Here is a 230,686-nt window from a genome sequence, read left to right on the forward strand (position 1 = left end):
GAAATTTTAAATACACTCACCAGCTGAGAAAGGTGGCGTCCCTGTTCGCTGAGCGCCGCAGCGGTTTGGCGGGAATTCTCCACCAGCGTGGCGTTCTCCTGTGTCGCTTTTCCAATCTGCATGATGGCAATATTGACCTGCGAAATCCCTGAGGATTGCTCGTGCGAGGCCACGTCGATGTCGCTCATCAGCACTTTTACCTGACGGATCCCGGTCAGAATATCGCTCATATTCGCCTGTGTTTTGGCCGCGCTCTGATGGCCGTCTTCGACCTTGCTCAGTGAATCGGCGACCAGATTTTCAATCTCTTTCACCGCATTCGAACTGCGTTGTGCCAGTGCCCGCACTTCGGCGGCGACCACAGCAAACCCGCGCCCGTGTTCACCGGCTCTTGCGGCTTCCACGGCGGCGTTCAGTGCCAGAATGTTGGTCTGGAAGGCGATGCCTTCGATGACGGTGGTGATATCCGCGATACGCGTTGAGGCATGTTTGATGGCCTCCATGCTTTCGACGGACTGATTCACCGCATCCGCACCGACCGTGGCGGCTTTATCGGTTTGTTGTACCAGTTGGGTTGCCTGCGTGGCGTTGTCCGCGGTGTTCTGAACGGTGGCGGTAATTTGCTCCATACTGGCCGAGGTTTCTTCAAGACTGCTCGCCTGCGTGCCAATCTGCTGATTGATCTGATCGCTGTCGTACGCCAGTCCGTGCGTATTGGTCATAATTTCAGAAGAAACCTGACGCACTTCGCCGACAATTTTCTCCAGCCCGTGGCCGATGCCGTCAATGGCGTGCATCAGGGAACCTATCTCGTCGATGCGCTGTGTCTGCGCGCGGGCACGCAAATCACCGCTGGCATATTGCTGGGCAATCAGTACCACGTCGCTGAGCGGGCGGCTGACCAGTTTTCGCGTCAGCCCGATAAACAGCGCTGCAAACAGCGCCAGCGCCAGCAGGCTGATCATCAGGAAGCGGTTACGCGTGCTGTTAACCTGTTCCATCAGGCTGTCTTTGTCGGTACTGCCCACAACCACCCAATGCCACGCCGGGACATTCGCGTAGACAATAAATTGCTGATGCTGGCTGGCCGGATCGGTGTACTCGCGCTCTCCATGCGGTTGCGACATTACCTGCTGTAACTCACCGTCCGGCCACGCCGGGGTTTTGCCTTCATCCGTGTCATGCACCAGATACTTGCCGAGATCTTTCCCCGGTGCGCTGTTCAGCACAAAGAAGTAGCCTTTCTCACCGATGCGCTTGGATAAAATTTTGGAGCGCATATCCGCGTACTCCTGCGTGATATCCACACCGACGAACAGGATGCCAATCACGCTGCCCTGTGCGTCGCGCACGGGCTGATATTTGGTGATGTATTTTTTGCCGAATAGCGTTGCCAGGCCGCTAAAGGATTGCCCGGCCATAATCCGCGTATACGCCGGGCTGGCGTTGTCGAGCAATGTTCCGATGGCGCGGGTGCCGTCTTGCTTTTTCAGCGAAGTTGTTACGCGGATAAAATCGTCGCCGCGACGGGCGAAAACCGTAGAGATCGCGCCGGTGCGTGCCAGAAAATCATCGGGGATCCGCGTATCAAGGTTCAGGGGATTGCCGCCAGCTTTAATGACCGGCGCAGACTCACTGCCCACCATCACCGGGCTGGTGGTATCAAGCTCAAAATTTTCTGGCAGAAAATGGCTGAATAAGCGCGTGTAGCTGTCGACTTCGGCATTCAGGCTGGCGTTATACATCTCAATCATGTCAACGACACCGGTCACCTGCTCTGAAATAGCATTAACGGCCAGTTCATTTACCTGTTTGCCCGCAGAATGTGTCAGAGACAAAGTGAAAATAATAAACAGGGTGCCGACCAGCAGCGAAGCGATACTGGCCAGTTTTGCGCCTATGCTCCAGCGGCGAAATGCACGTTTTGATGCCGTTTTCATGGGGTTTTTCCGTTTGCTTATGTAAGCGCACTAACGGCGGCAAACGGGAAAGGATTAATGATCAAATGTAACCAGTTATTTCATTAAAAATTGATTTGAATCAATGAAATTATTTTTAATATGTGAATTTGAATTAGGCCAAAATGACTGATTTTACTTTCACTTAAATAAGTGGTTATAAATCATACTTAAAAGGTAGTGGCTGGCGGGTGGCGGGGCGGTAAAATAAAAATCAGACTGAAGCTAAACTCGTTTGCCAGAAGGCATAAAGGGAGTCACAGATGGTTGAGATGTACGAAGAAAATATTGACGGGATCCAGGTTATTCACGCAGTTCCTGCCGGGCAATATCAGCAGCAGCTCCCGACGATATTTTTCTATCACGGTTTTACCTCGTCGAAAGAAATTTACTCCTATTTTGGTTACACGCTGGCGAAGGCTGGTTTTCGCGTTATTTTGCCTGATGCCCGGCTTCATGGCGCGCGCGCTGATGGCGATGAGGCACGGCTGCTGGCCAATTTCTGGGGTATTTTGCAAGGCAATATTGAAGAGTTGCCGGTGCTGAAAGATCACTTTGTCGGCAAAGGTCTGGCGGACCCTGAAAGATTAGGCGTCGGCGGCGTATCGATGGGCGGAATGACGACGATGGCCGCGCTGGTAAAATTCCCGTGGGTGAAAGTGGCGGCGAATCTGATGGGCTCCGGATACTTTTCAAAATTATCGCACTCTCTTTTTCCGGCTTACGACACGCAAGACTCCGCGCAACGCGACGCGTTTGAACGTGAATTTGCACCGTTACTCAGCCTGGATATCAGCGGAAAAACGGCCTTAATCGCCGGGAAACCGTTGTTTGTCTGGCATGGCGAACAGGATGATGTCGTCCCGTTCGGCGAAAGTCAGCGCCTGCGGCAGGAACTCGCAGAGAATGGTGCGGATGCGAACCTGACGTTTATATCAGAAGCGGAAGCGAAGCATAAAGTGTCGGTGAATGCGCTGGCGAAAAGTACGGCATTCTTCGCCGCAAAGCTGTTGAAAAATTAATCTGCCTTTCTCCTTGAGTTTCCCACAGGCTGTACATATAATTGCGCGTCATTTTTTCGACCGCACAACAAACACGTTCCTTGCTTCCATGGGCCGCGGTTGACCCTGACAGGAGGCTGAATAATCCGTAAGGAGCAATTCGATGCGTCATTACGAAATCGTTTTTATGGTTCACCCTGACCAAAGCGAACAGGTTCCGGGCATGATCGAGCGTTACAGTGCAGTAATCACTAACGCTGCTGGTCAGATTCACCGTCTGGAAGACTGGGGCCGCCGTCAACTGGCTTACCCGATCAACAAACTGCACAAAGCTCACTACGTTCTGCTGAACGTTGAAGCTCCGCAGGAAGCGATCGATGAGCTGGAAACTAACTTCCGCTTCAACGACGCCGTTATCCGTAGCATGGTTATGCGTACTAAACACGCGGTAACTGAAGCATCTCCAATGGTTAAAGCAAAAGACGAACGTCGTGATCGCCGTGAAGACTTTGCTGAAGCTAACGATGATGCTGAAGCTGGGGATTCTGAAGAGTAATTGCCGTGACGGCGAATCGTCTGGTGTTGTCAGGCACTGTGTGCAAGACCCCCATTCGTAAAGTCAGTCCTTCGGGCATTCCTCACTGCCAGTTTGTGCTTGAGCACCGCTCGCAGCAGCAGGAAGCCGGATTTAGCCGACAAGCATGGTGCAGAATGCCCATCGTTGTCAGCGGACAAGCGTCACAAGCATTAACTCACAGTATAACGGTCGGCACGCAACTCACTGTTACCGGATTCATTAGTTGCCATCAAGGGCGCAATGGACTGAATAAAGTGGTGTTACATGCCGAGCAGATTGATTTGATAGATTCTGGAGACTAGCCTAATGGCACGTTATTTCCGTCGTCGCAAGTTCTGCCGTTTCACCGCGGAAGGCGTTGTAGAGATTGATTACAAAGACATCGCTACGCTGAAAAACTACATTACCGAAAGCGGTAAAATTGTCCCGAGCCGTATTACCGGTACTCGTGCAAAATACCAGCGTCAGCTCGCTCGTTGCATCAAGCGCGCACGCTACCTTTCTCTGTTGCCATACACTGATCGTCATCAGTAATCGGCAACTGTCAATTAACGACTCTGAGAGGATAAGGTAATGCAAGTTATTCTGCTTGATAAAGTAGCAAACCTGGGCAGCCTGGGTGATCAAGTTAACGTTAAAGCGGGCTACGCTCGTAACTTCCTGGTACCACAGGGCAAAGCTGTTCCTGCTACCAAGAAAAACGTTGAATTTTTCGAAGCACGCCGTGCAGAGCTGGAAGCTAAACTGGCTGACGTTCTGTCCGCTGCTGAAGCTCGCGCAACTAAAATCAACGAACTGGGTTCAGTAACCATCGCGTCTAAATCAGGCGACGAAGGTAAACTGTTCGGCTCTATCGGTACTCGCGATATCGCTGATGCAGTCACTGCTGCTGGTGTTGAAGTTGCTAAAAGCGAAGTTCGTTTGCCGAATGGCGTCCTGCGTACTACTGGTGACCACGAAGTGGAATTCCAGGTACACAGCGATGTGTTCGCTAAACTGAACGTGATCGTGGTTGCTGAAGCGTAATTACGCTGAGGTAAACCAGTGAAACGCCGGCCTTGTGCCGGCGTTTTGCTTTTCTGCGCTTGGGTTTTTCTGTGTGCGGAAAAGAGCTTTAGAAGATCAGTTACTGCGCTGGAAACTGCCGTCCGGCTGGCGCGTAAAGGTCACCGTCACATTCTGGTCCGTCGTCACCTGTAACGCCGTGACCACGCCCTGCGCATCACGCTGAATTTTCACCTGCTGGCCCGTTTTGAGCGTACTCAGCGGTTTATCAGCACCTTCGACCCGCGCCATAGAAAACACATCATTCACGGCCATGTTGTTATCACGGAACAACTGGGCCAACGTCTGACCCGACTGAACCTGATAACTGCGCCATGTGCCGTTATTATCATTGGCCTGTGGCGAAACCGGATCGGGCTGCGCCATCTGAGTTGTGCGGCCCTGATCGTTACGCAAATCAGCCTGCATCGGAATACTGGCAGGTTGTTGCGGTTGCGAAGGTGCGTAAGTATTTTCCGGCGTATAAGGCCAAAGCAGTGCCAGAAGGATCACCACAACACTGATAATAATGCCGCGTCGGTGCGCATAAGGCAGGGGCGACATCCAGTGGAAACCGTCACTCATATGCCAGATTTTGCTGAGCAGCGTTTTGCTTTTCATAACAGCAGAAGAAGAACGCCCAGTTTGTTCGGTAATTTCTTCCTCTTCGTTTTCAGCTTGCGCTGTCGTGTCTTGCATCGGCCTTTTCATAATGGCAATCCAGGATCTCAACATAGGTTGATAAATACGGACGGCTTTCCTTCTCCTGGGCGGGATTCTGCCCATGACGACCTCTCTTGTTAACTCTTGTAATGTCGACTGCCTGTTGCTGCCTAGTATAGCCGTTTAACTGCTTGATGCGGAAAGGGGCAAAGCACAAATATCGCTCAAACGATGGGTTAAGCGGCTTCAAAAGCGAAAAATTTATCGAAAGAGAGAAGGAACTGCGCATGCCGTCATGTTGCCTCACAGAGGATTTTACGCAAAAGCCTTGCGCTGCTATGCTGCGCCTTCGACATTTTTAAGAGCTAAGGAAAATTCATGACTACCCCTTCATTTGACAGCGTAGAAGCGCAGGCAAGTTACGGTATCGGCCTGCAGGTCGGTCAACAGTTGCAGGAATCAGGTTTGCAGGGCTTAGAGCCTGACGCACTGCTGGCAGGCTTACGCGACGCGCTGGAAGGGAATACGCCAGCCGTTCCTGTTGATGTGGTTCACCGCGCACTGCGTGAAGTCCACGAGCGCGCTGATGCTGTTCGTCGTGAACGTCAGGAAGCTCTGGCTGTTCAGGGGCAGGAGTTCCTGGCCGCCAATGCGCAGCGCGAAGGTGTAAGCAGCACCGAATCCGGCCTGCAATTCTCTGTGATTACTCAGGGCGAAGGCACTATCCCGGGCCGTCAGGACCGCGTACGTGTTCACTACACCGGTAAACTGATCGACGGCACTGTGTTCGACAGCTCCGTACAGCGTGGCGAGCCGGCTGAATTCCCGGTTAACGGCGTGATTGCTGGCTGGATTGAAGCACTGACTCTGATGCCAGTAGGCTCTAAATGGGAACTGTACATCCCTCATAACTTGGCTTACGGCGAACGTGGTGCGGGTGCCTCCATCCCTCCATACAGCGCTCTGGTCTTCGAAGTTGAGCTGTTAGAAATTCTGTAATTCCTCGCGGAAACCAGAAACGAAAAGGGCGCATTTGCGCCCTTTTTTCATCTTTGTCTTTTACGGACTGCTGCTTTCGGATAGCGGAATCATTCGCCGCATAAAGCCCGCGGGAACAGCAGATTATTTTCCAGATGGATATGTTCCATGAGGTCGGTGATGAATTCGTTAATCCCGGCATACAGCGCACGCCAGGTGACACAGGCACCTTCTGGCGGCGTCACGTTATTGGTCAGCCGTTTGATTTCTTCCAGAATATCACCCGCATCATCATGCTCACGTTCCATCACTGAAATTGGACCGGCAGCCTGACGGCCCATTCCGCCGCGAATCATTGGGAACAGAATCTGTTCTTCTTTCATCATGTGCTGGGTCAGTTCGTCGAGGATCAACTGCAGCTGAACCGCCAGACCGTGCGGGCAGGGCAGTTTGTCACCATGAACGCGTTCGACTTTATCCGCCATCAGCACCAGCTCCGGCAGTTCCTGACGGTGACGATCGTGATAACGCGGAATAATGAAATCGATGATGTCCGCCAGCGGCGCGGTTTTCCAGTCTGTGGAAGTGTCCGGTTGCTGTGCAATTTCAGCAAGTTGCTGCTCAATTGCATCAATATCCAGCTCTTTTTTGGTTACGGCACGCAGGAGTGTTTGTTTGCCTCCGCAGCAGAAATCCAGATCGTACTGACGGAACAGGCGGGTTGCACGCGGAATGGCAACGGCCAGAGCGCCAAGAGGTTGGTCGCGATAGTCCATGATGAAGCCTCGTTAAATGAAGATGTTTATAACATGCATTATAAATGCATGTTTAAGGCAAGGCTATAGCTCAAAGGAAGTACAGAAAGAAAAAACGCTCCCGAAGGAGCGTTGAGTGAAAGGCTATTTTTGCAAATCGACCTGATAAACCTCAAAGCCGATATCGTCCGTGCCTTTTGCGGTGACAGGATATTGCGCGTGAGATTTGATGAAGGTTGCGGCTTTGTCGCCCGGCGATGTCTCGAAGCGGATATCCAGCGGCTGCGGCGCTTTAATTGTTGACAGCTTCCAGTTATTGTCCGCCGTTGGCGTAACCGCACCGTGCTTTTTGGTTTCTGCGCTGATGTACGCGGCTACCACAGAACGGTTTTCATCCGGTGACGCGAAGGCAATATGCTTATCGCCGGTGCCCGCAAATTTTCCGCCGTAGGCACGGTAGTTGTTTGTGGCGACCAGGAAAGTCGCTTTCAGATCGATAGGCTTACCGTTAAACGTCAGGTTTTTAATGCGCTCAGCATCTTTGTTGATGAGCGTACATTCGCCGTCATATTTCGCCGGCTGGCTGATATCAATCTGATAATTCACGCCATCGATCACGTCGAAGTTATAGGTACGGAATCCGTCCCAGTTAATCAGCGACTGTGGCTTAGTGCTGTTCACATCAATCTGATTAAACTGCCCGGCGGAGCATTCCAGCCAGTCTTTCACTTCCTGTCCGGTGACTTTCATCACCACCAGCGTATTCGGATAAAGATACAAATCGGCGGCATTACGGAAAGTCAGCTCGCCTTTTTCCACTTCGACATAACTGGCCGGATCGTTTTTACGCCCGCCCACTTTGAACGGTGCGGCAGCGGATAATACCGGCAGATTCGCTAAATCTGGATCGCCCTGAATGAAGTGTTCGGTGTAGGCCTTCTGCGCATTGTTGACAATTTGCACCGTCGGATCGTCCTGCACCAGCGCCAGATAGCTATACATATTATCGTTCGATTTGCCGATGGGCTTGCTGACAAATTCTCGTGTCGCGTCATGTGAAGGCGCGAGGACTTTCACCAGATCCTGATCTTCAGCGGCCAGCGATTTCTTCTGCACTTTGTCATAAATCGGGCGCGCTTCTGCCTTTGCGGTTTCCACTTTCCAGTTGCCGCCGTCGTTATTTAAGACCATATCAACCACGCCCAGATGGTCGCCCCACATGCCCGGCATCACCGCCGGAATGCCATTCAGCGTTCCCTGTTTGATGTCCGCGCCTTTGATATTGGCAAACTCTTCGCTCGGGAAAACGGCATGCGCGTGACCGAACATGATGGCGTCGATGCCTTTCACCTGGCTCAGGTAATACACCGAGTTTTCGGCCATGGTTTTGTACGGATCGCCGGACAGGCCGGAGTGGGGGATGGCGACAATAATGTCCGCGCCCTGTTTTCGCATCTCCGGGATCCATTTTTTTGCGGTCTCTGTAATATCCGCAACGGTGACTTTGCCTTGTAAATTCGCTTTGTCCCAGACCATGATTTGCGGCGGAACAAAACCGATATAACCGATGCGCAGAGTATGCGTTTTGCCGTCACGATCTTTCACCGCGTTATCGGTAATGAGGAAAGGGGTGAACAGCGGCTTACCGGTTTTATCGTCGATGACGTTGGCGTTAACGTAAGGGAATTTCGCTCCGGCCAGCGCTTTTTTCAGGTAATCCAGCCCGTAGTTAAATTCGTGGTTACCCAGGTTGCCGACCGCGTAATCCAGCGTATTCATTGCCAGATAAACGGGATGAACATCACCCTGTTTCAGGCCTTTTGCTGCCATGTAATCGCCCAGCGGGCTGCCCTGAATGATGTCGCCGTTATCAACTAACACGGAGTTAGTCACTTCGTTTCGCGCGGCGTGGATCAGGCTGGCGGTGCGTACCAGCCCAAATTTATCCGTTGGTTTATCCTTATAGTAATCGAAATCCATCATGTTGCTGTGCAGGTCCGTGGTTTCCATGATGCGCAGATCCACCTGTGCAGCCCCCGCTGATGTAGCGACCAGCGTAGCTAACAGGGATAACGTCAGATGACGTTTATTCATTGCCTTATCTCCAGAGAAAGGGGTAATACCCGGAAAAGAAAAACCGGATAGGTATCTCAAAATTCGCTGATAATGTAATCAGTTGTCATAAATAAATGTGAGATGTAACAACTTTATGACGCATGCACATTACGTGATAGCTATTCAGGGCAAAAAAAACTAGGCTTTAGAAATGAGAATCAAAGTACTGAGGTAAAAGATGTTAGAGCAAATTTGTCAGTTAGCACGCGAGGCGGGCGACGCCATTATGGCGGTGTATGACGGAGAGCAGCCGCTCGATGCGCGTCATAAAAAAGACGATTCACCGGTCACGGCAGCTGATATTGCCGCGCATAACGTGATTAAGGCCGGTTTGCAAAAGCTGGATCCGCAGACGCCGATGCTGTCGGAAGAAGATCCGCAAAGCTGGAGTGAGCGTCAGACCTGGACGCGTTACTGGCTGGTCGATCCGCTGGACGGTACCAAAGAATTCCTGAAGCGTAACGGTGAATTCACCGTCAATATCGCGCTGATCGAAGATGGCGTTCCGGTGCTGGGCGTGGTGTATGTTCCGGTAACCAAAGTGATGTACAGCGCCGCAGAAGGCAAGGCGTGGAAAGAAGATCAGGGTGAACGCCAGCAGATCGAAGTGAAAGAAGCCCATCCGCCACTGGTGGTGGTCAGCCGCTCACATTTCAGCAATGACCCTGAATTGCAGGATTATCTGGCACAGTTAGGTGAGCATCAGACCGTGGCAATCGGTTCATCGCTGAAATTCTGCCTGGTGGCTGAAGGTTCTGCGCAGCTTTATCCGCGCTTCGGGCCGACCAATATCTGGGATACCGGTGCCGGGCACGCCGTGGCGCTGGCCGCAGGTGCGCAGGTGCATGACTGGAAAGGGCAGACGCTGGCCTATACGCCGCGTGAATCTTTTCTCAATCCGGGCTTCCGGGTTTCTCTCTTCTGACGTTAAGACCCCGGTTCAGGCCGGGGTTTTTCTCATTACTCTTTGACCAGCTGATCAACCAGTGTAATTACCTGTTGCACTTCCTGCGGCGTCAGTTGCCCGTCTTTGGCAAATTTCACTACGCCATTTTTATCGAGCACGATAACTGCTGAACTTTCGGGTTGTAACTCCCACGCTTTTTTCACCACGCCGTTGCTGTCGACTATCACCTGTGACCACGGAAATTCACGTTTGCCACTTTCAATGCTTTTACGCACGAACAGGCCTGTGCCGATGATTGCGTCGTCAGTGTTAACGATAGTGGTGGTCTGGTATCGGTCGTGCGGCAAGCTGGCTGCGCGGATGGCAGTGATCAGCGGTTCATTGAGCGCTTTAGCACTGCTTCTCCCCGCCATGTGCTGCACGATGCGGACTTTGCCTGGCAGCCTCGCGCTGTTCCATTTGCTGTAGCTGAACTGGTCATTGACGTCGTTAAGCTCACCTTTATCGTCAACACCAACAGGGGCAACACGTTGCCCGACAGTGAAATTATGAGCAGACGCAAAAAGTGAAAATGTCATAAAAGTGATCACAAGCAGACTTCTAAGAAGCATAGATTCTCCGGGGCGCAAAAGAACAGACCTGCCAATCATAGGATCGCTTAAGTGGTCTGTCCTGTTGAAATGTTAATAATGTGTTGCGCGTTACAAAAAATACACACAATGAAGGGTTATACTGTGTGTGAACGTCAAGACTTAGGACAATACTGAAAAGCAATGTAAAAGCAGTTAAATATACTGGAAATACCCGACTGCCCTGCTATGTTATAGGTCTGTTCACTGCAAACAACTTTTTCTGTCCCGGTATCTGTCGCCTTGCGACGTGGCCGGCGCATGCAGTGATTTAACGGAGAAAAGTAAAAAAATGAGAATCTTCCAACGCTACAACCCGATGAAAGTCGCTAAGTACGTCAAGACGCTGTTTCGCGGACGTTTATACATCAAAGATGTCGGTGCATTTGAGTTCGACCAGGGCAAGATTTTGTTGCCAAAGATTCGTGATAAGCGTCACTTTAGTGTGATGTCTGAAGTTAACCGCCAGGTGACATCCCTGCAGGCGGAAATGGGTTAACGCCCCGCGCGTCTTCTGATGCATGCGCAAAAAAACGGCCTCTGATGAGGCCGTTAGTGTTTCCGGGATCCGGGTATTCTTTTATTACGCCTGCGCTTCTTTCTCTTCTTTCATTTCCTGCGGTGTTTTAGGCAGCAGCGGCGCAGCAGGCTGATCGATAATTCTTGTGACCAGGAGCTGATCAATTTTGTAGCTGTCGATATCCACAACTTCGAATTTATAACCGGCAAATTTTACAAAATCTGTACGCTTTGGAATTTTACGCAGCATGAACATCATGAAACCACCAATGGTTTCGTAGTTGCCAGACTGCGGGAATTCTTCGATATGCAACACTCGCATCACGTCTTCAATTGGCGTACCGCCTTCAATCAGCCATGAATGCTCATCACGCGCCACGATCTGTTCTTCCATACCCTGGCCGACAAGGTCGCCCATCAGTGTCGTCATCACGTCATTGAGCGTGATAATGCCTACCACCAGCGCGTATTCGTTGAGGATCACCGCAAAGTCTTCGCCCGCCGCTTTGAAGCTTTCCAGCGCTTCGGAGAGCGTCAGGGTATCGGGCACAATCAGCGCATTGCGGATTTGCACGCCGCTGCTCAGCATCAGGCTCTGATTACCCAGCACGCGGTTCAGTAAATCTTTGGAGTCGACGTAGCCGACGACCTGATCGATATGACCATCGCAGACCAGAAACTTGGAATGCGGGTGCGTGGCGATTTTCTCTTTGATGCTTTCTTCGCTTTCGCGCAGGTCAAAATAGATCACGCTTTCACGCGAGGTCATGGACGAAGGAACGGTACGTGATTCGAGCTCAAACACGTTTTCAATCAGTTCATGTTCCTGTTTACGCAGTACGCCTGCCAGTGCACCGGCCTCAAACACGGCATAAATGTCGTCGGTCGTAATGTCGTCATTACGCACCATCGGCAGTTTGAACAGGCGGAAAATCATGTTCGCCATGCCGTTAAAGAACCAGACCATCGGGCGGCAAATCATCAGACAGAAACGCATCGGGTTGACTATACGGACGGCAACCGACTCAGGTGAAATCATACCGATGCGCTTCGGCGTAAGGTCAGCAAACAGAATAAAGAGGCTGGTGACCAGTGCGAATGAGCAGATGAAACTGATTTGATCCGCCAGTTCAGGCGACATAAAGCGAACAAAGAAAGTCTGGAAAGCGGGGGAGAACGCGGCATCACCGACGATACCACCGAGGATAGCGACGGCATTCAGGCCAATCTGCACCACAGTAAAGAACAGGCCAGGGGTTTCCTGTAATTTCATTACGCGTGCGGCATTGACGTCTCCTTCGTCTGCCAACTGTTTAAGTTTGATTTTGCGGGAAGCGGCCAGCGATATCTCAGACAGCGAGAAAAAGGCACTGATCGCGATGAGTAAAAGAATCAGTAAAATACTGTTTAACATAATCTATCCGTTTAACACCGGGATGAACCGGCAGGGAAAGGCACTCATTATTTTTGTTGCTTAAACGAACATCTTTTTAATAAAAACCGGAGTAACCATTAAAAAGCGGTTCAGAAGAAAAAAGCATTAAAATTGAAAAAACAAAGATAATTGCCAGAAATAGTTTTAAAGGGCCACATTTGTGACCCGCATAGTATAGCAGCAGCACTGAGACTGCCGCCAGCGCTTAAAAATTCCGCATTATTGCGGCGGCAGGCAAACGCCAATTCCACCTAATCCGCAGTAACCCTCAGGGTTTTTATACAGATATTGCTGATGATCGTCTTCTGCATAATAGAACGGCAGGGCTTCAGTGATTTCCGTGGTAATGACACGCTTATCTTTCGCATCATCCATGGCTTGCTGGAAACTCGCCAGACTGGCCAGCGCCTGATCCTGTTGTTCTGCACTCAGGACATATAACGCAGAACGATACTGCGTGCCGATATCGCCACCCTGGCGCATACCCTGGGCGGGGTCATGATTCTCCCAGAAAATCTGCAACAGCTTCGCATAGCTGATAACGACGGGATCAAACACGACGCGGACGACTTCAGCGTGACCGGTCTGACCGGTGCAGACTTCCCGGTATGTCGGATTAGGGGTAAAACCGCCGCTATAACCGGCTGCTGTGCTGTAAACCCCATCCTGCTGCAAGAACAGACGCTCGACGCCCCAGAAACAACCCATCGCGAAAATGGCAACATCCATATTGTCTGGAACATGAGTCATAGAATGGCCATTCACTGCATGAGTGGTCGCGACAGGCATCGGGGTTATACGGCCAGGTAACGCATCTTCTTGATTTACGGACTGCGTTTTATCGGAAAGTTGCACCACGGAAAACTCCAGTTGTTGCTTTAATAAACAAGGTTTGTAACAAAAGGTCTTGGTGAATAACGGTGACCAAGAGATCAGTGTTAGTTGTATCTGATTGCGTCTTTGCACACAATACGGGGAGCGTTGCTGTGTCGTTGAACATTTTCAGGGGATTAGCACTAAAATGTTTTCATCAGACTTTAGAAAGATGAATCTGCCAAAGACGAGCGGATATTCTCCGGCAAGCATCGGATATTTTAACAGGACAGTAAAATTTAGCAGGAGTGCGTGTGCCACGATATCGTGAACTGGGTTTGTTATTTGTACTGCTGGCCCCCTCACTTTCCATGGCAGCGAAAGTGCGTTTGCAGCTGGAAGGCCTGGATGGCGAGTTAGAAAAGAACGTGCGCGTTCGTTTATCTTCTATTCAAAGTGACGAAGTTGGGGCTAACGGACGGTTCCGCGCGCGCGTGAGTACCGCTATTGAACAAGGGTTGCGGCCCCTGGGTTATTATTCCCCGACCATTGATTTTGATTACCGCGAAACACCGCCGCCCGGCAGGCCAGTGCTGATTGCCAAAGTGACGCCCGGTACGCCGGTTAAAATTGCGGGTACTCACGTCGTCATTGAGGGTCAGGCATCTAAAGATAACGAATTTGAAAAACTGAAAGAAACCGACGTTCCTGCTGTAGGTACGATTTTAAATCACGGTACCTATGACAATTTCAAAAGCTCGCTGACGGGTATTGCGCTGCGCAAAGGTTACTTTGATGCGAATATGCGTAAAAGTCAGCTTGGTGTCATCGAAGACGAACATAAAGCCTTCTGGGATATTCAGTTCGATAGTGGCGAACGCTACCGCTTTGGCGACGTTCATTATCAGGGCTCGCAGATCCGTGAAGAATATCTGCAAAATCTGGTGCCATTCCATCAGGGTGATTTTTACACATCGGCGCAGCTGGCTGAGCTTAACCGCCGCCTGTCTGCCACCGGATGGTTTAACTCTGTTGTTGTGTCACCAGATTTTACTGATGCCAAAACGACGAAAACATTGCCACTGACTGCCGTGGTGACGCCGCGTACGGAAAATACCATCGAAACCGGTTTGGGCTATTCGACAGACGTCGGGCCTCGTGTAACGGCAAACTGGAAAAAACCTTGGGTTAACGATCGCGGGCAAAGCTTTGAAACCTCGACAACGCTGTCTGCGCCAGAACAGTCCCTGGACTTCTCGTATAAGATCCCGCTGCTGAAATCGCCACTTGAACAATACTATCTGCTGCAAGGCGGATTTAAGCGTGAAGACCTGAATGACACTAAATCAGACTCAACGCTGGTAACGGCATCGCGCTACTGGGATCTCTCGAGCGGCTGGCAGCACGCGATTAACCTGCGCTGGAGTCTCGACCACTTTACACAAGGCAGTGTCACCAACACCACGATGCTGATTTATCCGGGTGTCAGCCTCAACCGTACACGTCAGCGCGGTGGCCTGATGCCGACCTGGGGCGATTCACAGCGCTATTCTCTGGATGTCTCTGATACCACCTGGGGTTCGGATGTCGATTTTGCCGTGGTTCAGGCGCAAAACGTCTGGATCCGCACGCTGGCGGAAAAGCATCGTTTCGTTTTTCGCGGCAATCTGGGCTGGATTGAAACGAATGACTTTGAGCGGGTGCCTCCTTCCCTGCGCTTCTTCGCGGGTGGTGATCGAAGCATCCGTGGCTATAAATACAAATCGATTTCCCCCCGTGATGATGAAGGCAAGCTGACGGGGGCCTCTTATCTCGGCACCGGTTCTGTGGAATATCAGTACAACGTGACCGGAAAGTGGTGGGGCGCGGTGTTTGTCGACTCCGGTGAAGCGGTGAATGACATTACGCAAAGCGATTTCAAAACCGGTGCGGGCGTAGGCGTGCGCTGGGCTTCACCGATCGGCCCGGTGAAATTAGATGTGGCCGCACCTGTCGGCGACAAAGATGAGCATGGATTGCAGTTTTATATCGGTTTAGGTCCGGAATTATGAGTTTATTTAAGAAAATCTGCCTGGGTTTCCTGATTTTCCTGTTGCTGATCGTCAGCCTCCTGGCGTTTTTAGTCGGTACGCAAACAGGCCTGCATCTGATGATCAACGGCGCGAACCGTTTTGTGCCGGGGCTGAATATCGCCAGCACCGAAGGCGGATGGCGTGATCTGACGCTTAAAGGCGTGCATTACGAAATGCCGGGTGTTGACGTGAAAGCGGGGGAATTCCATCTTTCGCTCGATTTCTCTTGCCTGAAAAACAGCGCGCTCTGTGTTAACGCGCTTCGCGTGAAAGATGTCAATGTGGTCGTTAATACCAAAGAGATGACGCCTGCGGCTCAACCTGTGCCGGAAAGCGGGGAGCCGCTGACCAATCTCAGCACGCCGTATCCGATTACGTTGCGCGTGCTGACGCTGGATAATATCAACGTGACGCTCGATGACCGGGCGATTTCTCTGGCGTCATTCCGCACCGGCGCGCACTGGGAAGGGCGGTCGATTCAGCTGATGCCAACGCACATCGGCGGGTTGCTGATTGCCTTGCCGAAAACGCCGGTCAATCCGTTACCCGAAGTGGTTCAGGCGGCGCAGGACAAAGCGGTCGAAAAGGCTACCGGGAAACCCGCTGAACCGGCCGTAGTCGTACCTGAAAAGCCACTCGGTGAAACCTTACAGGAGCTGTTTGCCAAACCGCTGCTGCCTGAATTGCCTGATTTCCGTTTACCGGTCGATCTGGATATTCAGCAGATCCTGGGTGAAAACCTGCGTCTGACTGGTGACACCGATGTACTGATTACCCGTTTTGAGCTGAAGGCCAGTACGCAAAATCAAATCGTTAAGCTTGATAAATTGCAGGTACGTTCGCCACAGGGTTCGCTGGACGGCATCGGGCAGGCGACGCTGAATCAAAACTGGCCGGTGGACATGACGGTCAATACCGCCGTCAATCTCGATCCGCTTAAAGGCGAGAAAATCAAACTCAAAATCGCCGGGGGACTGCGCGATAAGCTCGATGTCGGGCTGAATCTTTCCGGCCCGGTACGTGCTCAGCTGGCGTTACAGACTCAGCTGGCGGAAGCCGGACTGCCGCTGGATCTGAAACTCAGCAGCGATGCGTTGCAGTGGCCGCTGACCGGCACGCCGCAGTATCAGGTGAAAGGCTTCAAACTGAATTTCAGCGGCAAAGCGACGGATTATGCGCTTTCGCTGCGTTCTGATTTCAAAGGCGATCAGATACCGCCCGCCACGCTGACCGTCGACGGTAAAGGGAACGTGGAGCAATTCAAACTGACGTTGCTGCGTCTGGCGGCGCTGGAAGGGAATACGGATCTGACCGGCGTGGTCGACTGGAGCAAAGCGATCAGCTGGAACAGCGAACTGAAACTGACGGGAATTAACACCGCCAGACAGTGGCCGGACTGGCCAGCGAAGTTGCAGGGAAAAATTACCACGCGCGGCAGCCTGTACGGCGGTACGTGGCAGATGCAGGTTCCGGTGCTGGACCTGACCGGTAACGTCAAACAAAACGCCGTCAAAGCGCAAGGCAATGTGCGCGGAAACAGCTACGGTCAGTGGGATATTCCGCAACTGCATCTTGAACTGGGCCGCAACAATCTGGACGTGAAAGGCAAGCTCAGCGACACCTGGAATCTGGACGCCAAAGTGGATGCGCCGCATCTCGATGGCGCACTACCGGGGTTGGGTGGCGTAGTGAAAGGAATGCTGCAACTGCGCGGTGACCTGAAAGCGCCGAAGCTGCTGGCCGACCTGACCGCTACCGGCCTGAAATGGCAGGCGCTGACGGTGCGCCGCGTGGATGTGAAGGGCGACGTCAGTTCCACCGACCAGATTCAGGGTAACCTTGCGGTGCGTGTTCAGCAGCTTAAACAGGATGCGCTGGATATTTCAGATATCAATCTGGAAGCCAAAGGCAACGAAAATCAGCATCAGCTGACGCTGAAGGTGGATGGCAAACCGGTATCCGGCCGTCTGGCGCTGACCGGCAGTTTTGACCGCGCAACCGAAGAATGGAAAGGCAATATCAATAATACGTCGTTTGATACGCCGGTCGGGCAGTGGCGTCTCAACCGTTCTATCGCACTGGATTATTTCAATAAAGAGCAACGAATTACCGTCGGGCCACATTGCTGGCAGAACCCGAATGCAGATTTATGCGTGCCGAAAACCATCGATGCCGGTGCCAGCGGGCAGGCCAGCGTGGTGCTTAACCGTTTTGATCTGGCCATGCTCAAACCCTTCCTCACCGATGATACGCAACTGAGCGGAACGTTCAGCGGCAAAGCTGACGTGAGCTGGAAAGCCGAAAGCAGCCTGCCGCAGGCCAGTGTTTCGCTGGTGGGCAAAGGTGTGAAAGTGCAGCAACTGGTGCAGGGAAATCCGTTGCCGGTGGCGTTCGACACGCTGAACCTGAATGCCGGGCTAAACAATGGCCGGGCAAATCTCGACTGGCTGATCAAAATTGCCAACAACGGGCAACTGGACGGCAATATCCAGATCGCCGATCCGCAGGGGAAACGTAATCTCAGCGGGAATGTAAATATTGCCCGTATTTCAATGGCATTGCTGCAACCTGCACTGATGGATGGCGAGAAAGCTTCCGGTATCCTGAATGCCAATCTTCGCCTCGGCGGTGATGCGCAGAAACCGCAGGTCTTCGGCAAGCTGGCGCTGACCGGCGTGGATTTCGACGGGCAGTTTATGCCGTTCGATATCACGGATGCCAATATCAATATCAATTTCAACGGTATGTCGTCGATTATGGAAGGCGTCATCAAAACCGCTCAGGGCCAGCTGGCACTGAACGGGAATGCCGACTGGAGTGTCATTAACGCATGGCGTGCACGCATTGCGGCGCGTGGCGATCGCGTGCGGGTTTCGGTGCCGCCGATGGTGCGTCTGGACGTTTCACCAGATTTAGTGTTTGATGCCACACCGCAATTGTTCTCGCTCAACGGTACTGTTGATATTCCGTGGGCACGGATTACGGTGCAGGAATTGCCGGAGAGCGCTGTCGGGGTATCGTCGGACGAAGTCATGCTGAATGATCAGCGCCAGCCGATCGCGCCAGCAAGTACATCCATCCCGATCAACAGCAATCTGATGGTGAATATCGGTAAGGATGTACGCCTTGATGCTTTCGGCCTGAAAGCCCGGCTGGAAGGCGCGCTGAAGGTCGCGCAGGACAGTCGTGGTTTGGGACTGAACGGGCAAATCAATATTCCGTCCGGACGTTTCCACGCCTATGGGCAGGATCTGATTGTGCGTAAAGGGCAGTTGTTATTCTCCGGTCCGGCAGACCAGCCGTTACTGAATCTGGAAGCGATCCGTAACCCGGAGGCGACAGAAAATGACGTTGTGGCCGGTTTACGCGTCACCGGCGAGGCCGATGCACCTAAACTTGAAATATTCTCAGATCCGGCAATGTCGCAGCAGGAAGCCTTGTCCTACCTGCTTCGCGGGCAGGGATTAGATAATTCCGGTGGTGACAGTGGTGCAATGACCTCAGCTCTTATCGGGTTAGGGGTTGCGCAAAGTGGTAAACTTGTGGGTAAAATCGGCGAGGCATTCGGTGTCAGCAACCTGGCGCTGGATACTCAGGGCGTTGGGGACAGTTCTCAGGTGGTGGTCAGTGGTTATGTTTTACCGGGGTTACAGGTGAAATATGGCGTCGGGATATTCGACTCACTGGCGACTCTGACTCTGCGCTATCGGTTGATGCCTAAGCTCTACCTGCAGGCTGTATCGGGCATCGATCAGGCATTAGATTTGCTCTATCAGTTTGAGTTTTAACTCATGTGACTTTTACTATACGAATATAAACATGCGAATAATTGTTTACGGCAGTTTACGACGCAAGCAAGGCAACAGTCATTGGATGACGAATGCTCAATGGCTGGGTGACCATGAGCTGGAAGGATATGCTCTGTATAATCTGGGGCATTACCCTGCTGTAATTCCAGGGGAAGGAAAGGTTTATTGCGAAGTTTACCGCATTAACTCGTCAATCATGGCTGAGTTGGATGAACTGAAAAGTAATACGAAAGATTACCGTCGTGAGCTGATTTCGACACCTTATGGCAGCGCCTGGATTTATCTCTATATTCGCTCACTGGATGGTGTGCCGAGAATTGAGGGTGGCGACTGGGTGAAGCGTAACGAACCGGTTAACGAATAATCTGAGCAGGGTTGTCAGAAATATAGTCGTTACCAGGCAATGTGTTATACATAAAAAAACACCGTCCAGTGGACGGTGTTTTTTTTCGTGCCGCAGAAAACAATTACTTGTTTTTAGCGCGCTCGAAAGAGCTCACGATTTCAGCTTTTGCAGCAGCAGCATCAGCCCAACCGTCAACTTTCACCCATTTGCCTTTTTCCAGCGCTTTGTATTGCTCGAAGAAGTGAGTGATCTGGCCGCGCAGCAGTTCTGGCAGGTCGTTCACATCTTTGATGTGATCGTATTCTTTGCTCAGTTTAGTGTGCGGAACTGCAACAACTTTCGCATCTTCGCCAGATTCGTCAGTCATTTTCAGAACGCCAACCGGACGGCAGCGGATCACAGAACCTGGTTGCAGCGGGTATGGCGTTGGAACCAGTACGTCAACCGGGTCACCGTCCAGAGACAGCGTGTGGTTGATGTAACCGTAGTTCGCAGGGTAGAACATTGCGGTAGACATGAAACGGTCTACGAACAGTGCGCCGGTGTCTTTATCAACTTCGTATTTGATAGGATCCGCGTTTGCCGGGATTTCGATAACTACGTAGATATCTTCTGGCAGTTCTTTGCCTGCCGGCACGTTCAGTAAGCTCATTGTTGGTTTCCTTCATTGAACCAGGAATAGAGTGCCGCACATTATAGCCAACTCTCCCGTGATTTCCCGCCCTTTTCGTCGTATCGCGTTTGCGTATTTTCCGGCACGACCTGCTGTTGGGGATCGGCAAAATCTTCAGAATTGGCAGTAAAGTTTACACATCCGTCACTTTTCCGTGTAACTGCCTGTTTTTACTTTTCTTATCAAGAGATTCAGTGGATTGCCGATAACAATATTCATATAAAAAATCAGGCAAACCTGATCCCTACCTCATTCGCAGTTTCTCCTTTTCACCTGAATAGCTGGATAACACCGTATGTTGAATAAGTTGAGCGTAAAAGCCGGTCTGATCGGCTTACTGGTCGTGATGACGTTGATTTTGTTGCTGGTTAGTATCCTGGGTGCTAATGCCATCCGGCAAAGTGCGACTTCGCTGCAAAAAATTAACCAGCTTCAGGGGGACGAACTGGGTTCGCTGGCCGACAGTTACAGTTTCTCACTGCGGACCCGTGTCGCCAGCGGTGTTGCTGTTCGCCAGCTGGAAATCGGCATGATGGATGACGCTAAATCCACCACCGACCGGATTGCCGGGTATATTAAACAGGCAGACACGGACCTGGCAAAATTCACCAGTATCCCGGACGACACGCAGCGCGGAAGGGATTTATCGGATGCGGTGAAAAAAGCTTACGATGCGTACAAGGCTAACGGCTTGGTACCACTCCTGGCGGCACTTCAGGCGCAAAGCGCTGACGGCTATTACGACGTGCTGGAAAACAAAATCACGCCATACAGCAATGCCTACGACAAAGCGCTGGCTGATTTCCGCGCTTACGCGGTGGACAATACCAGTCAACGTATTGAACAGGCGCGTGCTGATGCGAGCATCCAGCTGACCGTGATTGCCATTAGTTTCATCATCGCGCTGGTTATCGCTGTTTTAGCCTGGTTTGCCTTGCAAAAAATCATTATGCACCCGCTTAAGTTCTCGATTGCGCAGCTGGAACACATCGCTAAGGGCGATCTGACGCATGAAATTGATGACTCTCGTAATAACGAAATGGGGCGGTTGCTGAAAGCGATGAAGCAAATGCAGGATTCGCTGGCGCTTTCTGTAGGGCGCGTCCGTGATGCCGGGAATCAGATTGATGTAGGCTCCCGTGAACTGGCGGCAGGGAATGTCCATCTGGCGCAGCGTACGGAAGAATCTGCCGCTTCGCTGGAGGAAACGGCGGCGAGCATGGAACAGCTGACATCGACCGTACGCATGAATGCGGCGAATTCTGAACAGGCTAATCAGCTGGCGCAAAGCGTATCGACTATTGCGGGCAAAGGCAGTGAAGTCGTGAATCAGGTGATGGACAAAATGCAGGGTATTACCGACAGTTCGAAACGCATTGGCGACATTATTACCGTCATTGACGGCATTGCTTTCCAGACCAATATTCTGGCGTTGAATGCAGCTGTTGAAGCCGCACGTGCCGGTGAACAGGGGCGTGGTTTTGCCGTGGTCGCGGGTGAAGTGCGAAGCCTGGCACAACGTAGCGCACAGTCCGCCAAAGAGATTAAAGAGCTGATTGTCGATTCTGAAAACCGGGTTTCTGAAGGCTCGGTGATGGTGAAATCTGCCGCCGACACCATGCTGGAAATTTCCAGTGAAGTGACGCGGGTGACCAGCCTGATGCGTGAAATTTCCATTGCGACAACGGAGCAGACGCACGGTATCGAACAGGTGAATGTGGCGATTACACAGATGGATCAGGTTGCACAGCAGAATGCGGCGCTGGTCGAACAGGCGACGGCGGCCACGCGTTCTCTGGAAGAACAGGCACAACTGCTGGCGGAAAGTATGGCGGTGTTCAAACTGAACCGGCCTTCACATTACTAATGCTTTAAATCTTGAGGCAATAAAAAGGTGGCCCTAAAAAGCCACCTTTTTGCCTTTGTGAAACGCTAAGTTACAGAGGTATCACGTTCATTCTTCGATGATTCTTGAGTCAGATACAGGTTTATTCATCGGGGAATTTCGCGATAAAACGTTCCGCATCTTCAACCATTGAGCTGTTACCGACGAAGAACGGTGCGCGTTCGTGCAGTTTTTGCGGAATGATATCCAGAATTCGGTTTTTACCATCGCTGGCTTTGCCACCAGCCTGCTCAGCCAGGAAAGCCATCGGATTGCATTCATACAGCAGACGCAGTTTACCGTTTGGGTGGCTGGCGGTGCTCGGATAAATGTAGATGCCGCCTTTGAGCAGATTACGGTGGAAATCTGCTACCAGCGAACCGATATAGCGTGAAGTGTAAGGGCGTTGTGTTGCTTCATCCTGCTCCTGGCAATACTTAATGTACTTTTTAACGCCGAGAGGGAATTTGATGTAGTTGCCTTCATTGATTGAGTACATGTTGCCCTTTTTAGGGAAACAGACTTTTTCATGGGACAGACAGAATACACCCAGTGACGGATCGTAAGTAAACGCATGAACGCCCGCGCCGGTGGTATACACGAGCATGGTGGATGAACCATACACGACATAACCTGCGGCAACCTGGCGGTTCCCCGGTTGCAGGAAGTCTGCTTCCGTTACGGGCTGGCCCAACGGGGAAGTCCTGCGGTAAATCGAGAAAATCGTCCCGACCGAGACGTTAACGTCGATATTTGAGGAACCATCCAGTGGATCCATCAAAATCACGTATTTTGCATTTTCGGCGCGTTCACCCTCGAAAATAACAATTTCATCTTCTTCTTCTGACGCGATACCGGCAATTTCACCGCGCGCTTTCATGGCTGCTTTTAATTTTTCATTCGCGTACAGATCGAGTTTCATCTGCACTTCGCCCTGCACATTCTCTGCACCGCTGGTGCCCAGAATATCCACCAATCCCGCTTTATTGATATCGCGGTGAATGATTTTGGCGCCGAGTTTTATCGCTGAAAGCAACGCTGTCAGTTCACCGGTTGCATGTGGAAAATCTTGCTGCTTTTCAACAATAAATTCGCCTAACGTTTTCATGACACTTTCCCTGAATCGAGGATAGATAACGGTACGTTAATAAAACTTTCACAAGAGCGAAGGCAGTTTAGCCCAAATATATGGACGAATCATAGGCAAATCCATTTCTTCTGGAGGATTCTGAGCGGTAGAATGGCGTCTGACTTAAAGGCATTAATGGAAAATATATGCGCATTCATATTCTTGGGATTTGCGGCACGTTTATGGGCGGGCTGGCGATGCTGGCTCGTGCACAGGGGCATCAGGTAACCGGTTCGGACGACAACGTTTATCCACCGATGAGTACGCTGCTGGAGAATCAGGGGATCGACCTGATTCAGGGTTATGATCCCGCACAACTGGATCCGCATCCGGATCTGGTGATTATCGGCAATGCGATGACCCGCGGAAACCCGTGTGTTGAAGCGGTGCTGGAACAAGGGATCCCTTATGTGTCCGGCCCACAATGGTTGCATGATCATGTCCTTCCCGGACGCTGGGTAATCGCTGTTGCGGGGACTCACGGTAAAACCACCACCGCAGGGATGGTCACCTGGATCCTCGAAGCCTGTGGCTATGAACCGGGGTACGTGATTGGCGGTGTACCTGGAAATTTCGACGTGTCTGCGCGTCTGGGAAACAGCCCGTTTATGGTGCTGGAAGCGGACGAATATGATTGTGCGTTCTTTGATAAGCGTTCCAAATTCGTTCACTACAGCCCGCGTACGCTGGTTCTCAATAACCTCGAGTTTGATCATGCTGATATCTTTGATGATCTGAAAGCGATTCAGAAGCAGTTCCATCACCTGGTGCGCCTTGTGCCGGGGAAAGGCAAAATTATCCTGCCGGAGCACGATACGCCGCTGAAACAGGTGATGGCCATGGGTTGCTGGAGCGAGCAGGAATTTGCCGGTGATGCAGAAAATTGCGCCTGGGATGCAAAGAAATTGTCACCAGACGCCAGCTCTTTTGACGTTTATCTGCATGGCGACGTTGTCGGTCAGGTGAACTGGAATCTGGTGGGCGAACACAATATGCATAACGGGCTGATGGCTATCGCCGCTGCACGCCATGTTGGTGTTAAACCAGATGATGCCTGCAAAGCATTGGGCGATTTTATCAATGCCCGCCGTCGCCTTGAACTGCGTGGCGTGGAAAATGGCGTCAGCGTGTATGACGATTTTGCGCATCACCCGACGGCCATTCTGGCAACGCTTTCGGCATTGCGCAGCAAAGTGGGCGGGACGGCACGCATTCTGGCTGTTCTCGAACCGCGCTCAAATACCATGAAAATGGGCATGAGTAAAAATGAACTGGCGCCTTCCCTCGGTCGCGCCGATGAAGTGTTCCTGCTTCAGCCGCAGCATATTCCGTGGCAGGTTGCTGAAGTGGCAGAGCGCTGCATCCAGCCCGCGCACTGGAGTGCGGACGTCGATTCGCTGGTCGATATGGTGATCAAGGCTTCGCAGCCAGGCGATCATATTCTGGTGATGAGTAATGGCGGTTTTGGTGGCATTCACGGGAAGTTACTGACGGCGCTGGCTGCTAAAGCGGAAGCCGCTCAGTAACAGTCATACCCGCAGCGGATAAGCGGAAAGCACAGCGATGGCTGTGCTTTTTTTTGCCTGGGATTTGGCAATGCGACGATTTGCAGACAAAAAAAGGCCCTCAAAAACTTGAGGGCCAAAGGGTGTCGTCGGACAGGACGACGAGGGTTACGTTAGCAAGAGAGCAGCAGTGGCAATGTCTTCTCTCTTCCCAGCCTCAACAGCGTGGTTTATTTTCGCTGTATCTCTTCGGGAAATGGCTGTTGAAACCCGGTAACGCTAATTCAAGTACTCAAACAGTGGCTTTGTATCAGGGACTGACTCAGAAATCTTATTGATAGATTTCTGCGGTTGCGTGATAAGCACCATCGTTATGTGCTTCGATCACACGATAAGATTTTGCGCCCTTGCTGTCGGCTTTATCGGACAACTCCTGGCGAATGTCTGTCGGGACGCCATTGACGCCGCTGACGCTGATAGTGCCCATAGGCTGAAGATTTTCTGCCTGCTGACTAGAAACCAGTTGTGCGGCAGACGCACCGAAAGAAACAGCAGACAGCAGGCTAAGAGCGGCAATAGTGGTCATGATTTTCATGATAATTTCCTAATTTCATAGACGTTGATGCTAAGAATGAGAGAGCAACGTCGGTTGAGATTTGGATTCATCAGTTCTGGAATATCTGAGTCCGGCAACGCGAAAAGCGTGGGGGAACATTGATGATGGCAGAGACAAATCCGTCTTGATGCGCTTTGCGCGGGCCTGAATCTTTCAGGCCCCTTCGCTTCATTTACCCAGGCTTATTGGTAAATTTCTGCGGTTGCGTGGTAGTTACCTTCTTCACGCACTTCGATGACACGAAATGCTTTAGCCCCTTTGGCATCCGCTTTGTCAGACAATGCCTGACGGATATCAGAAGGTGCACCGGCTACGCCGCTTACGCTGATCATCCCGCGTGACTGAAGATTTGCAGCCTGATCCTGAGTAACAGGTTGTGCTGCAAAAGCGCCGAATGACAGAGCCGAGAGAATGCTTAATGTTGCAATTGTAGTTTTAACGTTCATTATTTTGACCTCGTCGATTTTATTATGTTTCCAACAACTGGTGCTTCACACCACGGAAATGAGTATACATCTAGTCACTCAGAATATTAATAGTTTGCTAATAGTTATTTGGGTGGTTATTTGTGGGCTATGTGTATTTTTTATAACTAAAAAGAATAAAAATCGTGTTAAAAGTGTTCTTTTTACGTTGATTTTACGTAAAATCAATAAGTTGAGTGAATTTGATGATTTGTGCTTATTTTTGCGATGAATCACATCATGGAAATATTTGTGTAATGGAAATGGGCTTTTTGTGAAGACAATTAACAATCACAGTGATGATGAGCAGTGATAAGACCGCAGTAATTTGAATGGAATGTGGTGTAACGCAGGATATTTATCAGATTTGAGGTCAGGAACGTTGTTCTTCTGACCTCATGCACAGAATGGTGGTTGCAACAGGAAAAAAATATCCGTTTCTACAACTCTTGTTCAAACAAACTGAGAATTGCATCGTGTAATTGTCTGACGCTAAAACCGCGGGCAGGGGTGGTGAATATTGTGTCATCACCGGCAATTGTCCCGAGGATCCCTTCGGATTTTCCCAGAGAATCGAGTAATCGTGCGATCAATTGTGCGGCGCCCGGACTGGTACGGATTACGACCACGGCGTCGTTATAGTCAATATCCAGAACCAGATTCTTCAGTGGACTGGTCGTTGTCGGCACACCAATTTCAGCGGGCAGGCAATATACCATTTCCATCTTCGCGTTTCGGGTACGCACGGCACCAAACTTTGTCAGCATCCGTGATACTTTTGACTGATTGATATTTTCGAAACCTTCATCCTGAAGTGCGACAACAATTTCGCCCTGAGAGCTGAATTTCTCTTCCTTCAACAGTGCCTTGAAGGCTTTGATTAAATCTTCCTGTTTAGCAGGATTACGCATATTGCACCCTGGTCTCTGTATCTTTGTTTCGGTGATTATGCAGATATTTGAATTTTTATGCAACCTGGTCGCATGCCGTAAATTGTTAATTATGCAACCGGCAAGGTATATCTGTGCACAAGCTAAAATAAGAAAATAATGAATATGCCAAAATTGTGCATTATCTGTGAGCTGCATTGCACAACCCGCATTAAATCTGATGATCTCGATTCAGCTCTCACATTGGATTGAATTTAACCATTTATTAACCTGGCATGTTTTGGAGTGCTACTTTTAATAATGTAGCTTTCCGTTAAAAAGCCCTAAAAAACCGGAAATGGTCGCTTTGGAGATGTTTTTTTACTTTCTAAACGACCAACCTCAGTTTCTGTGCAGGTGAGCGATTGTTTTTAACAGTGTAAGTGATTAATGTCACACTCAAAATAATTCCACGACACTTATAAGTTAATGATAAAAAAGGAGTATAGGATGAAAGTTGCAGTTCTAGGTGCTGCGGGCGGTATCGGTCAGGCCCTCGCGCTTCTGCTCAAGACCCAGCTACCTTCCGGTTCCGAACTCTCATTATATGATATCGCGCCAGTTACTCCGGGTGTCGCTGTCGATCTCAGCCATATTCCTACGGCCGTTAAAATTAAAGGTTTCTGTGGCGAAGATGCAACACCGGCTCTGGTTGGTGCGGATATAGTTCTGATCTCTGCCGGTGTTGCGCGAAAACCAGGCATGGATCGTTCTGATCTTTTTAACGTGAATGCGGGGATCGTGCGTAACTTGATCCAGCAGGTCGCTAAAACTTGCCCGGATGCTTGTATCGGGGTTATCACTAACCCTGTGAATACTACGGTCGCCATTGCTGCAGAAGTCTTGAAAAATGCCGGTGTATACGACAAAAACAAATTGTTTGGCGTGACAACTCTCGATGCTATCCGTTCGAACACCTTTGTGGCTGAGCTTAAAGGTAAACATCCAGAAGATATTGAAGTACCGGTCATTGGCGGGCATTCCGGCGTGACTATCTTGCCTCTATTATCCCAGATTCCGGATGTTTCTTTCACTGAAAGCGAAATCGCAGCGTTGACTAAGCGTATTCAAAACGCCGGGACAGAGGTTGTTGAAGCTAAAGCGGGTGGCGGTTCTGCGACTCTTTCTATGGGGCAGGCTGCTGCACGTTTCGGGCTTTCGCTGGTGCGTGCATTACAGGGTGAAAGCCATGTGGTTGAATGTTCCTATGTTGAAGGCAAAGGCGACCATGCGAGATTCTTCGCTCAACCCATTTTGCTAGGTAAGAATGGGATCGCAGAACTTATTGATATCGGTAAACTGAGCGCTTTTGAACAGCAGTCACTGGATGCAATGCTCGACATCCTGCGTAAGGATATCGAGTTGGGTGAACAGTTTATCAATAACTGATCTTTTTATTAAAAACCGCCGATTTTCGGCGGTTTTTTGCTTTCTGTTCATTGCGAGTTGCGGCTCTCATTAGGCAGGCGACAGTGGCGCTCAATGGCTTGCAATGTTTTGGCATCAAAGTACCGGCTTGGCCAGATCAGTGAAGGATGGATACCCAGAGCATTGGCGATGAGCAATTCTCCTTTCGGCCACGGCCTTGACAGAGCATTCGAAAGCGTTGACGAGCTTAGTCCGGCAGAACGCGATACTGCCGCAAGCGTTGTCCCCTTTTTTCTCAGTGCTGCGATGATATCCGCCTGATGCCAGTCTTCTTTCCTTGTCGTCATAACAGCTTCCTTATTTAAATAGATTTAAACAAACTATCATTCTTAAATATATATCCGTCTTTTTATTTTTTACGCCTCATAAGTGTTTCCGAAAAACCTTTATTTTTCTGGTTTAGAAAATACAATTAAATTCTGGTTTAGACAAACAAGTAAATTCCTTTTGCTTTTTGTTATTTTTGCCATTTCAGAACACTTTTTTTGAATGTAATTAAAGTGAATGCGTTATTGATATGTTGTTTTTTTGAGCGCAGTCATTGGGGTAAGTTATTTATTCGCGAAAAGAAACGCATAAATTCAATGTGTTGGTATGCTTGTTTTCGATGCTAAATGCTTTTTCACTCGCTACAGCATTGTTTTTCAATAATATTGTTTTTTTTGCCGCGTTGTTTTTTATCGCCTTAGCGTGCCTTTCCGAAAAATGGATTTTAATGAAATTATACAGGTGTTGATAAAGATAATTCATGGAAGCATTTAAAGTCATCAGTGGACTCGTTTCGAAAAATTTAATATCTTCTTTCTGTTAATAGACGTTTTTATAAATGACTCATGTTAGTGATGTTTTTTAAATAAACATTCACTGGTCAGGAGAAACCAGAAATTTAACTCATGGATATAACAATAGTTTTTCTTATTAGTTTATTTAAGAAAGATAAGGGACGTTATGAAAAAAGAGTGGTTTGCCGCAAAGGAACTGACCGGAAAAGAAGGCCTTCCCACATCGACACAGGGTGTACACGGTATGGCTCGGCGGTTGTGCTGGGTTAAGCGTCGCAGACGGGGCGTACAGGGGCGGGCAGTGGAATATCATATCGACAGTTTGCCCGGAAAAGTGGTCGCTGGCCTGACGATGAATGAGCAGTCTGCGGAATATGTATATGCATCACATCAGGATCCTCTGGCGATCTGGATCGAAAGTTATAAACAAATGAAAGAGCCAGAACGGGAAACGATGATCTCATTTATCTTGCGCGAAGGTGTCGCCGAGCTGTTAAACAGATTGCGTAAAACTGACGAGCCGTAAGATTTAAAGCATCTGTCGTACCTGGTTATGTTATGCACAGGTACGACAGTGAAGCATCAGAAATCGCGTTTTACAGCCAGGTGCGCCAGACCTTCAAGTGCCAGACGGTATTCCGATTCCGGAAGCACCTGAAGTGCCTGGATCGCTTTATCCGCTTCTTCTTCGGCACGCAGGCGCGTATACGCCAGTGAGCCCCATTGATGCATCGCTGACAGTACCGGCTCGAGTAAATGGCGCCCGTTGCCCTCTTCAATTGCTTTGCGAATCATGGCAGTTTGTTCCGCATTGCCATGCTGCATTGCATGCAGAAGTGGCAAAGTCGGTTTCCCTTCGTCAAGGTCATCACCGGTATTTTTGCCCAGAGTTTCGCCATCAGCGTCATAATCCAGCAAATCATCGATCAGTTGAAACGCCGTGCCCAGATAACGCCCATAATCCTGCAGGGCCGTTATTTGCTCGCTGTTTCCGCCAGCGAGCATCGCTGAGGATTGCGCTGCCGCTTCAAACAGGCGCGCTGTTTTGCTGTAGATCACCTGCATATAACTTTCTTCGGTAATGTCAGGATCGTTGCAGTTTATCAGTTGCTGTACTTCGCCTTCGGCAATGACATTCACCGCTTTTGCCATCAGCGCCAGAACGGGCAGCGATTCCAGATCTGTCATCATTTGAAATGCGCGGGTGTAGATAAAATCACCGACCAGCACACTGGCCGCGTTGCCAAATGCAGCGTTAGCTGTTGCTTTTCCACGACGCATGTCAGATTCATCGACAACGTCATCATGCAACAAAGTGGCGGTATGGATAAATTCAATCAGAGCGGCAACTTTTATGTGTTTGCCCCCCTCGTAGGATAGTGCTTTGGCTGCCAGTACTGCTATCATCGGGCGAATACGTTTGCCGCCGCCACTGATGATGTAATATCCCAGTTGATTAATGAGTGAAACCTCTGAATTCAACTGCTCAAGGATGGATGCGTTGACTGCAGCCATGTCGTCCTGGGTAAGATCAATAATCTGTTCTAGGTTCATTGTGTTTTTTCGGCTGTTGTTCTCTTCACCGCAATGAGGTCTGGCTCACATTGGCACATGGCGCTAACTGTAATGGGGATTGTACTTGAAAAACAGTGTAGATAAATGATAACGAAAGAACTGCGCTTTTTTTCTTCTTTTGTGGTCATTGTGCTCTTGTCTTATGCTGATTTTTTGCGTAGAATTCGCGCCCTATTGTGAATATTTATAGCGCCCTCTGGACTATACAAAGTTGAGTGCGCGGAAAGCGGAGTTTTATATGTACGCGGTTTTCCAAAGTGGTGGTAAACAACACCGTGTCAGCGAAGGGCAGACTATTCGCCTGGAGAAGCTGGACGTTGCAACTGGCGAAGCTATCGAGTTCGATCAGGTTCTGATGATTGCAAACGGTGAAGAAATCAACATCGGCCTGCCATTAGTTGCTGGCGGTGTAATCAAAGCTGAAGTCGTTGCTCACGGTCGTGGCGAAAAGGTCAAAATCGTTAAGTTTCGTCGTCGTAAACACTATCGTAAGCAGCAGGGCCACCGTCAGTGGTTCACTGACGTTAAAATCACCGGCATCAGCGCTTAAGATTAGGAGAGCGGAACAATGGCACACAAAAAGGCTGGCGGCTCCACACGTAACGGTCGCGATTCAGAAGCTAAACGTCTGGGCGTAAAACGCTTTGGCGGCGAAGCAGTACTGGCAGGCAGCATCATCGTTCGTCAGCGCGGCACCAAATTCCACGCGGGTATCAACGTGGGTTGCGGCAAGGACCACACTCTGTTTGCTTTGGCTGACGGTAAAGTCAAGTTCGAAGTTAAAGGCCCGAAAAACCGTAAGTACATCAGCATCGAAGCTGAATAAGTTTTTCGCGTCTTAGTAAATAGATGTAAGCCCCGCAATTCGTTGCGGGGCTTTTTACATTCTGGTTAGCCCATTCTGGCGGGATATGGACACGAGATCACAGGCATCTGTTGGTATTCTGTTAGCACTGATTACTGCCATGAGTTGGGGGTCTTTACCCATCGCCATGAAGCAGGTTCTGGTGGTAATGGATCCCTTTACTGTGGTTTGGTATCGGTTTTCTCTGGCTGCAATTGTTTTAGGCTGCATTCTTGCTATTAAGCGCAGATTACCGCCCACCACAATTTTTAGTCGCCCACGCTGGCTGGTTTTAGTGCTAATCGCCACGTGTGGATTGCTGGGGAACTTTGTCCTTTTTAGTTCTTCACTGCAATTCCTTAGTCCGACGGCCTCGCAGGTTATTGGCCAGCTTTCGCCGGTCGGTATGATGTTTGCGAGTGTGATCATCCTGAAAGAAAGGATGCGCATTACCCAGATCATCGGCGCCAGTATGCTAATTTTCGGGTTGATATTGTTTTTTAATACCAGCCTGATTGAAATCTTTACCCGCCTGACAGATTACACCTTAGGGGTGATATTTGGCGTCGGAGCAGCAACAGTTTGGGTGATATACGGTGTGGCGCAAAAGGTTCTGTTGCGCCAACTGGCTTCACCGCAAATCTTATTTTTGCTGTACACTTTATGTTCTATCGCATTGCTCCCGCTGGCCAGCCCGGCGGTGCTTTCACAGCTCAGCGGCTGGCAGTTTGCCTGTTTGTTGTTTTGCGGCGCGAATACCTTAGTAGGATATGGCGCCTTAGCGGAAGCGATGGCGAGATGGCAGGCTGCTCAGGTCAGCGCAATTGTGACGCTGACTCCGCTGTTTACCCTGCTATTTTCAGATTTACTGGCACTTGCCTGGCCTGACTTTTTTGCTGCACCCGTGCTCAATTTTATTGGTTATATCGGGGCAATTGCGGTAGTGGCGGGGGCAATGTTTTCCGCAGTTGGCCATCGCTGGTGGCCGCGTCGGACAGAGCAAAACCTGGTAGCTAAACACTAGCTGCCCGGCGAATGATTTACGGAGACGGTACAAATGAAGTTTGTTGATGAAGCCACGATTCTGGTTGTGGCCGGTGATGGCGGTAACGGGTGCGTCAGCTTCCGCCGCGAAAAATATATCCCTCGTGGCGGCCCTGACGGCGGCGACGGTGGTGATGGTGGCGATGTTTACCTGCTTGCTGATGAAAACCTCAATACGTTGATCGATTTCCGTTTTGTGAAATCTTACCGTGCTGAGCGCGGTACCAATGGTCAGAGTAGCGACTGTACAGGGAAACGCGGTAAAGACATCACCATCAAAGTACCTGTCGGAACACGTGTTCTGGATCAAAGCACGGGTGAAGTACTGGCTGATATGACCCAAAATGGTCAGATTAATATGGTCGCTAAAGGCGGTTTCCACGGTTTGGGTAACACCCGTTTCAAATCTTCCGTGAACCGTTCGCCGCGTCAGAAAACCATGGGTACCAAAGGCGAAGAGCGTGATATCGCCCTTGAGCTGATGCTGTTGGCTGATGTTGGGATGTTGGGCTTGCCAAATGCGGGTAAATCCACATTTATCCGTTCAGTGTCTGCTGCAAAACCGAAAGTGGCTGATTATCCGTTTACCACTTTGGTTCCGAGTCTGGGTGTTGTGCGTATGGATCACGAACAGAGCTTCGTGGTTGCCGATATCCCAGGGTTGATCGAAGGGGCTTCTGAAGGTGCTGGTTTGGGGATCCGTTTTCTGAAACACCTTGAGCGCTGCCGTGTGCTGTTGCACCTGATTGATATTGCGCCGATCGACGAATCTGATCCGGTCGAAAATGCGAAAGTCATCATCAATGAGCTGAAGCAATATAACGCCAAACTGGCTGAAAAGCCGCGCTGGCTGGTCTTCAACAAAGTTGATCTGATCGAGAAAGAAGAAGCAGAAGCCCGTGCTAAAACGATCGCCGAAGCATTAGGCTGGGAGGGGAATTACTACCTGATTTCCGCTGCCAACCGCGAAGGCGTTAATGCGCTGTGCTGGGATGTGATGAAATTCATCAATGAAAATCCTAAGCACATGGCCGTTGAAGCTGCTGTGCCAGAAAAAGTTGAGTTCATGTGGGATGACTATCACCGTGAGCAACTGGCTGAGGTGGAATCTGAAGCCGACGACGACTGGGATGATGACTGGGATGAGGATGACGACGAAGGCGTCGAAATCATTTATGAACGTTAATCCCGTAGGTTAACGTCCCATGAGTAGAAAAGGCTGCCTTGTGCAGCCTTTTTAATGGTTTTAATACGCTTCTGGCGAATGTGCCAGCGAGCTTTGTAATGCAACATCGGGTAACCAGCATTGCGCGCTAAGCCCGCCTTTAGCCGTTGTACGGTTGCGTAACGTGAGTGTCCCGTTGTGAAGGTGTACAATCCTGACTACAATATTCAATCCAAGTCCGCTGCCACCATAGCGTTGATCAATCCGCTTGAAAGCTTGTGTCAGCTCGCTGGCTTTCGTCTCATCAATACCCGGGCCTTCGTCTTCTACCTGCACCAGAAAGCCATTCTCGTACGGTTCAATTGTGAGCGTGATTTCGCTTTTTTCCGGGCCGTAGCGGTAGGCATTTTCGACCAGATTACGCACCATGAGTCGCAAAAGTACGGCGTCACCCTGAATTTGCCCGCGGTGCGGCAAATGCACATTCAGTTTCTGCTGACGTTCGCTAAGCATCTCGCACAGTTCTTCTCTGAGTGGTTCGACAACATTGCTTATCAGGTCGACATGCTGATACTCGCCTTTTGCAAAATTCTGCCCGGCGCGGGAAAGCATCAGTAATTGCTCAATCGTGTGCATTAATAGATCGATTCGGTTGATGAGCGTATCGCTGCCTGTAACTCCATTTTTTTGCATGATCTCAAGATGCAGGCGGACTCCTGCCAGCGGCGTGCGCAACTCATGGGCTGCATCAGCAGTGAATAGTCGTTCCTGCTGAATGGTACTGGAGAGGCGTGAGAATAGCTGGTTGAGGGCATTGGTGACTGCAACAATTTCCCTGATTTCACTGTTCAGAGGCAGAGGGGAAAGATTGTCTGCAGAACGGGTTTCCAGCCGTTTCTGTAGCTGGTTCAGGGGACGGATAATCCAGCTAATGGCCCAGAAAGACAGCACCAGAGTGATGCTCATCATCAGTAATGAAGGGGCAATCAGCGACGCGATGGCTTCTGCAATTTCTTTTTCAACTTGCGCGTTACGCACTTTAGCGGAGAGCGTGTCGTTGACCAGCAGATTAATCTGCTCCTGGCTCTCATGCCAGAGCCAGAAAATACTGGTGAGTTGTGTGACGAACAAAATCAGTGCCAACATGACCAGCAGGCGACGGCGCATACTGGTCATGGGATAACTTCCAACCGATAGCCGATGCCTCGCACGGTCCGGATAGTTTCTTTACCCAGTTTGCGGCGCAGGTTGTGAACATGGACTTCAAGCGTATTGGAGCCTAAATCATCCTGCCAGGTATAGAGATCTTGCTGAAGCAGTTCCCTGTTGACCGTCTGCCCTGCACGCATCATCAGACGCGACAAAATGGCAAATTCTTTTGGTGTCACTTCTACAGGTTCGTTCCCGAGATAGGCCTGCTGTGAGGACAGGTTAATTTTCAGGTTCCCGACAGAAATCTGATTATCACTTTGTCCCTGATAACGCCGTATCAATGCCCGTACACGGGCCTGTAATTCAACCAAAGCAAAAGGTTTGATCAGATAGTCATCGGCACCGGCATCCAGGCCATCAACACGGTCTTCCAGCGCATCACGTGCGGTGAGGATCAGCACCGGTAAGGAGATACTCTGGCGTCGCCACTGACGGAGCAGTGCCGCGCCATCTTTATCGGGCAGGCCTAAATCCAGAATCACCAGGCTGTATTGGCTGGTCTGAATCAGACTTTGTGCTTGCGCAGCGGTTGCTGCGCAATCGCAAACATAATTATCACTGGTGAGTGCCAGCGTTAATCCCTGCCGTAAAAGTTCATCATCTTCAACTATCAGCAGTTTCATCGTCAGGCACTTCTCCATGGTCAATTATTTTGGTAGATGTCCCTGTAGAGACGGCTTTCAAAGCGTACCAACGGAGCCCGTCGTGTACGTTGATCTTCAGGAGGTACAGCGTAACCGGAGAGATACTGGACAAATGCCAGACGCTGTCCGCTGGCGGTGGTGATAAAGCCTGCCAGGTTATAAACGCCAGCCAGTGAGCCGGTTTTCGCTGACACTTTACCGTCAACTCCTGCTTCATGAAGACCGCCGCGATATTGCAAGGTTCCGTCATGGCCCGCTAATGGCAGCATTGAGATGAAATCCAATTCCTTATCGTGTTGGGCGATATATTGCAGCACCTGCATCATTGTAGCGGGTGACAGCAAATCATGGCGGGAAAGACCGGAACCATCGACCTGAATCGAATTCCCCAAATCCACCCCGGCTTTCTGCCGTAAAATCTGACGAACCGCATCTGAGCCCGCGCGCCAGGTCCCGGGGACCCCAAAACGCTGATGGCCAATGGTACGGAATACGGTATCGGCGATCATGTTGTCTGATTTTTTCAGCATCTGATGCAACAAGTCATGCAACGGAACCGACTGCGTTTGAGCGAGCACGGTTCCGGCTGGCGTCTGCTGGGTCTGGCGTTTTAGCGTGCCATCAATCTGAATATCTGCTTGCAGTAATTCGTCTTTGAGGATTGCCCCCGCATAGCTGGCCCCATCCTGAATGGCGAAAGCCAAAGGCAGAGGTTCGCTGCGCTGGGTCAGGCAGCCTGTCAGTGTGTAACGGTTAAACTCACCCGGCACTACATCCAGTTCACAGTATTGAGCATCCGGCGAACCTTTAGCCAGGGTGCGTACTTCGCTAAACATATGAACAGGATAATAAGATGCTACACGGATAAAGGCATTTTCGTCCGGTTTCGGGGCGCTGTAGAGGGAAACCGAGAAACAGTTTCTGTCGACAATCGCGGCAGCAGGCGGTGCGCTAAAACATTGGGTGATATCGTTCCAGGGCCAGCCGGGCGCTTTATCGTGGCTGGCAAACACAGACGTGTTAATCACCACATCACCGCTGATCTCTTTGATGCCCTGTTTTTTTAATACAGCGACCATATTCCGGATATTTTGACGTTTTAGTGTCGGATCGCCGGAGAAGCGAGCAACCAGATCACCTTTCAGAACGCCGTCAGAAACGGAACCCGGGGTTTCAAGTGTGGTGGTAAAGCGGAAATCGGGACCTAGCTGCAACAGAGCCGCAAGCGCTGTCAGAATCTTCATCGTACTGGCAGGCAGAGCCATCTGCGAACCGTGATAATCAATCACAGGGGCAGGGGCGCCAATTTTCTGTACCAGTACAGCCAGATTCGTGCCGTCCGGCAGATATTCTGTGTAATTCTCGATCTGAGCCGCATTTGTATTCAGAACAAACGCGCATGCTAATCCACTGACAATTCGTAAAAAACGCATTATTTTGAGTAAAGGCTCTGAGTAACGGCAGGATAAAGTGGTGCCATACTACGATGCTACGAACCAAGGCGCAACGTGGCTGAAAGTAAACGATGATCCTCAAGGAACTCTACGTTAAAATACGAATCATAATGCAAAATGAATCCTGGCCTGGTGGTAACCCCGGGTGAGGTTTTTTTTGTTTTTCGCCAGAGAGAGTCGGTCAGAAGAGCTGGCTTAATTTCTTACCTGATTCAATCAGGACGGTGTTTACCGAAAGGACAAAGTTAGAGGTAATAAAATATGAAACCGATTCCGATGACGCTGCGTGGCGCAGAAAGATTGCGTGAAGAACTGGACCATCTTAAGAGCGTCCGCCGCCCGAAAATCATTTCAGATATCGCCACTGCACGTGAGCATGGCGACCTGAAAGAAAATGCTGAATATCATGCTGCACGTGAGCAGCAGGGGTTTTGTGAAGGCCGTATTCAGGAAATTGAAGCCAAGCTTTCTAATGCTCAGGTTATTGATGTCACTAAAATGCCGGCAACCGGCCGTGTCATTTTTGGCGCAACAGTGAAAGTATTGAACCTGGACACAGAAGAAGAACAGTCTTACCGCATTGTGGGCGATGACGAAGCTGACTTTAAGCAGAATCTGATTTCTGTGAACTCACCGATTGCGCGTGGTTTGATCGGTAAAGAACAGGATGATGTCGTTGTTATCAAAACGCCAGGCGGTGATGTTGAGTTCGAAATACTGAAGGTTGAGTATCTCTAAAATCTGCATTAAAAAGGGCGAAACAAGCAGTTTCGCCCTGTAAATCTCACGTCCATGCAGTGAATTGCTTCACAGTAAATTGAAAACTAAAGTAAAAAGGCCGCCTGAGGCCTTTCCCTGAACGTGATTTCGTGGCACCTTCCCGAAAACCTAAAGCGCTTTTCGTTAAACCTTAATGGATTAACGCGGTAAGATAATTTTGCGGTCTTCGGTAGAAGGGCGATAAAGTACCAGCATATTGCCGATGACTTGCACATTACACGCCTTGGTTTCACGCACAATTGCGTCTACGATCAAGGTCTTCGTTTCGCGTTCTTCTGCCGCGACTTTTACCTTGATCAGTTCGTGATGTTGCAGCGCCTGCTCAATTTCGGCCAGAACACCTTCAGTCAGGCCGTTGTTGCCCAGCATAACGACCGGTTTCAGTGGATGTGCCAGACCTTTCAGGTACTGTTTTTGTTTATTGTTAAGATTCATCGTCTTTTTTGCTTAAGTTGGGATTGAAAACGGGTCATTCTACCGCCATCTCATGTATATCACCAACCCGGACTGCTTCGGGAGGGGAATTATACTGACTTAGCCATAGACGTCATGATGCTAACAGCTTGTTCCAAAAGCTCTAACTCAGGGTAGTTGGAAAACTATATGGTTACTAAATAATGTCTAATAAGAAGCGTTCTGCAAGTTCCAGTCGCTGGCTGCAGGAACACTTTAGCGATAAATATGTGCTACAGGCACAGAAAAAAGGGCTGCGTTCTCGTGCCTGGTTTAAACTTGAGGAAATACAGCAAGGCGATAAGCTGTTTAAACCGGGTATGACGGTCGTCGATTTAGGTGCAGCTCCGGGCGGTTGGTCACAGTATGTGGCTTCGCAAATTGGTAACAAAGGGCGAATCATTGCCTGCGATATTTTACCTATGGATCCTATTGTTGGAGTCGATTTCCTTCAGGGGGATTTTCGTGATGAATTAGTTCTCAAAGCGCTGCTTGAACGCGTGGGAGAAAGCAAAGTTCAGGTGGTCATGTCCGATATGGCCCCGAATATGAGCGGTACTCCGGCAGTCGACATTCCAAAGTCGATGTATCTGGTTGAATTAGCACTGGATATGTGTCGGGATGTATTAGCACCAGGCGGAAGTTTCCTGGTGAAGGTGTTTCAGGGAGATGGCTTTGATGAATACCTGCGGGAAATTCGCTCCCTGTTTACGAAGGTGAAGATTCGTAAGCCAGACGCTTCCCGAGCACGTTCGCGAGAAGTGTACATCGTAGCGACAGGGCGGAAACTGTAGTTCCCTAACGCTGTTTGTTAACACAGTTGTAATATGAGGTTAATCCCTTGAGTGACATGGCGAAGAACCTGATCCTCTGGTTAGTCATCGCAGTTGTACTGATGTCTGTATTTCAGAGTTTTGGTCCCAGCGAATCTAATGGTAGTAAGGTAGATTATACGACCTTCACTACCGAAGTGGCCCAAGACCAGGTCCGTGAAGTACGTATCAATGGACGTGCGATTGACGTTATCAAAAAAGACAGTAGCAAATACACAACTTACATTCCGGTGAATGACCCTAAATTGCTGGATACGCTACTGAGCAAAAACGTGAAAGTTGTTGGTGAACCGCCTGAACAGCAGAGTTTCCTGGCGACTATCTTCATTTCATGGTTCCCGATGCTGCTTTTGATTGGCGTCTGGATATTCTTTATGCGGCAAATGCAGGGCGGCGGTGGCAAAGGTGCAATGTCCTTTGGTAAAAGCAAAGCCCGCATGCTGACAGAAGACCAAATCAAAACCACGTTTGCTGACGTTGCAGGTTGTGACGAAGCGAAGGAAGAGGTGAGCGAGCTGGTGGATTACCTGCGCGAGCCAAGCCGTTTCCAGAAATTGGGCGGTAAAATTCCTAAAGGTGTTCTGATGGTCGGTCCTCCGGGTACCGGTAAAACCTTGCTGGCTAAGGCCATTGCAGGCGAAGCAAAAGTTCCGTTCTTTACTATTTCCGGTTCTGACTTCGTAGAAATGTTCGTCGGTGTCGGTGCATCCCGTGTGCGCGACATGTTCGAACAGGCGAAGAAAGCCGCTCCATGTATCATCTTCATCGATGAAATTGACGCCGTTGGCCGTCAGCGTGGTGCTGGTTTAGGCGGTGGTCACGATGAACGTGAACAGACGCTGAACCAGATGCTGGTTGAGATGGATGGCTTCGAAGGTAACGAAGGCATCATTGTGATTGCCGCGACTAACCGTCCGGACGTTCTTGACCCGGCGTTGCTGCGTCCAGGTCGTTTCGACCGTCAGGTTGTGGTTGGTCTGCCAGACGTTCGTGGCCGTGAACAGATTCTGAAAGTTCACATGCGTCGCGTTCCTTTAGCCACTGATGTTGATGCTTCTGTGATTGCCCGTGGTACACCAGGTTTCTCCGGTGCTGACCTGGCAAACCTGGTCAACGAAGCTGCGCTGTTCTCTGCACGTGGTAACAAACGCGTGGTGTCTATGGTTGAGTTCGAAAAAGCCAAAGACAAAATCATGATGGGTGCAGAACGTCGTTCCATGGTGATGACAGAATCGCAGAAAGAATCGACCGCGTACCATGAAGCTGGCCACGCCATCATTGGCCGCCTGGTTCCTGAACACGACCCCGTGCATAAAGTGACGATCATTCCTCGCGGACGTGCATTAGGTGTGACCTTCTTCCTGCCTGAAGGCGATGCTATTAGTGCCAGCCGCCAGAAGCTTGAAAGCCAGATTTCTACCCTGTACGGTGGCCGTCTTGCTGAAGAGATCATCTACGGTGTGGAAAAAGTGTCTACCGGCGCATCTAACGACATCAAAGTTGCAACATCAATTGCCCGTAACATGGTGACACAATGGGGCTTCTCAGAAAAATTAGGTCCGTTGCTGTATGCGGAAGAAGAAGGCGAAGTCTTCCTCGGCCGTTCAGTTGCGAAAGCTAAGCATATGTCTGATGAAACCGCCCGTATCATCGACCAGGAAGTAAAATCACTGGTTGAGCGTAACTATGTGCGTGCACGTACTTTGCTGATGGAAAACATGGATATCCTTCATTCAATGAAAGATGCCCTGATGAAATATGAAACCATCGATGCACCACAAATTGACGACCTGATGAACCGTACAGAAGTTCGCCCGCCAGCAGGCTGGGACGATGCAAACGGTAAAAACGGTAACGGCAATTCTAACGACGGTGGTGCGCCTAAAGCCCCAACGCCAGTTGACGAACCTCGTACGCCAAATCCAGGCAACACGATGTTTGAGCAATTCAGCGGCAAATAAGCTGCTGGTTAGCAAATAATGCATAACTCTCAAACCCCGGGCTTGCCCGGGGTTTTTTATGCGTGCATTCTTTCCCCCCAGAATTTAGATACTGCTATTACTGATTGACCAGAAGGGACATGACTTATGCACCTCACCGCCAGAGAGTCGACGCTGGACCTCACCTTTCCCCAGGTAATGGGGATCCTGAATGTTACTCCTGATTCCTTTTCGGATGGTGGCCGCCATAACACGCTGGAACTGGCCATCCGGCACGCGCAGATGATGGTAGATGCTGGAGCCACGCTCCTTGATATCGGCGGCGAATCAACACGTCCGGGCGCAGCTGAAGTGAGCGAAGATGAAGAGCTGGCTCGCGTGGTGCCAGTCGTTGAGGCAATTGCCCGGCGTTTTGATGTCTGGATCTCTGTCGATACTTCAAAGGCTTCGGTGATCCGCGAATCCGCAAAGGCGGGGATGCATCTGATTAACGATATTCGTTCACTGCAGGAGCCGGGCGCACTGGCAGCAGCAGCGGAAACCGATTTGCCCGTTTGCCTGATGCATATGCAGGGTGACCCGAAAACGATGCAGCATTCTCCACAATACGGAGATGTAGTTGCCGAAGTTGAACAGTATCTTGCCGGGCAAATTACGCGTTGTGTGAACGCGGGTATTCCTAAAAATAAATTGTTACTCGACCCCGGCTTCGGTTTCGGTAAAAATCTGGAGCACAATTACCAGATGCTCGCACGGCTGGCAGAATTCCATCACCTGGGATTGCCGCTTCTGGTGGGGATGTCGCGAAAATCCATGGTGGGGCAACTGCTGCATGTGTCTCCTGAAAAGCGGGTTACCGGCAGCGTCGCCTGTGCTGTCATCGCGGCCATGCAAGGCGCTCAGATAATCCGGGTACATGACGTTAAAGAAACCGTTGAAGCGATGCGTATCGTTGAAGCCACACTTTCTGCAAGGAATAAAAAATAACTATGAGCAACCGTAAATACTTTGGGACAGATGGCATCCGCGGAAAAGTGGGCGACAGCCCGATTACCCCTGATTTTGTTCTTAAACTGGGCTGGGCTGCAGGCAAAGTATTAGCACGTCATGGGTCGGGTAAAGTGATCATCGGCAAAGATACCCGTATTTCAGGCTATATGCTGGAATCCGCCCTGGAAGCTGGTCTTGCTGCTGCGGGGTTGTCCGCATCTTTCACCGGACCTATGCCAACGCCAGCGGTTGCTTATCTGACAAGGACTTTCCGTGCTGAAGCGGGCATTGTTATTTCTGCGTCTCACAATCCTTTCTATGACAATGGCATAAAATTTTTCACTATCGATGGCACAAAATTGCCGGATGAAGTGGAAGAGGCTATTGAGGCTGAACTGGAAAAACCGCTGACCTGCGTGGAATCCGCGGAATTGGGCAAAGCCAGCCGAATTGTTGATGCAGCGGGTCGCTATATTGAATTCTGTAAAGGGACATTCCCAAGCGAACTCAGCCTGAATGGCCTGAAAATTGTTGTCGACTGTGCGAATGGCGCAACCTATCACATCGCACCAAGTGTTCTTCGTGAACTGGGTGCAAAGGTGATCACTATCGGCTGTGAACCGGATGGTATGAACATCAATGAAGAATGTGGAGCAACGGATGTGCGCCAGCTTCAGCAACGTGTTTTGGCGGAAAAAGCTCATGTTGGCCTGGCATTTGATGGCGATGGTGATCGCCTGATCATGGTGGACCACGAAGGCAACAAGGTCGATGGTGACCAAATCCTCTATATTATTGCGCGTGAAGGTTTACGTCAGGGCCAACTGAAGGGCGGCGCAGTCGGAACGCTGATGAGCAATATGGGGCTGGAACTGGCACTCAAACAGCTGGGCATCCCTTTCACCCGCGCTAAAGTCGGCGACCGTTACGTGCTGGAAAAAATGCAGGAAAAAGGCTGGCGTATCGGTGCTGAAAACTCCGGCCACATTATCCTGCTGGATAAAACGACGACGGGCGACGGTATCGTGGCCGGTTTGCAAGTGCTCACTGCGATGGTCCGCAACCATATGAGCCTTCATGATCTTTGCAGCGGCATGAAATTGTTGCCGCAGATTTTAGTGAATGTCCGCTTTGCCGGTGAACACGATCCGCTGGAATCCGACGACGTCAAAAAAGTGACTGCTGAAGTTGAAAAAGAACTGGGGGGCCGTGGCCGTGTACTGTTACGTAAATCAGGTACTGAACCGTTACTGCGCGTGATGGTCGAAGGCGAAGACGCCACGCTGGTTGAAAAGCTGGCGAATCGTATCGCTGATGCCGTAAAAGCAGTGAAGCCGTAAGCCGATAAAAAACAGTAAATTTTCATTTTTTACGTCGCCGCTTTTCAACCGGGTTGCGACGTAAAATGAATCACTTTGGTTGTTTTGACGGATATTTGACGATTTTTTCCGCAAACGAACAGTCTGATGAAAATTGCCCTTGCGCGGTAATACGGCTTTGGTTAGTATTCACACCCGCTTCAGTGGGTCCTTGAGTGACCTGCTAAATTGGTGAGAAGCAATTGGCATGCGGTGAACCCGCGAGGATACAGGTACTACTATGTACGACGCTCTTCTGGTGATTTTCCTTATCGTAGCAATCGGCCTTGTGGCTCTGGTTATGCTGCAACAGGGTAAAGGCGCTGATATGGGAGCCTCTTTCGGAGCAGGTGCTTCTGGCACATTGTTCGGTTCGAGTGGTTCCGGTAACTTCATGACCCGCATGACAGGTATTTTGGCCGCACTGTTCTTTATCATTAGTTTGATTCTGGGGAACATGAGCACCAATAAAGGCCAAAAAGGTAGTGAGTGGGAAAACTTAAGTCAGCCAGCACAAACTGAGCAGACAACTGCACCGGCAGCTCCAGCAGCGCCTAACAGTGATGTTCCTCACTAAGCAGTAAACTTCTTATCGAAAGAAGCAGAGTTTTAAACAGTGGCTTGTGCTCGGACAGTATAAGCGATTGTGAAAAAAGAGTGCCGAGGTGGTGGAATTGGTAGACACGCTACCTTGAGGTGGTAGTGCCCGAATGGGCTTACGGGTTCAAGTCCCGTCCTCGGTACCAATCTTTATGATAACTTGCTTTTTAGCGGTTATCGGCGTAGTATTTGCCACGTTTTCGGACGCGGGGTGGAGCAGCCTGGTAGCTCGTCGGGCTCATAACCCGAAGGTCGTCGGTTCAAATCCGGCCCCCGCAACCACTTTCCCTAAGTGTTTATTTCAAATAGACTTTCAGTATCTTCCTGTGATGTTCTGCAGTTCCCATTTGAAAGCTTCAATTTGAAATAAACACTTTGCGAAAGTTGTACCGAAGCCGCCTGTGCGGCAAATAGGGTCCAGTTTCATAAAGCCCCGATTTATCGGGGTTTTTTGTTATTTGGCAACAGAATCACTGGGCTATTTAGCCCTTTTTTTATGTCTTGGGGGTGGGCTTGTCCACATTAGAACAAAAATTAACAGAGCTGATTTCAGCACCAGTCGAGGCACTTGGCTTTGAGCTGGTGGGCATCGAGTTCGTTCGGGCTCGCCAATCGACGTTACGCATCTATATTGATAGTGACGCCGGGATCAATGTTGATGATTGTGCTGATGTCAGCCACCAGGTGAGCGCTGTACTGGACGTAGAAGATCCAGTTACCGTCGCCTACAACCTGGAAGTTTCCTCTCCAGGCCTTGATCGTCCTATGTTCACCGCTGAACATTATCAACGTTTTCTCGGTGACGAAGTCAGCATTGTCCTGCGAATGGCTGTGCAGAACCGTCGCAAATGGCAGGGTATTATTAAAGCTGTCGAAGGCGAGATGATCACGGTGACAGTGGAAGGGAAAGATGAAGTGTTCGCACTGAGCAACATCCAGAAAGCGAACCTGGTACCCCACTTTTAAAGAGTTTGGAAGAGGCAACTAGGATGAACAAAGAGATTCTGGCTGTTGTAGAAGCAGTTTCTAATGAAAAATCCCTCCCGCGCGAGAAGATTTTTGAAGCGCTGGAAATTGCATTATCAACAGCGACCAAGAAAAAATACGAGCAGGAAATCGAAGTCCGCGTCAGTATTGACCGCAAAACCGGTGACTTCGATACCTTCCGTCGTTGGGTTGCAGTCGATGAAGTGACTCAGCCAACCCGCGAGATCACCCTCGAGGCTGCACAATACGAAGATCCGTCTATCGAACTTGGCGGATACATCGAAGACCAAATTGAGTCGGTCACTTTCGACCGCATTACCACGCAGACGGCTAAACAAGTTATCGTACAAAAAGTACGTGAAGCAGAACGTGCGATGGTGGTTGATCAATTCCGTGAACAGCAGGGTGAAATCGTCACTGGTGTTGTTAAAAAAGTAAACCGTGACAGCATCGCACTGGATTTAGGCAGCAACGCTGAAGCCGTTATCCTGCGTGAAGACATGCTTCCACGCGAAAACTTCCGTTCTGGCGACCGTATTCGTGGCGTGTTGTATGATGTTCGCCCGGAAGCGCGTGGTGCTCAGCTGTTTGTCAGCCGTTCACGTAACGAGATGCTAATCGAACTGTTCCGCATCGAAGTCCCTGAAATCGGTGAAGAACTGATTGAGATTAAAGCGGCAGCCCGTGATCCGGGTTCCCGTGCAAAAATCGCAGTGAAAACCAACGATAAACGTATCGACCCGGTAGGTGCCTGTGTCGGTATGCGTGGCGCACGCGTTCAGGCCGTATCCAGTGAACTGGGCGGTGAACGTATCGATATCATCCTTTGGGATGACAATCCTGCGCAGTTCGTTATCAACGCTATGGCACCGGCTGATGTCGCTTCCATCGTTGTTGATGAAGATAAATGCACCATGGATATCGCCGTTGAAGCCAGCAATCTGGCACAGGCGATTGGCCGTAATGGCCAGAATGTGCGTTTGGCCTCCCAACTGTTAAAACAGCATCGTGGTGATGACAAGTGGGAACTGAACGTGATGACAGCAGACGACCTGCAAGCCAAGCATCAGGCTGAGGCACACGCTGCGATTGACACCTTCACAAAATACCTGGCCATTGATGAAGATTTTGCCACGGTTCTGGTTGAAGAAGGTTTCTCTACGCTTGAAGAACTGGCTTACGTGCCAGTCAACGAACTGCTTGAAATCGACGGCCTGGATGAAGACACCGTGGATGCGCTGCGCGAACGTGCAAAAGAAGCGCTGACCACCATTGCTTTAGCCCAGGAAGAAAGTCTCGGTGATAAAAAGCCTGCTGATGATCTGCTGAACCTGGCGGGTCTGGAACGTAGCATGGCATTTAAACTGGCTGCCCAAGGGGTTTGTACGCTGGAAGATCTTGCCGAGCAGGGTGTCGACGATCTGGCTGATATTGAAGGTCTTACTGACGAGCGGGCTGGTGAACTTATCATGGCTGCGCGCAATATCTGCTGGTTTGGCGACAACGCGTAATAAACTGTAGCAGGAAGGAACAGCATGACAGATGTAACTGTAAAATCGCTGGCGGCAGAGATTCAGACTCCGGTAGATCGCCTGGTACAGCAATTTGCTGATGCAGGGATCTCGAAGTCCGAAGCTGACTCTGTGACCCAGCAAGAAAAAGAAACATTATTGGCGCATCTGAATGGTGGAAACGCAGGTGCGACAAACAAACTGACGTTACAACGCAAAACGCGTAGTACACTGAATATTCCGAGCACCGGCGGGAAGAGTAAATCGGTGCAAATCGAGGTCCGCAAGAAACGCACTTATGTTAAACGTGATATGACCGAGGCAGAAATTGCCCAGGCCGAAGCGGAAGAGCAGGCGAAGCGTGACGCGGAAGAACAGGCACAGCGTGTAGCAGCAGAGCAAGCCCAGCGCGAAGCTCAGGAAAAAGCCAAGCGCGCCGCCGAAGAGCAAGCCAAACGTGAGGCCGCTGATAAAGCTAAGCGTGATGCAGCGGAAAAAGATAAAGTGACGAATCAACATACCGACGAAATAACCAAACCAGCTCAGGCAGAGAAAGCACGCCGTGAAGCTGAAGCCGCAGAGCTGAAACGCAAAACGGAAGAAGAAGCCCAGCGTAAGCTTGAAGAAAACGCCAAGCGCATTGCAGAAGAAGCCCGTAAAATGGCTGATTCTGGTGTCTGGACTGAAACTGTCGCGCCAAGCGAATCAGAATCAGCTGACTACCATGTCACCACTTCTACCCATGCCCGTGCAGCTGAAGACGAGAATGACGCCAAAGTTGAAGGCGAACGTCGTAGCCGTACCCGCGGTGGCAAAGCGACCAAACAGAAGAAAGGCAACAAGCTGTCCGAATCTAAAGCGGATCGCGAAGAAGCCCGTGCTGTTGGCCGTAATGGTAAAGGCAAACGCAAACCAAGCACTCTGCAACAGAGCTTCAACAAGCCTGTTGTTGCAGTAAACCGTGACGTTGTGGTGGGTGAAACCATTACCGTTGCCGAACTGGCAAACAAAATGGCCGTTAAAGGTTCTCAGGTCATCAAAACAATGATGAAACTGGGCGCCATGGCCACCATCAACCAGGTTATTGATCAGGAAACTGCTCAGCTGGTTGCTGAAGAAATGGGTCACAAAGTTATCCTGCGTCGTGAGAACGAGCTGGAAGAAGCGCTGATGAGCGACCGTGATACGGGCGCATCTGCTGCTGCTGAGCCACGTGCTCCGGTTGTCACCATCATGGGTCACGTTGACCACGGTAAAACTTCCCTGCTTGACTACATTCGCTCAACGAAAGTTGCTGCAGGCGAAGCCGGTGGTATTACCCAGCACATCGGTGCTTATCACGTTGAAACCGAAAACGGTATGATCACCTTCCTGGATACTCCGGGACACGCCGCATTTACATCAATGCGTGCTCGTGGTGCTCAGGCTACTGACATCGTGGTTCTGGTTGTTTCTGCCGATGATGGCGTGATGCCACAAACGATCGAAGCAGTTCAGCATGCGAAAGCGGCTGGCGTGCCAATCGTCGTTGCAGTCAACAAAATTGATAAGCCAGACTCTGATCCGGATCGCGTTCGTACCGAACTGTCTCAGTACGGCGTTATGCCGGAAGAGTGGGGCGGTGAGTCTCAGTTCATCCACGTTTCTGCGAAAGTCGGTACTGGTATCGACGATCTGCTGCAAGCCATCTTGCTGCAAGCTGAAGTCTTGGAACTGAAAGCTGTCCGCACCGGTATGGCAAGTGGTGTTGTGATTGAATCCTTCCTTGATAAAGGTCGTGGTCCGGTTGCTACCGTTCTGGTTCAGGAAGGTACGCTGAATAAAGGCGACATCATTCTGTGTGGCTTCGAATACGGCCGTGTCCGTGCGATGCGTGACGAAATGGGTCGTGACATTCTGTCAGCAGGTCCTTCAATCCCTGTCGAAGTGCTGGGTCTGTCCAGCGTTCCGGCGGCGGGTGATGAAGTAACTGTTGTTCGTGACGAGAAGAAAGCTCGTGAAGTGGCTCTGTACCGTCAGGGTAAATTCCGCGAAGTTAAACTGGCTCGTCAGCAGAAATCTAAACTGGAGAACATGTTCGCGAACATGACCGAAGGTGAAGTTTCTGAACTGAATATCGTTCTGAAATCTGACGTACAGGGTTCTTGCGAAGCGATTTCCGATGCACTGCAGAGCTTGTCTACCGACGAAGTGAAAGTCAAAATCGTGGGTATGGGTGTCGGTGGTATCACCGAAACTGATGCAACGCTGGCTGCTGCTTCCAACGCGATCATCCTGGGCTTCAACGTCCGTGCAGATGCTTCTGCCCGTCGTGTCGTAGAAAGCGAAAGCCTGGATCTGCGTTACTATTCCGTTATCTATAACCTGATTGACGAAGTTAAGCAGGCGATGAGCGGTATGTTGGCGCCAGAGTACAAACAGCAAATCATCGGCCTGGCTGAAGTTCGTGACGTGTTCAAGTCACCTAAATTCGGCGCAATTGCAGGTTGTATGGTTACTGAAGGTATGATCAAGCGTAACAACCCAATCCGTGTACTGCGTGATAACGTGGTGATCTACGAAGGCGAGCTGGAATCCCTGCGTCGCTTCAAAGATGACGTGGCCGAAGTTCGTAACGGCATGGAATGTGGTATCGGCGTTAAGAACTACAACGATGTGCGTGCTGGTGATGTGATCGAAGTCTTCGAAATCATCGAGATCAAACGTACTATCGCTTAACGTTTGCGAAGTAGCTGATATCCAGATGGGGGGCCTTGCGCCCCCTTATTCGTCTGGATCAAGTGAGGAGAAAAGCATCATGGCAAAAGAATTTAGCCGTACTCAGCGCGTCTCTCAGGAGATGCAAAAAGAAATCGCTATCATTTTACAGCGTGAAGTCAAAGACCCACGCGTAGGAATGGCGACAGTTTCAGGCGTTGAAGTTTCACGCGATCTGGCTTATGCCAAAGTCTTCGTGACCTTCCTGGACGTTCTGACCACTGACAATCACGATCCCGATCGTGTCAAAAATGGCATCAAAGCTTTGCAGGACGCATCCGGTTTCATCCGTACGCTGATCGGCAAAGCAATGCGTTTGCGTGTCGTCCCGGAACTGACTTTCGCTTATGACAACTCTTTGGTTGAAGGTATGCGTATGTCTAACCTGGTGACCAACGTTGTGAAAAACGATGCTGAACGTCGTTCAGCTGCAGGTGATGACGAGGAAGTATAATGAGTCGCCCACGTCGCCGCGGCCGTGATATTCACGGCGTTCTGCTACTGGACAAATCGCTTGGCTTGTCTTCCAACGATGCTCTGCAAAAGGTTAAACGTCTCTATAACGCTAACCGCGCAGGGCATACAGGTGCTTTGGATCCCCTGGCCACCGGCATGTTGCCGCTGTGCTTAGGTGAAGCTACCAAGTTTTCACGATTCCTGCTCGATTCCGATAAGCGTTATCGCGTTATTGCCCGTATGGGGCAGCGTACTGACACGTCTGACGCTGAAGGGGACATCATTTCTGAACGTGAAGTGACCTTCAGTCAGCAGCAACTGGATGACGCACTCGACAGCTTTCGCGGGGAAACCCAGCAAATTCCTTCGATGTATTCCGCACTGAAATACGAAGGGAAGAAGCTTTATGAGTACGCGCGCCAGGGCATTGAAGTCCCGCGTGAATCGCGCAGTATCACAGTGTATGAACTGACGTTCATCCGCTGGGAAGGTTTTGAAGTTGAGCTGGAAATTCACTGCTCAAAAGGTACTTACATCCGTACCATTGTCGACGATCTCGGCGAGAAGTTGGGATGTGGTGCACACGTGACTTATCTGCGTCGTTTGCAGGTCGCAACCTATCCTTCTGAGCGTATGGTCACCATGGAAAAACTCCATGAATTGATGGCTCAGGCTGAAGAGCAGGGCATAGAGCCTCGTCTTTTGCTGGATCCGTTGTTGCTGCCGATGGACAGCGCATGTGAAGACTTCCCGGAAGTGAATCTGCTGCCCGTGGTGGCCGGATATGTTAAACAGGGTCAACCTGTTCAGGCATCTGGTGCGCCGGCGAGTGGCATGGTTCGCATCACCGAAGGCGAAGAACGTAAGTTTATCGGTGTGGGCGAAATAGATGATGATGGCCGCATTGCGCCACGTCGTTTAGTCGTCGAATACACGGATTAAGCGCTCTCTGCTCACCTTGCGATCATATATAGCAAAGGGTAGAATAGCGCAGCTTATGCATTGGGTAGCTGAATTAGAGATCGGCTCCCGTTTAATTATCTATAATATTTTGGAGTAAGATTATGTCTCTAAGCGTTGAAGCTAAAGCTCAAATCGTTTCCGACTTCGGTCGTGGCACTAACGACAGTGGTTCTACCGAAGTTCAGGTTGCTCTGCTGACTGCTCAAATTAACCATCTGCAAGGTCACTTTGCAGAGCACAAAAAAGATCACCACAGCCGTCGTGGTCTGCTGCGTATGGTTTCTCAGCGTCGTAAACTGCTGGACTACCTGAAGCGTAAAGATGTAGCACGTTACACCAGCCTGATCGAACGTCTGGGTCTGCGTCGCTAATCAAGCGAGTTTCAGTGTAAAGGGGCCAATAGGCCCCTTTATTCTAGGAAGCATCAGCAAATCAGGTTACTGTATGGCTGCTGTTTCTATTGCTATTCTAAGAACATGAACTTCCGTTACAGATGTTTTCGCGCGGCTAATGAGAGACTTTATTGCCACAACGTCAGGCCAATAAGGATTGTCATTAGTCGCGAGAATGTAGTGAGAAGCTCGGATATTTATCGGTGTGAACTGCTGTCATAACAGCTGCGCGCCACAAACAAGGATATTACATTGCTTAATCCGACTATTCGTAAGTTCCAATACGGCCAGCACACCGTTACGCTGGAAACCGGCATGATGGCTCGTCAGGCCACTGCAGCTGTTATGGTTAGCATGGACGACACCGCGGTATTCGTTACCGTTGTTGGCCAGAAAAAAGCGAAACCAGGTCAGAGCTTCTTCCCGCTGACGGTTAACTATCAGGAGCGTACTTACGCTGCTGGTCGTATCCCGGGTAGCTTCTTCCGTCGTGAAGGCCGTCCAAGCGAAGGCGAAACACTGACTTCCCGTCTGATTGACCGTCCGATCCGTCCTCTGTTCCCGGAAGGTTTCCTGAATGAAGTTCAGGTTATCGCGACTGTGGTTTCCCTGAACCCACAAGTTAACCCGGACATCGTTGCGATGATCGGTGCATCTGCTGCCCTGAGCCTGTCTGGTATTCCATTCAGTGGCCCAATCGGTGCAGCTCGCGTAGGTTACATCAACGACCAGTACGTTCTGAACCCAACTGCCGATGAGCTGAAAACCAGCCGTCTGGATCTGGTTGTAGCGGGTACTCAGGGCGCAGTTCTGATGGTTGAATCTGAAGCCGAAGTGCTGAGCGAAGATCAGATGTTGGGTGCGGTGGTATTCGGCCATGACCAACAGCAAATCGTTATCGACAATATCAACGCTCTGGTTGCAGAAGCGGGCAAACCTAAATGGGAATGGCAGCCTGAAGCTGTTAACGCTGAGCTGCACGCTCGCGTTGCTGCGCTGTCTGAAACCCGTCTGGGTGATGCTTACCTGATCACTGATAAACAAGATCGTTACGCTCAGATCAATGTCATCAAATCTGACGTTGTTCAGGCTCTGCAAGCTGAAGACGAATCTCTGGATGCGGGCGAAATCTCCGACATCCTGGGCAGCATCGAGAAGAATGTGGTTCGTAGCCGTGTTCTGCGTGGTGAGCCACGTATCGATGGCCGTGAAAAAGACATGATCCGCGGTCTGGACGTGCGTACTGGCGTTCTGCCACGTACCCACGGTTCTGCGCTGTTCACCCGTGGTGAAACTCAGGCTCTGGTTACCGCAACTCTGGGTACTGCACGTGATGCGCAGAATCTGGATGAGCTGATGGGCGAGAAGACTGATAGCTTCCTGTTCCACTACAACTTCCCTCCGTACTCTGTAGGTGAAACAGGTATGGTTGGTTCGCCAAAACGTCGTGAGATTGGCCATGGCCGTCTTGCTAAACGTGGCGTGCTGGCAATGATGCCAAAACCAGAAGACTTCCCGTACACCGTACGTGTAGTTTCTGAAATCACCGAATCCAACGGTTCATCTTCAATGGCTTCTGTTTGTGGCGCTTCCCTGGCCCTGATGGACGCGGGTGTTCCGATTAAAGCCGCTGTTGCGGGTATCGCAATGGGCCTGGTTAAAGAAGACGACAGCTTTGTCGTTCTGTCCGATATCCTGGGTGATGAAGATCACTTGGGCGACATGGACTTCAAAGTGGCCGGTAGCCGCGACGGTATCACCGCGCTGCAGATGGACATTAAAATCGAAGGTATCACCCGCGAAATCATGCAGGTGGCTCTGAACCAGGCTAAGGGTGCGCGTCTGCACATTCTGGGCGTGATGGAACAGGCTATCAGCACACCACGTGGCGATATCTCTCAGTTTGCTCCACGCATTCACACTATCAAGATCAGCCCGGACAAAATCAAGGACGTGATCGGTAAAGGTGGTTCTGTGATCCGTGCTCTGACTGAAGAAACTGGCACCACTATCGAAATCGAAGATGACGGTACTGTGAAAATCGCAGCAACCGACGGCGAGAAAGCGAAATACGCTATCCGTCGTATCGAAGAGATCACTGCAGAAATCGAAGTGGGTCGTATCTATCAGGGTAAAGTGACCCGTATCGTAGACTTTGGTGCGTTTGTTGCCATCGGCGGCGGTAAAGAAGGTCTGGTTCACATTTCTCAAATCGCTGATAAGCGTGTTGAGAAAGTGACTGATTACCTGCAGATGGGCCAGGAAGTTCCGGTTAAAGTTCTGGAAGTTGACCGTCAGGGTCGTGTGCGTCTGAGCATCAAAGAAGCTACCGCACCCGCTCAGGACGAAACAACTGAGCAACCTGCAGCAGAATAATCTGTAACAGAAGTTTTACAGCTCCTTTCCAGCTGGACGGGAGCTGTTCGTCTCATGAACGCAGGATGCGTTTGTGTTAAGCAAGCGGATGACAGGACGTTCATCCAATGTTTGTCTCCGGGAGTAGAAATGAAGCCTTTCTTGCGCTGGTGTTATGTTGCGACAGCACTTATGTTGGCAGGATGCAGCAACCATGATTGGCGTAAAAATGAAGTTCTGGCGATTCCGTTGCAACCGACGTTGCAGCAGGAAGTCATCCTGGCACGCATGGAACAAATACTTGCCAGCCGGTCATTGACTGATGATGAGAGAGCACAGCTATTATATGAGCGCGGTGTGCTGTATGATAGTCTCGGGCTAAGAGCACTGGCGCGAAATGATTTTTCACAAGCGCTGTCTATTCGTCCTGATATGCCAGAAGTTTTTAACTACCTGGGGATTTACCTAACGCAGGCAGGCAATTTCGATGCTGCCTATGAAGCGTTTGATTCTGTACTAGAGCTTGATCCAACTTACAACTACGCGCGTTTGAACCGAGGTATCGCACTGTATTACGGTGGCCGATTCTCGTTAGCGCAGGATGATCTGCAGGCGTTTTATCGAGACGATCCAAATGATCCCTTCCGTTCGTTATGGCTTTACCTTGCGGAGCGAGAAATCAATCCGAAGAATGCCGAAGTAGCGCTTCAACAGCGTTATGACAAAGCGGACAGAGGGCAATGGGGATGGAATATCGTCGAATTCTACCTGGGCAAGATCAGCGAATCTACGCTGATGGAACGCCTCAAGGCAGAAGCAACGGATAACACTTCGCTCGCTGAGCATCTCAGTGAAACTGACTTCTATTTAGGTAAGCATTACCTAAGTCTGGGGGACAAGAACAGCGCCGCGGCACTGTTCAAACTGACGGTAGCTAACAACGTTCATAACTTTGTTGAGCACCGCTATGCATTGTTGGAATTGGCGCTTTTGGGCCATGAGCAAGACGACCTATCAGAATCGGACCAGCAATAGCTGACGACACCAATCAGCCTTTTTAATCATGGTATTCACCATTTTTAAGCGCCTTAACGGGCGAGGGTTGCTTTGTTCGTTTTATAATCTAATTTGAGCCGGTTCACACTTTTCAATGAAAATGACTGAAAATTTTCTCGACGAGTTATGTAGACTGGCTGCCATTATTAATGAGGCACGTGTACATGACTACTGAGCTTGAAACCTCTTTTGCTGACCTGGGGCTGTCTGCTCCGATCATTTCTGCCCTGACTGATTTGGGCTACGAAAAACCATCACCAATCCAGGCTGAGTGTATTCCTCACCTGTTAAATGGCCGCGACGTTCTGGGTATGGCTCAGACAGGTTCCGGTAAAACCGCAGCGTTCTCTTTACCGCTGCTGCACAACATCGATGCTTCACTGAAAGCACCACAAATTCTTGTTCTGGCACCCACCCGCGAACTGGCGGTTCAGGTTGCTGAGGCAATGACTGATTTCTCTAAACATATGCATGGCGTGAATGTGGTTGCCCTTTACGGCGGCCAGCGCTATGACGTTCAGCTGCGCGCACTGCGTCAGGGTCCACAAGTTGTTGTAGGTACCCCGGGCCGTCTGCTGGACCACCTGAAACGCGGCACCCTGAACCTCTCTAACCTGAGCGGTCTGGTGCTGGACGAAGCTGATGAAATGCTGCGTATGGGCTTCATCGAAGACGTCGAAACTATCATGGCGCAGATCCCGGCTGAACATCAGACCGCGCTGTTCTCTGCAACCATGCCAGAAGCTATCCGTCGCATTACCCGTCGCTTCATGAAAGAGCCTCAGGAAGTGCGTATCCAGTCAAGCGTGACAACGCGTCCGGACATCAGCCAGAGCTACTGGTCTGTATACGGCCTGCGTAAAAACGAAGCGCTGGTTCGTTTCCTGGAAGCAGAAGATTTTGATGCGGCGATCATCTTCGTTCGTACCAAAAACGCAACGCTGGAAGTGGCAGAAGCACTGGAACGTAGCGGCTACAGCAGCGCTGCACTGAACGGTGACATGAACCAGGCACTGCGTGAGCAGACTCTGGAACGTCTGAAAGATGGCCGTCTGGACATTCTGATCGCAACTGACGTGGCAGCACGTGGTCTCGACGTAGAACGTATCAGCCTGGTTGTTAACTACGACATCCCGATGGACTCAGAATCTTACGTTCACCGTATCGGCCGTACCGGTCGTGCAGGTCGTGCAGGTCGCGCATTGCTGTTCGTTGAGAACCGCGAACGTCGTCTGCTGCGCAACATTGAACGTACAATGAAGCTGACCATTCCAGAAGTTGAAATCCCAACTGCAGAAGTTCTGGGCGAACGTCGTCTGGCTAAGTTCGCAGCAAAAGTTCAGCAACAACTGGAAAGCAGCGATCTGGATCAGTACCGCGCTCTGCTGGCTAAACTGCAACCTGCAGAAGAGCTGGATATCGAAACGCTGGCCGCTGCACTGCTGAAAATGGCACAGGGCGAACGTCCTCTGATCGTTCCTGCTGATCAGCCGTTCAAAAGCCGTCCACCACGTCGTGAATTCGAAGATCGTGGCGACCGCGGTGACCGTGGCGATCGTCGTGACCGTCCGGCGCGTAACAGCGACCGCCCTGCACGTGATGGCGACAGCCCACGTCGTGAGCGTCGTGACGCTGGCGATATGGAACTGTATCGTATCGAAGTGGGCCGCGATGATGGTGTTGAAGTTCGCCACATCGTTGGCGCTATCGCTAACGAAGGCGACATCAGCAGCCGTTATATCGGTAACATCAAACTGTTCGGTACGCACTCCACTATCGAGTTGCCAAAGGGTATGCCGGGCGAGATTCTGTCTCACTTCACCCGTACCCGTATCCTGAACAAACCGATGAACATGCAGTTGATCGGTGATGCGCAGCCACAGGCTCCGCGTCGCGACCGTCCGGCAGGTGCTGGTGGTGAGCGTCGTGGTAACGGTGCTCCGCGTCCGTTCAATGGCGAACGTCGTGAAGGTGGCCGTGGTAACGGTGCTCCACGTTCTTTCAATGGCGACCGTCGTGAAGGTTCTTCAGCAGCCGGCGACCGTCGTCCGCCAAGCCGCGCACCACGTCGTACTACTGACGCATAATAGTCTGACTTCAGTTCGCTGAACTTCAGATAATAAAAAACCAGCCTTTTTAACGGGCTGGTTTTTTTTCGTCTGCCATTTACCGCAACGTTTATCCGATGCGCTGTTCTTTCACCAAATCGCCCTGCAACTGAGAGACGATTTCGAATGAACGCAGGCGTGCTTCATGATTAAAAATCTGCCCGTTAATCATCAGCTCATCGGCTTCGGTTTCGCGCAAAATGTTTTGCAAACCCTGACGAATCGACTCTTTATTGCCGACGACTGACATCCGCAGTGCATTATCTACGCCAAAGCGTTCTGACGCTGACCACAGGCTTTCAATGTTATCGACCGGTGCCGGTAATTTCCCCGGCATGCCGCGGCGTAAATTGATGAACTGCTGCTGGTTCGACGTAAACATCCGCTGCGCTTCTTCGTCTGTATCTGCGGCAATCGCATTGATACACACCATTGCATACGGCTTTTCGAGCTGCGCGGAAGGCTGGAATTTACTGCGATAAATTGCCAGCGCCTGATACAGCATGTCCGGCGCAAAGTGCGATGCAAAGGCAAACGGCAGGCCAAGTGCGGCGGCGAGTTGCGCGCTGTACAGGCTGGAACCCAGCAGCCAGATTGGCACATGCAGGCCCTGACCCGGAACCGCCTGGACGGCTTGCTGCGGCTGTACGTCGCCGAAATACATCTGCAATTCCTGAACATCCTGCGGGAAATTATCAATCTCCCCGGAAAGATGACGGCGCAGCGCAACCATCGTGCGCTGGTCAGTCCCCGGTGCGCGACCCAGGCCAAGATCGACACGGTTCGGATAGAGCGTCGCCAGCGTCCCGAATTGTTCAGCAATCACCAGCGGCGAATGGTTTGGCAGCATCACGCCACCGGAACCCACGCGGATAGTTTTCGTCCCGCCCGCAATATAGCCCAGCAAAACGGACGTCGCTGCGCTCGCGATGCCGGTCATGTTGTGGTGTTCTGCCATCCAGTAGCGCTGATAGCCCCATTTCTCGGCGTTTTGCGCCAGACTCAGAGAACATTGAAAAGCCTTCGCCGGATCAGCACCTTGCGGGACGGGTGCCAGATCGAGCACGGAAAGGGGAACGGTGTTTTTATCAGACATAATCACGGCTCACTCGTTGATGATGAGGAGGGGAAAGGGTGCATTCCGCTCATAATTAAACCGAGTATTACCCATTACGTGTTCATTGAATACGGCATTTGTGCCCTTAATTTCTGTTTAAACATGCTTAAATTAGATTGAAGTCACCTAGACTATAATTTTAGCCAATATGTTGTTTTGTGTTAAAAAGTCTCTGTTCATCCCGCTATGATTTCATTGAAGTAAAAAATGCGCCTGAAAGGGCCGCGAAAGCAGGCAGGGACAATGATGGAAGGGAAAACCAATGCCGGTAAATAATTCAGGCGAACAAAAAGGACGTGGTATCAATGAGTAAACGAATGTTATTAACCCTGCTGCTGGTGGCGGTTGTGGTTTCTTTGGCTGTTTTATTTCGTGCGCATAACGAAGATCTCCTGCTTCAGGGCGAAGTCGATGCGCCTGAAGTCATTGTCGCGTCGAAAGCCAAAGGCCGCGTGATTGAACGTCATGTCGAACGTGGCGATGACGTAAAAGCAGGGCAGTTGCTGATTACTCTCGACAGTCCGGAAATGATGGCGCAGCTCCGTGCGCTGGAAGCCGCACGCGATCAGGCCAAAGCACAGCTTGAACTCTCTGTTAACGGGACGCGTGAAGAAAGCATCCGTAACCTGAAAGCGACGCTGGCGCAATCTCAGGCCGAGTATGTTAATGCCCGCGACCTCTATAACCGTAATGCCAAAGTTGCTGCAAAAGGCTTTATTTCCGCTTCTGATTTAGAAGACTCCCGCCGTGCTCGCGACAGCGCTTATGCACAGGTTTTAGTCGCCAAAGCCAATCTGGACGAAGGTGTTAATGGCGATCGCGTGGAGCAGCGCGCAAGCTATGCGGCTCAATTGCGTCAGGCGGAAGAAGATTTGCTGGAAGTGAAAGCGCAGACCGATGATTTACAGGTTAAAGCACCGGTGGACGGCGAAGTCGGACCTATTCCGGTAGAGGTCGGCGAGTTGCAAAGTGCGTCCAGCCCGTTGCTGACGTTAGTCCGTCTGCCTGATGCCTATTTCGTGTTTAACCTGCGTGAAGACATTCTGGCGGGCGTGCGTAAAGGCGACAAAGTGCAAATGCGCGTGCCTGCGCTAAATAATGAAATGATTGAAGCCGAAGTGCGTTATATCGCGCCGCTCGGTGATTACGCCACCAAACGTGCAACGCGCGCGACCGGTGACTTCGATCTAAAAACCTTTGAAGTTCGTCTGTATCCTGCCAAACCGGTTCCCGGACTGCGCCAGGGCATGAGCGCGCTTTGGCAGTGGAAGGCGAAGTGAAGCCGGTTAAAGCGCCGCGCAGTGAAAGGATAAAAGCCGCATGGCGCTGTTTCAGTCGTGCTTTTACCCGCGAGGCAAATTACGCCTTTCGTAAGCCAGTGATCCACTGGCTGTGCTGGATTTTCCCTTTGCTCCTGTTCGGCCTGATCAGCAGCAATTTCTCGGAAGGTACCTTGCTGGATTTGCCCGTTTCAGTGGTGGATAACGATCACAGTACTTTATCCAAAACGCTGACCCGCAAACTCGACGCAGGTTCTCATGCGCACGTTCAGGCCTTTGAAGGCGGATTACCGGAAGCGGAATACCGTCTGCGCACCGCACAGGATTACGCATTATTGTATATTCCGGTGAACTTCGAAGCCGACGTGTTGGCCGGTAAACAGCCGAGTGCGGTCCTGTATTACAACGCCCTGTTTTACGGTGCCGGGTTGTATTCCACGCAAGATTTCAGCGGGCTGATCACTGAACTTAACACCAGCTACCGGTCGATTATCGCGACGGAAATCGGCAAAACATTGCCGTCACTGGCGAGCGTCGATCTCTCTTACGGCAGCCTGTTCAACGCCAGCGGCAGCTACATTTACTACCAGCAATTCGCCGCCACCATCCACCTTTTGCAGCTTTTCACCGTTACCTGCATGATTTACGTGATGGCGCGCAGTCAGGCGCTGCTCAGTGCGCCGTCATTTACGCTCGCGCTGCTCGGTAAACTTGCGCCGTACACGCTGTGTTTCACCACCTTGCTGATGGTGGAAATCGCCATGCTCGTGGGCTTTTTCGATGCAAGGGTCAGCGGTAATCCGTTGTATATGCTGGTGATCGGCTTCTTTTACGTGATCGCCGCGCAAAGCCTCGGCCTGCTGTTGTTTACCTTCACGAAAACGACCATCACCGCCTACACCATGATGGGGATTTTCGTCAGTATCGCACTGACCTTCTCCGGTATGGCCGTTCCGGTGTTATCGATGCCGCTGCCGGCGCGCATTATTTCCGGTATCGAACCCCTGAGTTACGCGCTGGCGGCAATGTTTGACGTTTTCCTGCGTCAGGTATCGCTGCGCGGCATTCTGATGGTGTGCTGCATTCTGCTGATTTATCCGCTGCTGACCGGTGTGCTGGTGCGTAAGCGTCTGTATATGCGCATGAAGCAACAGGAGCCAGGACAATGACCCGTCGCGAATGGTTCAAAACCTGGTGGGGAACCTTCAGCAAAGTGCTGACCGGTTTGCTCGATAAACCGATGTGGATGATGCTGCTGCTTTCGCTGTGCGTGATGAGCCTGGTTTACGCTAACCGTACCGTCTGGGATCTGCCGGTCGCCGTTATCGATCAGGATCACAGCACCGCCAGCCGCATGCTGACCCGTCAGCTGGACGCCACGTCGAAAGTTGAAACTAATCACTACGATAATCTCGCCGATGCCGAACGCGATCTGGCGTTGCGCAAATTGTTCGCGGTGATCATCATGCCGGTGGATCTGGAGAAGAAGATCCTCGCCGGTGAAAACATCGTGATCCCGGTTTATGGTGATGCCACCAACCGTCTGGCGAACGGGCAAATCCAGCAGGACGTGCTCGCGGCGTATCAGGCGATCCTCACGCAATACAACACGGATTTACTGCTCAGCAACGGTTTCAGCGAGCGGCAGGCCAGCGTGGTGTTGTCGCCGATTATCGGGCAGTCGCTGGATGTCTTTAATCCCGGCATCAGCTTCGCGGCGATTATCTTTCCCGGTCTTCTGGTCATGTTATTACAGCACTCACTGCTGATCGCCAGCGTGCGTGTCAGCATTGTGCTCAACAGCGGGCCTTCCGGGAAACCGGCAATACCGGCCTTTCTCGGCGGGATTTCCGCGCTGATCCCGGTCTGGTTATTCCTGTCGATTGTCCTGTTCGTCTTGTGGCCGTGGGTGTTGGGATACCGGCAGACGGCCAGCATTCCTGAAATTCTGCTGCTGACGTTCCCGTTTTTACTGGCCGTCCTAGGATTAGGCAAACTGGTCACGGAATGCCTGCGCAGCGTGGAACTGATCTACCTGACGCTGGCCTTTGTGACGACGCCGGTCTTTTACATTTCCGGCACCATCTGGCCGTTGCAGGCGATGCCCGCGTGGGTCAGGGCAGTTTCTTCGATGCTGCCCTCGACCTGGGCGACCAAAGCGATTGCGGGGGTGAATCAGATGGGACTTCCGTTTAAAGACGTTGGCGGAGATATCATGATGCTGTTGATACTTTGCGTTTTTTACACGTTTATTGGAATTGCGGTGGGCATGCTGCGCGACGGTGTTCGTCTGCGGGCCATGTTCAGACCAAAACACCGAAATTCGTGATCAAAAAAGGGATAGGGCCGTAAAGCCATATCCCTTTTCACAAACCCGTTGCCGTCAGTGGCGTAATTCAAGCCCGGCGACGCGTTGCCAGTAGCCGTTGCAGTCGGCTCTGTCGGTGAGCGTCAGCGGATGTAGCCCGCGTTCATTGGTGCGGAATGCTTCCAGCGTGGTAAGGGTGTCCATCGTTTCCGGTGACAGACGAACGATATCCACCAGCCCCTGCATCGACGTCAGTTCATTGCCCAGATTGTAGCAATAGCCACTTTGCGTCTGGATGCCGTTGAGCACAAAGACCTGCTGGTTTTCTTGTGACATCATTTTGCGGCCCTGCGGATAATTAATGCAGCAGGTTTCGCATTCATCCTTTGCCCGGTTTTCTGAACGGGCGGTGAAGCAGCGCGCCGAATAGGCCAGCGGAAGATGCCCGTACGACAGCACTTCGACTTCAAATTTATCGCGGATACCCAGTTCCTGACACTGATTCAGCAGGTTCACCAACCAGTCGCGGGAAAGCTCGACGGGCATACACCAGCGCATCATGCCCTGCTTCTGCAGTAACTTCAGCGTGACCGCGTTATAGCAGTTCAGCGCGTGGCCGGCGACAAACGGCAGATTGCGCTCGGCGGCCATATTTACAGCACCAAAATCATTGGCCTCCAGCAAAAACTCGCCGTTCTCCACATAACGTTTCAACTCATTAAGTTCAGACGGCGCCTGCAATAGCGCGAGCGTAGAAATAACGACCTGTTTGCCGGTGGCCGCCAGTTGGCGCGCAATTTCCAGCCAGTTGTTGACTTTCATTTCCCGGCGTTTAGTACAGACATTTTCGCCCAGATAAATGATATCGGCGCTGCTTGCCGCGGCAGCCTGATAAAAATCTTCTACCTGTGCTTTCGGCCAGTAATAAAGGATGGCCCCTAAAGAATATTTCATGATCGTCTCTTTGATTACTGCCACTTACGGTGATAGGCGCCGAGCGTGGTTTGCGTACCCTCAGACATGGAACCCAGCGTATTCATCCAGGCTTCATCGGTTTTGAAACTTTGCGGATCGGCCATGCAGCGGTCTATTGCCGCCCGCCAGACACGCGCTACCTGGCTGACATACGCCGGGCTGCGCTGGCGTCCTTCAATCTTCACCGAGGCAATATTGGCCGCGAACAGTTCCGGCAGTAACTCGAGTGTATTCAGGCTGGTCGGTTCTTCCAGTGCATGATATTTCGCACCATCCACCAGATAGCGGCCTTTGCACAACGTCGGATAACCGGCGTTTTCACCTTCTTCATAACGATCAATCAGTACATCATTCAGGCGGGATTCCATACCCTGCGCGGTCTGTTGCCAGCGGACAAAGCGCGCAGGCGAGCAGGCACCGACGGTATTGGGTGATTCGCCAGTCAGATAAGATGATAGATAACAACGGCCTTCGGCCATAATGCACAAGCTGCCAAACGCAAACACTTCCAGCGGGACGACTGTCGTGCGCGACAGCTGACGCACCTGATGCATGGAAAGCACACGCGGTAAAACCACGCGGGCAACGTCAAAATTATTTTTGTAGAATCGGATCGCTTCGTCATTCGTCGCCGAAGCCTGTACTGAAACGTGGCGTTCGACGTGGGGATATTTATTCGCGGCGTAATCGAGCATGGCAATATCGGCAAGGATCAGTGCATCCGCACCGAGCTGCGCCGCCATATCTACCGCACGCTCCCAGCGCTGATAGCCGTCAGGGTGCGCAAACGTATTGATAGCGATATGCAATTTACGGCGGTGGCGGTGAACGTAATTTGCCGCCTCCTGCAATTTCTTCTCCGTGAAGTTCAGGCCTGCAAAGTGGCGTGCGTTGGTGTCATCTTTCAGGCCGATATAAACCGCATCCGCACCGTTATCGATGGCCGCTTTTAGTGCAGGTAAATTCCCTGCCGGGCAAAGTAGCTCCATTCTCGTTCCTTACTGCAACCGGCCAGCCAGGGCTGAAAGGTTGGGGGTGATGAAAAGCCAGTTGCCGACGTCATTGATTCATCAGTCAGGGCTTTGATTGGCGAACTATTCTAGAGAAGCAAGGGAAGCAATATTTTGATTTGAGGCAGTTTCTGCGGCGTTGAAAGGCCTGCAACCCTCGGAGAGGTTGTACGCGAGGTTTTTCTGTTGCAGTATTTATTGATGTAGACCGCTGAACGTTACTGGCGATGTGGCAAAATAGTATGAATCGTTGCCCACAAACCGCCGAAAAAGTTACCGAAAGGAGTAGTGCCAGTGTTGCAAAAACTACGTGCACGTATGGTTCGTCAGGGGCCATCCCTGTTGAGTGTGCCCTTAAAATTCACGCCCTTTGCGTTGCAGCGTCAGGTTTTACAACAGGTGCTGAGCTGGCAGTTTCGTCAGGCACTGGCCGATGGCGAGCTGGATTTCCTCGAAGGGCGCTGGTTGAAAATTGACGTCAGCGATCTGACCCTGACCTGGCTGATGTCAGTGGAAGAAGGCAAACTGATGATCGCGGAACATGGTGACGCCGACGTCAGTTTTAGCGGCAATGCCAATGACCTGATTCTGATTGCCGCGCGAAAAGAAGATCCGGATACGCTGTTTTTCCAGCGTCGTCTGCGTATTGAAGGTGACACCGAGTTGGGTTTGTACGTGAAGAATCTTATGGATTCTATCGATCTTGATACTATGCCGCTGCTGCTGAAAAATGGTCTGCTGCGCCTGGCCGATTTCGTCGAAGCGGGACTGCAAGAGGACCGCGAGCCGAAAGCTCCGGTAGCCGAGCCATGCTGATTCGCACTGAAATTCCGGTCGATGCTGCAGGTATTGACCGCCTGCTGCGCGCGTCATTTCCTGGCGGCGCAGAAGCTGATTTGGTACAGCAATTGCGCGAAGACGGCTTGCTGACGCTGGGCGTTGTCGCCACCGACGACGAAGGCGGCGTGGTGGGGTACGTAGCCTTCAGCCCGGTCGATATTCAGGGCGAAGATCGCAACTGGGTGGCTCTGGCACCGCTGGCGGTCGAAGAATCCCTGCGTCATCAGGGGCTGGGCGAAAAACTGGTTTATGAAGGGCTGGATTCCCTGAATGAATTTGGTTATGCCGCGGTGGTTGTGCTGGGCGAGCCGTCCTATTATGGCCGTTTTGGTTTCAAACCTGCTGCCGCTCACGGTTTGCATTGCCGCTGGCCGGACACCGAAACCGCATTCCAGCTCTTTACGCTGTCTGAAGATGCACTTAACGATGCTGACGGGCAGGTGGAGTTCTCTCCGCCGTTTGACCGGTTCTGAAAAAGAGTGAGTGATCCCCTGAAGCGGAGAATGTCTCCGCTTTTTTATTTCTGACGTAAAAAGGCCATCAGCTCCGCAGGAGGCCGTTTCCGGCGCAGCAAATCTCTCATCATTTGCATGTAGGGCGCGGTGTATGTGAAAAAGGCGTAATAGCTTTTACACAGATAGCTTTTTGCACCCTGATGACGATGCTTCGGGCAATCTCCCTGGCACAATTTCAGCACCGGGCACGTCTGGCAGTCCATCGGTAATAGCCGTTGTTTATTTTCACCGAAACGGACAGCGGCTTCACTTTCATTGAGTACGGCAATGGCCGTCTGATGCAGGTTGCCCAGTTTATATTCGGGATAAACGTAGTGGTCGCACTGATAAACGTCACCGTTAGATTCCAGCGCTAAAGCATGTCCGCAGGTGGCGCTGAAGGTGCACATTTGCGACGGATACCCGCTCCATACGGCGAGCGTGGAGTCAAAAATCTGCACAAACACTTTCCCGATATCTTCCTTAACCCATAGCGCAAACACGTTATTCAGAAACTGCCCGAAGCCCTCTTCGGACACGGACTCTTTGCTGATAACGCCGTTCTGATCATGTTCAACCAGCGGGATAAATTGCAGGAAAGGCGTGCCCAGCGTTTTCAGATAGCGGTATAACCGTGCCGGTTCAGCGCTGTTTTTTCTGTTTACTACCACCAGCACGTTAAATTCAATGTGATGCGCGCGCAGTCTTTCAATGGCCGCCGTTACGAGGTGGTGCGTCGGTTTACCGCTGCGGGTTACGCGATGCGCATCGTGTAAATCCGCCGGACCATCTACAGAAATCCCCACCAGCCAGTGATTTTCCTGCAAAAACTGGCACCAGGCGTCGCTGAGCAAAATGCCGTTAGTTTGCAGGCTGTTGTGAATGGTTTTGCCACTGGCATAACGCTGCTGGAGTTTCACTGCGCGCTGATAAAATGGTAATCCGGCCAGCGTCGGTTCGCCGCCTTGCCAGGCGAATTCCACCGTATTTCCTGGCTGAGCGGCGATGTGCTGGCGGATAAAAGCCTCCAGCGTCGCATCATCCATCAGCGGCTGCTGTGGCTTTTCCAGATAAAAACAGTAACGGCAGTCAATGTTGCAGCGTGAACTGGCCGGCTTTGCCATCACATGGCATCCGCGCATTACGATCCTCCCGGTAAAAACAGAAAATGCCCCAAATGAAATGCGGTAAACAGCAAGGCCAGAAAACACACCGCCAGCACAACAGATAATTTGGCGAGCAGGGCATCAGGCTGTGAATAATCGCAGATCCGGCTGTCCATCAGATTACGCAATCTCGCATAACGGTACAGCACGACAACGAGGGCCGCCAGCACCGCAAAAATCAGCCAAAACCACGGGCTGCTCTGATGCGAATTATGGCGCAACATCAGGAGCAGCAGGGCGCTGTAGCTGAGCAATGTGCGAAACCATGCCAGCGATGTCCTTTCCGGCTGAAGCCCCGGATCCGCTATCCTGCGCTGTAACCGGCTAAAGGGCACAAGTCACCAGCAACATCACCGCAACGGCGATCAGCGCCACCATCAGGCTGATCATTTGCAGGCTGCGGGTGTAAGGCAGATCCTGGCGCAGGCGCATAGCTTTTTCATTGCGCAGCCAGCGGATATAACCGCAAACCGCCAGCATTGCAGCAAAAAGGCATAGCAACAGCGATATTGCGGCGCGTATGTGCGGTGTGGCGAGATCGGGTGCCAGCTGATCCAGCCCGACGCCGGCGGCCAGAAATCCCAGCGCGGTGCGGATCCACGCCAAAAAAGTACGTTCATTTGCCAGAGAGAAACGGTAATCCGGTGCCTCTCCGGTCTGTGCGATTTTTAACATCCTGTCCTCAGAATTTCTGTTTTTTATCTTCCACTTTCACGCCCTGCGTGGGCATGCCGGTATCGTAATCACGCACCACTGGAGAATATCCGTCCTCCGGGCGTGGTCGGAAAGCGCCCATCCAGCGCGGTCTGGCCTCCTTGCGCCACGGACGGCACGACCACTGATAGCTGCGGAAGGGGTCGCGGATTTTATCCATATAGTCCATCAGCTGATCGTGCAAGGTGTTGCGGATGTCAGCGTAATCCGGGTTGTCGATCAGATTATGCATTTCATTTTTATCGTTGTGGCGATCGTAGAGTTCGTCGCTGGTGAACAGATTGAGCACGAATTTATAACCGTCCGTCACCCAGCCGCGTACCGGGATAAACCCCCCGAAGCTGTCGTGTTCAATCTCGTAACGGTTAAATTCCACCATCACCCCACGTTGTGGCTGGGCGTCGAAAACCGATTCACCGGGCAAAATTGCCGGCTTATCGATGCCCGCCAGCGCCATCAGCGTGGGCAATACGTCGGAATGGCTGACGGGCGTATCGACCTGGAGTGGAGTTCCCTGCCCGGCGGGTGGCACAAAAATCAGCGGGATGCGGGTGATATCGTCATACATCGCGGCACCTTTGCTGATCAGCCTGTGAGCGCCCATCATTTCGCCGTGATCCGAGGTATAAATCACCCAGGTATTTTCACGCTGGGCCGGCGTCAGTGCGGCCACGACGCGGCCAATTTCATCATCAACAAAATCGTTGCAGGCAAAATACAGCGGATGATGATATTGCCCGTCAGCGCCCACCGGTGATGGCATGGCATCGGCCCACAGGCGGTGATGCTGCGGCTTACCGGCCAGCGAGTCCTGTGCTTTTTCCGCCAGGTCGTAATAAAAATCCTCATACTTTTCAAGATACTCAACCGGGCAGGTGAACGGGTGGTGCGGCTCATCATAGGAAATCACCATCAGAAACGGTTCTTCTCCGCGCTGCGGCTGCGCCAGAAAATTAATCGCACGGTTGCTGATCCGGTGTGCCCAGGTAAAGGTTTTATCGATGCCGTTTTCCCGCAAATCTTCCACGCTGTTCAGGCCATTGCGCCAAAGGCCAATCTCTTTTTCCGTCAGCTCTGCCAGATAATTGGCTCCATCGAACCAGTATTCGTCGTCCCACTCCGGCGGGCAGACGCCGGTTCCGAAATAGTCGTGCCCGTCGAGATGCCATTTGCCGATATAACAGGTTTTGTAGCCTGCATCCTGAAAGTAGCGCCCCATGGTCGAAATGTTTTTACCGGGCGCGACATTGTTGGTCCAGGGGCCGGACTGGTTGGAGTAAATGCCCGTAAACAACCCCGCGCGCGCGGGGGTACAAACCGGCGCGCAGGTATAAGCAGAATTAAACCGGATACCGGACTCCGCCAGCGCATCAATATTTTGCGTATTCAGCGGTTTACCGCTGTAACAACCCACCATATTGGTGGCCTGCGTATCAGTCATAATAAACAAGAAGTTAGGGCGTTCCATTACTTGTTCCCCGGTTCAGAAGTGTAGATAACGCTGGCCGCCGGGCGCTGACGCCAGCGGTGAATGCACAGATAAATCACCACTGCGGCGGCGGTCAGATAACTGATCAGCGTCAGCCAGCGTGTCGGGTAGCCGCCAAATTGTGCCAGCCCGAATAAACCCCAATCATGGCAGCCAGCACGCCGACGGAAGCTATTTTTACCGGTCGCCACGGTTGCATATCGACGGCAAAAGCGTCGCGGAATCTGAACGGCGTGGCGCGGGGTTTGAGCCAGCCAATGCTGAGCATCAGCAGAACGTTAATGCAAAATGTGAAGAACAGAACGTAGAGAAAATGCAGCTCGAACGACACCAGATAGTGGATCACGACATAGCTGCAAATCCCGAACAGCAGTGCGGCTTTGGCTGCTACCGGCGGGATACGCGGGAAGAAAAAACCCATGATCACAATCGTCACCAGCGGCACGTTGTAGATGCCGTTGAGCTGTTTCATCCAGCTGTAAAGCCCTTCCGGCGCATTGGCTATCCACGGCGCGACGATCACCGACACCACCGCGACAACCAGCCCGAACCGGCGGCCGACGCTCACCAGCTTTTGAGGTTCGGCCTGCGTGTTAATCACGCGGTGATAAATACCGTAGCTGAATAATGTACAGGCGCTGTTGAGGAACCCGTTGAATGCGCTCATGATCGCGCCAAACAGCACGGCTCCGAAGAACCCGACGAGCGGTAACGGCAGCACCTTATTCACCAGCGCCGGATAGGCCATATCGGCTTTCGGCAACTGCGGGAACAGATGAAAAGCAATGACACCCGGCAGTACCAGAATCAGCGGGTCGAGCATTTTCAGCACGGCCGTCAGCAGCGCCCCTTTTTGCCCTTCGGCCAGGCTCTTCGAGGCCAGCGTGCGTTGCACAATCCCCTGATTGGTACACCAGTAAAACGTGTTCACCAGGATTAGCCCGGTCAGCGCGGCGCCAATCGGCACCGGATCATGACTGCCGCCGATGGAGTTGAGACGTTCGCTATGAACTGTCGTCAGTTGCTGCACGCCGTGCAGGAAATTTCCGTCGCCCATCACCATCAGGCCGAGCACCGGGATCATCAGCCCGCCAATTACCAGCCCGATGCCATAAATCACATCAGCAATCGCGATGGCGCGCAGCCCGCCAATCACCGCATAGCATATTCCGGACAATCCCAGCAGGCTCACCATAAACCAGATGGCGGTGCCTTCGGAGACGCCAAATGCCTCACCCACGTGGAACAGGCTGTTGAGCGCCAGCGCGCCGGAGTAGAGAACAATTGGCAGAAAGCAAATGCCGGTGGCAATGAGAAAGCAGCAATCGACGAAAATGCGCGTGCTTTTGTCGTACCGCTCTTCGATAAAATCGGGGATGGTGGCGATGCCGCGTTGCAGGTATTTGGGCAGGAAAATCAGGGCAAGGAAGATCAGCGGAATGGCTGAAATCACTTCCCATGCCATCACGGACATCCCGCTTTTCCATGCCTGACCGCCCAGCCCGACCAGTTGTTCGGTGGAGAGATTCGTCAGCATCAGGGACGCGGCGATCACCGGCGCCTTCAGGGAGCGTCCGGCCAGAAAGTAACCTTGCTGGGACCGGGTGTCGGTTTTACGCAATTTCCACCAGGTAATTAATGCCACCAGGAGTGTAAAAGCGAAAAAGCTTAAAATTTGCTGAACATTCATTTCACGGCCCTTATTTATGCTGATGATCTGGTATGCCGCAGCGTTAAAATGCAATATGCAGGCCCGGAGATTATTTTATTTTTCAGTGTTTTTCAGCTTTCTTTATTAACGGACCGGCATTGATCACGCCCTGCGGGTAAAGAGTGGTCAATAATGACGGCAGGACATACGCATCATTCTCTGACGGCGAAATAAAATGAATGGAAAAATTGACGGCTGGCATGTAAAAAACGAAACGACATACAATATCCCGCTGGTTCTTGCTGAAAATGTGATCTCAAGCGGTATATCGCTTATCTCTCTTTGGCATACGCTTGCCGATAAAAGTTATAAGGTGATATGGCCGCAGGACAAAAGGAAACCGTTGATTGAAAATTCGTGGGTTGCTGTCTATACCCTGCAAGGCTGCGGCAAGATCACGTTAAAGGATGAATCGAGCATCACGCTCAACGGCAATTGCGTGATATTTCTCAAACCCACAGAAATAAAGTCTTATCACTGTGAAGGTTTGCTCTGGGAGCAATACTGGATGGAGTTTATTCCAACGGGCATCATGGAAATTCCTTTATCACAACAGGCTATAATCTATAACGGTGAGCTATTTAATCAGGAACTCAATCAGGTAACAGAATTAATTAACAGCGGTGTCGATTTAAATAAAAATCTGGCGGTCGCCTTTATTACTAAGTTAATTTACCAGTGGGTTTGCCTGATTGCTCAGACCGGCGTGAAAGGCCAGCAGCTCAGGCAGATGGAAAAACTGCTTTCACTTATTCATACCGATATTCAAAAACGCTGGACGGTGGCGGAGATGGCGCAATGGATGCAGTGCAGCGAGCAGTATTTACGACGTTTATTTCTCAAATACACCGGGAAAACGCCGAAAGAATATTATCTTGATGCCCGGCTTGGGCTGGCGCTCTCCCTGTTCCGTCAGGGGAATTACAGTGTCAGCCAGGTTGCGGAACTGCTCAACTTCTTCGATTCATTCCACTTCAGCAAAGCGTTTAAACAAAAATTCGGCTATGCCCCTTCCTCGGTGAAACCGGAATAACGACTATGGGCGCGCGGCCAGTGATTCCAGATAATGCTCCAGATTTTCCGGCAGACGGGAAACCAGCAATTCTTTCTGGGATTTGCTCAGCTTTTTGACCCGGATTTCCAGCTTTGACGCCAGCGAACGATTGCCCGCTGCGCAGTGAAACACTAACTGCAACTCACCTTTTCCGCGCAAGGCTTTCGCCCCTTTCCCCGACTGATGCTGGGCCAGACGACGCGTCACGTCGGTCGTGATGCCGGTGTACAGCGCACCAGCAGGGGTTCTCAGCATATATAAATACCAGCCTGATGTAGCGGACATAGTCTCGTGGTGTCTGGAAAGTTTGTGTAAGTTTACCCGAAAGGCACAATAGAGTGAGGCAAAACATTGATATGGAGCGTTAAACTGGGGGAAACGAAAATAAGGATCCTATGATGAATAACCCCGATGACCTGAAACATATCCTGAAATTTCTGACCAAAAATCATTTGCTGGCGCTGTGTGCCGCTGCTGAAGGTGAGATGTGGAGCGCCAACTGTTTTTACGTCACCGATACTGACAGCATGTCGTTGTATTTCATGACTGAATTGAAAACCCTTCATGGCACACTGATGGCGAAATCGCCGCAGGTTGTCGGGACGATCACCCCGACACCGAAAACGGTCGCGCTGATTAAAGGGATCCAGTATCGCGGTGAAGCGATGATATTAAGTGGTGAAGAAGAGAGCAAAGCGCGGCATCTCTACTGCAAACATTTCCCGGTCGCGATCGCCATGAAGGCACCCGTCTGGGCGCTGCAACTGACTCAAATAAAGATGACAGACAATGCGCTGGGCTTTGGGAAAAAGCTGCAATGGGAACGTGAGTCGTCTGACAATCATCAGTAACAGGAACTGTCTTATAGCGTGATATTAACATTCGGGTAACACTCATTCTGTCTGACTGAAAACATCGTGCGAAAGCCGTTTTTTAAAAGGAAGTGATATGGCAAAAGTTCTTCTGCTGGGCGGCAGTGGTCTGATTGGGCGGGAGCTTTTAAGGTTGCTGCAACTTGATCCCCGTGTCAGCCGTATTGTTGCACCGAGCCGACATCCGTTATTGCCGGGTAATAAGCTGTTCAATCCGCTCGGCGCTAATCTGACCTCACTGGTTGTCGCGCTGGATGAGCCGATTGACTTACTGTTTTGCTGCCTGGGTACCACGCGAAAACAGGCGGGCAGTGCGCAGGCATTCCGGGCGGTGGATTACGATCTGGTGGTGGATTGTGCTAAAGCCGCGCGTGAGTTGGGTGCGCGCCATTGTCTGGCCGTCAGTGCTAATGGTGCGGATGCACGCTCGCGTTTCCTCTATAACCGGACCAAAGGTGAGATGGAGCTGGCGCTGATGCAACAGGGATGGCCGCTTCTCACGCTGGTGAGGCCATCGCTGCTGGTCGGTAAACGCCATCCGCCACGGTTGCTGGAACAACTGAGCGCGCCGCTGTTTAAACTGTTACCGGGGAAATGGAAAGCTATTGATTCAGATGTGGTGGCGAAAGCGTTGCAGGAACAGGCATTTAACGCCGGATTAGGCGGCATCACGGTGCTGGAATCCAATGAGATTGCCGCCAGTATTGAAGATCTTTAATTCGCGTGATCCGCTGAATGCGATCCTTATGATAAGCTATCAGCAAAAAACGCGAATTTTGCCCCTTCCCGGCAGGGCCGCTTAACGGCGGATCCTTTTGCCTGAATTACAGATATTTCTCTGCAAAAACCGGCAGATTACGAAAATCCGGCATCCTCTCTTTCAACGTTTCATGATCCCAGTTCCACCACTGACTCTTCTCGATCCTTTCAATCATGTTGTCATCAAAACGCACACCGATCTTTTTCGCGGCCACGCCCGCCACGATGGAATACGGTTCAACGTCTTTGGTCACCACGGCGGAAGTCCCGATCACCGCGCCATTCCCGACGCTGACGCCGGGCATGATGACGGCGTTATGGCCGATCCATACGTCGTTGCCGACGGTGACGTGATGTTCACGCCGCCAGTCAAAGAAATCCTGATCGTCTTCACCCAAACCGTACGCCGAACTGCGATAGGTAAAATGGTGCTGGGCGACACGCTGATAAGTGGGGTGATTGCCCGGATTGATCCGCACATAAGTGGCGATCGACACAAATTTGCCGATGGTTGCGTAGAAGATCTGATTGTTGCCTGCTGTATACGAATAATCGCCGATCTGCGTTTCTTCGATGATCGCATTGTCGGCAATATGCACATATTGCCCGAGCTGCGAGCGGTTAAGTTCGACCTGCTGACCGATTTTAGGGCGTGAATAATCCTGTTCGTCAGCTAAAGAAAATGGGTGAATAATGTCTGTCATAGTGTCGCTCATGATGAAGTGACGGGATAAATGCATGTGCTGACCGGCAATGAAAGAATGGCCAGCAGATGCGGTAACGTTTCCTGCAATGCGCCGTCATTGTTCAGCCGGTGACAATCGGCGGGCAGCGCATTTTCATACTCTCTGGCCCGCTGAAGGCGGCACGCTATTTGCTCCGCATTCTCGCGCCCACGTCGGGCCAGGCGTCCGGCCAGTACGTCGTCTGACACCTGCAGGCAGACCGGCAAAAGCCGCTGACCATAGCGCTGACGGGCTTTTTCCAGATGCGCGCGTGAGCCGTTTACCACCACATGACATCCAAGCTGCATCCAGCTGTCGATCTCAATTCCCACGCCGTAGCGGCACTGATGCGCGTGCCATTCCAGCGCAAATAATCCGTGCTGACGACGCTGAATAAATTCGGCTTCACTCAGCGCGATATGGTTCTCTGAACCCGCGTCAGCGGGGCGCGTAATGTAACGGTGCGCCACGGCAACATCCGCCGGTAAATGCTGGCGCAGCGCGTCCAGAAGACTGTCCTTTCCCGAACCTGAAGCACCCATCAGATAAAGTAAACGACTCATTTTTTCTCCGTTTAGAACACCTGAATGCCCTGACGCCAGACGTTTTGCACATAGTGATGATCGCCATGCGCACGTGCCAGAACCAGATCGGCGCGTTTGCCTTCGGCAATTTCACCGCGATCCTGCAAGCCCAGCGCATTGGCCGGATTTCGCGTCACCAGCTTCACGGCCTGCGGCAAACTGAAGGCATTGGTTTCATCATTGGCGATGCGGAAAACGGCATCCATCAGGCTGGCGGGATAATAGTCGGAGGACAAAATATCCAGCAGACCCAGTGACGCCAGTTTATGCGCCGCGACGTTGCCCGAATGCGAGCCGCCGCGCACGATATTCGGCGCGCCCATCAGCACCGCCAGCCCGCTGGCGTGCGAGGCGCGTGCCGCTTCTTCGGTGGTCGGGAATTCTGCAATCACGCTGCCGAGTGCCAGAGATTCTTCGACGTGCGCGGCAGTGGCGTCATCGTGGCTGGCCAGCGAAATATTGCGCTCGCGGCAATGGGCGGCAATCGCTTCACGGTTTGGCTGCGCCCAGCGGCGCGACAGGGCGATTTGCTCTTCCTGATACGCGTCCATCTGCTCGTCGTTCATGTGATATTTGCCCTGGTAATACTCGCGGTATTTCTGTGGCGTGGCGAACTGGCGCTGGCCCGGCGAGTGATCCATCAGGGAAACCAGTGAGAGAACTGACGTATCCATCAGCTTTTCAAACAGCGGCAACGTGGTGTCGTGCGGCAATTCGCAGCGCAGATGCAGACGGTGTTCAGCGCGGTTCAGCCCGGCGTTCTGGCTGTTGACGATGGCGTCGATCATCTTTTGCAAATTCTCCAGACGATGCCCGCCGTCGCGCACATCGCCTACGGCCACGGCGTCCAGCACCGTAGTGATCCCGCTCGCCACCATCAGCGCGTCGTGGCTGCTCATGGCGGAATGCGCCGGCCAGTCCACTTTCGGGCGCGGCGTGAAAAACTTGTCGAGGTTATCCGTGTGCAGCTCGATTAATCCCGGCAGCAACCAGCCGCCCTGAGCGTCCAGCGCCTGCGGCAACTGACTGCGCGTGTCGGCAAAAGCCGTGATCACGCCGTTGTGCATCTCCAGCGAGCCTTCGGCGACCTGATCGTCGAGAACCAGTTTGACGTTGTTGATGATCATGCGGACATCTCCGGGGCAGTTTCAGGGCTCATTTCATACAGGCGATCGGCGACGCGTTCGCGGACATCTTCGTCATGGAAAATCCCGACCACGGCGGCTCCGCGGGCTTTCGCCTGCTCAATCAGTGTGACGACGGCGGCGCGGTTAGTAGCGTCCAGCGAGGCGGTCGGCTCATCGAGCAGCAGAACCGGATAATCGACCACGAAGCCGCGTGCGATATTCACGCGCTGCTGTTCGCCGCCCGAAAATGTTGATGGCGCGAGATGCCACAGACGTTCCGGCACATTCAGATGGCGCAGCAATGCGCTGGCGCGGGCTTCGCTTTGTGCTTTATCCACGCCCAGTTCCAGCAGCGGCTGCATCACCAGATTCAGCGCGCTGATACGCGGGATCACGCGCAGAAACTGGCTGACCCAGCCGACGGTATGACGGCGCACGGACAGAATGTCGCGCGCTTCGGCGCTGACCATATCGATTTGCTGGCCCTGATGTTCGACCCAGATTTTGCCGCTGTCCGGCAGGTAATTACCGTACAGCGAGCGCAGTAACGTAGATTTCCCGCTGCCGGAATGGCCGTGCAGCACCACGCATTCTCCGGCTTTCACCTCCAGACTGGCGTTGCTGAACACCGGCAACCGCACGCCGTGCTGATTGTGTAACACAAAAGTTTTACTGAGATTTTCGACCCTGAGCTTCGTCGTCATTTTGGTCACTCTTTCTCTGGAATAAGGGTTAAGACAACACGGAGGACACGAGCAACTGCGTATACGGATGATGTGGATCGTCGAGCACGCGGTCGGTTAAACCACTTTCCACCACCTGACCCTGTTTCATCACCAGCAGACGGTGCGCCAGCAGGCGCGCGACGCCCAGATCATGGGTCACAATCACCACCGCCAGTTGCATCTCCACCACCAGCGTGCGCAGCAAATCCAGCAACCGCGCCTGCACCGATACATCAAGGCCGCCGGTCGGTTCATCCATAAACACCAGACGGGGATGCGTCACCAGATTGCGGGCGATTTGCAGACGTTGCTGCATTCCGCCGGAAAACGTGGTCGGCAGGTCATCAATGCGCGACACCGGGATCTCGACATCTTCCAGCCACTGGCTGGCTTTCTGGCGGATATTGCCGTAATGACGCTCACCGACCGCCATCAGGCGCTCGCCGATATTGCCCCCGGCGGAAACCTGGCGGCGCAGGCCGTCCATAGGATGCTGATGTACCACGCCCCAGTCGGTGCGAAGCAGGCGACGGCGGTCACTTTCCGGCATGTCATACAAAGACTGCGCGGGCGTCTGGCCGTTGTTATAAATGACGTTGCCCTGCTGCGGCGCGAGGCGGGCTGAAATCGACTGCAACAGCGTGGTTTTGCCGGAGCCGGATTCGCCGACAATACCCAGCACTTCGCCCGGATACAGATTGAAAGACACATCGCTGAAGCCTTTTCCCGGTGCATACAGATGGGTCAGATTGTTCACCGACAACAGCGGCGCGGCGGCGAGATTTAATGGAGTGGTCATCAGCGGTTAACCTCGTTGGAAGCCTGTTGCTCAACCTGCTGAGCACAAAAATCGGTATCTGAGCACACGAACATCCGGTTGCCCACATCGTCGAGCACCACTTCGTCGAGATAGCTGTGGTGTGAACCGCAAATGGCGCAGGGTTCATCCCACTGCTGCACGGTGAACGGGTGATCGTCGAAGTCCAGACTTTCCACTTTGGTGAACGGCGGCAGGGCGTAAATACGTTTTTCGCGCCCGGCACCAAACAGCTGCAAAGCCGGCATCATGTTCATTTTCGGGTTATCAAATTTCGGGATCGGCGACGGATCCATCACGTAGCGATCGTTCACTTTCACCGGATACGCATAGGTCGTGGCGATATGGCCGAAGCGCGCGATGTCTTCATACAGTTTCACCTGCATCACGCCGTACTCTTCCAGTGCATGCATTTTGCGGGTCTCGGTTTCGCGCGGTTCGATAAAGCGCAGCGGTTCGGGGATCGGCACCTGAAAAATCAGGATCTGATCTTCCTGCAATGGCGTTTCCGGAATGCGGTGACGCGTCTGGATCAGGCTGGCATCTACGGTTTTCTCGGTGGTTTTCACCCCGGCGACGCTCTGGAAAAACTTGCGGATCGACACGGCATTGGTGGTGTCGTCAGCGCCCTGATCAATCACTTTCAGCACATCTTTTTCGCCGATCACACTGGCGGTCAGCTGGATCCCGCCGGTGCCCCAGCCGTAAGGCATCGGCATTTCGCGGCCTGCAAACGGAACCTGATATCCGGGGATCGCCACGGCTTTCAGGATCCCGCGGCGGATCATGCGTTTGGTTTGCTCGTCGAGATAACCGTGGTTATAACCGGTGAGCGTCTGAGCAGCATTATTGTTCATGGGCTGAGTCCTGTTCTTTCGCAGCGCGCAGGCGCTTGAGCAATTCCAGTTCGGCCTGGAAATCGACGTAGTGCGGCAGCTTGAGGTGCGAAACGAAACCCGCCGCCTCGACGTTGTCTGCGTGAGATAAAACGAATTCTTCGTCCTGCGCCGGGCTGCTGATTTGCTCGCCGTATTCACGGGTTTGCAGCGCACGGTCGACCAGCGACATCGACATGGCCTTGCGTTCGGCGCGGCCAAACACCAGCCCGTAACCCCGGGTGAAATGCGGCGGTTTGTCTTCGGGCGCGACAAAGCCGTTCACCATCTCGCATTCGGTCAGCAGGATTTCGCCGATATCAATCGCAAAGCCCAGCTCTTCCGGCACGATTTCTACGGTCAGCCAGCCGGTACGGATTTCACCGGCAAACGGATGCGTACGGCCATATCCGCGCTGTGTGGAATAACTCAGCGACAGCAGAAAACCTTCGTCGCCGCGCACCAGTTGTTGCAATCTGGCTGCGCGCGAGGCCGGATAGACCGGCGGCGTGCGGGTGATATCTTCCGGCTCAGTGCCGTCGTCCTGTTCCTCAACCGCCAGCTGTTGTTGCGTCAGCAGGTCAAAAACGTGCCCGCAATTTTCCGCCTGAGGTTCGTCGGAGATAGGTGTAAACGGCGCTTCGCCTTCCGCCAGCAGGGCAAAATCCAGCAAACGGTGGGTGTAATCGTATGTCGGCCCCAGTACCTGACCGCCCGGCAAATCCTTATAGATGGCGGAAATACGACGTTCCAGGCGCATCGCTTTGGTGTTCAGCGGTTCGCTGGTCGCCAGACGCGGCAACGTCGTGCGATAAGCGCGCAGCAGGAAAATGGCTTCCACCAGATCGCCGCCGGACTGTTTAATCGCCAGTGCGGCCAGCTCGCGGTCGTAGATCCCGCCTTCGCTCATCACGCGATCGACCGCCAGACCCAGCTGTTGCTCAATCTGTTCGCAGCCGAGTTCATTCACATCAGTGTCGCCACGGCGTTCGTGCGCCAGCAGCTGATGGGCGGCGGCAATCGCCTTCTCACCCCCTTTAACGGCGACGTACATCAGCACACCTCCACGCGCGTGGTGCGCGGTACGGCAATCAGTTCTTCGCCGCAGGTGAACATAAAGTCCAGGCCGAGCGGGAAACGGTGAGGGCGGTTGAGCAGGTAATCGCGAACCGCGTCCGGCAACTGTGGCGAAATCGTCCGGCTGCTCTCAATGCCCGGCCCGCGCAGGCGCAGTGGAGCACCACCAGTCAGGCCATCAAGCTGAACGATAACGCTGGTTGCCAGTTCCGGCGACATTTCATCACCGCACGGGAAAGCCAGTAACGTGGCGTTATCGAGTGCCGGATCCGCCAGCGCAAAACTGACGGCAGAAGGATCGTCGGTCAGCACCGCGCCGGTATGAAAGCGCAGGTTTTTTCGCAAGATTTCATCGTTGAGTGAAGCGCTCAACCATAACGGGGTGTCCTGATCGATAAGCGTCAGCAATACGCAGGCGCTGGCAGAACCCAGCGCGCCGAAACCGGGCATCGCGGGCAACTGCACGCTGACGCCGGGTTCGCTTAACGCTTTGAGAATACGACGGAAACTGTATTGCGCATCGGCAACCGGATTTTGAAAACTGGCAACAAGTGACATGAATTATTCTCCGCGAACCAGGGTAAAGAAATCGACACGGCTGGCAGCCACCTCACGGGCGCGCTGCTGGCGACGTTCCTGTTGCAGCGCAGCCAGCGGGGCAATCACGCGCTTGTGCAGCAATTCGTCCATGCCTTGCATTTGCAGCAACGCATCGAGCACGGCACACAGTTCGGCGTGGGCTTTATTGCGGCCGCTGACATAGCTGTAGCCGTAAATACCGCCGTCCATCTGCACGACGGCGCGGGTGACGGTCATGTCGCCCATCACAAAACGTTTTCCGGTGCCGCCCATGCGGCCCTGAAGTTGCGTCAGGCCGGTTTCGGCGGCGCGGATGCGTTCAAATTGCGGAGACAGATTCAGCGGTTGCCAGTGTGCGAGCAGTTCATCCGGGCGGCTGTGGGCCAGCACCGACATCCAGCGCTGGCGGGTTTGCAGGTGATCCATTCAGTGCTCCATCGTCAGTTCAATCATGTCTGCACGCGTCAGGCTGACGGAGTATTCCGCCACCTGATCGCTGCCTTCACAAATGTTCAGGGTGCGCACACACAGCAGCGGAGCCTGTGGCACGATTTCGAGTAATTTGCTTTCTTTCGCCAGCGCCCGGCGGGCGTTGATGCGGGTGGTGCGGCGGCTGAGCTTTTGCTTAATCTCTTCGCGGATAAAATCGTGCAGCGAGCCGTTATGGAAGTTTTGCAGCGCAGGCCACCAGTCGAGATCCGGTAAATAGTGATCAATCACGCAGACCGGCACACCGTTGACGCGGCGCAGCGTGCGCAGATGAATAACGGTGTCGCCTTCCTGACGCGATAACGCCGCAGCGACATGCTCGGTGGCCGGACGCAGTACCGCCAACAGACGTTCGCTGGTCGGGTGGCTGCCCTGATCCAGCAAGTTCTGGCTAAAGCGTGCCTGCGAATGCAGCGGGTAATCGTAAGGCCGCATCAGCACCAGCGTGCCAATACCCTGACGACGTTGCAGCCAGCCGCGATCGACCAGCTCATCTACTGCACGGCGCAGCGTGTGGCGGTTAACCTGAAAACGTTCTGCAAGTTGCTGTTCTGGTGGCAGATAGTCGCCGCAGCGATAACCATTACGCAGTTCCTGTTCCAGTTCGGCAGCGATTTGCTGATAAACCGTGGTGTGACTGGTCGGATGTCTAGATAAGTTCATCACAATGAATACCTCGCACGGGATAAACGGGCAGTGGATTCTTGACAGAGAAAAGAAGGGGACATGATGCAAACCTCAATTCGGCGTTGGCATCATCTTGGCGAAGTTTAGTGACAGTTGGGTGAACGGTGGGTTGCAGGAAAGTGAAGAGTTGGAAGATGTCTCGCAGGAATTACCTGTGAGGATTTACGGGAAAATATAAGGCAATTACATTCCAGACACGGCGGGATCAGGTCGCTGGAGTAGCCTGATGAAATGACTGAATGTGATTACCATATCTTATTTTATATAAAATTTTGTATAATATTTACAAGGAAGTCATAATGAAAAAAATCGCCTTCGCGGGCAGTAGTCTTGCTGATTTGCGGGGATTACCACTCAGCGTCCGGCAAGACATAGGCTATCAACTTGAGCTTGTGCAGAAGGGGAAAATGCCGTTTGACTGGAAACCTATGCCAGCCATTGGCACCGGGGTCAGAGAGGTCAGGGTTAAGGATCCCGCAGGGATATTTCGCGTGATTTATCTGGCTAAATTAGAAGAGGCCATTTACGTGTTGCATTGTTTCCAGAAGAAATCTCAGACGACAAGTCATCAGGATATTGAACTGGCAAAGCAGCGATACAAAACCCTGATAAAGGAGTATTCGCAATGATTGAAGAGTTTGACAGCGTATGGGATGCCATTGAAGACACCCCGGAACGGGCTGAAAACATGAAAGTGCGCTCTAAATTGATGAGGGTTCTCACCGCGCATATCGAAAATAACAAAATGACACAGGCCCAGGCTGCGAAGTTTTTCGGAGTAACGCAGCCGCGGATATCGGATCTTGTCCGGGGAAAAATCTCGGTTTTCAGTATCGATATGCTGGTCAATATGCTGGCAAGTGCTGAGCTGCGCATCTCGAATATCGAAATCAACGGTATCGCGGTTGCCTGAACACGCGTCAGGGAACGCAAGAGTTGGAAGATGTCTCTCAGGAATACACATCGGCGGTTTACGGCGTGAAAACGGAGGAATACACTGTTCCTAGTTGTTTGTTTTTTATACTAAAACATGTAAAAGGAACTGTTATGTCTAAAGGAAATAAGAAGGATTTTAAAGTGTCTGCGGAGCACCCCGTTGAGGAAACCGCGGGTGAAAAATGGAAACGGGAGAATAAAGCGGGGCTTGAAGCTATTAAAAAGTATGTGGAAAAGCATGGGACTCTGACTCATCCTCCGCGGAAATTATAAATGGAGCAGTACGCTATTTATGAAAATAAAGGCAGTAAGAAGCGCGCTTATCCTTATCTGCTTAATGTTCTTCACCCCCTCGCAAGTGGGTATGGCGATACGGTAATGGTACCGCTGGTTCCTCTGGCGAAGATGAGTATTTATCCACCCAAAAGATTGTGCCCATTACTTAAAGTTCAGCATAAGCACTATGTATTAATGACCCATATTCCTGGTGGTATCCCGCCATCGGAAATCGGTGTGTGGATAAAACAGCTCGACGGTGAAATCTATGAAGTGAAAAACGCGTTTGATTTTTTGCTGAATGGAATTTAGAGAAAAGAGGGGGAGTGATTTCCCCTCTGTAAGCTTTCATCTCAGGCGCTTTACCGTAAGTAATGAATCACCTGATTCCCGCTGCCGCGCCAGATCAGCGACGGGTCTTTCAGTTCCTGCACAAATTTTCCGTCCACCAGCACATTGATCAGTGCCACTACGTCCTGCTGTTCTGGTGTCAGCTCCCCGAGCGTGTAGCCAGTCCACATCCACACGTCTTTGCCGGGGCATTCTGCCTGTACGCGCAGCAACAGCTTGCGTACGGCAGACAGATTTTGCGGATGCAGCGGGTCGCCGCCGGAGAGTGTGAGCCCCTGGCGGGGAATAACCGTGTTTTGCAGGTCAGCGATAATCCGGTCTTCGTCTTCCGGCGTGAACGGCTTGCCGGAATCCACGCGCCAGGTACTTTTGTTATAGCAACCGCGGCATTCGTGGACGCAGCCGGAAACGAACAGTACGCAGCGCGTTCCGGGTCCGTTGACCACATCCACTGAGTAATATTGATGAAAATTCACAACATTAACCCAGTTGCCCGTTACCCAAATGCTTCACACGGCGCTTCACTTCTTCCTGTTTACCGGCGTTAAACGGACGCGCATCCGGGCTGCCGAGATAACCGCAAACGCGGCGGGTGACTGACACGCGTGAAGGCTCGTGGTTGCCGCATTTCGGGCAGGTGAAGCCTTTGCTGGTGCACTCGAATTCACCGGTGTAGCCGCAGTCGTAGCACTCATCAATCGGCGTATTCGTGCCGTAATAAGGAACGCGGGTGTAGCTGTAATCCCACACGTCTTCCAGCGCTTTCAGGTTGTGTTGCAGGTTCGGGTACTCGCCGTAGCAGATGAAACCGCCGTTGCTCAGTGGCGGATATGGCGCTTCGAAGTCGAGTTTTTCATACGGATTCACCTTCTTCTCCACGTCCAGATGGAAGCTGTTGGTGTAATAGCCTTTATCAGTGACGCCAGCGACCAGGCCGAATTCGGCTTTATCGAGGCGGCAGAAACGGTCGCACAGGTTTTCGCTTGGCGTGCTGTACAGGCTGAATCCGTAGCCGGTTTCGTCTTTCCAGCTTTCCGTGGCGGCTTTCAGTCGGGCAACAATCGCCTCCGCTTTTTCACGCAGCTGGCTGGCGTCGAAGACGTGGGTCTGGTTGCCGAACAGTGCATTAATGGTTTCATGCACGCCGATATAACCCAGAGAAATCGATGCGCGGCCATTTTTGAAGATACCGGAAATATCGTCGTCGGCTTTCAGACGCACGCCGCACGCCCCTTCCATATACAGAATCGGTGCGACGCGCGCTTTGATGCCTTCGAGGCGGGCAATGCGCGTCATCAGGGCTTTTTTCGCCAGCAGTAAACGTTCGTCGAGCAGGCTCCAGAACGTCGCTTCATCCTGTCTGGCTTCCAGCGCGATGCGCGGCAGGTTCAGGCTGATCACGCCGATGTTGTTACGGCCTTCATGGATCATCTCGCCGTTTTCTTCATAAACGCCCAGGAAGCTGCGGCAGCCCATCGGCGTTTTGAACGAGCCGGTGACTTTGACCACCTGATCGTAATTCAGAATGTCCGGGTACATGCGTTTGCTGGCACATTCGAGCGCCAGTTGCTTGATGTCGTAATTCGCGTCACCGGCTTTATGGTTCAGGCCGTCGCGGATAGCAAACACCAGTTTCGGGAACACGGCGGTTTTGCGGTTTTTGCCGAGCCCTGCAATGCGGTTGCGCAGAATAGATTGCTGGATCAGGCGTGATTCCCAGGTCGTCCCGAGGCCGAAGCCGAAGGTGACAAACGGCGTCTGGCCGTTGGCGGTGTGCAGCGTGTTGACTTCATATTCCAGCGACTGGAAGGCGTCGTAACACTCTTTTTCGGTGCGGCTGTGCGCAAAGGCTTCGACGTCAGCGACCTGCCATTCCTGCGCGATGGCGCGGTGTTTTTCAAAGCTGGACGTGACGAACGGTGCCAGTACTTCGTCGATGCGGTTAATGGTGGTGCCGCCGTAAATGTGGCTGGCGACCTGCGCGATGATTTGCGCGGTGACCGCCGTGGCGGTAGAAATTGACTTCGGCGTGTCAATTTCGGCATTCCCCATTTTGAAACCGTGATTCAGCATGCCTTTCAGGTCAATCAGCATACAGTTGAACATCGGGAAGAACGGCGAGTAATCCAGATCGTGGTAATGGATTTCACCGCGCTCATGCGCCAGCACCACGTCCCGCGGCAAAATGTGTTGTTTGGCGTAATGCTTGGCGACGATACCGGCCAGCAAATCGCGCTGAGTCGGGATCACTTTACTGTCTTTGTTGGCGTTTTCGTTGAGCAGCGCCATATTGCTTTGCTCAACCAGACCGCGGATTTCCTGATTCAGGCGGCCACGCATTTCGCGTTTTACGTCGCGGTCATGGCGGTATTCGATATAAGCGCGCGCCAGTTTTTTATGCGGGCCAGCCATCAGCTGGTTTTCAACGGCGTCCTGGATTTCATGGATATCGACGCGGGCCTGGTCTTGCAGATTTTCAGCGACAATGCGGGCAACCTGTTCACAGTAACCGACGCTGTCGATACCGGCGGCAGCGGCGGCGCGTTGCACCGCTTGTTTGATCAGAACTTCATCGAAAGGGACCTGACAACCATCCCGCTTGATCACGATGGGTTGCATTTTGTTATTGGATTTTGCGGGTACGGATTCCAGTCTGTCTGCCTTCACAATGACACTCCTTTTACGCTCATTCCCGCGCCCCGCAAGGCCTGGAGGCCGGTTGTGGGGGTTTTGCGAGAAATCGCTACATATTGGGTTGGGTGTGTACTATACACACTAGATGTAGGATCTGCGCGAGCGTTAATTGTCATTTTATTGACCTGAAACAAAGAATTTTTTTGTCGGAAGAATAGGTGAACAAATGTAAATTTTGGCCTGTTTTTTGCGTATTGTTTTTTAAGGAGATGCCTAAAAAACAAACGGGTCAGCCACTGATGTGACTGACCCGACAGATGTGAATATTCAGATTATTCGAGAAGTTGCCAGCGGCATTCGTAAGGACGAAGGCTGTCTGAAACCGTTGCATCGCCATAGTTGCCCAGCAGCGTTTTGCCTGCGAAATCAGGCAGACTGGCGGCCTGATTTTCACCGCTCAGATTCGCCATCACCTGCAACGTTTGCCCGTTTGCCTTGCGCTGGTAACACCACAACTGCGGGTGCTCCGGCAGCAGATCCTGATAATCCCCGTGAGTCAGCACCGGCACGGTTTTGCGCAGCTGAATCAGTTGCTGATAAAGATAAAACACAGAGTTTTTATCTGCCAGCGCCTGTTCAGTGTTGATGTCTTTTACATTATGGCTGACCGAAATCCACGGCGTGCCGGTGGTGAAGCCGCCCTGATCGCCGTCGTTCCATTGCATCGGCGTCCGGCTGTTATCACGGGATTTTCGCGCCAGGATCCGCAGCAGTTCTTCGTTGCTGCGCCCGTCGGATTTCAGTTCAGCAAACATGTTCAGGCTTTCCACATCGCGGTACTGTTCGAGATGTTTAAAGCCCGGATTGGTCATGCCGATCTCTTCGCCCTGATAAATGTACGGCGTACCCTGCAAACCGTGCAGCACCATCGCCAGCATCTTCGCGGACGTTTCGCGCAGCGCGCCCTCATCGCCAAAGCGCGAGACAATGCGCGGCTGATCGTGATTACACCAGAACAGCGCGTTCCAGGCGTGGCCGTGCATTCCCTGTTGCCATTCGCGGAAAATCTGCTTGAGCTGCACGAAATCCGGCGGCGCGTCCGTCCATTTTTCACCGTTAGGATAATCGACTTTCAGGTGATGGAAGTTAAACGTCATCGACAATTCGCTGCCATCGTTGGCGGCGTAGCGGCGGCAATGTTCCAGTTTTGTCGATGACATTTCACCGACGGTCATCAGCCCGAGCGGCTTGAAAACGTCCCGGCTAAACTCTTGCAGGAATTCGTGAATACGCGGGCCGTCGGTGTAAAAACGGCGGCCATCGCCGGTGTCGTCCGCCGGGAAATCCTGCTGTTTGGACACCAGATTGATCACATCCAGACGCAAACCATCGACGCCCTTATCGGCCCAGAACTGGCAGACTTTTTTCAGCGCCTCGCGCACCGGCGGGTATTCCCAGTTGAGATCCGCCTGCTCGGTGGCGAACAGGTGCAGATAATATTGTCCGCTGTTTTCGTGCCACGCCCACGCGCCGCCGCCAAATTTTGAACGCCAGTTATTCGGCGGCCCGCCTTCCGGCGCACTGTCGCGCCAGATGTAAAACGGACGGAAAACGCTGGCCGGAACCTGCGACTGGCGGAACCATTCGTGGTGCGTCGAGGTGTGGTTAAACACCATGTCCATGACGATGCGGATACCGCGCTGATGCGCCTCGCGGGTCAGGCGCTCGAAATCTTCCAGCGTGCCGTAAGCCGGGTCAATCGCGCAGTAATCGGCCACGTCATAGCCGTTATCAATCTGTGGCGACAGGTACACCGGCGTCAGCCACAGCGCGTCAACGCCCAGCGTTTTCAGGTAATCCAGGCGCTGCGTGATGCCGTTGATATCGCCGGTACCGCTGCCCGTGGTGTCCTGAAAACTCTTCGGGTAAATCTGGTAAATCACGCCGTTTTTCCACCACGGCAATTCGCTGCTCATCGCATTTTCCTTATTCAACATCTGTTTCTTCACACCGCCGCCAGCTCGCCGCGGCGGGCTTTACGCTGATAAACCAGAACGGTCAGGATGATTGGGATCACAATCGCCACCAGCATCGCCAGCGCGTAGATACTCCAGAACTGCGGTTTGATGGACAAAATGCCCGGCAGGCCACCGACGCCGATGCCGTTTGCCGTCACGCCAAACAGGCCGCAGATAAGCCCGGCGAAAGCTGACCCGATCATCGCGCAGAGCATCGGGAAGCGGTATTTCAGGTTGATCCCGTACATCGCCGGTTCGGTCACGCCGAGGAACGCGGAGATGGCGGCAGGCACGGAAATTTCACGCTCGTTGTGTTTACGGCTGACGATAATGACGCCGACAACGGCCGCGGCCTGCGCAATGTTGGACAGGGCGATCAGCGGCCAGACCGGCGTTCCGCCGGTGCTCTGTACCATCTGCATGTCGATGGCGAGCGTGGTCTGATGTACACCGGTGATCACCAGCGGCGCATACAGGAAACCAAACAGCGCGGCACCGACTGGCGCGAGGCTGCCGGTCATCACGAATTTCACCGCAAAGGCCACGCCGTCGCCGATCATGCGGCCAAACGGCCCGATCAGCGTGTGCGCCAGGAAGACGGCAACAATCAGCGACGTGACCGGCACAATCACCAGATACAGGTAATTCGGCACGATGCGTTTCAGGCCATTTTCAATCATCGCCAGCGCCATACCGGCGAGAACGGAAGGAATAACCTGCGCCTGATAACCGACTTTTTCGATGGTGAACCAGCCGAAATTCCACACTTCAGGAATTTGCTGGCCAAGGTTGTAGGAGTTCATCAGCTGTGGCGAAACCAGCGTGATCCCCAGCACGATGCCGAGAATTTCCGTTCCGCCCATTTTCTTCACGGTTGACCAGCACACGGCCACCGGCAGGAACATAAACACCGCTTCGCCCAGCAACCACAGGAAGTCGTAAATGGATTGCCAGAGCGGGTGCATCTGCGCCAGCGTCTGTCCGCCGCTCATCGGAATATCGCCGATAACGTTACGGAAACCGAGGATCAGACCGCCGCTGATCAGCGCCGGTAACAGCGGGAAGAAGATTTCAGCGAAATGCGAAATACTGCGTTCGAACCAGCTCATATTCTGGCGTGCGGCCACTTTCGCCTGCTCTTTGCCGGCTTCGCTTTTGCCGGTGCTGGCGATCAGCACTTTGTAGTAATCGTCCACTTCCGGGCCGATGACGACCTGAAACTGACCGGCGTTGGTGAAACAACCTTTCACCATCGGCAGGGTTTCGAGGCCCTTCGGATCCGCTTTGGACGGGTCATTGAGGACAAAGCGAAGACGCGTGATGCAGTGAGTCACCATGGCGATATTGTCACTGCCGCCCACGAGGGCGATCAGCTGATCAACATCCTGTTGTTTTACCTTACTCATAGGAGGTGGCCTTTTATAGGTATGCGTAAATTTGTCGTTGAGGTAGGGAACGGTTCAAGCATAGCGAAGCCGGTGGGAACTTGTCCGGGAACGTTCCCGGTTTTGCCGGGAAGATCACAAAGTTTCTGTTATTCAGAAAACCAAAGAGGGGAAAATCAGACGGCGAGCTGGCCGGGAATAATCAGCTGTTGCAGCGTCGCGGAACCGTCGAGCTGCGCCAGAAGCTGCTTCGCGGCGGCTTCTCCACCCGCACCATAGCCGAGTTCAACCGACAGGGATTGCGGAAACAGGAAATGCAGCAACGGGTTATTCCCGATACCGCAAACCTGTACGCCACGGATTTGCTGCTGTTGCAGATATTTCTGCGCGCCAATCGCAATGGTATCGGAGGCGCAAATTACCGCCTGAATATCGCGGTCAAGCAACTGCGGGATCAGCTCAAAACCGCTCTGGTAGGTGAGTTCGCCCAGCGCAATGTGCGGCGTGAGGTGATGTTCCTGACAAAAAACCCGGTACGCCTCGCTGCGGCGTTGCCCGGTGGTGGTGTCGTGCGGTGAAACGCCGATAAAGCCAACCGACCGGATATCCTGCGCCAGCAATTTTTGCATCAGCAGTTGCACCGCGCCCGCATCGTCGTAGCAGACCGAAGATAAACCCGGCATATCGCGCGCCAGCATCACCAGCTTATCTTTCCACGGTGTCAGCATTTGCGCCGACAATCCGGTAAAACCAAACAACACCACGCCGTCGATATTGCGCTGCTTCAGCACCTGCAAATGCTCTTTCACGCGTTCGGCGCTGAACTGACTTTCCAGAACAATCGGATCGTATCCCTGCTGATAAAACAACGGCAGCATGGCGCGCACCGCCTGATTCTCAGAAGGGGAATCCAGACGCGAAACGATAATTGCCACAATTTTGTCGCTGAAACCGCGCATGGCGCGTGCCGATTTTGACGGGCTGAAATGCTCCTGCTCAATCACCTGCAAAACGCGCTCACGGGTTTGCGGGCTGACATTGCCTTCATTATTCAGCACGCGCGATACCGTGGATTTTCCAACGCCGCTCAGGCGGGCAATGTCATTGATGGTCAGGCGATTTTGCATAGTTATTTTGTATGGTTGTTTGATGAATGATTAATAACTTGATCAGGTTTAATTTTGGTTGCACTTCACAGGCGTATACTGCGCGAATTATCGAAGGTATATCCACTTATTCCTGATTACCCTAACGGATTTTCCTGCCCGACGGCTATGAATTTCCAAACTGTTCCTTACCGGAGGTGAAAACCTGATGGAACCCGACCCCAATTCTGTAGGTCCGTTGTGATCCGGTAAGCACCCGCCTTTGCTGCTGCTTGCCGTGACGTTATCTGGTGAGCAGTGGTGCACGTTTTTTTTCGTTCGCCCTGTTTTTATAAAATCCTTTTGCCATGCTTGTGGCGGTTTTGCCGTGGGCGAAACAAAGGTGCGAATGATGTTCAAAAATATAACTTCCCGGCTGCTCAATGCGCTCAGCCGCAATCTTCCGCGTCGTTTAGTTCGTCGCGACCCGATGCTCGAAACCGTTCCGGGCCGCGCCGCACAGGCGGTGCCTGCGGCGATGGCAGCGCATTGTCAGGCCTGTGCCCGTGCAACCGAAGACCAGCTTTACCTGCAATTTGCCAGCCATCCTGAAGGGCTGACGGAGCAGGAAGCTGAGACAATCCGTGAAGTCTCCGGCCTGAATCAGACCGGCGATCAGCAACCTGCGCCTTGGTGGCTGCACCTGTGGCACTGCTACCGCAACCCGTTCAATTTGCTGCTGACCGTGCTCGGCATGGTGTCTTACGCCACCGACGATCTGACCGCCGCGCTGGTCATCGGCGCGATGGTGTTTATCTCGACGTTCATGCACTTCATCCAGGAAGCGCGTTCCAACAAAGCGGCCGATGCGCTGAAAGCGATGGTCAGCAACACCGCGACCGTGCTGCGCAGCGACGCGCAAACCTGCCGCAGTGAAACGGTCGAAATTGCCATCAGCCAGCTGGTGCCGGGCGATCTGATTAAGCTGTCGGCGGGCGATATGATCCCGGCGGATTTGCGTATTCTCTCCGCCAAGGATCTGTTTATCAGCCAGGCGGCGCTGACCGGTGAATCCCTGCCGGTGGAAAAACACGCCTGCGAAAAGAAACCCATTGCTAACGATCCGCTTGAACTGAATACCCTGTGCTTTATGGGCACCAACGTGGTGAGCGGCACGGCGATAGCGATGGTGATTGCGACCGGCAACAAAACCTGGTTCGGCCAGCTTGCCGAGCGCGTGGTGCAGGAAGATACCCAGCCGAACGCTTTCCAGGCGGGCATCAGCAAAGTCAGCTGGCTGCTGATCCGCTTTATGATGGTGATGACGCCCGTCGTTCTGGTGATCAACGGCTACACCAAAGGCGACTGGTGGGAGGCGGCGCTGTTTGCGCTGTCCGTCGCGGTCGGGCTGACGCCTGAAATGCTGCCGATGATTGTGACGTCCACACTGGCGAAAGGGGCGGTGAAACTGTCGCGCCAGAAAGTCATCGTCAAACGTCTGGACGCGATCCAGAACTTCGGCGCGATGGACATTCTCTGTACCGACAAAACCGGCACGCTGACGCAGGATAAAATCGTCCTCGAACGCCACACCGACGTGCTTGGCGTGACCAGCGATGACGTGCTGCACCTGGCGTGGCTGAACAGCCATTACCAGACCGGCCTGAAAAACCTGCTCGACGTGGCGGTGCTGGAAGCCGGTGATGCCAGTCAGGCGCACAATTCCCTGAAAGTTGATGAAATCCCGTTTGATTTCGACCGCCGCCGGATGTCCGTGGTGGTGGCAGAAAACGACCAGAATCACCGTCTGATTTGCAAAGGTGCGCTGGAAGAAATGCTGTCGATTTGTACGCTGGTGCAGCTCAACGGTGAGATTGTTCCGCTGACCGATGTGCTGCTCGGGCGCATTCGCCGCATCACCGACGACCTCAATCAGCAGGGGCTGCGTGTAGTCGCGGTGGCGCACAAAGTCATGCCTTCCCGCACGCAAGGCTACGGCGTAACGGACGAATCCAGCCTGATTCTGGCCGGCTATATCGCGTTCCTCGATCCGCCAAAAGAGAGCACTGCACCGGCGCTGGAAGCCCTGCAACGCAAAGGCGTGACCGTCAAAATTCTCACCGGCGACAACCCGCTGGTGGCGCGTAAAGTCTGCAAAGACGTCGGCTTAAAGGCAGATAACGTACTGATTGGCAGTGATATCGACGAACTCGACGACGTACAGCTGTTACACGTTGCCCGCGAAACCACGGTATTTGCCAAACTCACGCCGATGCACAAAGAACGCATCGTGCGCGTGCTGCGCGGTGAAGGGCATGTGGTCGGATTTATGGGCGACGGCATCAACGACGCACCGGCGCTGCGTGCGGCAGATATCGGTATTTCCGTGGATTCTGCGGTGGATATCGCTAAAGAGGCCGCCGATATTATCCTGCTGGAAAAAAGCCTGATGGTGCTGGAGCAGGGCGTGACGGAAGGGCGCAGAACGTTCGCCAACATGCTGAAATACATCAAAATGACCGCCAGTTCTAACTTCGGTAACGTCTTCAGCGTGCTGGTTGCCAGTGCCTTCCTGCCGTTCCTGCCGATGTTGCCGCTGCATCTGTTAATTCAGAACCTGATTTACGATGTGTCTCAGGTGGCGATCCCGTTTGATAACGTCGATGAGGAACAGCTGGCAAAACCCCAGCGCTGGAACGCCGGGGATATCGGCCGCTTTATGGTGTTCTTCGGGCCGATCAGCTCCGTATTCGACATCCTGACGTTCAGCCTGATGTGGTGGGTCTTTAAAGCCAATACCGTTGAAGCGCAGACGCTGTTCCAGTCCGGCTGGTTCATTGAAGGGTTGCTGTCGCAGACGCTGATCGTCCACATGATCCGCACGCGCAAGGTGCCGTTCATCCAGAGCCGCGCGTCCTGGCCGCTGTGCATCATGACGCTGATGGTGGTGGTTACCGGTATCGCGCTGATCTACTCGCCGGTCGCCGGATTCCTGCAATTGCAGGCGCTGCCGCTGAGCTACTTCCCATGGCTCATCGCGATCCTGGCCGGTTATATGGTGCTGACGCAGTGCGTGAAAGGCTGGTTTGTACGCCGTTACGGCTGGCAGTAATTTTAATTATTAAACATAAAGACGACGGTTGTTAACTCACCCGCCGTCTTTTTTTGCATCAAGTTAACAGCCTTACTCGCGCTACTCAGCCATACTGATTTATATGAATGTTTACATGATTATTTATACATTTTTATTATTCAATTGCTTGTTTTATTAATTATTTTATAAACATCCCCTTTGATTTTAATATTAATCTGACATATTTTACCCCCCCAGATGAAACGATTATTTATTCATTTGCATTTATCTTAAATGCTTTATACATACTTAGAGAAGCATCACTCATATTAATATATTGGAGCAATGGAATGGCGATCCCTTCTTATCTGTGGTTGAAAGATGATGGCGGTAATAACATCAAAGGTTCTGTTGACGTTTCCGGACGTGAAGGAAGTATTGAGATCATAGAGTTTGCGCATTCGCTTTCCTCACCCATTGACGGTAATACAGGGAAAATAACGGGTTTACGTAAACACAGCCCGATGATTGTAGTAAAAGAATTTGATATGTCATCACCCTATCTATACAAAGCTGTGAGCTCAGGCCAGACGCTCAAATCGGCTGAAGTAAAGTGGTACCAAATAAACGATGCCGGGCAGGAAGTCGAATATTTTAATATGTTCCTTGAAAATGTAAGAATTGCTTCGGTTTCCCCCCTCATGCATAACATAAAAAATAGTGCGACTGAGAAATTCAATCATATGGAAAGCCTCCAACTTACTTACGAAAAAGTTACCTGGACTTTTAAAGATGGGAATATCAGTCATTCAGATAGCTGGATTGAAAATCGCTAACCAGCCTGATATTTGATCAATTTCATCAATGGAGGATCGTATGCCAGATGATAGAATTACCTACCGGGCAGATACCCGTGCGCCGTCAGAAATATTTATATCAGGTTTTACGCCACGCTTTGCAGGTGGAATAAAAATTCATGACGGTGGCCAGGTATTAGGTGGGGTTTCCACATCGAAAGAACTGCCTATTGCGATGAAATATGCCGCGATGTACGAAGGATATGTTTATGCCGTCAGGGCAAAGGGTGTCGACGTTTTACAGCATATGATCACAAGCCGGGCATCAAATGGAGCCATTGCCAATGCGATGACGCAGATGGAAATACACTGCGAAATTATTTCCCCAATCAATGTTCTTGCAGCAAGGAAAGCGATTGTTGTTGATAGCGGTATAAGATTATCTGGTGCGCTGGAGATTAATCCTCTCAATACACATGCGCCAGAAATTGCTTTGATAACGATGGTGATGTCCACGGATATGATAGTGGACATTCCTCATAACCATCGCTGAACGCAAAATCCGGGCGGGAATTACCGCCCGGGCTAATAAGGGTATCGCCTGGTTTATTTGGTAAGCTTTTTACGGTCGTTACGACGGTTCACCCAGGTGTTGATGAGCAGGGTGATAATCAGAATCGACGCGATCACACCGAGCGAAATCCCTACCGGAATGTGGAACACGTCGAGCAGCAGCATCTTGATACCAATGAAGATCAGGATCACAGCCAGACCGTATTTCAGCATGGAGAAACGTTCCGCCACGCCCGCCAGCAAGAAGTACATCGCACGCAGGCCGAGGATCGCGAACAGGTTAGACGTCAGCACGATGAACGGGTCGGTGGTCACGGCGAAGATGGCCGGAATACTGTCTACCGCGAAAATCACGTCGCTGAGTTCAACCATAATCAGCACCAGCAGCAGCGGTGTGGCGAACAAGATACCGTTGCGGCGTACGAAGAATTTCTCGCCCTGCAAATCGTCGGTCATACGCATCTTACTGCGCAGCCAGCGGATCATCGGTTTCTCGCCCACTTCGCCGTCATCGTCTTTCGCCAGCGCCATCTTGATACCGGTGAACAGCAGGAACGCGCCGAACACGTACAGGATCCAGCTAAATTGTCCGACCAGCCAGCTGCCTGCGAAAATCATACCGGTACGCAGGACGATTGCGCCGAGCACGCCGTAAACCAGCACGCGGCGTTGCAGATTGGCCGGTATTGAGAAGTAGCTGAACAGAATCAGCCAGACGAAGACGTTATCGACCGCCAGCGCTTTTTCCAGCAGATAGCCGGTCAGGAACATGGTCGCTTTGGCGTCCGCCACTTCGCGGCCAAACTCGCCGTTGAGATACCACCAGAAGCCGAAGTTAAACAACAGCGACAGGCCAATCCACACCAGCGACCACATTGCGGCGCTTTTCATGGTCATGGTTTGCGCGCCTTTGCGGCCCTGCAACAGCAGGTCGAAAGCGAGCATAATAATCACTACCACGGCAAAAGAGCCCCAGAGAATCGGGTTGCCTACGGAGTTCATCATCGGTTTATCCTCGAAAAAACATCAAAAAAAAACGGCCAGCGTCGGAAGACGTTAGCCGCTCTCTCTGAGCTATAAGCAAACCTCGCCTTCCGGCAAGGTCTCACTTACAACCCGTTTTCTCATCATCCTTCAAGCTGCAGGGGTGTTGGCTGCGTTTGCTCACCCGAATCACTGACCAATGTCAGCTCACGGGATTCGCACACTTGCCGCCTACCTGCAACTCGAATGATTTCGAGAAAACTATCAATTAGATTCGTGGGTTGCCTCGGTAACCGGGTGGCTGAGACGGCGCTTAAGCGCGGGTCCAGACACCGTAATGACGATTATCCGACGAAGAAGTTACTCCCCTTTGCGATCCGGAAAATAATACAAAATGTATCCGCTGTCAAACATTCAGAAACATTATGGTTCATTATCCCGCCAGTGCCTGGCGTTTGCCGAGTGCGCTGACGAACGCCAGTAACAACCCGCGGCTGAGCGGTGTTTCGCTAAGGTGCAGAGCCTGACCGGCAAAGTCGACGCTGTCGTCTTCGGCAATCGATCCGAGCCATGACAGATACGTTTTCATCACCGCCAGACTGAATTCCGGGTGGAATTGCGTGCTCACCGCGTTCGGCCCGTAGCGCAGGATCTGATGCGGATCGTGCAGCGTTTTGGCTAAAACGGTGGCCGTCGCCGGCGGCGTGATGACGGTTTGCAGATGGATCAGGTTCGCCGCAAACTGCGCCGGAAGCTGTGAAACCAGAGGATCGAGATGTCCGGCGGGCGTCAGCGTGACTTCGTGCGTGCCGACTTCAATGCCCTGCGGATGGTAATCCACTTCGCCGCCCAGTGCGTAAGCCATCAGCTGATGGCCGTAACAGGCACCGAACATCGGTAATTCCTGCAGCATGCCCAGACGCACCCAGTCGGCGGCTTCTTCGCTCCATGCCAGATGCTCCGTCACCATGCTGCGCGAACCGGTGATAATGGCTCCGCAGTAATTTTCCGGCGGCAGCGGGCGCTCACCGGCCTGTAAATCCACAATCACAACCTGCTGCGGGTCAATATCGCCCTGACGGATAAACATCTGCGGGAAATTATCGTGCACACGACGGATAGGATCGGGCGCATTGCCGGTCTGTAAAATCAGCAGAGGTTTCTGGCTGGGTGCAATCATCTGTTACTCCCGAATTTAAGATAATGATTAAGGTCGGCTGTCTGCCGGGAACACTACACCCGTCTGACGACGGATTTCCGTCAGTACTTTGGCGGTGATGCGTGAGACTTCCAGCCCCGGGTGCGTGACAAACTGGTTATCCACCAGAATCGCAAAAGTTTCCGCTTCATACAGCATGGTATTAATGTGCTGTGGTTGGGTCAGATCCAGCTTCTGGCCACCGCGCGGGGTCAGGCTGAGTGTCTGACACTCGGACAGTTTCTCCATCTGCAGCGTGCCTTCTTCGCCCTGAATTTCACTGGGTAAAAGAGAATCGCTGATTTTGGAATGGTTAATTACCACTTCGAAATCATCCGCATAAGACAAAATCACCGTACCCTGGCCGTCGACGCCGCTTTCCAGCAGGACGGCGGTAGCGGTCACGGATTTCGGCTCGCCGAACAGCGAAATGGCGCTCGCCAGGCAGTAATAACCAATATCCATAATCGACCCGTTAGAAAACGCCGGGTTGAAAGTATTCGGGTTTTCACCGGCCAGATAGCGCGGATAACGTGATGAATACTGGCAGTAATTCAGGATGGCTTTGCGTAGCGTACCGATACGGCTGAGCGCGCCTTTCATGTGCAGGAAATTCGGCAGATAGGCTGTTTTAAACGCCTCAAACAGCACGACGTTATTTTCTTTCGCGCAGGCAATCAGGCTTTCGGCTTCTGCCAGATTGGAGGCCAGCGGTTTCTCGCAAATGACGTGTTTTTTATGGCTGAGAAACAGCAGGGATTGCGGGCAGTGCAGGGAATTCGGGCTGGCGATATACACCGCATCAATGAGGTCGGACGCGGCCATTTCCTCAAGTGAATCAAAATAATGATCGACCGGATAATCCTCGCCGAGCTTTTTCGCGCCTTCCAGCGTGCGGGAGTAAATCGCGGTCAGCTTCATTTTGCCGCTTTCGTGCGCGGCATCAATAAAACGCTGGGTGATCCAGTTGGTGCCAATTACCGCAAAGCGAATCATAAGTTCTCCGGTAATCCCCTTCATCCTTCAAGCTGCCTCTGCGTTGGCCGCCTTCGCGAACCCCGGTCACATACTGATGTATGCTCCCGGGGAATTCACTCAGTTGCCGCCTTGATGCAGCTCGAATGATTTGGGGATGGGTTGAGTAATACTAATTATTGGTACAACTTGCCGAATATTTCCAGATGCGTCAGGTACATGCGCGTATCAAATTCTAACTGATGATAGTCCGGCGTCATGTGGCAGCAAAGGCTGTAGAACGCTTTGTTATGTTCTTTTTCTTTCAGGTGCGCGAGTTCGTGAACCACGATCATTTTGAGGAAAGCTTCCGGCGCGCTTTTAAAAACGGTGGCGACGCGGATTTCTGCTTTGGCTTTCAGCTTGCCGCCCTGAATGCGGGAAATGGCGGTGTGCAGCCCCAGCGCGTGTTTCATCACATGGATTTTATTGTCATATGCCACTTTACTTAACGGTGATGAACTGCGTAAAAACTGGTTTTTCAGGTCGAGAGTATACTGATAAAGCGATTTGTCGGTGGTCAGTTCGTGCGGCTCGGGATAGCGCGTCAGCAACACTTTACCTAAACGCTCCTGGTCGATTAACTGGCGCACCTGAGCCTGAAGTTGCTCGGGATAGCCTTGCAGATAGGTCAATTCAGGCATAACTGTTTGCTTTGTCTCTTATTGCCGGGGAAAAGGTGCCGGATCGTTAAGCGTGGTTTTTGGCACGATCGCTGCGATCAGGCAGATAAACCCCTTTTTAACTGAAAAAACAATTTACTGATAGCCCAAATTAGGGGATAAACAGCGCAAATTGAATATTGAGGAGGGCCAATGAGCCAATTCGAAACTGAAGCAGGTGGTCAGTTACTGCAACTGAGTCTGGAGCGTTACCCGCTGGAAGAGGCGGCAACGCAGTTACAGGCATGGGAAGCGGCCGATGAATATCTGCTGCAAACCCTGAACACCGAGACGCTCAACGGCCGTCCGCTGCTGATTTTCAACGATGCTTTTGGCGCGCTGGCTTGCGCGTTACAGGAATTTAATCCGACCAGCATTAATGATTCGTTCATGAGCCAGCTGGCGACGCGCCACAATCTGCGCATTAATGGGTTTGATGAAGACAACGTGGCGGCGCAAAGCAGCCTGGTACCGTTGCCGATCAATCCGGGGCTGGTGGTCATTAAAGTGCCAAAAACGCTGGCACTGCTCGAGCAGCAACTGCTGGCGCTGCGTGAAGTGGTTACAGCGGATACGCAAATTATCGCTGGCGCCAAAGCCCGTGATATTCACACCTCAACGCTGCAACTGTTCGAGAAAATCCTCGGCCCGACCAAAACCAGCCTGGCGTGGAAAAAAGCGCGTCTGATCCATTGTGAAGCGACATTGCCAGCACAAACGTCTGAGCCAGTGATTTCTGAATGGGCGCTGGACGACAGTGAATTCCGCATTTCCAACCACGCGAACGTATTCTCACGCGGCGGGCTGGATATAGGCGCGCGCTTCTTTATGCAACATCTGCCGGAAGGTATTGAAGGACGCATGGCGGATCTGGGCTGTGGTAACGGCGTGATCGGCATGACCGCGCTGGCGCTGAATCCGGATGCTGAAATGCTGTTTGTCGATGAGTCTTACATGGCGGTGGAATCGAGCCGTCTGAACGTTGAAAACAACTTGCCGCAAGATCTGAACCGCTGTCATTTCGAAGTGAACAACATGCTCGCAGGCGTTGAACGTGAAACGCTCCACGCCGTGCTGTGTAACCCACCGTTCCATCAGGGCACGGTCATCAGCGATGACACCGCGTGGCGGATGTTCTGCGACGCCAAACGTTGCCTGCAAACCGGCGGCGAGCTGCGCATCGTCGGCAACCGTCATCTGGATTACTACCAGAAGCTGCGTCGCCTCTTCGGCAACTGCACAACCATCGCCACCAACCAAAAGTTCGTGATCCTGCGCGCGGTAAAAACGGCGGCTCAGCATTGATTTAAGCCAGCACCTATGAAAAAGCCGCTCTCGCGGCTTTTTTTTCGACTGAATAGTCCCTCAGATCTCCAGCGCCAGTTTCGTTCCCTGACCGATAGCGCGCCGTGCATCCAGCTCTACCGCGACGTCCGCGCCGCCAATCAGATGCACGGTTTTTCCGGCGTCCACCAACGGCTGATACAGCGCGCGCTGCGGCTCCTGTCCTGCGCAGATAATGATGTTATCCACTTCCAGGCACACCGGTGCGCCATTCATTATGAGGTGCAAACCCGCGTCATCAATGCGTTCGTAACTGACGCCGCTTTGCATTTTTACGCCGCGCTGTAACAGGCTGGCGCGGTGGATCCAGCCGGTGGTTTTACCCAATCCCGCGCCGATTTTGGTGGATTTACGTTGCAGCAAAACGATATCGCGTGCGGCAGGTTCCGGCTGCGGGCCTTGTGGTGCAAGGCCGCCGCGTTGCGTCAGCGACCGATCAATGCCCCATTCATGGCTGAACGCGCTGCTGCTCAGGCTCGATGACGGGCCGTTGTGTATGAGGTATTCGGCGGTATCAAAACCAATTCCGCCTGCGCCGATAATCGCCACCCGCTGGCCGACAGGTTTTTTATCGCGCAGGACGTCGAGATAAGACATCACGCGCGGATGGTGGATCCCCGGAATATCCGGCAGGCGCGGCGAAATTCCGCAGGCGAGGATCACTTCGTCATAACCGTTAAGCTGGCTGGCATTCACGGTTTCACCGAGACGCAAGGTGACCCCAAGCAGTGTCAGCTGGCGCGAGTAGTAGCGCAGTGTCTGATAAAATTCCTCTTTGCCGGGGATTTGTTTGGCGACATTAAACTGGCCGCCGATTTCGGTATTGGCGTCAAACAGCGTGACGTGATGCCCGCGGCTGGCGGCGGTGGTCGCAAAGGCCAGACCGGCCGGGCCAGAGCCGACCACCGCGAGGCGTTTGAAATGCTGCGCACGCACGACCGGCATTTGTGTTTCATGGCAGGCGCGCGGATTCACCAGACAGGACGTCACTTCGCCTGCAAAAATCTGATCCAGACACGCCTGATTGCAGCCGATACAGGTATTGATTTCATCGGCGCGGCCCTGAGCAGCTTTCTCGACAAACGCCGGATCGGCAAGGAACGGGCGTGCCATCGACACCATATCCGCGCAGCCTCCGGCGAGGATTCTCTCTGCGACGTCAGGGTCGTTGATGCGGTTAGTGGTGATGAGCGGGATGCCGACTTTGCCCATGAGTTTTTGCGTCACCCAGCTGAACGCGCCGCGCGGTACCATCGTGGCGATGGTCGGAATACGCGCCTCGTGCCAGCCAATGCCGGTATTGATAATGCTGGCACCGGCCTGTTCGATGCGCTGCGCCAGCATTTCGACCTCCTGCCAGTCTGAGCCTTCCTCGACCAGATCCAGCATTGATAAGCGGTAAATAATGATGAATTCCTGCCCGCAAATCTGACGCACGCGACGGACGGCTTCCGTGGCAAAACGCATTCTGTTTTCGACGCCGCCCCCCCAGCGGTCGGTGCGATGGTTGGTGCGGGCGGTGAGAAACTGATTAATCAGGTAGCCTTCCGAGCCCATGATCTCCACACCGTCATAACCCGATTCTTTCGCCAACTGCGCGCAGCGTGCAAAATCCTCCAGCGTCGATTCGATTTCTTCTTCGCTCAGTGCATGCGGCGTGAAGCGGTTAATCGGCGCCTGAAGTGCCGAAGGTGCGACGGGATGGGGCTGGTAGCTGTAACGCCCTGCGTGGAGTATTTGTAGCGCAATTTTCCCACCGGCTGCATGCACGGCATCAGTTACCACGCGGTGATGCGTGATGTGTTGCTGTTCCGCCAGAACCGAACCGCCGTGATAAACGACGCCCTGCGCATTCGGCGAAATCCCGCCGGTGACAATCAGCCCGACGCCCGCCGCCGCGCGTTCGGCATAAAAGGCCGCCAGACGCTCCGGCCCGTCTTCCAGCTCCTCAAGCCCGGTGTGCATGGAACCCATCAGCACGCGGTTTTTCAGCTGCGTAAAACCTAAATCCAGGGGGGCCAGCAGGTGCGGGTAAAACGGCAACGCGCGTTCAGTCATGGAATTCTCTTGAGTGGTCGGAGGAGATGACTTCAATTTAGCCGCTGGCAGGGCAATTGGAAAGTTAGTGTGCGACGACTGTGATACGTATCACTCTGGGGAAATCCCTGAGGATTAATTAACTATTACACATATTATTAATCGCAGTTCTTTAATTAGATGGCGTTATTCAGGGGGGAAGAAAACAGCATAAGATAGCAGATAAAATAATTATTTCTTTGTTTTTACACAATATTGAATGAGCGCAGGTTGTTTATTTTTAACATTTTTTTATTAGGCAGTCGCAGTTAGGATTATTTTTATAAAACGATCTCGAATCGATTCAGTTCGGGTTAGAGCTGGACTAGGCTGGAGCTGCTTCACCCTAAAAATTCATTTCTAACCTGGATATATACTATGAATCTTATTGACCATACAGCCTGCCGCCCGTTTACCGAAGCCGGGCATTTGTCCCAAATTGCAGCCTATTATGAAGAAGGCCGTAATGTCATGTGGATGATGCTCAGGTCTTATCCACGTCCATGTTTTAATCAGGAGCTCATTGAAGACATTATGACGCTGACCTATGCCGCGAAAGCGTCCGGTTTGCGGTTTGATTTTTGGGTAACCGGATCGCTTGTGCCCAATATGTACAATGTGGGAGGCGATCTGAGTTTCTTTGTTGAATCCATCGTCAATAACAAGCGTGAGGCTCTACGTTCGTACGCACGGGCTTGCGTTGACTGCGTACATGCGGCAGCGCGGGGTTTTGATGTTGGTGCGATCAGTTTATCGATGATCGAAGGGACTGCGCTCGGTGGCGGGTTTGAAGCCGCGCTGGCACATCATTACGTGCTGGCGCAAAACACTGCACGGATGGGGTTCCCGGAAATCGCATTTAACCTGTTCCCGGGAATGGGCGGCTATTCTCTGGTGTCACGTAAAGCCGGAATGAAGCTGGCGGAAGAGCTGATTTCAACGGGTGAATCGCATACGGCGGAGTGGTTCGAAGCGCGCGGGCTGGTGGACGTTTTGTTCCAGCCCGGCGAGGCTTTCAATGCCACGCGTACTTTTATCGATGTTCTGCGACCAAAGCTCAACGGGATCCGGGCGATGATCCGCGCACGCCAGCGCGTGTTGCAGCTGTCCCGCTCGGAGCTGATGGATATTACGGAAGATTGGGTGGATGCAGCGTTTACGCTGGAGGAGAAGGATCTGAGTTATATGGAGCGTCTGGTTATGTTGCAAAACCGGCATACCGCATCATTGCGTAAAACCGGCTAGCAGCAGGCAGAAACAGCCCGTCACTGGCGCTATTTCTGTTTTGCTTTATGTTTAAAAACATTGGGTGAAGCAACTATTTTTTCCTCAAGCCAGTGCTCCAGCTCAATTGCGGGCATTGGCTTGGCGTAAAGAAAGCCCTGTTTGCTGTCCACACCGATTTCATCCACCAGTTTTTCTTCTTCTGCCGTCTCTACACCTTCTGCCACAACCGTCAGCTGCAATGTTTTTGCCACCGCAACAATTGCCCGCACCAGTGCCTGCGAAACCGCATTTTCATTGATTCCACGGATAAAACTCTGATCCAGTTTAATGCAGTCCAGAGGGATCCTCGCCAGCTGTGACAGTGAGGAATAGCCGGTACCAAAATCGTCCAGATGTACCTGCGCACCCAGTTTATGCAACTGATTAATCATCGCCACCGCAGAAGTTTCATCCTCAACCAGGCAGCTTTCTGTCAGCTCAAAATCCAGCATGCAGCCTTTCATTCCCGCTTTTTTCATGGCATCGGACAAGGTGGTGATGAACGAGCCATTGTTAAGCTGCCGTCCGGAAAGGTTGACGGCAACGCGCAGGTTCAGCCCCTTTTTCTGCCATTCGGTCGCCTGACGGGTGGCGGTTTCAATCACCCACTTGCCGATCGGTGTAATCAGCCCGGACTCCTCGGCGTACGGAATAAAGCTTTGTGGCTGAATCAAACCTCGTTCCGGTGAATCCCAGCGCAGCAGGGCCTCCACGCTTTGCACGTTGCCATAAAGTGAGACTTTGGGCTGATAGTGCAAAACCAGCTGATCTTTCTCTGCCAGCGCCTTACGTAAGTGCGTATCCAGCCACATATATTCAGCGGCTTTCTCGTTCATATCCGGGGAGAAAATGCAGTGCGCATTTTTGCCTTTTTCCTTCGCCACATACATGGCGGTATCGGCATTCTGTAACAGTGTATCGCCGTCGGTGCCGTGTTCAGGGCAGATTGCAATCCCGCCGGAACAGCCGGTATACACCTCAATCAGGCCGATGCGGAAGGGCAAGCTGAGGCGGCGTAAAACCCGCTGGCTCAGTTCTTCCATCGAACTTATTTCTGCGTGAGTGCTGAGGATAATGAATTCATCGCCCCCCAGACGCGCCAGTTTATCGTTAGGTGACAGGCAGTCCTGAATCGCGTCGGATACTGCACGAAGCAGATGATCACCAAACATATGCCCGTAGGCGTCGTTCACTTTTTTGAAGTTATCCAGATCCAGATAAATCAGCCCGACCTTATTATCACCGCGTTCCATCAGCGCTTTCGCAAGCGATTCCTGTAAGGCATTACGGTTAGCAAAGCCGGTAACCAAATCGGTATTGGCCAATACGCGTAGCCGTTCCTGCGCCTTACGCTCGTCGGTGATATCCGAACCCGAACAAATCAAATATTTCTGCTGCTTGCCGCTGCCGCTGTGTACGAATTTATTGCGGAACAGGAACAGCCGCTGGCCTTTCACCGTATTGATCCAACGCTCGACTTCGTAGGATTGCTGGTGCTGGAAAAAACCATTGATATTCTGACGGGAGGCCAGGCCTTCTTCCATCGACATGAATAAATCATAGGCGCTGCGGCCAATAACATCTTCCTCACGCAGGCCGGTATATTCCTCGCTCAGACGGTTGAAGCGATGAATTTTGCCTTCCTGATCAATAATTACGATCACAGAATTGGCTTCTGACACCACCTGCTCAGCGAAAGTCAGGCCAACTTCAAGGTCATGCGCGACGGATTCAGTATCCTGATAAGCGGAAGCCGTACCTGCCCAGGCTTTGCTGTCGATTTTTCGGCCAACCAGATACAAGCGGACAGGAGAGCCGAATAAGGTGATGTCCAGTGTAAAACTGGAGGTGATCCCGGTCAGTTGCCTGATCTTCCCCGCCTGCCATTGCGTCAGAGAGATAGCAACATTAACGACCCCTTTCTCTGCGGATAACTCCAGGGCATTACTGTCTGAACCCAGTCGCCAGTATGGGCGGGGCGTACCAAAATGCAGGTACAGGATGGAGGCATCTTGAGAGTCGACCATGAATGTTTCTCCGCAAAGAACGCTATGCGCCGCCAGTGTGGCGACCTGGCGGTAGTCAGCACAGAGGGAGCTTACTCTGTTCAGCACACCCGAACCGCTCCGCAATTAGCAGACAGGGGCAGGAAGGCGTAACACATTGAATTTAAGGTTAGCAACTGTCGGTTATATATCCAGTAACCGGACAGAAATTACTGCTCAGAACAGGCGGGGGGCTATGGGTTCCCGCCTGTGAGAGAAAGTATTCGGCTGCGTTCCGGGCCTGGTTTCAGGCCCGGAACGTTATTTCAGCAGGAAGCCGGTTTGTTTCACATCCTGTGAGTCTAACCCTACGAATACGTTGAACTTTCCTGGCTCAGATGCCCATTTCAACTTGTCATTGTAAAAACGTAAATCTTTTTCATCGATCGCAAATGTAACGACTTTTTCTTCACCCGGCTGCAAGTTGATTTTTTCGAAGTTCTTCAACTCTTTAACCGGACGGCTGACTGATGCGGTAACGTCCTGCAAATACCACTGCACGATAGTCGCACCACTGATTTTACCGGTGTTTTTTACCGTCACGCTGGCGGTCAGCGGGTGTTTGGCATCCATCGTGGTGGAGGACAAACTCACGTCAGACACGCTGAAGCTGGTGTAGCTCAGGCCATAACCGAACGGGAACAACGGACCATTGGTGATATCAAAATAACGCGTAGTGTATTTGTCCGGATGCTGCGGATTAAACGGACGACCGGTATTGAGGAAGCTGTAATACAACGGAATTTGACCGACGGAGCGCGGGAAGGTCATCGGCAATTTGCCTGACGGGTTGTAATCGCCAAACAGGACATCGGCAATGGCATGGCCGCCTTCGGTACCGCTGAACCAGGTTTCCAGCATCGCATCAGAAATTTCGTTTTCCCACGACAGCGTCAGCGGACGGCCATTCATCAGTACGACAACCAGCGGTTTACCGGTGGCTTTCAGGGCTTTAAGCAGGTCACGCTGGCTTTGCGGAATATTGATGTCAGTTCGGCTGGATGCTTCATGCGCCATCCCCTGAGCTTCGCCGACCACGGCAACCACGACATCGGCTTTCTCAGCCGTTCTCACCGCTTCGTCGATCATGTCCTGTGGTTTTCTCGGGTCGTTAATGACCTGTTTTTCGTAAGAATTGAGGAAATCGACCATCGCCTGATCGTCGGTGACATTGGCGCCGCGCGCGTACAGAACCGTACCTTTATCGCCGAGCACGTCTTTCATGCCCTGTAACACGGTCACGGCCTGAGCGGCTTTACCGGCGGCAGACCAGCTGCCCATGACGTCACGTTTGCTGTCAGCCAGCGCGCCGACGACGGCAATCGTGCCTTTCTTCGCCAGCGGTAAGGTCTGATTGTTGTTTTTCAGCAGAACCAGTGAAGTGCGGGCCACTTCCCGGGCTTCGTTGCGGTGCAGACGGCTTTCGGCATTGGTGTCAGCCGGGTCGCTGGAGGCCGGGCCTAAATGGCGGTATTCGTCGACAAACAGGCCCATGTCCCATTTGGCGGCCAGTACGTCACGCACGGCGCGATCGATATCGTTCTGGCTGACCAGCCCGTCGGCCAGCAATCCTTTCAGATACTTACCGTACATGTTGTCAGCCATATCCATATCGACGCCAGCCTTTAGCGCCATCGCGGCAGCCTGACGATCGTCTTCGGCCACGCCATGTTTAACCAGCCCGCCAATTGCACCATGATCGCTGACGGTCAGGCCTTTAAACTGCCAGTCGTCGCGCAGAATATCTTTTAGCAACCAGGTATTAGAGGTCGCCGGGATCCCGTTAACGCTGTTGAGCGCAACCATCACACCACCGGCACCGGCATCAACCGCGGCTTTGTACGGTGGCATGTAATCGTTGAACATGCGGGTCAGGCTCATGTCTACGGTGTTGTATTCGCGGCCACCTTCAACCGCGCCGTACAACGCGTAGTGTTTCACGTTAGCCATCACGGCATCGGGCGCAGAAGGATCTTTGCCCTGGAAGCCGGTGACCATCTCGTGGGCAAGGCGTGAGGTCAGATAAGTGTCCTCGCCGAAGCCTTCAGACACTCGGCCCCAGCGCGGGTCACGGGTGATATCCACCATCGGGGCGAAGGTCATGTTCAGGCCATCGGCAGCGGTTTCAACAGCAGCGATATGCGCGCTGGTGAAGACGGCCTGCATATCCCAGCTGGCCGCGAGGCCAAGGCTTATCGGGAAAATCGTGCGCTGTCCGTGGACAACGTCATAGGCATAGAAAGGAGGAATTTTCAGACGGCTGTTTTTGACTTCATCCTGCATACGGCGGATGTCTGGCTTCGTGACCGTATTAAATACCCCGCCGACTTTACCGGCGCGGATATCTGCCATGATGGCTTCTTTTTTATAATCCGGGCCAACGGTGACAAGGTTCAGCTGACCGATTTTTTCATCCAGGGTCATTTTTTTCATCAGGCCGGCAATGAACGCGTTACGTTCTTTGACCTGATCCTGAGGGATACCCGTTGTTTCAACGGCGAGTGAAGAGGCAGAGCTTACCAGTAACACTAACGCGCCAAGCATGTGATGCGTATTCATCGGAATTCCTTCAGCCATAAGCAGGGGTGCTAAATCAGAGAAAATTCAGCAGCCTGAAGCAAACAAAACAATGATCATTCTAAGAAAAGTATAGTGTGAGAATCTAATACGACCGTTCAACTATTAGCAATCAATAGTTTGAGGCGTCGGCACAATATCTTTTATCCTTCGAGACAGACTGCAATTTACAGGTAATCAGAAAGATCGGTACAAAAAGAGATTCGACGTATCGCGCAAATTTTCAAATTTAGGATTAGATGGCATTCCGTTGCGTAAATAAGCAACAAAATCGCGGCGGGAGAAAGGGAACACGCAATAAAAAAGGCAGAACCGAAAGTTCTGCCTCTTAAAAGTCGTCAGTGCCGATCAAAAATAAGATTAATAGTAGTAAGACATATCGGTCGGGGTTTTACTCATGACGTCGAAAAACACGTCTTTGGTGTTCGCCCAGAATTGCGCGACAGCCACGGCATTGTAGCTCATGCCCATCAGGCTCATGACGAAGAAACAGGTCACCGTCAGGCCAAGGCCGCTGCAAACGAAAGCCATCGTATTGCGGCTGGACTGGCGACAAACAATATTCAGCTGGCTGGTGCAGAACATCAGAAAGGCGCTCAGCAATTCCCAGCGCATCATTAAAATCCCGGCAGTTAACGTACCCATCGATAAAATCCTTACTCACTACAGCCTTTTGCGCGAAGCCAAAATCCGCCGGACAGCGGCTACAACAGGTTGGCAATGGGCTTTACTGAAGAAATGGTTAAATACAATAATGTGATGACGATCACATTATATCACCGGATTTTATTTTTGAGCAAAAAATGTTCGCTAATGAAAAATAGGCATAACACATCAACTAATTTCGCTGATGTGTTATGAAAATGGACATTATGGCGGGGAATTTTGAGGGCGTTTACGCCCCATAGCCCATCACCTGCAACAAATGCTGAGCCTGTTGCACTGCTGCCTGCCGGTGCGCTACGCCCAGTTTTTGATACAAATTACGGATATGCGTTTTAATGGTGGTCGAAGCGACATCCAGCTCACCGGCAATCTGATCGTTGCTGTAGCCGGAATAAATTAACCCAAGAACCTGCCATTCGCGCTGGGTCAGCGGGCTGGTGCGGATAAGTTCCGGTACCTGCGGATGGGTGAGCAATTTATTGACGAAGCTTTCGTCAAAATGTGCAAACTTATGGCGATGGTGCTGGTTAATTTCCCGCAGGATTTGCTGCGCACGACGCTGTTCCAGCTCCGGTAACAGATTGAGCTGAATGAGCTGACGCAACTGTTGCGCCATCATTTCCCCTTCGATGACAAAGTGGCTGACAAAACCGGTACGGTTCGCCAGCCCCAACGCTTCAATCAATACGCGCTGAGCGTCATTTTTGCGCCCGGTATTCCAGTAAAGTAAGTTGCTCAGCAGCAGGTTACGGTTCAGGTCGCTGGTCAGGCGTAACTGTCTGGCATTCTGATTCAGTTCATCGAGCACGACTTCCGCTTCGTCAAACCTCTCCAGCAGGATTTGTACGCGGGCAATATTGCGCCACTGTCCCTGCTGGAAATGGTTGTCTGCCATATCGGGTTTACGCGCCTGCTGCAGCCACTGTTGCGCCGCCATTTTATCGCCGGTCATCTGCCAGTAAATGATCCGCGGCTTGTCGGTGTTAGTCAGCCAGTCGATATGATACTGACCGCTTTTTAGCAGCGTTTCGCAACGTTGCAGGTGGTGATGGGCATTGTCGAGCTGCCCGCGTGCCAGTGAACATTTCGCCAGCATCGCCAGACATTGTAATTGCTGCTGTGGCTGGAAGTTGCTCAGCACGTCCAGCCCCTGACGCGCCGCGTCTTCGGCATCATCCAGGCGTGACCATGACCACAACAACTGCGAGCGCAGGCGCAGTAAAAATTCATGCATTGGCAACTGTTCAAGATGCTGCTCGCGGACCAGCTCAAAGGCGCGATCCTGCATTTCAAACGCGGCCTGCAAAAAGCCCTGAGCAATCAGGATTTCGCTCTGCTGCAGCAGCGCCCATAACGCATAGTGATAGGCTTCGTAGCGGCGCGCGATCTGTTCGGTTTGCTGCATCAGCGGCAACGCACGGGTTAAATCCCCTTTGCAGTGCTGGATTTCACCGGTGACCGATGTGGCCACAATGCGGCTGTAATAGCTTTCATACGGCAGAAAACGCAGCGCATCGGCGGCCAGTTTTTCAGCCTCATCCTGACGGCCATCGTTGATCGCCACCTGTGCACGCAGGGCGTCAAATTCAGCCGTCAGCTCCTGTTCCATGACAATATTGCGCTGCTGCATTTCGCTTTCAGCTCTTACCAGCAGCGTTTCGACTTCGGCATAGCGGTGCTGGCTTTGTGCCAGCCACGCCTGTAATAACACCAGCTTCGGATTCTGAATCAGACGATCGTACGGGAGCGCGGCGAGGCATTCTTCCAGCAGCGCCAGTTCACTCTGATTGAACAGTGCCCAGGCATGTTGCAACAGGATATCGCGCAGCATATTGGTGTCTTCTGCGCCTAATGCATGATGGATGGCTTCTGCCGGAAAACCCTGAGCCAGCCAGCCTTCAGCGGCGGCGCGGTGGATTTCCGGCAGTTCGGCCGCGAGCTCCCACTGGCAGCGCTGACGTAAAAAAGTGGCAAACAGCGGGTGGAAGTTAAACCACTCGCCGGTGTCATCCATGCGATGAATAAATAACCCCTGGCGCTCCAGCTCCTCCAGGCGTTGCTGACCATTTTCGCTGCCGGTCAGGCGAACAATCAGGGCGTCGTTCATCGAACGCAGCAACGAACAGCGCAACAGAAAATCACGGGTTGACGCATCAACGCGATCCAGCACTTCATCCACCAGATATTCTGACAGATGGCTGGCATTCAGGCCGGCCAGTTTGCGTGCGGATTGCTGCGTCGACTGCTGTGAGGACGTGGTCGACTGCCGCGCCGAGAGTGCAATCAGCTGCAGTGCGGTTGCCCAGCCGGCGACTTCATCACACAGGCGGCCACTGTCAGCCTGATCGATCGGATCTTTAAGTCGGTTTTCGAAAAACTGCTGAGTTTCAGGATGTGTGAATGCGAGATGTGTTGCATTCAGCTCCAGCAGTTGATCGCGCACACGCATATTGGCGATACCCAGCGGCGGCAGGGTGCGCGACAGCACGACCAGCGAGAGATTTTCCGGCTGGTGGCGCAGGAAAAACCGCATCCCTTCATGGATGGCATCGTTAGAAATCAGGTGATAATCGTCGATGACCAGCAGCAGCGGGCTGTGCCAGTCTGAAAGTTCGACGAACAGCTGAGCGAACAGCGCCGGTAAGCTGGCGTACTGATGTTTCTGGCTCAGCGCTTCACTTTTGACACAGTGCCCTGCGCAGGACTGCTGTATCGCAGCAATCAGATAACTGGCAAAGCGTTCCGGCTGATTGTCACTTTCATCAAGAGAATACCAGCCGAGATCGCTTTTTCCTGCTGCCCAGTGTGCCACCAGCGTGGTTTTCCCGTAGCCCGCCGGGCTGGCGACCAGGGTCAGGCGATAATTCGGCGCAGTCGAGAGTTTCGCCAGAAGACGTTCCCGAACCACGGTATTTTGCTGCCGCACCGGGCGGCTCAATTTTGAAGGGATCAGCATTTTTTCGATTCTTTTGACAGAAAGACGGGAGGAACCTTATTTATTTCACAGCGTGTAATTAATCACTTTTTCTAAAGTCCTCCTTTGAAACATTGATTGCAAGAATGTTACGTTTTTACATGCCGTTAAGTTGCTCTGCATCACACTTCTTAATACAAATTTTCAGGGTTTCTCCCTGTTCCTCCGCTTCATCCGGCTACGCCCCGTTTCTCCTCCCTGCCTAATCTTTGACGGGATGATGCCTCTCATCAGCACAAACGTCAGCATAGTGATAATCAACATCAGACTTCCCTACAAATTCCCGGATAAAGAGGCATGTGATGCAGGTGACTTTGGATAAGACACAGTTTTTAGCCGCGCTAAAACGCCAGTGGCAGGGGTTCGGTTTGCAGCAGGCGCAGGATATGACGCCGCATCAGTGGTGGCAGGCCACCAGCGCGGCGCTGTCGGAACAACTCAGCGCACAACCCGTGCCGGCGGCTACAAAGCATCCGCAGCGGCACGTCAATTACATTTCGATGGAATTCCTGATCGGGCGTCTGACCGCAAATAACCTGATCAACCTCGGCTGGTACGAAACCGTACAACAGGCGCTGAAAGAGCAGGGCGTAGATCTGGCGGATGTGCTGGAACAGGAAACCGATCCGGCGCTGGGTAACGGCGGATTAGGGCGTCTGGCAGCCTGTTTTCTCGATTCGATGGCAACCGTCGGGCAACCGGCGACCGGCTACGGCCTGAACTATCAGTACGGTTTATTCCGTCAGTCATTCAGCGAAGGTCAGCAGCAGGAAGCGCCGGATAGCTGGCATCGCGAAAGTTACCCGTGGTTCACCCACAACAGCGCGCTGTCCGTGGACGTTCAGTTCGGCGGCAAGCTGGTGAAAAATGATCAGGGTATCGAACAATGGCATCCGGCGTTTTCCCTGCGCGGCGAAGCCTGGGATTTGCCGGTGGTCGGTTATAAAAATGGTGTGACTCAGCCGCTGCGTTTATGGCAGGCCACCGATGTCCATCCGTTTGATCTGACCTTATTTAACGACGGCGAATTCCTCAAGGCGGAACAGAAAGGTATCGATGCCGCTAAACTGACGAAAGTGCTGTACCCGAATGACAACCACGAGGCGGGTAAACGCCTGCGCCTGATGCAGCAATATTTCCAGTGCGCCTGCTCGGTGGCCGATATTCTGCGCCGCCACCATTTCCTGGGCCGCAACATTCAGGATTTGCCGAAGTTCGAAGTGATTCAGCTAAACGATACGCACCCGACGATCGCTATCCCTGAACTGCTGCGCATTTTACTGGATGAACATCAGCTGGACTGGGACGCCGCATGGGCAATCACAAGCCAGACGTTCGCCTACACCAACCACACGCTGATGCCCGAAGCGCTCGAATGCTGGGATGAAAAACTGGTCCGCAGCCTGTTGCCGCGCCACTTCTCGCTGATCAAAGCCATTAACGCCCGCTTCAAAAAAGTGGTCGAAAAACAGTGGCCGGGCGATAAAGCGGTGTGGGAAAAACTTTCAGTTCATCAGAACAAACAGGTGCGCATGGCGAATCTGTGCGTGGTCAGCGGCTTTGCGGTGAACGGCGTTGCGGCGCTGCACTCCGAGCTGGTGGTCAAAGACCTGTTCCCGGAATATCACCAGCTGTGGCCGAATAAATTCCACAACGTCACCAACGGCATCACGCCGCGCCGCTGGGTGAAACAGTGTAATCCGGCGCTGTCCGCCCTGATTGATGACACCCTGAAAACCGAATGGGTGAACAATCTGGACGCCCTGAAAGGGCTGGAAAGCTCCGCTGACGACGCGGCATTCTGCCAGCGTTATCAGCAGATTAAGCGCGAAAACAAAGTGCGTCTGGCGGAGTACGTGAAACGCACGATGGGCCTGACGCTGAACCCGGACGCGATTTTCGACGTGCAGATCAAGCGCCTGCACGAATACAAACGCCAGCATCTGAACCTGCTGCACATTCTTTCGCTGTACCGTCAGTTGCGCGATAACCCGGAAATGGACATGGTGCCTCGTGTATTCCTGTTCGGCGCGAAAGCGGCACCGGGTTATTACCTGGCGAAAAACATTATCTACGCCATCAATCAGGTGGCTGAAAAAGTGAATAACGATCCACTGGTGCGCGACCGGATCAAGGTGGTGTTTATCCCGGATTACCGCGTGTCGGTGGCGGAGCTGATGATCCCGGCGGCAGACGTTTCTGAGCAGATTTCTACTGCCGGGAAAGAAGCTTCCGGCACCGGTAACATGAAGCTGGCGCTGAATGGCGCGATGACCGTTGGCACGCTCGACGGCGCGAATGTCGAGATTGCCGAACAGGTCGGCGAAGAGAATATTTTCATTTTCGGCAATACCGTCGATCAGGTGAAAGCGTTGCAGGCCAAAGGCTACGATCCGCTGAAAATCCGTAAGAAAGACAAACATCTGGATAAGATCCTCAAAGAACTGGAAAGCGGCTTCTTCAGCAACGGCGACAAACAGGCGTTCAGCCTGATGCTCGACAGCCTGCTCGGCGGCGGTGACCCGTATCTGGTGCTGGCGGACTTCGCGGATTACTGCGCCGCACAGCAAAAAGTCGATGCTCTTTACCGCAACCAGGACGACTGGACGCGTAAAACCATTCTCAATACTGCCCGCGTAGGAATGTTCAGTTCCGACCGCTCGATCCGCGATTATCAGCAGCGGATCTGGCAGGCGAAACGTTAAGGAGCATGCATGGAGAACAAAGCACTGGAGCAGGCCGCCAGGGAGGCGGGTATTTCCTCTGGTTTTATTAATGCACATGGCAAGCAGCAGGCTATCGCGCCTGAAACCAAGCGCGAACTGCTGTCGGCCATGGGCTGGAAGGCCGGACATCGTCCGGCTGTCACACCGGTTCCGCCGGTCAAAGTCTTTGTCTCCGGCAGCCGTCTGGCGCTGCCGGTCAGCGGGGAAGGTGAATTCGGCTGGACGTTACAGCTGGAAAACGGCGCAACGCATCAGGGCCGGATCAGCGGTAAAATGACGCTGGCGCTGCCGGGGAAAATCCCCGCCGGTTATCACCAGCTGACGCTGACACAGGACGCACAGCAGTGGGATTGCCGGGTGATTATCGCCCCGAAACGCTGCTACGAACCGGACGCCTTGCTGGCTGGTAAAAAGCTGTGGGGCGCCTGCGTGCAGCTTTATACGCTGCGCTCGGAAAACAACTGGGGGATCGGCGATTTCGGCGATCTCCATCTGCTACTCGAAAACGTCGCCCAACGCGGTGGCGCTTTTGTCGGGCTCAATCCGATTCACGCGCTGTATCCGGCGAACCCGGTGGCGGCCAGCCCGTACAGCCCGTCTTCGCGCCGCTGGCTGAACGTCATTTATATCGACGTCAGCGCAGTAGATGACTTTAAGCAGAGCCAGGAAGCCCAAATCTGGTGGAACCAGCCGCTGACGCAGCAGCGTTTGCAGGCCGTCCGCGCCAGTGAATGGGTGGATTACGCCGAAGTTATGCCACTGAAACTCGAAGGTTTACGGCTGGCGTACAGGCATTTCCGTGGCCGCAAAACCCAGGATCCGCAGGTGAAATCGCTGGCCAGTTTCGTGAAACAGGGCGGCGAAAGCCTGTATTTACAGGCGGCGTTTGATGCGCTGTATGAACATCTGGCGAAAGAAACGGATGTCGCGCTCGGCTGGAACCGCTGGCCGGAAAAATATCACAACGCCCGGGGCCAGGCGGTGCGCGCATTCTGCGAGCAACACGCTGAAGACGTGGAGTTTTACCTTTGGCTGCAATGGCTGGCGGAAACCCAGTTCGCGAGTTGCTATCGCACCAGCCAGCAGCAGAACATGCCGATGGGGTTATACCGCGATTTAGCGGTGGGCGTCGTCGAAGGCGGTTCAGAAACCTGGGGCGACGGCGAGCTGTATTGCCTGAAAGCCTCGGTGGGCGCGCCGCCGGATATTCTCGGGCCGCTCGGTCAGAACTGGGATCTGCGCCCGATGGATCCGCATGTGATGGTGAAGCGCGGCTACCAGCCGTTTATCGATTTGCTGCGTGCTAACATGACCAGCTGCGGCGCGTTGCGTATCGATCATGTGATGACGCTGCTGCGTTTGTGGTGGATCCCGGCCGGAGAAACGGCGGATAAAGGCGCGTATGTGCAATATCCGGTGGACGATCTGCTGGCGATTCTGGCGCTGGAAAGTCAGCGTCACCGCTGCATGGTTATCGGCGAAGATCTGGGCACTGTGCCGGTGGAGATCGTCAGCAAGCTGCGCGAGGGCGGCGTTTATTCCTACAAAGTGCTGTATTTCGAGCGCGATGAGGAAAACAACTTCCGTGCGCCGCAGTCGTACCCGGTTCAGGCGATGGCAACCATCACCACGCACGACCTGCCGACGCTGCGCGGTTACTGGCAAAGCGACGATCTGGCGCTCGGTAAAACGCTCGGACTTTACCGTGACGAAGACGTTTTACAGGAACTGTACGCCGACCGTGCGCGTGCGCGTCAGGGGCTGCTCGACGGGTTGCATCATTACGACTGCATCCCGAAGAAAACAGGGCACAAAGCTGCATTAATGGAAATGACGCCGGTGCTCAACCGCGGCCTGCAACGCTACGTCGCCGACAGCGCCTGTGCGCTACTCGGCCTGCAACCGGAAGACTGGCTCGACATGGACGCGCCGGTCAATGTCCCCGGCACCAGCGATGAATACCCGAACTGGCGCCGTAAACTCTCCTGTACCCTCGAAGAAATGTTTGCCGATGAGCAGGTGAATAAACTCATCAAAGACCTCGATAAACGCCGCCGGAAAGTGTCGGTGAGCTGAAAATAACGAAATGAGAAAAGGGTTTCTGCCGGTACGGGGAAACCCTTTTTTTGCGATAGCCTCTGATATCAGCGCCATAGCCTTTATTACAAAAATATTTTAAGGAGTGCCGGAAACTTTCTCTTGTTTAGTTTTTTTTGCACCTTAAAGTAACCACTAATGACATTGTGTTTATTTTAAGGTGCAATATGAAACGTTCCCAATCTTTGCTGATTTCAGACGACATTTCACAGCAACTTCTGAGCATAGGAAGCCGCCTTGCTAAAGGCCGGATTGCCCGCCGGATGACGCAATCTGAAGTTGCGGTGCGGGCCAATCTGGGAAGAAATACAGTCAGCAGGATTGAGAACGGGGATTCAGGCGTAGCGATAGGACAAATACTGCGATATCTCGATGTGATCCGCCCGGGGCAGACATTAGCCGGGCTTTTGAACAGTGAAGATAAAGTTGTCAGTGTGATGAATCAGAAGATCCAGCCTAAACGCGCCAGGAAATTATCTGAGAGGGAGCTAAAAGATTATGATTTCTGAAAGCACATTACTCATTCATGCTTTATTGCCGGGTGCTACCGGGCTGTTCCTGCCGGGAAACTAAAAATGGTTGAGGCAGGCACTCAATTGAATTCCTGCAGTTTTATCTACGGGCTGAAATACCTCAAACGAAAAGGAGCGATTGAGATTGACCCGACATCACTGGGTTTTCTCAACGGGCGTGACGTTTCGCGAAAGGAAATTTTTCCGGCTAATACGACGCTATTTGGAGGGATCCGCGATGCTGCCCCCGATTCATGGGGGCGGCGAGTTATTGAAGCAAAATCCCGTTCTCCGGCGAATGCATTACCAGAGTCTGTTTACTTGCTGGAAGCAGGTCCAAACCGGGTTGGCGCCCTGGATATTACGGCAGATGGTGAACCTGCACGTGAACTGAGTGGCGCGAGCGACATTCGTTCTTTGTCATATATTCAGGAAACCTTCGATCGTGTCGAACAGGGTGTTTTGGTTCCCGCTAATCTTCATCATCTTCTGGATGCAGGTTCCAGTATGGGAGGGATGCGGCCGAAGGCAACGCTTTTGGATCTTGATGAAAGTCACTGGCTGGCGAAATTTTCTTCGCCCAACGACCGTGGAATGAATATCCCGAAAGTCGAGAGAGCAACACTTGAACTTGCCCGAAAGGCGGGTTTACGTGTTCCCCCCACGCAGCTGAAAGAGATTGGTGAAAACCGGTTTGCCATGCTGATTAAACGTTTTGATCGTGAAGGAAAAGGGTCTGCAGTCTCACGGCGTCATTTTAACTCGGCGCTGACGTTGATGGATTTACATGAGATGGACTCACCGAGAAGCAGTTACGCAGAAATAGCTGATGCGATGAGAAGGCATTTGAATGCTCAGTTTCTCTCGCAAGATCTGACAGAACTCTACCGGCGAATGGTGTTTAACATTCTGATCAACAATGATGACGATCATCTCAGAAATCATGGCTTCCTTCTCCATGAGTCTCCCGGGCAGGCTCCGGTGGAGGGCTCTCAGGAACCCATGGAAAATGTCACGTTGAGTTGGAGGCTAAGCCCGCTTTATGACGTTGTACCTCGCCCGGGCGCTTCATATTCACGTTTGCTTCATTTAGGTGTAGGTCAGTACGGACGTGAAGCGACTTTGATTAATGCCCTTTCCTGGTCAGAACGTTTTGGCCTGAACCGGCAGCATGCGATCGCGGAAATTGATTCCGTTTGGAAGGCTGTTCGCGAATGGCGAAATTGTTTTGATGAATTTGCTGTGAGTGGGAAAGATATGGATTCAGTAAAAAATGCCTTTCGGCATGTGCGGGAAATCGGAGGGAAAGAGCTCGGGATTTGTGACTGAACAGACAAAAAAAAGCGGCCTCTTCGGCCGCCCAAGACACAGGGAATCAAACAAATGGAACAAGCGCATTAGCTTTTAAATCACTTAACCTTTCACACCGCCTGCCGTCAGGCCGCCGACCAGCCAGCGTTGGGCTATCAGGAATACCGCCGTAATCGGGATAGCCGACAGAATCGCCGCAGCCGCAAAGTCGCCCCACAGGTAGTTTTGCGGGTTGAGATATTGCTGCATACCGACCGCCAGGGTGTAGCTGTTTACGTCACGCAGTAACAACGACGCTACCGGTACTTCGGTAATCGCGGCGATGAATGACAGAATAAAGACTACCGCCAGAATCGGGACGGACAGCGGCAAAAGTACCAGCCGGAAGGCCTGCCACGGGCTGGCACCGTCCAGCGCGGCGGCTTCTTCCAGCGAGCCGTCGATAGTTTCGAAATACCCTTTGATGGTCCAGACGTGCAGGGCGATGCCGCCCATGTACGCAAAAATGACGCCGCCGTGGGTGTTCAGCCCGAGGAACGGCACGTAAATGCCGAGGCGGTCGAAGAGGGCGTATAACGCCACCAGCGACAACACCGCCGGGAACATCTGGAAGATCAGCATCCCTTTGAGCAGTGAACTTTTGCCACGGAATTTCATACGTGCAAAGGCGTAGGCGCACGTCGTGGAAAGCGCCACGATCCCGACGGCGGTGATCCCGGCGATCTTGATTGAGTTCCACAACCACAGCATCACCGGGAACGGTGGTGGCGTAATGCTGCCGTCGCCGTTGGTGACCGAAATCCCCAGGGCGAGCTTCCAGTGATCCCACGAGATCTGATCAGGGATGAGGCTGCCCGTCGCGAAGTTACCCGGCCTCAGGGAGATGGCGAATACCATCAGCAGCGGGAACAGGATCAGCGCCAGAAAGCACAGCAGCAAAAGGTGTGTCACCAGTAATCTGGCTTTTTGCGACTTTGGTTTAACCATTGGCATTTTGTGTTTCTCCTTAGTCGAATTTCATACGTGAAGCTTTCAGGTTCACGACAGCCAGCGCGCCAACCAGCAGGAAGATCAGCGTGGCAATCGCTGCCGCCAGCCCGAAGTCCTGCCCGCCGCCGCCTTCGAAGGCGATGCGGTAGGTGTAACTGACCAGCAAATCGGTATGTCCGGCCGGTGTGGTGGTGCCGAGCATGTCCGGGCCGCCGTTGGTCAGCAGCTGGATCAGCACGAAGTTATTAAAGTTAAACGCGAAGCTGGCGATCATCAGCGGCGTCAGCGGTTTGATCAGCAGCGGCAGCGTGATGCGGAAGAAGTTCTGCATCGGCGTCGCGCCGTCCATTGCGGAAGCTTCGTAGAGATCGTCGGGGATGGCTTTCAGCAGGCCCATGCACAGGATCATCATGTACGGATAACCCAGCCAGGTGTTGACGATAATGATCATACTTTTGGCTGTCATCGGGTCGCTGAACCACGCCGGTTTGATGCCAAACAGGGCGCTCAGCATCAGGTTGATTTCCCCGAAGCTCTGGTTGAATAACCCTTTGAAAATCAGTATCGAGATAAACGCCGGTACCGCATACGGCAGGATCAGCAGGATGCGGTACGCCGCTTTGCCTTTCAGCTCTTCCCACTGCACGACGCAGGCAAGCACCATGCCGACGGCCACGGTCAGCACCACGGTCAGCAGCGCAAAAACAATCGTCCAGACGAAAATAGACAGGAAGGGTTTCTGAATGCCTTCGTCGTGCAGAACGCGCAGGAAGTTACCCCAGCCGATCCCCACGGTAAAACCGGGGCTGAGTTTTTCAGCCTGCCATTCGCCCTGAGCATTCACTGCCTGATAGAAACCGGTGTCCATGTTCGGGCGGTAAATCGTGCCGGTCTGCACGTTGGTCAGCTGTTTATGATCTTCACCCAGCTTGTACAGCGGCTGCGTGCCGGAGAACTGGCGCAGGGAACTCATGCGCAGGATCTCGCCGTCAGGCAATTTTGCGGATAACTGGCCGAGCGCCAGACGATTTTGCGTCACTACGCGCAGCCCTGCTTTTTCGGCGGATGGCGGGGTTTGCGGCAGCATTTCCAGCGTTTTCGGTGCGGAAGCATCGAAAGCAAAGGGCGGCGAAACCAGCGTATCGCGGTCACCGGCTGACGTCAGCGCCAGCTGCCATTTGTCTCCTGCCGGGTAGAGAGCGAAATTCAGCGCTTTTCCTCCCTGGAACTCACGTCCCATGAGAACAGACTGCGCACGTTCGAACGTCAGCTGGTTGGTGCTGCTGTAGTTGGTGAAGGCAATCGCAATAGTGCAAATCAGCGGAAACAGGACAAACAGCCCCATTCCGGCAAGACCGGGGTAAACGTAGCGCCATGAATACGCGTGACGGTTACCGTAAATGTATAAGCCGAGGCTGGACAGTATCAGCGTCAGAACGGCAAAAAGGTATTCACCCTGCGCATACATCAGCACGATCAGATAACCGGTAAAGCAGGCGAGCAGGCTGATCACCAGCCATTTTAACGCAGTGCTGAACGGCCGTTTTTTTCGAGCAGTCATAGGGAAATCCTTTTATTCACGGCGCGGAACCCGTGAGTTCCGCGCCGGTGTTTGCCTTGAAAAGTGCTTACTTGGTAATGCGGGTTTCAACGTCTTTCAGCGCCTGCGGCACGGTCTGGCGGCCATTGACTGCGTTAATGATTGCGCTACGTTCGGCGTACCAGAAGGCGCTCATCTGCGGAATGTTTGGCATAATTTCGCCATTTTTGGAGTTAGCCATGGTGGCGGCGATGCGCGGGTCTTTCTCCAGCTGTTCCTGATAGGTTTTCAGTGCCACGGCGCCCAGCGGTTTGTCCTTGTTGACCAGAGCCAGGCCGTCGTTGGTGATCAGATAGTTTTCCAGGAACTCTTTCGCCAGTTCTTTGTTCGGGCTGGCGGCGTTGATCCCGGCGGTCAGCACGCCGACGAACGGTTTAGACGGTTTGCCGTGGAAGGTGGGCAGCAGCGTCACGCCGTAATTGATTTTGCTCTTGTCGAGGTTTGACCACGCCCACGGACCGTCGATGGTCATGGCGGTCTGGCCTTTGTTGAACGCGGCTTCAGCAATGGAATAGTCGGTGTCGGCGTTGATGTGCTTGTTCTTCACCAGATCGATGATGAATTGCAGACCGGCCTGAGAACCTGCGTTATTTACGCCGGTGTCTTTGATGTTGTATTTGCCGTTTTCATACTTGAACGCGTAACCGCCGTCAGCGGCAATGATTGGCCAGGTGAAGTACGGTTCCTGCAAGTTCCACATGATGGCGCTCTTGCCTTTGGCGCGCAGTTCTTTGTCCAGCGCCGGGATTTCTTCCCAGGTTTTTGGCGCTTCTTTGATGATGTCTTTGTTGTAAATCAGCGACAGCGCTTCGACCGCAACCGGGTAGCCGATCAGCTTGCCGTTAAATGTCACGGCGTCCCACGTGAACGGGAACAGCTTGTCTTTGAAGGCCTGGTCGGGGCTGATTTCCGCCAGCAGGCCGGATTGTGCGTAGCCGCCGAAACGGTCATGCGCCCAGAAGATGATGTCAGGGCCGCCGCCGGTCGCTGCCACCTGCGGGTATTTTTCTTCCAGTTTGTCCGGATGTTCAACCGTGACTTTAATGCCGGTGTCTTTTTCAAACTTCTTACCGACCTCCGCCAGACCGTTATAGCCTTTGTCACCGTTGATCCAGATGACCAGCTTTCCTTCTTCTATTTTGGCAAAAGCGGAAGATGACAGCACCAGCGTAGCCAGCGCCGAGAGAGCCAGTGTTTGTTTCACAATCTTTTTCATGCTGAGGGTCATAATCCAATCCTTTTGTATTCAGTTTTTTTAACGTCAGTGACGGAAAAGACAGGGTACGACGCCAGTGTGGATTCAACCCGGCGGAGGTTCATCATCCCCCGTTCTACGCCCCCCTCCCTCAGAATGTGATCCCACCAACACTCTCAGGCGTTATGTGGTTCATTACTCAAAAATATGCTTCGTTTTTTGCCATTCAGATCACGAATTTGATTTTTGGTATGAACTTTCATCCGGTTGCAGAAAACCGTCATCCTCCCTGCTCCTCCCCCATGAAAAATTTTGTTACGGATGATTACGCTTAGCCGCCAATCCTTCACTCTTCGGTGCATTGAGTTTTCCCGCTGGCAGCAAGTACAGGAGTTCAGGATGGCGAGCGTTTCCCTTAACAGCGTGTACAAAGCCTTTGGCGAAACCGTGATTTCCAGCGATATCAACCTGGACATCGAAGAGGGCGAATTTGTGGTGTTTGTCGGGCCATCCGGCTGCGGCAAATCGACGTTGCTGCGCATGATTGCCGGCCTGGAAGACATCACGTCCGGCGAACTGAAAATTGGCGACAAACGCATGAACGAAGTACCGCCGGCAGATCGTGGGATCGGCATGGTGTTCCAGTCTTATGCGCTGTATCCGCATTTGTCCGTCGCTGAAAACATGTCATTCGGCCTGAAACTGGCCGGTGCGAAAAAAACCGAAATTAAACAGCGGGTGAATCAGGTTTCCGAAGTATTGCAGCTGGCACATCTGCTGGATCGCCGTCCGAAAGCGCTTTCCGGCGGGCAACGTCAGCGCGTGGCGATTGGCCGTACGCTGGTCGCCGAACCGACCGTTTTCCTGCTCGATGAACCGCTTTCTAACTTAGATGCCGCGCTGCGGGTGCAGATGCGTATCGAGATTTCCCGTCTTCATAAGCGACTGAAACGCACCATGATTTACGTGACTCACGATCAGGTCGAAGCGATGACGCTGGCCGATAAAATCGTGGTGCTCGATGCCGGACATATCGCCCAGGTCGGTAAGCCGCTTGAGCTGTATCACTATCCTGCTAACCGCTTTGTCGCCGGATTTATCGGCTCTCCGAAAATGAATTTCCTGCCGGTGAAAGTCACCGGTGCTGAGCCTGCGCGCGTGCAGGTCGAATTGCCCAACCGCCAGCAAGTCTGGCTGCAGGTGGAAGGTACCGACGTCCAGGTCGGCAGCAACCTTTCGCTGGGGATCCGCCCTGAACATCTTCTGCCAAGCGACGTCGCCGAAGTGACGCTTTCCGGTGAAGTGCAGGTGGTTGAGCAACTGGGTAACGAAACACAGATCCACATCCAAATTCCGGCAATTCGTCAGAACCTGGTGTACCGCCAGAACGACGTGGTGCTGGTAGAAGAAGGTGCAACATTCGCCATCGGTTTGCCGCCACACCGCTGTCATCTGTTCCGCGAGGACGGAACGGCATGTCGCCGGTTACACCCCGAACCTGGTGTTTGAAAGCACGCGATCCCCTACAGGAGAAAATGATGATTACAATGCGTAGTTCTTCCCTGGCGCTGGCAGTGGCTGCTGGCATCCTTTCTACACAAGCAATGGCGGTTGATTTTACAGGTTATGCCCGTTCGGGTATTGGCTGGACCGGCAGCGGTGGCGAGCAACAGTGTTTCAAAGCGACAGGCGCAGACAGCAAATACCGTCTCGGTAACGAATGTGAGACGTACGCAGAGTTAAAACTGGGCCAGGAAGTGTGGAAAGAAGGGGATAAAAGCTTCTACTTCGACACCAACGTGGCGTATTCCGTATCCCAACAGAACGACTGGGAGTCAACCGATCCGGCTTTCCGCGAAGCAAACGTGAAGGGTAAGAACCTGATCGAATGGCTGCCGGGCTCCACCATCTGGGCCGGTAAGCGTTTCTACCAACGTCATGACGTCCACATGATCGACTTCTACTACTGGGATATTTCCGGCCCGGGTGCAGGTCTGGAAGATATCGATCTGGGCTTCGGTAAATTGTCTCTGGCCGCAACCCGTAACACCGAAAGCGGTGGCTCTTACGGTTACATCGCCGACCAGCGTAATGAAGTGCCGACCTCCAACGACGTGTTCGACGTCCGTCTGGCCGGTCTGCAAACTAACCCGGGCGGCGTGCTGGAGCTGGGTGTGGATTACGGTCGTGCCAATGCGCGTGACGGCTACACGCTGGCTGATGATGCAACGAAAGACGGCTTCCTGCTGACGGCTGAGCACACGCAAAGCATTTACAACGGCTACAACAAATTCGTTCTGCAATATGCGTCTGATTCCATGACCGATCCGGGCCAGGGCGCGGCGAACGGCCACTCCAACGGCGCGGCAATCAACAATAACGGCAGCATGGTTCGTGTACTCGACCATGGTGCGATTGACTTCAACGACACCTGGAGCCTGATGTACGTGGCGATGTATCAGGACGTTGATCGCGACAATAACAACGGTACGACCTGGTACACCGTGGGTGTGCGTCCGATGTACAAATGGACACCAATCATGAGTACCTTGCTGGAAGTCGGATACGACAACGTGAAATCTCAGCGTACCGGCGACAAAAACGGTCAGTACAAAGTCACCCTGGCGCAACAGTGGCAGGCGGGTGACAGCATCTGGTCACGTCCTGCCATCCGTGTGTTCGCCACCTACGCGAACTGGGATGAAAAATGGGGTTATGACACCGACAGCGGCGCAAGCAATGGCTTAGCGATGAATGACACCAGCACAAGAACCTTCAGCCGCGGCAACGACGATGAAGTGACCTTCGGTGCACAAATGGAAATCTGGTGGTAAACCTCGTCATCCTTCATGCCACTGGTGCGTTGGCTGCGCATCCTCGCCCCGGTCACGTAGTTGTCTACGCTCCCGGGGACTTGGAGGCTTGCCGCCTTCCTGTGACACGAATGATTTAGAGGTTCGGCTCCTCATTGCAAAACAAAAGCAGTAAAGAAGATGTGCTGGCTGGCGGATTATCGGTGATGACCGCCAGCTTCAGGGTGATTTCAAAGGAAACAATAATGAAAAAAAATCTGCTGTCACTGTGTCTGTCGCTGAGCCTGATGGCTGCTGCCCCTGCGGTCGGGCACGCTGCGCAAAATGACGCCAATACGGCACCGGCGATTTCCAGCCAGACCTTACGCAACCTTTCATGGACGCCGCTGGTTCCGCCAGTGACGCAGGATGTCACGCTCGGAACGTCCAGCGTTCAGATTAATCAGGGTGAAATTCAGGGCGCTGTGGGCGCGTTTGCGCTGCCTGCCGATCGCGGTTCGCTTGAAATCACGCTGACCAGTATTGCCACCGGCAAAACACTTTATGCGCCGAACGTCTTAGTGCTCGATGAGCAGATGCGCCCGGCGGCGTTTTATCCTTCCAGCTATTTCCCGTACCAGAAGCCGGGCATTGTCTCCAGCGACCGTCTGGAAGGCACGCTGAAACTGACACCTGCACTGGGTCAGAAACAAATTTACCTGCTGGTTTACACCACTCGTCAGGATCTGGCGGGCACCACGCAGATGACCAACCCGGCGAAAGCCTTTGCGGCGGGCGTGGGTAACGCTGTGCCGGATATCCCGGATCCGATTGCCCGTCATACCCCGACCGGCACGCTGAGCCTGAAAGTCAGCGCCGAGCAGAAAAGTGGTAACGTGATGATTGGTCAGATCTTCCCGTCTTCCGCACCGGTTGCGGCAACGCCAGTGGTTGTCGGCAATACCCAACCTGCCGCCGCGCCAGCTGCAACGCCTGCGAAGCCAAACGAGCCGATGCTCAGCGATTCTGAAAGCTACTTCAACGACGCGATTAAGAAAGCCGTGAAAGCCGGTGACGTTGATAAGGCCCTGAAACTGCTGGATGAAGCTGAACGTCTGGGCTCGAAAACCGCCCGTAAAACCTTTATTGAAAGCGTTAAACGGTAATGTTTTCGGCTCTTCCCCTTTGCAGGGGAGGAGCCGATCGAGTTTTCTTCATATCACCTATTTGTTACTCTGCTGTTAATAAGTTCAGCGGGGTATTTATGGCGTCTGCAAACTGGGTCGATTTGTCGAAAGATAAAGACAGCGGGATCGAAACGATCCACGCCCATTTTGAAGGCCATGCTTACGATCCGCACTGGCACGACAGCTATTTAGTCGGCGTCACGCAGCAGGGGTTGCAGCAGTTCAGCTGTCGTCGTCAGAAGCATCGGAGCCTGCCGGGCAAAGTGTTTATGCTCGAACCGGGCGAAATCCATGACGGTGACGCCGTGCAGCCCGGCGGTTTCACCTATCACATGTTGTATCTTGACCCGCAATGGCTCAGCCGTGAACTGACGGCGCGGCGCGATTCCCTTTCTTCTGCCGGTGATCCGAGTTTCGAAAAAACCTTAGCGCACGATCCGCGTCTGGCGCAGGCCACATCGCTGGCGTTTCAGGCGCTGCATGGCAAAGAGCTGCGCATTGTCCGCCAGACGGCGCTCGACGGTTTGCTGAGCGCGCTGGGCGGGCATCTCACCTGGCAACCGCCGCAGCCGCAACAATTCTCGCCGTGGTCACGCATTGCGCACCGCGCGCGGGAATATCTGCATGCGCATCTGCACGAAGATATGGGTCTGGAACAGCTGGCAGCCGCCACCGGCGAAAATCGTTTTGTGGTCAGCCGCGCGTTTAAAGCTGAATTCGGATTGCCGCCGCATGCGTATTTTATTCAGCTAAAACTGACCTGTGCCCGTGACGGGCTGGCGTCAGGCCGGACACCGGCGGCGGTTGCCGCAGATTTAGGTTTTGCCGATCAGAGCCATCTCGGGCGCTGGTTCCGCCGCGCTTACCAGCTCACGCCCGCGAATTACCGGCGCTTGTGCACAAATCTTCCAGATTGAAAAAAACCGGCAGGCTAAGCTCAGGGTTCAACCAGACCGGAGCTTAATCATGAATACGCCTGCAACACTTATTTCTTCTTCGCCTGAACGCTGTGTGATCGTCATCAACCGGCAACTGGCCGCCGGACACGCCGCCAATGCCGCTGCGGTGCTGGCGCTGACGCTCGGACAACGCCACCCGTCGCTGGTGGGAGCGCCGCTGATAGATGCCGATAATCGCGAGCATCCGGGTCTGATCCCGATTGGTATCAGCGTGCTGGTTGCCGACAGCGAACAGCTCACACAACTTCATCAGCACGTGCTGAATGATGATGAAATGGACGGCATTATTTTTCCGGTGGAAGGGCAGCGAACCACGGATTACGCGGCTTTTCGTGAAGCGGTCGCTATCGTGCCGACCGGCAGTTTAGAGTTGCTGGGTATCGCGCTGGCAGGGAAAAAGAAAATCGTCAGAAAGCTGACCGGAAAACTCGGGCTGCTGGGCTGAATTTGTCATTTAACCGTCACACTTTCTCTCTATTCTCCTGATATTCAAAAAATATCAGGAGTTTCATCGTGCGTAAGTCACTTGTCGCTTTACTGCTTTTCACTCTGGGTTCGACGTTTGTTGTTCAGGCTGCCGATGAGGCTAAGCCATTCATCACCTCCGAACAGCTTGATCTGACGAAGTATTTGCCTGCACCACCGGCCGATGATTCCGCTCAGACCAAAGCCGAACTGAAAGAATTGCTGGAAATTCAGGCGACCCGTACGCCGGAACAGGAAAAAGCGGCAATCGCCGATGCTGAAGAAAATGTCTGGCGTTACGCTGATGTGATGGGCCCGGATTTTACAGCCGAAAAACTGCCAAAAACTGCTGCACTGTTTGACCGCATAGTCGCGACGGAAGACGTGGTAGACGACCATGCCAAGAAAGCGTTTAACCGCCCGCGCCCGTATATGCTGGATGAGCAGATTCATCCGCTGCTGAAAAAATCCAAATCCGGTTCATGGCCTTCCGGGCACTCCACCATCGGCTACCTGATGGCGACCGTGCTGGGTGAAATGGTGCCGGAAAAACGTAATGCGCTGTTCACCCGCGCTGCCGGTTATGCCGAAAATCGCCTGGTGGCAGGTTTCCATTACCGTTCTGATACCGTGATGAGCCGTACCGGTGCCGCGCTGATTGCGCAGAGAATTTCTGAAGAGCCTGAATTCAAAGCTGAGTTTGACGCCGCAAAATCTGAGCTGCGCGCACAGATGGGTCTGAAATAACCGCTTTTCTCCCCGGCAATATACCTACCTCTGAAGCGTTACATTCAACAATGTAACGCTTTCATTTTATGAAGATTCTCTGGAAGACATCGCGCAAATCCCTGTTTTGCCTCTTGGTCTGTTTCGCACCTTTCCGGTAAAGTGGTCTGCGCATAACAGGCTGAGGAAAGCACAAATGGAATACAGATTTAAGCGGATAGATTCACCGGTCGGATTACTCACGCTGGTGGCAAAAGGCGACAAGCTGGCGGCTATTTTGTGGGAATGTGAAATTGACGGGCGGGTGAAACTGGGCGACATGTTGGAGGATACGGCATTCCCTATTTTGCTGAAAACCGAACAACAGCTGAATGAATATTTCGCGGGCCAGCGTATGTGCTTTGAGCTGGATCTCGACTTCACCGGCACCGAATTTCAGAAAGAAGTCTGGGCTGCGCTGCTGGAAATTCCGTTTGGTGAAACCCGCAGTTACAGCGAAATCGCCTGTCGTATTGGCCGCCCGAAAGCCGTCCGCGCAGTGGGAGCTGCCAATGGCCGCAATCCGATTTCCATTGTCGCGCCGTGCCATCGCGTGATTGGTGCGTCCGGAAAACTCACTGGTTTTGCCGGCGGGCTTGAGAATAAAGCGCTATTACTGAAACTTGAAGGGCGCAAACCGTAGGTGCTTTACCAGGGGAATAAATTGCTTGATGTCCGCTTGTAAGTCGATGCATAGTCAAAAAATAAGCAGTAAATAAAAACAACATCACTTAGAAACGGAGTTTCAAATCAATGGATCAGATTCAATCTCTCGAACAGTTCTTATCCTCAGTCCAGCAACGCGACCCGCATCAGGTCGAATTTTCTCAGGCCGTTCGTGAAGTCATGACCACGCTATGGCCGTTCCTCGAACAAAACCCGCAATACCGCCGTTCCGCTTTATTAGAACGTCTGGTAGAGCCGGAACGCGTGATTCAGTTTCGCATTGCGTGGGTTGATGACAAAAATCAGGTGCAGGTAAACCGTGGCTGGCGTGTACAGTTCAGCTCAGCCATCGGCCCGTATAAAGGCGGCATGCGTTTCCATCCGTCGGTTAATTTATCGATTCTGAAATTCCTCGGTTTTGAACAGACGTTTAAAAATGCGCTGACCACGCTGCCGATGGGCGGCGGGAAGGGCGGCAGTGATTTCAATCCGAAAGGCAAAAGCGAAGGTGAAATCATGCGTTTTTGTCAGGCGCTGATGCTGGAACTTTACCGCCATCTGGGCCCGGACACTGACGTTCCCGCAGGCGATATCGGCGTCGGTGGTCGTGAAGTCGGTTATATGGCGGGGATGATGAAAAAACTCTCCAACAACACCGCGAGCGTGTTCACCGGTAAAGGCTTGTCGTTCGGCGGCAGCCTGATCCGCCCGGAAGCCACCGGTTATGGCCTGATTTACTTCACGCAATCCATGTTGCGCCGCCACGGGCTGGATTTCGAAGGCATGCGCGTGGCGGTGTCCGGCTCGGGTAACGTAGCGCAATACGCAATTGAAAAAGCCATGTCGCTGGGTGCACGCGTGATTACGGCGTCGGATTCAAACGGCACTGTGGTCGATGAAGCCGGTTTCACGCCGGAAAAACTGGCGCAGCTGACAGAAATCAAAGCCAGCCGCGATGGCCGCGTATCTGATTATGCGCAAAAACTGGGGTTAACGTATCTCGAAGGCCAGCAGCCGTGGAATGTGCCGGTAGACATCGCGCTGCCTTGCGCTACTCAGAACGAGCTGGGCGTGGAAGCGGCCCGAGTGCTTATCGCCAATGGCGTAAAAGCCGTAGCGGAAGGCGCGAATATGCCGACCACCATCGAAGCGACTGATCTGTTCGTTGAAGCGGGCGTATTGTTCGCGCCGGGCAAAGCGGCTAATGCCGGTGGTGTGGCGACGTCCGGGCTGGAGATGGCACAGAACGCCGCGCGTCTGAGCTGGAAAGCCGAAGAAGTGGACGCACGCTTACGCCACATCATGCTCGATATTCACCAGTCGTGTGTGGAGTACGGCGGTGAAGGCAAGCAGACGCAGTATGTACGCGGTGCCAATATCGCTGGTTTCGTGAAAGTTGCTGATGCGATGCTGGCGCAGGGTGTGCTGTAAACGCGAGTGCTGATTGCACAAACAAAAAAGCCACCTGTACAGGTGGCTTTTAAAAATATGTCAGCAACAGGGCTGGCAGGATAAGTGATTTATTCGTGGTGCTGCAGCCTTTTCTGGGCCGGAGATCTGGATGCCCAAACAAGATCACAAATTTCATCTTTAGGGACAAATAATAACGGAAGCTCCATCAGTAATTCACGTATTTTTTCGTGCTGAAAGAGGTGGCACGCATTATCCAGTTCCCGAAGTTTTTGCTCCAGCAATACCCACGGCATATCCAGTTCGGTTGCTTTTAGAATACGCGGATGAGGGGTATCACTGACATCGCCACCGATAAGCAACTCTTCATAAAGCTTTTCGCCAGGCCTTAATCCCGTCACTTTGATCTCAATATCCCCCTCCGGATGGTCTTTATCACGAACCGCAAGGCCACTTAGCCGAATCATTCGTTTTGCAAGATCCATAATTTTCACCGGATTTCCCATATCCAGTACAAATACGTCACCACCTTCACCCATTGCACCAGCCTGAATGACCAGTTGCGCGGCTTCGGGTATCGTCATGAAATACCGGATAATATCCTGATGGGTAACAGTTACCGGGCCTCCACGACGGATCTGTTCCCTGAATAATGGAACAACAGAACCTGAAGAACCCAGCACATTCCCGAAACGAACCATGCAAAATTTGGTTTCATGGTTTTCTTTTGCCAGAGCCTGCAAAATTAACTCCGCCAGACGTTTGGATGCACCCATCGTGTTTGTCGGGCGCACTGATTTGTCGGTCGAAATTAAAACAAAAGTACTTACCCTGGCTTCAAGTGCCGCTTGTGCGCAATACCATGTACCGAATACGTTGTTTCTCACGCCCTCGACAACGTTGTACTCAACCAGAGGGACATGTTTATAGGCCGCAGCATGGTAAACAGTTTCAACCGCAAACTGTTTCATTATCGTGACTAGTCTGCTTTTACGCTGAACGGATCCCAGCAGAGGGATGATCTCTACCTCGCTTTCCAGCTCGGTCAGAGCCGAATGGATGGTATAAAGGCCAAATTCGGAGAGCTCAAAAAGAACCAGGCGAGCAGGGCGGCAGGCAATAATTTGACGGCATAATTCTGAACCGATTGAGCCGCCAGCCCCTGTTACCATCACGCATTTTCCGCGAATGTCGGCGTTCATCAATTCGTCAAAAGGTTCTACTGGCACTCGCCCAAGCAGGTCTTCAATTGATACATATCTCAACTCACTGATCGTGGCGAACCCATTAACAAGATCAGACATTCCTGGAATGGACAGAATCTCACACGGGAAAGCTTCAAGAGATTGCAGGACATCCTGACGCCTTGAGCGGGAAATACTGGGCATTGCCAGCAAAATCTTCTCGGCATGATGCCGGGTCAGCAAATGGGCGATATTTGAAGGAGGATGAACCGATGCTCCCTGAAGCTGATAGCCATGAGTTGCAGGGTCATCGTCAACAAAAGCAACAGGGTAAAACTCATTCCCTTGCAGTAAAGCCATTTGCAATTGACGCCCTGCGGCGCCCGCGCCGTAGATAATGACAGGGGTGCGCACCACGCGGGTAATGTTGAGGAGGGCACGGAAAAAAAGACGAACGCCCCCTACAAACAGGACCATGAAAGCGAAGTAGATGATCGTTACCGTACGGGGAAGAAAAATGCTGAAGTAAAAAGCGCTCATCACTAAGAAAAGAGTGGAAGCCCCGGTTCCTAAAGCAATCGTCCAGAGTACGCGGAAACTGACAAAACGTAATACCGCCCGGTAGAGGCCAAGTCGCGCAAAAACAAAAACACTAAACAAGCACAACGCCAGCAACAATACCCAATGCTTAATACTGGTGATTGGAAACGCATTATCTAATCTGACCCAGTACCCGCCCCAAAAAGCGAGAGCAATCATCAGGATGTCTGCTATTACTGAAATGAAGCGCTTGCCAAAACGTGACATGGAACCGAGCAATTCCAATAGATGAAAACACACAAGGGCCGGGACTGATTTTTTATTCATCATATTCTTCCCGCGTTCAATCGCTTAGCCATAACACATAAGGGGGCATATGCTATCACTAATGCCACTATGCCATAGCATCGGCCGGAGAAGACCAGCCAGGCCATCGGCATGAGCCATATCAAGGTAATGCCGGCTACGCTGGCCGTGACTTTGCCGTGTCCCCAACGCAGCGCTGCCTGCTGATAAGCATGAGATCTATGCGCTTCACTCAAACGATTACCTTGCCTCCATCTTGTCAGTAATGTCCAGGTTGCATCGACAACGAAAACGCCCAGCAATATCAACCATGCCCATAAGCGTTCAGGATCCTTCATCGCATCAACGAGCATCATAGTGCCCATTGCCAGCCCCAGGAATCCGCTGCATCCGTCGCCCATGAAGATTTTAGCCGGAGGGCGATTCCAGAAGAAAAAGCCCAGACATGATGCGGATAATATCAGCGAGATATAGCTGACTGCGGAACTATCTCCTTCAATCCAGTGTAAAACTGAAATGGCGATGCCAACGATTATCGCTTCACCTGATGCCAGGCCGTCGATCCCATCCATAAAATTGTAGAGGTTGATGAACCATACCAACCCGATAGCCAATAAGCCCCAGATCCACCAGGCCGGCGGAATAATCCAGCCCGCCAGAGACAAAGCAGGCACATTACCTATACCCAGCAATACCAGCGCGGCAGATAAGAATTGAACGCTCAGCCTGAGGCGGGGAGACAACGAACGATGATCATCTATAAAGCCAACAGCGGCAATCAGTAAAAGAGCCAGCGTTATCCAAAGCCAGATTGACGAAAAGCCAATAACGGTGCCACAAAACCCCGTGAGAGCAATCAAAAAAGAGATCACGACAGCCATCCCGCCACCCCTTGGGGTGGGAACGCTATGCGAGCTGCGTGCGTTGGGGATATCCATAACATGGTGACGAATAGCGTACTGACGAAATACTGCGGTCAATAACCAGGATAACAATACACTTATCAACAATATAGAAAGGAGCATGCGGAAGAATTATCCATTATTAAACATTTTTTTAAGAGCTTCACGAGTCTTAAATGGCGGATGCCATCCCAGCAAGGTATTTGCTTTGTGGGTATCCAGTTCCAGGGATCCGACCAGACGATCTATTGCATGCCTTTTGCCTGCTATTGACGCAATTCCTTTCAGCAAAGGGATAGGGAATGGGAATAGCAAAGCAGGTTTACCCTTCGCCTCTGCAATCATTCGGATCAGCTCCGATGTTGATACTGCCGGTGCATCAGCAATCATAAAGACCTCATCTGCAGCTGCCGGATGAGTTATCACTGTTAAAATGAAATCGCACAGATTGTCCAGGGACAATAAACTACGCCGATTATCTACAGTAGCAAATGGCAACGGAACGCCAAGTGTAATAATTTTCATGAGTAGTGCGAAATTTGCTTTAACTTCAGGTCCGTAAACCAAGGGCAAACGGAGAATAACGACTTCCATCCCCGTTTTGGCGGAAATTTCGAGTAAGCCCGATTCAGCTTCGTATTTTGAAAGACCGTAAGGATCCTGCGGAGGTGAGTGAATTTCCTCCCTGAAGGGGTTTCCTTTCGTTGTTTGTTCGCCATTAACTTTGCATGAACTCAAAAAAACAAAGCGTGAAACCCCGGCCCGCGCAGCCTGTTCTGCCAGAGCTAAGGTTCCCGCCGTATTCACTTTTCTAAATTCTGATAATGGGTCTGAAGCGCTATCCTGCATCTGATGCACGCGTGCAGAACAATGGATAACGTAATTAACCCCTTGCAAACCTTCAGACCAGTCAGCTATTTCGTCAAGATCAGGGCTTTGCCAGGCTGTCGGATCAGCGCATTTTTGGCGTATTGCCCGGCGAACCTTCATGCCGGCGGCTTCAATGCTGCTGGCGACGGCATTCCCTATAAAACCATTTGCGCCGGTCACTAAGACTGATTCTGTGCTCAGGCTCATTTCGGTTGATGCTCCGCTATCACTTTTTGATAAAGCGACATGTAACTTTCAACCATGCGATCTGCTGTGAACATTTGGTCAAAGCGGCTTTTTGCATTTTCTCCCATTTGCAAAGCTTTAGCAGGATCTGTCCAGAGGCTAACAAGTGCCGCGCGCAGAGAGACAGGATCGGTAGGTTTAACCACGAGTCCGGTTTGTTCATGCAGGTTGATGAACGTTGTGCCAGTCCCTATTTCACAGGAAATCATGGGTTTTCCATACATCGCGGCCTCAAGGAGAGTCATGCCAAAAGCTTCTGAACGAAGATGCGACGGAAAGACCACTGAATAGCAAAGTTCAAGCAATGCGCACTTATCTTCGTCAGATACAGCGCCCACGAAATGTATGTTTTTTAATTTTAAACGCGCAGCCTGAGCTTTTAATTCCTGTTCACAAGGCCCTTCACCAATAATGACCAGCGGATAATCCAGCCCGGCAATTGCATCCAGAAGATAGGAGATCCCTTTATAATATCGCAGGAAACCAATGAATAAGAAGAAACGCCCCTGGAGTAACGCCCGCCATTTATCTGTCACCTCGGCAGGCGCCTCAGGATAAGATGAACCGTCGAGACCAAAAGGAATGACTTCTACGGGATTTTTTAAGGTATTTAAGACTGGGCTGGTCTGGACATAGTTTGGTGACGATGCAACGACAGCATCAACATCATTTAGAAAGCGTCTCATAAGGGGCTGATAAAGCCGCAGTAAATGCTTCTGCTTCACAATATCAGAATGATACGTCACCACGGCAGGCTTATCAGGCCGCACGATAAAATGCACCAAATCCATATAAGGCCAGGGAAAGTGGTAATGTATTACATCGGCTTTTTCTGCCAAACGACGGAAATCGCGAAACGCGGATAAAGAGAAACCCGTTGAGGCGATGTACAGGTCCTGCTTTGATGTATGGACATTATGGTTGCCGATCTTACCATCATGTGATGTCTTCTCGTGAGTGAGTGAAAGTACATCCACCTCAGCACCATTGCGACATGCCCCTTCAGCCAACTGATAAATAACCTGCTGAACGCCACCAAAAGCAACAGGGTAGTAGGTTTTAAAAAAATGAAGAATACGCATTAGTAACCCATGACCCCTTATGAGATTGAAACAGAAATCCTTCACTCTCCTTCGAAATCAGATTTTTTTATGAATAATCCAGCTGCGTTTTTTCATTAAAGAAAATTCTTTTTCCGAAGGAATGAGTAAAGCTGTCAGCCTACAGAGATGATAAAAAAATCTGTATGCTGTTTTTATGCTGAGTACATCCACCGTAATGTTTCTTCCAGTGGAATGGGTTTCCAGGCGGGAATGACTGAGGACAGGCGCTCAGCGCTGCCTGTTAAAATTTTAACTTCATTAGCACGAACAAATGCAGGGTTAACACTCAGCTCAATTTGGTATCCAGCCAGGTTTTCCAAAGCTGAAACAACTTCTCTTAGTGAGGTGCCAACGCCGGAGCAAACATTAAAAGTCTCCCCAACCGGGCGTACTTTTAAGAGATTTGCATAAGCGCTGCACACAGAGCGCACATTGTTAAAATCACGCCACACATCAAGATTGCCTAACTCAATGCGTTTTTCTTTCCGGCGAAAGTGGGAGACTATCTTAGGAATCAAAAAGTTTTCACTTTGACCCACGCCGGTATAGTTGAACGGGCGTGCAATCACAATGGGCAATTTATCCATCCACAACCGCGCCATGTGCTCCATCGCTAATTTGCTTACGGCATAATCGTTAGCGGGGTCTGGCAGGCTATCCTCGGTCAGGATCCCTTCGGTGCGGTTACCGTAAATGTTGGCACTGCTGGCGAGCAGAACACAATCAAGATTGTCGGCTACGTCAGACAGGGCTGCCAACAGATTCCGGGTGCCCATGAGATTTACGCGGTAAAAATCATCCGCATTACCATGTGCAACAAAGGCAATCGCGGCGAGATGTACAACCACATTGGGCCTAATCGCCTTTATTGCCTGCCGGACGGCCTCAGGATCGCAGAGATCGACTTGACGATCTCCGGCAGCTATTGCTGCCGGGATCTCAAGACCATGTACTTCATAACCGGCGTCGGCCAGTTCCCGGGCCATATATTGGCCAGTGAAACCGTTTAAGCCGGTGATCAGCGCACGTTGTGTCATATTAGAATGAGAATCCTGCTTCGTTGCGACGCATATCTTCTTCAACCATCATTTGGCACAGTTGTTCTAGCGTAGTTTGTGGTTCCCAACCTAATTTTTCTTTCGCTTTAGCAGGGTCACCAATCAGGAGTTCAACCTCTGCAGGGCGGTAGAATTTAGGGCTGATACGAACAACGGTTTTGCCCGTCGCAACGTCAACGGCAATTTCTTCTTCTGCATGACCACTGAACTCAACGTTAATGCCAGCGGCTTTAAAGGACATAAGCACGAAATCACGCACAGTTTCAGTACGGTTGGTGGCCAGTACGTAGGAATCTGGTTCATCTGCTTGCAGCATACGCCACATGCCTTCCACATACTCTTTGGCAAAACCCCAGTCACGCTTAGCGTCCAGGTTACCCAGTTCCAGAACATCCAGCTTGCCCAGTTTAATTTTGGCAACGGAGTCAGTGATTTTGCGCGTAACAAATTCGCGACCACGCAGTGGTGATTCGTGGTTGAAAAGTATCCCGCTGCAGGCAAAGATATCGTAGCTTTCACGATAGTTGATTGTCATCCAGTGAGCGTACAGCTTTGCCACACCGTATGGGCTGCGCGGATAGAATGGTGTTGATTCGGACTGTGGAATCGCCTGCACTTTACCAAACATCTCAGAGGTTGATGCCTGATAAAAGCGGATCTTAGGATTCACAATGCGGATTGCTTCCAGCAAATTCAGAGGGCCAATACCTGTAATTTCGGCTGTTGTGACGGGCTGTTCAAATGACACGCCAACGAAACTCTGCGCTGCGAGGTTATAAACTTCTGTTGCCCCGCTATTTTGAAGCAGACGAATACTGGAAGAAAGATCAGTCAGATCATATTCCACCAAATGCAGGTTGGAATGATTTTCGATCCCCAATTCTTCGATACGCCAGAAATTTACAGAGCTGGTACGACGGTATGTACCATAAACTGTATACCCTTTGCTCAGCAAAAGTTCCGCCAAATAGGCACCATCTTGACCAGTAATTCCTGTAATAACGGCAGATTTAGTATTCATTAATGAAAAACCTTTTAAAAATCAAAACTCAAGAAAAGTTATTTTGAACAAAAATACCTTGCAGCATGCCTTCAAGGCGCTGAGCAAGTCTGGAATAGCGGTGCTGATCCCGCCAGCTATCGGCCAAAGTTTGTCTCTCGACAAACGCTGAGCTATTCGTATTGATATCATCAAGCGCCTGACTGATTGTATAAGCTAATGTTGATGGATTATTGTCCTTAGTTCTCCAAACTGTATCGCCAAATTCATCAAAGATCGGTATATCCGTCACCAGTGTAGGTTTGCCACAAGCAAAACCGTAACGGACAGCCGCACTGGCTGATTCCGAGGTTGGGCTATAGGCAAAAATAACAAGATCTGAGCCATTTAGAAGGGCCAGACTTTCTTCATCAGGAAGGAAACGGGTTTCTAACATAACTTGGTTTTCTAAACCAAGTTCTTTTATCTGAAGTTGAAGTTTTTTAACCAATGCAGATGAAGAATCATGGGGATATTCTGCATTTACCATTCTTAAATTGACCGAAATTCCATCTCGTTTAAGCAGGCTAACGGCGTCAACAACTTGTTCCAGCCCTTTATGTGGGAGGCAAAAGCCATATGTTGCAATGGTTAGCTGGGCATTTTTAGCAACACTTGGTTCTACACTGCCCTTTGGATCTAAAATCCCCAGAGGGAAGAGGACGAGATTTTCTGTGATCCCCAACGCTTTCAGGCGATTCATATCTGCACAAGAATGCATTAGCAGACGATCAGCCAGCACCAGTCCTTCACTGTAGTTTGACAATTTTTTATGAGGAGCCTGCGGAGGATCAAGGGTTGCATGCATATCAATGATGACCATGCGTCCTGCTTCTTTTTGCTCTTTTATAAATTTGTTCAAATGATCATGATGGAAGAAACCGAAATTAAACTGAATTACTACGACATCTATTTCTTTCGCATCGATGGCAAGAGTCAAATCAGATAAGTTGTCATCATCCCCTGCATCCCAGCAGCGAAGATAATTTTCAGAAACAGAAGACACCAGATCGTTGGCTCGGGAAGCAAAAATGAATGGTTCCTGTTCAAAACCTGCTGTCAAATGTTCGGAATAGGCAGCAATACCACATTTTGCATTCCATGTGCTTACCCAGGCCACTCTTGCCTTTCTGACTGGTTCAGCGGTGTTTATCTTTTGGTAAAAATCAATTAATCGTTGTGCAACGCCTTCCCATGTGAATTGCTCCATCAGCAAAGCCCGGCCATTGGACGCCATAGTTCGCCTGACTTCAACAGAAGACTGAAACGCAGATTTCATTGCCTCGCTCAGGCCGTCAACGTCTACGACAGCCCAGGCTGATGGCAAAAGTTTAAAATGAGTATTAGCTTGCTCAAACCGATAATTCACAAGCCAGGAATTTTGCTCGTTGCAAAAATCCAACTGTCCCGACCAGCCTGTTGTAATGACAGGTATACCTGAAAGCATTGCTTCCGCTAATGGAACGCCAAAACCTTCTGCACAACTCGGAGCAACAAGTACATGGCAGTTTTGGTACAGCGCTTTCAGGTCAGGATCATCCAGTTCGTCTTCGATTAAAATAACCTGAGGATAATTTGGGTATTGCTCACGCACTTGTGCCAGTTGTTTATGGACTTCATTATGAGGATTTGGGAATGTTTTTATTACTAAACAAACATCGTCATCACGCGTGAATGATTTTCCAAAAGCTTCCAATAATTCATTAGGTCCTTTTCTTGGGAAAAACGACGAGACATGCAAGAACCGGAAAGAACGAGTTTCCAGTTTATCCAAAGGCGATGACGCGCTTGGTATTATTCTTTCCCAATGATCTACACCACAACCGGAAACAACGGTTGGGATAGATATTCCGTTATCAATCATTGTCTTCATCACATGCTGTGATAAGCATGTCAGACCACTCAGGTGCTTGTTAAAATTTTGCACCCATTCCAGAGGAAATGCAGTTTCTTCCCATGCATACGAGTGAAGCAGGTTACATTTGAAACCCATATCTTCAACGCGGGGTGGGTAAAGATTTCTGCTGGCCACAGAGACATCAGCATTATCAACGAGCTTAGATCTTGCATTTAGCTCAGCTAAGTCGGAATTCGCTTCCAGATATGTGGCGGAAGGCTCAAAATCACCAGGCCCTTCAGTTGAGTGTAGTAAAACATCAACGCCCAGCTTGCTTAATGCGCGTGCAATTTCGCGATTGAGCAAAGCCAGGCTGTAAGTGCTGTCAAAAGGACCTTCGATTCGCCAAATGATATTGTCACCTGGCAATGAATTATTACGGTCATGATTGTAAATCAATTTCTCACCCTTAAATCCGTACCGATTAACCCAGAATAGGTATCAACCAGCTTTTCTACTACAACATCCCAACGATACAGCTCTCTAATACGAAGAGAAAGGTCGTCATTCTTGCTTCTGGCTAAAGTTTTCTCAATTCCCTCGCTCATTGAAGCAGTATCATAGGGGTTAACGTAATCAGCATAATCTTGAAAATACTCAGTCGTAGAGCCTAAATCGGTTGTCAGGATTTTTGCTCCCGCAGCACCAGCTTCCAGACTGGCTATGCTTGGCGTTTCACGCAAACTAGGCATGGCAAAAAAATCACAGCCAGCTATGGCAGAACGTAAAAGTTCAGAGCCAGGAGGCAAGGGATCAATTAAACGAAATTGCTCTCCACCTTCTTCCTTGCAAGCATTCAAATACCAAAGCTCTCTGACGCCACCAATGGTAATAAGCTGGAGATCGGGGAAATCTTTAAGGGCCTTTAAAAACGCAAATTGGTTCTTGCGTGGCTCAACGTTGCCGATATTGAGAATGAAAGGTCCGTTAATATTGTATTTCTTACGAAATAACTCAGGATCTACGGGAGTGAAGAAAGAATCTTGCACGGCGTTATGTATTACCGCTATTCGGGAAGAGTCAATATGGCATAATCTGACCAACGCTTCTTCTTCAATGACAGAGTTCACAACTATCTTATTTGCTAACCATAGTATAGCGTTAACATCATCATAGACCCCGGAGCTCTTCCAGTTTTCTGGTTCAGGCCAAAAGTTAGGGCTTATTAATAATGGTATCCCATGCTTTGCCTTCATGACATTCAGAAAATCTAAGCTTGAAGGCATACATGAAAAATAATGCATCAGCTGCGTATCATTAAGTTTGGGATGCCATTGATCAAACAATTCTATATTCAGAGATGGCCATTTATTCTGGCCGCGTAAAATAGCTTCCCGATAGAAATGCAACTGCTGTTCGCCACCGCCAGGGACAGCAAAAGCCGATGGATATGTATTTAAGCAAATATTCATGCAGAAGCTCCGACATTATTCATGAAACAAGACTTGAACTCATCGAGGTCAGAATCACCCGGTATTGAATCGAGCCCAAGAGCATCCATTTTCGCTAATAATTCATCCACAGAGGGCAACGTTTCCTTTCTTACAGTCGTAGTCCCCGCTTTTCTATTGTTAACGACCACTTGCTCGATAGCATCAGTTGCAATGAAGGCACTTGTCGACCATGAGAATTTTTTGCTTTGTATTTCGGCATGCTTTTGAAGCCGAAGCCTGAATTCTTTATTCGTTAACGCGAGTATTATTTTATCTTTAATATCATCAGGTTGATAAGGGTTGAATAGAGCGTCATTTAAACCGTGCGCCTCAGGAATACTTGAGCAATCTGAAGCAATAACAACAGCTCCGCATGACATAGCTTCCAGCACTGGCAGGCCAAATCCTTCCTGTAAGGAAGGGAAAATATATGCTCTACATCCGCGGTAAAGGTCAGCGAGATCGGCATCTGAGACATAATCAGTTAAGATTAATTCTGACTCGTTAATTCCAAGCGTACCCGCTTTCCAAATAAGACCCTCACGGTGCCCTGGTGGAAGCTTACTGGCAATAACCAAATTGTATTTTCTACGAAGGTCCGTCGGTAATAATGAATATGCTTCAAGAAGTCGGTCAACATTCTTACGAGGATCGAACCCCCCTGGCGCATAAAGAAGGAAATCAGTTTTTATATTGTATTTCTGTAATGTTTTCTCGACGCCAAGTGAGTTTTTCAAACTTTCTGAAAAGTCATCATTAACGGCTGACGACATATTAATAATGGATGATTCTGGCCGTTTCAGATACTTTTGAGCTTCATCTTTTGTAAAATCTGAGATTGTTAATAGCAAATCTGCACGATGCACACTATCAAGCTTGAACATATAATAATCCCGGAAATTCTCATCAGCGAGATATATCTCTGACATTGAAAGTGGAATCAAATCATAATGCGTCAGCGCTGTAGGGATGTGGGTATCAAGTAAACCGACAGATGCTACTAAATCATCTTCCCATCCGTCTGCTAAAAGCGTTGATACGTGAATTATATCAGGCTCCAGGGATGCTAAGGCATGCTCTCTCAGCATTCGTGAGGCCATCTGACGCCAAAGATTCTTGGGGTTATTTGCCGCACAATGGGTAATAACGGAAAACTCAAAAAAAGTCACTCCAGGCACAGATGCTTCAAATTCAGCTTTGACTTCCTGCGCTTCGTTTGGAAAAGCAGAGCTTAATGCTACGATAACCTCATGGTTTCGAACCAATAATTCTTTGGCCAGGGATTTTCCTAAGGACATTGAATATCGACCTATACCTCTAAAACGACTTGCAGACTGACAAGCTTGCAGGTCAAGGACTACGCGCATATTGTTCCGCCTTAATGCTGGTTGATGTGCCAATTCAGATTTGAATAATTTTTTTTAAATAGAAATAGATGAAAGCTTAATCTAAATATTAAGATATTAATAAATATTAATCACATGGACTGTAAATAATGAACTAATGGAGAAATCGCATCAAACATGTTCACAAAGTTATTCCGAGGGACTGCATCTTGACTTTTATTTTGTTGTAATAGGTGAACTGCCGCATTTTGTATTTCTTTATCGTTATAAGGATCCACTTGTGTGCAATAAGGTCCCAGCATTTCTTCAGTCCAGTCAGATTTAGAAAGTAGTAACTTAGTGCCTATGGCTGCTGATTCAATTGCAGAAGTACCCGGGAAGTCAAAAGGAAGTTCGACGACCATTTTGCTGTGAGCTAATGCTGACAGGTGTTGCTCGGAGCCGAAAGGAATTGCGGGTATAAATTTGATATTACTTCCAGCCTGACGTTTGCATTCATCTGCATAGCTCTGATCCCGGATCCCACCGGAAATAATGAGATCCATCTCCAGTTCATTGAATACTCGCACAGCCGCTAGCTGATTTTTTTGAGGTTCAATAATACCTGTCCATATTGCGTATGAATCTAAGCCGTAAGATTCTCTGAAAACATCGGTGACATCTTTTCGAAAGAATTTAGGTGAAATTAGTGGAGATACCCGGATTATATCTTTTCCATCGAGATCAAGATAATGACGGAAATGATCTTCTTCTGCTTTTGAACGAAAAACAACGGCATGAAAATAGCCCAGTAAAAATTTTAACTGTTGAATGCTTTCAGGCGAAGGAGGTTCCACAAACCAGAGATTTGGCCAAAGTATTAGTCTGAGTCCATTTTCGGCGGCAGAGGCAATAACGTGTTCAGAACCGCCAGCCATTGAGAAATGTATCGCAGACTGGTATGCATTTATTGAACGAGATGTTGGCCCGTAAATATCGGAGATCATTCCTGAGCGATTTAGTGCTTCGTTAAGCAAATGTATTTCTCGCTCTCCGCCGCCATCATGCATAAATGCACCCGGGAAAGTGGTTAAGAGTACCCGGTTCAATTGCGCTCTCCTTCTGTCCCTTTCAATTTAATGTGCTCAAAACGAATGACTTTGTTATCGCTTTTCTCAAAGTAAAGACAATCACAATTACCAATAGGAAAATCTGGGTAATCAGCGAGTTCCAGGTGCATTAAATTGAGATAAATTGAACGCAGAGTCCCTTCGTGCCCGACGATTAATATTTTATCGCTATCAGACCAGTACGTTGCACGAGTATTATACCATTCTGAAATGCGAGTAACCATTTCCCGAAACGTTTCGCCACCGGGATATCGTAAATCAGGTGACAGCCACGGTTGACGGTAACGCTCATCACGCGACCAAAGTTCTGGCAGGGTTATATGGCTTACGTCACCTGTATTCAGCTCTTTGACCTGATCTTCGATGTTAACGATCACCGGGCTCTTCAATTCAGCAATAGTATTGATTGCACGGGAAAGCGGTGAAGAATAAATACGAGTAAATGGAATCTTCCTGAGTTCCTGACAAACCCTTGAAGCTTGTTCTATTCCTTTACCTGATAAAGCATAATCGGATGAGCCACAAACGAGTTTTTTTTCGTTCGCAAGACTCGTGCCGTGTCTCAATAAATAAATTTCCATCATTCAACTCGAAGATAATATGTGAGTAGAAGAGGCATTAAAACCCGTAGGTATTGCACACACCAACTTCAAAGTCGATATGCCTCTCATTCATGTCATCAGGGAAGTAAAAATTTCTCCCGATAAGATCTATTCGATCTTGCATAAGATGGCCAATAGATTCTATTGAGAATTCCCGCGCCAGACGAGACCTTGCTCTTACCGCTTTTTTAATCCAGATGGTGTGGTTTTGAACAAGATCACGGAAAGCTTCAGCTGCGTCTTCGAGATCAGGTTCCGCCCATACGTCGTCATGGCGGTATCGGGGACGGTTGTGCCCAACGGGTTTTAATTCATAAGCAACCAGCCTGGAATCTGCAGAGTTACAAAAATCCATGTTGCCTGAATATCCCGTGACAAGGACAGGGATCCCGCGGCTCATCGCATCAGATATTGTTAAACCAAAACCTTCAGCGCGATGCAATGATACATAAGCATCTGCTGAGTCATACAACGCTTTTAACTCAGCTGTTTCCATGTATCCATTAAGCACTATGACATTCTTATGTAACATGCATATTCTGCGCAGCTTCTCTGCAAGCATTTTATCTTGATCGAGATTGCGAGTTTTCATTATTAATTTTACTGCAGGATTAGCAGCATGCGCTTCGAGGAAAGCTCTGATAACAAAAAGAGGGTTTTTTCTTTCAGCATCACTGAAAACATCAAAAACGGCTAAGAAATTAAACACATCAAATGATTTACCGGCCGCGCGCTCTACCATCCTATTATTTATCGCATTTTTCTCGATAGGGTAGGGCATCTTTACAACAGGAATATTTGCCGACAGCGAAACAGCTGACTGACACAAGGATGATGGAGTCCAAATTTCATCAAAGAACTCTAGTTGCCTTGCCCATTGACTTGGTATGGTGGGCATCTCATGAACCCAAAACCCAATATTATAAAAACCTTTTAATGAATCCTTACCCAAACGAGAAAAATATAACGGAACTCTGCGGGCGTTAAAATGGAAAATGTTAATTTTATGATTTAGCGAGGAAATTAAATTGTCATCAATATTATTAGCATAATCAACAATTTCTTTCGGACCAGGACGCGAAAGAAGATGTATGTCGCAGGGAATATTTGAAGACTTTAGACATTCTATATTTAGGGCTGCAACACGTCCGATGCTATCTCGTGCTTCAAAAGGGCCAAAAAAATTAACGCCGTTTACTATCATATAGAGGTACCATTTAACGCTGCCAGCATTTTAGACAGCCTACCTGACCACGTATTATCTCCGACTAATACATTGACTTCGACTCTGGTGAATCGATTTCGCAAAAGTTGTTGTTCTATAGCGGTGACAAAATCTCCGGCAGTGTTTGCAACGAGCATTCCTTCACAGTTCGATTCAGAGAATGAAAGTGGTGTCGACACCACAGGAACACCCGCGGCCAGATATTCATAATACTTCATAGGAAACATAGACCGGGTATATTCATTTATCAGGGAAGGCAAGAGGCCCACCTGGATCCCACGAAGATAGTCTGGAAGTACCTGATAAGCACGGTAGCCCAAAAAATGTACATTGGGCAGTTTAGCTAACTCTGCTACCAAAGCACTTTTTTGCCCTTCCCGTTCTGCACCAATAAAAACCCAATGCCAGTCGGGCTTCATCCGTGCTGATGCGAGCAGCAACTGGAAATCGATTTTAAAATCGGAAAGCACACCGTGATAGCCTAATCTGGGTTCAGGAATGCAGGCCAGATCAGCAGGTAAATCCTTTTTATCCAGGGCTTTACCAAAGTGTTCTGCATCGACCACATTGGGAAGAAAGTGTGTGTTAGCGTTAAATTGAGAGCATCGTTCGGCGAGTGCCGACGCAGTAGCAAAGACAATATCCGCTTGCTTTAGTAAACGTTCCTCCGCCTCGCGAAAGGCCACCGAATCAATGCCTGGCACAGCGGCCAAATCATCAACGCAGTGATACAGCAAAGCGCTGCTTTTCAGAGATGAGAACAGATCCAGCATAAACGGATGGTAAGTCCACACCAGGGGCGGTTTGCTTACTTTCGCTGGCATATTGCGCCAGATCGTGAATTTAAGTAACCAACGATTTAGCCAGCGGGTCAGCGGATATCGGTAACCTGCAGGGATCAACAGGGGTGAAAGTACGCGTATATGGGGAGCCCGCTGTGGGGCGCCAATGAGCAATGAGCGCAATCCTTTCGTCAAACGTTCCCTCAGGCGCTGCCAGTCGCGTGTGCTTGCCGCGCTGGGTGCACGTAAGCCGACGCTCTCCACATAGAGTACTTCTACGCCAAGATCAGCAAGCGCTTTGGCGCTGTGCTGTTTATTCGTCCAGTAAGGTTCGTCCCAATCTGCTGTCGCAAAAAGTATGCAAGATTCTGGCGCAGGTATTTCATTAACACTCGCAGTCACGAAACGCCTCCACAATGCGTTTAGCGGCTTGTACGTCATGTCCGTCACAAATTCGTACTTCTGCACGGCCACGGAAAGCCGATATCGGTGGGGTTAATTTGATAACTTCAGGTCGGATACCTAAAGCATTGAGCGTTTTCATGGCAGCACAAATCCATCAGTGATTTCATAGAGTGAACCGCAGAACTCTGCTGCAAATCTGAAGTTATTTTTTGCATTAGGTGCACTGACTACCAGAGCGCCATCACGGTGACAGAACTGTATTTCAGCGCGGGCCCGCAAAAAATCCAGAGCCTGACATTCATCTAAGAATAGCGGATGCTCTGAATTTTCCCGTATGTAGCTAATAAGATCCTGATGTGCCGTAACCCGGCTTTGTTCATCGATCCAACCGTATTGATATCTTTCTGAGAAAGGATGATCAAGATAGCCAAAGAGGGTGCGGGTTTCGAATGCACGGTCAAACGCCTGCTTGAATATTGCAAGCGGGTCACCTTCGGCCAGCATACAGTCGCCATGCATCATGCTTTGCTGGGAATGACCAACAAACCCAGCGGGAAGGCGGGCCAGTTCTCCTCCACGAGCGATTAAAAACTCGGGGTCATTGCGGATAATGCCGCCAATGCAGCCCAGATAACCGACGTCGCACAGTGCCGCGAGTGCATAATCCGGGGACTGGTGGAAAGGTGATACTGCATAATCCACAAGGATCCCCGTTACATTCTCAATTTTATTGCGTGACTCTGTACCTTCCCAATGGGCTGCCTCGTAGCTCCCTCCCCAATTAGGCGCATGGGTTGCCGTATGAGATAAAATTGCGCCGCCAGAGGCGATAAACGTCTCTAAAAATGCAGCGTGTTTATCATTTGGAAAGTTATTGGTATGCAGAGCCAGAGACAACGGGACGCCTGCTTCACGATACGCTGCCCAGAGGGGTTCTGCTGAGGCAATATCCTCATCGCAGTCCAGCCGCATGGTAATAGCCGTATCATGACCAAAAGGGATCTCGCTGAGCACTGGGCTGCATGGTAAAATCTCATGGCGCCAGTTGCTGATGAAGGCCTCAATAAACCGCCATTCAAACGAGTCAATAAACCCGGCTTCGCGGTTCACCCAGAGCAAACTGGTTTCCTGCTCATCAAACAGAGCGCAATAGCTGCTCAGAACTTGCCCATCGACCTGTATATTGGCAATTTCTGCCGCTTCTGGTGCGCGAAGTGCGGCTGCGACACTCCAGACAGAACCTTCCGCACGTACCGCGCCAAATCCGAGGTTATTCCACTCATCGGTGAAATCAAAGCGCTCTAAAGCTCGGTTCCAGTTTTGAGTTCCTGCTAATACTGCAGAAGGTAAATAATGAATGAAGGCTTTGCTTTCTGCATATTGGCCACTTTTTGCAACCGGGCTACGTGCCCACTGGTCTGTGGGCTCTGGCCATTCACTGGAAGCGATATTTAAGTGGCTCCGCAGACACTCCGGAAGCCTCCCGAAAAGGATGAGCTTACGTCTTCCGACGGATAACCAGGTAAGCAGTTTTTCACCCAGGCTTTCATCAGGGTTAATTGCCAATATAAAGTTATTTTTTGAGATATCACCGGGTGCGATTGAATATGCCCCCGATGTGGTTACTGAGCGCCGAACGGCCGCAAGTACCAGCTCACCTATATTTTGATCTTTCCAGCTATAAAGAATACCTATCATGCAGTCACCACATGACGAAATTTGGCGCGATGGCCTACACGGATAAAGTCATCGTGCCCAACAAATTCGACTTTCATCGCGTTAGGCCAATAGCCTTCAATTTTTGCAACGATCTGAGCTACGTCTGCATGAGGTTCAGGGACAATACGCATAAGCGGTATTTCTCCACGCATATCGATTTGAAACTCCTGAATACCGCCAACCCGATAATCAAGCATGTCCTGGATCGTATGGGTTGGATACGCGACACCGTCCAAATGGATGATGTCATGAATACGGCCAGTCACATCCGTCAGATAAAATCCATCGTCACGCTGTTCAACGCTGGCCAGATCGCCGGTGGTATACCGGATTAGCGGCATTAACCGGTTATGGAAGCCTGTAAAGACCAGTTGGTGTTCACCGGAATCGTTGATGTGATCCTCAGGCCAACCTTCGGAATCAAGGACCTGTAGCCCTTTATCGTGACCGTAAAGCTCATAGGCCATTACACCTAGCTCGGCTAATCCGTAACGATCAACGACCCGGGCACCCAGTGCACGGGAGATAGTCTCACGCATATAGGGTTCCAGTAGCTCACCGCTTGATTCGAATACTTCAAAACTTTTGGCACTGCCGTACTTACGCTCTATGTAACAGGCCAGCGCATAAATTGTCGAAGGGTGCGCATGAACCATATAGGGTTTACGACGTTTGAGAATTTCCCAAATTTCGGCCAAACCGGCATCATCCAGACGATCAAAGAAGATGTTGCTCCGGTTCATCGCGAAGCATTTGAAATCTTCAAGCGTCGGCCAGCCGGGATCGGCCATGTCCGGAAAACGACAGGCGAAATGCAGTTCTGAACGCCATTTTTTATTACCGGCAGATTCGCGGGCAAAAAGAGTTACAGCCGCAGACCAATCTGCCGCTGGCTGATCATAGGCTATATGGCAGGACAAACCGGTAGAGCCACCTGTTTTACACATATGATGGCGAATATCACTCAGAGGACGGGAATATAAACGTTCCCCTTGTTCTCGAATGATGTCTTTAGTCAGCAGGGGTAAATCTTGCAGATATCGCAGATCTTGCTTAACCGAATCTGGATTAAAACTCAGGGCTGCGAACAAATCACGATAATAGGGAACCTCACTGCCGGCAAAACGCAGAGTATTGACAAGCGACTCTTTGGCTTGGGCCAGGCGCTGAGAAAACGGCTGACTGTAGTGATGGCGCAACGCCTGTACTTTTTCGCTGACCTGCCGCTTTTCGTGTCGTTCAGCAAGAGGATAGGCAATATTCGCGCTGACTAAACCTTTAACCAGGCTAAAAGGTTGTACGGAAAAGAGCCGTTCAGAAGCGAGAAGCAAAGGATGTTGTGAAGATATTTTTATCTCAGATAGTTTCAAAATCCCCCCCTGTAGCCTCAACATTGAGCCTCTCATCGCTGACGATAATTCCGTGTTCAAGATGAATTTTGCGGTTACAAACACGCTCAATGAGCGCAGGTGAGTGTGACGCTAAAACTAAAATAGACGCATTGTTCACTAAGGAATCCAGGCGTGCGGCAGCCTTTGCACTGAACTCAGCATCACCTACGCTAAGCCATTCGTCCATAATCAGGATCTCTGCATTTACGCTGGTAGAGATAGCAAAAGCGAGACGCAATTGCATACCGCTGGAATACGTGCGCACCGGTAAATTGAGATAATCACCTAAACCGGTGAAATCAGCGATTTCATCAATTTTGCTGCGTATATGTGCAGGTTTAAGGCCGTCAGTTATGCCACGCAGGTAAATATTTTCGAAGCCTGAAGCGTCCGGGTCTATACCTGTAGAAACATCAAGCAATGATGCAATACGCCCGTGGATGGATAATTTCCCATGCACCGGGGCATAGACACCTGACAGCACACGCAATAATGTTGTCTTGCCTGAACCGTTGTGGCCCGTAAGGCCCACGCGGTCACCTTCGCGTATATCAAAGTCGATCTCGTTAAGTGCGCGAACGACAGGATGCTGGCCGACATTCACACCAATGCGCCCACCCGTTGTGAGATGCATAACAGTATTTTTAAGCGAACGGTGTGAGTTATCAAAAATAGGGAACTCAACACAGAGTTTCTCGGCACGAATATGTGTTTGCATGATATTACAACCAGTAGGCTACACGATCACGGTAGCGGTTCATCAGATATTGAGCAAAAGCAAAACCAACGACCAGTAGCGCTATACTAAATGCCCAGGAAATAAGTGGTACAGGAGTGCCTAAAATCGGTGCCCGTACAATCTCAATGAGGTGGTAAAAAGGGTTAAATTCGGCTATCCAGGCACGATCTTTCAGTGCTGATGTTTGCCACATAACGGGAGTGACAAAGAAACAAACTTGGAAAAGGCTGCCAATGATGGGAGCCACATCCCGAAATCTTGAACAAAGAATCCCAAAAACAACGCCTGACCAAACCGCATTGAGTAATACGATAAACAGCCCGGGAATAATCCAAAGGATTTCCCATGTCACCATATGCCCGAAGAAAAGCATAAATATAATTACGACAGGTAAGCTATGCAGCAAAATAATGAAATTACGCCATGCCATCCGACAAACGTGGGTTGTGAGCGGCATGCGTATTTGTTTGATGATATGCACTGACCCTATCAGGCTAATACAGCCTTCATTGGCTGCCGTACTGATAAACTGCCAGACAACTAACCCGACACCAAGATAGGGCAGGTAAGTGGAGATTTCTTGTCCCAGAAGTTCTGAGTAAAGAAAACCTAAAGCTCCTACCATGATCAGTGTGGTCAATGTAAACCAAAATGGCCCCAGTACAGACCGACGGTAACGCTGGCGTATATCATGCCAGCCCCAAATCAGCCAGACATGATATGCCCTGATTCCCTCAAGCATATCGGTTTTACCATTATGCTCTTTCCAGCCAGAGGGGGCATTATTTGCTTCGGCCTTCTCACGCGTTAAATCTGAGATGTTGGGATTCATTTCGTAATTGCCTTCAAGATAAATAAAACAAGTTCTTATAAGACCAATATTGCAGAGCGCGTTAAACAATGTTGTCAGTCGGGGGACCAAAACAGAGTTTCTGGCCCCCTTTTACTTAACGATGCCTTATAATATGCATGAAATCCTTCAATGGTTTTTCAAAAAATGTTTACCAAGATAAAGTATTTCAATGCTATCAGCATGATCTTAGAAATATATCAGTTACATTTTTATCAAACGTTCGACTTCAGCAACTTTATCCCATACCAATTCCGGTTGACCCCGGCTTTCGATATTGAGGCGCAACAGAGGTTCAGTGTTGGAAGTTCGCACGTTTAATCGCCATTCAGACATTTCCATACTTAATCCATCAGTAAAATCGACTGACACTGCATCATTTTTAAATTCATTTTCAATTCTTGTCAGAATATCTTTGGAATTCGATACCTTATAGTTTATTTCACCACTACATGGATAGGCTTGCATCGCTTCGCGCACTAATTTCGACAAAGATGAATTTTTAGAGGAAATAAGTTCAATCACTAACAGCCATGGGATCATACCGCTATCACAGTAGGCAAAATCGCGGAAATAATGGTGTGCACTCATTTCTCCACCATAGATTGCGTTTTCCGAACGCATTCTTTCTTTAATATAAGCATGGCCAGTTTTGCTTTTTACCGGGATCCCACCAGCCTGTTGAACGACTTGAACTGTATTCCAGGTTAAGCGAGGATCGTGAATTATCTTAGCGCCTTTATTTTTTGTCAGAAAAGCTTCAGCAAGAAGACCAACTATATAATAGCCTTCGATAAAATCTGCGTTTTCATCAAACAGGAAGCAGCGGTCGAAATCACCATCCCAGGCAATACCCATATCCGCCTTGTGTTTCTTCACTGCATCTGCAGTCGCAGCACGGTTTTCTGGTAATAATGGGTTAGGGATTCCGTTCGGGAAATTGCCGTCTGGATTATGGTTAACTTTGATAAACTCAACGGGAACGTTTTGTTTTTTAAATACAGCTTCGATTTCATCGATGACATGGCCAGCAGCGCCATTTCCCGCATTTACCACTAACTTCAATGGCCTGATAGCCTTGAGATCAAGATAAGACATCAGGTGGTCTATATAGCTATCGAGCAGAGACATTTTTGAATAATGTCCTTTATTTTCGACAGTTTTAAAGTTTCCGATTTCAATCATATCGCGAATATCATTAAGACCTGAGTCGCCGCTTATCGGTTTTGCTCCACGGCCGACTAGCTTCATTCCGTTATAATCCATCGGGTTATGGCTTGCAGTCACTTCTATAGCGCCATCAACGTCAAGATGAAAAGCCGCAAAGTAAATTTCCTCTGTGCCGGTAACACCGAGGTCAATGACATTTACGCCAGAGTCTTGTAAACCATTCGCCAGTGCGGCTTTAAGCGTTTCACTGCTCAGACGAATATCACCGCCAATAGCGACTGTTTTAGCATTCATATATTGGCCGAACGCCTTGCCAATAGAATAAGCAATATCAGCGTTGAGTTCATCGCCAAGACGGCCACGTATGTCATAGGCCTTGAAACAAGTTAGTGCAGACATTTAAAGCTCCAGTTTAATCGCGACCGTATTGATCCTGAATGCGGATGATATCATCGTCACCTAAATATGAACCTGACTGAATTTCAAGCAGTTCCAGAGGGATTTTCCCCGGGTTTTCCAAACTGTGAAAAGAACCAACCGGAATAAAAGTCGATTGGTTTTCAGTCAGCAAAAATTCTTTACCTTCGATTATTACTTTGCCTGTCCCAGATAATACAACCCAGTGTTCAGCTCTGTGGTGATGCATTTGCATGGAAAACGCACCGCCAGGCTTAACGGTCACTCTGTTAACATTAAATCTTTTTTCCTGAACAACGGCATCACTACGTCCCCACGGGCGGTAAGACTCACGGTGTTTACGGTATTCGCTACGTTGCTCAGCTTTCAGAAATTCGACAATTCTTTTAACGTCCTGAACTTTATTTTTATCGACGACAAGAACAGCATCTTTAGTGCTAACAATAACCAGATTTTCAACGCCAATAGCAGCAACGAGTTTTTCATCGGTGTTGATATAGCAATTCTCTGTGTTGTGGATGAAAGCGTCGCCAGTGATTGCGTTATTGGCAGTATCCTTTTCACTCACATCCCAGAGGGCAGACCAAGAGCCTACGTCACTCCAACCGGCATTTAAGGAAACAACAACAGCCTCATCAGTTTTTTCCATTACCGCATAATCCACTGATTCATCAGGACATGCCATAAAGGAGTCTTTATCCAAATTAGTGAAAGCATCATTTTTAGTAGAGTTTGCTATTGCTAACTCACAGGCTTCCAATATATCTGGTCGGTATTTTTTCAGTTCTTCCAGATATTTTTTAGCCCGAAACATAAACATCCCGCTGTTCCAGTAATATTCACCCGATTCTATATATTTCCCGGCAGTTTCTTCGTCAGGTTTTTCTACAAATCTTTTTACTTTAAATAGCTCAGAGACGTTGCCAACAATATCACCGCGCTGAATATACCCATAACCAGTCTCCGGCCCGGTAGGCACAATACCGAATGTGACGAGGCTGTTTTTTTCAGCGTAAGGGGTTGCAAAGGCAATAGCCTGATGGAATGCTTTAGTATCATTAATGATATGATCTGCCGCTAAGACAAGCATTAAAGGATCATTACCATCAGTAATTGCATTTAATGCGGCTAATGCAATGGCTGGTGCTGTATTTCGTCCAACGGGCTCTAATATAATATTTTGGGATAATTTATCAATTTGACGTAGTTGTTCTGCAACCAAAAAACGATGCTCTTCGTTGCAAATAACAACGGGCTCACGAACTTCTAAACCATTTAACCGCTCAACCGTTTCCTGCAACATAGAAAGCCTGCCATGTAAACGTAAGAACTGTTTAGGATAAAGTTCCCTTGACATTGGCCATAAACGGCTGCCTGTACCACCAGCCATAATTACAGGGAGTAACATCGATAATTCCTTCTATTTCAATTTGTTATTAATATTGCATTACCTGGAGTGGATGTTTGACTAACAGGTTTTGTGTTAAAAATGACCACGCTACCGCCCTCGGCTCAGCAGCTACCGATACACTGAATAGGACGGAGATTCATGACACACAGCCTAAAGATTTTCACAATAAATGAGATAAGATTCATCTTATAGGTGCCTGAGTATTGTTGGTCACCAAATGAAATGCTGGTGCTAATTTTCGTGCTAGTTCGTGATGATTACAAGGGATAATCAATATTAGCCTGAATTTGTTTTGATGAGAGGGGAATAATGAGGCCAGCTTTGTCGCTGGGATTAGTTCTGCTGTCGAGGGTTAATAATTTAATCTTGCGCGTTGTCAACAATAGTTGATGAATTGCTCAAAAATTAAGTGCCAGGATTAACCCCCCCCATCCTGTGAAAGTCGGGCCTCCAGAGGGGGGTGTTTCTTTAATAGGCAGGGGCTTACGAGAGGAACTCACATATCAGTTAGTTTAATTAGAATCTATAATATTAAATACCAGCGAGGGCTGACGACTCAAACTCATATGGCAGGTTTATCCTATTCCCTGAGCTTTTGGCGCGTTCTATCCTGAGTAAAAATCGGGTTAGCAGAAAATAGCGGCAACAAAAAAGCCACTCTGTGCAAAGTGGCTTAATCGTTTGAATCTGAAACTAAAATTTGGTGGCCCTTGCTGGACTTGAACCAGCGACCAAGCGATTATGAGTCGCGTGCTCTAACCAACTGAGCTAAAGGGCCGAGGTGCAGGATTATACGGCAAACTCTGGTGACAGGTCTATATGTGTTCGGTTTGTATGCGCGTTTTGTGCACAGTTCTAGCATGTTGTGTTCGCAGGCTTTTTTACTGATAACTCGAGTAAATACGTCTCAGGGAATTATTATGATTACAGATATCCTCGTGGACGATCTTCGGGTCGTGTTCTGCGGCATTAATCCCGGCCTTTCGTCTGCCCATAAAGGTTATCCTTTTGCTAATGGCAGTAACCGTTTCTGGAAAGTTATCCACCAGTCAGGTTTTACCGGGCGCCAGTTAGCGCCGGAGCAGTGGCAGCAGTTGCGGGATTTCGGCTGTGGTATCACGGCACTTGTGGGCCGTCCGACGGTCGCTGCCAGCGAGCTGAAGAGTGATGAATTGCGCGATGGCGGTGAGATGCTCAAAGAGAAAATCTTGCGCTATCAGCCGCGTGCATTAGCCATTCTGGGCAAACAGGCCTTCAGCAAGGCGTTTGGCATCAGCAAAGTAAACTGGGGGCATCAGACGCTGAAAATTGGCCGGACAGAAGTTTGGGTTTTACCGAATCCAAGCGGGCTGAATCGCGCGACGCTCGACGAGCTGGTTGCTTCATATCGTGAGCTGTATACCTCGCTGAATCCCTGAATTTCTGGAGAATCCGGATAAAAAAAGCCCCGCCATTTCCAGAGAAAGGCGGGGCTTTTTAATGGCTGACAGCCTGAGGACGATTAATCGTCCAGGAAGCTGCGCAGCACTTCGGAGCGGCTTGGGTGGCGTAGTTTACGCAACGCTTTCGCTTCGATCTGACGGATACGTTCACGTGTAACGTCGAACTGTTTGCCCACTTCTTCCAGAGTGTGGTCAGTGTTCATGTCGATGCCGAAACGCATACGCAGAACTTTCGCTTCACGTGCGGTCAGGCCAGCCAGAACGTCGTGCGTTGCAGAACGCAGGCTTTCAGACGTTGCAGAATCCAGTGGCAGCTCGAGGGTAGTATCCTCGATGAAATCACCCAGATGCGAATCTTCATCGTCGCCGATTGGCGTTTCCATGGAGATTGGCTCTTTCGCGATTTTCAGCACTTTACGGATTTTGTCTTCCGGCATCAGCATACGCTCAGCCAGCTCTTCCGGCGTAGGTTCGCGCCCCATCTCCTGCAGCATCTGACGGGAAATACGGTTGAGTTTGTTAATCGTCTCAATCATATGTACCGGGATACGGATGGTACGCGCCTGGTCGGCGATAGAGCGGGTGATAGCCTGACGGATCCACCAGGTCGCATAAGTTGAGAACTTATAACCACGGCGATATTCAAACTTATCAACGGCTTTCATCAGACCGATGTTACCTTCCTGGATCAGGTCAAGGAATTGCAGACCACGGTTGGTGTATTTTTTCGCGATAGAAATAACCAGACGTAAGTTTGCTTCAACCATCTCTTTCTTCGCGCGGCGTGCTTTCGCTTCGCCGATCGACATGCGACGGTTGATATCTTTAACCTGCTCGATAGTCAGGCCTGTTTCTTCTTCGATCTGACGCAGTTTCATCAGGCCGCGCTGTACGTCTTCAGTAACTTCTTTCAGCTTCTCAGACCAGGGTTTACCCATGGCCAGAGCGGCATCAAACCAGGTATCGCTGGTTTCGTTACCGGCAAACAGGTTGACGAAGTTTTTCTTCGGCATTTTGCACTGTTCAACGCACACTTTCATGATCAGACGTTCCTGGGCACGAACGCGATCCATCATGGAGCGCATACTGTTAACCAGGAAATCGAACTGTTTTGGCACCAGACGGAACTGTTTGAACACGTCAGACAGTTTCAGGATTTCTTCTGCTGCGCTTTTGTGGCTGCGGCCATTTTTCTTGATGACCAGACGTGTCGCTTCATGCTGTTCACGCAGTTCTGTGAACTTCTGGCGAGCCAGTTCAGGGTCGATGCTGTTGTCGTCTTCAGCGTCGTCGTCTTCATCTTCGTCTTCGTCGTCATCATCCTGCTCTTCAGTGGTCAGTTCAGAACCCACGTGAGTTGCAGTTGGCGCGATTTCTTCTTCGGCGTTAGGGTCAACAAAACCGGTGATCAGGTCAGACAGACGAACTTCGCCTGCTTCAACGCGGTCATATTGTTCTAACAGATAAGTGATAGCTTCAGGATATTCAGCAACGGAGCACTGAACCTGATTGATACCGTCTTCGATACGTTTAGCGATGTCGATTTCGCCTTCACGGGTCAGAAGTTCAACGGTACCCATCTCGCGCATATACATACGCACGGGGTCGGTGGTACGGCCAATTTCGGATTCAACGCTGGAAAGTACCTGCGCCGCCGCTTCTGCAGCGTCTTCGTCGGTATCAGGGCGGTTTTCGGCCAGCATCAAATCATCGGCGTCAGGTGCTTCTTCAAGAACCTGAATGCCCATGTCGTTAATCATCTGGATGATGTCTTCGATCTGGTCGGAATCGACGATATCTTCCGGCAGATGGTCATTGACCTCAGCATAGGTCAGATAGCCTTGCTCCTTACCACGGGTGACAAGTAGCTTAAGCTGTGACTGCGGGTTTTGCTCCATAAGACGGTATCCACACTTCAGAGTATTTGGGTTGGTGTCGGTCGGGTAACATCGCCAACAATAACGTTAGGGGCGTTTATTGTGCCGCGGCCCACCAGGGCGGCTCTGCGCAGGGCCATGCCCCGCTATATATCGGCACTTAAGCCGTGTTTTGGTGTTACCCGTCATTCTTCGCGCTGCAGATGCGTTGGCTGCTCTCATTCGCCCGAATCACTTACTTGAGTAAGCTCATCGGAACTCTTTCGTTTGCCGCCTTCCTGCAACTCGAATTATTTAGGGTAACCTTCTAATGTTCTTATTTTTTAAGACTTCCTCGCGAGTACCTGGTTCAGGGAACTGACTTCTGTGCGTTCCTCCGGGCTCAGGCCATGCGTCCTGGCTTTTGCTATCAGGGTTTCAAGCCGTTGCTCTAAAATCGAGTCATACAGGCTGGCCAGCGTGGCACGAAATTCTTCTTCGACCATATCCTCTACGATCATGTGGTTCCATGTCGCCAGAGTTTCAAGCTGCTGGTAGAACTTATTGTCACGATACAGTTCCAGCAACTGGCCTGTCGTCAGCCCCGGCTGGGCTAAGCAAGTGGTAACTAACTCGCTGAACAGATCCAGTCCTGGTTGCTTCGCTTGCTCCAAACCTTGCAGCGAGGGTATAAGTGTAGCCAGTTGTGGGTTTTGTACCAGCAACCCTATAAGTATACGCATGGTTGTGCGTTTTAGCTGGGGAGCCTGGTAGACATTGCTACCTTCTGCCTGTTTAGGCATCAGCTTTTCTAACTGGCTGTCATCTAAAATGCCGAGCTTATTCCCTAACTGCTGACGCAAATACATCCGCAACGTTTCACCGGGAACCTGGCGGATCAGCGGCAATGCCAGCATGCTCAATTTGGTGCGCCCGTCAGGGCTGGTCAAATCAACCTGCGGCATCAGCGAATCAAACAGGAAAGTGGAAAGCGGCATCGCCTGCTCCATCCTTTGTTCGAACGCTTCTTTGCCTTCTTTACGCACCAGCGTGTCCGGATCTTCGCCGTCGGGTAAAAACATAAAACGCAGCTGACGGCCATCGTTGAGATACGGCAATGCCGTTTCCAGTGCGCGCCACGCGGCTTCACGCCCCGCGCGGTCACCGTCATAACAACAAACGATGTTATCCGTGCTGCGGAACATCAGCTGAATGTGATCCGCCGTCGTGGAGGTTCCCAGCGACGCAACGGCATAATCGATGCCGAACTGCGCCAGTGCGACGACGTCCATATACCCTTCAACGACCAGCAAACGAGCCGGGGAAGGGGCTTTCAGCTGTGCTTCATACAGGCCGTACAACTGCCGGCCTTTATGGAAAATCTCGGTTTCCGGTGAGTTCAGGTATTTCGGCGTATCGTTGCCCAAAACCCTGCCACCAAATGCAATCACACGGCCACGTTTGTCACGGATCGGGAACATCACTCGTTCACGAAAACGATCATAGCTGCGTCCGTTGTCATTGGTGACCAACATACCGGCGTCAATCAGAGACGCTTTATCATCGGCATTCTTACCGAAACGCTTTAACACGTTGTCCCAGCCCGATGGGGCGAAACCAATGGCAAAATGATTGATGACGTCTTCACTTAAACCGCGCCGGGCAAGATAGTCTCTGGCCGGTGCACCTGCGGGTTGTTTAAGTGATTGCTGATAGAACTCGCTAAGCGGTGCCATCAACTGGTAGAGGCTTTGACGCTGATGACGCTCCATCTGAGTCGGGCCAGTGCCTGCTTCGTACGGCACTTCCAAACCCTGCATTGTCGCCAGTTCCTCAATGCTTTCGACAAACTCAAGTCTGTCATAGTTCATCAGGAAATCGACGGCGTTGCCGTGGGCACCACAGCCGAAACAGTGATAAAACTGCTTATCACCATTTACGGTAAATGAGGGTGTTTTCTCATGGTGGAAAGGGCAGCACGCGTGATAATTTTTACCCTGTTTCTTGAGCTTTACACGAGCGTCGATCAAATCGACGATATCGATACGAGCCAGCAAGTCATTGATAAATACGCGCGGAATTCTCCCAGCCATAAGCCCCTTACTCACTAGCCTATAAACGAGAACAAGCCGCGCATTCCTTTCGGAAAGCACGGCCTTCGTATGCTACTACGCAGTCTGCGCGTTCATAATATTGCAAATCACGCGATTTGGGGTTGCCCCCGAAGATTAATACAGACGAGTGCGGCGTGCGTTTTCGCGAGCCAGTTTCTTGGCGTGGCGTTTTACTGCAGATGCTTTAGCGCGTTTACGTTCGGTAGTCGGTTTTTCATAGAATTCACGACGACGAACTTCTGCCAGAACACCTGCTTTTTCGCAGGAACGCTTGAAGCGACGCAGAGCTACGTCGAACGGCTCGTTTTCACGTACTTTAATTACAGGCATGTGCCTCTCACCTCGATAAAATCGGTTTGTTTGCTGATGTTGTACCAGCACATTTCAAAATGGTGCGGAATTTTACTCCAATTCGCGTCGTCTTGTAAAGCACAACGGCAAATTGAAGCGGGCGCCTTTTGCAACCCTTCTGCAACTCTGCAACATAGTGCGCTCGCTTTTGCGTCGGGCGGCGATTATATACCAATCAATCCAAATTGCTCGACATTAATTGCCCGTCGCGTGAGGAATTCCTTCACCAGTGCAGCACCTGCCAGGGCTTGTGTGCTAAACTGCGCGCCGCGAGTTAGCGCGAAACTATGACGGAAAGAGTGATGCGAGTACTGGGTATAGAAACGTCCTGCGATGAAACCGGAATTGCAGTTTATGACAGCGAAGCCGGTCTGTTAGCCAACCAACTGTATAGCCAGGTAAAACTGCATGCAGATTACGGCGGTGTTGTGCCTGAACTGGCCTCGCGTGATCATGTACGTAAAACAGTACCGCTTATTCAGGCTGCGCTGAAAGAGGCCGGGCTGACTGCTGAGGATATCGATGGCGTGGCGTATACCGCCGGTCCGGGGCTTGTCGGTGCGTTGCTGGTCGGTGCAACCATCGGGCGTTCTCTGGCATTTGCCTGGAATGTGCCTGCCGTGCCCGTTCATCATATGGAAGGCCATTTGCTGGCGCCGATGCTGGAAGATAATCCGCCTGATTTCCCGTTTGTCGCCTTGCTGGTCTCCGGCGGTCACACGCAGTTAATCAGCGTGACCGGTATTGGCGAATATACCCTGCTCGGTGAGTCCATCGACGACGCCGCAGGCGAAGCGTTTGATAAAACAGCCAAATTATTAGGGCTGGATTATCCCGGGGGCCCGTTGTTGTCAAAAATGGCGGCACAAGGCGTTGCCGGGCGCTTTACGTTCCCGCGTCCGATGACCGACCGTCCGGGGCTGGATTTCAGTTTTTCCGGCCTGAAAACATTCGCTGCCAACACGATCCGTGGCAATGACAGCGACGCACAAACCCATGCCGATATTGCCCGCGCATTCGAAGATGCCGTGGTGGATACGCTGGCTATTAAGTGTAAACGCGCGCTGGATCAGACCGGTTTTAAACGGCTGGTTATGGCCGGTGGTGTCAGTGCAAACCGTACGCTGCGTGCAAAATTAGCCGAAATGATGACTAAGCGTGGAGGCGAAGTCTTCTACGCACGTCCTGAATTTTGTACCGATAACGGTGCGATGATTGCTTATGCGGGGATGGTGCGCCTCAAGACGGGTGCAACGCCGGACTTAGGCGTGACCGTGCGCCCGCGCTGGCCTCTGGCCGAACTTCCGCCAGTCTGAACGGGGCTGTGTTGCGAAATTAGTGCGAAAAAAACGACCTTCAATAAGGTCGTTTTTTATGCCTGAAATCTGACGTTATTGTGTTTTTTCGTCTTTCGCGGCTTTACGCTTTTTCTTCAGCTTATCCCAGATCTTACCTTCCTGACCGCGCCACAGGCGCTGAATATTGTCGTGATGGCGCAATAAAATCAGGCAAGAGAGCATGGCGACCGGGAACGTGAATTCAGGTTTAAACCACCAGACGTAAAAAGGCGCAATGAGCGCACTAATAATTGCACCTAACGAAGAATATCCGCTGAGCAGCACGGTCAGAAGCCATGTACCGGTCATCAGGCCTGTTAAGTCCCAGCCGATAGGCGCAATGGCACCGAAAGCGGTGGCCACGCCTTTGCCGCCTTTAAAGCGGAAGAACACCGGGTAGATATGGCCGACGCATGCCGCAATGGCCGTCAGGCCAAGATACATCGGGGGAATATTCAGGCGATAAGCCAGCCAGACGGGCAGCATGCCTTTGAGGACATCAAAAATCAGAACGGACGCCGCGGCCAGGCGGCCACCAAGACGCAGTACATTCGTGGCACCAGGATTACCAGAACCCGCCGTGCGCGGATCGGGCAAGCGGGCTACCCGGCAGACCAGAATCGCACTGGAAATCGAGCCGCAAAGGTAGGCGAAAATAATCATTCCAAGCGCGGTAGCACTCATAAAGCTGTTCCGTCTAATAAGGGTCGTTTTAATCGCAACATCCATGGATAATACGCATTTTCTGCTGGAAGTGGTATCCGGCTGGGCCAAAAACAGAGAATCGCGTGATGGATATCGTATTTATTGAGCAACTAAATGTAATCACCACAATTGGTGCCTACGACTGGGAACAGACCATTAAACAGAAACTGGTGTTCGATATCGAAATGGCCTGGGATAACCGAAAATCCGCCGCCAGTGACGATGTTAATGACTGTTTAAGCTACGCCGATGTCAGTGACGCGGTCATAGAACATGTCGCATCGCAGAATTTTGCGCTGGTCGAACGCGTTGCCGAAGAAGTGGCGGCTCTGCTGCTGACGCGTTTTAACTCGCCGTGGGTGCGGATTAAGCTCAGCAAGCCCGGCGCCGTCGCGCAGGCGGCAAATGTTGGCGTAGTTATTGAGCGGGGAAAACGGGTTTAAATCCTGCCATGGATAAAATTCGGAATCCGGTCGTATTTTAATTGTCATAAAAAAGCGTTAAAAGAGCACTCGGGGTTACGGGTCACCCTTTGCAGAAGCGGCGTAGATGATGCCGCTTTTTTATTGTTTGTTGTTTTAGCTGTTTTTTCCGATTAGCGGATACTTAACAGGGTTGGGGTCGATAATGATTGCTGAAAGTCATTCATTGCTTGTAGCGGCTATTTTGGGTGTTGTTGAAGGGCTGACGGAATTCCTGCCTGTCTCCTCGACCGGTCACCTGATTATTGTGGGTAATCTCCTTGGTTTTACGGGAGATACGTCGAAGTCCTTTGAGGTGGTTATTCAACTGGGGTCGATTCTGGCTGTAGTTGTGATGTTTTGGCGTCGTTTGTTTGGCATGATTGGCCTGCATTTTGGCAAGCCACCGGCTCATGAAGGCACGGGGACGCGCCGTCTGAACCTCGGGCATATTATTTTAGGAATGATCCCGGCGACCATACTAGGTCTGCTTCTGCATTCACAAATTAAATCCCTTTTTGAGCCGAAATACGTCATGTACTCGCTGGTTGTCGGTGGTGTTTTACTGATTGCCGCTGAATTGCTAAAACCCAAAAAACCGCGTGCGGAAGGGCTGGATGATATTACCTACGTGCAGGCGTTTATGATTGGCGTCTTCCAGTGTCTGGCGCTTTGGCCGGGATTTTCCCGCTCCGGGGCGACCATTAGCGGGGGGATGTTAATGGGGATCAGCCGTTTTGCGGCGTCTGAATTCTCGTTCCTGCTGGCAGTCCCGATGATGATGGGCGCGACGGCTCTGGATTTGTACAAGAGTTACAGCTTCCTGACCATGGCCGATTTGCCGATGTTTGCGACCGGTTTCATTGCCGCTTTCGTTGTGGCTCTGATTGCGATTAAAACCTTCCTGGCGGTGATTAAACGCATTTCGTTTATCCCGTTTGCGATTTATCGCTTCTTCGTCGCTCTGGCGGTGTACTTCGTCTTTATTGCCTGATTTTTTATTCAATCATGCAAGAAAAAGCCCCGCCGGTTTTGCCGTGCGGGGCTTTGTTTTTTTATGCGTTCTCAACGCTCTCAGGCGCAGAAAATTAAACCGCGGTTTCCTGCGTTTGCTTCCAGTCAGCCAATGCCTGCGTGCGCCGCTTTTTCAGTTCATCGCGGATCGCCATCCCCTGAAAACCGGCATCCAGCACTTCTTTATTGGAAATGCTGTTCGCCACCCTGAAGGCCTCACGCAAGTAATTGCCCTGCGGGTATGGGTTATTTTCAAAAGTGGTTCGTCCACGGGCATCGGCCTCGCTGGTCAGGATCATCTGTTCAAGGCGCTGCGGTTTACGCCAGACATCAATGGTATCGAACAGTTTCAGCAAGGTTTCCGGACGTAACTTATTCACTGTGTGGATGAGGTCATGGAACTCGGCCACCAGTTTCGCCAGATCACGAATATGTGTCGGCACTTTCAACCGCTGGCAGATTTTTTCCACCAGTTTTACGCCCGCCGGGCCGTGACCGTGATGATGCGGCCAATATTGTGGCGGCGTCAGGCCTTTGCCTAAATCGTGACACAGTGCGGAAAAACGCACGTCAACGTCAGGCGTCAGCGTGCTGGCGATTTTCAGTGTCATCAGCGTATGAACGCCGGTATCAATTTCCGGATGCCATTTCTCCGGCGCGGGCACGCCAAACAGCGCATCGATTTCAGGGAATAACACTTTCAGCGCGCCGCAATCGCGGAGCAGCTGGAAATACACCTGTGGATCCTGCGTTTGCAGTGCCTTTTCGGTTTCTTTCCACACCCGTTCTGCCGTCAGGGCTTCCAGCTCACCGCTTTCGGCCATCTGCTGCATCAGCGCCTGTGTTTCAGGGGCGACGGCAAAACCTAAATGGGCAAATCGCGCTGCGAAACGGGCTACGCGCAGAACGCGTAACGGATCTTCTCCAAATGCATCGGAGACGTGGCGCAGCAGGCGGAGTTCGATATCACGCTGGCCGTGGTAAGGGTCGAAAAGTTCGCCGCTGTCACTTTTGGCGATAGCGTTTATGGTCAGGTCACGCCGCATCAGATCCTGCTCAAGCGTGACATCTGGTGCGGCATAACAGGTAAAACCGTTATAGCCGGAACCCGATTTTCTTTCCGTCCGCGCCAGCGCGTATTCATCGTGAGTTTTGGGATGCAGGAATACAGGGAAATCTTTGCCGACCTGCTGATAACCGTTTTCCAGCATATATTCAGGCGTTGCGCCGACCACCACCCAATCGTGTTCAGACACAGGCAGGTTTAATAAACTGTCTCGGACTGCGCCGCCGACCAGGTAAATCTCCACGCGATAACTCCTGAAATAAGTTAATTCCAACGCATTATGCTGCTGAAAGCCGAGCAGGGCGCTCTGCCTTATCATAGCAAAGTTGTGTGGTTGATTTGCGGATTGATGCAAACACAAAAAGGCACCGGAGTGCCTTCACGTTGAACGAAAAGTTGGAGCGGGGTAAGCGATCAGCTCATCCAGCGATCTTTTTTCCTGCGACGTGGAACCAGATGTGGCAGCACGAGGCCAAGCACCAGGCCCACACCGGCAACGCCACCACCGTACATAAACCATTGTAAAATAATGGTGCGTTGCTTGTCGTCGAGCTGGACATTCACGGCGTCTACTTTCTTCTGCGCAACGATCAGCTGGTTTTTCAGGTCCTGATTTTCTTTCTTCAGGTTGTTGATGATGTTGTCGCTCGAGCCGACTTTCGTCTGCATTTCAGCGGTACGTTGGTTCCAGCTGGAATCAATATTTGTCAGCTTGTCGGTCAGCGTTTTCACCTGTTGTTCCAGGTCAGGAACGCGGGTACGCAGGCTCGGCACATTACTTAACTGGTCGAGAGGGATCCAGGCGGTTTTCCCTTTCGAATCAATAATCTCACCGTATTTGGTACTGTCGTTGACGCTGCGCAGGGTGACTTCGTCACCGGCATTCAGGGTGCCAACAATACGATATTGATTACCCGGACCACTGTGGATGTAGGTGTTCAAATCGTCGGAGATATAGCGCTTCTCATCAGCGTGAGCGCCCCATGTGATGCTTAAACCAAGCAAAGCGAAACCAATTAGGCGTAATTTCTGCATTATTTCATCGTTTCTTTGTGAATTTAGGGAACGTGAAGTGTGGATCCGTTTTATCAGGATACGTCTTCTGGCAACCGCCTCTGTCCGGCTATTGCACTAATTCAGGAACCAAAAGTTGGTGACCGATAGTAAGGGCAACAGTGTGACGACGCAATGTATAAACCGGAATGAGAACTATCTTACAATCCCGCAACATGCGGCTTGCGCGCTGTGCTTATGGTAGAATTGGCGCGACGCGTTAATCCCTTATTGGCAGCAAAGAATCGGTGTGAAGACTCCTATGACCGTAGAAATAGAATTAAAATTTATCGCCACCCCGGCCGCAATCGCCGAACTTCCTTCGCAGCTCGCGGTTTTCAACGCTGAGCACACCGCGCCATCGAAACTGACCAACATCTATTTTGAGACCGCGGATAACTATTTACGTTCGCATGATATTGGTCTGCGTATCCGTGGCTTTGACGATCAGTATGAAATGACCATCAAAACCGGCGGAAAAGTGGTGGGCGGGCTGCATCAGCGCCCTGAATATAATGTTGAGCTGAAAAAGCCGGTGCTGAAACTCAGCGCATTCCCGAAAGATATCTGGCCGGAAGGGTGTAAGCCTGCCGCGCTGCAAAAAGAACTGGCACCGCTGTTCCGCACCGATTTCACCCGCGAGAAGTGGGTGATCACTTACGGCGAAAGCGAGATAGAGCTGGGTCTGGATCAGGGCGAAGTGATCGCCGGTGAGTTGTCTGAGGCGCTGGCCGAAATTGAGCTTGAGCTGAAAAAAGGCAATACCGCGGATTTACTGAAACTGGCGGCAGAAATTGGTGCGCACGGCGGTTTACGTCAGGGCGGTTTCAGCAAAGCGGCTCGTGGTTATCATCTGGCGAAGGGCAATCCTGCGCGTGAAATTAAGCCGCTGCCGGTTTTCAAAGCTAAACCCAAAGCCACCGTTGAACAGGCTATGTCGGCGATGTTCGAACTGGCGCTGGATCACTGGCAGTATCATGAAGAACTCTGGGTGCGCGGTGATAAAACGGCGCGTCTGACCGTATTGCAGGCGGTGGAAACCGTGCGCCAGGTTCTGGTGCTGTTTGGCGGGCTGGTGCCACGTAAAGCGTCTTCCGAACTGCGCACGCTGCTCACCGATCTGGTGCCGGTGCTGGAACAGAAATCTGCCGATGCGCAGGACATTTGCTACAGCGCGACCTACCTGAAATGTAAGTTAGTGCTCACATCCTGGCTGGCAACATCCGGCTGGGCGCCGTTTATCGATGATAAATCGGCTAAAAAGCTGGAAGGCTCCTTCAAGCGTTTCGCAGATATTATGCTGGGCCGTACCGCAGCAGATCTGAAAGAGGCGTTCGCGCAGCCGTTGACCGAGGAAGGGTATCGTGACCAACTGGCCCGCCTGAAGCGCCAGATTATTACTTTCCATCTGTTGGCCGGCGCGTACCCGGACAAAGACGTTGCCGCGTATATTGCCGGTTGGGTCGAGTTGCAGCAGGCCATCGTTCAGCAACAACATGCGTGGGAGGATTCAGCCCGTTCTCACGCGGTGATGATGGATGCCTTCTGGTTAAATGGACAACCTCGTTAATTGACTGATAAGCCTGGGCAAAAGCCCGGGCTTTTTTTTGCAAGGAACCCGATTTCATGCTGCCACTCTCTTCTGTTTTACACGACCACGCCCGGAATGTGCTTGAGCGCTGGCGTGAACATCCCGAAAAGCCCTCTCTTCCCGATGACGCCTCGCTTGCGGTACTGACGAGCAGTGAATTCGTGACGGACAGTTTGCTGGCGTTTCCGCAGTGGTGGCAGGAAATCGAGCAAAACCCGCCTCAGGCGCAGGAGTGGCAACTTTACCGGCAGTGGCTCGACGAATCGCTGGCGGAAGTGGCAGATGAAAACGGTCTAATGAAATCGCTGCGTCTGTTCCGCCGCCGCATTCTGACCCGCATTGCCTGGTCGCAGTCGGCGCAAACCAGCGAAGCCAAAGATACCCTGCAACAGCTGAGTGAACTGGCGGAATTGCTGATTGTCAGCGCCCGCGACTGGCTGTATGACGCCTGCTGCCGCGAATTCGGTACACCGGTGAATGCGGCGGGCGAAGCGCAAAGAATGCTGATCCTCGGGATGGGGAAACTGGGCGGCGGGGAGCTGAATTTCTCCTCCGATATCGACCTGATTTTTGCCTATCCGGAAAATGGCCAGACGCAGGGCGGCCGCCGTCAGCTGGATAACGCGCAGTTCTTCACCCGCCTCGGGCAGCGGCTGATTAAAGCGCTGGATCAGCCGACGATAGACGGATTTGTCTATCGCGTGGATATGCGTTTGCGTCCGTTTGGTGACAGCGGTCCGCTGGTCATGAGCTTCCCGGCGCTGGAGGATTATTATCAGGAACAGGGGCGCGACTGGGAGCGCTACGCGATGGTCAAGGCCCGGCTGATGGGCGGTGCGGATGACACCAGCAGTCAGGAACTGCGCAAGATGCTGATGCCGTTTGTATTTCGCCGGTATATCGATTTCAGCGTGATTCAGTCATTGCGCAATATGAAAGGGATGATTGCCCGCGAAGTGCGGCGCCGTGGCCTGAAAGACAACATCAAACTCGGCGCGGGCGGTATCCGCGAAATTGAATTTATCGTGCAGGTTTTCCAGCTAATCCGCGGCGGCCGCGAACCGGCATTGCAGCAACGGGCACTGTTACCGACCTTGCAGGCGCTGGAAAATCTGGGCTTATTACCGGTTGAACAGGTTCTGCAATTGCGCACCAGCTATCTGTTCCTGCGCCGCCTGGAAAATCTTCTGCAAGCTATCGCCGACGAACAGACGCAAACGCTGCCTTCCGATGAACTCAATCAGGCGCGTCTGGCGTGGGGGATGAATTTTGACGGCTGGCGGCAGTTGCTTGACGCGCTGAATGCACATATGCAGGCCGTGCGCTCGGTCTTTAATGATCTGATTGGTGACGATACGCCCGACGCCGAAGACGATCAGCAGCATTCGCAGTTCAGCAGTTTGTGGATTGATGCGCTGGAGCCTTCTGAGCTGGCACCGTGGGTGCCTCTGTTGGATGAAAATGCGCAGCGCAGTGTTTTGCAGCAGATTGCCGAATTCCGTCGTGACGTCGATAAACGTACCATCGGGCCACGTGGCCGCGAACAGCTGGATTTGCTGATGCCGCGTTTGCTGGCGCAGGTTTGCACTTATAAAAATGCGGACGTCACGCTGCAACGCCTGATGCAGTTGCTGCTCAACATCGTCACCCGCACGACGTACATCGAGCTGCTGGTGGAATATCCCGGCGCGCTCAAGCAACTGATTCGCCTGTGCGCGGCCTCGCCGATGGTGGCCAGTCAGCTTGCACGTCATCCCTTACTGCTCGACGAGCTGCTCGACCCGCGCACGCTATATCAGCCGATTGAACTGACGGCATACCGTGACGAGTTGCGCCAGTACCTGATGCGCGTGTCGACGGAAGATGAAGAACAGCAACTGGAAGCCGTGCGCCAGTTTAAGCAGGCGCAGCATTTGCGCATTGCCGCCGGGGATATTTCCGGTGCGCTGCCGGTCATGAAGGTCAGCGACCATTTAACCTATCTGGCCGAAGCGATTCTTGAAGTCGTTGTGCAGCAGGCGTGGGATCAGATGGTCGTAAAATACGGTCAGCCAGCGCATCTTCAGCACCGTGAAGGGCGCGGCTTTGCGGTTATCGGTTATGGAAAATTAGGCGGCTGGGAGCTGGGTTACAGTTCAGATCTGGATCTGGTTTTCCTGCTTGATTGCGCGCCGGAGGTGATGACTGACGGCGAACGCGTGATCGACGGGCGTCAGTTCTATCTGCGTCTGGCGCAGCGAATTATGCACCTGTTCAGCACGCGTACGTCATCTGGGATTTTGTACGAAGTGGATCCACGTCTGCGGCCTTCCGGTGCTTCCGGCATGCTGGTCAGTACGATTGAAGCGTTTGCCGATTATCAGGCCAACGAAGCCTGGACGTGGGAACATCAGGCGCTGGTGCGCGCGCGCGTCGTCTACGGTGAGCCGATTCTGGCACAGCAGTTTGACGCCACGCGGCGCAATATTCTCTGCCGTCAGCGTGATGATGCGGAGCTGCGTAAAGAAGTCCGCGAAATGCGTGAGAAAATGTACGCGCATCTCGGCAGTAAAAAAGCCGGTGAGTTTGATCTGAAAGCCGATCCCGGTGGCATCACGGATATTGAATTCATTGCACAATATCTGGTCTTACGTTTCGCCCACGATCAGCCAAAGCTGACGCGCTGGTCTGATAACGTCAGGATTTTTGAGCTGATGGCGCAATACGACATCATGCCGGAAGACGAGGCCCGTAATCTGACTCATGCTTACGTGACGCTGCGCGATGAAATTCATCATCTGGCGTTACAGGAGCACAGCGGAAAAGTTGCCGCTGACAGTTTTGCCAGCGAACGCGCGCAAATCCGTACCAGCTGGGAAAAATGGCTGAGCTGAGGGTTTTTATTCGAGGGACTGGCGCTTGTGATATTATCCGGCGCACTATTTCTATGTTTAGTTTTGCCTGTTTTGGAGTCTTGGGATGAAAGTGACTTTGCCTGATTTTCACCGCGCGGGTGTGCTGGTGGTCGGTGACGTAATGTTAGACCGCTACTGGTATGGCCCGACCAACCGTATTTCACCGGAAGCGCCGGTACCGGTCGTGAAGGTGAATACCATCGAAGAACGCCCTGGCGGCGCGGCTAACGTGGCGATGAACATTTCGTCCCTCGGTGCCTCTTCCCGTTTGATCGGCCTGACCGGTGTGGACGATGCGGCGCGCGCGCTGAGCGAGCGTCTGGCGGAAGTGAAGGTAAACTGCGATTTCGTGGCGCTGCCTTCTCACCCGACCATTACCAAACTGCGTATTCTTTCCCGCAACCAGCAGCTGATCCGCCTCGACTTCGAAGAAGGTTTTGAAGGCGTTGATCTGCAACCGATGCTGACCAAAATCGAACAGGCGTTGCCACAAAGCGGCGCGCTGGTGCTGTCAGATTATGCGAAAGGCGCGCTGACGGAAGTGCAGAAAATGATCCAGCTGGCGAGAAAAGCCGGTGTGCCGGTGCTGGTGGATCCTAAAGGTTCTGACTTTGAACGCTACCGTGGCGCGACGTTGCTGACACCGAATCTTTCCGAGTTTGAAGCGGTGGTGGGCCGTTGTAAAAACGAAGACGAAATCGTGGTTCGCGGCATGCAGCTGATAGAGAATTTCGAGCTTTCTGCGCTGCTGGTGACCCGTTCAGAAAACGGTATGACATTGTTGCAGCCGGGCAAAGCACCTTTCCATATGCCAACGCAGGCGCAGGAAGTGTATGACGTGACCGGTGCCGGTGACACAGTAATCGGTACACTGGCGGCTGCACTTGCAGCCGGTAATACGCTGGAAGAATCCTGCTTCCTGGCAAACGCTGCGGCGGGTGTTGTGGTAGGGAAACTCGGGACATCGACCGTTTCTCCGGTCGAGCTGGAAAATGCTATCGGCGGGCGTTCAGACGTGGGCTTCGGCGTGATGACCGAAGAACAGCTGAAAGCGGCGGTCGCGATGGCGCGTCAGCGCGGCGAGAAAGTCGTGATGACCAACGGTATCTTTGACATCCTGCATGCGGGCCATGTGTCATATCTGGCGAATGCTCGTAAACTCGGCGATCGTCTGATTGTCGCGGTGAACAGCGATGCTTCTACCAAACGTCTGAAAGGCGAAACCCGTCCGGTGAATGCGTTGCAAAATCGCATGATTGTGCTGGGGGCGCTCGGCGCTGTCGACTGGGTTGTGTCGTTTGAAGAAGATACCCCACAGCGTCTGATCGCCGGGATCTTACCGGATCTGCTGGTGAAAGGCGGCGACTACAAACCGGAGCAAATTGCCGGATGCCAGGAGGTCTGGGCGAACGGCGGTGAAGTGCGCGTGCTGAATTTTGAAGATGGTTTATCCACCACCAAAATTATCAATCAGATCAAAGCGCAGGACTGATTTTTTTGCGGTTGAATTTCTGATGTTCGCACCGAAGGGCTTATCTGATAAGCCCTTTTCTTTTTGATTTTTCACTCAAAAAAACCAAACGGAAGTGACTCTGTTGTGAGCGGATTAAAACAGGAATTAAGCCTGGCGCAGGGCGTCGGGTTGCTCTCTACCTCATTATTGGGAACCGGCGTTTTCGCGGTGCCTGCGCTCGCCGCCCAACTGGCGCAAAACGACAGTCTGTGGGCATGGCCGGTGTTGATCCTGCTGGTGTTCCCGATTGCGATTGGCTTTGCCGCGCTGGGCCGTCATTTCCCGAGTGCAGGCGGTGCCGCGCATTTCGTGGGGAAAGCATTCGGGCCGCACATGGCGCGCGTGACCGGCTGGCTGTTTTTGTCGGTTATTCCGGTCGGATTGCCCGCAGCGCTGCATATTGCTGCCGGTTTCTGGCAGGCGGCTTTTGGCTGGAGCAGCGAAAATCTGCTGCTGGTTCAGCTGGGGACGCTGTTCGTTATCTGGTTTTTGGGCACGCGCAGCGCGGGATCCAGTGCGAATATCCAGACGCTGATCGCGCTTTTGGTGGTCGCGCTGGTGGTGGCTATCTGGTGGAAAGGAGATATCACGCTGCCTGCGGTGCGTGATGTTTCGCCCTCCAGTCTGTTTGATGCACTGGCCGTGATGTTCTGGTGCTTTGTCGGGCTGGAGGCGTTTGCTCATCTGGCGACAGAATTTCGTAATCCGGAGCGTGATTTTCCGCGTGCGTTGTTAATCGGCATGCTGGTGGCCGGCGCAGTGTACTGGGGTTGTACCGTCGCGGTGTTGAAATTCCATGCGTGGGGCGAAGGGCGGGAGGCGGGCGCGTCATTACCGGGGATCGTGGTGCAACTGTTCGGGGAAAAAGCGCTGTGGGTGGCCTGCATTATTGGTTATCTCGCCTGCTTTGCCAGCGTGAATATTTATACACAAAGCTTCGCCCGGCTGGTGTGGTCGCAGGCTCAGCTGAAACCCGAAAGCAAACTGGCACAGCTTTCTGCCCAGCAGGTGCCGGTCGCGGCGCTTAATCTGGTGGTCGGCTGCTGTATGTTGTTCACGTTGCTGATTTACTGGCTGCATTTACCGCTCGGGGCGCTGATTACCTACGCCAACGGGATTTTCATTCTGATCTATCTGTTGTGCATGATTTCCGGAGCAAAAATCCTGACGGGCCGGTCAAAATGGATGGCAACGCTCGGGGCGGTTTTGTGCTGCGGGCTGCTGGCGATGGTTGGCTGGAAATCGCTGTATGCGCTGGTGGTGTTTGCGGCGCTATGGGGGTTGCTGCCACGGGCAAAAACGGTGCTTCGTTCGCAATAAAACCTGAGAAAAACACATGAAAAAGGCCTGCTCAGCAGGCCTTTTCTGTTTCAGGCGGACTAATGTCTACGGAAAATCAGGCAGGATCTTGCGGTTTTTCGGCTTCGGCCTGCTTGCTTTCCAGTGCCGCCAGACGTTGTTCCAAAACGGCCAGTTTTTCGCGGGTACGCAGCAAAACCTGTGTCTGTACGTCAAACTCTTCGCGATTGACTAAATCCATACGGCTGAACTGCGCCTGCAATACCTGACGGATTTTCTTCTCGGCATCTTCACCAAACTCACGGATCCCTTTTGGCATCGATTCGTGAACCTGGCGGGCAATTTGTTCAATTTTTTTCGGGTCAATCATGTTATTTCCTTTTCTCGAAGGAGGTGCTTTTCCTTAGTGTAATCGCTGACGCTGTTTCTATAAACCTTCAGAGGCACTAAATGGCCAAACCACAGGATTGCTCTGCTCATTTATTGGCGTTATAGTTGCCTTGCTTATTCTCAGGGCGGGGTGAAAGTCCCCACCGGCGGTAAACCACAGAATACCGGAAGGTGATCATAATCCCTTCCACGTGGAAGCCCGCGAGCGCTCAATCCTTCGGGGTTAGAGGTCAGCAGATCCGGTGTAATTCCGGGGCCGACGGTTAAAGTCCGGATGGGAGAGAGTAACGATTCAAGCCGGGCAAAAGTTTGCCCGCTGCGTTATTTTTTATAACTGTAGCACGCCATCTGGCTGCCGCAGCTAACCTCCTCAAGACGCCCTGATTCTGGTAATCCATATACAGAACATGAGGTTATTTTTACCATGAATCAGACCCTACTTTCCGAATTCGGTACATCTGCTGAGCGCGTTGAGCGTGCTCTTGACGCTATGCGTAATGGCGTGGGTGTGTTGGTGCTGGATGACGAAGATCGTGAAAACGAAGGCGATTTAATCTTTGCCGCCGAAAACATGACCGTTGAACAAATGGCACTGACCATTCGCCACGGCAGCGGCATTGTCTGCCTGACCATGAACGAAGACAGCCGCAAAAGACTGGATTTGCCAATGATGGTGGAGCATAACTCCAGTCCGTTCCAGACGCCGTTTACTGTCACGATTGAAGCGGTTGAAGGTGTAACAACCGGTGTTTCCGCCGCTGACCGAATCACCACCATTCGTGCCGCTATTAAAGATGGCGCGAAGCCTTCTGACCTGAACCGCCCGGGACATATCTTCCCGCTGCGCGCGCAGGCAGGCGGCGTGCTGACCCGTGGTGGTCACACCGAAGCGTCAGTGGATCTGGCAACATTAGCCGGGCTCAAGCCGTTTGGTGTGCTGTGCGAACTGACCAATGATGACGGCAGTATGGCGCATGCGCCGGAAGTGATCGTCTTTGCCCGTGCGCACAATATGCCCGTTGTAACGATTGCCGATCTGGTGGCTTACCGCCAGGCGCAAACCCGTCAGGCAAGCTGACTGACCGGTTGTGCGCATTAAGAAAGGCCGCTTATGCGGCCTTTTTGCTATCGATTCCTGCATTTTGTCTGAACCGAAAATCCCCGCTTATTACCTTTGATTTGCTTTTTCAAATTTATTGAACATCTCCTTCACCGTTATCCGGCTGTAACCGCAAGTCAAAAAGAGTACCGTATTGACATCACGCGGAAGGCTGCACACCAGCGCCGTACTCTTTCATTTTTGCGGTAAGGAATTCATGATGACGACTCAACGTATGCCCGCACTTTTCTTAGGCCACGGCAGCCCGATGAACGTGCTGGAAGACAACATTCATACCCGTGCCTGGCATGCGCTGGGCGAATCATTGCCACGACCAAAAGCAATCCTGGCGGTGTCTGCGCACTGGTTTACCCGTGGCACCGCCGTGACCGCAATGGAAAACCCGCGCACCATTCATGATTTTGGTGGTTTTCCGCAGGCGCTGTTTGATAAACGTTACCCGGCACCTGGCTCACCAGCACTCGCAAAAAGGGTGCAGGAACTGCTCAGCCCGGCGAATGTGATTTCTGATACCAGCGAGTGGGGTTTTGACCACGGAACCTGGGGTGTGCTGATCAAGATGTATCCTGAAGCGGATATTCCGGTCATTCAGCTGAGCATCGACGGTACGCAGCCGCCGGAATACCATTATGCGCTGGGCAAAAAGCTGGCCGCGCTGCGTGATGAAGGTGTAATGATTGTCGCCAGTGGTAACGTGGTTCATAACCTGCGGATGGTGAAATGGGACGGAAAGGGCGAACCGTATCCATGGGCGACATCTTTCGAAACGTTCGTGAAAGATAATCTGAGCTGGACAGGGGAAGCGAAAGACCATCCTCTGGTGAATTTTATGGAACATGAGGGCGGTGCGTTATCAAATCCGTCTCCGGATCACTTCCTGCCGTTGCTGTATGTATTGGGCGCGTGGGATGGTGCAGAGCCGATCACTGAACCGACCGACGGGATCGTCATGGGATCGTTGAGCATGCTTTCGGTACAGGTAGGTTAACAATAAAAAGGATAATGAATTTCTTCATTATCCTTTTTCATGCATTTTTTTAGCCGACGATGGTATGCGGGTAGAAACGCGACAGATCCTGCGTGATCAGCGCTTTATCTTCGCGGATGCCAATCCCGCAAGGCTGGTCGTTGACCAGCCAGCTGCCAATTAATGTGTAGCTGCCGTCGAATACCGGCAATGGATGGAACTGTTGTACGATCATGCCTTCTGCACCATACGGGCCGTCAACACGGGCCACTTCCTGGCCTTTTTCGATGACTTTGATGTTTGCGCCTTCGCGGGAGAACAGCGGTTTCACCACGTAATGTTCCAGTTCCGGATGTGCATCTTCAGCGAAATACGCAGGTAACAGATTCGGGTGGTCCGGGAACATTTCCCACAGCAACGGCAGCAGGGCTTTATTCGATAAAATGGCTTTCCATGCCGGTTCCAGCCAGCGAACACCGGCGTCCTCCAGCTTGGTGGCGAACACTTCGCGGAACATAAATTCCCACGGATACAGCTTGAACAGGTTGGAAATCACCTGATCCTGCGTATCGGTAAACTGCCCGCGTTCCCCCAGACCGATTTCTTCTATAAACAGGAATTCGCTGGCCAGTTCAGCTTCCAGCGCGCAGTCCTGCAAATACTGAACGGTACCGCGATCTTCTTCGGTGTCCTGACAGCAGGCGATGTGCAGCAACGAAAAACCGTGCTCGTTTTTCAGCTCGCTAAAACGCTCGATCAGCTTTTCCTGCAAACTGTTGTACTGATCGGCATCCTGCGGAAGATTGCCTGCAGCGATTTGATCTTCCAACCAGAGCCACTGGAAGAAAGCTGCTTCGTAAAGTGAAGTCGGCGTATCCGCGTTATTTTCCAAAAGCTTAGGCGGGTTAATTCCGTCATAAGCCAGATCCAAACGGGAATACAGCGACGGTTGCTGCGTGCGCCATGAGCTGCGGACAAATTCCCAGACGTGTTTCGGGATCTGGAATTTCGCCATCAGCTTGTCATCATTCACCACGCGCTCAACCACTTTTAAGCACATCTGATGGATGTCGGCAGTGGCGTCTTCAATTTCTTCAATCTGCGCCAGCGTGAACTGGTAATAAGCATCTTCACACCAGTACGGTTCGCCATACATGGTGTGAAAATTGAAGCCAAACTCCGTGGCTTTTTCGCGCCAGTCCGGGCGCTCATTAATCGCTAAACGTTTCATTTTATCTCTTAGCCACCCATGCTGCGGCCAGGGCTGCGAGGTGCCGCAGAGGAGCTGCGCTGCATTGAAGTTTGTTTGGCTACGCTGTCGCCAAAGCCACCGCGTGTAATGGTGTTTGTTACAGCTGGTTTCGGTGCCATGGCAGTTCTAGGCACGTTCATGGTGCGGCCGCCTGCGGTTGCCGGGCCGTAATTTTTACCGGTCGCATCAACGAATTTGCCGTTTGCCGGGCTGGCAGGGTTTTTTGAGCTGAAAAGAGGCTGTTGTGCATATGCGCCACCGCTCATCATGCGGCCCATCATATAGCCGGCCATTAATGGCATCCACATGCTGCCACCGCTGCTTTGATTTTCGGCTGATGCAACACCTGCCTGAGCCGGAGCCTGAGTACACTGGCCTTCGCCGAACTCAGCGATACAGTCTTCACGACTGGCATATTTAGGTGCTGTTTTTGCCGCTTCTGTTTTGGCTTTGTTATACGCATCGACGCATTGCGCGCTGCCGGACGGATTGGCTTTCGTACAGTCGTCGGCATTCTGATACAGAGAAACCGTTTCGTCAGTTTTCTCGCAGCCAGCCAGCATAAAGACAGCGCTAACCGCCAATGCGACAGGTGTGATCCGAGCGCTACGCCATGATTTACGGAAGGTAGCCAGGTTAACGTGTTGTGTCCGTTTCATCGTTCTTATCCCATGTGTAGGGCTTTTTTGCCCTTTCCCAGTAGGGCCTAAGAATAGGGGAAAGCGGGTGATTGTTAAAGCAGCGAAGGCAATTGTTACGAGACTTTACAGAGGGGCGTGACGGAGGCAAAAAAAAGCAGCCTTTTCAGGCTGCCTGTTGTGTTTGAGCACTCCGCAAAACAGAGACTTTTCAGACTTAATTCTGGAAAGGATTACCGTTTTTCTTCGTGGTCTTGCTGGTTGCACTGGCTTTTTGAGCTTGTGGTGCGGCGGCTGCCGTTTTATTGCTATAACCGTCTGCCGCAGCATCCTGATCAGGCGTTTCTGGCGCTACCTGATCGGGCGCTGTTGGAACAGGTTTACCCAGAGCGCCATTAAGTGCAAGCAGGTCACTTTCGTTCAGCGTACCCAATGCTGATTTGATATTCAGCTGGTTAATCAGGTAGGTATAACGTGCGCTGGAAAGCTGTTGTTTGGCGTTATACAGCGTGGTGGTCGCATCCAGAACATCAACGATTGTACGGGTACCGACCTGGTAACCGGCTTCCATCGCATCCAGAGAACTCTGTGCAGAAACAACGGCTTGTTTATACGCGTTGATGCTGCTGATAGAGGCAGAGATGTTGTTGAAGGAAGAACGAACGGTCTGCACGACGCTACGGTGTGCGCTTTCGAGCTGTTCGCTGGCGCCCACGAAGCTGTACTGAGCCTGTTTCACCTGAGAAGTGACAGAGCCACCGCTGTACAGTGGCAGTGAGAAGCTCAGACCGACTTTGTTCTGGCCCGCATCGGCGTCCTGATAGCTGGACGAACCGCCGGTTTTATCGCCGTGATATTTGGTGTTGCTGATACCGGTAGACGCGGTCAGATCAACCGTTGGCATGTGGCCGGTTTCCGCATAACGGATTTGCTCACGTGCCAGATCTTGTGACAGACGTGCAGACAGCAAGCTCAGGTTGCGGCTTTCTGCTTCTTTCAACAGCGTAGCGACCGGTTGCGGACGCGTGGTGTTGAAGTTATCCACGTTCAGGGACGACAGCTGTGGATAGTAAACGCCTGTAACCTGACGCAATGCTTCGAGCGCGTTATCCAGATTATTACGGGCAGTCACTTCGTTCGCTAATACAGTATCGTATTGTGAACGGGCGTTTTGGACGTCGGTGATAGCGACCAGGCCGACGTTAAAACGCTGCGTGGTTTGATCCAACTGACGGTAAATCGCCTGTTTCTGTGCTTCGGTATAAGAGAGTGAATCGATCGCACTCAATACGTTGAAATAAGCTGTCGCAGAATTCAGGATTAAGGATTGCTGGTCAGTCTGATATGACACATCCTGAATACCGGCAGTTTTTTCCTGTAATGTCAGGGCGCGCCATTTTGACATATCAAAAAGGGTCTGCGTTAATTGCAGGCTGGCGCTGCCAACATCACTATTAACGCCATTCGCATCGCGGTAGCCATTGGTATAACCATAATCCGCACCCAAACCGAGTTGCGGTAATAAAGGACTGCGGCTTTCGTTGATTTTTTCGAATGCAGCATCCCGGTCAGCAGCGGATTTGCGCAGGTCCGGGTTACTCGTCCTGGCTTGCTGATAGACCTGCATCAGGTTTTCGGCCTGGCTTATCGTACTGAAGCCGCCCAGGCTGAGTCCGATGAGAAGGGGGAGCAGTTTCTTCATTTGCATTCCTTGTTGTGCAGCAATGTTGTTATGTATGGTGGCGCAGTCAAATAAACCAATAGACGCGGATTCTAGCAGAGTCAGGCTAGCGGAGAGGTTGGCTTAACGTGCCTTCCCCGCTGGATGTGCCTAAATCTATCACAAACAACCTTGATTATTATTAACGCATTTTCATCAAACTGACCTCAAAGGACGATAAATTGCCTTAATGAGGGAAGAGGAAAACAATCCATGTGTGCATTCAAAAGTTCACCGGTTAGTTTCGGTAAAGATGATGTAGAAATTATTGCACGTGAGACGCGATATAAAGGTTTTTTTTCTATTATTGCATATCGGTTTCGTCATCGGCTGTTTAATGGGGAAATGAGCGGCGAAGTTGTGCGTGAAGTTTTCGAAAGGGGCCATGCGGCGGTGCTGCTGCCTTATGATCCGCAACGCGATGAAGTCGTGCTGATTGAACAGATCCGCATCCCATGTATTGATTCCAGTGATACCCCATGGCTTCTGGAGATGGTCGCCGGTATCATTGAAGAGGGCGAGACAGTCGAAGATGTTGCCCGCCGTGAAGCACTCGAAGAAGCGAACATTGTGGTAAAACGCTGTAAACCGGCGCTGAATTACCTGGCCAGCCCGGGCGGAACCAGCGAGCGTCTTTCTATTATGGTGGGTGAGGTCGATGCGACAACGGCAGAAGGAATTCACGGTCTGAAAGCAGAAAATGAAGACATCCGGGTACATGTGGTCAGCCGCGAACAGGCTTACCGCTGGGTGGAAGAGGGAGCGATAGATAATGCGGCGTCAGTGATTGCCCTGCAATGGCTGCAACTGCACCATGAATCCCTGAGAAAAGAGTGGGCCAACGAATGATTAAACGCTATACCCCTGATTTCCCTGAAATGATGAGATTGTGTGAAACCAATTTCGCACAATTACGCCGTTTAATGCCACGCACCGATGAACCCGGCGAAACCGTGACATATCAGGTGAGTAGCGCGACGTATTGCCTGACGATCCTCGAATCAACGCGTTATACCTCGCTGGTGGAAATTAAGCAGACTGCACCCGCCGTCAGCTACTGGAGTCTGCCTTCGCTGACCGTTCGTCTGTACCACGATGCGATGGTGGCCGAAGTGTGTGCGAGTCAGCAGATCTTTCGCTTTAAAGCACGCTATGATTACCCTAATAAAAAGTTGCATCAGCGTGATGAAAAGCATCAAATTAACCAGTTCCTTGCGGACTGGCTGCGTTATTGCCTTGCGCACGGAGCGATGGCAATTCCGGTTTGTTAGACAGACTTCAATAACAAAGGAAACGATTTGGAAAGCCTGTTTAAACTGCCTTTGGTGAATGGGGCCAAGGTCAGAATTCTACAGATTACAGATACCCATCTTTTTGCCGGTGAAGATGAAACACTGCTGGGCGTGAATACGTTTAACAGCTATCGCGCCGTGCTGGATGCGATTAAAGCTCAGCAGCGCGATGTGGATATCATTGCGGCAACAGGTGATCTGGCGCAGGATCAGTCGGTGGAAGCTTATCACCAGTTTGCCCGTGGCATCAGCGAGCTCACCGCACCTTGTGTCTGGTTGCCCGGTAATCATGATTTTCAGCCTGCGATGGTTAATGCGCTGCAGGACGCTGGAATCAGTCCTTCCAAACACGTTCTGCTCGGTGAACATTGGCAAATTATTTTGCTTGATACGCAGGTTTTTGGCGTGCCTCATGGTGAGCTGAGTGAGTACCAGCTGGAATGGATGGAACGTTGTCTGAACCAGTATCCCGAACGTTTCACCCTTTTGATGCTGCATCACCATCCTCTGCCTTCCGGCTGCACCTGGCTTGATCAGCACAGTCTGCGTAATGCGCATATGCTGGCGAACACGCTGGTAAATTACCCGAAAGTGAATACGCTGTTGTGTGGACATATTCACCAGGAACTGGATCTCGACTGGTATGGCCGTCGTCTGTACGCCACGCCGTCAACCTGCGTGCAGTTCAAACCGCATTGCACCAATTTTACAATTGATACCGTTGCGCCGGGCTGGCGTTATCTGGATTTATATCCTGATGGCCGCGTTGAGACGGAGGTTTTTCGTCTGGAAACCAGCGAATTCCATCCTGACACGGAGTCGGATGGTTACGAATGAACACCTTACTTTATCTGCACGGATTCAACAGCTCACCCAGTTCCGCTAAGGCTACGTTACTCAAAAACTGGCTGGCAGAGTTTCACCCACATATCAATATGGTGATCCCGCAACTGCCGCCTTACCCGGCGGACGCCGCTGAACAATTGGAAAGCCTGGTGATTCAGCTTGCGGGCAAAAAGCTCGGTATTGTCGGCTCGTCTCTTGGCGGTTATTACGCCACCTGGTTGTCGCAATGTTTCTCCCTTCCGGCTGTGGTTGTTAACCCCGCAGTGAGGCCTTATGAACTGTTGATCGACTTTCTTGGGCAAAACGAGAACCCCTACACCGGCCAGCAATATGTGTTAGAGTCACGCCACGTTTTCGATCTGAAAGTGATGCAGGTCGAACCGCTGGAGTCGCCGGATTTACTCTGGTTACTGCAGCAAACGGGCGATGAAATTCTCGATTACCGTCAGGCGGTGGCCTATTACACCACCTGTCGCCAGACGGTCGAGCCTGATGGGAATCATGCATTTGTCGGCTTTGAACGCTATTTTTCGCCGATTGTAGATTTCCTTGAACTGGCCGCAGACTAACATCGTCAGGGTGACGTTTGCCCCGGATTTATAGCGTCTGCTTGCTGCCAGTGCTGATACCCGCCCGTATACTGTATCGTTAGCCCACAAACCTATGAGCCACGAATAATCAACGATGAGCCAATCAACTTATAACGCGGATTCCATAGAGGTCCTCAGCGGACTTGAACCGGTACGCCGCCGTCCGGGCATGTACACCGATACCACCCGGCCAAACCACCTCGGCCAGGAAGTCATAGATAACAGCGTCGATGAGGCATTAGCCGGTCACGCGAAACGTATCGAAGTGATCCTACACGAAGATCAGTCTCTCGAAGTCATTGATGATGGCCGTGGCATGCCGGTGGATATCCACCCGGAAGAAGGCGTGCCAGCCGTTGAACTGATCTTCTGCCGTTTGCACGCAGGCGGTAAATTCTCCAATAAAAACTACCAGTTCTCAGGCGGCCTCCATGGCGTGGGGATTTCGGTGGTCAACGCGTTATCTACGCGCGTCGAAGTGGCGGTAAAACGCGGCGGCGAAGTGTATGAAATGGCGTTTGAAAATGGCGATAAAGTACAGGATTTGCACATTACCGGCACCTGCGGCAAACGTAATACCGGCACCAGCGTACATTTCTGGCCTGACGTCAGTTTCTTTGACAGCCCGCGTTTTTCGGTCAGCCGCCTCAGCCATTTGCTGAAAGCGAAAGCCGTACTGTGTCCTGGCGTTGAAATTGTTTTCAAAGACAAAGTGAATAACACTGAGCAACGCTGGTGTTATGAAGACGGTCTGACCGACTATCTGATGGAAGCGGTTAACGGCCTGATTACGCTGCCGGAAAAGGCGTTTGTCGGTACGTTTGCCGGTGATACTGAAGCGGTTGACTGGGCGCTGTTGTGGCTGCCGGAAGGCGGCGAACTGCTGACCGAAAGCTATGTCAACCTGATCCCGACCATGCAGGGCGGGACGCACGTCAACGGCCTGCGTCAGGGGCTGCTCGATGCGATGCGTGAATTCTGTGAATTCCGCAATATCCTGCCGCGCGGCGTGAAATTGTCCGCGGAAGATATCTGGGAGCGCTGCGCCTATGTGCTTTCGGTGAAAATGCAGGATCCGCAATTTGCCGGTCAGACGAAAGAGCGTCTGTCCTCACGTCAGTGCGCCGCTTTTGTATCCGGCGTGGTGAAAGATGCGTTCAGCCTGTGGCTGAACCAGAACGTACAGGCTGCGGAGCAACTGGCTGAGCTGTGCATTTCCAGCGCTCAGCGTCGTCTGCGTGCCGCGAAAAAAGTGGTGCGTAAGAAACTGACCAGTGGCCCTGCGCTGCCGGGCAAACTGGCGGACTGCACGTCGCAAGATCTGAACATGACCGAACTGTTCCTGGTGGAAGGGGATTCCGCAGGCGGTTCTGCCAAACAGGCCCGCGATCGTGAATATCAGGCAATCATGCCGCTGAAAGGTAAGATCCTGAATACGTGGGAAGTCTCTTCCGATGAAGTGCTGGCCTCACAGGAAGTACATGATATTTCTGTGGCGATCGGCATCGATCCGGACAGCGAAGATCTGAGTCAGCTGCGCTACGGCAAGATCTGTATCCTTGCGGATGCGGACTCGGACGGTTTGCACATCGCCACGCTGCTGTGTGCGCTGTTTGTTCGCCATTTCCGCTCTCTGGTGCGTGGCGGGCACGTGTATGTCGCGATGCCGCCGTTGTACCGTATTGATCTGGGCAAAGAAGTATTTTATGCGCTGGACGAGCAGGAAAAAGAGGGCGTGCTGGAGCAACTGAAACGTAAGAAAGGGAAACCGAACGTTCAGCGCTTTAAAGGGCTGGGTGAAATGAACCCGCTGCAACTGCGCGAAACTACGCTCGATCCGAATACCCGTCGTCTGGTGCAGCTGACCATCGACGAGAACGATATCGATCAGACGCTGCGCATGATGGATATGTTGCTGGCGAAGAAACGTTCCGAAGATCGCCGTAACTGGTTGCAGGAAAAAGGCGACACTGCCGAACTGGACGTCTGATCCTTCAGGCTGCGCCAATAAAAAATGCCGGATGCTTTGCAGCACCGGCATTTTTTTTACAGAAACCTGTCAGAAAATCAGGCTTTCTCAATAATATGGATCACCACATCCTGCACATCGGCTTTGATGTTTTCGCGATGCTTATCCATATGATCGGCCTGTTGATGCGCCTCGAGGTGCGCCAGGCTTTCCCAGTCTTCCAGCATGAAAATGGAATCCGGAGCCGTCTTACGCCACGGAACCTGGCCATTGAAATCAACGTAGGGTTCATAGCGATGGCAGCCTTTCTCGGCGAGAACGCTTGGTAACAGCGCTGTGATTTTTTCCATGACCGAATCGCGACGGCCCGGTTTTACTTTGATTTCAGCAATAACGGTGATCATAAATACCTCTTTCGCGGATGACTTTTTACCTTAAGCCTGACCGAACACATTTTCAAGGTGAGCGCGGTAGTTGGCAAAATCACGTTCAACATCAGGTTGTTTGATCACATCATTGCACATGAAGGTTGGCAGGGTATCCAGGCCGATGAACTGGTTCGCTTTGTGCTGCGCCAGATAAACGCCATCGACGCCTACGCCATGGAAGAACTGCTCTTTGTCTTCGAACGCTTCCAGTGGCGCATTCCAGGTCACGGAGAGCATGTAGCATTTGCCGTGCAGCAGGCCGCCGGAGCCGTATTTTTTCGAATCGTCAGAACGGGAACGGCCATCGCTGGCGTACAGTTTGCCGTGGCCTTCTGTGAAAACTTCATCAATGTATTTTTTCAGTGTCCACGGCATGCCCATCCACCAGCCCGGTTGCTGATAAATGATAGCATCGGCCCACAGATAACTTTCGATTTCAGCCTGCACATCGTAGCCCTCTTCAAGAACCGTGACGCGCACGTCGTGGCCTTTATCACGCAGAAAGGTAGAAGCGACGTCGGTCAGGCTGTTATTCAGCGCGCCTTTAGAGTGGGCAAAGGTCTTGCCGGCATTGATAATCAGGATGTTGCTCATGGTCTTTTCCTTAAATTGAATTCTGGCTGTCAGGCTGTTATCACGTAGTGTACCCAACTCCGCAGGGTGGAAAAATGTGATATTGCGCACAAGACTATTGACTCAGATGCAATAATGACAAGAAAAGACGTCAGATTTCGCCATCCGGCGTTCTGAAAACCGCTTAAAAATCCCGCACAAACACAGCAACTGTGACAGCCATACGGCAGATGATGTACTATCGCGAACATCATTGCCTCGCGTAAGCCGATACTGCGCGCCTGCGGGGCGAGCTTCCTTAATTTCCAAAAACGATAACGCCACGGGTCTGAGGATTAAACATCAATGAGCGAAATGACTCATGACGGAACAGAGCGTTTAGCACTGCACACGTTTACTGAGAACGCCTATCTCAACTATTCCATGTACGTCATCATGGACCGCGCGCTGCCGTTTATCGGTGACGGGCTTAAGCCGGTACAGCGCCGTATTATTTACGCGATGTCAGAGCTGGGCCTGAGCAATAACGCCAAATTCAAAAAATCCGCGCGCACCGTCGGTGACGTGCTGGGTAAATACCATCCGCACGGTGACAGCGCCTGCTACGAAGCTATGGTGCTGATGGCGCAGCCGTTTTCTTACCGTTATCCGCTGGTCGACGGGCAGGGAAACTGGGGTGCGCCGGATGACCCGAAATCTTTCGCCGCGATGCGTTATACCGAATCGCGCCTGTCGAAATATGCGGAAGTTCTGTTACGCGAATTAGGTCAGGGAACGGTTGATTACGTCCCGAACTTTGACGGCACGATGCAGGAGCCGAAGATGCTGCCTGCGCGCCTGCCGAATATTCTGCTTAACGGCACCACCGGCATTGCCGTCGGTATGGCGACAGATATTCCGCCGCACAACATTCGCGAAGTCGCCGCTGCGGCAGTCGCGCTGCTGGAAAAACCGGGCAGCTCACTTGAAGATTTGCTGGAGTTTGTTCAGGGGCCGGATTTCCCGACGGAAGCTGAAATCATCACGCCGCGCAGCGAAATCCGCAAAATGTACGAGTCGGGCAAAGGCTCGGTGCGCATGCGTGCGGTCTGGCATAAAGAAGACGGCAGCGCGGTGATCACGGCGTTACCGCATCAGGTTTCCGGTGCAAAAGTACTCGAGCAAATCGCCAGCCAGATGCGTGCCAAGAAACTGCCGATGGTTGAAGACTTGCGTGACGAATCGGATCACGAAAACCCGACGCGGCTGGTCGTGGTGCCGCGTTCTAACCGTATAGATCTCGATCAGGTCATGAATCATCTGTTCGCGACCACCGATCTGGAACGCAGCTACCGTATCAACATGAACATGATCGGCCTGGATCACCGCCCGCAGGTGAAAGGGTTGGTGGAAATCCTGACCGAATGGCTGGCGTATCGCCGTGATACCGTGCGCCGTCGTCTGAATTTCCGTCTCGATAAGGTCCTGAAACGCCTGCATATCCTCGAAGGTTTGCTGGTGGCTTTCCTCAATATCGACGAAGTGATTCATATCATTCGTACTGAAGATGAGCCGAAACCGGTGCTGATGCAGCGTTTCGAATTGTCAGATACGCAGGCGGAAGCGATCCTTGAGTTGAAATTACGCCATTTGGCAAAACTCGAAGAAACCAAAATTCGCGGCGAGCAGGATGAGCTGGCGAAAGAGCGCGATCAACTCCAGGCGCTGCTGGCCTCAGAACGTAAACTCAGCACGCTGATCCGCAAAGAAATCCAGGCCGATGCCGAAGCCTTTGGTGACGAACGGCGTTCGCCAATTACTGAGCGCGAAGAAGCGAAGGCCATGAGCGAGCACGACTTTGTACCGTCCGAACCCGTGACGATCGTGCTTTCCGAATCTGGCTGGGTGCGCAGCGCCAAGGGCCACGATATTGATGCGTCCGGCCTGAGCTACAAAGCAGGTGACAGTTTCCGTGCTGCGGCGAAAGGTAAGAGTAATCAGCCTGTCGTATTTATGGATTCCACCGGGCGCAGTTACGCGCTTGACCCGATGACGCTGCCTTCGGCGCGCGGGCAGGGCGAGCCGCTGACCGGTAAGCTCACGCCACCACCGGGTGCAACCATTGAACACGTTCTGATGGCGTCTGACGACCAGAAATTGCTGATGGCCTCCGATGCTGGTTACGGTTTTGTTTGTACCTTCAATGATTTAGTAGCACGTAACCGTGCCGGTAAGGCGATGATTACCCTGCCGGATAATGCTAAGGCATTGCCGCCAATGGAACTCAATGGTGACGATGATATGTTGCTGTCGATTACCGCTGCGGGACGTATGTTGCTGTTCCCGGTGGCAGATTTGCCACAATTGTCGAAAGGTAAAGGTAACAAAATCGTTTCGATCCCTTCTGCGCAGGCAGCAAGCGGTGAAGATAAACTGGCATGGCTGCTGGTGTTGCCACCGCAAGCGTCCATCACCCTGCATGTCGGTAAACGCAAGCTGCTCCTTCGCCCGGAAGATTTACAGAAATTCCGTGCAGAACGTGGCCGTAAGGGAACCCTTCTGCCACGTGGATTGCAGCGTATAGACCGTGTTGAAGTAGATGCACCTGCCCGTACCAGTGACGGTGGCAGCGAAGAATAAGATTGCTGTTGACCCATAAAGCCAGGGCACATTTGTGCCCTGAACTCTTTCTAAGGGAATGCAGTGGCCTGAGACTGTTGTGCAGTGCAAAGATTTTACATTTGTATCAATAAAACCGTTGTGCAGTGTTGAATGAGGCTTGAGAATAGTTCACCGCACAGGGAGCGAAACTGCACAGGTTTCTTACCGGCTTCGGCTGTAGTTTTAAGAGGATGTTATGTTATTTATTTTGCGTCTGATTATCGTGGTGGTTTACTCGATTCTGGTCTGTGTCTTTGGCTCCATCTACTGCCTTTTCAGCCCGCGTAACCCGAAACATGTGGCGACGTTTGGTAAGCTGTTTGGTCATCTGGCACCGGTGTTTGGTCTGACTGTAGAAAAGCGCATTCCGGCTGAAGCGGCAACAAACGGCAAGTGCATCTACATTGCAAACCATCAGAACAACTACGACATGGTGACCGCGTCATCTGTTGTGATGCCGGGTACAGTCACCGTCGGCAAAAAAAGTCTCGCCTGGATCCCGTTCTTTGGTCAGTTGTACTGGCTAACCGGTAACCTGCTGATTGACCGTGATAACCGCGCCAAAGCGCACGGAACCATTGCGCAGGTCGTGGCGCAGATTAAGAAAAAGAACCTTTCGATCTGGATGTTCCCGGAAGGCACTCGCAGCCGTGGTCGTGGCCTGATGCCATTTAAAACGGGTGCGTTTCATGCTGCTATCGCCGCCGGTGTGCCGATTGTGCCGATTTGCGTGTCGAACACCAGCAACAAGGTAAAGCTCAACCGCTGGTCTAACGGCCTCGTGATTGTTGAAATGCTGCCGCCTATCGATACCACCGGTTACACCAAAGATCGTCTGCGCGAACTTTCCGAGCATTGCCGTCAGGTGATGGCGGATAAAATTGCCGAACTGGACGCCGAAGTGGCACAGCGCGAAGCCGCAGCTAAAAAATAAAAGTCATCCCAACGTTAATTAATGCCCGTTGCCATTGATGGCGACGGGTCATCATTTTTGTTTTCATGGAGAAGATATGTCACTCAGTCGTCGCTCGTTCCTGCAAGCCTCTGGCGTGGCTCTTGCTGCAGGTACTCTGCCGCTAAAAGCAGAGGCGAGTGGTTCGCAACCGGTACTGCCTGTTCCTCCGCTGCTAGAATCGCGTCGCGGGCAGCCTCTGTTTCTGACTTTACAGGCCGCCCATTGGTCATTTCTGGGGGGGGCAAAAGCGCCGGTCTGGGGCATCAATGGCATGTACCTTGGTCCCACTGTCAAAGTGCACAGTGGCGATGATGTCAAACTTATCTACAGCAATCGCCTGTCTGAGCCAGTTTCGATGACGGTCAGCGGGTTGCTTGAACCAGGAACGTTAACGGGCGGCGCGGCGCGCCTGATGCAACCCGGCGTAGACTGGTCCCCGGTATTGCCTATCCGCCAGGCAGCGGCGACCTGCTGGTATCACGCTAATACACCTAACCGTATGGCACCACACGTCTATAACGGGCTGGCGGGGATGTGGATTGTTGAAGACGAAGTGAGTAAAAATCTGCCGCTGCCAAACCATTATGGTGTTGACGATTTCCCGCTGATTATTCAGGACAAACGTCTGGATGGTTTCGGCGTACCGCAATATGACACACCGGCCTCCGGCGGATTTTTTGGCGACACGATGTTGGTCAACGGGGTGCAAAGCCCGTATGTCGAGGTTTCGCGAGGTTGGGTGCGCCTGCGTTTACTGAATGCGTCAAATGCCCGTCGTTACGAACTGAGTATGACCGACAACCGTGCGTTCCACGTTGTGGCTTCCGATCTCGGTTTTCTGCCTGCGCCGCTGACGGTGAAACGTCTGTCGCTCGGGCCGGGCGAACGTCGTGAAGTGTTGGTGGATATGTCGCAGGGCGAAGAAGTGTCGGTTACCGCAGGTGAAGCCGCAGGGGTGATGGACAGATTACGTGGTCTGTTTGAGCCGTCCAGCATTCTGGTTTCGACTATCGTGCTGACGCTTAAACCTACCGGTCTGTTGCCGCTGGTGACTGACAATCTGCCGATGCGTTTACTGGCTGATCAGATCCTGACCGGGAATGTGGTTCGTACCCGCGACCTGCGCCTTGGTGATAGCCAGCCGGGCATCAATGGCGCGATGTGGGATATTAACCGCCTCGATCTCACCGCACAGCAAGGCACGTGGGAGCGCTGGACGGTGCATGCGGATATGCCGCAGACCTTCCATGCCGAAGGCGTGTCTTTCCTGGTTAAAAGCGTGAACGGTGCGGCACCGCTGGTGGAAGATGCCGGATTCAAAGATACCGTCTGGGTCGATGGCGATGTGGAATTGCTGGTATTTTTCAATCAGCCTTCGTATGACCATTTCCCGTTTACTTATCGCAGCGGGACGCTGGAGCTGGCCGATCGCGGGTCCGCAGGCAATATGCTGGTTCAGCCGTCGATGTAATGACAGGACTCGTTTGCATCAGAATAAAACCCGCCGTGGCGGGTTTTTTTGTATTGCAGCCTGGGGGTATTTACAGCCCTTTAGCCGGATCCGGCCCCAGGCGCTGCTCTTTATCCAGTTTGGTGACTTCCGCCAGTTCTTCTTTCTCGAGCTTGAAATCAAACACATCGAAGTTTTCACGAATGCGTTTTGGCGTGACGGATTTAGGGATAACAATCAGCCCGTTGTCCAGATGCCAGCGGATGACAATCTGCGCAGGGGTTTTGTTGTATTTCTCGGCCAGTTTCTGAATCAGAGGCTGATCAAACACGCCTTCGCCGCCCTGTGCCAGCGGGCTCCAGGATTCGGTGGCGATGGTGTGGGTGGCGTTCCAGGCGTGTAACTGGCGCTGTTGCATCAGCGGGTGCAGCTCAATCTGATTCACCACCGGGAAAATGCCGGTTTCATCTTTCAGCTTTTGCAAATGTTCCAGCGGGAAATTACAGACGCCGACGCTTTTCGCCAGCCCCTGTTCTTTCAGTTTCAGCAGCGCTTTCCACGCATCGACATAATGGCCCTGCGCTGGCTGCGGCCAGTGGATCAGGTACAAATCAACGTAATCAGTTCTCAGCTTTTTAAGGCTGGTTTCCAGCGCTTTTGGCGCATTCAGCTGATCGTCATTCCACAGTTTGGTGGTAATAAACAGCTCTTCGCGGGGAACGAGATTGGCGGCAATCGCTTCGCCGACGCCTTCCTCGTTTTTGTAGATAGCGGCCGTATCGATGTGACGGTAGCCGGTTTCAATGGCCGTTTTCACCGCGCTGGTGGCTTCCTGATTACTGGCTTTCCATACGCCAAGTCCTAACTGAGGCATCAGGTTGCCATCGTGAAGTTTAATGATGGGTTGCGTTGCCATGAGGTTCTCCTTTCAGGGCAGGGTGCCCGCCGCAAAACACGGGCACAGGGTAGGGAAGGCTTCAGCCTGACGTTAAGTCTAGTTAACGAAACGTCATCTTGCTGAGCAGGCTACTTATTTTATTTTTAAGCATTCATGTCCAGCACAACGCGGTAGCGTGCTTTACCGTCATGCAGGTGCGAGACGGCATCATTAATTTTGCTCAGCGGGAAATGCTCAACCTGCGGTGTAATCTGGTGGCGAGCGCAAAACGCCAGCATATCGGCCAGACGTGAAGGGGAACCGGTTGGAGAACCGGAAACCTCAGCTTGCTTGCTGATAAGCGCAATGACGTGCAGGGGAACGGCTTCCGGCACGACGCCGACAAAGTGCAGACGACCTTTCGGTGCAAGTGCGCCAAGAATTGCGTCCCAGTCGAGTGATGCGTTGGCGGTCACCATAATGAAATCCAGCTGACCGGCAATTTTCTTCAGGTCTTCGCTGTCTCGGGTCGCGATCACACGGTGTGCGCCGAGCGAGAGCGCTTCATCACGTTTTGCCAGGGATGAGGTAAATGCCGTGACTTCGCAGCCCCACGCATTCAAAAAGCGTAACGCCATATGCCCCAGACCGCCGATACCGACGACACCCACGCGGTGCGTTGGCAACACACCGAACTGCAACAGCGGGTTAAACACGGTGATGCCGCCGCAGAACAACGGGCCAGCGCTGGTGATATCAACACCCTCCGGCAGCGGAATGGCCCATGCCCAGTGGCTGCGGATACGGTCGGCAAAACCACCGTGGTGCCCGATAATTGTGGCTTCGACGTCGTGGCAAAGATGCTGGTCCCCAGACATACACGGGTGGCAATGCATACAACTGCCGCGGTTCCAGCCCACGCCCACAATCTGCCCGACTTTCAGCCCTTTATTACGTGCATGGTCACCAATTTTAACGATTTTCCCGACCACTTCGTGACCCGGCACAAAAGGATATTGGGTGAAACCCCAGTCGTTATTGAGCATCGAGAGGTCTGAATGACAAACGCCGCAGTAATCAATGGCGACTTCAATTTCTTCATCGCCGATCGGGCCGGCATCGAACTGGAAAGCTTCAAGCGGCTGATTCGGACCGGCAGCGGCCCAGGCGTTGAACGTATTTTCGGCAGCGGTAGGTGCAGACATACTTTTCTCCTGACGTTGAATATTTTGAAAATTAGGGAGTTATTGAAAAACCGGGCCGGTGACAAAAATGTTTGTCACGAACAGCGTATGAAAGGTGCGTTCATACAGACTAGCAGTTTACTGCGTTTGTGCAGGAAGATACGCCTGCGGAAAGAGGGATTAACTGTAAGAGAAAATCGCAGGGAAGATGATGCACATTTCTGCCAGAGTCTTGCCTGATCCTGCAAGTCTCTGTAGAAAATGAAACGCCTGTGGCAAAATTAATGCCAGTTTATCGTCTATCCGGAGCAGGAATAATGGAAAATGTGGACAGCTTGTGCGCCCGTCTGGCGGCAAGGGTGGCGCATCTTAGCGGGAGTAATAAACTCAGTCCGTCGGCGGTGCCACAGGTTACGCTGATGTACACCACACGTTACCATCCGCGCCAGCCGGTTTTATACAATCCTGGCGTGGTGATCCTCTTTCAGGGCCGTAAGGTTGGTTATCTGGGCAAGAAAACCTTCTCTTATGATCCGCATAATTACCTGATGCTGACCGTTCCGTTGCCGTTTGAATGTGAAACGTTCAGCAGCCCCGAAGAGCCACTGGCCGGGATCCAGATCAGCATCGATACGCTGATGTTGCAGGATTTGCTGATGGACATGGGGGATGAAACCGTGGCACGTCAAAAAGAGTCGTCAACCGGCATCAATTCAGGGGTTCTGGATGACGATATTTTGTGTGCGACCGAGCGTCTTCTGAGCGTTCTGGATAAACCGCTTCACGCCCGCGTGCTGGGGCCGAAGATCATCCGCGAAATCCTGTTCTTTATTCTGACCAGTGAAAACGGCGGCGCACTTCAGGCGCTGGTTAACCGCCACACGCATTTTAGCCAGATTGCCAAATCCCTGCGCCGCATCGAAGCGCAGTATGCGGATAACCTCAGTGTGGAAGCGCTGGCGAGCGAAGTGAACATGAGTATTTCGGCGTTCCACCACAACTTTAAAGCGGTGACCAGCACATCACCTTTGCAGTATCTGAAAACCTACCGGCTGCACAAAGCGCGAATGCTGATGATTTATGACGGCGTGAAAGCCAGCGTGGCGGCGTTACAGGTGGGATATGAAAGCGCATCGCAGTTCAGCCGCGAGTTTAAGCGCTATTTTGGGGTGACGCCGAGCGATGAAATGGCCCGCCTGCGCGAAGGCAGTTCGGGCGTTTTAGCGCTGGCGGATGTGGCCTTTAAAGCATGATTTGCGTGTTCAGAAACGGCATTTACGTTTCTTCCACACCACCAGCAATCCACCGGCAAGCCCGATAACCAGCAGCAGAACCGGTAAAATCATCAGCCCCGCCATGACCTGATCTTCATGGCGTTTCACCACCGGGATATGACTCAGCGCGAAGCCCAATGAGATCACCACCCCCACCCACAAAATGGCGCTCAGCCAGTTAAAGAACTGGAAGCGGGCATTGTTCAGGCCGGAGATCCCTGCGATGGTCGGTAAAAGCGTGCGGACAAACGCCAGAAAACGGCCAACCAGCAGCGCGGTCAGCCCGTGTCGGGTGAACATCTGGTGTGCGCGCTGATGATAATGTGCGGGAAGCTGTAACAACCAGCCTTTGACCATTTTGGTGTGTCCGAGCCACCGTCCCTGTATGTAGCTCAGCCAGCAGCCGAGGCTGGCGGCAGTCACCAGAATAATCATCGTGGGAATGAAGCTCATCACGCCTTTGGCGATGAGCGCACCGGTCAGCAACAGAAGGCTGTCGCCCGGCAGGAAAGAAGCGGGAAGAAGTCCGTTTTCAAGAAATAGCGTCGTGAACAGTACAGCATAGATAACCCAGAGAAGATTCGGGTCGGCGAGCATACTGAAATCATGCCGCCAGAGTGCATGAAAAATGTCGCAAATAACTGCCATATTCTGTCCTGTTGCTAATCATGAAAAACTGTCGCTTGCCAGTGTACCAAGGATCCCTTGTCCGTATGTTGATCTGAGGCGGCTGTAAAAAGACAGAATACTCCGGCATTAGTTCACCGGAGCTATGTGTAGAGCTTACAGATTATTCTCGTTTTGCGAATGAAAATCCGACAGATACCTTACCGATCTGCGCGGTGTGTCGCAATCCCTGAGGCTCAGGCTGTAGCAATGCGTTCAAAAGCCGCTAAAAGGTCGGCGATCAGGTCATCGCTATTTTCCAGCCCGATGTGAAGACGCACCAGCGTACCGGCAAAATCGACCGTTTCTGCCGGTCGGATAGCCTGAATTTCTTCCGGCTGATTGGCCAGAACCAGCGATTCAAAACCGCCCCAGGAATACGCCATGCTGAAATGTTCGAAGTGATCGAGATAGTCGGAAAGCTGCTGTTTGCTCAGGCGTTGCTTCAGGACAAACGAGAACAAACCGCAGCTGCCGGTGAAATCACGCTTCCAGAATTCGTGGCCTTTGCTGCCCGGTAACGCCGGATGGTTCACGGTTTCCACTTCCGGACGCTCCGCCAGCCATTGCGCGATACGAATGCTGCTTACTTCATGCTGTTTCAGCCGCACACCCATCGTCCGCAGGCCACGGCTGGCGACGTAAGCGGTGTCGGCATCAACCATTTGTCCCATCAGATAAGAGTGCTCACGCAACTGCTCCCAGCAACGCTCGTTAGATACCGCCGTACCAATCATGGCGTCGGAATGGCCGACGATATATTTGGTCCCGGCCTGAATAGAAATATCGATATCAAATTCCAGCGCTTTGAACAGAATGCCCGCCGCCCAGGTGTTGTCGATCATGATCACCACATCCGGAGACACGGCGCGGACGGCTTTCACCATCGCCGGGATATCCGGAACTTCCATGGTGATGGAGCCCGGTGATTCGAGGAAAACGACTTTGGTGTTGGGCTGCATCAGCGAACCTAGCTCCGCGCCAATGTCTGCACGGAAATAGGTGGTGGCGACGCCAAGCTTTTTCAGCACTTTTTCGCAGAAATCTTGTGTGGGTTCATAAGAGGAACCTGCCACCAGAATGTGGTCGCCGGTGCCGACAAACGACAAGACCGCATTACTGACCGCCGCCGCACCGCATGGATAAAGCGCGCAACCCGCGCCGCCTTCAAGCTCAACCATGGCCTCTTGCAGGGAAAAATGCGTCAGGGTGCCGCGGCGTCCGTAAAACAGTTCGCCGTTAGCGCGGTTGGCGGTGGCGTGTTTTTTATCGGCCACGGTTTCAAACACCAGCGATGAAGCACGCTGGATCACCGCATTGACTGAACCTTGTGTGTACTTTTTGTCCCGCCCGGCGCTGACCAGCACGGTTTCGATTTTTTTAGATGACATAATCCGCATTTCACCCTGTTTAGCCTTGTAGACCCGCGCTCTGTGGCAGCGGCTGAGATGCAATTAACTTAACATGATGAATTATGACGGGTCAGGTTTTTGCCGGTTGGATGAGAAAATTTCAGCCAAAACAAAAGCCCGTCGGGAAAGACGGGCTAAAAGAGATAATGGCTATCCGGTGTAAACACCGAAAAGTTTGGGGAGAAACAGCGAAACGGACGGAATGTAGGTCACGACCATCAGTACTATAAACAGCACGCAGTAGAACGGCAGCATGGCTTTAACGACTTTCTCAATGCTCTGCTTACTCACGGCGCTGGCAACAAACAGCACGGAGCCGACCGGTGGTGTAATCAGGCCGATCCCGAGGTTCACCAGCATGATCATCCCGAAATGCACCGGGTCGATGCCGAGTGACAAAATCACTGGCAGCAGCACCGGCGTGAGGATCAGAATGATCGGCGCCATGTCCATGAGCGTGCCAATCAGCAGAAGCATGATGTTGATCCACATGAGGATCACGTACTTATTATCTGAGATCGACGTGAAGAACTCGGTGATCCGCATCGGCAACTGCATGTAAGTCATCACCGCGCCGAAGCTGGCGGCAAAGCCAATCAGGATCATCACGATACTGACGGTTTTCACCGTGCGGAACATCAGTTTCGGCAGCTCGCTCCATTTATAGTCGCGGTAGATGAACATCGTCACGAAGAATGACCACAGACAGGCAATGGCGGCGGATTCTGTGGCGGTGAAAATCCCGCTGAGGATCCCGCCCATGATGATAACCACCGTCATCAGCCCCCACAGCGTGTCGATGAAAATCTTCAGTGCCTGACGGAACGGCACACGCTCACCTTTCGGATAGCCGCGCTTGTGCGCGAACAGTACGCACATCACCATCAGCGTCAGGCTGAGCAGTAAACCGGGCAGAATACCGGCGATAAACAGCGCGGCAATCGAAACCGTGCCGCCAGTGGCCAGCGAGTAAATCACCGAGTTATGGCTCGGTGGCGTCAGAATCGCCTGCACGGAACCACTGGCGGTGACTGCGGCAGCGAAATCACGCGGATAGCCCTTTTTCTCCATCTCCGGGATCATCACCGAACCAATCGATGCGGTATCTGCCACCGAGGAACCTGAAATCGCCCCGAAAAATGTTGATGCCACGATGTTCACCAGCGACAGGCCGCCGCGGATAAAACCGACAAAGATATACGCAAAACTCACCAGTCTGCGGGCAATGCCGCCTTCAGCCATAATCGCGCCCGCCAGAATAAAGAACGGGATTGCCAGCAGCGAAAACTTATTCACGCCGTTGGTCAGCTGAATCATCAGCGCTTCAAACGGCAGGTCAATCCACCAGGCACCGGCCAGGGCGCTGAGCCCGACGGCGTACGCCACCGGTACGCCGATAGCCAGCATGACGCCGAGCGTTAACAGTAAAATGAGTGCATCCATAAAAGGCTCCGGCTCAGGCTTCAGAATTGCCCAGCATCACCACCGGCCGCTTATGCTGCGGGCCTGCGATAATCTGCTCAATAATAAATAAGAGGGTCAGCGCCGAACCCACCGGCAGGGGAAGATAGGTTTGCCCGGCGGTCAGCAGCGGGAATTCCGCCACGGGTTGCTGCCAGAGTTCGCTGCACAATTGCAGGCTGTACCAGAAAATGAAAATGCTGATAGCCAGCATCATCAGGTCAGAAAGCAGGGCAGAAAACTTTTGCAGAGCAGGTGGCAGAAGGTCCGTGACCATCGCCACCACAATATGTGAACCCGCGCGGTAACTGACGGCGGCACCGATAAAGGTGAACGTCACCATACACATAATGGCGATGGGTTCAGGCCAGGATAGGGCGCTGTTCAGGACGTAGCGGGCGAAAATACCGATGGGAATGACCGCCACCATCAGCAGTAACGCCAGCCCGGCCAGCCACATTGCGCTGCGGTAAAAGATGTCCATCAGAGCGTGATAACCGGAAAACATAAGTTCCTCCGTGAAGCGTCGGGAAAGAGGCAGCGTCGCTGCCCGGTTCAACGAATTACTGAACGTCAGCGATTTGCTGCATCAGTTCCTGATGGTCTTTACCGAATTCATCACGCACGGATTGGGTGGCTTTCACGTAAGTGGCCGGATCGATATCCTGGAACTTCACGCCGCCCGCTTTCATGGTTGCCAGCGCTTTCTCGTTATAGGCTTTCCACAGCTCGCGCTGCTCGTCCTGCGCTTCTTTGGCCAGCTTGAGGATCAGCTGCTGATCTTCCGGTTTCAGCTTGTCCCATTTCACTTTTGAATACAGAAACAGCTCCGGGATAATAAAGTGGCGGCTGTAGGTGTAGTTTTTCACTACCGGCAGATAGTTGTGTGCAACAAAGGTTGGCGGGTTGTTTTCCGTGCCGTCGATAACACCGGTTTGCATCCCGCTGAACACCTCACTGACGCCCATCGCTACCGGGTTTGCGCCCATAGCTTTCAGCGTCGCCAGCGCAATCGGGCTGCCCTGAACGCGGATTTTCATACCGTGCAAATCTTCCGGTTTCACCACTGGCTCTTTGGTGATCAGGTTTCGCGTCCCGCCGTCCATCCAGCCAAGAAACACCAGACGTGAGTTGGGGTTGCTGGTGATTTTATCGCCAATGGATTTCCCAATCTGACCGTCCAGCACCTTATGCATATGGTCTTCATCGCGGAAAATATAGGGCAGGGTAAACACGTTGATTTCCGGGAGGATCGAGGCAACGGGTGTCATGGAGACACGGATGATATCCAGTGCGCCCAGCTGTGCCTGCTCAATTTCCTGTTTTTCATCGCCGAGCACGCCGCCCGGGAAGGTTTTAATTTCCAGACGACCGTCGGTTTGTTGTTGCAGTTTCTCGCCCATGTGCTGAACAGCGACGACATTAGGGTAACCCTGCGGGTGAACATCGGCTGCTTTCAGCGTCTGTGCGGTAAGAACAGGGGTAAACAACAGGGTGGCGGAACTCAGGCAAAGGCTGAGAAGTGCTTTCTGCATTTTCATCAGTTTGTCTCCAGGGTACTCGATAAGGGAATGGAAAAATAACAGCAAAAATGGACCGGTCTGACGCAGGGTGCCGCGCCTGTTTTTAATGGAAAAAGGATGAATAACCTTTTAAATGAAACAGATAACAGACATGCCTTTTCCGGGCCTTCGTCTGTGGCAGGAACCTTATCCTATTTATAACTGAGTAGTATTTGAGCGCTATCACAATCTCGCAACAGATGTAAAATACTGTTACTTAATATTTAAAATGTTGTTTTAACTTTAATAGTTGTTATTAGCTGATTGATTTTCTGCAATATTTAAACGGAAAGTGTGACGTGGGTTAAATTGTTCGCAGTGTGTCCAAACGGGAAAAACCTTGTCATCCATCAATGACACCCGGCCATGGAAGCGGGACAATGTAAATAATAATGAGAACGACTATCAATTAGGGCTTTTTCTTTGATATCATTCGGCGTTATTCATTCCTTCTACACACTGATTCTGGCTGGAGGCGACGCGTGAAAACGGCTCGCAATAAGATGAAAGAGGCGACCTCATTACTGATGTCGTTAATGTTGATTGCTGGTCTGAGCGGCAACGCGATGGCTGCACCTGCGACGCCGGCTGCTCAAGCCGTCACTTCCGAGACAACTCAACCGGCACCGGGTACTGCTGATGCAACGCCTGCTCCGGTGATGCAGCCTGTTCCGGCTGAAACTGCGCCGGTTATTCCTGCGGATTTATCTGTATTAGGTATGTACCACCACGCTGACGTGGTGGTGAAAACAGTGATGATTGGCCTGTTGCTGGCTTCCGTCGTTACCTGGGCGCTGCTGTTTAGCAAAGGCGCTGAAGTCTTCAGCGGTAAACGCCGTATGCGTCGTGAATTTGATGCGTTGTCTTCCGTGCGTACGCTGGATGAGGCCGCTGAGCAGGCGGAAAGCTTTGCCGCCAGCAGTATCAGCGCGCAGATGATCCGCGATGCACAGAATGAACTCGAACTTTCGGCCGGCTCTGCTGACAACAACGGTATTAAAGAGCGTACCGGTTTCCGTCTTGAGCGCCGCGTTGGTGCCGCTGGCCGTTATATGGGCCGTGGCAATGGCATCCTGGCCACTATCGGGGCGATCTCTCCTTTTGTCGGCCTGTTCGGTACGGTATGGGGCATCATGAACAGCTTCATCGGTATTGCACAGACCCAAACCACCAACCTTGCGGTGGTCGCACCGGGTATCGCAGAAGCGTTACTGGCGACGGCTGTCGGCCTGGTTTCTGCAATTCCTGCTGTGGTGATCTACAACATTTTTGCCCGTACGATTACTTCCTATCGTCATCAGGTCGGTGATGTAGCGGCGCAGATTATTCTGTTACAGGGCCGTGATTTGGATCTGGCTGCCAGCGAGGGCGATGCGCCACGCGGTCAGACAGGTCAGCTACGCGTAGGGTAAGAACAGATTATGGCTATTCGCTTAAACGACGATATCGACGAAAGCGGTGAAATGCATGATATCAATGTCACGCCTTTCATTGATGTCATGCTGGTGCTGCTGATCATTTTCATGGTAGCGGCACCGCTGGCAACCGTAGATGTGCGGGTGGATTTACCGGCTTCCACGGCGAAGCCGCAGCCACGGCCTGAGAAACCGATCTTCCTGTCGGTGAAGGCCGACAAGCAGTTGTTCCTCGGTGACACGCCGGTAAACAATGACAATCTGACAGCAATGCTGGATCAGCGTACTCAGGGCAACAAGCAAAGTACGATTTTCTTCCGTGCAGATAAAACCGTCGATTATGAAACGCTGATGAGCGTGATGGATAACCTGCGTAAAGCCGGTTACCTGAAAGTCGGGCTGGTGGGTGCGGAACAAACGGGCGCAGGCGCGAAGTAAGCTTTTCCCGAACTGCAGCAGGACATATGAGAAAGGCCAGCATTTGCTGGCCTTTTGTCTGTCTGGATATTGCTAACTCAGGTCACAGGGGCCGGGTTAAATACCGCCAGTGCATTATGGATGCCCCAGGTATCTGACCAGGTTTTTTTGCGACCGCTGGCAATGTCCAGAATGAAGCGGAACAACTCCCAGCCGACGTCTTCGATTGTGGCATCACCTGTGGCGATAGTGCCTGCATTGATGTCCATCAGATCAAACCAGCGATTGGCAAGCGCTGTACGGGTGGCCATTTTAATAACAGGAACCGCCGCCAGGCCGTAAGGTGTACCGCGACCGGACGTAAACACCTGTACCGTAATACCCGAAGACATCTGCTGAGTCCCACAAACGAAATCGCTGGCAGGCGTAGCGGCGTAAATCAGCCCTTTTTTAGTCGGGCGTTGCCCCGGTGACAACACTTCTGAAATTGCGCTGGTACCGGATTTCGCAATCGACCCCAACGCTTTTTCCACGACATTCGCCAGTCCGCCTTTTTTGTTACCCGGAGACGGATTAGCGCTGCGGTCAGTCTGCCCCAGTGACAGATAATTGTCATACCAGGCCATTTCTTCGAGCAGCCGTTTACCCACATCGACATCCGCAGCGCGCGGTGTCAGCAAATGGATAGCATCACGGACTTCAGTGACTTCAGAGAACATGACCGTTGCGCCACAACGAACCAGCAGATCTGAGGCAAAACCGACGGCAGGGTTCGCCGTTACCCCTGAGAATGCATCGCTGCCGCCACATTGCGTACCGACGACCAGATCCGATGCCGGGCAAGTCTCACGCTGGCGACGGTTCAGGCGTTCCAGATGGAACTGGGCAACGGTAAGAATGTCGTCAACCATCGACTGGAAGCCGATGTGCTGCTCATCCTGCAATCGCACAATTTTAGCGTCATCAAGCGAAATAGGCTGAACATCTGCTGTACCGAGCAGCAGTTTTTCCGGCTGCAACTTTTCACAGCCGAGGCCAATCACCATCACTTCGCCGCCAAAATTGGGGTTCAGGGCAAGGTTATGAATGGTACGGATTGGCACGACTGCCGCCGGAGCATTAATCGCCACGCCGCAACCGTAGAGGTGGTTAAGCCCGACGACGCCGTCAACATTGGGAAACTTAGGCAATAAATCACGCTCGATGATTTTCACCACGTAATCGACGACACCTGCGACACAATGAACGCTGGTCGTGATACCCAGAAGGTTTTTGGTGCCCACGCTGCCGTCAGCATTGCGATAACCTTCGAAGGTATAGCCTTCCAGCGGCGGTAACACGGGAGGAATACGTGTTGCCAGCGGCAGGCTGTTAAGTTCAGGAGCCACCGGCAGTTCCACCAGGGACTCATCAATCCAGCCGCCCTGTGCGATATCGCGTACGGCATAGCCGATGACTTCCCCATAGCGAATAATATCGCCGCCTTTGGCGATAGGTTCTAAAGCAACTTTATGGCCTTGCGGAACGTGTTCAATTAATTCCAGACCATTAGCGAATCGGGTGCCGGCCTTTAGGCCATTATCGTTCACAATAATCGCAACGTTATCACTTTCATGAACTTTAATAAAAAGCGCTTCGGTTGCATGTTCTTTATCTTTATTACGTGACATAACTGTCTCCGCGTTTATTAAAAATCCAGGAAGAAAATCCCCCGGTTAATTCTCTGAAGTTGATGCTTAACTATGCTTTTGTAAAACATGCTCTGGCAATGCAAAGGATGGACTCATTATAAGGCAGGTGTTCAGGAAGCTCATTGTGCAACTGACCAGCTTTTTGCCTGTTGAACATCATTATGTTTGGCAGGTGACACAGTAAATGTGATGTATATCACCCTTTGAATTTCGGGGTTATCAGCGCAACACGATCTGTGATTCCCCTCCCATACTGATGTGTGGATGCAAAAGAATAGTCGCAATAATCTGGTATATTATTGGGCGAATGCACAGTGTTATTTTTAGCCCTGTTTTTTATACTGTACTGGCTATCTGAAGGTGACGTTAAAAATAATTCAGATAAATTCCAGGCAGCGCTAAATAAAGTGTCATTGCCTGTTTGTATAAAGGAACTATACGGTGAATAACCACAGGTGAATGCTAAAGCGTTATTTTAAACGCGGTGAATTCCCTGAAAGAATTCCAAAATATTACAACGAGGGTCACCATGAACATTCAATCTCAGTCCCGGGTCATCGCGCAAAGTAAGACGCGAACGCACATACGTTACTATATTCTGCTGATTATTTTCTTAATTACCGCGGTCAATTATGCCGACCGTGCAACACTTTCTATTGCCGGTACCGAAGTTGCGCGTGAGCTGGGGCTTGATGCGGCAGACATGGGGCAAATCTTTGCCGCTTTCGGCTGGGCTTATCTGATTATGCAACTGCCCGGCGGATGGTTGCTGGACCGGTTTGGATCGAAAAAGGTCTATACCTATAGCCTGTTTTTTTGGTCGTTCTTCACATTATTACAGGGTTTTGTTGGCTGGTTCCCGCTGGCATACGGCGCGCTGACGTTATTCATTCTGCGCTTCATGCTCGGCTTCTCCGAAGCGCCGTCATTCCCGGCTAATGCCCGTATCGTGGCGGCCTGGTTCCCGACCACCGAACGTGGCACCGCTTCAGCAATTTTTAACTCCGCACAGTATTTCTCACTGGCACTGTTCTCTCCTTTATTAGGATGGCTGACTTACGCCTGGGGTTGGGAACATGTCTTTATCGTGATGGGTGCCATTGGTTTTGTTCTGACGCTGGTGTGGATCAAATTTATCCATAATCCACCAGAACATCCGAATATTTCTAAAAGTGAGCTGCAATTCCTGAAAGACGGTGGTGCGGTTGTCGATATCGACCATAAGAAAACGGATACCGCAAAAAGTGGCCCGAAATGGAGCTACGTGCGCCAGATGTTAAGCAGCCGCATGATGCTCGGGATCTTCTTTGGCCAATATTTTATTAACAGCATTACATGGTTCTTCCTCACCTGGTTCCCGATTTACCTGGTTCAGGAAAAGGGGATGTCTATTCTGAAAGTGGGGATGATTGCTGCAATTCCTGCGCTGTGCGGGTTCGCGGGCGGCGTGCTGGGCGGGGTGTTTTCTGACTTCCTGATCAGACGCGGTTTCTCACTGACCGTGGCGCGTAAGATTCCTATCGTGCTCGGCATGTTATTAGCCACCAGCATCATTTTATGTAACTACACCGACAACAACGCACTGGTCGTCACGCTGATGGCGCTGGCCTTCTTCGGCAAAGGTTTTGGTGCTTTGGGCTGGCCGGTGATTGCTGATACTGCGCCAAAAGAGGTCATCGGCCTGTGTGGTGGCATCTTTAACGTGTTCGGTAATGTGGCGTCTATCGTGACCCCGCTGGTGATCGGTTACATGGTCAAAGGACTGCATTCTTTCAATATGGCATTAATTTTTGTGGGCTGTTCAGCACTGATGGCGATGCTTTGCTATCTGCTGGTGGTCGGCGATATCAAACGTCTGGAACTTAAGAAACAGTAAATTGCGATGTGGGAGTTTCCGGGCATCCCGGTTCCCACCCATTAATGAGGTCAGATATCAGATATGAGTAATCAAATGATTCCAAACCGGTTCCGCCAGGACTTGCTGCAAGGGAAAACCCTGATCGGATGTTGGTCAGCACTCTGTAGCCCGATTTCAACCGAAGTACTGGGTGTTGCGGGTTTTGACTGGCTGTTGCTCGATGGCGAGCACGCGCCTAATGATGTCGGTACCTTTGTGCCACAACTGATGGCGCTGAAAGGCAGCCGGAGCGCACCAGTGGTTCGCCCGCAATTCAACGATCCGGTGGTGATTAAGCGCCTGCTGGATATCGGCTTCTATAACTTCCTGATCCCGTTTGTTGAAACACAGGAACAAGCGGAACGCGCCGTGGCGTCTACCCGTTATCCGCCAGCGGGGATCCGTGGTGTCTCCGTTTCGCACCGCAGCAACATGTTCGGCACCGTGCCGGATTATTTCACCAGCATCAACGACAACATTGCGGTCATGGTGCAAATCGAGAGCCAGCAAGGCGTGGATAATCTGGATGCCATTGCGGCAGTTGACGGTATCGACGGCATTTTCGTTGGCCCGAGTGATTTAGCCGCCGCGATGGGACACCTCGGCAACGCCGGCCATCCTGACGTACAGGCGGCAATCCGCCACATTTTTGAGCGTGCAAAAGCACATGGCAAAGCCAGCGGCATTCTGGCACCGGTTGAAGCCGATGCGCGTCGTTATCTGGATTGGGGCGCGACTTTCGTGGCCGTAGGCAGTGATTTAGGCGTTTTCCGCGCTGGTACTCAGGCGCTGTGCGATCGCTTCACCAAGTGATCCGGTCTCATAACATCAATATACAGAGGATACCCGAATGAAAATTGGCTTTATTGGTTTAGGCATCATGGGCAAACCTATGAGCAAAAACCTGCTCAAAGCAGGCTATGAGCTGGTCGTGATGGACCGTAATCTGGATACCGTGGGTGAGCTGGTTAAACTGGGGGCCACAGCGGCTGATACGCCAAAAGCGGTCGCTGCGGTTTCTGACGTCATCATCACCATGTTGCCAAATTCCCCTCAGGTGAAAGAAGTCGCGCTGGGTGAAAACGGCCTGATCGAAGGCGCTCGTCCGGGCACCATTTTTATCGACATGAGTTCTATCGCCCCGCTGGCCAGCCGTGAAATCAGCCAGGCGCTGGCTGCGAAACAAATCGCGATGCTGGATGCGCCCGTGTCCGGTGGTGAACCGAAAGCTATCGACGGCACGATGTCAGTGATGGTGGGTGGCGATAAAGCCGTGTTCGATAAAACTTATGAAATCATGAAATCCATGGCGGGCTCGGTTGTGCATACCGGTGATATCGGTGCGGGCAACGTGACCAAGCTGGCAAACCAGGTGATTGTTGCGCTGAACATTGCTGCAATGTCTGAAGCGCTGGTGCTGGCAACCAAAGCAGGCGTAGATCCTGATTTGGTGTTCCAGGCCATCCGTGGTGGTTTGGCAGGCAGCACCGTTTTGGAAGCGAAAGCACCCATGGTGATGGATCGCAACTTCAAACCGGGCTTCCGTATTGATTTGCATATCAAAGATTTAGCTAATGCGCTGGATACCTCTCATGGCGTCGGTGCACAACTGCCTCTGACCTCGCTGGTCATGGAAATGATGCAGGCATTGAAAGCGGATGGTCACGGGCAATCAGACCATAGCGCCATTGCACGCTATTATGAAACCTTAGCGAAGGTTGAAGTTACCCGTTAGTCTGCGGTGGCAGTGCGGTATCAAAGGTTAATTTATGCCGCGCTGCCCTTCAGGCAGGATGCAAAACTGACAGGACGCTTTTCCACATCGGCGCGTGCAGTTTATGAAGGTAATGACTTTATGAAAATAGTGATCGCACCGGATTCATACAAAGAAAGTTTGTCTGCTTTGGATGTGGCAAAAGCCATCGAGAGTGGGTTCCGTGAGATTTTCCCTGAGGCAGAGTACGTCAAACTGCCGGTTGCCGATGGTGGCGAAGGCACCGTTGAAGCCATGGTGGCCGCGACCGGAGGCCGTATTGTTAAAGTGAATGTCACCGGACCGCTGGGGACACCGCTTGATGCATTCTTCGGGCTTTCAGGCGATGAGAAAATCGCGTTTATCGAGATGGCTGCTGCCAGCGGGCTGGAGAGTGTTCCACCGGCACAGCGTAATCCTTTGAAAACGACATCTTATGGTACGGGTGAGCTGATTCATTCGGCACTCGATCATGGCGTGAAACACTGCATCATTGGTATCGGCGGTAGCGCGACGAATGACGGTGGTGCTGGCATGATGCAGGCACTGGGCGCAAAACTGCTGACCAAAGAGGGGCATCCGATTGGTCAGGGGGGGGGCGAGCTGGAAAAGCTGCACCACATTGATATCAGCGAACTGGATCCAAGAATTAAAAAATGTCGCTTTGAAGTAGCGTGTGACGTGACGAATCCGCTGACAGGCAAAGACGGTGCCTCTGCCATCTTCGGTCCGCAAAAAGGTGCTACGCCGGAGATGATCGAACAACTCGATGGTTATCTGCATCACTATGCGCGGGTGATCAAACAGGATCTGGGTATTGATGTTGAGCATGTTCCCGGAGCCGGAGCTGCGGGGGGGATGGGGGCTGCACTTTACGGGTTCTGCAATGCTGAATTGCGTCAGGGGATTGAAATTGTCACCGATGCGCTGGGCCTTGATGAGCTGGTCAAAGACGCTACGCTGGTGATCACGGGCGAAGGGCGCATCGATAGCCAGAGTATTAATGGCAAAGTGCCGATTGGTGTGGCGCGAGTCGCGAAACGCTATAACAAGCCTGTGATTGGTATTGCCGGCAGCCTGACAAAAGATGTTGATGTCGTTTATAACCACGGTCTGGATGCCGTTTTTAGTGTGCTCTACAGCATTTGTACGCTCGATGATGCCCTGAAAAACGCTGCAGATAATCTGCGTAAATCAGCACGGAATATTGCCGCGACCATTAAGTTATCGCAAAAACTTTAAAAACGAATGAGTAACACATAGCAAGCTCATAAACCGGTGTTCAGGCCCAGCCTGCGCCGGTTTTTGTATTTTATTTGCGGCAGTTTTACGTTAGTTTTTAGAAACATTCGCCAATGAGATAACACGTATGCCAGAGATCGACTTTTCACAGCAGCCGGTTAATACACAAACAAAAGGGTTGGGCCGGCTCAACAGCGGTGCGCGGATGGGGGATATCCGGGAGCAGGGCTGGAATATCCTGCGTGAAGACGTCAGCCTGCCGGTTGCCGTGCTTCTGGAAGAGAGAGTCGAACACAATCTTTCCTGGATGCGTGAATTTATCCAACGCTATCAGCTGAAGCTTGCCCCGCACGGTAAAACCACCATGAGCCCGGAGCTGTATCAGCTGCAAATGGAATATGGCGCATGGGGTATTACGCTGGCAACCGCACCACAGGTGAACGCGGCATTTCAACACGGCGTCCGCAAAGTGATTATGGCGAATCAGCTGGTCGGCAAAGGTAATATGGCAATGATCGCCGGATTACTGCACGAAGATCCTGATTTTGATTTTACCTGCATTGTGGATTCTGCCGAAAACGTAGAAGCGCTCGGGCACTATTTTGCGGGCCAGCAACTGAAACTGCGCATCATGTTTGAATACGGGATCTCGGGCGGACGCACCGGGATCCGCACAGATCAGCAGGAAGCTGAAGTGCTCGCTGCGGTGAAACGCTGGCCGCAGTCACTGGCGCTGGTCGGTGTCGAACTCTATGAAGGTGTGAGCAATGATGAGGCTGTGATCCGCCAATTCCTGCGCAACGTTATGGCGCGCACTGAAGCCCTGGCTCTGGCGGGAGAATTTGCTGAATCGCAGGTTATTTTAACCGGCGCTGGTTCCGCCTGGTTTGATGTGGTGGCGGAAGAACTGACGCGGGAAGAGAGGCATCTTGATCCTGCCAAACGCTACACACTGGAGATTATCCTGCGTTCGGGTTGTTATGTGACGCACGATGTTGGCGCCTATCAGACGGCGCTGGAGCGCATGCAAACCAGCAATCCGGTCGCACGGGAAATGAACAGCAGCTTACAACCGGCATTGCAGGTTTGGGCGGCGGTGCAGTCTTTGCCTGAACCGGGCAGGGCGATTATCGCATTGGGTAAACGTGACGCGGGTTATGACGCCGGTTATCCAAAAGCCGCCGGGCATTTCCGCCCGCGCAGCGTTTCGCAACCGGGATATACCACGGTTGTTCCTGCCCCCGAAGACTGGAAAGTCTTCGCGATGATGGATCAACACGCATTTATGTCGATACCGGAAAATGCAGATCTGAAAGTTGGCGATATGCTGGTATTTGATATCAGCCATCCGTGCCTGACATTCGACAAATGGCGGCAGTTATTGCTGGTCAATGAACAGTGGGATGTCACGGGGGCGGTGACGACCTGGTTCTGACGGTGTAAAAACGCCCGGTTATTGCCGGGCGTGATTTTTTTCTGCCAGATGACAGTTATCCTGGCAAATAGGCTACCGCAGCCTGCTTCACATTATCGATTTCATCGAGCAGTTCAAACCATTCGGGTTCCAGCGTTTCCACGCTGACTCCCTGGCGCAGTTGCTGTTCAACATAAAAGCAGAGCTGCTTCAGGCGCGGCACACCGCTGTAACTGCAACTGCCGTGGAGTTTGTGGATCAGTGCCAGGATATCGTTATCGGGTTCCCCGCGGGCAACCGCCTCCACGCGCTCTGCGACCTGTGGCAGGAACTCCACCAGCATTTGCAGCAAATCTTGCGCCAGCGCGACTTTGTTGGCGGATTGGCTTAATGCCAGTTGCCAGTCAAGCGTGCTGATGGGGGCGAAAGCCTCACTGGCCTGCAACGGCGAATCGAGCTGTGTCTGGTGCGAATGATGGCGCGACAGCACGCTTTTCAGCATGCTTTCATCAATCGGTTTAGACAGATAATCGTCCATTCCCAGTTTCAGCAACTGCTCGCGCTCGCCGCTCAGTGAGTGCGCAGTGACCGCCACCACCGGCGTTTTTGCATGGCGGGCCATCTGGTGAATGATTTCGCTGGCACGAATACCGTCGATATCCGGCATCTGAATATCCATCAAAATAATGTCGAGATCCGTATGGCGGGCCACTTCAATGGCTTCCTCACCGCTGTGGCATAGCACGGTGGTTTCGACCAGTTCTTCCAGCAGGGCACCGATCAGCTTAAGGTTTGCCGGATTATCGTCCACGGCCATTGCCGTGAGTGGCAGGCGCGAGGTTTTTTCATTGTCACTGCTGATCACCCTCACGGCAGCCTGCTGTTCTTTTAGCAATAGCGGTAACAGGCGGATGCTCGACATCGGTTTTATCAGACAGGCCTGAACCCCGCGTCTTTTTAGCTCTTCAGCATCAACCTGGAACTGACTGGGCAGCGCCAGCAACAAATGCTGGGTCATGCCCAGCACTTTTTGTAACTTACCGTCGTAGTCTGACAAGGTCTGATCGGGTTTCACCGGGATACTGCACAGCATGATGTCGTAACAGGCATCAGGAAGTGCAGCCAGCGTCGTGCGATGGGTGATATCGAGCGGCGTAGCTTGCAGGATTTCCATGGTCGCTTTGGCCGCTGCCGGGTTGGCCTCAACATAGGCCAGACGTTTCCCTTCGAGATGGCTCATAGATACTGGCGTGACATGGCGGTTTTCGTTCAGCTCCAGCGTGACGTGGAACCAGAACGTCGAGCCGCGGTTGATCTGGCTGTAGAAACTGATGTCACCGCCCATCTCTTTGACCAGACGCTGAGTGATCACCAGGCCAAGCCCTGTTCCCCCGTGACGACGGGAAATGCTGGCATCAGCCTGACGGAAGGCCTGGAACAACTGAGATTGCTGACGTTCGGAAATCCCGATACCGGTATCATGGATTTGCACTTCCAGCTCGACCTGTAAATTATTCTGCGAGCGCAGCTCAACATTGATATCGATGTTGCCGTTTTCGGTGAATTTAATCGCATTACCCAGCAGATTGGTGACCACTTGCTGCATCCGCATCGGGTCGCCCAGCACATTTTCCGGCACATTGTTGTGGACGTTCAGCGTCAGTTCCAGGCCTTTATCATGTGCGGTATGGGCCAGCAGGATCACCACTTCATCGAGCATTTCATGCAGCGAGAACGGAATATGCTCCAGCACCAGCTTGCCGGCTTCCAGCTTTGAGAAATCCAGCACGTCATTAATGATAGTCAGCAGGTGGTTTGCCGAACGTTCAATCGTTTGCAGATAATCCGCCTGCGTCGGTGAGAGCGGCGTTTTCAGCGTCTGGCGGGTAAATCCAATGACCCCGTTGAGCGGTGTGCGCAATTCATGTGACATATTGGCCAGGAATTCGGATTTGATACGTGCGGCTTCCTGCGCGCGCTTTTTCGCGAGATCCAGCTCGACGTTCTGGATTTCCATCTGCTCAAGGGTTTCACGCAGATCTGATGTCGCCTGGTCGATATTCTGCTGCACCTCTTCGTGATAAGCCGTCAGCGACATTGCCATCGAGTTAATGCCATTTTTCAGCATGCTCAGCTCGCCCGGCATATTCCCTTCCACGCGGCTGTCGAGTTGCCCGCGCCGGATACGGTCAACGGTATTGACCATGTTACGGATTGGCCCCGTCACGTCGCGCATCAGCCGGTACGCGAACAACGTGGCGATGCCCAGGCACAAAAGCAGCAACATAGTGGAGACAAAGGCTTCCTGATATTGCGCAAGTTTGACCGAGCTTAGGTCCAGCTCGATGGCGATATAGCCCAGTGTGCTTTCAGGCGATGTGCTGAAAGATTCGTCATCCGTTTCGGTATGGTTTTCAGCAATAATGGGGGTACGCAGGATCAGCACATCACCCAAGCGCGTTTTGGTGAGCGCCCGGGGAATATCTTCAACGCGTCTGACCTGAAGCGGCGAGCCTTCGCGCAGCGAATTAGAAGTAGCAAACAGCTTATTCTCGCCATCGTATACGCTGATGCTGCGTACAATATCGGAGTGATTGCGGTGCAGGCGGCTGATCAGACGCTTGACGGGCTCGCGTTCACGAAACGTCATACCATATTCACTCGCGACGGCCAGAGGCTCGATAATGCTGGCTCCGGCATCTGTCAGCTGGTTCTGCAACTCGTTATAGCGGTGCACCACAAAGAAGGTGCTGAGCAGCAAACCGATCATTAACGTCGGTGCCAGAATCAAGATCATCATCCGTGCGCGAAGGCTATATTTGGTCATGAGGTTCCAATGTGGGAGAATTGACAGAAGTAAGCTTAATAAACCAGCGTGCAATCGACAATAATGGCTCAATTCTACTCTCCGAACCGCCGTGTGACGACCCGGCAAACGATAACTGTGACCGCAACCGACCTTGATGCTTTCGGGCAGGGGGTTGCGCGTCACAACGGCAAAGCCGTATTTGTCAGTGGCTTACTGCCTGATGAACAGGCGGAAGTCACTTTAACAGAAGATAAAAGCAAGTACGCTAAAGGGCGTCTGAAACGTTTGCTTAATACCAGCGCTGAGCGCGTAAAGCCGCAGTGCCCGCATTATTCGACCTGCGGAGGCTGTCAGCAACAACACGCCAGCGAGGCGCTGCAACAGCGCAGTAAAGCGGCGTCGCTGTTGCGTTTGATTTCCCGCGAGACCGGCATTCAGGCACAGGAACAGCCGGTGATTGCCGGCCCGCAATACGGGTACCGCCGCCGGGCGCGTCTGGGATTACAAATAGCAGGCAGCAAATCGGGGCGTAATTCTGGCAATGGCCCGCTGGTGATGGGGTTCCGTCAGGAAGGCTCGAATGATTTGGTGGCGATCACCCGTTGCCCGGTGCTGCGTCCGGAGCTGGAAACGTTGTTGGTGCCGGTGCAGGAATGTTTGTCATCGCTGTCGGCGGTGAAACGCCTCGGGCATCTGGAACTGGTGCTGGCAGATAATGGCGCGGTGATGGTGCTGCGTCATCTGGACCCGCTCAGTGAGACTGATCGCGCACGCCTGATCGCCTTCGGTGAGCGACATCAGTTAACCATTTTTCTGGCGCCGGACAGCGAGTCGCTGGAGCCATTGTGCGGTGATACGCCTTATTATCAGATTGATGGTCTGAATCTGAAATTTGGTCCGCGTGATTTTATTCAGGTTAACGATGCCGTTAATCAGCAAATGGTGGCCCAGGCGCTGGAATGGCTGGCGCTGACGCCGGAAGATCGGGTACTGGATTTGTTCTGCGGGATGGGAAATTTCACCCTGCCGCTGGCAAAAAGAGCGAAGCAGGTTGTCGGCGTCGAAGGTGTTGCTACACTGGTGGCGAATGGGCAAGATAATGCCCGGAATAATGGATTAGAAAATGCGTCGTTCTTCCATGAGAATCTGGAAGACGATGTCAGTAAACAACCCTGGGCGGCGCAAGGTTTCAATAAAATTTTGCTGGATCCGGCCCGGGGCGGTGCTGCTGGCGTAATGGCGCATATCGTTAAGCTTGCCCCGTCGCGTGTGGTGTATGTGTCTTGCAACCCCACAACTTTGGCCCGGGACAGTAAAATTTTGTTGGAGGCGGGCTATCGTTTGGCTCAGGTTCGTATGCTGGATATGTTCCCGCACACCGGGCACATTGAATCGATGGCTCTGTTTATCAACCCGTCTGACACAGGCGTTGTGTCAGAAACGTAGGGAGAGGGTATGGTTGCGGTAAGAAGTGCACATCTGAACACGGCTGGCGAGTTTGCGCTCGACGACTGGATCAACAGTTTAGGGTTGTCCAGCCAGCAATCATGTGAGCGTTTAGCCGAGACCTGGCGCTACTGCGAGCAACAAACGCAGGGCCATCCTGATGCGTCACTTCTGCTGTGGCGCGGGCTGGAAATGGTTGAAATCCTCTCAACCCTCAGCATGGATAACGACAGTATGCGTGCGGCGCTGCTGTTCCCGCTGGTTGATGACGGCATCATTGACGAAGACACCCTCACTCAGCAGTTCGGTAAAGGCATCACGGATCTGGTGCATGGTGTGCGTGATATGGACGCCATCCGCCAGCTGAAAGCCACACAAAACGATTCGATGGGATCAGAGCAGGTGGATAACGTCCGCCGAATGCTGCTGGCGATGGTGGAAGATTTTCGCTGCGTGGTGTTAAAGCTCGCCGAACGTATCGCACATTTGCGTGAGGTGAAAGACGCGCCGGAAGAAGAGCGCGTTCTGGCCGCAAAAGAATGTACCAATATCTATGCGCCGCTGGCGAACCGTCTGGGCATCGGTCAGCTCAAATGGGAGCTGGAAGATTTCTGCTTCCGCTATCTGCACCCCGACGAATACAAACGTATTGCCAAACTGCTGCATGAGCGTCGTATCGACCGTGAGCAGTATATCGACGATTTCGTCTCTACTGTGAAAAGCGCAATGGCTGAAGAGGGCATTAAGGTTGATGTCTATGGCCGCCCGAAACACATCTACAGCATCTGGCGCAAGATGCAGAAAAAATCCCTGTCCTTTGACGAACTTTTCGATGTACGCGCCGTGCGCGTGGTGGTCGAACGTTTGCAGGATTGCTATGCCGCGTTAGGGATTGTGCACACGCATTTCCGCCATTTGCCGGATGAGTTTGACGACTACGTGGCCAACCCGAAACCGAACGGTTATCAGTCGATTCATACCGTTGTTTTGGGCCCGCGCGGTAAAACGCTGGAAGTGCAGATCCGTACCCGTCAGATGCACGAAGACGCCGAGCTGGGCGTCGCCGCGCACTGGAAATACAAAGAAGGTACCGCCGTGGTCGGTGGCCGCAGCGGAGGTTACGAAGGCCGCATCGCGTGGCTGCGTAAACTTATCGCATGGCAGGAAGAAATGGCCGATTCGGGCGAAATGCTTGACGAAGTCCGCAGCCAGGTCTTCGACGATCGCGTTTACGTGTTTACGCCAAAAGGCGACGTTATCGACCTGCCGATGGGCTCAACGCCGCTCGATTTTGCTTACCACATCCACAGCGATGTCGGTCACCGCTGTATCGGTGCCAAAATCGGCGGACGCATTGTGCCGTTCACCTATCAGTTGCAGATGGGCGATCAGATTGAAATCATCACCCAGAAACATGCGAACCCAAGCCGCGACTGGCTGAACCCGAGCCTCGGTTATGTCACCACCAGCCGCGGCCGTTCTAAAATTCAGAACTGGTTCCGTAAACAGGATCGCGACAAAAACATTATCGCCGGTAAGCAGATCCTCGATGACGAGCTGGATCGTCTGGATATCAGTATAAAAGATGCCGAAAAACTGCTGCTGCCGCGTTACAACGTTAACTCGCTCGACGAGGTTCTGGCCGCGATCGGCAACGGTGATATCCGCCTGAATCAGATGGTGAACTTCCTGCAATCGCAGCTGAAAAAGCCGAGTGCGGAAGAACTGGATAAAGAAGCACTACGCCAGCTGACGCAGAAAACCACGCCGCCGCCGGCGCGCAGCAAAGATAATGGCCGCGTCGTGGTCGAGGGCGTTGGCAATCTGATGCACCACATTGCGCGTTGCTGCCAGCCGATTCCGGGTGATGAAATCGTCGGTTACATCACGCAGGGCCGCGGAATTTCTATCCACCGCGCCGATTGTGATCAACTGGAAGATTTGCGTTCGAACGCGCCGGAGCGTGTGGTGGAAGCGGTGTGGGGCGAAAGCTACTCCAGCGGTTATTCGCTGGTGGTGCGCGTTGTTGCGAATGACCGCAGCGGCCTGCTGCGTGATATCACGACCATTCTCGCCAACGAAAAAGTGAATGTGCTGGGGGTTGCCAGCCGCAGCGATACGCGTCAGCAGTTAGCCACCATCGATATGGATATCGAAATCTACAACCCGCAGGTGCTGGGGCGCGTCATTGCCAAGCTGAACCAGCTTCCGGATGTGATTGAAGCGAAACGGCTGCACGGCAGCTGATATTCTTTACCTGGGGGCCCGCAAGTCGGGCCTTTTTTCTTTTTGTGTAGTGATTAATCCTTTTTAAAAACGGACAGACTTTATGACCGAATCCTCTTTGCAACGCCTGCTCACCATCATGAAAACCCTGCGCGATCCGACGGCTGGCTGCCCCTGGGATAAAGAGCAAACTTTCGAGACTATCGCGCCGTACACGCTGGAAGAAACTTACGAAGTGCTGGATGCCATCGCCCGCAAGGATTATGAAGATGTGCGTGACGAACTGGGTGACCTGCTGTTTCAGGTCGTGTTTTATGCCCAGATGGGCAGCGAACAGGGATTGTTTGAATTCGACGATATCTGCAATGCGATTTCTGACAAACTGGAACGCCGCCATCCGCAAATTTTTGGTGATGAAGCCGCGTGGTCGGAAGAAGCCAGCAGCAAAGATGTACTGGTGAAGTGGGAAGCGCGCAAGGCGCAGGAGCGCGCGGAAAAATCCCTGCATTCCGCGCTCGACGATATTCCTTCTGCATTACCCGCGCTGATGAAGGCGCACAAAATTCAAAAGCGCTGTTCGAACGTGGGTTTCGACTGGACCACGCTCGGGCCAGTGCTCGACAAAGTTTACGAAGAAATTGACGAAGTGATGTTTGAAGCTCGCCAGGCGGTTATTGACGAAGAAAAGCTCGGTGAGGAAATCGGCGATCTGCTGTTCGCCACCGTCAATCTTTCCCGTCATCTGGGCCACAAAGCAGAAGATGCGTTGCAGGCCGCTAATCGCAAGTTTGAACGCCGCTTCCGGCAGGTTGAAGAGATTATTCGCGGCAAAGGTCTGAATATGGAAGGCGCCACGCTCGAACAGATGGAAGCCGCCTGGCAGCAGGTGAAAAAGCAGGAAGGCTGATATCGGCGAATGCGACTTTGATCGGCGACAAGATCTGAAGATGCTGAAACGGTTAAGCTCAGTGTCATTCAGGGGCTAAAACGCTGATCTGCGAGCATTAAAGTCCAACAAATTGAAATCTAAGATGTTTTAGTGAGTTATGCGAACAGTAATGCACGTTTTATCATCTAACTGTTTGTTTTTGAAAGACTGAGAGGGAAGGGCTGAAAGGCAAAACCCTTCTGAACTGACGGCAAGGAAACGATGATGGACAGCAAAACGATTATTTGTGGCGCACACAAGGTTCCGGTATACTGTTTTCCCGTCTTGGTTATTCCATCATCTTTAAACCTAACCTCTCAGGTTCAGCATGACAACTAATTATATTTTTGTGACCGGCGGGGTCGTATCCTCTCTGGGTAAAGGCATTGCCGCAGCCTCTCTGGCGGCTATTCTCGAAGCCCGTGGCCTCAACGTGACCATCATGAAACTGGACCCGTATATCAACGTGGATCCGGGTACGATGAGCCCAACTCAACACGGCGAAGTCTTCGTGACCGAAGATGGCGCTGAAACCGATCTCGATCTGGGTCACTATGAGCGTTTCATCCGCACCAAGATGACCCGCCGCAATAACTTCACTACGGGCCGCATCTATTCTGACGTGCTGCGCAAAGAGCGCCGCGGCGATTATCTCGGCGCGACCATCCAGGTAATCCCGCACATCACCAACAACATCAAAGAACGCATCATTGAAGGCGGCGAAGGCCACGATGTCGTGCTGGTTGAAATTGGCGGTACTGTCGGTGATATCGAATCCCTGCCGTTCCTGGAAGCGATTCGTCAGATGGCGGTTGAAGTGGGCCGTGAACACACGCTGTATATGCACCTGACGCTGGTGCCTTATATGGCCGCAGCCGGTGAAGTGAAAACAAAACCGACTCAGCATTCTGTCAAAGAACTGCTGTCTATTGGTATCCAGCCAGACGTGCTGATCTGCCGTTCTGACCGCGCTGTTCCTGCCAACGAACGTGCAAAAATTGCGCTGTTCTGTAACGTGCCGGAAAAAGCGGTTATCTCCCTTAAAGATGTTGATTCCATTTATAAAATCCCTGCCCTCTTGAAATCTCAGGGTCTGGACGACTATATTTGTAAACGTTTCAGCATCAACGCACCGGAAGCGAACCTGTCCGAGTGGGAACAGGTTGTTTACGAAGAAGCTAATCCGGGCGGTGAAGTCACCATCGGTATGGTCGGTAAGTACATTGAGCTGCCAGACGCCTATAAGTCTGTGATTGAAGCGCTCAAACACGGTGGCCTGAAAAATCGCCTGACCGTGAACATTAAACTTATCGATTCACAGGATGTCGAAACCCGTGGCGTTGAAGTGCTGAAAGGCCTGGACGCAATCCTAATCCCGGGTGGCTTCGGTTACCGTGGTGTGGAAGGGAAAGTCGCGACAGCCCGTTATGCGCGTGAGAACAACATTCCTTATCTGGGAATTTGCCTGGGTATGCAGGTTGCGTTGATTGAGTTTGCCCGTAACGTTGCGGGTATGGATAACGCCAACTCAACGGAATTTGTGCCAGACTGTAAGTTCCCGGTCGTCGCCCTCATCACTGAATGGCGCGATGAAGAAGGTAACGTCGAAGTACGTTCCGAAGAGAGTGATTTAGGTGGAACCATGCGTGTGGGTGGTCAGCAATGTCACCTGAACGAGGGTAGCCTGGTTCGTGAGATGTACGGCGAACCGACAATAGTTGAACGCCATCGTCACCGTTACGAAGTGAACAATATGCTGCTCAAACAAATCGAAGCCGCAGGTTTACGCGTAGCCGGTCGCTCTGGCGATAAGCAACTGGTGGAAATTATCGAGCTGCCAAATCATCCGTGGTTTGTTGCTTGCCAGTTCCATCCAGAATTTACGTCAACGCCGCGTGATGGTCATCCGTTGTTTGCAGGCTTCGTGAAGGCTGCCGGTGAATATCAGAAGCGTCAGGTAAAATAAAATACAGGGGAAACGACGTGTCACAGATGCGTCGTTTGTCTGAAGCTTTAGTTAACTTGTACTGAGGAAATCCTAATGTCCAAAATCGTTAAAGTCATCGGTCGCGAAATCATCGATTCCCGTGGTAACCCGACTGTAGAAGCTGAAGTTCATCTGGAAGGTGGTTTTGTTGGTCTGGCTGCTGCGCCATCTGGTGCTTCTACCGGTTCCCGCGAAGCGCTGGAACTGCGTGACGGTGACAAATCCCGTTTCCTGGGCAAAGGCGTTCTGAAAGCCGTTGCTGCTGTTAACGGTCCAATTGCTCAGGCTGTATTGGGCAAAGACGCGAAAGACCAGGCTAACATCGATAAAATCATGATCGACCTGGACGGTACCGAAAACAAATCTAACTTCGGTGCTAACGCGATTCTGGCTGTTTCCCTGGCTGCTGCTAAAGCGGCTGCTGCTTCTAAAGGTCTGCCACTGTACGCTCACATCGCAGAACTGAACGGCACCCCAGGCAAATACTCTATGCCACTGCCTATGATGAACATCATCAACGGCGGCGAACACGCTGATAACAACGTTGATATTCAAGAGTTCATGATTCAGCCTGTTGGCGCGAAAACGCTGAAAGAAGCCATCCGTATGGGTTCTGAAGTTTTCCACACCCTGGCTAAAGTTCTGAAATCTAAAGGCATGGGTACTGCTGTGGGTGACGAAGGTGGCTACGCGCCAAACCTGGGTTCTAACGCAGAAGCTCTGGCTGTTATCGCAGAAGCAGTGAAAGCAGCAGGCTACGAACTGGGTAAAGACATCACCCTGGCGATGGACTGTGCAGCATCTGAATTCTACAAAGACGGTAAATATGTTCTGGCTGGCGAAGGCAACAAAGCCTTCACTTCTGAAGAGTTCACTCACTTCCTGGAAGACCTGACCAAACAGTACCCAATCGTTTCTATCGAAGACGGTCTGGACGAATCTGACTGGGCTGGCTTCGCTTACCAGACTAAAGTTCTGGGCGACAAAATCCAGCTGGTGGGTGACGATCTGTTCGTAACCAACACCAAAATCCTGAAAGAAGGTATCGACAAAGGCATCGTTAACTCCATCCTGATCAAATTCAACCAGATCGGTTCACTGACCGAAACTCTGGCTGCGATCAAAATGGCTAAAGATGCTGGCTACACTGCCGTTATCTCTCACCGTTCAGGCGAAACTGAAGATGCAACCATCGCTGACCTGGCGGTCGGTACTGCTGCAGGCCAGATCAAAACCGGTTCTATGAGCCGTTCTGACCGCGTTGCTAAATACAACCAGCTGATCCGTATCGAAGAAGCGCTGGCGGCACAGGGTACTCCTGCTCCGTTCAACGGTCTGAAAGAAGTTAAAGGTCAGTAATTACTGCCCCGTAACGCTTTCTTAAAAACCCGCTTCGGCGGGTTTTTTTATACCTGAAAGATAGCAACTGGCAAATCTGCCATACTCATTTACAGCACAAGTTTGGCCTCACCCGTCTTATCTGTGATAATGCGCGCTGATTTTTTAGAGATGACTGAGAAAACGATGCAGTACCCGATTAATGAGATGTTTGAAACCCTGCAAGGGGAAGGTTATTTTACCGGCGTGCCGGCGATTTTTGTGCGCCTGCAAGGCTGCCCGGTGGGTTGCAGCTGGTGCGACACCAAACACACCTGGGATAAAATTGCCGATCGGGAAGTCGATATGCAGCGCATTCTGGTCAAAACCGAAGAGAGTGATGCCTGGGGGAACGCGACGTCAGAACAGTTGCTGGACGTCATTGCACAACAGGGTTACACCGCCCGTCACGTGGTGATTACCGGCGGCGAGCCGTGTATTTATGACCTGACGGAGCTGACCTCTTTACTCGAGAAAAACGGCTTCAGCTGCCAGATTGAAACCAGCGGCACGCATGAAGTACGTTGTTCAGTAAACACCTGGGTCACTGTTTCACCTAAAGTGAATATGCGTGGCGGGTACGACATTTTGCCGCAGGCGTTGAAACGTGCTGATGAAGTGAAGCATCCGGTGGCGCGTCAGCGTGATATCGACGCGCTGGAAGCGTTGCTGGAAACGCTGACCGACAGCAAATCACGCATTATCGCGTTGCAACCTATCAGCCAAAAAGAAGAAGCCACCAAACTTTGCATTGCGACCTGCATTGCAAAGAACTGGCGGCTGTCGATGCAGACCCATAAATATCTCAACATCGCCTAATCCCCTGCATCCTTCGCGCTGCCTCTGCGTTGGCTGCTCTTATTCACCCCGGTCACTTACTGATGTAAGCTCCCGGGGATCATTCGTTTGCCGCCTTGATGCAACACGAATGATTTTGGGGATCGGATGGGATAGTTCAGCCTTTATAGACGCAACCCGCTGTGCAAGTTTCTTTCACGCGCACGGCGGAAAGCAAAGGCAGTTTCGGTTTCATTTCATTCCAGATCCATTCCGCCAGCACTTCGCTGGTTGGATTTTCCAGGCCAGGAATATCGTTGAGATAATAGTGGTCGAGGCGATCCAGCGTTGGGTTAAACGCAGCTTTCAGATCGGCGAAGTCCATTACCCAGCCTGTGTGCGGATCCACTTCACCCGTGATTTCTAAACGGACGGTGAAAGAGTGGCCATGCAACCGGCCGCATTTATGTCCGGCCGGGACGTGCGGTAAATGGTGTGCGGCTTCGAACTGAAAATCTTTAAATAATGTGGTGGTCATGAGGCTGTCTCGTTGCTCGAAAAAACGCGGCATAGTACCGGAATACCGGCTTACGTGCCATGACTTAACTGCGCTTTTCTTCACCAAATCCTGACTTTTACTCTCTTTACTCCGCCCGCATTGCTGGCTTACAGTGAGCCAGTAGAAACTAACCTGTTGAGATAGTGAATGATTACTGTGCTTCGTTGCGCTGTTCTGGCGTTGTTGTTCTCTGCAGGAGTCGGGGCAGAAACCATAGCACCGGCTCAGGAGCCCGCGCCAGTCGCGGCTAAAACGGTTCAACCTGTGGTAAAAGCGCCTTCTGTGGTCAAGCCTGCTGCCGCCAAAGTCCCTCTGACTTTCCCTCCGGGATCGGGTGTGCTGCATATTCCTCTGGCTGCGGGTAAAAAGCCTCTGGAAGTTTTTACTTACCAACCCGTCGGCGCTGATGAGACGACGCCGGTGGTGATGGTCATGACCGGCGTTGATCGTAACGCGGCGACGTACCGCAATGACTGGATGACCGTAGCTGATCAATACCACTTACGCGTGGTCGTGCCGCATTTCAGCGAGCAGGATTTCCCCGGTGCGGCTGGTTATAACCTGGGGAATCTGACAGACAGCAAAACGCATCGTCGTTTGCCAAAATCTCAGTGGGCATTCAGTATTGTCGATAACCTGTTTACCACCCTGCAAAAGCAGGGAGTGACCACCCAGAAGCAATATTATCTTTTTGGTAACAGCGCGGGCTGCCAGTTTGTACACCGTATGCTGACTTTGCTGCCTGAACCGAATGTCAAAGCCGCAGTGTGTGCGGCAGCGGGCTGGTGGACATTACCTGACACCGATCAGCATTGGCCTTACGGTCTGCGTGAAGCGCCGGTCGCGGTGAGCCAGCAGCAACTGAATGATTATTTCGCGAAACCGGTGCTGATTGCCGTCGGTGCGGATGATGATGACCCGGAGAATCATTTGCTGCGTAAATCCAAACAGGCGATGGCGCAGGGAGCTAACCGGCTGGAACGCGCGGAAAGCTATTTCACCACGTCCCAGCAGCGTGCCGAACAAAACAATACACCGTTTAACTGGCACTTTATGGATCTCTCTGACGTCGGGCACAGCGGCAGTAAAATGTCGGTCTTTGCCGCCGGTCAGTTCGCATGGTTTGAGCAGCATAACGCCTTCCATCTCTGAGACTTTGGTATAAAAGCCCTACCCTGAAAAAAATTCATCACCCCGCTTCGGCGGGGTTTTTCTTTTACTTTCCATTACGTTGAAAACGCCCGCGAACTGTGTGGGAAATTTTATAGCGATTTCAGTACGATAAAAAACACCCTTTACCACTTTTTCAGATAGACCTTACCGCTAAATCCTCTTAGTCATTTTGGTTATTTATTATTTCCATCACTTCTTTAATTGTTATTATCCGGCTCGTTAACCTTACACTTTCTGAAGGTCTTTTCTGCGCGCAGGCATCCCCTAAATGGCGCTGAAGGCCGGATTGATGACTGGCTTATGCACAAGGGAATTCGTACTGCGATGACGACTCAGGCTCCTCCAATTTCACTGCTCCCGCTGACCCCCGAGCAACTGGCACGACTTCAATCGGCAACGAGTGATTATTCACCGACTCAGATGGCCTGGCTCTCCGGCTATTTCTGGGGAATGGTTAACCAGCAGCCGGGCACCGTGGCCGCTCCGGTACCGGTGCAGGCAGCCGCGTCGGTTACCCTGATTTCAGCCTCGCAAACGGGCAACGCCCGTCGCGTGGCCGAACAGTTACGTGATGACCTGATCGCCGCAAAACTGAATGTGAATCTGGTGAATGCTGGTGATTACAAATTCAAGCAGATCGCGCAGGAAAAACTGCTGCTGATTGTGGCGTCAACGCAGGGCGAAGGCGAGCAGGCGGAAGAAGCCGTCGCGTTGCATAAATTCCTGCAATCCAAAAAAGCCCCGAAATTCACCGACACGGCCTTTGCGGTGTTCGCGCTTGGCGATACCTCTTATGAGTTTTTCTGCCAGGCCGGTAAAGACTTCGATACGCGTCTGGGCGAACTGGGCGCGGAACGTCTGTTAGACCGCGTGGATGCGGACGTTGAATATAAAGAGACTGCCGCCGGATGGCGCAAGCGTATTGTTGAAGTGCTGAAACAGCGTGTGCCAGCTGACATTTCCGCGCAAGCCGCGCCGACGCTGGCGGGCAGCGTGAATCAGGTCGACAGCAGCCCGTATGCGAAAGAAGCACCGCTGACGGCGACGCTGGCGGTGAACCAGAAAATCACCGGCCGCGATTCAGATAAAGATGTGCGCCATCTGGAAATCGATCTCGGTGATTCCGGTCTGCGTTACCAGCCGGGCGATGCGCTAGGGATCTGGTTTGAAAACGATCCGCAGCTGGTGCAGGAAGTCGTGGAATTGCTGTGGCTGAAAGGCGATGAGACGGTCGACATCAACGGTAAATCATTGCCGCTGTCTGAAGCCCTTCAGCACCATATCGAGCTGACGCAAAACACCACGCCGATCATTGAGAAATACGCCGCGCTTTGCCGCGACGAACATCTGACCGGATTGCTGGCCGACAAACCTGCGCTTTTGCAATACGCGCAAACCGTGCCGTTCGTTGACATGGTGCGCCGTGCACCGACTGAACTCGATGCTCAGCAGCTGGTGGATTTACTGCGTCCGCTGACCCCGCGCCTGTATTCGATTGCCTCGTCGCAGGCGGAAACCGAATCCGAAGTGCATATCACCGTCGGCGTTGTGCGTTATGACATTGATGGCCGCCCGCGTTCCGGTGGTGCGTCAGGGTATCTGGCTGACCGTCTGGAAGAAGACGGCGAAGTGAAAGTCTTCATCGAGCATAACGACAACTTCCGTCTGCCGGCTAATCCTGAAACGCCGGTCATTATGATCGGGCCGGGCACCGGGATTGCGCCGTTCCGCGCGTTCATCCAGCAGCGTGATAACGACGGGGCCAGCGGCAAAAACTGGCTGTTCTTCGGCAATCCGCACTTCACCGACGATTTCCTTTATCAGGTGGAATGGCAGCGCTACGTAAAAGACGGCCTGCTGACGAATATCAGCCTGGCGTGGTCGCGTGACCAGACAGAAAAAGTTTACGTACAGGACAAGCTGCGCGAGAGCGGCGCTGAAGTCTGGCAATGGCTGCAGGAAGGTGCGCATGTGTATGTTTGTGGTGACGCCAACCGTATGGCGAAAGACGTAGAGCAGGCGCTGCTGGAGATCATTGCCGAATATGGCGTGATGGATCTGGAAACCGCCGACGAATATCTCAGCGAGTTACGTCTGGATCGCCGCTATCAGCGTGACGTTTACTGATCTGGCGTTTATAAAAATTTGAGCGATGAGTAAAAACTTATGAGCAAAAAGTTGTGGAGTGAACTCAATCCCGGCCCCGGTCCGCTGATTGTCGATGCGCCTCTGGCCGACGCCGAACGCCTGAAAAAGGAAAGTAATTTCCTGCGTGGAACCATTGCCGATGATTTAAACGACGGCCTGACCGGCGGCTTCAACGGTGACAATTTCCTGTTGATCCGTTTCCACGGCATGTACCAGCAGGACGACCGCGATATTCGTGCAGAACGCGCTGAGCAAAAGCTGGAGCCGCGTCACGCCATGATGCTACGTTGCCGTCTGCCGGGTGGGGTAATGACGCCGGCGCAATGGCTTGGCATCGACAAATTTGCCGAAGACAGCACGCTGTACGGCAGCATCCGTATTACTAACCGTCAGACATTCCAGTTCCACGGCATTCTGAAACCAAACGTAAAACCGGTGCATCAGCTGCTGAATAAACTCGGTCTGGATGCGCTGGCGACCGCCAACGACGTTAACCGTAACGTGCTGTGTACGTCGAATCCGGTGGAGTCTGAGTTGCATCGCGAAGCCTATGAATGGGCGAAAAAGCTCTCCGAACATCTGCTGCCGCGCACCCGTGCTTACGCCGAAGTCTGGCTGGATCAGGAAAAAGTCGAAACCACCGACGAAGAGCCGATTCTGGGCGCGACTTACCTGCCACGTAAATTCAAAACGACCGTGGTGATCCCGCCGCAAAACGATGTCGATCTTCATGCGAACGATCTGAACTTCGTGGCGATTGCGGATAACGGCAAACTGATTGGTTTTAACGTACTGGTCGGCGGCGGTCTTTCCATCGCACACGGCGATAAAGCCACTTACGCGCGAACTGCCAGCGAGCTGGGCTTTATCCCGCTGGAGAAAACGCTGGCCGTGGCCGAAGCCGTGGTGACCACGCAGCGGGACTGGGGTAACCGTACCAACCGTAAAAATGCCAAAACGAAATACACGCTGGAACGCGTTGGCGTGCCGGTATTCAAAGCCGAAGTGGAAAAGCGCGCAGGGATTCAGTTCGCTGAAATCCGCCCTTACGAATTCACCGGCCGCGGCGATCGTATCGGCTGGGTGAAAGGCATAGACAAACAGTGGCACCTGACCCTGTTTATCGAAAACGGCCGTATCCTGGATTATCCGGGCAGGTCGCTGAAAACCGGTCTGGCAGAAATTGCTAAGATTCACAAAGGTGATTTCAGGCTAACTGCTAATCAGAACCTGATCGTCGCCGGTGTCGCCGAAAAAGACAAAGACGCGATCGAAACGCTGGCGCGTAATCACGGACTGATCGACGACGGCGTAACCGAGCAGCGTAAAAACTCAATGGCCTGCGTGTCTTACCCGACGTGTCCGCTGGCGATGGCGGAAGCCGAACGTTTCCTGCCGGAGTTTGTGACCAAAGTGGAAGGCATTATGCACGGTCATGGCGTGGGTGATGAACATATCGTTCTGCGCGTGACCGGCTGCCCGAACGGCTGTGGCCGCGCGTTGCTGGCGGAAATTGGTCTGGTGGGCAAAGCCCTCAACCGTTACAACCTGCACCTCGGCGGTAACCGCGCTGGGACGCGCATTCCCCGGATGTACCGCGAAAATATTTCAGACGCAGAGATCCTGACGATCATCGACGAACTGGTAGGTCGCTGGGCAACAGAGCGTGAAACCGGGGAAGGTTTTGGTGATTTTGTGATCCGCGCGGGGATCATCCGGCCGGTGCTTGATCCGGCACGTGATTTCTACGATTAACCGTTACGACTGACAGGAGGCACCATGAGTTCATTGAATCTGACTCTGGCCGAACTGAACGACATGCCGAAGTCCGGACAGGCCATGGCGTTGGCGGAGATTAACGTCAGCCTTGAAAAGCTGTCTGCGCAGGAGCGTGTGCAGTGGGCGCTGGAGAATATGCCCGGTGAGTTTGCGTTGTCCTCCAGTTTTGGTATCCAGGCGGCGGTGAGCCTGCATTTGGTGACGCAGCAGAGACCCGACATTCCGGTTATCCTCACGGATACCGGTTATCTGTTCCCGGAAACCTATCAGTTCATTGATTCGTTAACCGAACAGCTCGGCCTGAACCTGCAGATCTTCCGCGCGGAGCAATCCCCCGCCTGGCAGGAAGCGCGTTACGGCAAACTGTGGGAGCAGGGCGTCGAAGGCATTGAGAAGTACAACCACATCAATAAAGTTGAGCCGATGAATCGCGCGATTCAAACGCTCGGCGTGCAGACCTGGTTCGCCGGTCTGCGGCGCGAACAGTCCGGCAGCCGTGCGCATCTGCCGGTGCTGGCGGTTCAGCGTGGTGTGTTTAAGATCCTGCCGATCATCGACTGGGATAACCGTCAGGTCTTCCAGTACCTGAAAGAACATGGCCTCAGCTACCATCCGCTGTGGGATCAGGGATATCTTTCCGTCGGTGATACCCACACCACGAAAAAGTGGGAAGAAGGGATGAAGGAAGAAGAAACGCGTTTCTTTGGGCTTAAACGAGAGTGCGGCCTTCACGAATGACAGAGAAAAAAACGGACGCTAAAAGCGTCCGTTTTCTTTCGTTCGTCAGGCGTGTTTCGCCGGTTTCGCCAGATCCCTGAGCAGCGGGAACAACACTTTCACGGTATCCCGCGAGCGTTTCTCAATACGTCCCGGTAGCGCGATATCCAGGTATTGCAGGTTATCGAACTGGCTCTGATAGCGTGTCGTGCCCAGCGGGAAGTGGCTGCTGACGGCGCGTTGCTGTTCGCCGTCTTTCTTGCCTAACGCGTAGTTGGTAGCCGTCACGTTCAGCAGCGGCAATCGTGCTTCATCCAGTGCCGTGATGCCATCGCAGCAATGCGTATTATCATGGCTTTCCGCCGGGATCCCCAGACTGTGCGCAATCTTGATAGCGCGGACGCGGGTTAGTTTTGCCACCGCCGCCGACGTATTCACGCCGCTGTTGAAATACAGCCTGTCGCCGGTAATCAGTGAATTCAGGTTGATCACCAGCAGCGTGTTTTTCTTCTCTTCGGCGCTCATGCGCTTCACGAAATCTTCCGCCCCTTTCGCACCGGTTTCTTCGGCACTCAGCGCCACAAAGCGCAGGCTGTAATGCGTTGGAATTGCCTGCATGCGTTCGGCCAGTTCAAGCATCACACCAACACCTGATGCGTTATCGTCAACACCCTGCAAAGTCAGGCCGCCAAGATTATGGTTGGTGTCGCTGTCGCTTTGCGGCACATAAGTATCAAAGTGCGCCATCACAATAATCTGCTGCGGAACGTCGCCGGCACGCGCGGCAATAACGGACGTGGCGTGAATATTCTGCCAGTTCTTTTTGCCGTCGTTGCTGGTGTACAGGTAACGGGTATCGAATCCGCGCAAATCGCTCTTATAGCCCAATTTGCTAAATTGTTGTTTGAGGTAGTCTGCTGCAATCAATTCTGCAGGGCTGCCGGCCATACGCCCTGGGAAATAGGTGGCAATGTGGCGAATTTGCTGATTGGCGATTTCGCCTATCGCCGGAAGCGAGGGGGTAGCAGCAATCGCATGGCCCACGCAAACGCTGCTCAGGCTCACAGCCAGGAGCGTTAGCTTCATGCGTAAAAGAGAGAACATACCAAAAATCCTTATTTGCTGGCGCATTCGGCCAGAAGGCAATCAAAACGGCAGGCCGCGTGTGGCGGTCTTTCTGGGGCATATAGTATGCGATTGTCAGCGCCATTAGACAATTTCCCGTTATCTCAAACCGCTCTTTTTGTCGGCCTATATTCCATTTAGTAACTAATCATTCCTTTTCGTCATTTCAGATCAATTATTGCCTGCACGTATAGTTTGTTTATTAATCCTGATAATCAATAAAGGCTTTTGTGGACTATCTACCAATATTTGCCGACCTCAAACAACGCCCTGTGCTGGTTGTTGGTGGCGGCGAAATCGCTGCTCGCAAAATTGATCTTCTCCTGCGGGCGGGTGCGCAAGTACGGATAGTCGCACAGGCACTTTCTCCCGAGCTGGAACAACGCAGGCAGGCCGCTGAAATCAGCTGGTCCGCGCAGGCTTTTCTTCCTGAACAACTCGACGATGTTTTTCTGGTGATTGCCGCGACGGATGATGTTGCGCTGAATGCTGAAGTATTTGAGCAGGCTAATCAGCGACACGTTCTGGCGAATGTGGTTGATGATCAGCCCAGGTGTTCCTTCATTTTCCCCTCGATTGTCGATCGTTCGCCGATTGTGGTTGCCATTTCTTCCAGCGGTAAAGCGCCGGTGCTGGCAAGAATGCTGCGTGAAAAGCTGGAAACTCTGCTGCCGAATAGCCTGGGACAAATGGCGGATATCGCGGGCCGCTGGCGCGAAAATGTTAAAATGCAATTTAGCTCAATGCGTGCGCGCCGTCGTTTCTGGGAGCAGCTGTTTGTCGGGCGGTTTGCCAGCCTCGCCTCTTCGGGAAAGCTCGCAGAAGCTGAGCAGGCTTTGCAACAGCAATTAGAAAGTGCGGAAGACGTCTCGCATAACGGTAATGTTACGCTGGTCGGCGCAGGGCCGGGTGATGCAGGATTGCTCACCTTGCGCGGTTTGCAGGTCATGCAACAGGCTGACGTGGTGCTATATGATTATCTGGTCAGCGACGATGTGCTGGACTTAGTTCGTCGTGATGCCGATAAAATTTGCGTCGGGAAGCGGGCTGGCAGTCATTCCGTATCGCAGGAAGAAACTAACCGCCTGCTGGTCGAACTTGCGCAGCAGGGGAAAAAGGTTGTGCGACTAAAAGGCGGTGATCCGTTCATTTTTGGTCGCGGCGGCGAGGAATTGCAGGCGGTGAAAGCGGCGGGTATTCCTTTCCAGGTTGTCCCCGGTGTCACCGCAGCGGCGGGTGCGACCGCCTATGCTGGCATTCCGCTGACTCATCGCGATTACGCGCAGAGCGTGATGTTTGTGACGGGGCATTGCCGCTCTGATGACAACGGCGTGCAGTGGGAAACGCTCGCAAAGGGAAAACAAACGCTGGCGATTTATATGGGCACGCTTAAAGCCGCTGAAATCAGCCAGCAACTGATCGCTCATGGCCGCGCAGCACATACACCCGTCGCCGTGATTGGACGGGGAACGCGTAGCGATCAGCAGGTGCTGACCGGCACGCTCGATAATCTTGAATATCTGGCTCAACAGGCGCCGACACCGGCGTTACTGGTGATTGGTGAAGTAGTTGCACTTCATCAGCAACTGGCTTGGTTTGGGCATCATCCTGAGACTGACGGCACTCAACGCCCGTCGGTTGTGAATTTGGCTTAAAGGATCTGTTATGGACGAAAAACGACTGACTCATTTGCGGCAACTGGAGGCGGAGAGTATCCATATCATCCGTGAAGTGGCTGCTGAATTCGCCAACCCGGTGATGATGTATTCCATCGGGAAAGACTCCTCGGTGATGCTGCATCTGGCTCGCAAAGCCTTCTTCCCGGGTACGCTGCCATTCCCGCTGTTGCACGTGGACACTGGCTGGAAATTCCGTGAGATGTACGAATTCCGTGACCGTACTGCGAAAAACTACGGTTTCGAGCTGCTGGTACATAAAAACCCGGAAGGCGTGGCGATGGGCATCAATCCGTTCGTTCACGGTAGCGCTAAACATACGGATATCATGAAAACCGAAGGGCTGAAACAGGCGCTGAACAAATACGGTTTTGACGCAGCTTTCGGCGGCGCACGCCGTGACGAAGAAAAATCCCGTGCCAAAGAACGTATTTACTCGTTCCGTGACCGTTTCCACCGCTGGGATCCGAAAAACCAGCGTCCGGAGTTGTGGCACAACTACAACGGCCAGATTAACAAAGGCGAAAGCATCCGCGTGTTCCCGCTTTCCAATTGGACTGAGCTGGATATCTGGCAGTACATCTATCTGGAAAATATTGAAATCGTTCCGCTCTATCTGGCCGCGCCGCGTCCGGTTCTCGAGCGTGACGGCATGCTGCTGATGGTGGATGACGATCGTATTGATCTCCAGCCTGGTGAAGTGATCGAGAAGAAAATGGTGCGCTTCCGTACGCTGGGTTGCTGGCCGCTGACCGGTGCCGTGGAATCCGAAGCGCAAACACTGCCGGAAATCATTGAAGAGATGCTGGTTTCCACTACCAGTGAGCGTCAGGGACGGGCGATCGATCGCGATCAGGCCGGTTCGATGGAACTGAAAAAGCGTCAAGGGTACTTCTGAGGAACCGCAGCTAATGAATAACGCAATTGCACAACAAATCGCGGAGCAGGGCGGCGTCGAAGCTTACCTGCACGCCCAGCAACACAAAAGCCTGCTGCGCTTCCTGACCTGTGGCAGCGTCGATGACGGGAAAAGTACGCTGATCGGGCGTCTGCTTCACGACACCCGCCAGATCTACGAAGATCAGCTGTCTTCGCTGCACAATGACAGCAAGCGCCACGGCACGCAGGGCGAAAAACTGGATCTGGCCCTGCTGGTTGATGGCCTGCAGGCAGAACGCGAGCAGGGTATTACCATCGATGTGGCTTATCGTTATTTCTCCACTGAAAAACGTAAGTTCATCATCGCGGACACGCCGGGGCACGAACAATACACCCGTAATATGGCGACTGGCGCATCGACCTGCGATCTGGCGATCCTGCTGATCGACGCCCGTAAAGGCGTGTTGGATCAAACCCGCCGTCACAGCTTTATTGCGACTTTGCTCGGGATCCGCCATCTGGTTGTTGCTGTAAACAAAATGGATCTGGTGGATTTCAGCGAGTCTGTGTACGAGCAGTTTAAACAGGATTATCTGGATTTCGCTCAGCAACTGCCGACCGATCTGGACATCAAATTCGTTCCGCTTTCCGCACTGGAAGGCGATAACGTGGCGACGCCAAGCGAGAAAATGAGCTGGTATACCGGACCAACGCTGCTCGACGTGCTGGAAACGGTCAACATCATTAACATCCGTGAACAGCAACCGATGCGTTTCCCGGTCCAGTATGTGAACCGCCCAAACCTCGATTTCCGCGGCTATGCCGGTACGCTGGCTTCCGGCTCCGTCCGCGTAGGCCAGAAAGTGAAAGTTCTGCCGTCGGGTGTGGAATCTACTGTGGCACGTATCGTGACTTTCGACGGTGACTTGCAGGAAGCCTGGGCAGGAGAAGCGATTACGCTGGTGCTGGCCGATGAACGTGATATCAGCCGTGGCGATACGCTGGTGGATGCCGGTGAAACCGTGAAACCGGTGCAGAATGCGAAAGTTGACGTGGTGTGGATGGCGGAACAACCGCTGAGCGTCGGCCAGAGTTATGACATCAAAGTCGGTGGCAAGAAAGCCCGCGCGCGGGTGGAAAACATTGAGTATCAGGTTGAGATCAACTCACTGACTCAGCGCGTAGTGGAAAACCTGCCGCTTAACGGTATCGGTCTGGTTGAACTGACCTTTGACGAACCGCTGGTGCTGGATAACTATCAGAGCAACGCGGTGACCGGCGGAATGATCTTTATCGATCGTTTGACCAATGTGACTGTCGGGGCGGGGCTGGTACGCGAAGCTGTTGAACAGGTTTATCAGGAATCGGATAAATACAGCACCTTTGAACTGGAATTAAATAGCTTGATCCGCCGCCACTTCCCGCACTGGGGCGCGCGTGATTTGCTGGGTGGCAAATAAGATGGCGTTGCAGGGTGACTCTTTCTTAAAAGACGATAATGTTGTCTGGCATCCGCACGCGGTGACGCGCGCGGATCGCGAAAAACAACATGGCCATCGTGGTGCGGTGCTGTGGTTTACCGGGCTTTCGGGCTCGGGGAAATCTACGGTGGCGGGCGCGCTGGAACAAGCGCTACATGCGCAGGGTATCAGCACGTATCTTCTTGATGGCGATAACGTTCGTCATGGGCTTTGTCGTGATTTAGGGTTTACCGACGACGACCGCCGCGAAAATATCCGTCGGGTCGGCGAAGTGGCAAAACTGATGGTGGATGCCGGGCAGGTTGTGCTGACGGCCTTCATTTCTCCTCATCGCGCTGAGCGGGACATGGTGCGTGATTTGCTGGAAGATGGGCAGTTCATCGAAGTCTTTGTAGATACGCCTCTGGCAATTTGCGAAGCACGTGATCCGAAAGGTTTGTATAAGAAAGCCCGTGCCGGTGAGCTGAAGAATTTCACCGGGATTGACTCTGAATATCAGCCCCCTGAAACCCCGGATGTGCACCTTAATGGTGAACAATTGGTAACACATTTAGTCCCGCAATTATTAGATGTGATGCGCCAGCGCGCTATTATCAATCCCTGAATGTTGCCGGCCAAACGCCTGAGAGCGGGCCGGTTTACACTGAAATACAGGGATCACCTATGCAGGCTTTACTCAGCAGACTTGTCAGCCGGATCCGCGTGGATCGTACCGGGGAAATAACCCACCGGGCGCAGCGGCTGGCGCAGATAACAGACAGTTTGGACACCGAAGAACCCTCCTACTCTATGCAAGGCGGGTTCATTGGTTTTGTCTGCTACTGGCTGGCGTTTGCGATCCCTTTCCTCGTTTATGGTTCCAATACTCTGTTTTTCCTGCTTTACACCTGGCCTTTCTTTCTGGCTCTCATGCCTGTCTCTGTGCTGATGGGTATTGCCTTCAGCATGTTCTTTCGCGGTGGATGGTTCAAAACTTCTGTTGCCGGTGGGATCTGTATTATCGGTATGTTCTGGACAGTTTTCTCATTCTTGTCTGGCTGGTGATTTTTACTGGCGGTTTTCCCTGCAAATTCCCTTCACGATGTAACCCATTGTGTCATTCTCACGCATAATTGAGTGCGTAAGTCTGATTCTCACCGGCATTTACCCTGCCACAGTGGAGTCAGAGGGAAAGTTGTGGGATGATTGTCCAGCTTTTTTAGGGGGCGGGGATGGGCAAACTAACACTGCTTTTACTGATTTTACTTGGCTGGCTCCAGTATTCACTGTGGCTGGGCAAGAATGGTATTCACGATTATGTTCGTGTAAACGATGACGTTCAGGTGCAACAAGTTAATAACGGCAAACTGAAATCACGTAATGATCAGCTTTTCGCAGAAATCGACGATTTGAACGGCGGTCAGGAAGCGATCGAAGAACGTGCACGCAACGAACTGGGCATGATTAAACCCGGCGAGACTTTCTATCGTCTG

Annotated in this window: 201 protein-coding genes, 3 tRNA genes, 1 pseudogene and 1 riboswitch (2 of these 206 only partly in view); of the genes and pseudogenes, 108 read left to right on the plus strand and 97 right to left on the minus strand. The window is 51.9% G+C overall.

Annotated features, from left to right (window positions below):
* On the minus strand, nt 1–1,940 hold the 5' portion of the coding sequence (locus CWS43_RS17010; RefSeq protein ID WP_101078287.1) for a methyl-accepting chemotaxis protein. It extends 10 nt beyond the left edge of the window; 1,940 of the gene's 1,950 nt are visible here — the first part of the coding sequence; its start codon is at nt 1,938–1,940; its stop codon lies beyond the left edge, outside the window.
* Between the two features lie 281 nt (nt 1,941–2,221).
* Here CWS43_RS17010 and yjfP point away from each other — a divergent pair, with 281 nt between their 5' ends.
* The 5 genes from yjfP to rplI all read left to right on the plus strand — a co-directional run bounded on the left by yjfP (nt 2,222) and on the right by rplI (nt 4,562).
* Nucleotides 2,222–2,980: an esterase gene (gene yjfP, locus CWS43_RS17015; protein ID WP_101078288.1), complete on the plus strand. Its 759-nt coding sequence runs from the start codon at nt 2,222–2,224 to the stop codon at nt 2,978–2,980.
* A gap of 142 nt (nt 2,981–3,122) precedes the next feature.
* Complete coding sequence (gene rpsF / locus CWS43_RS17020) at nt 3,123–3,515, plus strand: 30S ribosomal protein S6 (protein WP_013573776.1); 393 nt, start codon at nt 3,123–3,125, stop codon at nt 3,513–3,515.
* A 5-nt stretch (nt 3,516–3,520) separates the two neighbouring features.
* Entirely contained in the window at nt 3,521–3,838 is a 318-nt protein-coding gene (gene priB / locus CWS43_RS17025) for a primosomal replication protein N (RefSeq protein ID WP_101078289.1), read from the plus strand.
* Between the two features lie 4 nt (nt 3,839–3,842).
* Nucleotides 3,843–4,070, plus strand: coding sequence for a 30S ribosomal protein S18 (gene rpsR, locus CWS43_RS17030; RefSeq protein ID WP_002210155.1), 228 nt, complete (start codon nt 3,843–3,845; stop codon nt 4,068–4,070).
* Between the two features lie 39 nt (nt 4,071–4,109).
* On the plus strand, nt 4,110–4,562 hold the full coding sequence (gene rplI, locus CWS43_RS17035) for a 50S ribosomal protein L9 (protein WP_101078290.1): 453 nt from the start codon (nt 4,110–4,112) through the stop codon (nt 4,560–4,562).
* A 96-nt stretch (nt 4,563–4,658) separates the two neighbouring features.
* Here rplI and CWS43_RS17040 read toward each other — a convergent pair whose 3' ends face one another.
* Nucleotides 4,659–5,366, minus strand: coding sequence for an OapA family protein (locus CWS43_RS17040; RefSeq protein ID WP_101078291.1), 708 nt, complete (start codon nt 5,364–5,366; stop codon nt 4,659–4,661).
* A gap of 255 nt (nt 5,367–5,621) precedes the next feature.
* Between CWS43_RS17040 and fklB the strand changes: the two genes are divergently transcribed.
* On the plus strand, nt 5,622–6,242 hold the full coding sequence (fklB, locus tag CWS43_RS17045) for an FKBP-type peptidyl-prolyl cis-trans isomerase (RefSeq protein WP_095923686.1): 621 nt from the start codon (nt 5,622–5,624) through the stop codon (nt 6,240–6,242).
* A gap of 89 nt (nt 6,243–6,331) precedes the next feature.
* Here the strand turns inward: fklB and ytfE are convergent, their stop codons facing one another.
* Nucleotides 6,332–6,997 carry an iron-sulfur cluster repair protein YtfE gene (gene ytfE / locus CWS43_RS17050; RefSeq protein ID WP_101078292.1) on the minus strand — a complete coding sequence of 222 codons (666 nt, stop codon included), beginning with the start codon at nt 6,995–6,997 and terminating at the stop codon, nt 6,332–6,334.
* 123 nt (nt 6,998–7,120) lie between these two features.
* The gene (locus tag CWS43_RS17055; protein WP_101078293.1) at nt 7,121–9,070 is read right to left on the minus strand and encodes a bifunctional 2',3'-cyclic-nucleotide 2'-phosphodiesterase/3'-nucleotidase; all 1,950 of its coding nucleotides are present in this window, start codon (nt 9,068–9,070) and stop codon (nt 7,121–7,123) included.
* 199 nt (nt 9,071–9,269) lie between these two features.
* Here CWS43_RS17055 and cysQ point away from each other — a divergent pair, with 199 nt between their 5' ends.
* Nucleotides 9,270–10,016, plus strand: coding sequence for a 3'(2'),5'-bisphosphate nucleotidase CysQ (gene cysQ, locus CWS43_RS17060; protein WP_101078294.1), 747 nt, complete (start codon nt 9,270–9,272; stop codon nt 10,014–10,016).
* A gap of 35 nt (nt 10,017–10,051) precedes the next feature.
* Here the strand turns inward: cysQ and CWS43_RS17065 are convergent, their stop codons facing one another.
* Nucleotides 10,052–10,609: a YtfJ family protein gene (locus tag CWS43_RS17065; RefSeq protein ID WP_101078295.1), complete on the minus strand. Its 558-nt coding sequence runs from the start codon at nt 10,607–10,609 to the stop codon at nt 10,052–10,054.
* Between the two features lie 310 nt (nt 10,610–10,919).
* On the opposite strand from CWS43_RS17065, the gene CWS43_RS17070 reads away from it, so the two are divergent.
* Nucleotides 10,920–11,126, plus strand: a complete 207-nt coding sequence (locus CWS43_RS17070) for a DUF1107 domain-containing protein (RefSeq protein WP_101078296.1) — start codon at nt 10,920–10,922, stop codon at nt 11,124–11,126.
* A gap of 84 nt (nt 11,127–11,210) precedes the next feature.
* On the opposite strand, the gene CWS43_RS17075 is transcribed toward CWS43_RS17070, so the two are convergent.
* A complete protein-coding gene (locus CWS43_RS17075; protein WP_101078297.1) occupies nt 11,211–12,560 on the minus strand; it encodes a hemolysin family protein in 1,350 nt (449 codons plus the stop codon).
* A gap of 240 nt (nt 12,561–12,800) precedes the next feature.
* On the minus strand, nt 12,801–13,436 hold the full coding sequence (msrA, locus tag CWS43_RS17080; RefSeq protein ID WP_101078515.1) for a peptide-methionine (S)-S-oxide reductase MsrA: 636 nt from the start codon (nt 13,434–13,436) through the stop codon (nt 12,801–12,803).
* Between the two features lie 329 nt (nt 13,437–13,765).
* On the opposite strand from msrA, the gene CWS43_RS17085 reads away from it, so the two are divergent.
* The 3 genes from CWS43_RS17085 to CWS43_RS17095 are packed head-to-tail and all read left to right on the plus strand — an operon-like array spanning nt 13,766 to nt 19,639.
* Nucleotides 13,766–15,445, plus strand: coding sequence for an autotransporter assembly complex family protein (locus tag CWS43_RS17085; RefSeq protein WP_369825889.1), 1,680 nt, complete (start codon nt 13,766–13,768; stop codon nt 15,443–15,445).
* On the plus strand, nt 15,442–19,254 hold the full coding sequence (locus CWS43_RS17090; protein ID WP_101078298.1) for a translocation/assembly module TamB domain-containing protein: 3,813 nt from the start codon (nt 15,442–15,444) through the stop codon (nt 19,252–19,254). Before CWS43_RS17085 ends, CWS43_RS17090 begins: the two co-directional genes overlap by 4 nt.
* A 31-nt stretch (nt 19,255–19,285) precedes the next feature.
* Nucleotides 19,286–19,639: a gamma-glutamylcyclotransferase gene (locus CWS43_RS17095; RefSeq protein WP_101078299.1), complete on the plus strand. Its 354-nt coding sequence runs from the start codon at nt 19,286–19,288 to the stop codon at nt 19,637–19,639.
* 103 nt (nt 19,640–19,742) lie between these two features.
* Here CWS43_RS17095 and ppa read toward each other — a convergent pair whose 3' ends face one another.
* Nucleotides 19,743–20,273 (minus strand): inorganic diphosphatase, encoded by a 531-nt coding sequence (gene ppa / locus CWS43_RS17100; RefSeq protein ID WP_101078300.1) that lies wholly within the window; start codon nt 20,271–20,273, stop codon nt 19,743–19,745.
* Between the two features lie 316 nt (nt 20,274–20,589).
* Here ppa and CWS43_RS17105 point away from each other — a divergent pair, with 316 nt between their 5' ends.
* Nucleotides 20,590–22,161, plus strand: coding sequence for a methyl-accepting chemotaxis protein (locus CWS43_RS17105; RefSeq protein ID WP_101078301.1), 1,572 nt, complete (start codon nt 20,590–20,592; stop codon nt 22,159–22,161).
* Nucleotides 22,162–22,282: 121 nt separating this feature from the next.
* On the opposite strand, the gene fbp is transcribed toward CWS43_RS17105, so the two are convergent.
* Entirely contained in the window at nt 22,283–23,287 is a 1,005-nt protein-coding gene (gene fbp / locus CWS43_RS17110) for a class 1 fructose-bisphosphatase (RefSeq protein ID WP_101078302.1), read from the minus strand.
* A gap of 167 nt (nt 23,288–23,454) precedes the next feature.
* On the opposite strand from fbp, the gene mpl reads away from it, so the two are divergent.
* Nucleotides 23,455–24,834 carry a UDP-N-acetylmuramate:L-alanyl-gamma-D-glutamyl-meso-diaminopimelate ligase gene (gene mpl, locus CWS43_RS17115; RefSeq protein WP_101078303.1) on the plus strand — a complete coding sequence of 460 codons (1,380 nt, stop codon included), beginning with the start codon at nt 23,455–23,457 and terminating at the stop codon, nt 24,832–24,834.
* A gap of 310 nt (nt 24,835–25,144) precedes the next feature.
* Here the strand turns inward: mpl and yhcN (CWS43_RS17120) are convergent, their stop codons facing one another.
* The 3 genes from yhcN (CWS43_RS17120) to argR all read right to left on the minus strand — a co-directional run bounded on the left by yhcN (CWS43_RS17120) (nt 25,145) and on the right by argR (nt 26,804).
* Complete coding sequence (gene yhcN, locus CWS43_RS17120; RefSeq protein WP_101078304.1) at nt 25,145–25,408, minus strand: peroxide/acid stress response protein YhcN; 264 nt, start codon at nt 25,406–25,408, stop codon at nt 25,145–25,147.
* A gap of 203 nt (nt 25,409–25,611) precedes the next feature.
* The gene (gene yhcN, locus CWS43_RS17125) at nt 25,612–25,875 is read right to left on the minus strand and encodes a peroxide/acid stress response protein YhcN (protein WP_101078305.1); all 264 of its coding nucleotides are present in this window, start codon (nt 25,873–25,875) and stop codon (nt 25,612–25,614) included.
* 458 nt (nt 25,876–26,333) lie between these two features.
* Nucleotides 26,334–26,804 (minus strand): transcriptional regulator ArgR, encoded by a 471-nt coding sequence (gene argR, locus CWS43_RS17130; protein WP_101078306.1) that lies wholly within the window; start codon nt 26,802–26,804, stop codon nt 26,334–26,336.
* A gap of 468 nt (nt 26,805–27,272) precedes the next feature.
* Between argR and mdh the strand changes: the two genes are divergently transcribed.
* Nucleotides 27,273–28,211, plus strand: a complete 939-nt coding sequence (gene mdh / locus CWS43_RS17135; protein WP_101078307.1) for a malate dehydrogenase — start codon at nt 27,273–27,275, stop codon at nt 28,209–28,211.
* 47 nt (nt 28,212–28,258) lie between these two features.
* On the opposite strand, the gene CWS43_RS17140 is transcribed toward mdh, so the two are convergent.
* A complete protein-coding gene (locus CWS43_RS17140) occupies nt 28,259–28,537 on the minus strand; it encodes a helix-turn-helix transcriptional regulator (RefSeq protein ID WP_101078308.1) in 279 nt (92 codons plus the stop codon).
* Nucleotides 28,538–29,198: 661 nt separating this feature from the next.
* Between CWS43_RS17140 and CWS43_RS17150 the strand changes: the two genes are divergently transcribed.
* The gene (locus CWS43_RS17150; protein ID WP_101078310.1) at nt 29,199–29,558 is read left to right on the plus strand and encodes a DNA-binding protein; all 360 of its coding nucleotides are present in this window, start codon (nt 29,199–29,201) and stop codon (nt 29,556–29,558) included.
* Nucleotides 29,559–29,614: 56 nt separating this feature from the next.
* Here CWS43_RS17150 and ispB read toward each other — a convergent pair whose 3' ends face one another.
* Nucleotides 29,615–30,586: an octaprenyl diphosphate synthase gene (gene ispB / locus CWS43_RS17155; protein ID WP_101078311.1), complete on the minus strand. Its 972-nt coding sequence runs from the start codon at nt 30,584–30,586 to the stop codon at nt 29,615–29,617.
* Nucleotides 30,587–30,845: 259 nt separating this feature from the next.
* On the opposite strand from ispB, the gene rplU reads away from it, so the two are divergent.
* The 4 genes from rplU (at nt 30,846) to cgtA (ending at nt 33,681) form a co-directional block, all read left to right on the plus strand.
* On the plus strand, nt 30,846–31,157 hold the full coding sequence (gene rplU / locus CWS43_RS17160) for a 50S ribosomal protein L21 (protein ID WP_013573804.1): 312 nt from the start codon (nt 30,846–30,848) through the stop codon (nt 31,155–31,157).
* A gap of 18 nt (nt 31,158–31,175) precedes the next feature.
* Nucleotides 31,176–31,433: a 50S ribosomal protein L27 gene (rpmA, locus tag CWS43_RS17165; protein WP_013573805.1), complete on the plus strand. Its 258-nt coding sequence runs from the start codon at nt 31,176–31,178 to the stop codon at nt 31,431–31,433.
* An 85-nt stretch (nt 31,434–31,518) separates the two neighbouring features.
* On the plus strand, nt 31,519–32,475 hold the full coding sequence (locus tag CWS43_RS17170; RefSeq protein ID WP_101078312.1) for a DMT family transporter: 957 nt from the start codon (nt 31,519–31,521) through the stop codon (nt 32,473–32,475).
* 33 nt (nt 32,476–32,508) lie between these two features.
* Entirely contained in the window at nt 32,509–33,681 is a 1,173-nt protein-coding gene (gene cgtA, locus CWS43_RS17175) for an Obg family GTPase CgtA (protein ID WP_101078313.1), read from the plus strand.
* Between the two features lie 60 nt (nt 33,682–33,741).
* Here the strand turns inward: cgtA and pmrB are convergent, their stop codons facing one another.
* From pmrB to dacB, 3 genes are read right to left on the minus strand one after another with little or no spacing between them, the layout of a single operon-like run.
* Nucleotides 33,742–34,836 carry a two-component system sensor histidine kinase PmrB gene (gene pmrB, locus CWS43_RS17180; protein WP_101078314.1) on the minus strand — a complete coding sequence of 365 codons (1,095 nt, stop codon included), beginning with the start codon at nt 34,834–34,836 and terminating at the stop codon, nt 33,742–33,744.
* The gene (pmrA, locus tag CWS43_RS17185) at nt 34,833–35,495 is read right to left on the minus strand and encodes a two-component system response regulator PmrA (protein ID WP_101078517.1); all 663 of its coding nucleotides are present in this window, start codon (nt 35,493–35,495) and stop codon (nt 34,833–34,835) included. The genes pmrB and pmrA overlap by 4 nt, the downstream gene beginning before the upstream one ends.
* A gap of 20 nt (nt 35,496–35,515) precedes the next feature.
* Complete coding sequence (dacB, locus tag CWS43_RS17190; RefSeq protein ID WP_101078315.1) at nt 35,516–36,949, minus strand: serine-type D-Ala-D-Ala carboxypeptidase; 1,434 nt, start codon at nt 36,947–36,949, stop codon at nt 35,516–35,518.
* A gap of 282 nt (nt 36,950–37,231) precedes the next feature.
* Between dacB and greA the strand changes: the two genes are divergently transcribed.
* Nucleotides 37,232–37,708 carry a transcription elongation factor GreA gene (gene greA, locus CWS43_RS17195; protein ID WP_101078316.1) on the plus strand — a complete coding sequence of 159 codons (477 nt, stop codon included), beginning with the start codon at nt 37,232–37,234 and terminating at the stop codon, nt 37,706–37,708.
* Nucleotides 37,709–37,888: 180 nt separating this feature from the next.
* Here greA and yhbY read toward each other — a convergent pair whose 3' ends face one another.
* A complete protein-coding gene (yhbY, locus tag CWS43_RS17200) occupies nt 37,889–38,185 on the minus strand; it encodes a ribosome assembly RNA-binding protein YhbY (protein ID WP_095923662.1) in 297 nt (98 codons plus the stop codon).
* A gap of 182 nt (nt 38,186–38,367) precedes the next feature.
* Here yhbY and rlmE point away from each other — a divergent pair, with 182 nt between their 5' ends.
* The 17 genes from rlmE (at nt 38,368) to CWS43_RS17285 (ending at nt 56,488) form a co-directional block, all read left to right on the plus strand.
* A complete protein-coding gene (gene rlmE, locus CWS43_RS17205) occupies nt 38,368–38,997 on the plus strand; it encodes a 23S rRNA (uridine(2552)-2'-O)-methyltransferase RlmE (RefSeq protein WP_101078317.1) in 630 nt (209 codons plus the stop codon).
* Between the two features lie 56 nt (nt 38,998–39,053).
* The gene (gene ftsH / locus CWS43_RS17210; RefSeq protein WP_101078318.1) at nt 39,054–40,997 is read left to right on the plus strand and encodes an ATP-dependent zinc metalloprotease FtsH; all 1,944 of its coding nucleotides are present in this window, start codon (nt 39,054–39,056) and stop codon (nt 40,995–40,997) included.
* A gap of 126 nt (nt 40,998–41,123) precedes the next feature.
* Nucleotides 41,124–41,963, plus strand: coding sequence for a dihydropteroate synthase (folP, locus tag CWS43_RS17215; RefSeq protein WP_101078319.1), 840 nt, complete (start codon nt 41,124–41,126; stop codon nt 41,961–41,963).
* 2 nt (nt 41,964–41,965) lie between these two features.
* The gene (gene glmM / locus CWS43_RS17220; RefSeq protein WP_101078320.1) at nt 41,966–43,306 is read left to right on the plus strand and encodes a phosphoglucosamine mutase; all 1,341 of its coding nucleotides are present in this window, start codon (nt 41,966–41,968) and stop codon (nt 43,304–43,306) included.
* Between the two features lie 259 nt (nt 43,307–43,565).
* Complete coding sequence (gene secG, locus CWS43_RS17225) at nt 43,566–43,901, plus strand: preprotein translocase subunit SecG (RefSeq protein ID WP_101078321.1); 336 nt, start codon at nt 43,566–43,568, stop codon at nt 43,899–43,901.
* An 82-nt stretch (nt 43,902–43,983) separates the two neighbouring features.
* A tRNA-Leu gene (locus CWS43_RS17230) sits at nt 43,984–44,070 on the plus strand.
* Nucleotides 44,071–44,129: 59 nt separating this feature from the next.
* Nucleotides 44,130–44,206: transfer RNA gene (locus CWS43_RS17235), tRNA-Met, on the plus strand.
* A 231-nt stretch (nt 44,207–44,437) separates the two neighbouring features.
* Complete coding sequence (rimP, locus tag CWS43_RS17240; protein WP_157825410.1) at nt 44,438–44,890, plus strand: ribosome maturation factor RimP; 453 nt, start codon at nt 44,438–44,440, stop codon at nt 44,888–44,890.
* Nucleotides 44,891–44,913: 23 nt separating this feature from the next.
* The gene (gene nusA, locus CWS43_RS17245) at nt 44,914–46,422 is read left to right on the plus strand and encodes a transcription termination factor NusA (RefSeq protein WP_101078322.1); all 1,509 of its coding nucleotides are present in this window, start codon (nt 44,914–44,916) and stop codon (nt 46,420–46,422) included.
* Between the two features lie 24 nt (nt 46,423–46,446).
* Nucleotides 46,447–49,140 (plus strand): translation initiation factor IF-2, encoded by a 2,694-nt coding sequence (infB, locus tag CWS43_RS17250; protein WP_101078323.1) that lies wholly within the window; start codon nt 46,447–46,449, stop codon nt 49,138–49,140.
* Between the two features lie 79 nt (nt 49,141–49,219).
* Nucleotides 49,220–49,633 (plus strand): 30S ribosome-binding factor RbfA, encoded by a 414-nt coding sequence (gene rbfA / locus CWS43_RS17255; protein ID WP_101078324.1) that lies wholly within the window; start codon nt 49,220–49,222, stop codon nt 49,631–49,633.
* Nucleotides 49,633–50,577, plus strand: a complete 945-nt coding sequence (gene truB, locus CWS43_RS17260) for a tRNA pseudouridine(55) synthase TruB (RefSeq protein WP_101078325.1) — start codon at nt 49,633–49,635, stop codon at nt 50,575–50,577. Before rbfA ends, truB begins: the two co-directional genes overlap by 1 nt.
* A gap of 122 nt (nt 50,578–50,699) precedes the next feature.
* A complete protein-coding gene (gene rpsO, locus CWS43_RS17265) occupies nt 50,700–50,969 on the plus strand; it encodes a 30S ribosomal protein S15 (protein ID WP_014333706.1) in 270 nt (89 codons plus the stop codon).
* A gap of 273 nt (nt 50,970–51,242) precedes the next feature.
* Entirely contained in the window at nt 51,243–53,366 is a 2,124-nt protein-coding gene (pnp, locus tag CWS43_RS17270) for a polyribonucleotide nucleotidyltransferase (RefSeq protein ID WP_101078326.1), read from the plus strand.
* A 129-nt stretch (nt 53,367–53,495) separates the two neighbouring features.
* Nucleotides 53,496–54,380: a lipoprotein NlpI gene (nlpI, locus tag CWS43_RS17275; protein ID WP_101078327.1), complete on the plus strand. Its 885-nt coding sequence runs from the start codon at nt 53,496–53,498 to the stop codon at nt 54,378–54,380.
* A 121-nt stretch (nt 54,381–54,501) separates the two neighbouring features.
* A complete protein-coding gene (gene yrbN / locus CWS43_RS27795) occupies nt 54,502–54,576 on the plus strand; it encodes a protein YrbN (protein WP_223499600.1) in 75 nt (24 codons plus the stop codon).
* Nucleotides 54,566–56,488 (plus strand): DEAD/DEAH family ATP-dependent RNA helicase, encoded by a 1,923-nt coding sequence (locus tag CWS43_RS17285; protein WP_101078328.1) that lies wholly within the window; start codon nt 54,566–54,568, stop codon nt 56,486–56,488. Before yrbN ends, CWS43_RS17285 begins: the two co-directional genes overlap by 11 nt.
* Nucleotides 56,489–56,579: 91 nt before the next feature.
* Here the strand turns inward: CWS43_RS17285 and CWS43_RS17290 are convergent, their stop codons facing one another.
* Nucleotides 56,580–57,605: a luciferase-like monooxygenase gene (locus CWS43_RS17290; RefSeq protein ID WP_101078329.1), complete on the minus strand. Its 1,026-nt coding sequence runs from the start codon at nt 57,603–57,605 to the stop codon at nt 56,580–56,582.
* A gap of 326 nt (nt 57,606–57,931) precedes the next feature.
* On the opposite strand from CWS43_RS17290, the gene CWS43_RS17295 reads away from it, so the two are divergent.
* Genes CWS43_RS17295 through CWS43_RS17305 form a run of 3 tightly spaced genes read left to right on the plus strand, consistent with a single transcriptional unit; the run spans nt 57,932 to nt 61,235 of the window.
* Nucleotides 57,932–58,906, plus strand: coding sequence for an HlyD family secretion protein (locus tag CWS43_RS17295; RefSeq protein ID WP_101078330.1), 975 nt, complete (start codon nt 57,932–57,934; stop codon nt 58,904–58,906).
* On the plus strand, nt 58,903–60,075 hold the full coding sequence (locus tag CWS43_RS17300) for an ABC transporter permease (RefSeq protein ID WP_101078331.1): 1,173 nt from the start codon (nt 58,903–58,905) through the stop codon (nt 60,073–60,075). The genes CWS43_RS17295 and CWS43_RS17300 overlap by 4 nt, the downstream gene beginning before the upstream one ends.
* Nucleotides 60,072–61,235 carry an ABC transporter permease gene (locus CWS43_RS17305; protein ID WP_101078332.1) on the plus strand — a complete coding sequence of 388 codons (1,164 nt, stop codon included), beginning with the start codon at nt 60,072–60,074 and terminating at the stop codon, nt 61,233–61,235. The genes CWS43_RS17300 and CWS43_RS17305 overlap by 4 nt, the downstream gene beginning before the upstream one ends.
* Before the next feature lie 54 nt (nt 61,236–61,289).
* On the opposite strand, the gene CWS43_RS17310 is transcribed toward CWS43_RS17305, so the two are convergent.
* Nucleotides 61,290–62,168: a U32 family peptidase gene (locus CWS43_RS17310; RefSeq protein ID WP_101078333.1), complete on the minus strand. Its 879-nt coding sequence runs from the start codon at nt 62,166–62,168 to the stop codon at nt 61,290–61,292.
* Between the two features lie 14 nt (nt 62,169–62,182).
* Nucleotides 62,183–63,178, minus strand: coding sequence for a peptidase U32 family protein (locus CWS43_RS17315; protein WP_101078334.1), 996 nt, complete (start codon nt 63,176–63,178; stop codon nt 62,183–62,185).
* Between the two features lie 315 nt (nt 63,179–63,493).
* Between CWS43_RS17315 and CWS43_RS17320 the strand changes: the two genes are divergently transcribed.
* Together CWS43_RS17320 and CWS43_RS17325 are read left to right on the plus strand one after the other, a co-directional pair.
* Nucleotides 63,494–64,015, plus strand: coding sequence for an SCP2 domain-containing protein (locus CWS43_RS17320; RefSeq protein WP_101078335.1), 522 nt, complete (start codon nt 63,494–63,496; stop codon nt 64,013–64,015).
* Nucleotides 64,009–64,512, plus strand: a complete 504-nt coding sequence (locus tag CWS43_RS17325) for a GNAT family N-acetyltransferase (protein WP_101078336.1) — start codon at nt 64,009–64,011, stop codon at nt 64,510–64,512. Before CWS43_RS17320 ends, CWS43_RS17325 begins: the two co-directional genes overlap by 7 nt.
* A gap of 44 nt (nt 64,513–64,556) precedes the next feature.
* Here CWS43_RS17325 and CWS43_RS17330 read toward each other — a convergent pair whose 3' ends face one another.
* The 5 genes and pseudogenes from CWS43_RS17330 to CWS43_RS17350 form a co-directional block, all read right to left on the minus strand.
* A complete protein-coding gene (locus CWS43_RS17330; RefSeq protein ID WP_157825411.1) occupies nt 64,557–65,675 on the minus strand; it encodes an anaerobic sulfatase maturase in 1,119 nt (372 codons plus the stop codon).
* A complete protein-coding gene (locus CWS43_RS17335; protein WP_101078337.1) occupies nt 65,675–66,034 on the minus strand; it encodes a DUF202 domain-containing protein in 360 nt (119 codons plus the stop codon). Before CWS43_RS17335 ends, CWS43_RS17330 begins: the two co-directional genes overlap by 1 nt.
* Nucleotides 66,024–66,374, minus strand: a complete 351-nt coding sequence (locus tag CWS43_RS17340; RefSeq protein ID WP_101078338.1) for a YidH family protein — start codon at nt 66,372–66,374, stop codon at nt 66,024–66,026. Before CWS43_RS17340 ends, CWS43_RS17335 begins: the two co-directional genes overlap by 11 nt.
* Nucleotides 66,375–66,381: 7 nt before the next feature.
* The gene (locus CWS43_RS17345; RefSeq protein ID WP_101078339.1) at nt 66,382–67,881 is read right to left on the minus strand and encodes a sulfatase-like hydrolase/transferase; all 1,500 of its coding nucleotides are present in this window, start codon (nt 67,879–67,881) and stop codon (nt 66,382–66,384) included.
* Nucleotides 67,881–69,592: pseudogene (locus tag CWS43_RS17350) on the minus strand (solute:sodium symporter family transporter). Before CWS43_RS17350 ends, CWS43_RS17345 begins: the two are co-directional and overlap by 1 nt.
* Nucleotides 69,593–69,788: 196 nt before the next feature.
* Between CWS43_RS17350 and CWS43_RS17355 the strand changes: the two are divergent.
* On the plus strand, nt 69,789–70,646 hold the full coding sequence (locus CWS43_RS17355; RefSeq protein ID WP_101078340.1) for a helix-turn-helix transcriptional regulator: 858 nt from the start codon (nt 69,789–69,791) through the stop codon (nt 70,644–70,646).
* A 3-nt stretch (nt 70,647–70,649) separates the two neighbouring features.
* On the opposite strand, the gene CWS43_RS17360 is transcribed toward CWS43_RS17355, so the two are convergent.
* Nucleotides 70,650–70,952: a GIY-YIG nuclease family protein gene (locus CWS43_RS17360; RefSeq protein ID WP_101078341.1), complete on the minus strand. Its 303-nt coding sequence runs from the start codon at nt 70,950–70,952 to the stop codon at nt 70,650–70,652.
* A gap of 113 nt (nt 70,953–71,065) precedes the next feature.
* Here CWS43_RS17360 and CWS43_RS17365 point away from each other — a divergent pair, with 113 nt between their 5' ends.
* Entirely contained in the window at nt 71,066–71,518 is a 453-nt protein-coding gene (locus tag CWS43_RS17365) for a YhbP family protein (protein WP_101078342.1), read from the plus strand.
* Nucleotides 71,519–71,615: 97 nt separating this feature from the next.
* Entirely contained in the window at nt 71,616–72,257 is a 642-nt protein-coding gene (locus CWS43_RS17370; protein WP_101078343.1) for a hypothetical protein, read from the plus strand.
* 106 nt (nt 72,258–72,363) lie between these two features.
* Here the strand turns inward: CWS43_RS17370 and CWS43_RS17375 are convergent, their stop codons facing one another.
* Genes CWS43_RS17375 through phnF form a run of 10 tightly spaced genes read right to left on the minus strand, consistent with a single transcriptional unit; the run spans nt 72,364 to nt 79,959 of the window.
* Complete coding sequence (locus tag CWS43_RS17375) at nt 72,364–73,002, minus strand: DapH/DapD/GlmU-related protein (protein WP_101078344.1); 639 nt, start codon at nt 73,000–73,002, stop codon at nt 72,364–72,366.
* Nucleotides 73,003–73,010: 8 nt separating this feature from the next.
* Complete coding sequence (gene phnN / locus CWS43_RS17380; protein ID WP_101078345.1) at nt 73,011–73,586, minus strand: ribose 1,5-bisphosphokinase; 576 nt, start codon at nt 73,584–73,586, stop codon at nt 73,011–73,013.
* 11 nt (nt 73,587–73,597) lie between these two features.
* On the minus strand, nt 73,598–74,734 hold the full coding sequence (phnM, locus tag CWS43_RS17385) for an alpha-D-ribose 1-methylphosphonate 5-triphosphate diphosphatase (RefSeq protein WP_101078346.1): 1,137 nt from the start codon (nt 74,732–74,734) through the stop codon (nt 73,598–73,600).
* Nucleotides 74,731–75,438 carry a phosphonate C-P lyase system protein PhnL gene (gene phnL, locus CWS43_RS17390; protein WP_101078347.1) on the minus strand — a complete coding sequence of 236 codons (708 nt, stop codon included), beginning with the start codon at nt 75,436–75,438 and terminating at the stop codon, nt 74,731–74,733. Before phnL ends, phnM begins: the two co-directional genes overlap by 4 nt.
* Nucleotides 75,439–75,466: 28 nt before the next feature.
* A complete protein-coding gene (phnK, locus tag CWS43_RS17395; protein ID WP_101078348.1) occupies nt 75,467–76,258 on the minus strand; it encodes a phosphonate C-P lyase system protein PhnK in 792 nt (263 codons plus the stop codon).
* Nucleotides 76,258–77,133, minus strand: coding sequence for an alpha-D-ribose 1-methylphosphonate 5-phosphate C-P-lyase PhnJ (locus tag CWS43_RS17400; RefSeq protein WP_101078349.1), 876 nt, complete (start codon nt 77,131–77,133; stop codon nt 76,258–76,260). The genes phnK and CWS43_RS17400 overlap by 1 nt, the downstream gene beginning before the upstream one ends.
* Nucleotides 77,123–78,205 (minus strand): carbon-phosphorus lyase complex subunit PhnI, encoded by a 1,083-nt coding sequence (locus tag CWS43_RS17405; RefSeq protein WP_101078350.1) that lies wholly within the window; start codon nt 78,203–78,205, stop codon nt 77,123–77,125. The genes CWS43_RS17400 and CWS43_RS17405 overlap by 11 nt, the downstream gene beginning before the upstream one ends.
* On the minus strand, nt 78,205–78,786 hold the full coding sequence (gene phnH / locus CWS43_RS17410) for a phosphonate C-P lyase system protein PhnH (protein ID WP_101078351.1): 582 nt from the start codon (nt 78,784–78,786) through the stop codon (nt 78,205–78,207). Before phnH ends, CWS43_RS17405 begins: the two co-directional genes overlap by 1 nt.
* A 3-nt stretch (nt 78,787–78,789) precedes the next feature.
* The gene (phnG, locus tag CWS43_RS17415; protein WP_101078352.1) at nt 78,790–79,233 is read right to left on the minus strand and encodes a phosphonate C-P lyase system protein PhnG; all 444 of its coding nucleotides are present in this window, start codon (nt 79,231–79,233) and stop codon (nt 78,790–78,792) included.
* Complete coding sequence (gene phnF / locus CWS43_RS17420) at nt 79,234–79,959, minus strand: phosphonate metabolism transcriptional regulator PhnF (protein ID WP_101078353.1); 726 nt, start codon at nt 79,957–79,959, stop codon at nt 79,234–79,236.
* Nucleotides 79,960–80,279: 320 nt separating this feature from the next.
* Here phnF and CWS43_RS17425 point away from each other — a divergent pair, with 320 nt between their 5' ends.
* From CWS43_RS17425 to CWS43_RS17435, 4 genes are all read left to right on the plus strand, one after another.
* Nucleotides 80,280–80,612, plus strand: a complete 333-nt coding sequence (locus CWS43_RS17425; protein ID WP_232777051.1) for a type II toxin-antitoxin system RelE/ParE family toxin — start codon at nt 80,280–80,282, stop codon at nt 80,610–80,612.
* On the plus strand, nt 80,609–80,896 hold the full coding sequence (locus CWS43_RS17430; protein WP_101078355.1) for a helix-turn-helix domain-containing protein: 288 nt from the start codon (nt 80,609–80,611) through the stop codon (nt 80,894–80,896). The genes CWS43_RS17425 and CWS43_RS17430 overlap by 4 nt, the downstream gene beginning before the upstream one ends.
* A 134-nt stretch (nt 80,897–81,030) precedes the next feature.
* Complete coding sequence (locus tag CWS43_RS27270) at nt 81,031–81,192, plus strand: type II toxin-antitoxin system CcdA family antitoxin (RefSeq protein ID WP_157825412.1); 162 nt, start codon at nt 81,031–81,033, stop codon at nt 81,190–81,192.
* The gene (locus CWS43_RS17435) at nt 81,193–81,507 is read left to right on the plus strand and encodes a CcdB family protein (protein ID WP_101078356.1); all 315 of its coding nucleotides are present in this window, start codon (nt 81,193–81,195) and stop codon (nt 81,505–81,507) included. It abuts the gene before it with no gap.
* A gap of 50 nt (nt 81,508–81,557) precedes the next feature.
* Here the strand turns inward: CWS43_RS17435 and nrdG are convergent, their stop codons facing one another.
* From nrdG to treR, 5 genes are all read right to left on the minus strand, one after another.
* Entirely contained in the window at nt 81,558–82,022 is a 465-nt protein-coding gene (gene nrdG, locus CWS43_RS17440; RefSeq protein WP_101078357.1) for an anaerobic ribonucleoside-triphosphate reductase-activating protein, read from the minus strand.
* A 4-nt stretch (nt 82,023–82,026) separates the two neighbouring features.
* A complete protein-coding gene (nrdD, locus tag CWS43_RS17445) occupies nt 82,027–84,165 on the minus strand; it encodes an anaerobic ribonucleoside-triphosphate reductase (RefSeq protein ID WP_101078520.1) in 2,139 nt (712 codons plus the stop codon).
* A gap of 347 nt (nt 84,166–84,512) precedes the next feature.
* Nucleotides 84,513–86,156 carry an alpha,alpha-phosphotrehalase gene (gene treC / locus CWS43_RS17450; protein ID WP_101078358.1) on the minus strand — a complete coding sequence of 548 codons (1,644 nt, stop codon included), beginning with the start codon at nt 86,154–86,156 and terminating at the stop codon, nt 84,513–84,515.
* Between the two features lie 29 nt (nt 86,157–86,185).
* A complete protein-coding gene (treB, locus tag CWS43_RS17455; RefSeq protein ID WP_101078359.1) occupies nt 86,186–87,604 on the minus strand; it encodes a PTS trehalose transporter subunit IIBC in 1,419 nt (472 codons plus the stop codon).
* A gap of 155 nt (nt 87,605–87,759) precedes the next feature.
* Complete coding sequence (gene treR, locus CWS43_RS17460; protein WP_198555861.1) at nt 87,760–88,710, minus strand: trehalose operon repressor TreR; 951 nt, start codon at nt 88,708–88,710, stop codon at nt 87,760–87,762.
* A 367-nt stretch (nt 88,711–89,077) separates the two neighbouring features.
* On the opposite strand from treR, the gene mgtA reads away from it, so the two are divergent.
* The 3 genes from mgtA to CWS43_RS17475 all read left to right on the plus strand — a co-directional run bounded on the left by mgtA (nt 89,078) and on the right by CWS43_RS17475 (nt 93,091).
* Nucleotides 89,078–91,780 carry a magnesium-translocating P-type ATPase gene (gene mgtA, locus CWS43_RS17465; protein ID WP_101078361.1) on the plus strand — a complete coding sequence of 901 codons (2,703 nt, stop codon included), beginning with the start codon at nt 89,078–89,080 and terminating at the stop codon, nt 91,778–91,780.
* A gap of 311 nt (nt 91,781–92,091) precedes the next feature.
* Entirely contained in the window at nt 92,092–92,577 is a 486-nt protein-coding gene (locus CWS43_RS17470; RefSeq protein WP_101078362.1) for an Hcp family type VI secretion system effector, read from the plus strand.
* A gap of 40 nt (nt 92,578–92,617) precedes the next feature.
* Entirely contained in the window at nt 92,618–93,091 is a 474-nt protein-coding gene (locus CWS43_RS17475; RefSeq protein WP_101078363.1) for a hypothetical protein, read from the plus strand.
* Nucleotides 93,092–93,144: 53 nt separating this feature from the next.
* On the opposite strand, the gene CWS43_RS17480 is transcribed toward CWS43_RS17475, so the two are convergent.
* The 4 genes from CWS43_RS17480 to CWS43_RS17495 form a co-directional block, all read right to left on the minus strand.
* Nucleotides 93,145–94,113, minus strand: coding sequence for a TerC family protein (locus CWS43_RS17480; RefSeq protein WP_101078521.1), 969 nt, complete (start codon nt 94,111–94,113; stop codon nt 93,145–93,147).
* Between the two features lie 415 nt (nt 94,114–94,528).
* Nucleotides 94,529–95,275, minus strand: a complete 747-nt coding sequence (locus tag CWS43_RS17485) for a glutamine amidotransferase (RefSeq protein WP_101078364.1) — start codon at nt 95,273–95,275, stop codon at nt 94,529–94,531.
* Between the two features lie 27 nt (nt 95,276–95,302).
* The gene (locus tag CWS43_RS17490; protein WP_101078365.1) at nt 95,303–96,289 is read right to left on the minus strand and encodes a Gfo/Idh/MocA family protein; all 987 of its coding nucleotides are present in this window, start codon (nt 96,287–96,289) and stop codon (nt 95,303–95,305) included.
* Between the two features lie 155 nt (nt 96,290–96,444).
* A complete protein-coding gene (locus tag CWS43_RS17495) occupies nt 96,445–96,951 on the minus strand; it encodes a M48 family metallopeptidase (RefSeq protein WP_101078366.1) in 507 nt (168 codons plus the stop codon).
* Nucleotides 96,952–97,122: 171 nt separating this feature from the next.
* On the opposite strand from CWS43_RS17495, the gene rlmG reads away from it, so the two are divergent.
* Nucleotides 97,123–98,274, plus strand: coding sequence for a 23S rRNA (guanine(1835)-N(2))-methyltransferase RlmG (gene rlmG / locus CWS43_RS17500; protein ID WP_101078367.1), 1,152 nt, complete (start codon nt 97,123–97,125; stop codon nt 98,272–98,274).
* Between the two features lie 60 nt (nt 98,275–98,334).
* On the opposite strand, the gene CWS43_RS17505 is transcribed toward rlmG, so the two are convergent.
* Nucleotides 98,335–100,371 (minus strand): NADPH-dependent 2,4-dienoyl-CoA reductase, encoded by a 2,037-nt coding sequence (locus CWS43_RS17505; RefSeq protein WP_101078368.1) that lies wholly within the window; start codon nt 100,369–100,371, stop codon nt 98,335–98,337.
* A 396-nt stretch (nt 100,372–100,767) separates the two neighbouring features.
* Between CWS43_RS17505 and CWS43_RS17510 the strand changes: the two genes are divergently transcribed.
* Nucleotides 100,768–101,634 (plus strand): crotonase/enoyl-CoA hydratase family protein, encoded by an 867-nt coding sequence (locus CWS43_RS17510; RefSeq protein ID WP_101078369.1) that lies wholly within the window; start codon nt 100,768–100,770, stop codon nt 101,632–101,634.
* 29 nt (nt 101,635–101,663) lie between these two features.
* Here the strand turns inward: CWS43_RS17510 and pdeR are convergent, their stop codons facing one another.
* The 4 genes from pdeR to malT all read right to left on the minus strand — a co-directional run bounded on the left by pdeR (nt 101,664) and on the right by malT (nt 109,899).
* On the minus strand, nt 101,664–103,682 hold the full coding sequence (gene pdeR / locus CWS43_RS17515; RefSeq protein ID WP_101078370.1) for a cyclic di-GMP phosphodiesterase: 2,019 nt from the start codon (nt 103,680–103,682) through the stop codon (nt 101,664–101,666).
* Between the two features lie 279 nt (nt 103,683–103,961).
* A complete protein-coding gene (bglX, locus tag CWS43_RS17520) occupies nt 103,962–106,259 on the minus strand; it encodes a beta-glucosidase BglX (protein WP_101078371.1) in 2,298 nt (765 codons plus the stop codon).
* 378 nt (nt 106,260–106,637) lie between these two features.
* Nucleotides 106,638–106,922, minus strand: a complete 285-nt coding sequence (locus CWS43_RS17525) for a YjcB family protein (RefSeq protein WP_101078372.1) — start codon at nt 106,920–106,922, stop codon at nt 106,638–106,640.
* 250 nt (nt 106,923–107,172) lie between these two features.
* Entirely contained in the window at nt 107,173–109,899 is a 2,727-nt protein-coding gene (malT, locus tag CWS43_RS17530; RefSeq protein ID WP_101078373.1) for an HTH-type transcriptional regulator MalT, read from the minus strand.
* 320 nt (nt 109,900–110,219) lie between these two features.
* On the opposite strand from malT, the gene malP reads away from it, so the two are divergent.
* The 4 genes from malP to CWS43_RS17550 all read left to right on the plus strand — a co-directional run bounded on the left by malP (nt 110,220) and on the right by CWS43_RS17550 (nt 116,581).
* Nucleotides 110,220–112,622, plus strand: a complete 2,403-nt coding sequence (malP, locus tag CWS43_RS17535) for a maltodextrin phosphorylase (protein ID WP_101078374.1) — start codon at nt 110,220–110,222, stop codon at nt 112,620–112,622.
* A gap of 9 nt (nt 112,623–112,631) precedes the next feature.
* Complete coding sequence (gene malQ, locus CWS43_RS17540; protein WP_101078375.1) at nt 112,632–114,719, plus strand: 4-alpha-glucanotransferase; 2,088 nt, start codon at nt 112,632–112,634, stop codon at nt 114,717–114,719.
* A 188-nt stretch (nt 114,720–114,907) separates the two neighbouring features.
* Nucleotides 114,908–115,249 carry a helix-turn-helix domain-containing protein gene (locus CWS43_RS17545; RefSeq protein ID WP_101078376.1) on the plus strand — a complete coding sequence of 114 codons (342 nt, stop codon included), beginning with the start codon at nt 114,908–114,910 and terminating at the stop codon, nt 115,247–115,249.
* A 66-nt stretch (nt 115,250–115,315) separates the two neighbouring features.
* Nucleotides 115,316–116,581, plus strand: a complete 1,266-nt coding sequence (locus CWS43_RS17550; protein ID WP_101078377.1) for a type II toxin-antitoxin system HipA family toxin — start codon at nt 115,316–115,318, stop codon at nt 116,579–116,581.
* An 84-nt stretch (nt 116,582–116,665) separates the two neighbouring features.
* On the opposite strand, the gene malG is transcribed toward CWS43_RS17550, so the two are convergent.
* The 3 genes from malG to malE all read right to left on the minus strand — a co-directional run bounded on the left by malG (nt 116,666) and on the right by malE (nt 120,381).
* Nucleotides 116,666–117,556: a maltose ABC transporter permease MalG gene (gene malG, locus CWS43_RS17555; RefSeq protein ID WP_101078378.1), complete on the minus strand. Its 891-nt coding sequence runs from the start codon at nt 117,554–117,556 to the stop codon at nt 116,666–116,668.
* 13 nt (nt 117,557–117,569) lie between these two features.
* Nucleotides 117,570–119,114: a maltose ABC transporter permease MalF gene (gene malF / locus CWS43_RS17560; protein WP_101078379.1), complete on the minus strand. Its 1,545-nt coding sequence runs from the start codon at nt 119,112–119,114 to the stop codon at nt 117,570–117,572.
* Nucleotides 119,115–119,181: 67 nt separating this feature from the next.
* Nucleotides 119,182–120,381 carry a maltose/maltodextrin ABC transporter substrate-binding protein MalE gene (malE, locus tag CWS43_RS17565; RefSeq protein WP_101078380.1) on the minus strand — a complete coding sequence of 400 codons (1,200 nt, stop codon included), beginning with the start codon at nt 120,379–120,381 and terminating at the stop codon, nt 119,182–119,184.
* Nucleotides 120,382–120,747: 366 nt separating this feature from the next.
* Here malE and malK point away from each other — a divergent pair, with 366 nt between their 5' ends.
* The 8 genes from malK to gdhA all read left to right on the plus strand — a co-directional run bounded on the left by malK (nt 120,748) and on the right by gdhA (nt 128,613).
* A complete protein-coding gene (malK, locus tag CWS43_RS17570; protein ID WP_101078381.1) occupies nt 120,748–121,857 on the plus strand; it encodes a maltose/maltodextrin ABC transporter ATP-binding protein MalK in 1,110 nt (369 codons plus the stop codon).
* Nucleotides 121,858–121,883: 26 nt separating this feature from the next.
* Nucleotides 121,884–123,182: a maltoporin gene (locus tag CWS43_RS17575; protein ID WP_198555862.1), complete on the plus strand. Its 1,299-nt coding sequence runs from the start codon at nt 121,884–121,886 to the stop codon at nt 123,180–123,182.
* A 224-nt stretch (nt 123,183–123,406) separates the two neighbouring features.
* Entirely contained in the window at nt 123,407–124,306 is a 900-nt protein-coding gene (gene malM, locus CWS43_RS17580) for a maltose operon protein MalM (protein ID WP_101078383.1), read from the plus strand.
* Between the two features lie 98 nt (nt 124,307–124,404).
* Nucleotides 124,405–125,244, plus strand: a complete 840-nt coding sequence (locus tag CWS43_RS17585) for an AraC family transcriptional regulator (RefSeq protein WP_101078384.1) — start codon at nt 124,405–124,407, stop codon at nt 125,242–125,244.
* A gap of 49 nt (nt 125,245–125,293) precedes the next feature.
* Nucleotides 125,294–125,731, plus strand: coding sequence for a DUF2000 domain-containing protein (locus CWS43_RS17590; RefSeq protein ID WP_101078385.1), 438 nt, complete (start codon nt 125,294–125,296; stop codon nt 125,729–125,731).
* A 68-nt stretch (nt 125,732–125,799) separates the two neighbouring features.
* Nucleotides 125,800–126,498 carry a phosphatase PAP2 family protein gene (locus CWS43_RS17595; RefSeq protein ID WP_101078386.1) on the plus strand — a complete coding sequence of 233 codons (699 nt, stop codon included), beginning with the start codon at nt 125,800–125,802 and terminating at the stop codon, nt 126,496–126,498.
* A 175-nt stretch (nt 126,499–126,673) separates the two neighbouring features.
* A complete protein-coding gene (locus CWS43_RS17600; protein ID WP_101078387.1) occupies nt 126,674–127,159 on the plus strand; it encodes a methylated-DNA--[protein]-cysteine S-methyltransferase in 486 nt (161 codons plus the stop codon).
* A 110-nt stretch (nt 127,160–127,269) separates the two neighbouring features.
* Entirely contained in the window at nt 127,270–128,613 is a 1,344-nt protein-coding gene (gene gdhA, locus CWS43_RS17605) for an NADP-specific glutamate dehydrogenase (protein ID WP_101078388.1), read from the plus strand.
* 89 nt (nt 128,614–128,702) lie between these two features.
* Here gdhA and CWS43_RS17610 read toward each other — a convergent pair whose 3' ends face one another.
* The 20 genes from CWS43_RS17610 to CWS43_RS17705 all read right to left on the minus strand — a co-directional run bounded on the left by CWS43_RS17610 (nt 128,703) and on the right by CWS43_RS17705 (nt 153,114).
* The gene (locus CWS43_RS17610) at nt 128,703–130,643 is read right to left on the minus strand and encodes a nucleoside-diphosphate sugar epimerase/dehydratase (protein WP_101078522.1); all 1,941 of its coding nucleotides are present in this window, start codon (nt 130,641–130,643) and stop codon (nt 128,703–128,705) included.
* Nucleotides 130,643–131,503, minus strand: coding sequence for a glycosyltransferase family 4 protein (locus tag CWS43_RS17615; protein ID WP_198555863.1), 861 nt, complete (start codon nt 131,501–131,503; stop codon nt 130,643–130,645). Before CWS43_RS17615 ends, CWS43_RS17610 begins: the two co-directional genes overlap by 1 nt.
* A 153-nt stretch (nt 131,504–131,656) precedes the next feature.
* A complete protein-coding gene (locus tag CWS43_RS17620) occupies nt 131,657–132,601 on the minus strand; it encodes an SDR family oxidoreductase (protein WP_101078390.1) in 945 nt (314 codons plus the stop codon).
* Entirely contained in the window at nt 132,598–133,722 is a 1,125-nt protein-coding gene (locus CWS43_RS17625) for a glycosyltransferase family 4 protein (protein ID WP_101078391.1), read from the minus strand. The genes CWS43_RS17620 and CWS43_RS17625 overlap by 4 nt, the downstream gene beginning before the upstream one ends.
* 173 nt (nt 133,723–133,895) lie before the next feature.
* Nucleotides 133,896–134,780, minus strand: a complete 885-nt coding sequence (locus tag CWS43_RS17630) for a GDP-mannose 4,6-dehydratase (protein ID WP_101078392.1) — start codon at nt 134,778–134,780, stop codon at nt 133,896–133,898.
* A gap of 1 nt (nt 134,781) precedes the next feature.
* Nucleotides 134,782–135,822, minus strand: coding sequence for a GDP-mannose 4,6-dehydratase (gene gmd / locus CWS43_RS17635; protein WP_101078393.1), 1,041 nt, complete (start codon nt 135,820–135,822; stop codon nt 134,782–134,784).
* A 28-nt stretch (nt 135,823–135,850) separates the two neighbouring features.
* Nucleotides 135,851–138,136 (minus strand): glycosyltransferase, encoded by a 2,286-nt coding sequence (locus CWS43_RS17640; protein WP_101078394.1) that lies wholly within the window; start codon nt 138,134–138,136, stop codon nt 135,851–135,853.
* A complete protein-coding gene (locus CWS43_RS17645; RefSeq protein ID WP_101078395.1) occupies nt 138,133–139,149 on the minus strand; it encodes a glycosyltransferase in 1,017 nt (338 codons plus the stop codon). Before CWS43_RS17645 ends, CWS43_RS17640 begins: the two co-directional genes overlap by 4 nt.
* Entirely contained in the window at nt 139,146–140,537 is a 1,392-nt protein-coding gene (locus CWS43_RS17650) for a glycosyltransferase family 1 protein (RefSeq protein WP_101078396.1), read from the minus strand. The genes CWS43_RS17645 and CWS43_RS17650 overlap by 4 nt, the downstream gene beginning before the upstream one ends.
* A gap of 110 nt (nt 140,538–140,647) precedes the next feature.
* The gene (locus CWS43_RS17655; RefSeq protein WP_101078397.1) at nt 140,648–141,604 is read right to left on the minus strand and encodes a hypothetical protein; all 957 of its coding nucleotides are present in this window, start codon (nt 141,602–141,604) and stop codon (nt 140,648–140,650) included.
* On the minus strand, nt 141,601–142,209 hold the full coding sequence (locus CWS43_RS17660) for a histidine phosphatase family protein (protein WP_101078398.1): 609 nt from the start codon (nt 142,207–142,209) through the stop codon (nt 141,601–141,603). The genes CWS43_RS17655 and CWS43_RS17660 overlap by 4 nt, the downstream gene beginning before the upstream one ends.
* A gap of 34 nt (nt 142,210–142,243) precedes the next feature.
* Entirely contained in the window at nt 142,244–143,431 is a 1,188-nt protein-coding gene (locus CWS43_RS17665) for a glycosyltransferase (protein ID WP_101078399.1), read from the minus strand.
* Complete coding sequence (locus CWS43_RS17670; protein WP_232777040.1) at nt 143,428–144,636, minus strand: glycosyltransferase; 1,209 nt, start codon at nt 144,634–144,636, stop codon at nt 143,428–143,430. The genes CWS43_RS17665 and CWS43_RS17670 overlap by 4 nt, the downstream gene beginning before the upstream one ends.
* A 138-nt stretch (nt 144,637–144,774) precedes the next feature.
* On the minus strand, nt 144,775–146,337 hold the full coding sequence (locus CWS43_RS17675; protein ID WP_101078401.1) for a polysaccharide deacetylase: 1,563 nt from the start codon (nt 146,335–146,337) through the stop codon (nt 144,775–144,777).
* Nucleotides 146,334–147,728, minus strand: a complete 1,395-nt coding sequence (locus tag CWS43_RS17680) for a phenylacetate--CoA ligase family protein (protein ID WP_232777042.1) — start codon at nt 147,726–147,728, stop codon at nt 146,334–146,336. Before CWS43_RS17680 ends, CWS43_RS17675 begins: the two co-directional genes overlap by 4 nt.
* The gene (locus CWS43_RS17685) at nt 147,715–148,467 is read right to left on the minus strand and encodes an ABC transporter ATP-binding protein (protein WP_101078402.1); all 753 of its coding nucleotides are present in this window, start codon (nt 148,465–148,467) and stop codon (nt 147,715–147,717) included. The genes CWS43_RS17680 and CWS43_RS17685 overlap by 14 nt, the downstream gene beginning before the upstream one ends.
* Nucleotides 148,468–148,471: 4 nt before the next feature.
* Nucleotides 148,472–149,320 (minus strand): ABC transporter permease, encoded by an 849-nt coding sequence (locus CWS43_RS17690; protein ID WP_198555865.1) that lies wholly within the window; start codon nt 149,318–149,320, stop codon nt 148,472–148,474.
* A gap of 222 nt (nt 149,321–149,542) precedes the next feature.
* The gene (locus tag CWS43_RS17695; RefSeq protein WP_101078403.1) at nt 149,543–150,907 is read right to left on the minus strand and encodes a phosphomannomutase CpsG; all 1,365 of its coding nucleotides are present in this window, start codon (nt 150,905–150,907) and stop codon (nt 149,543–149,545) included.
* A 13-nt stretch (nt 150,908–150,920) separates the two neighbouring features.
* Entirely contained in the window at nt 150,921–152,333 is a 1,413-nt protein-coding gene (locus tag CWS43_RS17700) for a mannose-1-phosphate guanylyltransferase/mannose-6-phosphate isomerase (protein WP_101078404.1), read from the minus strand.
* A 704-nt stretch (nt 152,334–153,037) separates the two neighbouring features.
* A tRNA-Ile gene (locus tag CWS43_RS17705) sits at nt 153,038–153,114 on the minus strand.
* A gap of 142 nt (nt 153,115–153,256) precedes the next feature.
* On the opposite strand from CWS43_RS17705, the gene mug reads away from it, so the two are divergent.
* Complete coding sequence (gene mug / locus CWS43_RS17710; protein ID WP_101078405.1) at nt 153,257–153,754, plus strand: G/U mismatch-specific DNA glycosylase; 498 nt, start codon at nt 153,257–153,259, stop codon at nt 153,752–153,754.
* A gap of 83 nt (nt 153,755–153,837) precedes the next feature.
* On the opposite strand, the gene rpoD is transcribed toward mug, so the two are convergent.
* The 3 genes from rpoD to rpsU all read right to left on the minus strand — a co-directional run bounded on the left by rpoD (nt 153,838) and on the right by rpsU (nt 158,078).
* Nucleotides 153,838–155,676, minus strand: a complete 1,839-nt coding sequence (gene rpoD / locus CWS43_RS17715; protein WP_013573945.1) for an RNA polymerase sigma factor RpoD — start codon at nt 155,674–155,676, stop codon at nt 153,838–153,840.
* Between the two features lie 302 nt (nt 155,677–155,978).
* The gene (gene dnaG / locus CWS43_RS17720; protein ID WP_101078406.1) at nt 155,979–157,727 is read right to left on the minus strand and encodes a DNA primase; all 1,749 of its coding nucleotides are present in this window, start codon (nt 157,725–157,727) and stop codon (nt 155,979–155,981) included.
* A gap of 135 nt (nt 157,728–157,862) precedes the next feature.
* Nucleotides 157,863–158,078 (minus strand): 30S ribosomal protein S21, encoded by a 216-nt coding sequence (rpsU, locus tag CWS43_RS17725; RefSeq protein ID WP_001144069.1) that lies wholly within the window; start codon nt 158,076–158,078, stop codon nt 157,863–157,865.
* 323 nt (nt 158,079–158,401) lie between these two features.
* Here rpsU and tsaD point away from each other — a divergent pair, with 323 nt between their 5' ends.
* A complete protein-coding gene (gene tsaD, locus CWS43_RS17730; RefSeq protein ID WP_101078407.1) occupies nt 158,402–159,415 on the plus strand; it encodes a tRNA (adenosine(37)-N6)-threonylcarbamoyltransferase complex transferase subunit TsaD in 1,014 nt (337 codons plus the stop codon).
* Between the two features lie 75 nt (nt 159,416–159,490).
* Here the strand turns inward: tsaD and plsY are convergent, their stop codons facing one another.
* Nucleotides 159,491–160,120 carry a glycerol-3-phosphate 1-O-acyltransferase PlsY gene (plsY, locus tag CWS43_RS17735; RefSeq protein WP_101078408.1) on the minus strand — a complete coding sequence of 210 codons (630 nt, stop codon included), beginning with the start codon at nt 160,118–160,120 and terminating at the stop codon, nt 159,491–159,493.
* A 107-nt stretch (nt 160,121–160,227) separates the two neighbouring features.
* Here plsY and folB point away from each other — a divergent pair, with 107 nt between their 5' ends.
* Both folB and bacA read left to right on the plus strand, forming a co-directional pair.
* Nucleotides 160,228–160,584 (plus strand): bifunctional dihydroneopterin aldolase/7,8-dihydroneopterin epimerase, encoded by a 357-nt coding sequence (folB, locus tag CWS43_RS17740; RefSeq protein ID WP_101078409.1) that lies wholly within the window; start codon nt 160,228–160,230, stop codon nt 160,582–160,584.
* A 187-nt stretch (nt 160,585–160,771) separates the two neighbouring features.
* Nucleotides 160,772–161,596, plus strand: a complete 825-nt coding sequence (gene bacA, locus CWS43_RS17745) for an undecaprenyl-diphosphate phosphatase (protein ID WP_101078525.1) — start codon at nt 160,772–160,774, stop codon at nt 161,594–161,596.
* A 94-nt stretch (nt 161,597–161,690) separates the two neighbouring features.
* Here the strand turns inward: bacA and CWS43_RS17750 are convergent, their stop codons facing one another.
* Together CWS43_RS17750 and CWS43_RS17755 are read right to left on the minus strand one after the other, a co-directional pair.
* Nucleotides 161,691–162,926: a multifunctional CCA addition/repair protein gene (locus CWS43_RS17750; protein WP_101078410.1), complete on the minus strand. Its 1,236-nt coding sequence runs from the start codon at nt 162,924–162,926 to the stop codon at nt 161,691–161,693.
* 170 nt (nt 162,927–163,096) lie between these two features.
* On the minus strand, nt 163,097–163,717 hold the full coding sequence (locus CWS43_RS17755) for a TIGR04211 family SH3 domain-containing protein (RefSeq protein WP_101078411.1): 621 nt from the start codon (nt 163,715–163,717) through the stop codon (nt 163,097–163,099).
* 280 nt (nt 163,718–163,997) lie between these two features.
* On the opposite strand from CWS43_RS17755, the gene CWS43_RS17760 reads away from it, so the two are divergent.
* The 4 genes from CWS43_RS17760 (at nt 163,998) to yjeH (ending at nt 171,053) form a co-directional block, all read left to right on the plus strand.
* Nucleotides 163,998–165,305, plus strand: coding sequence for an inorganic triphosphatase (locus tag CWS43_RS17760; protein ID WP_101078412.1), 1,308 nt, complete (start codon nt 163,998–164,000; stop codon nt 165,303–165,305).
* 56 nt (nt 165,306–165,361) lie between these two features.
* The gene (gene glnE / locus CWS43_RS17765) at nt 165,362–168,199 is read left to right on the plus strand and encodes a bifunctional [glutamate--ammonia ligase]-adenylyl-L-tyrosine phosphorylase/[glutamate--ammonia-ligase] adenylyltransferase (protein ID WP_101078413.1); all 2,838 of its coding nucleotides are present in this window, start codon (nt 165,362–165,364) and stop codon (nt 168,197–168,199) included.
* Between the two features lie 85 nt (nt 168,200–168,284).
* Nucleotides 168,285–169,712, plus strand: a complete 1,428-nt coding sequence (hldE, locus tag CWS43_RS17770; RefSeq protein ID WP_101078414.1) for a bifunctional D-glycero-beta-D-manno-heptose-7-phosphate kinase/D-glycero-beta-D-manno-heptose 1-phosphate adenylyltransferase HldE — start codon at nt 168,285–168,287, stop codon at nt 169,710–169,712.
* Nucleotides 169,713–169,817: 105 nt separating this feature from the next.
* Entirely contained in the window at nt 169,818–171,053 is a 1,236-nt protein-coding gene (gene yjeH, locus CWS43_RS17775) for an L-methionine/branched-chain amino acid transporter (protein WP_101078415.1), read from the plus strand.
* A 76-nt stretch (nt 171,054–171,129) separates the two neighbouring features.
* On the opposite strand, the gene CWS43_RS17780 is transcribed toward yjeH, so the two are convergent.
* On the minus strand, nt 171,130–171,402 hold the full coding sequence (locus CWS43_RS17780) for an accessory factor UbiK family protein (protein WP_101078416.1): 273 nt from the start codon (nt 171,400–171,402) through the stop codon (nt 171,130–171,132).
* A 132-nt stretch (nt 171,403–171,534) separates the two neighbouring features.
* A riboswitch (FMN riboswitch) is annotated at nt 171,535–171,712 on the plus strand.
* A gap of 134 nt (nt 171,713–171,846) precedes the next feature.
* Between CWS43_RS17780 and ribB the strand changes: the two genes are divergently transcribed.
* The gene (ribB, locus tag CWS43_RS17785) at nt 171,847–172,500 is read left to right on the plus strand and encodes a 3,4-dihydroxy-2-butanone-4-phosphate synthase (protein WP_101078417.1); all 654 of its coding nucleotides are present in this window, start codon (nt 171,847–171,849) and stop codon (nt 172,498–172,500) included.
* A 241-nt stretch (nt 172,501–172,741) separates the two neighbouring features.
* Nucleotides 172,742–173,530, plus strand: coding sequence for a 4,5-DOPA dioxygenase extradiol (gene ygiD, locus CWS43_RS17795; protein WP_101078418.1), 789 nt, complete (start codon nt 172,742–172,744; stop codon nt 173,528–173,530).
* A 49-nt stretch (nt 173,531–173,579) separates the two neighbouring features.
* Here ygiD and CWS43_RS17800 read toward each other — a convergent pair whose 3' ends face one another.
* The 3 genes from CWS43_RS17800 to tolC all read right to left on the minus strand — a co-directional run bounded on the left by CWS43_RS17800 (nt 173,580) and on the right by tolC (nt 177,107).
* Nucleotides 173,580–174,740 carry a glutathionylspermidine synthase family protein gene (locus CWS43_RS17800; protein ID WP_101078419.1) on the minus strand — a complete coding sequence of 387 codons (1,161 nt, stop codon included), beginning with the start codon at nt 174,738–174,740 and terminating at the stop codon, nt 173,580–173,582.
* 8 nt (nt 174,741–174,748) lie between these two features.
* Nucleotides 174,749–175,420, minus strand: a complete 672-nt coding sequence (locus CWS43_RS17805; RefSeq protein ID WP_101078420.1) for a DUF1190 family protein — start codon at nt 175,418–175,420, stop codon at nt 174,749–174,751.
* Nucleotides 175,421–175,616: 196 nt separating this feature from the next.
* A complete protein-coding gene (gene tolC / locus CWS43_RS17810; protein WP_369825881.1) occupies nt 175,617–177,107 on the minus strand; it encodes an outer membrane channel protein TolC in 1,491 nt (496 codons plus the stop codon).
* Nucleotides 177,108–177,332: 225 nt separating this feature from the next.
* Between tolC and nudF the strand changes: the two genes are divergently transcribed.
* The 5 genes from nudF (at nt 177,333) to parE (ending at nt 181,837) form a co-directional block, all read left to right on the plus strand.
* Nucleotides 177,333–177,968, plus strand: a complete 636-nt coding sequence (gene nudF / locus CWS43_RS17815; RefSeq protein ID WP_101078422.1) for an ADP-ribose diphosphatase — start codon at nt 177,333–177,335, stop codon at nt 177,966–177,968.
* Entirely contained in the window at nt 177,965–178,390 is a 426-nt protein-coding gene (locus tag CWS43_RS17820) for a DUF1249 family protein (RefSeq protein WP_095923552.1), read from the plus strand. The genes nudF and CWS43_RS17820 overlap by 4 nt, the downstream gene beginning before the upstream one ends.
* Before the next feature lie 27 nt (nt 178,391–178,417).
* Complete coding sequence (cpdA, locus tag CWS43_RS17825; protein ID WP_101078423.1) at nt 178,418–179,248, plus strand: 3',5'-cyclic-AMP phosphodiesterase; 831 nt, start codon at nt 178,418–178,420, stop codon at nt 179,246–179,248.
* Nucleotides 179,245–179,826 (plus strand): esterase YqiA, encoded by a 582-nt coding sequence (yqiA, locus tag CWS43_RS17830; protein ID WP_101078424.1) that lies wholly within the window; start codon nt 179,245–179,247, stop codon nt 179,824–179,826. The genes cpdA and yqiA overlap by 4 nt, the downstream gene beginning before the upstream one ends.
* Nucleotides 179,827–179,941: 115 nt before the next feature.
* Nucleotides 179,942–181,837, plus strand: a complete 1,896-nt coding sequence (gene parE / locus CWS43_RS17835) for a DNA topoisomerase IV subunit B (protein ID WP_101078425.1) — start codon at nt 179,942–179,944, stop codon at nt 181,835–181,837.
* Between the two features lie 77 nt (nt 181,838–181,914).
* Here the strand turns inward: parE and CWS43_RS17840 are convergent, their stop codons facing one another.
* Together CWS43_RS17840 and CWS43_RS17845 are read right to left on the minus strand one after the other, a co-directional pair.
* Complete coding sequence (locus CWS43_RS17840; protein ID WP_101078426.1) at nt 181,915–182,220, minus strand: putative quinol monooxygenase; 306 nt, start codon at nt 182,218–182,220, stop codon at nt 181,915–181,917.
* Between the two features lie 30 nt (nt 182,221–182,250).
* A complete protein-coding gene (locus CWS43_RS17845; RefSeq protein ID WP_101078427.1) occupies nt 182,251–182,838 on the minus strand; it encodes an NAD(P)H-dependent oxidoreductase in 588 nt (195 codons plus the stop codon).
* A 324-nt stretch (nt 182,839–183,162) separates the two neighbouring features.
* Here CWS43_RS17845 and parC point away from each other — a divergent pair, with 324 nt between their 5' ends.
* The 3 genes from parC to ftsP all read left to right on the plus strand — a co-directional run bounded on the left by parC (nt 183,163) and on the right by ftsP (nt 187,883).
* Nucleotides 183,163–185,436, plus strand: a complete 2,274-nt coding sequence (gene parC, locus CWS43_RS17850) for a DNA topoisomerase IV subunit A (protein ID WP_101078428.1) — start codon at nt 183,163–183,165, stop codon at nt 185,434–185,436.
* A 217-nt stretch (nt 185,437–185,653) separates the two neighbouring features.
* Nucleotides 185,654–186,391 (plus strand): 1-acylglycerol-3-phosphate O-acyltransferase, encoded by a 738-nt coding sequence (locus CWS43_RS17855; protein WP_101078429.1) that lies wholly within the window; start codon nt 185,654–185,656, stop codon nt 186,389–186,391.
* A gap of 76 nt (nt 186,392–186,467) precedes the next feature.
* Nucleotides 186,468–187,883, plus strand: coding sequence for a cell division protein FtsP (ftsP, locus tag CWS43_RS17860; protein ID WP_101078430.1), 1,416 nt, complete (start codon nt 186,468–186,470; stop codon nt 187,881–187,883).
* Between the two features lie 70 nt (nt 187,884–187,953).
* On the opposite strand, the gene dkgA is transcribed toward ftsP, so the two are convergent.
* Both dkgA and CWS43_RS17870 read right to left on the minus strand, forming a co-directional pair.
* Nucleotides 187,954–188,778 carry a 2,5-didehydrogluconate reductase DkgA gene (gene dkgA / locus CWS43_RS17865; protein WP_101078431.1) on the minus strand — a complete coding sequence of 275 codons (825 nt, stop codon included), beginning with the start codon at nt 188,776–188,778 and terminating at the stop codon, nt 187,954–187,956.
* A gap of 125 nt (nt 188,779–188,903) precedes the next feature.
* Nucleotides 188,904–189,944 (minus strand): NAD(P)-dependent alcohol dehydrogenase, encoded by a 1,041-nt coding sequence (locus tag CWS43_RS17870; RefSeq protein WP_101078432.1) that lies wholly within the window; start codon nt 189,942–189,944, stop codon nt 188,904–188,906.
* Nucleotides 189,945–190,240: 296 nt separating this feature from the next.
* On the opposite strand from CWS43_RS17870, the gene CWS43_RS17875 reads away from it, so the two are divergent.
* Nucleotides 190,241–191,176 carry an AraC family transcriptional regulator gene (locus CWS43_RS17875; RefSeq protein ID WP_101078433.1) on the plus strand — a complete coding sequence of 312 codons (936 nt, stop codon included), beginning with the start codon at nt 190,241–190,243 and terminating at the stop codon, nt 191,174–191,176.
* 9 nt (nt 191,177–191,185) lie between these two features.
* On the opposite strand, the gene CWS43_RS17880 is transcribed toward CWS43_RS17875, so the two are convergent.
* The 5 genes from CWS43_RS17880 to CWS43_RS17900 form a co-directional block, all read right to left on the minus strand.
* The gene (locus CWS43_RS17880; protein ID WP_101078434.1) at nt 191,186–191,845 is read right to left on the minus strand and encodes a DedA family protein; all 660 of its coding nucleotides are present in this window, start codon (nt 191,843–191,845) and stop codon (nt 191,186–191,188) included.
* Between the two features lie 215 nt (nt 191,846–192,060).
* On the minus strand, nt 192,061–193,254 hold the full coding sequence (metC, locus tag CWS43_RS17885) for a cystathionine beta-lyase (RefSeq protein ID WP_101078435.1): 1,194 nt from the start codon (nt 193,252–193,254) through the stop codon (nt 192,061–192,063).
* A gap of 171 nt (nt 193,255–193,425) precedes the next feature.
* On the minus strand, nt 193,426–194,718 hold the full coding sequence (locus CWS43_RS17890) for a TRAP transporter large permease (RefSeq protein ID WP_101078436.1): 1,293 nt from the start codon (nt 194,716–194,718) through the stop codon (nt 193,426–193,428).
* 13 nt (nt 194,719–194,731) lie between these two features.
* Complete coding sequence (locus tag CWS43_RS17895) at nt 194,732–195,244, minus strand: TRAP transporter small permease (RefSeq protein WP_101078437.1); 513 nt, start codon at nt 195,242–195,244, stop codon at nt 194,732–194,734.
* A 55-nt stretch (nt 195,245–195,299) separates the two neighbouring features.
* A complete protein-coding gene (locus CWS43_RS17900; RefSeq protein ID WP_101078438.1) occupies nt 195,300–196,277 on the minus strand; it encodes a TRAP transporter substrate-binding protein in 978 nt (325 codons plus the stop codon).
* A 524-nt stretch (nt 196,278–196,801) separates the two neighbouring features.
* Between CWS43_RS17900 and exbB the strand changes: the two genes are divergently transcribed.
* Both exbB and exbD read left to right on the plus strand, forming a co-directional pair.
* The gene (exbB, locus tag CWS43_RS17905) at nt 196,802–197,710 is read left to right on the plus strand and encodes a tol-pal system-associated acyl-CoA thioesterase (RefSeq protein ID WP_232777053.1); all 909 of its coding nucleotides are present in this window, start codon (nt 196,802–196,804) and stop codon (nt 197,708–197,710) included.
* 9 nt (nt 197,711–197,719) lie between these two features.
* Entirely contained in the window at nt 197,720–198,151 is a 432-nt protein-coding gene (gene exbD / locus CWS43_RS17910) for a TonB system transport protein ExbD (protein ID WP_101078440.1), read from the plus strand.
* Between the two features lie 77 nt (nt 198,152–198,228).
* Here the strand turns inward: exbD and garD are convergent, their stop codons facing one another.
* Entirely contained in the window at nt 198,229–199,800 is a 1,572-nt protein-coding gene (gene garD / locus CWS43_RS17915) for a galactarate dehydratase (RefSeq protein WP_101078441.1), read from the minus strand.
* Between the two features lie 550 nt (nt 199,801–200,350).
* On the opposite strand from garD, the gene CWS43_RS17920 reads away from it, so the two are divergent.
* From CWS43_RS17920 to CWS43_RS17940, 5 genes are all read left to right on the plus strand, one after another.
* Nucleotides 200,351–201,697, plus strand: a complete 1,347-nt coding sequence (locus tag CWS43_RS17920) for an MFS transporter (RefSeq protein WP_101078442.1) — start codon at nt 200,351–200,353, stop codon at nt 201,695–201,697.
* A gap of 63 nt (nt 201,698–201,760) precedes the next feature.
* Nucleotides 201,761–202,531, plus strand: a complete 771-nt coding sequence (gene garL / locus CWS43_RS17925) for a 2-dehydro-3-deoxyglucarate aldolase (protein WP_101078443.1) — start codon at nt 201,761–201,763, stop codon at nt 202,529–202,531.
* A gap of 37 nt (nt 202,532–202,568) precedes the next feature.
* Nucleotides 202,569–203,453: a 2-hydroxy-3-oxopropionate reductase gene (gene garR, locus CWS43_RS17930; RefSeq protein WP_101078444.1), complete on the plus strand. Its 885-nt coding sequence runs from the start codon at nt 202,569–202,571 to the stop codon at nt 203,451–203,453.
* 120 nt (nt 203,454–203,573) lie between these two features.
* Nucleotides 203,574–204,713 carry a glycerate kinase gene (locus CWS43_RS17935; protein WP_101078445.1) on the plus strand — a complete coding sequence of 380 codons (1,140 nt, stop codon included), beginning with the start codon at nt 203,574–203,576 and terminating at the stop codon, nt 204,711–204,713.
* 127 nt (nt 204,714–204,840) lie between these two features.
* A complete protein-coding gene (locus CWS43_RS17940; RefSeq protein WP_101078446.1) occupies nt 204,841–206,148 on the plus strand; it encodes an amino acid deaminase in 1,308 nt (435 codons plus the stop codon).
* Between the two features lie 55 nt (nt 206,149–206,203).
* Here CWS43_RS17940 and barA read toward each other — a convergent pair whose 3' ends face one another.
* Nucleotides 206,204–208,954, minus strand: a complete 2,751-nt coding sequence (gene barA, locus CWS43_RS17945) for a two-component sensor histidine kinase BarA (RefSeq protein WP_101078447.1) — start codon at nt 208,952–208,954, stop codon at nt 206,204–206,206.
* A gap of 63 nt (nt 208,955–209,017) precedes the next feature.
* Here barA and rlmD point away from each other — a divergent pair, with 63 nt between their 5' ends.
* The 6 genes from rlmD to queE all read left to right on the plus strand — a co-directional run bounded on the left by rlmD (nt 209,018) and on the right by queE (nt 217,719).
* A complete protein-coding gene (gene rlmD / locus CWS43_RS17950) occupies nt 209,018–210,382 on the plus strand; it encodes a 23S rRNA (uracil(1939)-C(5))-methyltransferase RlmD (RefSeq protein WP_101078448.1) in 1,365 nt (454 codons plus the stop codon).
* Nucleotides 210,383–210,391: 9 nt separating this feature from the next.
* Nucleotides 210,392–212,629 (plus strand): GTP diphosphokinase, encoded by a 2,238-nt coding sequence (gene relA, locus CWS43_RS17955; RefSeq protein ID WP_101078449.1) that lies wholly within the window; start codon nt 210,392–210,394, stop codon nt 212,627–212,629.
* An 82-nt stretch (nt 212,630–212,711) separates the two neighbouring features.
* Complete coding sequence (gene mazG, locus CWS43_RS17960) at nt 212,712–213,515, plus strand: nucleoside triphosphate pyrophosphohydrolase (protein WP_101078450.1); 804 nt, start codon at nt 212,712–212,714, stop codon at nt 213,513–213,515.
* Between the two features lie 349 nt (nt 213,516–213,864).
* Nucleotides 213,865–215,502, plus strand: coding sequence for a glutamine hydrolyzing CTP synthase (pyrG, locus tag CWS43_RS17965; protein WP_101078451.1), 1,638 nt, complete (start codon nt 213,865–213,867; stop codon nt 215,500–215,502).
* A 75-nt stretch (nt 215,503–215,577) separates the two neighbouring features.
* Complete coding sequence (eno, locus tag CWS43_RS17970) at nt 215,578–216,882, plus strand: phosphopyruvate hydratase (RefSeq protein WP_101078452.1); 1,305 nt, start codon at nt 215,578–215,580, stop codon at nt 216,880–216,882.
* Nucleotides 216,883–217,047: 165 nt separating this feature from the next.
* Nucleotides 217,048–217,719 (plus strand): 7-carboxy-7-deazaguanine synthase QueE, encoded by a 672-nt coding sequence (queE, locus tag CWS43_RS17975; protein WP_101078526.1) that lies wholly within the window; start codon nt 217,048–217,050, stop codon nt 217,717–217,719.
* Between the two features lie 136 nt (nt 217,720–217,855).
* Here queE and queD read toward each other — a convergent pair whose 3' ends face one another.
* The gene (queD, locus tag CWS43_RS17980; protein ID WP_101078527.1) at nt 217,856–218,215 is read right to left on the minus strand and encodes a 6-carboxytetrahydropterin synthase QueD; all 360 of its coding nucleotides are present in this window, start codon (nt 218,213–218,215) and stop codon (nt 217,856–217,858) included.
* 168 nt (nt 218,216–218,383) lie between these two features.
* Between queD and CWS43_RS17985 the strand changes: the two genes are divergently transcribed.
* The 4 genes from CWS43_RS17985 (at nt 218,384) to CWS43_RS18000 (ending at nt 224,074) form a co-directional block, all read left to right on the plus strand.
* The gene (locus CWS43_RS17985; RefSeq protein WP_101078453.1) at nt 218,384–219,388 is read left to right on the plus strand and encodes a hypothetical protein; all 1,005 of its coding nucleotides are present in this window, start codon (nt 218,384–218,386) and stop codon (nt 219,386–219,388) included.
* Between the two features lie 345 nt (nt 219,389–219,733).
* Nucleotides 219,734–221,536 (plus strand): NADPH-dependent assimilatory sulfite reductase flavoprotein subunit, encoded by a 1,803-nt coding sequence (gene cysJ / locus CWS43_RS17990; RefSeq protein ID WP_101078454.1) that lies wholly within the window; start codon nt 219,734–219,736, stop codon nt 221,534–221,536.
* Between the two features lie 39 nt (nt 221,537–221,575).
* Nucleotides 221,576–223,312, plus strand: a complete 1,737-nt coding sequence (gene cysI / locus CWS43_RS17995) for an assimilatory sulfite reductase (NADPH) hemoprotein subunit (protein WP_101078455.1) — start codon at nt 221,576–221,578, stop codon at nt 223,310–223,312.
* A gap of 24 nt (nt 223,313–223,336) precedes the next feature.
* On the plus strand, nt 223,337–224,074 hold the full coding sequence (locus CWS43_RS18000; RefSeq protein ID WP_101078456.1) for a phosphoadenylyl-sulfate reductase: 738 nt from the start codon (nt 223,337–223,339) through the stop codon (nt 224,072–224,074).
* A 45-nt stretch (nt 224,075–224,119) separates the two neighbouring features.
* On the opposite strand, the gene CWS43_RS18005 is transcribed toward CWS43_RS18000, so the two are convergent.
* Nucleotides 224,120–225,157 carry an aminopeptidase gene (locus CWS43_RS18005; protein ID WP_101078457.1) on the minus strand — a complete coding sequence of 346 codons (1,038 nt, stop codon included), beginning with the start codon at nt 225,155–225,157 and terminating at the stop codon, nt 224,120–224,122.
* Between the two features lie 251 nt (nt 225,158–225,408).
* Between CWS43_RS18005 and cysG the strand changes: the two genes are divergently transcribed.
* The 6 genes from cysG to ftsB form a co-directional block, all read left to right on the plus strand.
* Nucleotides 225,409–226,833, plus strand: coding sequence for a siroheme synthase CysG (gene cysG, locus CWS43_RS18010; protein WP_101078458.1), 1,425 nt, complete (start codon nt 225,409–225,411; stop codon nt 226,831–226,833).
* Between the two features lie 10 nt (nt 226,834–226,843).
* Nucleotides 226,844–227,752, plus strand: a complete 909-nt coding sequence (gene cysD, locus CWS43_RS18015; protein ID WP_101078459.1) for a sulfate adenylyltransferase subunit CysD — start codon at nt 226,844–226,846, stop codon at nt 227,750–227,752.
* A gap of 13 nt (nt 227,753–227,765) precedes the next feature.
* Complete coding sequence (gene cysN / locus CWS43_RS18020) at nt 227,766–229,193, plus strand: sulfate adenylyltransferase subunit CysN (protein WP_101078460.1); 1,428 nt, start codon at nt 227,766–227,768, stop codon at nt 229,191–229,193.
* Nucleotide 229,194: 1 nt separating this feature from the next.
* Nucleotides 229,195–229,818 (plus strand): adenylyl-sulfate kinase, encoded by a 624-nt coding sequence (gene cysC, locus CWS43_RS18025; protein ID WP_101078461.1) that lies wholly within the window; start codon nt 229,195–229,197, stop codon nt 229,816–229,818.
* Between the two features lie 185 nt (nt 229,819–230,003).
* On the plus strand, nt 230,004–230,258 hold the full coding sequence (locus tag CWS43_RS18030) for a DUF3561 family protein (protein WP_232777055.1): 255 nt from the start codon (nt 230,004–230,006) through the stop codon (nt 230,256–230,258).
* 167 nt (nt 230,259–230,425) lie between these two features.
* Nucleotides 230,426–230,686 carry the 5' portion of a cell division protein FtsB gene (gene ftsB, locus CWS43_RS18035; protein WP_101078463.1) on the plus strand. 60 nt of this gene lie beyond the right edge of the window, so only the first 261 of its 321 coding nucleotides appear in the window; its start codon is at nt 230,426–230,428; its stop codon lies off the right edge, out of view.

The organism is Rahnella sp. AA, from assembly GCF_002834385.1.
Classification (GTDB): Bacteria; Pseudomonadota; Gammaproteobacteria; order Enterobacterales; family Enterobacteriaceae; genus Rahnella.

Excerpts from the sequence above, each read along its gene's own strand:
- yjfP (WP_101078288.1), top strand. The coding sequence starts at position 2,222 with ATGGTTGAGATGTACGAAGAAAATATTGACGGGATCCAGGTTATTCAC.
- rpsF (WP_013573776.1), top strand. The coding sequence starts at position 3,123 with ATGCGTCATTACGAAATCGTTTTTATGGTTCACCCTGACCAAAGCGAA.
- rpsR (WP_002210155.1), top strand. The coding sequence starts at position 3,843 with ATGGCACGTTATTTCCGTCGTCGCAAGTTCTGCCGTTTCACCGCGGAA.
- rplI (WP_101078290.1), top strand. The coding sequence starts at position 4,110 with ATGCAAGTTATTCTGCTTGATAAAGTAGCAAACCTGGGCAGCCTGGGT.
- CWS43_RS17040 (WP_101078291.1), bottom strand. The coding sequence starts at position 5,366 with ATGGGCAGAATCCCGCCCAGGAGAAGGAAAGCCGTCCGTATTTATCAA.
- fklB (WP_095923686.1), top strand. The coding sequence starts at position 5,622 with ATGACTACCCCTTCATTTGACAGCGTAGAAGCGCAGGCAAGTTACGGT.
- ytfE (WP_101078292.1), bottom strand. The coding sequence starts at position 6,997 with ATGGACTATCGCGACCAACCTCTTGGCGCTCTGGCCGTTGCCATTCCG.
- CWS43_RS17055 (WP_101078293.1), bottom strand. The coding sequence starts at position 9,070 with ATGAATAAACGTCATCTGACGTTATCCCTGTTAGCTACGCTGGTCGCT.
- cysQ (WP_101078294.1), top strand. The coding sequence starts at position 9,270 with ATGTTAGAGCAAATTTGTCAGTTAGCACGCGAGGCGGGCGACGCCATT.
- CWS43_RS17065 (WP_101078295.1), bottom strand. The coding sequence starts at position 10,609 with ATGCTTCTTAGAAGTCTGCTTGTGATCACTTTTATGACATTTTCACTT.
- CWS43_RS17070 (WP_101078296.1), top strand. The coding sequence starts at position 10,920 with ATGAGAATCTTCCAACGCTACAACCCGATGAAAGTCGCTAAGTACGTC.
- CWS43_RS17075 (WP_101078297.1), bottom strand. The coding sequence starts at position 12,560 with ATGTTAAACAGTATTTTACTGATTCTTTTACTCATCGCGATCAGTGCC.
- CWS43_RS17085 (WP_369825889.1), top strand. The coding sequence starts at position 13,766 with ATGGCAGCGAAAGTGCGTTTGCAGCTGGAAGGCCTGGATGGCGAGTTA.
- CWS43_RS17090 (WP_101078298.1), top strand. The coding sequence starts at position 15,442 with ATGAGTTTATTTAAGAAAATCTGCCTGGGTTTCCTGATTTTCCTGTTG.
- CWS43_RS17095 (WP_101078299.1), top strand. The coding sequence starts at position 19,286 with ATGCGAATAATTGTTTACGGCAGTTTACGACGCAAGCAAGGCAACAGT.
- ppa (WP_101078300.1), bottom strand. The coding sequence starts at position 20,273 with ATGAGCTTACTGAACGTGCCGGCAGGCAAAGAACTGCCAGAAGATATC.
- CWS43_RS17105 (WP_101078301.1), top strand. The coding sequence starts at position 20,590 with ATGTTGAATAAGTTGAGCGTAAAAGCCGGTCTGATCGGCTTACTGGTC.
- fbp (WP_101078302.1), bottom strand. The coding sequence starts at position 23,287 with ATGAAAACGTTAGGCGAATTTATTGTTGAAAAGCAGCAAGATTTTCCA.
- mpl (WP_101078303.1), top strand. The coding sequence starts at position 23,455 with ATGCGCATTCATATTCTTGGGATTTGCGGCACGTTTATGGGCGGGCTG.
- yhcN (WP_101078304.1), bottom strand. The coding sequence starts at position 25,408 with ATGAAAATCATGACCACTATTGCCGCTCTTAGCCTGCTGTCTGCTGTT.
- yhcN (WP_101078305.1), bottom strand. The coding sequence starts at position 25,875 with ATGAACGTTAAAACTACAATTGCAACATTAAGCATTCTCTCGGCTCTG.
- argR (WP_101078306.1), bottom strand. The coding sequence starts at position 26,804 with ATGCGTAATCCTGCTAAACAGGAAGATTTAATCAAAGCCTTCAAGGCA.
- mdh (WP_101078307.1), top strand. The coding sequence starts at position 27,273 with ATGAAAGTTGCAGTTCTAGGTGCTGCGGGCGGTATCGGTCAGGCCCTC.
- CWS43_RS17140 (WP_101078308.1), bottom strand. The coding sequence starts at position 28,537 with ATGACGACAAGGAAAGAAGACTGGCATCAGGCGGATATCATCGCAGCA.
- CWS43_RS17150 (WP_101078310.1), top strand. The coding sequence starts at position 29,199 with ATGAAAAAAGAGTGGTTTGCCGCAAAGGAACTGACCGGAAAAGAAGGC.
- ispB (WP_101078311.1), bottom strand. The coding sequence starts at position 30,586 with ATGAACCTAGAACAGATTATTGATCTTACCCAGGACGACATGGCTGCA.
- rplU (WP_013573804.1), top strand. The coding sequence starts at position 30,846 with ATGTACGCGGTTTTCCAAAGTGGTGGTAAACAACACCGTGTCAGCGAA.
- rpmA (WP_013573805.1), top strand. The coding sequence starts at position 31,176 with ATGGCACACAAAAAGGCTGGCGGCTCCACACGTAACGGTCGCGATTCA.
- CWS43_RS17170 (WP_101078312.1), top strand. The coding sequence starts at position 31,519 with ATGGACACGAGATCACAGGCATCTGTTGGTATTCTGTTAGCACTGATT.
- cgtA (WP_101078313.1), top strand. The coding sequence starts at position 32,509 with ATGAAGTTTGTTGATGAAGCCACGATTCTGGTTGTGGCCGGTGATGGC.
- pmrB (WP_101078314.1), bottom strand. The coding sequence starts at position 34,836 with ATGACCAGTATGCGCCGTCGCCTGCTGGTCATGTTGGCACTGATTTTG.
- pmrA (WP_101078517.1), bottom strand. The coding sequence starts at position 35,495 with ATGAAACTGCTGATAGTTGAAGATGATGAACTTTTACGGCAGGGATTA.
- dacB (WP_101078315.1), bottom strand. The coding sequence starts at position 36,949 with ATGCGTTTTTTACGAATTGTCAGTGGATTAGCATGCGCGTTTGTTCTG.
- greA (WP_101078316.1), top strand. The coding sequence starts at position 37,232 with ATGAAACCGATTCCGATGACGCTGCGTGGCGCAGAAAGATTGCGTGAA.
- yhbY (WP_095923662.1), bottom strand. The coding sequence starts at position 38,185 with ATGAATCTTAACAATAAACAAAAACAGTACCTGAAAGGTCTGGCACAT.
- rlmE (WP_101078317.1), top strand. The coding sequence starts at position 38,368 with ATGTCTAATAAGAAGCGTTCTGCAAGTTCCAGTCGCTGGCTGCAGGAA.
- ftsH (WP_101078318.1), top strand. The coding sequence starts at position 39,054 with ATGGCGAAGAACCTGATCCTCTGGTTAGTCATCGCAGTTGTACTGATG.
- folP (WP_101078319.1), top strand. The coding sequence starts at position 41,124 with ATGCACCTCACCGCCAGAGAGTCGACGCTGGACCTCACCTTTCCCCAG.
- glmM (WP_101078320.1), top strand. The coding sequence starts at position 41,966 with ATGAGCAACCGTAAATACTTTGGGACAGATGGCATCCGCGGAAAAGTG.
- secG (WP_101078321.1), top strand. The coding sequence starts at position 43,566 with ATGTACGACGCTCTTCTGGTGATTTTCCTTATCGTAGCAATCGGCCTT.
- nusA (WP_101078322.1), top strand. The coding sequence starts at position 44,914 with ATGAACAAAGAGATTCTGGCTGTTGTAGAAGCAGTTTCTAATGAAAAA.
- infB (WP_101078323.1), top strand. The coding sequence starts at position 46,447 with ATGACAGATGTAACTGTAAAATCGCTGGCGGCAGAGATTCAGACTCCG.
- rbfA (WP_101078324.1), top strand. The coding sequence starts at position 49,220 with ATGGCAAAAGAATTTAGCCGTACTCAGCGCGTCTCTCAGGAGATGCAA.
- truB (WP_101078325.1), top strand. The coding sequence starts at position 49,633 with ATGAGTCGCCCACGTCGCCGCGGCCGTGATATTCACGGCGTTCTGCTA.
- rpsO (WP_014333706.1), top strand. The coding sequence starts at position 50,700 with ATGTCTCTAAGCGTTGAAGCTAAAGCTCAAATCGTTTCCGACTTCGGT.
- nlpI (WP_101078327.1), top strand. The coding sequence starts at position 53,496 with ATGAAGCCTTTCTTGCGCTGGTGTTATGTTGCGACAGCACTTATGTTG.
- CWS43_RS17285 (WP_101078328.1), top strand. The coding sequence starts at position 54,566 with ATGACTACTGAGCTTGAAACCTCTTTTGCTGACCTGGGGCTGTCTGCT.
- CWS43_RS17290 (WP_101078329.1), bottom strand. The coding sequence starts at position 57,605 with ATGTCTGATAAAAACACCGTTCCCCTTTCCGTGCTCGATCTGGCACCC.
- CWS43_RS17295 (WP_101078330.1), top strand. The coding sequence starts at position 57,932 with ATGAGTAAACGAATGTTATTAACCCTGCTGCTGGTGGCGGTTGTGGTT.
- CWS43_RS17305 (WP_101078332.1), top strand. The coding sequence starts at position 60,072 with ATGACCCGTCGCGAATGGTTCAAAACCTGGTGGGGAACCTTCAGCAAA.
- CWS43_RS17310 (WP_101078333.1), bottom strand. The coding sequence starts at position 62,168 with ATGAAATATTCTTTAGGGGCCATCCTTTATTACTGGCCGAAAGCACAG.
- CWS43_RS17315 (WP_101078334.1), bottom strand. The coding sequence starts at position 63,178 with ATGGAGCTACTTTGCCCGGCAGGGAATTTACCTGCACTAAAAGCGGCC.
- CWS43_RS17325 (WP_101078336.1), top strand. The coding sequence starts at position 64,009 with ATGCTGATTCGCACTGAAATTCCGGTCGATGCTGCAGGTATTGACCGC.
- CWS43_RS17330 (WP_157825411.1), bottom strand. The coding sequence starts at position 65,675 with ATGCGCGGATGCCATGTGATGGCAAAGCCGGCCAGTTCACGCTGCAAC.
- CWS43_RS17340 (WP_101078338.1), bottom strand. The coding sequence starts at position 66,374 with ATGTTAAAAATCGCACAGACCGGAGAGGCACCGGATTACCGTTTCTCT.
- CWS43_RS17345 (WP_101078339.1), bottom strand. The coding sequence starts at position 67,881 with ATGGAACGCCCTAACTTCTTGTTTATTATGACTGATACGCAGGCCACC.
- CWS43_RS17355 (WP_101078340.1), top strand. The coding sequence starts at position 69,789 with ATGAATGGAAAAATTGACGGCTGGCATGTAAAAAACGAAACGACATAC.
- CWS43_RS17360 (WP_101078341.1), bottom strand. The coding sequence starts at position 70,952 with ATGTCCGCTACATCAGGCTGGTATTTATATATGCTGAGAACCCCTGCT.
- CWS43_RS17365 (WP_101078342.1), top strand. The coding sequence starts at position 71,066 with ATGAATAACCCCGATGACCTGAAACATATCCTGAAATTTCTGACCAAA.
- CWS43_RS17370 (WP_101078343.1), top strand. The coding sequence starts at position 71,616 with ATGGCAAAAGTTCTTCTGCTGGGCGGCAGTGGTCTGATTGGGCGGGAG.
- CWS43_RS17375 (WP_101078344.1), bottom strand. The coding sequence starts at position 73,002 with ATGACAGACATTATTCACCCATTTTCTTTAGCTGACGAACAGGATTAT.
- phnN (WP_101078345.1), bottom strand. The coding sequence starts at position 73,586 with ATGAGTCGTTTACTTTATCTGATGGGTGCTTCAGGTTCGGGAAAGGAC.
- phnM (WP_101078346.1), bottom strand. The coding sequence starts at position 74,734 with ATGATCATCAACAACGTCAAACTGGTTCTCGACGATCAGGTCGCCGAA.
- phnL (WP_101078347.1), bottom strand. The coding sequence starts at position 75,438 with ATGACGACGAAGCTCAGGGTCGAAAATCTCAGTAAAACTTTTGTGTTA.
- phnK (WP_101078348.1), bottom strand. The coding sequence starts at position 76,258 with ATGACCACTCCATTAAATCTCGCCGCCGCGCCGCTGTTGTCGGTGAAC.
- CWS43_RS17400 (WP_101078349.1), bottom strand. The coding sequence starts at position 77,133 with ATGAACAATAATGCTGCTCAGACGCTCACCGGTTATAACCACGGTTAT.
- CWS43_RS17405 (WP_101078350.1), bottom strand. The coding sequence starts at position 78,205 with ATGTACGTCGCCGTTAAAGGGGGTGAGAAGGCGATTGCCGCCGCCCAT.
- phnH (WP_101078351.1), bottom strand. The coding sequence starts at position 78,786 with ATGTCACTTGTTGCCAGTTTTCAAAATCCGGTTGCCGATGCGCAATAC.
- phnG (WP_101078352.1), bottom strand. The coding sequence starts at position 79,233 with ATGGATCACCTGCAAACCCGCCAGCGCTGGATGTCGGTGCTGGCCCAC.
- phnF (WP_101078353.1), bottom strand. The coding sequence starts at position 79,959 with ATGAACTTATCTAGACATCCGACCAGTCACACCACGGTTTATCAGCAA.
- CWS43_RS17430 (WP_101078355.1), top strand. The coding sequence starts at position 80,609 with ATGATTGAAGAGTTTGACAGCGTATGGGATGCCATTGAAGACACCCCG.
- CWS43_RS27270 (WP_157825412.1), top strand. The coding sequence starts at position 81,031 with ATGTCTAAAGGAAATAAGAAGGATTTTAAAGTGTCTGCGGAGCACCCC.
- CWS43_RS17435 (WP_101078356.1), top strand. The coding sequence starts at position 81,193 with ATGGAGCAGTACGCTATTTATGAAAATAAAGGCAGTAAGAAGCGCGCT.
- nrdD (WP_101078520.1), bottom strand. The coding sequence starts at position 84,165 with ATGCAACCCATCGTGATCAAGCGGGATGGTTGTCAGGTCCCTTTCGAT.
- treC (WP_101078358.1), bottom strand. The coding sequence starts at position 86,156 with ATGAGCAGCGAATTGCCGTGGTGGAAAAACGGCGTGATTTACCAGATT.
- treB (WP_101078359.1), bottom strand. The coding sequence starts at position 87,604 with ATGAGTAAGGTAAAACAACAGGATGTTGATCAGCTGATCGCCCTCGTG.
- treR (WP_198555861.1), bottom strand. The coding sequence starts at position 88,710 with ATGCAAAATCGCCTGACCATCAATGACATTGCCCGCCTGAGCGGCGTT.
- mgtA (WP_101078361.1), top strand. The coding sequence starts at position 89,078 with ATGATGTTCAAAAATATAACTTCCCGGCTGCTCAATGCGCTCAGCCGC.
- CWS43_RS17470 (WP_101078362.1), top strand. The coding sequence starts at position 92,092 with ATGGCGATCCCTTCTTATCTGTGGTTGAAAGATGATGGCGGTAATAAC.
- CWS43_RS17475 (WP_101078363.1), top strand. The coding sequence starts at position 92,618 with ATGCCAGATGATAGAATTACCTACCGGGCAGATACCCGTGCGCCGTCA.
- CWS43_RS17480 (WP_101078521.1), bottom strand. The coding sequence starts at position 94,113 with ATGAACTCCGTAGGCAACCCGATTCTCTGGGGCTCTTTTGCCGTGGTA.
- CWS43_RS17485 (WP_101078364.1), bottom strand. The coding sequence starts at position 95,275 with ATGATTGCACCCAGCCAGAAACCTCTGCTGATTTTACAGACCGGCAAT.
- CWS43_RS17490 (WP_101078365.1), bottom strand. The coding sequence starts at position 96,289 with ATGATTCGCTTTGCGGTAATTGGCACCAACTGGATCACCCAGCGTTTT.
- CWS43_RS17495 (WP_101078366.1), bottom strand. The coding sequence starts at position 96,951 with ATGCCTGAATTGACCTATCTGCAAGGCTATCCCGAGCAACTTCAGGCT.
- rlmG (WP_101078367.1), top strand. The coding sequence starts at position 97,123 with ATGAGCCAATTCGAAACTGAAGCAGGTGGTCAGTTACTGCAACTGAGT.
- CWS43_RS17505 (WP_101078368.1), bottom strand. The coding sequence starts at position 100,371 with ATGACTGAACGCGCGTTGCCGTTTTACCCGCACCTGCTGGCCCCCCTG.
- CWS43_RS17510 (WP_101078369.1), top strand. The coding sequence starts at position 100,768 with ATGAATCTTATTGACCATACAGCCTGCCGCCCGTTTACCGAAGCCGGG.
- pdeR (WP_101078370.1), bottom strand. The coding sequence starts at position 103,682 with ATGGTCGACTCTCAAGATGCCTCCATCCTGTACCTGCATTTTGGTACG.
- bglX (WP_101078371.1), bottom strand. The coding sequence starts at position 106,259 with ATGAATACGCATCACATGCTTGGCGCGTTAGTGTTACTGGTAAGCTCT.
- CWS43_RS17525 (WP_101078372.1), bottom strand. The coding sequence starts at position 106,922 with ATGGGTACGTTAACTGCCGGGATTTTAATGATGCGCTGGGAATTGCTG.
- malT (WP_101078373.1), bottom strand. The coding sequence starts at position 109,899 with ATGCTGATCCCTTCAAAATTGAGCCGCCCGGTGCGGCAGCAAAATACC.
- malP (WP_101078374.1), top strand. The coding sequence starts at position 110,220 with ATGCAGGTGACTTTGGATAAGACACAGTTTTTAGCCGCGCTAAAACGC.
- malQ (WP_101078375.1), top strand. The coding sequence starts at position 112,632 with ATGGAGAACAAAGCACTGGAGCAGGCCGCCAGGGAGGCGGGTATTTCC.
- CWS43_RS17545 (WP_101078376.1), top strand. The coding sequence starts at position 114,908 with ATGAAACGTTCCCAATCTTTGCTGATTTCAGACGACATTTCACAGCAA.
- CWS43_RS17550 (WP_101078377.1), top strand. The coding sequence starts at position 115,316 with ATGGTTGAGGCAGGCACTCAATTGAATTCCTGCAGTTTTATCTACGGG.
- malG (WP_101078378.1), bottom strand. The coding sequence starts at position 117,556 with ATGCCAATGGTTAAACCAAAGTCGCAAAAAGCCAGATTACTGGTGACA.
- malF (WP_101078379.1), bottom strand. The coding sequence starts at position 119,114 with ATGACTGCTCGAAAAAAACGGCCGTTCAGCACTGCGTTAAAATGGCTG.
- malE (WP_101078380.1), bottom strand. The coding sequence starts at position 120,381 with ATGACCCTCAGCATGAAAAAGATTGTGAAACAAACACTGGCTCTCTCG.
- malK (WP_101078381.1), top strand. The coding sequence starts at position 120,748 with ATGGCGAGCGTTTCCCTTAACAGCGTGTACAAAGCCTTTGGCGAAACC.
- CWS43_RS17575 (WP_198555862.1), top strand. The coding sequence starts at position 121,884 with ATGATGATTACAATGCGTAGTTCTTCCCTGGCGCTGGCAGTGGCTGCT.
- malM (WP_101078383.1), top strand. The coding sequence starts at position 123,407 with ATGAAAAAAAATCTGCTGTCACTGTGTCTGTCGCTGAGCCTGATGGCT.
- CWS43_RS17585 (WP_101078384.1), top strand. The coding sequence starts at position 124,405 with ATGGCGTCTGCAAACTGGGTCGATTTGTCGAAAGATAAAGACAGCGGG.
- CWS43_RS17590 (WP_101078385.1), top strand. The coding sequence starts at position 125,294 with ATGAATACGCCTGCAACACTTATTTCTTCTTCGCCTGAACGCTGTGTG.
- CWS43_RS17600 (WP_101078387.1), top strand. The coding sequence starts at position 126,674 with ATGGAATACAGATTTAAGCGGATAGATTCACCGGTCGGATTACTCACG.
- gdhA (WP_101078388.1), top strand. The coding sequence starts at position 127,270 with ATGGATCAGATTCAATCTCTCGAACAGTTCTTATCCTCAGTCCAGCAA.
- CWS43_RS17610 (WP_101078522.1), bottom strand. The coding sequence starts at position 130,643 with ATGAATAAAAAATCAGTCCCGGCCCTTGTGTGTTTTCATCTATTGGAA.
- CWS43_RS17615 (WP_198555863.1), bottom strand. The coding sequence starts at position 131,503 with ATGGCTGTCGTGATCTCTTTTTTGATTGCTCTCACGGGGTTTTGTGGC.
- CWS43_RS17620 (WP_101078390.1), bottom strand. The coding sequence starts at position 132,601 with ATGAGCCTGAGCACAGAATCAGTCTTAGTGACCGGCGCAAATGGTTTT.
- CWS43_RS17625 (WP_101078391.1), bottom strand. The coding sequence starts at position 133,722 with ATGCGTATTCTTCATTTTTTTAAAACCTACTACCCTGTTGCTTTTGGT.
- CWS43_RS17630 (WP_101078392.1), bottom strand. The coding sequence starts at position 134,780 with ATGACACAACGTGCGCTGATCACCGGCTTAAACGGTTTCACTGGCCAA.
- gmd (WP_101078393.1), bottom strand. The coding sequence starts at position 135,822 with ATGAATACTAAATCTGCCGTTATTACAGGAATTACTGGTCAAGATGGT.
- CWS43_RS17645 (WP_101078395.1), bottom strand. The coding sequence starts at position 139,149 with ATGAATATTTGCTTAAATACATATCCATCGGCTTTTGCTGTCCCTGGC.
- CWS43_RS17650 (WP_101078396.1), bottom strand. The coding sequence starts at position 140,537 with ATGCGCGTAGTCCTTGACCTGCAAGCTTGTCAGTCTGCAAGTCGTTTT.
- CWS43_RS17660 (WP_101078398.1), bottom strand. The coding sequence starts at position 142,209 with ATGATGGAAATTTATTTATTGAGACACGGCACGAGTCTTGCGAACGAA.
- CWS43_RS17665 (WP_101078399.1), bottom strand. The coding sequence starts at position 143,431 with ATGATAGTAAACGGCGTTAATTTTTTTGGCCCTTTTGAAGCACGAGAT.
- CWS43_RS17675 (WP_101078401.1), bottom strand. The coding sequence starts at position 146,337 with ATGATAGGTATTCTTTATAGCTGGAAAGATCAAAATATAGGTGAGCTG.
- CWS43_RS17685 (WP_101078402.1), bottom strand. The coding sequence starts at position 148,467 with ATGCAAACACATATTCGTGCCGAGAAACTCTGTGTTGAGTTCCCTATT.
- CWS43_RS17690 (WP_198555865.1), bottom strand. The coding sequence starts at position 149,320 with ATGAATCCCAACATCTCAGATTTAACGCGTGAGAAGGCCGAAGCAAAT.
- CWS43_RS17695 (WP_101078403.1), bottom strand. The coding sequence starts at position 150,907 with ATGTCTGCACTAACTTGTTTCAAGGCCTATGACATACGTGGCCGTCTT.
- CWS43_RS17700 (WP_101078404.1), bottom strand. The coding sequence starts at position 152,333 with ATGTTACTCCCTGTAATTATGGCTGGTGGTACAGGCAGCCGTTTATGG.
- mug (WP_101078405.1), top strand. The coding sequence starts at position 153,257 with ATGATTACAGATATCCTCGTGGACGATCTTCGGGTCGTGTTCTGCGGC.
- rpoD (WP_013573945.1), bottom strand. The coding sequence starts at position 155,676 with ATGGAGCAAAACCCGCAGTCACAGCTTAAGCTACTTGTCACCCGTGGT.
- dnaG (WP_101078406.1), bottom strand. The coding sequence starts at position 157,727 with ATGGCTGGGAGAATTCCGCGCGTATTTATCAATGACTTGCTGGCTCGT.
- rpsU (WP_001144069.1), bottom strand. The coding sequence starts at position 158,078 with ATGCCTGTAATTAAAGTACGTGAAAACGAGCCGTTCGACGTAGCTCTG.
- tsaD (WP_101078407.1), top strand. The coding sequence starts at position 158,402 with ATGCGAGTACTGGGTATAGAAACGTCCTGCGATGAAACCGGAATTGCA.
- plsY (WP_101078408.1), bottom strand. The coding sequence starts at position 160,120 with ATGAGTGCTACCGCGCTTGGAATGATTATTTTCGCCTACCTTTGCGGC.
- folB (WP_101078409.1), top strand. The coding sequence starts at position 160,228 with ATGGATATCGTATTTATTGAGCAACTAAATGTAATCACCACAATTGGT.
- CWS43_RS17755 (WP_101078411.1), bottom strand. The coding sequence starts at position 163,717 with ATGCAGAAATTACGCCTAATTGGTTTCGCTTTGCTTGGTTTAAGCATC.
- CWS43_RS17760 (WP_101078412.1), top strand. The coding sequence starts at position 163,998 with ATGACCGTAGAAATAGAATTAAAATTTATCGCCACCCCGGCCGCAATC.
- glnE (WP_101078413.1), top strand. The coding sequence starts at position 165,362 with ATGCTGCCACTCTCTTCTGTTTTACACGACCACGCCCGGAATGTGCTT.
- hldE (WP_101078414.1), top strand. The coding sequence starts at position 168,285 with ATGAAAGTGACTTTGCCTGATTTTCACCGCGCGGGTGTGCTGGTGGTC.
- CWS43_RS17780 (WP_101078416.1), bottom strand. The coding sequence starts at position 171,402 with ATGATTGACCCGAAAAAAATTGAACAAATTGCCCGCCAGGTTCACGAA.
- ribB (WP_101078417.1), top strand. The coding sequence starts at position 171,847 with ATGAATCAGACCCTACTTTCCGAATTCGGTACATCTGCTGAGCGCGTT.
- ygiD (WP_101078418.1), top strand. The coding sequence starts at position 172,742 with ATGACGACTCAACGTATGCCCGCACTTTTCTTAGGCCACGGCAGCCCG.
- CWS43_RS17800 (WP_101078419.1), bottom strand. The coding sequence starts at position 174,740 with ATGAAACGTTTAGCGATTAATGAGCGCCCGGACTGGCGCGAAAAAGCC.
- CWS43_RS17805 (WP_101078420.1), bottom strand. The coding sequence starts at position 175,420 with ATGAAACGGACACAACACGTTAACCTGGCTACCTTCCGTAAATCATGG.
- tolC (WP_369825881.1), bottom strand. The coding sequence starts at position 177,107 with ATGCAAATGAAGAAACTGCTCCCCCTTCTCATCGGACTCAGCCTGGGC.
- nudF (WP_101078422.1), top strand. The coding sequence starts at position 177,333 with ATGTGTGCATTCAAAAGTTCACCGGTTAGTTTCGGTAAAGATGATGTA.
- CWS43_RS17820 (WP_095923552.1), top strand. The coding sequence starts at position 177,965 with ATGATTAAACGCTATACCCCTGATTTCCCTGAAATGATGAGATTGTGT.
- yqiA (WP_101078424.1), top strand. The coding sequence starts at position 179,245 with ATGAACACCTTACTTTATCTGCACGGATTCAACAGCTCACCCAGTTCC.
- parE (WP_101078425.1), top strand. The coding sequence starts at position 179,942 with ATGAGCCAATCAACTTATAACGCGGATTCCATAGAGGTCCTCAGCGGA.
- CWS43_RS17840 (WP_101078426.1), bottom strand. The coding sequence starts at position 182,220 with ATGATCACCGTTATTGCTGAAATCAAAGTAAAACCGGGCCGTCGCGAT.
- CWS43_RS17845 (WP_101078427.1), bottom strand. The coding sequence starts at position 182,838 with ATGAGCAACATCCTGATTATCAATGCCGGCAAGACCTTTGCCCACTCT.
- parC (WP_101078428.1), top strand. The coding sequence starts at position 183,163 with ATGAGCGAAATGACTCATGACGGAACAGAGCGTTTAGCACTGCACACG.
- CWS43_RS17855 (WP_101078429.1), top strand. The coding sequence starts at position 185,654 with ATGTTATTTATTTTGCGTCTGATTATCGTGGTGGTTTACTCGATTCTG.
- ftsP (WP_101078430.1), top strand. The coding sequence starts at position 186,468 with ATGTCACTCAGTCGTCGCTCGTTCCTGCAAGCCTCTGGCGTGGCTCTT.
- dkgA (WP_101078431.1), bottom strand. The coding sequence starts at position 188,778 with ATGGCAACGCAACCCATCATTAAACTTCACGATGGCAACCTGATGCCT.
- CWS43_RS17870 (WP_101078432.1), bottom strand. The coding sequence starts at position 189,944 with ATGTCTGCACCTACCGCTGCCGAAAATACGTTCAACGCCTGGGCCGCT.
- CWS43_RS17875 (WP_101078433.1), top strand. The coding sequence starts at position 190,241 with ATGGAAAATGTGGACAGCTTGTGCGCCCGTCTGGCGGCAAGGGTGGCG.
- CWS43_RS17880 (WP_101078434.1), bottom strand. The coding sequence starts at position 191,845 with ATGGCAGTTATTTGCGACATTTTTCATGCACTCTGGCGGCATGATTTC.
- metC (WP_101078435.1), bottom strand. The coding sequence starts at position 193,254 with ATGTCATCTAAAAAAATCGAAACCGTGCTGGTCAGCGCCGGGCGGGAC.
- CWS43_RS17890 (WP_101078436.1), bottom strand. The coding sequence starts at position 194,718 with ATGGATGCACTCATTTTACTGTTAACGCTCGGCGTCATGCTGGCTATC.
- CWS43_RS17895 (WP_101078437.1), bottom strand. The coding sequence starts at position 195,244 with ATGTTTTCCGGTTATCACGCTCTGATGGACATCTTTTACCGCAGCGCA.
- CWS43_RS17900 (WP_101078438.1), bottom strand. The coding sequence starts at position 196,277 with ATGAAAATGCAGAAAGCACTTCTCAGCCTTTGCCTGAGTTCCGCCACC.
- exbB (WP_232777053.1), top strand. The coding sequence starts at position 196,802 with ATGAAAGAGGCGACCTCATTACTGATGTCGTTAATGTTGATTGCTGGT.
- exbD (WP_101078440.1), top strand. The coding sequence starts at position 197,720 with ATGGCTATTCGCTTAAACGACGATATCGACGAAAGCGGTGAAATGCAT.
- garD (WP_101078441.1), bottom strand. The coding sequence starts at position 199,800 with ATGTCACGTAATAAAGATAAAGAACATGCAACCGAAGCGCTTTTTATT.
- CWS43_RS17920 (WP_101078442.1), top strand. The coding sequence starts at position 200,351 with ATGAACATTCAATCTCAGTCCCGGGTCATCGCGCAAAGTAAGACGCGA.
- garL (WP_101078443.1), top strand. The coding sequence starts at position 201,761 with ATGAGTAATCAAATGATTCCAAACCGGTTCCGCCAGGACTTGCTGCAA.
- garR (WP_101078444.1), top strand. The coding sequence starts at position 202,569 with ATGAAAATTGGCTTTATTGGTTTAGGCATCATGGGCAAACCTATGAGC.
- CWS43_RS17935 (WP_101078445.1), top strand. The coding sequence starts at position 203,574 with ATGAAAATAGTGATCGCACCGGATTCATACAAAGAAAGTTTGTCTGCT.
- CWS43_RS17940 (WP_101078446.1), top strand. The coding sequence starts at position 204,841 with ATGCCAGAGATCGACTTTTCACAGCAGCCGGTTAATACACAAACAAAA.
- barA (WP_101078447.1), bottom strand. The coding sequence starts at position 208,954 with ATGACCAAATATAGCCTTCGCGCACGGATGATGATCTTGATTCTGGCA.
- rlmD (WP_101078448.1), top strand. The coding sequence starts at position 209,018 with ATGGCTCAATTCTACTCTCCGAACCGCCGTGTGACGACCCGGCAAACG.
- relA (WP_101078449.1), top strand. The coding sequence starts at position 210,392 with ATGGTTGCGGTAAGAAGTGCACATCTGAACACGGCTGGCGAGTTTGCG.
- mazG (WP_101078450.1), top strand. The coding sequence starts at position 212,712 with ATGACCGAATCCTCTTTGCAACGCCTGCTCACCATCATGAAAACCCTG.
- pyrG (WP_101078451.1), top strand. The coding sequence starts at position 213,865 with ATGACAACTAATTATATTTTTGTGACCGGCGGGGTCGTATCCTCTCTG.
- eno (WP_101078452.1), top strand. The coding sequence starts at position 215,578 with ATGTCCAAAATCGTTAAAGTCATCGGTCGCGAAATCATCGATTCCCGT.
- queE (WP_101078526.1), top strand. The coding sequence starts at position 217,048 with ATGCAGTACCCGATTAATGAGATGTTTGAAACCCTGCAAGGGGAAGGT.
- queD (WP_101078527.1), bottom strand. The coding sequence starts at position 218,215 with ATGACCACCACATTATTTAAAGATTTTCAGTTCGAAGCCGCACACCAT.
- CWS43_RS17985 (WP_101078453.1), top strand. The coding sequence starts at position 218,384 with ATGATTACTGTGCTTCGTTGCGCTGTTCTGGCGTTGTTGTTCTCTGCA.
- cysJ (WP_101078454.1), top strand. The coding sequence starts at position 219,734 with ATGACGACTCAGGCTCCTCCAATTTCACTGCTCCCGCTGACCCCCGAG.
- cysI (WP_101078455.1), top strand. The coding sequence starts at position 221,576 with ATGAGCAAAAAGTTGTGGAGTGAACTCAATCCCGGCCCCGGTCCGCTG.
- CWS43_RS18000 (WP_101078456.1), top strand. The coding sequence starts at position 223,337 with ATGAGTTCATTGAATCTGACTCTGGCCGAACTGAACGACATGCCGAAG.
- CWS43_RS18005 (WP_101078457.1), bottom strand. The coding sequence starts at position 225,157 with ATGTTCTCTCTTTTACGCATGAAGCTAACGCTCCTGGCTGTGAGCCTG.
- cysD (WP_101078459.1), top strand. The coding sequence starts at position 226,844 with ATGGACGAAAAACGACTGACTCATTTGCGGCAACTGGAGGCGGAGAGT.
- cysN (WP_101078460.1), top strand. The coding sequence starts at position 227,766 with ATGAATAACGCAATTGCACAACAAATCGCGGAGCAGGGCGGCGTCGAA.
- cysC (WP_101078461.1), top strand. The coding sequence starts at position 229,195 with ATGGCGTTGCAGGGTGACTCTTTCTTAAAAGACGATAATGTTGTCTGG.
- CWS43_RS18030 (WP_232777055.1), top strand. The coding sequence starts at position 230,004 with ATGCAAGGCGGGTTCATTGGTTTTGTCTGCTACTGGCTGGCGTTTGCG.